At 63.8% G+C, this 227,203-nt stretch carries 197 protein-coding genes, 1 other RNA gene, 2 pseudogenes and 1 riboswitch (2 of these 201 cut by a window edge); of the genes and pseudogenes, 111 read left to right on the forward strand and 89 right to left on the reverse strand.

The genetic code is table 11. The features are described from left to right. The 4 genes from AC3A4H_RS09470 to AC3A4H_RS09485 form a co-directional block, all read right to left on the reverse strand. On the reverse strand, positions 1–310 hold the 5' portion of the coding sequence (locus tag AC3A4H_RS09470; protein ID WP_487766471.1) for a DUF1788 domain-containing protein. It extends 299 nt beyond the left edge of the window; only the first 310 of its 609 coding nucleotides appear in the window; its start codon is at positions 308–310; the stop codon falls past the left edge of the window. Then, entirely contained in the window at positions 310–888 is a 579-nt protein-coding gene (locus AC3A4H_RS09475) for a DUF1819 family protein (RefSeq protein WP_487766472.1), read from the reverse strand. The genes AC3A4H_RS09470 and AC3A4H_RS09475 overlap by 1 nt, the downstream gene beginning before the upstream one ends. A gap of 307 nt (positions 889–1,195) precedes the next feature. Then, positions 1,196–1,417 (reverse strand): hypothetical protein, encoded by a 222-nt coding sequence (locus AC3A4H_RS09480; protein WP_487766473.1) that lies wholly within the window; start codon positions 1,415–1,417, stop codon positions 1,196–1,198. 307 nt (positions 1,418–1,724) lie between these two features. After that, positions 1,725–2,162 (reverse strand): hypothetical protein, encoded by a 438-nt coding sequence (locus AC3A4H_RS09485; RefSeq protein WP_487766474.1) that lies wholly within the window; start codon positions 2,160–2,162, stop codon positions 1,725–1,727. A gap of 1,987 nt (positions 2,163–4,149) precedes the next feature. Between AC3A4H_RS09485 and AC3A4H_RS09490 the strand changes: the two genes are divergently transcribed. The 3 genes from AC3A4H_RS09490 to AC3A4H_RS09500 are packed head-to-tail and all read left to right on the forward strand — an operon-like array spanning position 4,150 to position 8,144. Then, complete coding sequence (locus AC3A4H_RS09490; protein WP_487766475.1) at positions 4,150–4,911, forward strand: hypothetical protein; 762 nt, start codon at positions 4,150–4,152, stop codon at positions 4,909–4,911. Continuing rightward, positions 4,911–7,184 carry a hypothetical protein gene (locus tag AC3A4H_RS09495; protein WP_487766476.1) on the forward strand — a complete coding sequence of 758 codons (2,274 nt, stop codon included), beginning with the start codon at positions 4,911–4,913 and terminating at the stop codon, positions 7,182–7,184. Before AC3A4H_RS09490 ends, AC3A4H_RS09495 begins: the two co-directional genes overlap by 1 nt. Before the next feature lie 6 nt (positions 7,185–7,190). Next, a complete protein-coding gene (locus tag AC3A4H_RS09500; protein WP_487766477.1) occupies positions 7,191–8,144 on the forward strand; it encodes a TniB family NTP-binding protein in 954 nt (317 codons plus the stop codon). 3,874 nt (positions 8,145–12,018) lie between these two features. On the opposite strand, the pseudogene AC3A4H_RS09505 reads toward AC3A4H_RS09500, so the two are convergent. From AC3A4H_RS09505 to AC3A4H_RS09535, 7 genes and pseudogenes are all read right to left on the reverse strand, one after another. Further along, a pseudogene (locus AC3A4H_RS09505) lies at positions 12,019–12,630 on the reverse strand (class I SAM-dependent methyltransferase); the annotation flags it as partial. Between the two features lie 8 nt (positions 12,631–12,638). Further along, on the reverse strand, positions 12,639–13,316 hold the full coding sequence (locus AC3A4H_RS09510) for a pseudouridine synthase (RefSeq protein WP_487766478.1): 678 nt from the start codon (positions 13,314–13,316) through the stop codon (positions 12,639–12,641). 159 nt (positions 13,317–13,475) lie between these two features. Then, positions 13,476–14,369: a polysaccharide deacetylase family protein gene (locus AC3A4H_RS09515; protein ID WP_487766479.1), complete on the reverse strand. Its 894-nt coding sequence runs from the start codon at positions 14,367–14,369 to the stop codon at positions 13,476–13,478. A 20-nt stretch (positions 14,370–14,389) separates the two neighbouring features. Further along, positions 14,390–16,126 carry a dipeptide ABC transporter ATP-binding protein gene (locus tag AC3A4H_RS09520; protein ID WP_487766480.1) on the reverse strand — a complete coding sequence of 579 codons (1,737 nt, stop codon included), beginning with the start codon at positions 16,124–16,126 and terminating at the stop codon, positions 14,390–14,392. Beyond that, positions 16,123–17,004 carry an ABC transporter permease gene (locus AC3A4H_RS09525; RefSeq protein WP_487766481.1) on the reverse strand — a complete coding sequence of 294 codons (882 nt, stop codon included), beginning with the start codon at positions 17,002–17,004 and terminating at the stop codon, positions 16,123–16,125. Before AC3A4H_RS09525 ends, AC3A4H_RS09520 begins: the two co-directional genes overlap by 4 nt. Then, positions 17,001–17,972: an ABC transporter permease gene (locus tag AC3A4H_RS09530; RefSeq protein WP_348777525.1), complete on the reverse strand. Its 972-nt coding sequence runs from the start codon at positions 17,970–17,972 to the stop codon at positions 17,001–17,003. The genes AC3A4H_RS09525 and AC3A4H_RS09530 overlap by 4 nt, the downstream gene beginning before the upstream one ends. A gap of 52 nt (positions 17,973–18,024) precedes the next feature. Further along, positions 18,025–18,726, reverse strand: a complete 702-nt coding sequence (locus AC3A4H_RS09535) for a creatininase family protein (protein ID WP_487766482.1) — start codon at positions 18,724–18,726, stop codon at positions 18,025–18,027. A gap of 188 nt (positions 18,727–18,914) precedes the next feature. Here AC3A4H_RS09535 and AC3A4H_RS09540 point away from each other — a divergent pair, with 188 nt between their 5' ends. The 5 genes from AC3A4H_RS09540 to AC3A4H_RS09560 all read left to right on the forward strand — a co-directional run bounded on the left by AC3A4H_RS09540 (position 18,915) and on the right by AC3A4H_RS09560 (position 23,944). Beyond that, complete coding sequence (locus AC3A4H_RS09540) at positions 18,915–19,523, forward strand: MarR family winged helix-turn-helix transcriptional regulator (RefSeq protein WP_348777523.1); 609 nt, start codon at positions 18,915–18,917, stop codon at positions 19,521–19,523. After that, entirely contained in the window at positions 19,520–21,112 is a 1,593-nt protein-coding gene (locus AC3A4H_RS09545) for an ABC transporter substrate-binding protein (RefSeq protein ID WP_487766483.1), read from the forward strand. Before AC3A4H_RS09540 ends, AC3A4H_RS09545 begins: the two co-directional genes overlap by 4 nt. 61 nt (positions 21,113–21,173) lie before the next feature. After that, positions 21,174–22,118 carry an isoaspartyl peptidase/L-asparaginase family protein gene (locus tag AC3A4H_RS09550; RefSeq protein WP_487766484.1) on the forward strand — a complete coding sequence of 315 codons (945 nt, stop codon included), beginning with the start codon at positions 21,174–21,176 and terminating at the stop codon, positions 22,116–22,118. A 561-nt stretch (positions 22,119–22,679) separates the two neighbouring features. Further along, positions 22,680–23,021, forward strand: a complete 342-nt coding sequence (locus AC3A4H_RS09555; protein ID WP_487766485.1) for an ArsR/SmtB family transcription factor — start codon at positions 22,680–22,682, stop codon at positions 23,019–23,021. Beyond that, positions 23,018–23,944 carry an SRPBCC family protein gene (locus AC3A4H_RS09560; RefSeq protein WP_487766486.1) on the forward strand — a complete coding sequence of 309 codons (927 nt, stop codon included), beginning with the start codon at positions 23,018–23,020 and terminating at the stop codon, positions 23,942–23,944. Before AC3A4H_RS09555 ends, AC3A4H_RS09560 begins: the two co-directional genes overlap by 4 nt. Before the next feature lie 194 nt (positions 23,945–24,138). Here AC3A4H_RS09560 and AC3A4H_RS09565 read toward each other — a convergent pair whose 3' ends face one another. After that, positions 24,139–24,591, reverse strand: coding sequence for a cupin domain-containing protein (locus tag AC3A4H_RS09565; RefSeq protein WP_487766487.1), 453 nt, complete (start codon positions 24,589–24,591; stop codon positions 24,139–24,141). Between the two features lie 24 nt (positions 24,592–24,615). Continuing rightward, a complete protein-coding gene (locus AC3A4H_RS09570; RefSeq protein WP_487766488.1) occupies positions 24,616–25,221 on the reverse strand; it encodes a TetR/AcrR family transcriptional regulator in 606 nt (201 codons plus the stop codon). A gap of 256 nt (positions 25,222–25,477) precedes the next feature. Between AC3A4H_RS09570 and AC3A4H_RS09575 the strand changes: the two genes are divergently transcribed. From AC3A4H_RS09575 to cyoD, 9 genes are all read left to right on the forward strand, one after another. Then, complete coding sequence (locus AC3A4H_RS09575; RefSeq protein ID WP_487766489.1) at positions 25,478–25,843, forward strand: twin-arginine translocation signal domain-containing protein; 366 nt, start codon at positions 25,478–25,480, stop codon at positions 25,841–25,843. 17 nt (positions 25,844–25,860) lie between these two features. Continuing rightward, entirely contained in the window at positions 25,861–26,211 is a 351-nt protein-coding gene (locus AC3A4H_RS09580) for a c-type cytochrome (RefSeq protein ID WP_487766490.1), read from the forward strand. Further along, positions 26,208–27,773 (forward strand): FAD-binding oxidoreductase, encoded by a 1,566-nt coding sequence (locus AC3A4H_RS09585; RefSeq protein WP_487766491.1) that lies wholly within the window; start codon positions 26,208–26,210, stop codon positions 27,771–27,773. Before AC3A4H_RS09580 ends, AC3A4H_RS09585 begins: the two co-directional genes overlap by 4 nt. Before the next feature lie 218 nt (positions 27,774–27,991). After that, complete coding sequence (locus tag AC3A4H_RS09590; protein ID WP_487766492.1) at positions 27,992–29,440, forward strand: aldehyde dehydrogenase; 1,449 nt, start codon at positions 27,992–27,994, stop codon at positions 29,438–29,440. A gap of 66 nt (positions 29,441–29,506) precedes the next feature. Next, complete coding sequence (locus AC3A4H_RS09595) at positions 29,507–29,632, forward strand: hypothetical protein (protein ID WP_487766493.1); 126 nt, start codon at positions 29,507–29,509, stop codon at positions 29,630–29,632. Between the two features lie 202 nt (positions 29,633–29,834). After that, a complete protein-coding gene (gene cyoA, locus AC3A4H_RS09600) occupies positions 29,835–30,764 on the forward strand; it encodes a ubiquinol oxidase subunit II (protein ID WP_487766494.1) in 930 nt (309 codons plus the stop codon). A gap of 2 nt (positions 30,765–30,766) precedes the next feature. Next, the gene (locus AC3A4H_RS09605; protein ID WP_487766495.1) at positions 30,767–32,779 is read left to right on the forward strand and encodes a cbb3-type cytochrome c oxidase subunit I; all 2,013 of its coding nucleotides are present in this window, start codon (positions 30,767–30,769) and stop codon (positions 32,777–32,779) included. Between the two features lie 83 nt (positions 32,780–32,862). Further along, positions 32,863–33,471, forward strand: a complete 609-nt coding sequence (locus tag AC3A4H_RS09610; protein WP_348777510.1) for a cytochrome c oxidase subunit 3 — start codon at positions 32,863–32,865, stop codon at positions 33,469–33,471. After that, on the forward strand, positions 33,468–33,881 hold the full coding sequence (gene cyoD, locus AC3A4H_RS09615) for a cytochrome o ubiquinol oxidase subunit IV (protein ID WP_487766496.1): 414 nt from the start codon (positions 33,468–33,470) through the stop codon (positions 33,879–33,881). Before AC3A4H_RS09610 ends, cyoD begins: the two co-directional genes overlap by 4 nt. Positions 33,882–34,033: 152 nt before the next feature. Here the strand turns inward: cyoD and AC3A4H_RS09620 are convergent, their stop codons facing one another. The 8 genes from AC3A4H_RS09620 to AC3A4H_RS09655 form a co-directional block, all read right to left on the reverse strand. Continuing rightward, positions 34,034–34,795: an energy transducer TonB family protein gene (locus AC3A4H_RS09620; RefSeq protein WP_487766497.1), complete on the reverse strand. Its 762-nt coding sequence runs from the start codon at positions 34,793–34,795 to the stop codon at positions 34,034–34,036. Positions 34,796–34,956: 161 nt separating this feature from the next. Beyond that, positions 34,957–35,406: a biopolymer transporter ExbD gene (locus tag AC3A4H_RS09625; protein ID WP_487766498.1), complete on the reverse strand. Its 450-nt coding sequence runs from the start codon at positions 35,404–35,406 to the stop codon at positions 34,957–34,959. Beyond that, the gene (locus tag AC3A4H_RS09630; RefSeq protein ID WP_487766499.1) at positions 35,406–36,068 is read right to left on the reverse strand and encodes a MotA/TolQ/ExbB proton channel family protein; all 663 of its coding nucleotides are present in this window, start codon (positions 36,066–36,068) and stop codon (positions 35,406–35,408) included. The genes AC3A4H_RS09625 and AC3A4H_RS09630 overlap by 1 nt, the downstream gene beginning before the upstream one ends. A 59-nt stretch (positions 36,069–36,127) precedes the next feature. Next, positions 36,128–36,571 carry a hypothetical protein gene (locus AC3A4H_RS09635; RefSeq protein WP_487766500.1) on the reverse strand — a complete coding sequence of 148 codons (444 nt, stop codon included), beginning with the start codon at positions 36,569–36,571 and terminating at the stop codon, positions 36,128–36,130. Between the two features lie 104 nt (positions 36,572–36,675). Further along, entirely contained in the window at positions 36,676–38,892 is a 2,217-nt protein-coding gene (locus tag AC3A4H_RS09640; protein ID WP_487766501.1) for a TonB-dependent receptor, read from the reverse strand. Between the two features lie 376 nt (positions 38,893–39,268). Further along, positions 39,269–39,628, reverse strand: coding sequence for a VOC family protein (locus tag AC3A4H_RS09645; protein ID WP_487766502.1), 360 nt, complete (start codon positions 39,626–39,628; stop codon positions 39,269–39,271). Between the two features lie 211 nt (positions 39,629–39,839). Then, positions 39,840–40,202: a hypothetical protein gene (locus tag AC3A4H_RS09650; RefSeq protein WP_348777502.1), complete on the reverse strand. Its 363-nt coding sequence runs from the start codon at positions 40,200–40,202 to the stop codon at positions 39,840–39,842. Positions 40,203–40,671: 469 nt separating this feature from the next. Beyond that, positions 40,672–40,908 carry a hypothetical protein gene (locus AC3A4H_RS09655; RefSeq protein WP_348777739.1) on the reverse strand — a complete coding sequence of 79 codons (237 nt, stop codon included), beginning with the start codon at positions 40,906–40,908 and terminating at the stop codon, positions 40,672–40,674. 400 nt (positions 40,909–41,308) lie between these two features. Here AC3A4H_RS09655 and AC3A4H_RS09660 point away from each other — a divergent pair, with 400 nt between their 5' ends. The 4 genes from AC3A4H_RS09660 (at position 41,309) to AC3A4H_RS09675 (ending at position 47,925) form a co-directional block, all read left to right on the forward strand. After that, on the forward strand, positions 41,309–43,003 hold the full coding sequence (locus AC3A4H_RS09660; protein ID WP_487766503.1) for an arylsulfatase: 1,695 nt from the start codon (positions 41,309–41,311) through the stop codon (positions 43,001–43,003). A gap of 87 nt (positions 43,004–43,090) precedes the next feature. Then, positions 43,091–44,068 carry a formylglycine-generating enzyme family protein gene (locus tag AC3A4H_RS09665; protein WP_487766504.1) on the forward strand — a complete coding sequence of 326 codons (978 nt, stop codon included), beginning with the start codon at positions 43,091–43,093 and terminating at the stop codon, positions 44,066–44,068. A gap of 222 nt (positions 44,069–44,290) precedes the next feature. Then, entirely contained in the window at positions 44,291–46,831 is a 2,541-nt protein-coding gene (locus tag AC3A4H_RS09670; protein ID WP_487766505.1) for an arylsulfatase, read from the forward strand. Positions 46,832–47,151: 320 nt separating this feature from the next. Next, positions 47,152–47,925, forward strand: a complete 774-nt coding sequence (locus AC3A4H_RS09675; RefSeq protein WP_487766506.1) for a hypothetical protein — start codon at positions 47,152–47,154, stop codon at positions 47,923–47,925. 18 nt (positions 47,926–47,943) lie between these two features. Here AC3A4H_RS09675 and AC3A4H_RS09680 read toward each other — a convergent pair whose 3' ends face one another. The 4 genes from AC3A4H_RS09680 to AC3A4H_RS09695 form a co-directional block, all read right to left on the reverse strand. Then, positions 47,944–48,774, reverse strand: coding sequence for a glycosyltransferase family 32 protein (locus tag AC3A4H_RS09680; protein ID WP_487766507.1), 831 nt, complete (start codon positions 48,772–48,774; stop codon positions 47,944–47,946). A 580-nt stretch (positions 48,775–49,354) separates the two neighbouring features. Beyond that, positions 49,355–50,077, reverse strand: a complete 723-nt coding sequence (locus AC3A4H_RS09685; RefSeq protein WP_487766508.1) for a hypothetical protein — start codon at positions 50,075–50,077, stop codon at positions 49,355–49,357. A gap of 227 nt (positions 50,078–50,304) precedes the next feature. Then, positions 50,305–51,717, reverse strand: coding sequence for a carbohydrate porin (locus tag AC3A4H_RS09690; RefSeq protein WP_487766509.1), 1,413 nt, complete (start codon positions 51,715–51,717; stop codon positions 50,305–50,307). A 113-nt stretch (positions 51,718–51,830) separates the two neighbouring features. After that, a complete protein-coding gene (locus AC3A4H_RS09695) occupies positions 51,831–52,421 on the reverse strand; it encodes a hypothetical protein (RefSeq protein ID WP_487766510.1) in 591 nt (196 codons plus the stop codon). A gap of 192 nt (positions 52,422–52,613) precedes the next feature. Between AC3A4H_RS09695 and AC3A4H_RS09700 the strand changes: the two genes are divergently transcribed. Continuing rightward, the gene (locus AC3A4H_RS09700; protein ID WP_487766511.1) at positions 52,614–53,456 is read left to right on the forward strand and encodes an N-acetylmuramoyl-L-alanine amidase; all 843 of its coding nucleotides are present in this window, start codon (positions 52,614–52,616) and stop codon (positions 53,454–53,456) included. 60 nt (positions 53,457–53,516) lie between these two features. Here the strand turns inward: AC3A4H_RS09700 and AC3A4H_RS09705 are convergent, their stop codons facing one another. After that, positions 53,517–53,942 (reverse strand): cupin domain-containing protein, encoded by a 426-nt coding sequence (locus AC3A4H_RS09705; RefSeq protein WP_487766512.1) that lies wholly within the window; start codon positions 53,940–53,942, stop codon positions 53,517–53,519. Here AC3A4H_RS09705 and AC3A4H_RS09710 point away from each other — a divergent pair. Further along, a complete protein-coding gene (locus AC3A4H_RS09710; RefSeq protein ID WP_487766513.1) occupies positions 53,941–54,189 on the forward strand; it encodes a hypothetical protein in 249 nt (82 codons plus the stop codon). The genes AC3A4H_RS09705 and AC3A4H_RS09710 overlap by 2 nt on opposite strands. Positions 54,190–54,198: 9 nt before the next feature. Beyond that, on the forward strand, positions 54,199–55,086 hold the full coding sequence (locus AC3A4H_RS09715; protein WP_487766514.1) for a hypothetical protein: 888 nt from the start codon (positions 54,199–54,201) through the stop codon (positions 55,084–55,086). A 79-nt stretch (positions 55,087–55,165) separates the two neighbouring features. Here AC3A4H_RS09715 and AC3A4H_RS09720 read toward each other — a convergent pair whose 3' ends face one another. Together AC3A4H_RS09720 and AC3A4H_RS09725 are read right to left on the reverse strand one after the other, a co-directional pair. Further along, the gene (locus AC3A4H_RS09720) at positions 55,166–55,426 is read right to left on the reverse strand and encodes a hypothetical protein (protein ID WP_348777491.1); all 261 of its coding nucleotides are present in this window, start codon (positions 55,424–55,426) and stop codon (positions 55,166–55,168) included. Between the two features lie 64 nt (positions 55,427–55,490). Further along, a complete protein-coding gene (locus tag AC3A4H_RS09725; RefSeq protein WP_487766515.1) occupies positions 55,491–55,910 on the reverse strand; it encodes an HD domain-containing protein in 420 nt (139 codons plus the stop codon). A 218-nt stretch (positions 55,911–56,128) separates the two neighbouring features. Here AC3A4H_RS09725 and AC3A4H_RS09730 point away from each other — a divergent pair, with 218 nt between their 5' ends. Continuing rightward, the gene (locus tag AC3A4H_RS09730) at positions 56,129–56,359 is read left to right on the forward strand and encodes a hypothetical protein (RefSeq protein ID WP_487766516.1); all 231 of its coding nucleotides are present in this window, start codon (positions 56,129–56,131) and stop codon (positions 56,357–56,359) included. A 135-nt stretch (positions 56,360–56,494) separates the two neighbouring features. Here the strand turns inward: AC3A4H_RS09730 and AC3A4H_RS09735 are convergent, their stop codons facing one another. The 5 genes from AC3A4H_RS09735 to AC3A4H_RS09755 form a co-directional block, all read right to left on the reverse strand. Then, positions 56,495–56,992, reverse strand: coding sequence for a YciE/YciF ferroxidase family protein (locus tag AC3A4H_RS09735; protein ID WP_348777488.1), 498 nt, complete (start codon positions 56,990–56,992; stop codon positions 56,495–56,497). A 201-nt stretch (positions 56,993–57,193) separates the two neighbouring features. Next, entirely contained in the window at positions 57,194–57,757 is a 564-nt protein-coding gene (locus AC3A4H_RS09740; protein WP_487766517.1) for a hypothetical protein, read from the reverse strand. A 95-nt stretch (positions 57,758–57,852) separates the two neighbouring features. After that, the gene (locus tag AC3A4H_RS09745) at positions 57,853–59,679 is read right to left on the reverse strand and encodes an alpha,alpha-trehalose-phosphate synthase (UDP-forming) (protein WP_487766518.1); all 1,827 of its coding nucleotides are present in this window, start codon (positions 59,677–59,679) and stop codon (positions 57,853–57,855) included. Between the two features lie 97 nt (positions 59,680–59,776). Next, the gene (locus tag AC3A4H_RS09750) at positions 59,777–61,945 is read right to left on the reverse strand and encodes an amylo-alpha-1,6-glucosidase (RefSeq protein WP_348777485.1); all 2,169 of its coding nucleotides are present in this window, start codon (positions 61,943–61,945) and stop codon (positions 59,777–59,779) included. A 53-nt stretch (positions 61,946–61,998) separates the two neighbouring features. Then, a complete protein-coding gene (locus AC3A4H_RS09755; RefSeq protein WP_487766519.1) occupies positions 61,999–63,030 on the reverse strand; it encodes a glycosyltransferase family 4 protein in 1,032 nt (343 codons plus the stop codon). A gap of 33 nt (positions 63,031–63,063) precedes the next feature. Between AC3A4H_RS09755 and AC3A4H_RS09760 the strand changes: the two genes are divergently transcribed. The 24 genes and pseudogenes from AC3A4H_RS09760 to AC3A4H_RS09875 all read left to right on the forward strand — a co-directional run bounded on the left by AC3A4H_RS09760 (position 63,064) and on the right by AC3A4H_RS09875 (position 89,245). Then, positions 63,064–63,882, forward strand: a complete 819-nt coding sequence (locus AC3A4H_RS09760) for an HAD family hydrolase (RefSeq protein ID WP_487766520.1) — start codon at positions 63,064–63,066, stop codon at positions 63,880–63,882. Between the two features lie 91 nt (positions 63,883–63,973). After that, complete coding sequence (locus AC3A4H_RS09765; protein ID WP_348777483.1) at positions 63,974–64,369, forward strand: PRC-barrel domain-containing protein; 396 nt, start codon at positions 63,974–63,976, stop codon at positions 64,367–64,369. Positions 64,370–64,508: 139 nt separating this feature from the next. After that, a complete protein-coding gene (locus tag AC3A4H_RS09770; protein ID WP_487766521.1) occupies positions 64,509–66,839 on the forward strand; it encodes a cation:proton antiporter domain-containing protein in 2,331 nt (776 codons plus the stop codon). Continuing rightward, positions 66,823–67,578, forward strand: coding sequence for a hypothetical protein (locus tag AC3A4H_RS09775; RefSeq protein WP_487766522.1), 756 nt, complete (start codon positions 66,823–66,825; stop codon positions 67,576–67,578). The genes AC3A4H_RS09770 and AC3A4H_RS09775 overlap by 17 nt, the downstream gene beginning before the upstream one ends. 205 nt (positions 67,579–67,783) lie before the next feature. Then, complete coding sequence (locus tag AC3A4H_RS09780) at positions 67,784–68,515, forward strand: gluconate 2-dehydrogenase subunit 3 family protein (protein ID WP_487766523.1); 732 nt, start codon at positions 67,784–67,786, stop codon at positions 68,513–68,515. Between the two features lie 4 nt (positions 68,516–68,519). Further along, positions 68,520–70,286 (forward strand): GMC family oxidoreductase, encoded by a 1,767-nt coding sequence (locus AC3A4H_RS09785; RefSeq protein ID WP_487766524.1) that lies wholly within the window; start codon positions 68,520–68,522, stop codon positions 70,284–70,286. Then, a complete protein-coding gene (locus AC3A4H_RS09790) occupies positions 70,283–71,527 on the forward strand; it encodes a cytochrome c (RefSeq protein ID WP_487766525.1) in 1,245 nt (414 codons plus the stop codon). Before AC3A4H_RS09785 ends, AC3A4H_RS09790 begins: the two co-directional genes overlap by 4 nt. Before the next feature lie 178 nt (positions 71,528–71,705). After that, the gene (locus tag AC3A4H_RS09795; protein WP_487766526.1) at positions 71,706–72,602 is read left to right on the forward strand and encodes a DUF6328 family protein; all 897 of its coding nucleotides are present in this window, start codon (positions 71,706–71,708) and stop codon (positions 72,600–72,602) included. A gap of 162 nt (positions 72,603–72,764) precedes the next feature. Next, positions 72,765–73,736 (forward strand): annotated as a pseudogene (locus AC3A4H_RS09800) (SDR family oxidoreductase). A 159-nt stretch (positions 73,737–73,895) separates the two neighbouring features. Further along, on the forward strand, positions 73,896–74,564 hold the full coding sequence (locus tag AC3A4H_RS09805) for a cytochrome c3 family protein (RefSeq protein ID WP_487766527.1): 669 nt from the start codon (positions 73,896–73,898) through the stop codon (positions 74,562–74,564). Positions 74,565–74,706: 142 nt separating this feature from the next. Continuing rightward, positions 74,707–77,472 (forward strand): 4Fe-4S dicluster domain-containing protein, encoded by a 2,766-nt coding sequence (locus AC3A4H_RS09810; protein WP_487766528.1) that lies wholly within the window; start codon positions 74,707–74,709, stop codon positions 77,470–77,472. After that, positions 77,469–78,806 carry an NrfD/PsrC family molybdoenzyme membrane anchor subunit gene (gene nrfD / locus AC3A4H_RS09815; RefSeq protein ID WP_487766529.1) on the forward strand — a complete coding sequence of 446 codons (1,338 nt, stop codon included), beginning with the start codon at positions 77,469–77,471 and terminating at the stop codon, positions 78,804–78,806. Before AC3A4H_RS09810 ends, nrfD begins: the two co-directional genes overlap by 4 nt. Further along, on the forward strand, positions 78,799–79,359 hold the full coding sequence (locus tag AC3A4H_RS09820; RefSeq protein WP_487766530.1) for a DUF3341 domain-containing protein: 561 nt from the start codon (positions 78,799–78,801) through the stop codon (positions 79,357–79,359). The genes nrfD and AC3A4H_RS09820 overlap by 8 nt, the downstream gene beginning before the upstream one ends. Next, on the forward strand, positions 79,356–79,880 hold the full coding sequence (locus tag AC3A4H_RS09825) for a c-type cytochrome (RefSeq protein WP_487766531.1): 525 nt from the start codon (positions 79,356–79,358) through the stop codon (positions 79,878–79,880). Before AC3A4H_RS09820 ends, AC3A4H_RS09825 begins: the two co-directional genes overlap by 4 nt. Further along, entirely contained in the window at positions 79,877–80,932 is a 1,056-nt protein-coding gene (locus AC3A4H_RS09830; protein ID WP_487766532.1) for a hypothetical protein, read from the forward strand. The genes AC3A4H_RS09825 and AC3A4H_RS09830 overlap by 4 nt, the downstream gene beginning before the upstream one ends. Then, positions 80,929–81,315, forward strand: a complete 387-nt coding sequence (locus tag AC3A4H_RS09835; RefSeq protein ID WP_487766533.1) for a hypothetical protein — start codon at positions 80,929–80,931, stop codon at positions 81,313–81,315. Before AC3A4H_RS09830 ends, AC3A4H_RS09835 begins: the two co-directional genes overlap by 4 nt. Then, positions 81,312–82,100, forward strand: a complete 789-nt coding sequence (locus tag AC3A4H_RS09840; protein ID WP_487766534.1) for an SCO family protein — start codon at positions 81,312–81,314, stop codon at positions 82,098–82,100. The genes AC3A4H_RS09835 and AC3A4H_RS09840 overlap by 4 nt, the downstream gene beginning before the upstream one ends. Continuing rightward, positions 82,097–83,041 (forward strand): cytochrome c oxidase subunit II, encoded by a 945-nt coding sequence (gene coxB / locus AC3A4H_RS09845; protein WP_487766535.1) that lies wholly within the window; start codon positions 82,097–82,099, stop codon positions 83,039–83,041. The genes AC3A4H_RS09840 and coxB overlap by 4 nt, the downstream gene beginning before the upstream one ends. Beyond that, positions 83,038–84,726 carry a cytochrome c oxidase subunit I gene (locus AC3A4H_RS09850; protein ID WP_487766536.1) on the forward strand — a complete coding sequence of 563 codons (1,689 nt, stop codon included), beginning with the start codon at positions 83,038–83,040 and terminating at the stop codon, positions 84,724–84,726. The genes coxB and AC3A4H_RS09850 overlap by 4 nt, the downstream gene beginning before the upstream one ends. After that, entirely contained in the window at positions 84,707–85,345 is a 639-nt protein-coding gene (locus tag AC3A4H_RS09855; RefSeq protein ID WP_487766537.1) for a cytochrome c oxidase subunit 3, read from the forward strand. Before AC3A4H_RS09850 ends, AC3A4H_RS09855 begins: the two co-directional genes overlap by 20 nt. Positions 85,346–85,350: 5 nt before the next feature. Further along, positions 85,351–85,617 carry a cytochrome C oxidase subunit IV family protein gene (locus AC3A4H_RS09860; protein ID WP_348777464.1) on the forward strand — a complete coding sequence of 89 codons (267 nt, stop codon included), beginning with the start codon at positions 85,351–85,353 and terminating at the stop codon, positions 85,615–85,617. Between the two features lie 88 nt (positions 85,618–85,705). Further along, positions 85,706–86,101: a (R)-mandelonitrile lyase gene (locus AC3A4H_RS09865; RefSeq protein WP_487766538.1), complete on the forward strand. Its 396-nt coding sequence runs from the start codon at positions 85,706–85,708 to the stop codon at positions 86,099–86,101. A gap of 218 nt (positions 86,102–86,319) precedes the next feature. Beyond that, positions 86,320–87,930, forward strand: a complete 1,611-nt coding sequence (locus tag AC3A4H_RS09870; protein ID WP_487766686.1) for an ABC transporter permease — start codon at positions 86,320–86,322, stop codon at positions 87,928–87,930. Between the two features lie 58 nt (positions 87,931–87,988). Continuing rightward, the gene (locus AC3A4H_RS09875; protein ID WP_487766687.1) at positions 87,989–89,245 is read left to right on the forward strand and encodes an ABC transporter ATP-binding protein; all 1,257 of its coding nucleotides are present in this window, start codon (positions 87,989–87,991) and stop codon (positions 89,243–89,245) included. A gap of 53 nt (positions 89,246–89,298) precedes the next feature. Here AC3A4H_RS09875 and AC3A4H_RS09880 read toward each other — a convergent pair whose 3' ends face one another. The 6 genes from AC3A4H_RS09880 to AC3A4H_RS09905 form a co-directional block, all read right to left on the reverse strand. Then, positions 89,299–90,705, reverse strand: coding sequence for an ArnT family glycosyltransferase (locus tag AC3A4H_RS09880; RefSeq protein WP_487766539.1), 1,407 nt, complete (start codon positions 90,703–90,705; stop codon positions 89,299–89,301). 1 nt (position 90,706) lies between these two features. Beyond that, positions 90,707–91,453 (reverse strand): ChbG/HpnK family deacetylase, encoded by a 747-nt coding sequence (locus AC3A4H_RS09885; protein WP_487766688.1) that lies wholly within the window; start codon positions 91,451–91,453, stop codon positions 90,707–90,709. After that, the gene (locus tag AC3A4H_RS09890; RefSeq protein ID WP_487766540.1) at positions 91,434–92,414 is read right to left on the reverse strand and encodes a glycosyltransferase family 2 protein; all 981 of its coding nucleotides are present in this window, start codon (positions 92,412–92,414) and stop codon (positions 91,434–91,436) included. Before AC3A4H_RS09890 ends, AC3A4H_RS09885 begins: the two co-directional genes overlap by 20 nt. Continuing rightward, positions 92,411–92,791, reverse strand: a complete 381-nt coding sequence (locus AC3A4H_RS09895) for a GtrA family protein (protein ID WP_487766689.1) — start codon at positions 92,789–92,791, stop codon at positions 92,411–92,413. The genes AC3A4H_RS09890 and AC3A4H_RS09895 overlap by 4 nt, the downstream gene beginning before the upstream one ends. Before the next feature lie 290 nt (positions 92,792–93,081). Beyond that, a complete protein-coding gene (locus tag AC3A4H_RS09900) occupies positions 93,082–93,498 on the reverse strand; it encodes a CBS domain-containing protein (protein WP_487766541.1) in 417 nt (138 codons plus the stop codon). A gap of 70 nt (positions 93,499–93,568) precedes the next feature. Next, the gene (locus AC3A4H_RS09905; RefSeq protein WP_348777457.1) at positions 93,569–94,099 is read right to left on the reverse strand and encodes an Hsp20/alpha crystallin family protein; all 531 of its coding nucleotides are present in this window, start codon (positions 94,097–94,099) and stop codon (positions 93,569–93,571) included. Between the two features lie 384 nt (positions 94,100–94,483). Between AC3A4H_RS09905 and AC3A4H_RS09910 the strand changes: the two genes are divergently transcribed. Next, positions 94,484–94,921: a YqaA family protein gene (locus AC3A4H_RS09910; RefSeq protein WP_487766542.1), complete on the forward strand. Its 438-nt coding sequence runs from the start codon at positions 94,484–94,486 to the stop codon at positions 94,919–94,921. Between the two features lie 22 nt (positions 94,922–94,943). Here AC3A4H_RS09910 and AC3A4H_RS09915 read toward each other — a convergent pair whose 3' ends face one another. Both AC3A4H_RS09915 and AC3A4H_RS09920 read right to left on the reverse strand, forming a co-directional pair. Beyond that, positions 94,944–95,264 (reverse strand): DUF982 domain-containing protein, encoded by a 321-nt coding sequence (locus tag AC3A4H_RS09915; protein ID WP_348777455.1) that lies wholly within the window; start codon positions 95,262–95,264, stop codon positions 94,944–94,946. Between the two features lie 12 nt (positions 95,265–95,276). Then, positions 95,277–95,567 carry a DUF982 domain-containing protein gene (locus AC3A4H_RS09920; RefSeq protein WP_487766543.1) on the reverse strand — a complete coding sequence of 97 codons (291 nt, stop codon included), beginning with the start codon at positions 95,565–95,567 and terminating at the stop codon, positions 95,277–95,279. Positions 95,568–96,097: 530 nt separating this feature from the next. Here AC3A4H_RS09920 and AC3A4H_RS09925 point away from each other — a divergent pair. Continuing rightward, a complete protein-coding gene (locus AC3A4H_RS09925) occupies positions 96,098–97,327 on the forward strand; it encodes an aromatic ring-hydroxylating oxygenase subunit alpha (protein ID WP_487766544.1) in 1,230 nt (409 codons plus the stop codon). Positions 97,328–97,454: 127 nt separating this feature from the next. Here the strand turns inward: AC3A4H_RS09925 and AC3A4H_RS09930 are convergent, their stop codons facing one another. From AC3A4H_RS09930 to AC3A4H_RS09970, 9 genes are all read right to left on the reverse strand, one after another. Then, the gene (locus tag AC3A4H_RS09930; RefSeq protein WP_348777452.1) at positions 97,455–97,772 is read right to left on the reverse strand and encodes a hypothetical protein; all 318 of its coding nucleotides are present in this window, start codon (positions 97,770–97,772) and stop codon (positions 97,455–97,457) included. Positions 97,773–97,923: 151 nt separating this feature from the next. After that, positions 97,924–98,280, reverse strand: a complete 357-nt coding sequence (locus AC3A4H_RS09935; RefSeq protein WP_487766545.1) for a cupin domain-containing protein — start codon at positions 98,278–98,280, stop codon at positions 97,924–97,926. 71 nt (positions 98,281–98,351) lie between these two features. After that, the gene (locus tag AC3A4H_RS09940; protein WP_487766546.1) at positions 98,352–99,737 is read right to left on the reverse strand and encodes an NAD(P)/FAD-dependent oxidoreductase; all 1,386 of its coding nucleotides are present in this window, start codon (positions 99,735–99,737) and stop codon (positions 98,352–98,354) included. A gap of 26 nt (positions 99,738–99,763) precedes the next feature. Next, positions 99,764–100,882 carry an ABC transporter ATP-binding protein gene (locus tag AC3A4H_RS09945; RefSeq protein ID WP_487766690.1) on the reverse strand — a complete coding sequence of 373 codons (1,119 nt, stop codon included), beginning with the start codon at positions 100,880–100,882 and terminating at the stop codon, positions 99,764–99,766. 16 nt (positions 100,883–100,898) lie between these two features. Next, the gene (locus AC3A4H_RS09950) at positions 100,899–101,690 is read right to left on the reverse strand and encodes an ABC transporter permease (protein ID WP_487766547.1); all 792 of its coding nucleotides are present in this window, start codon (positions 101,688–101,690) and stop codon (positions 100,899–100,901) included. After that, entirely contained in the window at positions 101,687–102,571 is an 885-nt protein-coding gene (locus tag AC3A4H_RS09955) for an ABC transporter permease (RefSeq protein ID WP_348777736.1), read from the reverse strand. The genes AC3A4H_RS09950 and AC3A4H_RS09955 overlap by 4 nt, the downstream gene beginning before the upstream one ends. Before the next feature lie 47 nt (positions 102,572–102,618). After that, positions 102,619–103,695: an extracellular solute-binding protein gene (locus tag AC3A4H_RS09960; protein WP_487766548.1), complete on the reverse strand. Its 1,077-nt coding sequence runs from the start codon at positions 103,693–103,695 to the stop codon at positions 102,619–102,621. Beyond that, positions 103,696–104,337, reverse strand: coding sequence for a helix-turn-helix domain-containing protein (locus AC3A4H_RS09965; protein WP_487766549.1), 642 nt, complete (start codon positions 104,335–104,337; stop codon positions 103,696–103,698). 291 nt (positions 104,338–104,628) lie between these two features. Then, positions 104,629–105,102 carry a 6,7-dimethyl-8-ribityllumazine synthase gene (locus AC3A4H_RS09970; RefSeq protein WP_487766550.1) on the reverse strand — a complete coding sequence of 158 codons (474 nt, stop codon included), beginning with the start codon at positions 105,100–105,102 and terminating at the stop codon, positions 104,629–104,631. Positions 105,103–105,182: 80 nt separating this feature from the next. After that, a riboswitch (FMN riboswitch) is annotated at positions 105,183–105,329 on the reverse strand. Positions 105,330–105,624: 295 nt separating this feature from the next. Here AC3A4H_RS09970 and glpD point away from each other — a divergent pair. The 3 genes from glpD (at position 105,625) to AC3A4H_RS09985 (ending at position 110,626) form a co-directional block, all read left to right on the forward strand. Beyond that, positions 105,625–107,151 (forward strand): glycerol-3-phosphate dehydrogenase, encoded by a 1,527-nt coding sequence (glpD, locus tag AC3A4H_RS09975; protein WP_487766551.1) that lies wholly within the window; start codon positions 105,625–105,627, stop codon positions 107,149–107,151. A 272-nt stretch (positions 107,152–107,423) separates the two neighbouring features. After that, positions 107,424–109,262, forward strand: coding sequence for a dihydroxy-acid dehydratase (ilvD, locus tag AC3A4H_RS09980; RefSeq protein WP_487766552.1), 1,839 nt, complete (start codon positions 107,424–107,426; stop codon positions 109,260–109,262). Between the two features lie 149 nt (positions 109,263–109,411). Next, on the forward strand, positions 109,412–110,626 hold the full coding sequence (locus AC3A4H_RS09985; protein ID WP_487766553.1) for an MFS transporter: 1,215 nt from the start codon (positions 109,412–109,414) through the stop codon (positions 110,624–110,626). A gap of 488 nt (positions 110,627–111,114) precedes the next feature. On the opposite strand, the gene secD is transcribed toward AC3A4H_RS09985, so the two are convergent. From secD to AC3A4H_RS10020, 7 genes are all read right to left on the reverse strand, one after another. Beyond that, positions 111,115–113,637 carry a protein translocase subunit SecD gene (gene secD, locus AC3A4H_RS09990; RefSeq protein ID WP_487766554.1) on the reverse strand — a complete coding sequence of 841 codons (2,523 nt, stop codon included), beginning with the start codon at positions 113,635–113,637 and terminating at the stop codon, positions 111,115–111,117. 96 nt (positions 113,638–113,733) lie between these two features. After that, the gene (locus AC3A4H_RS09995; RefSeq protein WP_348777440.1) at positions 113,734–114,135 is read right to left on the reverse strand and encodes a hypothetical protein; all 402 of its coding nucleotides are present in this window, start codon (positions 114,133–114,135) and stop codon (positions 113,734–113,736) included. 133 nt (positions 114,136–114,268) lie between these two features. Then, positions 114,269–115,456 (reverse strand): serine hydrolase domain-containing protein, encoded by a 1,188-nt coding sequence (locus AC3A4H_RS10000; RefSeq protein ID WP_487766555.1) that lies wholly within the window; start codon positions 115,454–115,456, stop codon positions 114,269–114,271. Positions 115,457–115,550: 94 nt separating this feature from the next. Continuing rightward, a complete protein-coding gene (locus AC3A4H_RS10005) occupies positions 115,551–116,585 on the reverse strand; it encodes an ABC transporter substrate-binding protein (RefSeq protein ID WP_487766556.1) in 1,035 nt (344 codons plus the stop codon). A gap of 34 nt (positions 116,586–116,619) precedes the next feature. Next, positions 116,620–117,423, reverse strand: a complete 804-nt coding sequence (locus AC3A4H_RS10010; RefSeq protein WP_487766557.1) for an ABC transporter permease — start codon at positions 117,421–117,423, stop codon at positions 116,620–116,622. After that, entirely contained in the window at positions 117,416–118,342 is a 927-nt protein-coding gene (locus AC3A4H_RS10015; protein ID WP_487766558.1) for an ABC transporter permease, read from the reverse strand. The genes AC3A4H_RS10010 and AC3A4H_RS10015 overlap by 8 nt, the downstream gene beginning before the upstream one ends. A 4-nt stretch (positions 118,343–118,346) precedes the next feature. Continuing rightward, positions 118,347–119,456, reverse strand: coding sequence for an ABC transporter ATP-binding protein (locus AC3A4H_RS10020; RefSeq protein ID WP_487766559.1), 1,110 nt, complete (start codon positions 119,454–119,456; stop codon positions 118,347–118,349). A gap of 410 nt (positions 119,457–119,866) precedes the next feature. On the opposite strand from AC3A4H_RS10020, the gene AC3A4H_RS10025 reads away from it, so the two are divergent. Next, the gene (locus AC3A4H_RS10025) at positions 119,867–120,898 is read left to right on the forward strand and encodes a histone deacetylase family protein (RefSeq protein WP_487766560.1); all 1,032 of its coding nucleotides are present in this window, start codon (positions 119,867–119,869) and stop codon (positions 120,896–120,898) included. A gap of 66 nt (positions 120,899–120,964) precedes the next feature. Beyond that, the gene (locus AC3A4H_RS10030; RefSeq protein ID WP_487766561.1) at positions 120,965–122,392 is read left to right on the forward strand and encodes an aldehyde dehydrogenase family protein; all 1,428 of its coding nucleotides are present in this window, start codon (positions 120,965–120,967) and stop codon (positions 122,390–122,392) included. A 708-nt stretch (positions 122,393–123,100) separates the two neighbouring features. Here AC3A4H_RS10030 and lpdA read toward each other — a convergent pair. From lpdA to AC3A4H_RS10050, 4 genes are all read right to left on the reverse strand, one after another. After that, entirely contained in the window at positions 123,101–124,504 is a 1,404-nt protein-coding gene (gene lpdA / locus AC3A4H_RS10035; RefSeq protein WP_487766562.1) for a dihydrolipoyl dehydrogenase, read from the reverse strand. Between the two features lie 256 nt (positions 124,505–124,760). Then, complete coding sequence (locus AC3A4H_RS10040) at positions 124,761–126,095, reverse strand: dihydrolipoamide acetyltransferase family protein (RefSeq protein WP_487766563.1); 1,335 nt, start codon at positions 126,093–126,095, stop codon at positions 124,761–124,763. Between the two features lie 2 nt (positions 126,096–126,097). Further along, positions 126,098–127,111, reverse strand: coding sequence for an alpha-ketoacid dehydrogenase subunit beta (locus tag AC3A4H_RS10045; RefSeq protein ID WP_487766564.1), 1,014 nt, complete (start codon positions 127,109–127,111; stop codon positions 126,098–126,100). Positions 127,112–127,114: 3 nt separating this feature from the next. Beyond that, on the reverse strand, positions 127,115–128,347 hold the full coding sequence (locus AC3A4H_RS10050; RefSeq protein WP_487766565.1) for a thiamine pyrophosphate-dependent enzyme: 1,233 nt from the start codon (positions 128,345–128,347) through the stop codon (positions 127,115–127,117). Between the two features lie 333 nt (positions 128,348–128,680). On the opposite strand from AC3A4H_RS10050, the gene AC3A4H_RS10055 reads away from it, so the two are divergent. After that, positions 128,681–129,001 carry a BRA0787 family protein gene (locus AC3A4H_RS10055; RefSeq protein ID WP_348777428.1) on the forward strand — a complete coding sequence of 107 codons (321 nt, stop codon included), beginning with the start codon at positions 128,681–128,683 and terminating at the stop codon, positions 128,999–129,001. Between the two features lie 153 nt (positions 129,002–129,154). After that, entirely contained in the window at positions 129,155–129,307 is a 153-nt protein-coding gene (locus tag AC3A4H_RS10060) for a hypothetical protein (protein ID WP_348777427.1), read from the forward strand. A 38-nt stretch (positions 129,308–129,345) separates the two neighbouring features. On the opposite strand, the gene AC3A4H_RS10065 is transcribed toward AC3A4H_RS10060, so the two are convergent. The 11 genes from AC3A4H_RS10065 to AC3A4H_RS10115 form a co-directional block, all read right to left on the reverse strand. Beyond that, the gene (locus AC3A4H_RS10065; protein ID WP_348777426.1) at positions 129,346–129,795 is read right to left on the reverse strand and encodes an RrF2 family transcriptional regulator; all 450 of its coding nucleotides are present in this window, start codon (positions 129,793–129,795) and stop codon (positions 129,346–129,348) included. A 185-nt stretch (positions 129,796–129,980) separates the two neighbouring features. Then, complete coding sequence (locus AC3A4H_RS10070; protein WP_487766566.1) at positions 129,981–131,000, reverse strand: sulfate/molybdate ABC transporter ATP-binding protein; 1,020 nt, start codon at positions 130,998–131,000, stop codon at positions 129,981–129,983. Then, the gene (gene cysW / locus AC3A4H_RS10075) at positions 130,997–131,908 is read right to left on the reverse strand and encodes a sulfate ABC transporter permease subunit CysW (protein ID WP_487766567.1); all 912 of its coding nucleotides are present in this window, start codon (positions 131,906–131,908) and stop codon (positions 130,997–130,999) included. Before cysW (AC3A4H_RS10075) ends, AC3A4H_RS10070 begins: the two co-directional genes overlap by 4 nt. 3 nt (positions 131,909–131,911) lie before the next feature. After that, on the reverse strand, positions 131,912–132,733 hold the full coding sequence (cysT, locus tag AC3A4H_RS10080) for a sulfate ABC transporter permease subunit CysT (protein WP_487766568.1): 822 nt from the start codon (positions 132,731–132,733) through the stop codon (positions 131,912–131,914). Between the two features lie 297 nt (positions 132,734–133,030). Further along, entirely contained in the window at positions 133,031–134,017 is a 987-nt protein-coding gene (cysP, locus tag AC3A4H_RS10085) for a thiosulfate ABC transporter substrate-binding protein CysP (RefSeq protein ID WP_487766569.1), read from the reverse strand. A 394-nt stretch (positions 134,018–134,411) separates the two neighbouring features. Further along, a complete protein-coding gene (locus AC3A4H_RS10090; RefSeq protein WP_487766570.1) occupies positions 134,412–135,452 on the reverse strand; it encodes a sulfate/molybdate ABC transporter ATP-binding protein in 1,041 nt (346 codons plus the stop codon). A 29-nt stretch (positions 135,453–135,481) separates the two neighbouring features. Beyond that, complete coding sequence (gene cysW / locus AC3A4H_RS10095) at positions 135,482–136,366, reverse strand: sulfate ABC transporter permease subunit CysW (RefSeq protein ID WP_487766571.1); 885 nt, start codon at positions 136,364–136,366, stop codon at positions 135,482–135,484. After that, positions 136,359–137,210, reverse strand: a complete 852-nt coding sequence (cysT, locus tag AC3A4H_RS10100; protein WP_487766572.1) for a sulfate ABC transporter permease subunit CysT — start codon at positions 137,208–137,210, stop codon at positions 136,359–136,361. Before cysT (AC3A4H_RS10100) ends, cysW (AC3A4H_RS10095) begins: the two co-directional genes overlap by 8 nt. A gap of 129 nt (positions 137,211–137,339) precedes the next feature. Then, on the reverse strand, positions 137,340–138,368 hold the full coding sequence (locus AC3A4H_RS10105; RefSeq protein WP_487766573.1) for a sulfate ABC transporter substrate-binding protein: 1,029 nt from the start codon (positions 138,366–138,368) through the stop codon (positions 137,340–137,342). 228 nt (positions 138,369–138,596) lie between these two features. Then, a complete protein-coding gene (pbpC, locus tag AC3A4H_RS10110; RefSeq protein WP_487766574.1) occupies positions 138,597–140,678 on the reverse strand; it encodes a penicillin-binding protein 1C in 2,082 nt (693 codons plus the stop codon). A gap of 220 nt (positions 140,679–140,898) precedes the next feature. Then, on the reverse strand, positions 140,899–146,373 hold the full coding sequence (locus AC3A4H_RS10115) for an alpha-2-macroglobulin family protein (protein ID WP_487766575.1): 5,475 nt from the start codon (positions 146,371–146,373) through the stop codon (positions 140,899–140,901). 486 nt (positions 146,374–146,859) lie between these two features. Between AC3A4H_RS10115 and AC3A4H_RS10120 the strand changes: the two genes are divergently transcribed. The 10 genes from AC3A4H_RS10120 to AC3A4H_RS10165 all read left to right on the forward strand — a co-directional run bounded on the left by AC3A4H_RS10120 (position 146,860) and on the right by AC3A4H_RS10165 (position 158,045). Further along, a complete protein-coding gene (locus tag AC3A4H_RS10120) occupies positions 146,860–148,512 on the forward strand; it encodes an ABC transporter substrate-binding protein (RefSeq protein ID WP_348777416.1) in 1,653 nt (550 codons plus the stop codon). A gap of 217 nt (positions 148,513–148,729) precedes the next feature. Next, positions 148,730–149,767: an ABC transporter permease gene (locus AC3A4H_RS10125; RefSeq protein ID WP_487766576.1), complete on the forward strand. Its 1,038-nt coding sequence runs from the start codon at positions 148,730–148,732 to the stop codon at positions 149,765–149,767. Position 149,768: 1 nt separating this feature from the next. Next, a complete protein-coding gene (locus AC3A4H_RS10130; RefSeq protein WP_487766577.1) occupies positions 149,769–150,929 on the forward strand; it encodes an ABC transporter permease in 1,161 nt (386 codons plus the stop codon). An 11-nt stretch (positions 150,930–150,940) separates the two neighbouring features. Next, positions 150,941–153,082 (forward strand): dipeptide ABC transporter ATP-binding protein, encoded by a 2,142-nt coding sequence (locus AC3A4H_RS10135; RefSeq protein WP_487766578.1) that lies wholly within the window; start codon positions 150,941–150,943, stop codon positions 153,080–153,082. A gap of 88 nt (positions 153,083–153,170) precedes the next feature. After that, entirely contained in the window at positions 153,171–153,452 is a 282-nt protein-coding gene (locus tag AC3A4H_RS10140) for a hypothetical protein (RefSeq protein WP_487766579.1), read from the forward strand. 227 nt (positions 153,453–153,679) lie between these two features. Then, a complete protein-coding gene (locus AC3A4H_RS10145; protein WP_487766580.1) occupies positions 153,680–155,044 on the forward strand; it encodes an NAD(P)-dependent oxidoreductase in 1,365 nt (454 codons plus the stop codon). Between the two features lie 2 nt (positions 155,045–155,046). Then, a complete protein-coding gene (preA, locus tag AC3A4H_RS10150; RefSeq protein WP_487766581.1) occupies positions 155,047–156,360 on the forward strand; it encodes an NAD-dependent dihydropyrimidine dehydrogenase subunit PreA in 1,314 nt (437 codons plus the stop codon). 160 nt (positions 156,361–156,520) lie between these two features. Beyond that, on the forward strand, positions 156,521–157,036 hold the full coding sequence (locus AC3A4H_RS10155) for an RrF2 family transcriptional regulator (protein WP_487766582.1): 516 nt from the start codon (positions 156,521–156,523) through the stop codon (positions 157,034–157,036). A gap of 14 nt (positions 157,037–157,050) precedes the next feature. Further along, positions 157,051–157,509: a carboxymuconolactone decarboxylase family protein gene (locus tag AC3A4H_RS10160; protein ID WP_487766583.1), complete on the forward strand. Its 459-nt coding sequence runs from the start codon at positions 157,051–157,053 to the stop codon at positions 157,507–157,509. A gap of 113 nt (positions 157,510–157,622) precedes the next feature. Further along, complete coding sequence (locus AC3A4H_RS10165) at positions 157,623–158,045, forward strand: AprI/Inh family metalloprotease inhibitor (RefSeq protein ID WP_487766584.1); 423 nt, start codon at positions 157,623–157,625, stop codon at positions 158,043–158,045. Positions 158,046–158,088: 43 nt separating this feature from the next. On the opposite strand, the gene AC3A4H_RS10170 is transcribed toward AC3A4H_RS10165, so the two are convergent. Continuing rightward, positions 158,089–158,397: an EthD family reductase gene (locus tag AC3A4H_RS10170; RefSeq protein ID WP_487766585.1), complete on the reverse strand. Its 309-nt coding sequence runs from the start codon at positions 158,395–158,397 to the stop codon at positions 158,089–158,091. Positions 158,398–158,528: 131 nt separating this feature from the next. Continuing rightward, complete coding sequence (locus AC3A4H_RS10175) at positions 158,529–159,164, reverse strand: TetR family transcriptional regulator C-terminal domain-containing protein (protein ID WP_487766691.1); 636 nt, start codon at positions 159,162–159,164, stop codon at positions 158,529–158,531. A gap of 241 nt (positions 159,165–159,405) precedes the next feature. On the opposite strand from AC3A4H_RS10175, the gene aptA reads away from it, so the two are divergent. The 8 genes from aptA to AC3A4H_RS10215 all read left to right on the forward strand — a co-directional run bounded on the left by aptA (position 159,406) and on the right by AC3A4H_RS10215 (position 167,431). Continuing rightward, positions 159,406–160,734 carry an omega-aminotransferase AptA gene (aptA, locus tag AC3A4H_RS10180; protein WP_487766586.1) on the forward strand — a complete coding sequence of 443 codons (1,329 nt, stop codon included), beginning with the start codon at positions 159,406–159,408 and terminating at the stop codon, positions 160,732–160,734. 65 nt (positions 160,735–160,799) lie between these two features. After that, a complete protein-coding gene (locus AC3A4H_RS10185) occupies positions 160,800–162,050 on the forward strand; it encodes a Zn-dependent hydrolase (protein WP_487766692.1) in 1,251 nt (416 codons plus the stop codon). Positions 162,051–162,354: 304 nt separating this feature from the next. Then, positions 162,355–163,146 carry an ABC transporter ATP-binding protein gene (locus tag AC3A4H_RS10190; RefSeq protein ID WP_348777405.1) on the forward strand — a complete coding sequence of 264 codons (792 nt, stop codon included), beginning with the start codon at positions 162,355–162,357 and terminating at the stop codon, positions 163,144–163,146. A 61-nt stretch (positions 163,147–163,207) separates the two neighbouring features. Next, positions 163,208–163,732, forward strand: coding sequence for an endonuclease domain-containing protein (locus tag AC3A4H_RS10195; protein WP_487766587.1), 525 nt, complete (start codon positions 163,208–163,210; stop codon positions 163,730–163,732). Then, positions 163,729–164,664 carry an ABC transporter permease gene (locus AC3A4H_RS10200; protein WP_487766588.1) on the forward strand — a complete coding sequence of 312 codons (936 nt, stop codon included), beginning with the start codon at positions 163,729–163,731 and terminating at the stop codon, positions 164,662–164,664. The genes AC3A4H_RS10195 and AC3A4H_RS10200 overlap by 4 nt, the downstream gene beginning before the upstream one ends. Further along, positions 164,661–165,788, forward strand: coding sequence for an ABC transporter permease (locus tag AC3A4H_RS10205; protein WP_487766589.1), 1,128 nt, complete (start codon positions 164,661–164,663; stop codon positions 165,786–165,788). The genes AC3A4H_RS10200 and AC3A4H_RS10205 overlap by 4 nt, the downstream gene beginning before the upstream one ends. 22 nt (positions 165,789–165,810) lie before the next feature. Continuing rightward, positions 165,811–166,773, forward strand: coding sequence for an ABC transporter substrate-binding protein (locus tag AC3A4H_RS10210; RefSeq protein WP_348777401.1), 963 nt, complete (start codon positions 165,811–165,813; stop codon positions 166,771–166,773). 220 nt (positions 166,774–166,993) lie between these two features. Continuing rightward, complete coding sequence (locus tag AC3A4H_RS10215; protein ID WP_487766590.1) at positions 166,994–167,431, forward strand: CHRD domain-containing protein; 438 nt, start codon at positions 166,994–166,996, stop codon at positions 167,429–167,431. 94 nt (positions 167,432–167,525) lie between these two features. Here the strand turns inward: AC3A4H_RS10215 and AC3A4H_RS10220 are convergent, their stop codons facing one another. The 3 genes from AC3A4H_RS10220 to AC3A4H_RS10230 form a co-directional block, all read right to left on the reverse strand. Then, entirely contained in the window at positions 167,526–169,175 is a 1,650-nt protein-coding gene (locus AC3A4H_RS10220; RefSeq protein WP_487766591.1) for a thiamine pyrophosphate-binding protein, read from the reverse strand. Continuing rightward, the gene (locus AC3A4H_RS10225) at positions 169,172–170,347 is read right to left on the reverse strand and encodes a CaiB/BaiF CoA transferase family protein (protein ID WP_487766592.1); all 1,176 of its coding nucleotides are present in this window, start codon (positions 170,345–170,347) and stop codon (positions 169,172–169,174) included. The genes AC3A4H_RS10220 and AC3A4H_RS10225 overlap by 4 nt, the downstream gene beginning before the upstream one ends. Positions 170,348–170,442: 95 nt before the next feature. After that, positions 170,443–171,375: an alpha/beta fold hydrolase gene (locus AC3A4H_RS10230; protein WP_487766593.1), complete on the reverse strand. Its 933-nt coding sequence runs from the start codon at positions 171,373–171,375 to the stop codon at positions 170,443–170,445. A 198-nt stretch (positions 171,376–171,573) separates the two neighbouring features. On the opposite strand from AC3A4H_RS10230, the gene AC3A4H_RS10235 reads away from it, so the two are divergent. The 6 genes from AC3A4H_RS10235 (at position 171,574) to AC3A4H_RS10260 (ending at position 177,872) form a co-directional block, all read left to right on the forward strand. After that, the gene (locus AC3A4H_RS10235; RefSeq protein WP_487766594.1) at positions 171,574–172,500 is read left to right on the forward strand and encodes an ABC transporter ATP-binding protein; all 927 of its coding nucleotides are present in this window, start codon (positions 171,574–171,576) and stop codon (positions 172,498–172,500) included. After that, positions 172,497–173,258: an ABC transporter permease gene (locus tag AC3A4H_RS10240; RefSeq protein ID WP_487766595.1), complete on the forward strand. Its 762-nt coding sequence runs from the start codon at positions 172,497–172,499 to the stop codon at positions 173,256–173,258. Before AC3A4H_RS10235 ends, AC3A4H_RS10240 begins: the two co-directional genes overlap by 4 nt. Before the next feature lie 157 nt (positions 173,259–173,415). After that, complete coding sequence (ettA, locus tag AC3A4H_RS10245) at positions 173,416–175,065, forward strand: energy-dependent translational throttle protein EttA (RefSeq protein ID WP_487766596.1); 1,650 nt, start codon at positions 173,416–173,418, stop codon at positions 175,063–175,065. Positions 175,066–175,124: 59 nt separating this feature from the next. Further along, the gene (gene tam / locus AC3A4H_RS10250; protein ID WP_487766597.1) at positions 175,125–175,892 is read left to right on the forward strand and encodes a trans-aconitate 2-methyltransferase; all 768 of its coding nucleotides are present in this window, start codon (positions 175,125–175,127) and stop codon (positions 175,890–175,892) included. A gap of 127 nt (positions 175,893–176,019) precedes the next feature. Further along, on the forward strand, positions 176,020–177,141 hold the full coding sequence (locus AC3A4H_RS10255) for a beta-ketoacyl-ACP synthase III (RefSeq protein ID WP_487766598.1): 1,122 nt from the start codon (positions 176,020–176,022) through the stop codon (positions 177,139–177,141). Between the two features lie 116 nt (positions 177,142–177,257). Further along, positions 177,258–177,872, forward strand: coding sequence for an MOSC domain-containing protein (locus tag AC3A4H_RS10260; protein WP_487766599.1), 615 nt, complete (start codon positions 177,258–177,260; stop codon positions 177,870–177,872). Positions 177,873–177,900: 28 nt separating this feature from the next. Here the strand turns inward: AC3A4H_RS10260 and AC3A4H_RS10265 are convergent, their stop codons facing one another. From AC3A4H_RS10265 to tsaA, 3 genes are all read right to left on the reverse strand, one after another. Then, a complete protein-coding gene (locus AC3A4H_RS10265) occupies positions 177,901–178,848 on the reverse strand; it encodes an aminotransferase class IV (protein WP_487766600.1) in 948 nt (315 codons plus the stop codon). 100 nt (positions 178,849–178,948) lie between these two features. Further along, positions 178,949–179,263 carry a DUF2293 domain-containing protein gene (locus AC3A4H_RS10270; RefSeq protein ID WP_487766601.1) on the reverse strand — a complete coding sequence of 105 codons (315 nt, stop codon included), beginning with the start codon at positions 179,261–179,263 and terminating at the stop codon, positions 178,949–178,951. Next, entirely contained in the window at positions 179,260–179,763 is a 504-nt protein-coding gene (tsaA, locus tag AC3A4H_RS10275; RefSeq protein ID WP_487766602.1) for a tRNA (N6-threonylcarbamoyladenosine(37)-N6)-methyltransferase TrmO, read from the reverse strand. The genes AC3A4H_RS10270 and tsaA overlap by 4 nt, the downstream gene beginning before the upstream one ends. 101 nt (positions 179,764–179,864) lie before the next feature. On the opposite strand from tsaA, the gene AC3A4H_RS10280 reads away from it, so the two are divergent. Further along, complete coding sequence (locus AC3A4H_RS10280; protein WP_487766603.1) at positions 179,865–180,866, forward strand: ArsR/SmtB family transcription factor; 1,002 nt, start codon at positions 179,865–179,867, stop codon at positions 180,864–180,866. Next, the gene (gene metF / locus AC3A4H_RS10285; RefSeq protein ID WP_487766604.1) at positions 180,866–181,786 is read left to right on the forward strand and encodes a methylenetetrahydrofolate reductase [NAD(P)H]; all 921 of its coding nucleotides are present in this window, start codon (positions 180,866–180,868) and stop codon (positions 181,784–181,786) included. The genes AC3A4H_RS10280 and metF overlap by 1 nt, the downstream gene beginning before the upstream one ends. Before the next feature lie 332 nt (positions 181,787–182,118). Here the strand turns inward: metF and AC3A4H_RS10290 are convergent, their stop codons facing one another. The 3 genes from AC3A4H_RS10290 to AC3A4H_RS10300 all read right to left on the reverse strand — a co-directional run bounded on the left by AC3A4H_RS10290 (position 182,119) and on the right by AC3A4H_RS10300 (position 185,182). Beyond that, positions 182,119–183,084: a DMT family transporter gene (locus AC3A4H_RS10290; protein ID WP_487766605.1), complete on the reverse strand. Its 966-nt coding sequence runs from the start codon at positions 183,082–183,084 to the stop codon at positions 182,119–182,121. A 129-nt stretch (positions 183,085–183,213) separates the two neighbouring features. Continuing rightward, positions 183,214–184,140 (reverse strand): LysR family transcriptional regulator, encoded by a 927-nt coding sequence (locus tag AC3A4H_RS10295; RefSeq protein ID WP_487766606.1) that lies wholly within the window; start codon positions 184,138–184,140, stop codon positions 183,214–183,216. A 19-nt stretch (positions 184,141–184,159) separates the two neighbouring features. Then, a complete protein-coding gene (locus AC3A4H_RS10300; RefSeq protein WP_487766693.1) occupies positions 184,160–185,182 on the reverse strand; it encodes a YeiH family protein in 1,023 nt (340 codons plus the stop codon). 223 nt (positions 185,183–185,405) lie between these two features. On the opposite strand from AC3A4H_RS10300, the gene AC3A4H_RS10305 reads away from it, so the two are divergent. Continuing rightward, positions 185,406–186,626: a type III PLP-dependent enzyme domain-containing protein gene (locus AC3A4H_RS10305; protein WP_487766607.1), complete on the forward strand. Its 1,221-nt coding sequence runs from the start codon at positions 185,406–185,408 to the stop codon at positions 186,624–186,626. A gap of 24 nt (positions 186,627–186,650) precedes the next feature. On the opposite strand, the gene AC3A4H_RS10310 is transcribed toward AC3A4H_RS10305, so the two are convergent. From AC3A4H_RS10310 to AC3A4H_RS10320, 3 genes are all read right to left on the reverse strand, one after another. Further along, positions 186,651–189,545 (reverse strand): DNA translocase FtsK, encoded by a 2,895-nt coding sequence (locus AC3A4H_RS10310; RefSeq protein WP_487766608.1) that lies wholly within the window; start codon positions 189,543–189,545, stop codon positions 186,651–186,653. Positions 189,546–189,777: 232 nt separating this feature from the next. Next, entirely contained in the window at positions 189,778–190,956 is a 1,179-nt protein-coding gene (locus tag AC3A4H_RS10315; RefSeq protein WP_487766694.1) for a lytic murein transglycosylase, read from the reverse strand. A 149-nt stretch (positions 190,957–191,105) separates the two neighbouring features. Then, positions 191,106–191,921 carry a glycoside hydrolase family 25 protein gene (locus tag AC3A4H_RS10320; protein WP_487766609.1) on the reverse strand — a complete coding sequence of 272 codons (816 nt, stop codon included), beginning with the start codon at positions 191,919–191,921 and terminating at the stop codon, positions 191,106–191,108. Between the two features lie 210 nt (positions 191,922–192,131). Between AC3A4H_RS10320 and AC3A4H_RS10325 the strand changes: the two genes are divergently transcribed. Further along, complete coding sequence (locus AC3A4H_RS10325) at positions 192,132–193,520, forward strand: serine hydrolase domain-containing protein (RefSeq protein ID WP_487766610.1); 1,389 nt, start codon at positions 192,132–192,134, stop codon at positions 193,518–193,520. Positions 193,521–193,528: 8 nt separating this feature from the next. Here the strand turns inward: AC3A4H_RS10325 and AC3A4H_RS10330 are convergent, their stop codons facing one another. From AC3A4H_RS10330 to AC3A4H_RS10340, 3 genes are all read right to left on the reverse strand, one after another. Then, positions 193,529–194,176 carry a class I SAM-dependent methyltransferase gene (locus tag AC3A4H_RS10330; protein WP_487766611.1) on the reverse strand — a complete coding sequence of 216 codons (648 nt, stop codon included), beginning with the start codon at positions 194,174–194,176 and terminating at the stop codon, positions 193,529–193,531. Positions 194,177–194,188: 12 nt separating this feature from the next. Next, a complete protein-coding gene (locus AC3A4H_RS10335) occupies positions 194,189–195,481 on the reverse strand; it encodes a BtaA family protein (protein WP_487766612.1) in 1,293 nt (430 codons plus the stop codon). Positions 195,482–196,055: 574 nt separating this feature from the next. Beyond that, a complete protein-coding gene (locus tag AC3A4H_RS10340) occupies positions 196,056–199,772 on the reverse strand; it encodes a hydantoinase B/oxoprolinase family protein (RefSeq protein ID WP_487766613.1) in 3,717 nt (1,238 codons plus the stop codon). A 225-nt stretch (positions 199,773–199,997) separates the two neighbouring features. Between AC3A4H_RS10340 and AC3A4H_RS10345 the strand changes: the two genes are divergently transcribed. The 25 genes from AC3A4H_RS10345 to ligA form a co-directional block, all read left to right on the forward strand. After that, positions 199,998–200,201 carry a hypothetical protein gene (locus AC3A4H_RS10345; RefSeq protein WP_348777376.1) on the forward strand — a complete coding sequence of 68 codons (204 nt, stop codon included), beginning with the start codon at positions 199,998–200,000 and terminating at the stop codon, positions 200,199–200,201. 148 nt (positions 200,202–200,349) lie between these two features. Beyond that, positions 200,350–201,069: a TerB family tellurite resistance protein gene (locus tag AC3A4H_RS10350; protein WP_487766614.1), complete on the forward strand. Its 720-nt coding sequence runs from the start codon at positions 200,350–200,352 to the stop codon at positions 201,067–201,069. Further along, the gene (locus tag AC3A4H_RS10355; RefSeq protein WP_487766615.1) at positions 201,066–201,830 is read left to right on the forward strand and encodes an N-acetylmuramoyl-L-alanine amidase; all 765 of its coding nucleotides are present in this window, start codon (positions 201,066–201,068) and stop codon (positions 201,828–201,830) included. Before AC3A4H_RS10350 ends, AC3A4H_RS10355 begins: the two co-directional genes overlap by 4 nt. Positions 201,831–202,016: 186 nt before the next feature. Beyond that, positions 202,017–202,748: a lytic transglycosylase domain-containing protein gene (locus AC3A4H_RS10360; RefSeq protein WP_487766616.1), complete on the forward strand. Its 732-nt coding sequence runs from the start codon at positions 202,017–202,019 to the stop codon at positions 202,746–202,748. Positions 202,749–202,836: 88 nt separating this feature from the next. Further along, positions 202,837–203,236: RNase P RNA component class A (rnpB, locus tag AC3A4H_RS10365), an RNA gene on the forward strand. 445 nt (positions 203,237–203,681) lie between these two features. Continuing rightward, positions 203,682–204,146 (forward strand): division/cell wall cluster transcriptional repressor MraZ, encoded by a 465-nt coding sequence (gene mraZ / locus AC3A4H_RS10370; RefSeq protein WP_348777730.1) that lies wholly within the window; start codon positions 203,682–203,684, stop codon positions 204,144–204,146. Beyond that, the gene (gene rsmH, locus AC3A4H_RS10375; RefSeq protein WP_487766617.1) at positions 204,146–205,162 is read left to right on the forward strand and encodes a 16S rRNA (cytosine(1402)-N(4))-methyltransferase RsmH; all 1,017 of its coding nucleotides are present in this window, start codon (positions 204,146–204,148) and stop codon (positions 205,160–205,162) included. The genes mraZ and rsmH overlap by 1 nt, the downstream gene beginning before the upstream one ends. A 4-nt stretch (positions 205,163–205,166) precedes the next feature. Next, positions 205,167–205,532 carry a cell division protein FtsL gene (gene ftsL / locus AC3A4H_RS10380; RefSeq protein WP_348777371.1) on the forward strand — a complete coding sequence of 122 codons (366 nt, stop codon included), beginning with the start codon at positions 205,167–205,169 and terminating at the stop codon, positions 205,530–205,532. Then, positions 205,529–207,241, forward strand: a complete 1,713-nt coding sequence (locus tag AC3A4H_RS10385) for a peptidoglycan D,D-transpeptidase FtsI family protein (protein WP_487766618.1) — start codon at positions 205,529–205,531, stop codon at positions 207,239–207,241. The genes ftsL and AC3A4H_RS10385 overlap by 4 nt, the downstream gene beginning before the upstream one ends. 48 nt (positions 207,242–207,289) lie before the next feature. Next, positions 207,290–208,741 carry a UDP-N-acetylmuramoyl-L-alanyl-D-glutamate--2,6-diaminopimelate ligase gene (locus tag AC3A4H_RS10390; RefSeq protein WP_487766619.1) on the forward strand — a complete coding sequence of 484 codons (1,452 nt, stop codon included), beginning with the start codon at positions 207,290–207,292 and terminating at the stop codon, positions 208,739–208,741. After that, complete coding sequence (locus tag AC3A4H_RS10395; RefSeq protein WP_487766620.1) at positions 208,738–210,171, forward strand: UDP-N-acetylmuramoylalanyl-D-glutamyl-2,6-diaminopimelate--D-alanyl-D-alanine ligase; 1,434 nt, start codon at positions 208,738–208,740, stop codon at positions 210,169–210,171. Before AC3A4H_RS10390 ends, AC3A4H_RS10395 begins: the two co-directional genes overlap by 4 nt. 23 nt (positions 210,172–210,194) lie before the next feature. Beyond that, on the forward strand, positions 210,195–211,277 hold the full coding sequence (gene mraY / locus AC3A4H_RS10400; RefSeq protein WP_348777367.1) for a phospho-N-acetylmuramoyl-pentapeptide-transferase: 1,083 nt from the start codon (positions 210,195–210,197) through the stop codon (positions 211,275–211,277). Between the two features lie 2 nt (positions 211,278–211,279). Beyond that, complete coding sequence (gene murD / locus AC3A4H_RS10405; protein ID WP_487766621.1) at positions 211,280–212,680, forward strand: UDP-N-acetylmuramoyl-L-alanine--D-glutamate ligase; 1,401 nt, start codon at positions 211,280–211,282, stop codon at positions 212,678–212,680. After that, positions 212,680–213,834: a putative lipid II flippase FtsW gene (gene ftsW / locus AC3A4H_RS10410; RefSeq protein ID WP_487766622.1), complete on the forward strand. Its 1,155-nt coding sequence runs from the start codon at positions 212,680–212,682 to the stop codon at positions 213,832–213,834. Before murD ends, ftsW begins: the two co-directional genes overlap by 1 nt. Before the next feature lies 1 nt (position 213,835). Next, the gene (murG, locus tag AC3A4H_RS10415; protein ID WP_487766623.1) at positions 213,836–214,963 is read left to right on the forward strand and encodes an undecaprenyldiphospho-muramoylpentapeptide beta-N-acetylglucosaminyltransferase; all 1,128 of its coding nucleotides are present in this window, start codon (positions 213,836–213,838) and stop codon (positions 214,961–214,963) included. Further along, positions 214,960–216,366, forward strand: a complete 1,407-nt coding sequence (murC, locus tag AC3A4H_RS10420) for a UDP-N-acetylmuramate--L-alanine ligase (protein WP_487766624.1) — start codon at positions 214,960–214,962, stop codon at positions 216,364–216,366. The genes murG and murC overlap by 4 nt, the downstream gene beginning before the upstream one ends. Next, positions 216,363–217,328, forward strand: a complete 966-nt coding sequence (murB, locus tag AC3A4H_RS10425) for a UDP-N-acetylmuramate dehydrogenase (protein ID WP_487766625.1) — start codon at positions 216,363–216,365, stop codon at positions 217,326–217,328. The genes murC and murB overlap by 4 nt, the downstream gene beginning before the upstream one ends. A gap of 268 nt (positions 217,329–217,596) precedes the next feature. Beyond that, on the forward strand, positions 217,597–218,523 hold the full coding sequence (locus AC3A4H_RS10430; RefSeq protein WP_487766626.1) for a D-alanine--D-alanine ligase: 927 nt from the start codon (positions 217,597–217,599) through the stop codon (positions 218,521–218,523). An 11-nt stretch (positions 218,524–218,534) separates the two neighbouring features. Continuing rightward, positions 218,535–219,443, forward strand: a complete 909-nt coding sequence (locus AC3A4H_RS10435; protein WP_487766627.1) for a cell division protein FtsQ/DivIB — start codon at positions 218,535–218,537, stop codon at positions 219,441–219,443. Then, positions 219,440–220,750, forward strand: coding sequence for a cell division protein FtsA (gene ftsA / locus AC3A4H_RS10440; protein WP_487766628.1), 1,311 nt, complete (start codon positions 219,440–219,442; stop codon positions 220,748–220,750). The genes AC3A4H_RS10435 and ftsA overlap by 4 nt, the downstream gene beginning before the upstream one ends. A 70-nt stretch (positions 220,751–220,820) precedes the next feature. Next, positions 220,821–222,515 (forward strand): cell division protein FtsZ, encoded by a 1,695-nt coding sequence (ftsZ, locus tag AC3A4H_RS10445; RefSeq protein ID WP_348777358.1) that lies wholly within the window; start codon positions 220,821–220,823, stop codon positions 222,513–222,515. A 293-nt stretch (positions 222,516–222,808) separates the two neighbouring features. Continuing rightward, positions 222,809–223,741 carry a UDP-3-O-acyl-N-acetylglucosamine deacetylase gene (gene lpxC / locus AC3A4H_RS10450; protein WP_487766629.1) on the forward strand — a complete coding sequence of 311 codons (933 nt, stop codon included), beginning with the start codon at positions 222,809–222,811 and terminating at the stop codon, positions 223,739–223,741. 172 nt (positions 223,742–223,913) lie between these two features. After that, complete coding sequence (locus AC3A4H_RS10455) at positions 223,914–224,780, forward strand: outer membrane protein assembly factor BamD (protein ID WP_348777356.1); 867 nt, start codon at positions 223,914–223,916, stop codon at positions 224,778–224,780. Positions 224,781–224,795: 15 nt separating this feature from the next. Continuing rightward, positions 224,796–226,478, forward strand: a complete 1,683-nt coding sequence (gene recN, locus AC3A4H_RS10460) for a DNA repair protein RecN (protein WP_487766630.1) — start codon at positions 224,796–224,798, stop codon at positions 226,476–226,478. Positions 226,479–226,617: 139 nt separating this feature from the next. Beyond that, a protein-coding gene (gene ligA, locus AC3A4H_RS10465) for an NAD-dependent DNA ligase LigA (protein WP_487766631.1) crosses the window boundary here: on the forward strand, positions 226,618–227,203 show its beginning. It continues 1,556 nt past the right edge of the window; only the first 586 of its 2,142 coding nucleotides appear in the window; the start codon lies at positions 226,618–226,620; its stop codon lies off the right edge, out of view.

Consider the following 227,203-nt stretch of genomic DNA (forward strand, 5'->3'; position numbering starts at 1 on the left):
CCTTAAGTTCAGCCTTCGATACAGAGGATTCAGCCTCCAGGATCTCGGCCCAGATTCCGCGATCCTGAAGCAGATGGACAGAAAGGTCATAGAGATCGATCTCAAGGACCGTCAGGCCACGGTTAGAGAGCTGGTTGGTCAGATGCCCGCGCTGGCGCTCCATCGCAACCGCATCTTCAGGGTCATACGGGCAAATGAAGAACGGGACTTCGTTCCCCAGTCCTTGCTTCTTGAGGAACCGATCGCTCGAGATAACCGTGACGAGATGGTCGAAGCGCTCTTTGGCTGTCTTTTTCCCACGACGCACCATTACGCGGCCCCAGCACGTTCGTCGGTGCCCGGCATCCATCGCAGCTCGGCCGGGGCGATCAAGGATTGGAGTCGGGGAGTGAGCAGCGTGCGTCTAATTTCGTCAGAAGGGGAGATGATGTCCGCTTCCCGCATCATCCGAAAAAGTACCTGCCGGAGCTTCGCCCGGGTCGAGGGGCGGATCGCTGCCAGGGCGGGATTCCACTCCGCCTTGGCCTCGAAGAAAGCATCAAAGGCGTCGTAGGAGAGATCCACACGAAAGGAAAGGAATCGCTCTCGGAGTACCTCGGTCGCGAATTCCGCGACGAATCGATAGGTTCTGCAGACGGCGAGCCACAGCAGCATTGCCTGTTCCTGCGGGGTTCCTTCGATGAGAAGATCGACTTCCTCATCAGACAACGACCGCAGCCGATCGACCATTTCGCGCACCGTGCGTTTGGCCGAACTTCCCGTCCGAAAAGCCAGAGTGCCTGAATTCACGATTTCGTCCCGTACGGCATCCCAATCCTTCAGTCGCTGAAAAAGCCTTCCGGCTTCAATGGAGTCGTTGCGGAAGAGTCCTCCGGTTACAAAGGACATGCGGTATCTGGACGTGGTTCTCGAGGGCATCAGGTTTCATCTGTTTTCGCGCAGGAGGGTCGACGTCCCAGCCCAAGGCCTGACGGTCGTGACATAGACGGTCACTGCTCCAACTGCGACTGCCCCCCAAGGTCATGCCCGGACATCGAATCCCATCCGCCATACTAGCTATTTGGGCACGTATGCCAAGCTTACAGAACTCAATGTCGCCATGGCCGCCCGAGCAGGACTTCGCGGCCGCCCCCTGCCGCAGCCATGTCCGTCACGCCGCCCGCGATCCCGATCTTCACCCCAGCCCGGAACGCGATCATAACGCATCCAGAATTGGCAGAAGACGGGTGAGAATATGGCGATCGAGCGTCGACAGGATCGTCAGGCGGCGATTGTTCACCAGCTGGATCATGGTCTGGCCATCGTCGCTAGCCACGGGCCGTAAGGCGAGGCTTCCGTCGAGATCGCCACAGGAAAAAAGCGTCTTGCTGCAAGGGGCCGCCCCGAAGCCCTCTGCCGGCGCCAGCGAGTCAACCATGATCACTGGTTCCTGGCGCCTGCAGACGCGGCCGAAAAGATCGAGGATTGGCAATGAGGGGCGTCTGCATGGGGCGATCGGGCATAAGCCAATCTCGCTGCTCAATCTCGATGGCGCTGCCAGCCCGCCATCGTTACAGGGCCGGGAAACGCCATCTTCCGGTGGTCCAAGCAAGGAGAGATCAGACCATAACCCCGCAAAATTCCACCTCTCGCTGGTCAAAATACGAGGGGACTTCAGGTTAAAGATAGGTTCCCGTCAAAGCTAGCTTGGCGTGTTGCCAAGCCAGCACCTGAAGCAAGTAGGCCTATGCGGACGCCGCAGCTAGATCGAGGCCAACATAGACGACCGAAGTCAGCGGTCCGCCGCCGCAGCCCATTCCGTGCTCCACGATTTCGAACACAAGCGGGACTTTCCCGATCTCCTGGACGTGCTCCTGAAGGATGCTGAAATCGTCCAGCTCGTCCTCATCTTCACCTGCTGCAAGAAGCTCTTGGCGCTGTTGGTCGATCTTCGCCTGTAGCTCGGGCCGGATGAAATCGAACTCCCCGACCTCGGGAATGTAGTGGAAAAGGACGGTGGGAATCTCAGCCCACTTTGGCTCTTCCACGATCGCAGGCTCGCCGGTGGCGGGATCATATCCGGATGCGACGATCGCGCCCGTGACGGGACACCGGATTGCGCACGGGTCGGCATCATCCCAGTTGATGGTGAAGAGGGCGTTCTCGAATGCGGATTCGCTCATGGTGAGTTTCTTCTTATTTGATTCGGGTTTCGAATTGCTATCGCGGCGATGCTCAGCGAGCAACGGGTCCCATGCTCTCCATGGCGTGACGCTGCGTTACGACACGAATGGAGCAGGACGGATATGATTGTGCTCTTGGTTTGCTCCTAAGGTCGTTGCGCCACGTTGTCATGGACGAAGAGGGCGACACCTGGTTCAAACTGAAATGGCGGCAAAGCGGACCTACGGGCGGGCGCTAATTTTGGGCGCTGCACGCTCATGGCCCTGGGGCATAGCCAGCGCAGCATCTCATTGCTCCGTGCGGAGCCAATATATCGGGCGTCGGCGTGCTGCTGAGCGCGCGCATGCGGGCTCCATGGCATGCCAGATAGGGTGGCCTGAAAAGGAGCCGTTCCCGGATGGGCCGCAGGGTTACGGCGCAGGTCATCGAGCCCATCATGCACCGCCTGCCTGACTGCCGAACGTGTTTTTGCAGTGGCCATATTGCTGTCCGCTAATCTTTTTGATCGCGCGTCACCGCTCAACTGTAACGCGCAATGATAACCCGAGCTCGGCGATGGCCAGAAGGGAGCCGTTTCAAGGAGGCCGCTCGTTTCACAAGGGAACCTGGCCTCCTTTTACTGCCCGTCCAGTGGCGCCCTGGGTTCTGCAAGACTGGGAGGAGATGCCGTTCTAAACGGCGTCCGCTTTCTCGCCTGCGAACTGATTGGATCTACATTTTGACGTGTGCTGACCGCGAGAGGCCGATCCTCGGTCGGCGGCCTGACTACCGCTGGGCTGCCCCCCCAGAAAGACACAAGAATAGCCCGCATCCGCGAGGGCGATTAGGTGGCGGATCAGCTTCCCGGGACGGGTATATCAGAAAACCAGTATCCGTCGTCCACGTGGCGAAACTCTTCAGCTTGCCACATCACCTTGCCTATCCGCCTAAGAGGATTCTTGCTCTTTAGAGATACCCCGTTGCGCGTCAGTTCATCCTGAATCCGCGCTCGGCTTAATGGCCGACCTGCACGCTGGAGGGCATCGTTCGCCGCTTCCCTGATCAAAGTGGCATCGCTGTGTGCTCGGCTCCGCCGTTGGCGACCCGCGACGGTCGCGTGCCGGGTTCGACGCTTTTCGGAAGGCGCCTCGTCGAAAGGAGCTTCCGAGTTCTGTTCGGGAAACATCCGACTTAGTCGCTCTCGAGTAGCTTTGATCTCCTCGCAAATCCTGCGGGCCTCGTGCAACTCGCTCTCCCGAGCTATGATGTCTGCCTCAAGCTCGGCAATTTCTACATTGAGCCGAGCCAGGGTTCTTTCACGGAGGTCGTTGCGGGGGCGATGGGTGCCTTTTTGAAGACGCGCTTGAGGAGCCATACCGAAATTGCTTGCAAATGGAACCCATGCAGGCTAAAATTCTTGCCCTTCAGTGAAGGTCGCCCCGCGGCTACGGGACGACCTCCGGACCTTACCCTAGTCTTCACAACGGAGGGCAGGCCACAATGATCCTCGTACTCTAGCACAACCCCTGACTCGGCGCCAGTCGCTCCACTCGTTGCGGAATCCTGATGGCGACACAAGGAATCCTTTGGCTTGGGGGGCGGAAGTCTTAATCCTTCCGGCCCTTTGAACGTTTAACAGGTTCTCAGGCGCGGGAATCCTTCGGTCCGTCACGGAGGCTAGGAAACCCTATGGCCGATTTGACATCCCTGTTACGCGAGGGAGTGGTCGCCCGGATCGTGGGATCGATGGATGGCGGATCCCTTGGGCAAATAATCAAGGGGAGAGCTCACAAGCCCACGAGTGCACTCGTTTACATCGAGGGTGATCGCAGAGCCGTGCCCCCTCCCGTCGAAGCCGCCCATGTCTCGGAAGCCACCGCCGCCAAAATTCTGCAAGGGGTCGCACGCTCGAGGTTGCGCCAGCAGGTGGCCCCTTTGCACCTTGCCCTCGTCGCTGTGCTCTATCGCGGAGTGTAACCCATGACCCAAATAGGACGCACGCACCGGTTGGAACGTAGGCTCTTGGGGGCAGCCGCCATCCTGTGGCAGACCCGGAGCGAGGGGTCGATTCGAACGATAATAACGGGACGCAGCTTCCACCCGACTGGCAGATATATCAGCTACAAAAACGCGCGCGCCTATCCATGGGAATCCCCCTACGAGGAACTTCTCCTCATGTGCTGCGAGGCCCATCCCGATGTCTCCGGCTACGTCGCCCAGCCGCACATGCTTGAGGTCTTCCGGATGAAAGACGAGAGCTACGAATATTACCCCGATCTGCGGGTGGATTTCGCAGATGGAAGCGTGACAATCGTGGAAGTGAGCTCTGTGAACGACACGCGCAAGCAGGAGCCCGAATATTCCGCGAAGTTGGCGAGGTGCCGCCAAGTTTATGAGGACCTGCTCGGTTGGAGCTTCGAGGAAATTCCCGGCAAATCCATCAAGCGCGATCCCGCCTTCCCCAACCTGATCAGAATCGAGAGCGACAAGAGGACGGCGACCTGTATCGCGGACGAGTTACGGATTTTTGATCTAGCGATGGTTCGGGATCCGTTCACGTACGCAGAGGCCTGCGAGGCCTTGGGTGGATTTCCCAGGGGCGCGCAGGTGCTCCATTCGCTTATGGTACGGGGCTTAGTAGAGATTGAGGTTTTTAAGGGTACCATCAATGTCGACACTCCGGTGACATGGTTTGGCGCGAAGCGTCGACCGGGATTGCGGACGCGGGGGAGCCCCCGTCGTCTACCGGGCATGCAGGTTGCGGGCTGATGAGTCTCGAGTTTCGGTTCGTCACCCAGACGCAATACGACATAAATGGCGTAAGATACGAATACGTCGAGGCATACGACGCGGAGCGGAACAACCCCGGATCAGGTGAGGAGAATCTTTACTTCTTCCGCCATGCGAAGACGCGCTGCCAGGAACGCTTCACCGAGTCTGAGATCCGGCGCATCAAAGACAAAATCTGTGAGCGAGGTGCTAGCCTCCGCGATCCGTCGGTCGTCAGGCCGACTCCCTTAAAGCCGTCGGAGCGCAGGATCCAGGCGTTTCTACAAGCCTACGACGCTCGTCCATTCGCCCTGAAGAAGGACCGCATAGAGCCTTTCCTTCAGGATCTCGGGGAGATCCACCCCGATTTCAAGCCGCCCACGATACGGACATTCAAGGTGTGGGTCCGGGAACGGGGGGAGACGGGGCGTCGGTATCCCTCGGACTACAGGGATCTCCGCGGCCGTCATCGCAAGCGGTTCCACCCCAAGCTGGTCGAGTGGGCCCTTAGATACGTAGTTCTCCAGTATTACGCCGCCCGGTATCGGCAGAAGTGCGACGCTCACGCTCGGCTCGGAAAGTTTGTCGTGACGCTTAGGGGAAGGACGCTCAGGTTCGAGGGTGACGAAGCGGCAAAAAGGATAAAGGTGCCGGGACGCTCTACAGTCTACGCCGCTATTGCGCGAGCGAGGACAGCCGATCTCGTCGAGATGAAGACCACGAACCGCGAGGCAGTCCCGGAGCGCGGGGTCCGGGAGAGCCTTCCCGAGATTGTGGCCCACCTCGACGTGGTCGCGATCGATTCGACCGTTTGCGATACCTGGATAGTTTTCATCCCCGAGCTGATGTTGTTTCTTAGGCGCCCGGTGATCGTACTCGCCATAGACGCATGGTCGGAATGCGTGCTTGCCGTTCTGGTAACCTGGTACGATGACATTGAGGCCGTATTCCTTGCAATCAAGATGTCTATCGAGTGCAAGGAAGGCCTGATCGCTGGCCGCTCTCACCTTGAGGGGCTCGACGTGTTTGGTGCGTCGAAGTGCTATCTCGTGGACAACGCGCTCTGCCAGACCGGGAAGAGTTTCCAGGACGCCCTCGCGGACGTGGGTTCCTCGGTTCATTGGGCACCCAAGGAGAATCCGCAATACAAGCAAATCGTGGAGCGGACCATTGGTTCGCTGAAGTCCCAGTGCCTTAAGAAGCTCCCGTGCGGAATTCCCTATTCGGCGGCTGTCCTGCGCCGGCTGGGATACGATCCAAAAACTGACGGAAAGCCCATCCTCTTAGACGTATTGCAGGAACGCGTCTCGGACTGGGCTTCAACCCACAATCTCTCGATCAGCCCGGGACATCACCTTTCCCGGAAATTGGTGTGGGACGACTCGGTGGCCCTCCATGGTTACGAATACTTCTGCGATCTCGACTTGCTGGATGATACCTTCGGGATCGCTCTGCCGGTGACTGTTCGCCGGACGGGGGTCAAGCTAGAGGGTTTGACCTTCCACGATCCTGACGTGATCACGAAGCTTCTAGACTCAATGGGAGGTGTGGACGCTCCCGACGACTTCCAGGTCACTCGGCGAGGGAGGCGTGGCGCAGGCAAGCCGCCGACCGCCAACACCAAGGCGAAGGTGACTTGGTCGGATCTACGCTACATCAGGGTCTATGATTACGTCCGCCAAAAGTATGAGCGCTTGCCGTGCACACTTCGCCTGCCGAACAACGTCGCCCTGAACCGGGCGTTTGTCGAGGAATGGCGGAGGTTCGCAAAGGAGCATCAAATGGGGTTCCGAACTGACGAGGAGATACTGGTGGTGCGCGATGCATACAATCGTCGCACCGAAAACAGCGACATGACGCGGAGGATCGAAGCCTCCCGCAAGACTATGCAGCTTGCCGCTGAACAAGGGTTGATATCGGGCCGCACGGCGGTCTGGAAGGGGATTGCGGAACCCGGCCCCATGGCCATGCGGCCGGTGGGGTCCGTCGACCTGGAACCGCTTGCGCCGCATCGAGAAAGTGACTTCCGGCCGGTGGTCGGTCCGCGTCGGGGCGGGCGGACAAAGAAGTCTGGTGCGAGTGCACGCAGCTCGAAATCGTCCAGCGCAAACGAGTCCCCCACGGGAAAGGACCCTGGAAGTGCAGCAAGGCGCGCACGTTCCGAAATGAATGTCGATGCTGCAAAGGAATCTGCGCTCCAACCAGAGCGCGAAGACGAGTCCACAGAGTTGGACCCGCATACCAAGCTCCTTCTGAGGATGCTTTATCGGTGATGATCGATGAAGAATATGCTGTCCCATGAGGAGATCGGCAGGCGCATCGCGGCGCTCGAATTGGCATATGTGCCCAACCCGATCAGCACGGCGGTAATCGAAAGCCTGAAAGGCTACCGAGAATACGTACGTGCGCGGTCGAAAATAATTGCGCAGATGCCGGCGGCGCGGCGGCGCGCGTTGAAGGCCCACATTAAGATCCTTCCGATCCTCGGATCGTCCGGCACCGGGAAGTCCACTGCGTTCCGAGAGTTCATCCAGTCCACGACAACGGATGACGATGAGGAGCAAGGCCTGAGGCCGGTCCTCGAAATCCAGCTTAAAGAAGCCGCGACTCCACGAACGATGTTCAGCGACGTCCTAGATTCCTACGGGGACGAGATGCACGATCGCGGAACAAAGCAGACTCTGATGCGCCGCGCCCACCTCTATAGGGTTGCTGCCCGTACCGACACGTGGATCTTCGACGAAGTGAACCACATGATCGACAAGGACACCGCCAAGACTCGTTGGGCGGTGGCAGAAAGCTTTAAGTCTCTCGCGGAGAGTGGCGTGATAGGTATCGTGCTTGTCGGGCAAGAAAACGTCAAAAACGTCATTCAGAACAACAAGCAGCTCGGCAATCGCTGCAAGAAGCTCGTTTGGTTCGGCCCGATCAACCTGAGGGATGCGGAGATGATTCGGATCGCGAAGGTCTTTTTCGGAGCGTACTCCCGGAAGATGGTGGAACTGGGCGTCATCGACGACAGGCCGGATCTAGAAGGAGAGTTCTTCGGAGACATCGCGGATGTATCGCGTGGACGACTTGGGACAGGCTGCATCTACGTCCAGGAGACGACGGAAATTGCCTTGAGGGCCGGGGCGACGAAACTGACGCGCACCCACTTCGAAGCCGCGAGAAAAACCTGGGCCGACGCCCATGACATCATGTCGCGACAGGACCTAAAGAACAGCCGATGACATTCCTGAGCCCCATCGACGCAACCTGCGAATGGCGATGGAACCGATCGCGCCAGGGACTCCGGCTTATATCTGATCCCATTGCGGGTGAAAGTCTACCGGGATGGATAGCGCGCTCCTGCGCCCTCAACGCCGTCCCCGACGTGGCATCAGCACTCGCCAGCCACGGCATCCACTGTCCCCGGATCACCCGTCTGGTGGTGCCACGTCCTTGCGAGGCAGAGCTTCTTGACCTGGCGCTCGGCGCCGCTTCGGGCAGAACCGTTCTGCTCGCCGGAAAGGTGACTGAGCCGATCCACTCTGACACGTTCTGTGTCAATGGCATCACCGTCCCCGCCGGACATTGCGAGAGAAAGCTGCGACGCTACTCTCCGGCCTCGCTTCGGAGTTCAGCGCACCATCGGGCAACTTGGCTGCTCCGCACGATACCGATGTGCCCCGAGACGTGGCAGCTACTCCAGTCACGATGCCCTGCATGCGGGCGCAAACTTGGGTGGACCCGAACTGAGGGCATCCCCAATTGCGAGTGGTGCCGTGAGAATGGCCGTTCCGTGGTCGATCTACGCGATTCACAAGGCGAGGCGGCACCGGTAACCGACGGCGAGGCGATGAGTTGGGTTTGCGGACTGCTGGCGTTTGATCACGAAAAGAGGGAGGCGGCATGCGCCGTCCCATGCGACGAACTGCGCCGCCTCGGCGCCAGCGGCCTCTACCGATTGCTGGTGGCCATGCATCGTCTGGCGGCAATGATCTATGATGGAGCTAACCCACCCAGACCAATTCGGATGCAAGCGCCGTGGACATGCGACGATCTCGAGCGGGCAGCCCGTCTCCTGCTTGGCTGGCCAACCTCTATCACTCGGCTCGCAGACGCTGCCCGCTGTCGGGCCGAGTCGCGTCCAGGCGCCGTCGGAATCGTCAAGGAACTAGGCCCCGTCCTCGATGCGTCGCGATATGCCTTCCTTCCGTCCGCCGCCAAAGCCCTATTTAGGCAAGCCGTTGCTCGCGAACTCGAGAGATCAGCGGATGAGCTACCCGGAATCCAGCGGTTCGGCCGCGTGCCCCAGCACCCGGAATACGTCACCTTGGACAGAGCCGCCGCCGAGATGAGGGTTTCGCTCCGCACGGCCGGTCGCCTCTCGCGTGCGGCTGGTGCGGATGCGATCGTTTTTCACGGCAGAAGCCGTGCAAGATATAAACTGGCCGTTCGTAGCATGCGACGGATATGCGATCGACTAGCAGACGTGGAACCTGGTCCGGAATTGGCACGCAAAATTGGGATTCCCGTGGAAAGCACGAGCGCCGTGGCCGCGATCGTCGGCATCGAGCCTGCGTCCTGGGAAGTCTGCTCCGTTAGCGGGAACCGCCGCCTCTTTAGCAAACACTCTGTCGAGGCATTCGTTTCAAACTTGGTCCGTGGCGCAACACAGCAGGATATCGAGGAATGGCCGAGTGTCCGCTCAATCTCGACGATGTTCCCTTACCTCCCAGGGGGAGCCGGTTTCGCTCTCCGCGCCGCGGCCCATGGGACTGTGCCATGCGGCCGGACTGGCGAGACGGACTCGCTCATTGATGTCCTGCGCGTAAGTCCCTCCGATGCGTTCTCGGCCGTTCGAGGCGAGTGGATCCGTCACCTAGAAGAGCAAAATCTTCCATCTCAGGTCGACTCTGCTGCAGCTTGCATCATACTCTGCTGCTCGCTCTCGACCCTCTATCGGGTCATTGCAGCCGGGCTACTGGCTCGGCTGTCGCAGCATTGTCCGCGCTACGATGTGAAGGAATTGCGTGCCTTTAGAGCGCGCTACTGCACTGTGGGGGAGGCGGCGATGCTGATGGGAGTCGCCCCAGTTACCGCGTGGCGCCTTTTCGATGCGCTTGAGGGCGTGGAGGCTTATCGACTGCCGGGCCGGGGAACGCTACTTGGCCGATCGATCGTGACAACCTTGACGCGCGGCGGGGACCGCTGCGTGCCGGAGGAAGCAGGCACAGTCGTGCTTGCGCATTGAGGTTCCGGTGCCCACCGACGACGAGACTCGAAACTTCTTGGCCGAGATCTCATGCGCACAGCTTGTGCGGAGATTCAGCGGCGACGCATTTGCGTTGTCGACCGTTCCGCAGCCGGGCGAAAGCCTGCAAGGATTCGTGGGACGTTGCCTCGCACTCAATGGATATCAAGCCCTCGAGGCGGTCGCCCCAATGCTCGGGCACCGGCGAGGGCGAAGATTGGGCTGCAGGAGATGGAGTGATCGGGAAATCTCGGAGCTAGAGCGTGCAACAGGCGTGCACGCAGGCGTCTTGTTGGCGGCGTATAGGATGTTTTCAGATCAGGGCACGTTTTGGGTGGAATCGTATGGTGCCGTCGTCCCGCTTGCTCACGCATCGTTGCACACGCGTCACGTCTCTTCGGCGTCATTGCGCCGATCCCCTCACCATAGGGCGGCCTGGGCGTTTCGAGCTCTCCCGCTTTGCCCCGAAAGCAGGGAACTGCTCATAGAGAACTGCCCCGGATGCGGGTCTCCGCTTCGCTGGGCAGAATTCATCGGCATATGCCGTTGCCCCACTTGCGCAAAAAACGGCGAAGACATCGACCTACGCGATCTACCTCTCAGACCTGCCGAGATTACAGACGAAAAAGCGATAGACTTCTTGACCGGCTTTCTAGGACACGATCTGGATAAGCGCCAGAAGGCTATGTCTATGCTCCCCATGGAACTTTATTGCTTAACCAGCCGGGCGATATACATCGTCGGATACCACATGGCTCAATTGCTCATGTCACCCGAGCATCCTGAATTGAGTACCAGAAATGGACTAAGAAGGATCCCGAACAGTTGGGGGGTGCGCGAGGCGGAGATAATGGCACGACAGATACTGGACTGGCCAAGAAGTTTATTCCGTTTGTGCGATAGTTTTCATATGGCGCCAAAAAACAAGAGTGGTAATCGTAAGAAATTTGGCAATTTATATAAAATTGAGTACTATAATACTCTTGAAGTGCAACAAGTATTCCTCGACGGATTTTTACAATATCCTGCAGCGGCTCGGGCGCGGCGATCTGCTCCAAGCGGCAAAGATCGGTGCGTCGACTAACGCTTTGGACTTGTTCGTCAGCCGCAAGTGCAAGGCCGCGAAGCAGGTCGTTGAGCAGCGTGGCTTACGCTGTTCGACAGTCGAGAAGCGATCGAATTTTTCGCTACCACGATTTTCAACGGGGGATCAGGTCGGCATAAGGCCGCGAGCCGAGATCAGGAAAACGTTTGGTCCTGTAACCGTCGGACAGGCGTGAAACTCTCGGGTATAACTCGGGAGTCGAAGGAAAAAACGTTTGCTCACCCGCAAGAGCCATGATGGAGCGCGGCCCGCGACACGTTCAGTCCTTTATAGCAAACGCACGAGTGACGACGTCCCGCAAAAACCGTATCTCGCAGCATGGATGCCCCGGTACCCTCAGTCGAAGCAATCAGACATGTGGCCTCTGATTGAGTGCTGCCAGCAGGTTAGTGGATGCATGCGGAGCTAAGCGGGAAATTGAGCCAGGATTTGCATTTCTAAGTCGGACAGCGGCGCGAACCCCTAAAGATTTCAATGGGGATCGAGCAACTCTAAGCCGGAATTTATATGTTGGCACTGCCGTCGCCACGTTGCGTCTTCCAGCTAGTTTGCGCCCCAAGATCCTGGCGAGCGCGAGACGGCTCGAGGTTTAGCATTTTGCGGCCCGTTTCCGTGACGAAGTTGATCCGATCGGAGATCGGTCGCGCCGGCGGGACGGTTTTTGAGGCCGCCTCATGCTCTTTCAGGGACGAGCGGGGTGAGCTGGTTGAGGCTCTTGCGCACCGCAGTGCTCGGCTTCCTGAACCGATGGGGTCGTTTTCATGATCCTGGCTTTCACGAAGACGTCGTAACGAGTGCTCTTTCCCAAGATCTGATGGGACGGTTTCGGCAGCACCGGCATCGGTTCCGCACGCAGGGGCCACTTGAGCACCACTCGGTTGCGCGCGGTCTCCAGGGCGACCTGCATCAGTTGCGCGGCGTCTGGATCGGTGCCGACGATTTCGCGGATCAGCCGCATCTCCTTCTTCACCAGGGCCGTATTGTTGCGTGGCGGGTGCATCGGGTCGACCAAGACCACCTGCGGGTTCAGTTGAGGCAGCAGGGCGCATGAGTCGCCATGGATCAGCGTCATGCGCGCAACCGTTTCGGCATACCGCCCCCCTTGCGCTCGGGCGCGATCGAGCCCCTCGGCAAGGAGGTCATGCATCGTCAGTGAGCGCTCGATGAGGGTGACGCGCGCACCAAGCGACGCCAGGAAAAACGCGTCACGGCCGAGGCCGGCGGTAGCGTCCACAATTTCCGGAACGACGCCGCGCGAAAACCCGGCGGCTTTCGCCAGAGCCTGCCCACGCCCCTCGCCAGAGCGAAAACGGTGACCGGTCGCGCCGCCGACGAAGTCGACGATCAGGGATGTTGTGTCGAGGTTTTGCGCCATCGTCGCTCTCAGAACGGCACGGGGGCGGTGAAGGTGACGTCCGAGCCACGGGGATGACGAAAGCTCAGTTCTTCGGCGTGGAGCAGCAGCCGGTCTGCGGCCGCCAGAGCCGCGCCGTTGGCATAGAACTCGTCGCCCAGGATCACGTGACCCAACGCCTTCATGTGCACGCGCAACTGGTGTGTGCGTCCGGTCAACGGGAAAAGGCGCAGGCGCGTGGTGTTCTCGCCGTATCCGAGAACGCGCCAGCGCGTTTGCGCGGGCTTGCCGTGCTCATGGTCGACGCGATGCCGGGGTTTGTTGTCGGGGTCGATGGCCAAGGGCAGGTCGACCAATCCTTCCTCATCCTGGACCCGCCCCCAGACCTCGGCCACATAGGATTTCTCGGTGGTGCGCGCCTCGAACTGCGCCGCAACCGCGGCATGGGCCTTGCGGTTGAGCGACATCAGCACCAAGCCGGACGTGTCCTTGTCCAGTCGATGAATGATTAGGGCTTTCGGAAATTGTTCCTGAACGCGCGTCGCCAGGCTGTCTGCGAGCGCAGGGTGGCGTCCGGGCACGGAAAGAAGACCGCTCGGCTTATCGAGCACCAGAAGGTCTGCGTCGCGATGGAGGATCGAGACGTAGGGTTCCCGCGGCGGATTATAGACGGGAAAGGCATCTGATAACGAATTCATGGCGGCCATATATCATGGAATTGAGCCATGCGGAAAACGGCGTGGCCGCCGACTGCCGGTATTTGCACGTGGTTAGAGAAGCCACGGGGGTGTCATCGGGCGCGCCCCGGACCAAGGGTTTTTCAGGTGACGCGCCGGCCAGCGGGAAGCCCGCCGGCGCGTCGATGGTCACTTGCCTTCGCGCAGGCCTTCGGCGGCATAGGCCGCGATGTCGGCATGGGTGGCGAACCAGACGTCGTCATGGCCGCGGATGTGCCGGATCAGCTCCTCCAGGATGGAGATGCGCGAGCGGTAGCCGATGACATGCGGGTGCATGGTCAAAAGGAACAGGCCGCCTTCCTCATAGGCGCGGTCGAACTCGCGGCGGAAGATGTCCAGCACGCCGGAGGGCGCCATATAGGGGCGCAGCGCAGTGAAGCGGTTCATGTTGAAATAGACCGCGTCGTCGCGAATCCACTCCACCGGGAGCTCGACGATGCCGGTCGGCTCGCCGTTCTCGACGATCTCGTAAGGATCGTCGTCGGCCATCAGCGACGAGTCGTAGAGCAGGCCCAGCTCGCGCTGGATCTTGAGCGTGACGCTCGAAAAATCCCAGGACGGCGTGCGCATGCCGACGGGGCGAACGCCGGTGATCTTCTCCAGCGTGTCGGCGGCGCGGAAGTGCAGGTCGCGCTCGTTTTCCGGCGGCACCTTGGTGTTGAGCTCGTGGATCCAGCCGTGCAGGCCGATCTCGTGCCCCTCGGCGATCACCCGCCGCTGCTCATCGGGATAGAGCAGGCCGACCACGGCCGGCACGAAGAAGGTCGCCTTGATGTCGTTGTCGGCGAGCGTCTTGAGGATGCGCGGGATGCCGACGCGGTTGCCATACTGGCCCTGCGACATGCGGCCGATGGATTCGCCGCCGTCGCGCAGCTCGTTGCTCTCATGGTCGCTGTCGAAGGACAGCGCCACGGCGCAGCGTGCGCCGTTCTTCCAGGCCTTCGGCTTCAGCGAGCGGCCGGCCCGGATCTTCTCCACCTTGCCGCGCCAAACCGACTCGTCCCACTGCCAGGGTTCCATCATTCACCTCGTATTTTGATGGTTCAAACTGCTGCCGCGGTCGCCTGCGCCGCTTGCGGCAGCACCGGCACCGCCGCGAGCAGCCGCCGCGTATAGTCGTCCTGCGGGTTCTCGTAGATCTCGGCGGTCTGGCCGGCCTCCACGATGCGGCCGCGATACATGATCGCCACGCGGTCGCACAGGTGCCGGACGACCGAGAGATCGTGCGAGATGAAGATGAGCGTCAGCTCCAGTTCCTTGCGCAGGCGGATGAGCAGATTGATGATCTGCGCCTGGATGGACACGTCGAGCGAGGCCACCGGCTCGTCGCAGACCACCACGTCCGGCTGCATGGCGAGCGCACGCGCGATCGCCACACGCTGGCGCTGGCCGCCGGAGAACTGGTGCGGATAGCGGCCGGCAAAAGCTGGGTCGAGGCCGACTGCGGCGAGCCACTGGCGGACATATTCGCCGGCCTGCGCCCGCGTGATAAGCCCATGCGCCAGCGGCCCCTCGGAGATGCTGTCGCCGACGCGCATGCGCGGGTCGAGCGAGGCGAACGGGTCCTGGAAGATGGTCTGGACGCGCGTGGTCACTTTCGTCGGGTTGCGGCCACTGGAGATGACCGGTTCGCCTTCGAGCCTGACCTTGCCGGTGGTGGGCGCGTAGATGCCCGCGGCGATGCGGCCGAGCGTCGACTTGCCGCTGCCGGATTCGCCGACGAGGCCCAGCGCATCGCCGCGCGCCAGCGTCAGGCTGATATCGTCCACCGCCTGCACGAAGGGAACGGGCGAGGCGAGGCCCGCCTTCTCGGCAAGGGCATGCAGCAGGCCGGTGTCCCTGCGGAACTTCTTGCTGACGCCCTCGATGACGAAATACGGCACGCCGTCCTTCGGCATCCGTTTCTGGCCGGAGGCCTCGCGGCGCGGCGGCGGTGCCGGATCGGCCTCGCCGTCGCCGCTGTTGCGGGCCAGCATGGCGCCGGGTTCGGCGCGCGAGGGCAGGGCGTCGAGCAGTCCGCGCGTATAGGGATGCTGCGGGTTGAGCAGCACGTCATTGGTGGCGCCTGCCTCGACGATGCGTCCGGTCTTCATCACGGCGACCTGGTCGGCGATGGAGGCGACGGTGGCCAGGTCGTGGCTGATCCAGATAAGCGCGGTCCCGGTTTCCTTAACCAGCTCCTTCATCTCGGCCAGGATCTCGGCTTGGATCGAGACGTCGAGCGCCGTTGTCGGCTCGTCGGCGATGATCAGCTTGGGCTTGTGCAGAAGCGCAATGGCGATCGCCACGCGCTGGCGCATGCCGCCGGAAAACTGGTGCGGGTAGAAGTCGACCTTGAGCTCGGGGTCGGGGATGCGCACCTGCTTCAGCGCCGCGATCGCGCGCTTGCGCGCCTCGGCGGTGGAGATCTTGCCGTGCGCCTCCAGGGCGAGCCGAATTTGCGTGAAAATGCTGAGCACCGGGTTCAGCGTCATCATCGGATCCTGGAAGACCATGGAAATGGCCTTGCCACGGATAGCGCGCAATTCGTTGGTCGGAAGGCCTACGAGCTCGCGCCCCTCGAGCTTGATCGACGAGCCGCTCTCGATGCGGCCCGGCTGATCGATCAGGCCGATGATGGAGAAGCCGGTGATGCTCTTGCCCGAGCCGGATTCACCCACCAGGCCGAGGACTTCACCGGCGGCCAGCGAGAACGACACGCCGTCCACCGCCTTCATCACGCCCCTGGCGGTGTGGAAATGGGTCTTGAGGTCGGTGACCTGCAGGAGCGGCGCCGTCATTTCTGCAGCCTCGGGTTGAGCTGGTCGCGGATCTGGTCGCCGACGAGGTTCAGCGACACGATGAACAGGATGAGCGCGATGCCGGGGTAGATCGAGATCCAGTAGCGGCCAGACAGCAGATACTGGAAGCCGTTGGCGATCAGCATGCCGAGCGACGGCTCCGTCGGCGGCAGGCCGACGCCGAGGAAGGAGAGGGTGGCTTCGAGCGAGATGGCGCTGGCCACCTGCACCGTGGCCACCACGATCAGCGGCGGCAGGGCGTTGGGCAGGATGTGGCGAAGCACAACCCGACGTGCCTTGAGCGGCACCGACAGCGCTGCCTCGACATAGTCCTTCTGCCGTTCGGCCGACGCCGCGCCATGCGCGGTGCGCGCGAAATAGGCGTACTGGGCGAAGATCAGCGCCAGGATGAGCTGGTACTGGCCCTGGCCGAGAATGGCAGCAATCACGAAGGCCAGCAGGATCGCGGGGAAGGAAAGCTGCAGGTCGACGATGCGCATCAGCAGGCTTTCGGTGCGACCGCCGATATAGGCGGCGCTGGTGCCGACCAGAGCGCCGACCGTGAAGGCGATTGCGCCCGAGATCACGCCGACCTTGAGCGAGATGCGCAGGCCGTAGAGGATCGCCGAGAGCAGATCGCGGCCTTGCGCATCCGTGCCGAGCAGGTGGACGTAGCCGCCGGTGCCGACATAGCCCGGTGCCCGGCGCGCATCGCGTAACACCAGATGGGCCAGGTCATACGGGTCCTGCGGTGCGACAAGCGGAGCCGCCAGCGCCAGTACGGCGATCAGCAGGGTCACGATGCCGGCGGCGAGCGCGGCGCGATTGCGGGAAAATTCCGTGAGGAAATTGCGCAGCGGGGTAGAGGCGTTCGTCATGCCCGTCCCTTTCTCAGACGCGGATCGAGCAGCACGTAGACAAGGTCCACGGACAGGTTGATGACAATGAACAGCAGCGCGACCAGCATCAGGTAGGCCACCATGACGGGGCGGTCGAGCGAGGTGATGCTGTCGATGATCAGCTTGCCGAGGCCGGGCCATGAGAAGATCGTCTCCGTCACCACGGCGAAGGCCAGCGTGGAGCCGAATTCCAGGCCGAAGACCGTGACCAGCGGGATGGAGATCAGCTTCATCACATGGCGCAGCAGGATGGTGCGCTCGCTGATGCCGGCGGCCCGGGCAAACTTCACCGTGTCGCTCAGCATGACCTCGCGCGTGCCGGCGCGGGCCAGGCGGATCATCATCGAAAGCTTGAACAGCGCCAGGTTGATGCCGGGCAGAAGCATGTGCTTGAAGCCGTCGGCGGTGAGGAAGCTCCATTCGACGCCGAAGAGCGAGACGGTCGCGCCGCGCCCGCCGGCCGGCATGCAGCCGCACTGCACGGCAAAGACCATGATGAGCATCAGGCCGAACCAGAAGGTCGGCACCGAGAAGCCGAGGATCGAGGCGCCCATGATGATGCGCGAGGCGAGGCTCTGCGGCCGGTAGCCGGCATAGACGCCGAGCGGGATGCCGACGGCCGAGGCGAGGATGACCGCAAACACCGTCAGTTCGAGCGTGGCAGGCAGGCGCGACAGGATCAGCGAGCCGACCGGCATGCCGTAGACGAAGGAGGTGCCGAAGTCACCATGGATGAGCCGGTTGGCGAACTCGAAATATTGCTGCCAGAGCGGCAGGTCGAGGCCGTAGCGGGCGATCACCTGTGCACGGATTTCCTGCGTGGCGTCTGGCGAGATCAGGACGTCGATCGGGTTACCGACGGCGTAGACCCCGCAGAACACCAGAATGGACATCGCGACGACCACGAGTCCTGCCTGGAAGATGCGTTGAAAGACGAAAGAAAACATCGCTCCCCTGTCGCGTCCGTTGCGGACGTCATCTTGCCCTAATCGGTTCGGCTCAATTCCAGTCGGCTTCGAGGAGTGCGCGGGTCTCTGCCACCGCAACGTCCCAGATGGCCAGCATGTCGGCGTCGGGGCGCTCGAACAGGCCGTGATAGTTGCCTTCGCCCAGCATCTCGCGCTTGGTCGCGGCATCGACGCGCGCAAGCCGGGCGAAGTCGATGCGGGGCTTGGGCTCGGTCGGCTGCACGACCTCGGCCAGCCGCGTCCACGGGAAGTTTTCCATCCACGAGGCGTGCGAGGCCGCCGGGTCGGTGTCCATCACCTTTTTCCAGGTCAGGGGTGCGCGCCACCAGTCATGCATCTTGACGCGGGCGTCGGGATGATCGTTCAGCCATTCGGAGATCACTGCGCCTGCGGGCGTGTTGCCGCCGTGGCCGTTGACCACGAGAATGCGGCGAAAGCCCGACCGGTACATGCTGTTCAGCAGGTCCTCGATCACGCTGACATATGTCGAAAGCTTCAGCGTCATGGTGCCAGGATAGGCGGAGAAGGACGCGGCAAGCCCGTAGGGCAGGACCGGGAAGACGGGAACGCCGAGCGGCTCGGCCGCATCGATTGCGACCTTCTGCGCCAGGATCATGTCGGTGCAGAGGCTTAAGTAGGCATGCTGCTCGACGCTGCCGATCGGCAGGATGCAGCGGTCGTCGCTGGCGACGCGTTCTTCCACCTGCATCCAGTTCATCCCGGCTATGTCCATCGTGCTCTCACTTTCAGGCTATGAGAAATCAGCTCGACACGAGCGTTGACGCAGAGGCGAAAGCGCCGTCAGCGCCGCGTCGCATTAGTTCAAGATTGTTCTAGTAGGAACTAAAAAAAGAAATTGACAGCGGATTTTCGCTAAGTCAAGTTCCATCCGGAACAAATGGCGAGTGGGGAGAAGAGGCCATGGCGTCGCGCGACTCCGGGTTGACGACGACCCTTGATGATCTACTCATGGAGGCGGGAAGGCGGGATGCGCCCGACGGTGCCGTCGACGAGCTCATCGCCGTCAAGCTGTGGCAGAATCCCTGCTGGTTCTCGTTCCGGATCAATTTCCTGGCGCTGCAGTTCAACGTGCCGATCTACCGCTGGATCGAGGTGGAATTCGGTCTGCAGCGGGTTGAATTCGTGGTGCTTTACTCGCTCAGCCTCAAGAACGGCGTGACGGCGAGCGCAATCTGCAACTCTTCAGGCTTTCCAAGGAATACGATCAGCCGGGCGATCCAAAAGCTGATCGACAAGAAGATCGTCCGCCGCGAGGTGGATCCAAACGATCTCCGAAGCTTCGTCCTGCATCTGACGGATGAAGGAAGACGTATCGTCGACGAGGCCATGCAGCCCATGCGGGAACGCGAGCAGCTGATGCTGAAGGGGCTCAGCCCCGCCGAGCAGCTGATGCTTTCGGAACTGCTGGCCAAGGTCGTCGCCGATTCGAGGAAGTGGCCAGAGACCTGGCCGTCCAACAAGAAATCCAGCCAAGAAACCGACACTCCAGAGGAGATGGAAGAAGTATGAACATCTTGCGCGCAACCACCGGGCTCGCACTCGCCCTGGGCCTCTATGCCAGCGTTTCGTCGGCCGCGCTTGCCGCCGACCTGACGATCGGCGTGCGCTCGGGTCCGTCCTCGATCGATCCGGACTTCACCGCCACCGGCACGCAGGCCGAGGCGATGAAGCACATCTATGACACGCTGATCAGATCCGGCGACAACCTGCAGCTCGAGCCGGGCCTGGCCGAGAGCTGGCAGGCGCTGGACGACACCACGTGGGAATTCAAGCTGCGCCAGGGCGTGAAGTTCCACGACGGGTCGGACTTCACCGCCGAAGACGTCAAGTTCTCCATCGAGCGCATCCCGCATGTCACCGGCCCGAACCCGACGACGGTCTATGTGCGCCGCGTGCAGGGCATCGAGATCGTCGATCCCTACACCATCCGCATCAAGACCGACGGCCCGGCGCCGACGCTGCCGAACGACTTCATCCGCCTGTTCGTCGTCTCGCATATCGCGGCCAAGGACTATTCCGACACGCCGGAAAACGCCACCGAGGGTTTCAACTCCGGCAAGGCGGCAATCGGCACCGGCCCCTACAAGTTCGTTTCCTGGACGCCGAAGGAAGAGCTGGTTCTCGAGCGCTTCGACGACTACTGGGGCGGCAAGGAGCCGTGGGAGAGGGTGATCCGCAAGGAGATCCCGAACGACGCCGCGCGCGTTGCCCAGCTCAAGGCCGGCCAGGTTGACGTCGCCGCCCGCATCCCGGCTTCGGACATTCCGACGCTGGAGCAGGATTCCTCGATCAGCATCACCAAGATCGACAGCGTCTACTCCTTCCTTCTCTATTTCGACTTCCGCGAGCAGACGCCGCAGGTGACGGCCAAGGACGGTTCGGCGCTGCCGAAGAACCCGTTCCTTGACCCGCGCGTGCGTGAAGCCTTCGATCTGGCAATCGACCGTGACACAATCACCGAGATTGCGATGGAAGGCATGGGCAAAGCCCAGTCGCAGATCGTGACGCCGAATATCTTCGGCTACAATCCGGACATCCAGGTCACGCAGCCCGACATCGAGAAGGCCAAGCAGCTGATGGCCGACGCCGGCTATCCGGACGGCTTCAAGGTGGTGTTCAACTTCACCAACGACCGCCTGCCGAGCGACAAGGAAGTGGGCACCACCATCGCCCAGATGCTGGCGTCGATCGGCGTGACGGTCGAGGCCAATGCGCAGCCCGGCGCGGTCTACTTCCCGGCCAACACCCGCGGCGACTACAGCTTCGGCATGTCCGGCTGGGGCACGCTGACGGGCGAGGCCAACTACACGCTCGGCGCGCTTGCGCACACCAACGATCCGGCGACCAAGCTCGGCGCCTTCAACGTCCACTTCTATTCCAACCCGGAAATGGACAAGCTGATCGAAGCCGCGGCTGCGGAGATGGACACCGCCAAGCGCGAGAAGCTGCTGCAGGATGCCAACGCCCTTGTCGCCAAGGAGCGGCCGCTGCTGCCGGTCGCCTCGACGGTTTCGGCCTGGGGCCTGAAGAAGGGCCTGACGATCATCCCGCGTTCCGACGAGGACACGCTGGCGATGAACATCCGTCCGGCGAACTGATATAAGGCAAACGAAGAAAGCGGCCGCCCCCAGGGCGGCCGCAGCATTTGAGGAATTGAAAATGGGACCTGTTGCACTGGCGATCCACGGCGGCTGCGGCGTCATGGCCAAGCTCGATCTTAGCGAAGAGGAATGGGCGGCCGCACGCGTCGACCTCCGCCGCTCGCTTGAGGCGGGATGGGCTATCCTCTCCGCCGGTGGGCGCGCGCTTGACGCGGTCGAGGCCGCAGTCGTGGTGATGGAGGATTCGCCGCATTTCAACGCCGGCCACGGCGCAGCGCTCAACGCGGCCGGCTATCATGAACTCGACGCCTCGATCATGGACGGCGAGACGCAGACCGGCGGCGCCGTGGCAGGCTCCCGCCATATCCGCAACCCGGTAAAGGCTGCGCGACTGGTGATGGAACGCGGCGAGGCGGTGCTTATGGCCGGCCATGCTGCCGACGACTATGCCAAGGCAGGCGGCCTGGAAGTGGTGCCGAACAGCCACTTCACAACCGAGCGCCGGGTCAAGGCGCTTGCCGCCATGAAGGAACATGAAAGGCAGGGCACCGCGGCCAAGGCGAGCGAGTCCGAAAAGCACGGCACGGTGGGCGCGGTTGCGCTCGACGCGGCCGGGCATCTTGCGGCGGCCACCTCCACCGGCGGCTACAACAACAAGCCCGAAGGCCGCGTCGGCGATTCCCCGATCATCGGTGCCGGCACCTATGCCCGCGACGGCGTCTGCGCTGTGTCGGGCACCGGCAAGGGCGAGTTCTTCATCCTGCATTCGGTGGGTCATGAGGTGGCTTCACGCGTGGCCTATCTCGGCGAGAGCCTGGAGCAGGCGGCCTCGAAGATTATCATCGACGAGTTCCAGCCGCGCAGCATCGGCGCCGGGCTGGTGGCCGTGGACGCCAAGGGCAATGTCGCCGCTCCCTACAACACCGACGGCATGTTCCGGGGCTGGGTCACGCCCGAAGGCAAGTTCTTCGTGGGCACCCACGATCAGGTCTTCGCCCTTTAAGCAGTTCGCCGGCCGGCCTCGGGCTTCTCTGCCTGCTGGCCGGCTAGGCGACGCCAACGTCTGTCCCGCTCTGGACAGACTTCCAGCGCGTTGTTGTGCGGCCCGCACCATTAGGCGCTGGAAAATGGGGCAGGGCAGTCGCAACCCATTGCCTCAGAACCTCGTCCACCAGGCGGTCAATTCTTTTACGCCGATTCAGCACGCATCTGCGCCCGTCCCTGACGGGGCGCATCCATGGCCCATGCGACGTTCAACTGAGTGCTGCATTCCGCTCGCGCGAGGCGCGAAGCGCGCCCAGCATCTCTAGCGTCACGGCCGGAAAAGGGTGGCCACTTCAGCTCCTGAGATCTGATCGCGCTGGCCTCTTGGACATGCCGAGGGCCCCCCGGCAGCTGCAGCATTTGGTGCCTTCGATCGGGCCTGGGAGCATCGTCGCGAATTACCTTCCCAGCGGGCCCGGCAACAGACTCGCAAAGGCCCGGGGAGCTCAGGTGGAGAAAACTTAGCAACTTGGCGAAGTTTTCTCTTGCGCCGCCGGCAAATCGGACGATAGTTAGCATCATGGCTAAGCATGATCCCGATCTCTCGCTGCTCTTCCACGCTCTCGCCGACCCGACCCGTCGGTCGATCCTGACCCGACTCGCTGAAGGGCCCGCGCGGGTGACAGATTTGGCTGGTCCCACGGGTCTGCGTCTGCCCACGGTGATGCGGCACCTTTCCGTGCTGGGGGAGGCAGGATTGATCGCCACGTCCAAGGACGGGCGGATACGCACCTGCGCTATCGTTCCCGAGGCGCTGGATCCGGTGCGGACATGGCTCGATGAACAACGCGCCATCTGGGAGGCTCGGCTCGACCGGTTGGACGCATTTGTGATGAACGTGATGGAGGAACGCGCGAAATGACATCGAACCCGAATACAAGCAGCATGACCCGTGCGGCGCCTGATGACAGGAAGGGCAGCTTCGCGACGCTGACCTTCGAGAGGGACGTGGCCGCGCCGTCGTCGGTGCTGTGGCAGGCCTGGACGGCGCCGGCCGCGCGGGCGGTCTGGGCGGCGCCCACGCCCTCGGTCACCGTGGAGTTTTTGGAAGCCGACACCAGGGTGGGTGGACGCGAAGTCTCGCTCTGCAAGGTCAAAGGCCAGCCGGACATCCGCTGTGAATGTGGCTGGCTTGAATTGCTGCCGGCGGTGCGCAGCGTGAACTACGAGGTGGTCTCCTCCGGTGGTATTACGCAATCGGCGGCGCTGGTGACGGCTGATTTCTCAGGCACGGACGAGCGCAGCCGGCTGGTCGTAACGGTACAGCTTTCCTCATTGGCCGAGGATATGGAGGCGGGCTACCGACAGGGCTTCGACGCGGGACTGGACAATCTGGCCGGAGTTGCAGAGCGGACCATGGTGCTGCAGCGGGTGATTCAGGCGCCGCGTTCCATCGTGTGGGGCGCGTGGATGAACCCCGAGACGCTGCCGCGATGGTGGGGGCCGGACGGGTTTTCCTGCCGCACGAAGAGGATCGACCTGCGCAGGGGAGGCGAATGGGTATTCGACATGATCGCACCTGACGGCACGGTCTTCCCGAACCACCACCTCTATGTCGAGGTCCGGCCCGAGGAGAGGCTCGGCTATACGCTGCTATGGGGCGAGAACGGCCCGAAACATGCCGACGCCTGGGCCTCGTTCGAGGATCAGGACGGGGCGACGAAGGTTACGCTGGGCATGGTACTCAGCACGGCTGCCGAGTTTCAGGAGGCGAAGGGCTTCGGTGCCGTGGAACTGGGTCTGCAAACCCTGGGCAAACTGGAACGCTTCATCACATCCCGCTGAATGCCGCGACTTCCCGTCGGCTCAAATTAGGGCTCGTGGACCGACCTTAGCCGCACGCGAGCCGTGGCCTGTAAAAGACGTCCCGCCGGTCAGCGGGACGTCTTTCGATCAGTCGAGGGCAGGTGCTCGACGATCTCCGGACTGCCAACACCTTGCTCCGATTACAGCTGAAGGCAGCAAGGGCGCGTAGTGTGTCAGGAAGCCATCTGCAGGGCTTCGATGCCATGGCGCTGCATGGCCGCGCCGATGCGGGCGAAATCCGGCGCGGTCTGGGGCTCGGCCGTTCCGATTTCCCGAAAAAAGGCGGTCATCGATGGTTCGATAAGCACCAGCATGCGCGCGGGCTTGCCACTCTCGTTCATGTAGTTGTGCGGCGCGTGGCTGTCGATGCGCACCGAGGTGCCGGCTCCAGCCGAGACCGTCGTCGGCGGCTTGCCGGCAGCGAAGTGCCGGATGGTGACCTCGCCATCGATCACATAGAAAAGTTCGGGCGAGGCGTGGCTGTGCGGCGGTGTGCCGGAACCTGGTGGAACCTCCACCTCGAGAAGTTCAAGGTTCGAACCCGCTAGACCGCCCAGAAAGCGGATGCGGTCGGCAACGACCCAGCGGGTCTCGCCTTGCTGCATGGTGGTGACGCTAATGCTCATCGCCATTCTCCTTGGCTGTCGATGTTACGTCCGCGTCAATGAGCCCGAGCCGACCGCGGACAGGATCGTATCGAGCGCCCAAGAGGCTGCCTCTCCGGCTTGGGCGCCGGTGAGACCGCCATAATCCTTCAGGACCTCCCAGGCGGAGGCCGAATAGAGCAGGTGCGCCAGCGCCTCGACCCTCCGGGCCTCAGCGGGCGATAGTTCGGAAAGAACGGGAGCGAGCGCCCCAGCAAAGCGTAGGCGGCGGCTGGCGACCATGCCGGCGCGCATGTCGCGCCCTGTGCGCGAATGCAATGAGGCGCGGATGGCCGGCTCATGCGCATCGAAACGCGGAAAGGCTTCCTGGGGTCCCTTGACGATGTCCCGGACATCTTCCGGCGCGATGGAGGCGCCCATCAGTTCGTTCAGCCAAGGCCAGAAGGCGGTCAGGAGGTCATCCTTGGTGGGGAAGTGACGGAACACCGTGCGCCGCTGCACGCCGGCTTCGGTTGCGATAGCCTCCATGCTGATCTCGTCCGGCATGCACGAAGCGCTCATCAGCCGGTAGAGGGCGTTCAGGATCGCTTCTCGCGTCTCTCTGGCTTTCCCTTCCCGGAGCGGGCTGTTGTAGCTGCGTGTGTCCGACATCCATGACCCTTCCACTAATCATGGCACTGTATGTGTCATGAAATTCAAGCCGTGTCAATTCATGTCACCGATGGTGTCTCAAAATGGCGGCCGGTTCGTGGCAGCGTCCTCAAGGCGGATAACGCCACGGGCGACTTCCCAAGGTGGTTCAACGTGTGCTGGGCGCAACCAGAGCCGTTCCAAATGGCGCATCGATGGAGACTTCGAATTTCAATTTCGCGGATTCTCCTGTAAACTGCAGGCAAGAGGACGAGCCATGGTTTCAAGGCGCATCTTTCTCCAAGGCCTGACAGGTGTCGCTGCCGCACTTGCGACGGGCGTTTTCTCCAAGAGTCCTGTGGCCGCGCAACCGGCTAGTCCCGTCGTTACGATCGACAGTGTCGAGACGCCGATCGCGCCCGCTGAACAGGCGCTTCGGCATATTCGTCTCTCGGGTCCTCAACTCGAACGTTACAAGACGATGAGAAGCTTGTTCGGCTCCCCGTCCGGGTTGCGCATAGTGGCGAACATCGATCATGCCACGCAAGTTCTGCTTGAGGCGGCGCTGAACGAGGCAGGCAGGGCGGTAGTGGATCCTGTCCGCCATGGGTCGTCCTACAGCGTCGTTGTGAAGGCCGCATAGCCGCACAGGAGTGCGAAATGACACCTGGCAAGCAACTCGGGGTTTCGATCGCCGCTCTGGTCATGCTCAATCTGTCCGGTCTTGCTGCCATCGCCCAGGATGGGAACGCTGAACGACTGGACGATCGGCGTATGTTCAAGTCCGGCCAGGAAGCCTTCGAAAAAGTATGCGCGCGCTGCCATACCGGTCGACCGGACGCTGTGGGCCCCGAATTCTTCAGCAAGGGGTATGACGCCGACACCATAAAATACTTCGTTCGCAACGGTTTCGCGGGGATGCCCGCCTTCACTGAATCCATGATCGACAATGCCACGCTCGACGAGCTGGCAGCCTATGTCGCCGCCCAGGCAAAAGGAACGCCCCAATGAGCACCGAGCGTGAAGTGCCGGTCGTGCCGGAAGGCGTGAGCAAGGATGACTTCCTGGCGGCGATCACGAAATTCGAGCAGATCGTCGGGCAGGACAACGTGCTCACGGAGGAAGATCGCCTCACCCCTTACTACAAGACCATGATGCCCGTGGAAGACGCTGAATATGCGGCGTCTGCGGTTCTTCAGCCCACCACCACCGAGCAAGTCCAGGCCATCGTCAAGGTCTGCAACGAACATGGCATTCCGGTCTGGCCGACTTCGACGGGGCGCAATTTCGGCTACGGCACCTACGGCACGGGCAACGCAAAAGGCCACCGTCACCAGGTTGTGATCGACTTCCGCCACATGAACAAGATCCTTGAGGTCGATGCCGAGCTCGGCACCGCACTCCTCGAACCGGGGGTGACGTATCAGCAGCTGGTCGACTATCTCGAGGAGAAGAACATACCTCTGTGGGTCTCTTGCCCGGCACCGTCGGCAATCGCCTCGCCCGTCGGCAACACCCTGGAGCGCGGGGTAGGCTACACCCCCTACGGCGAACATTTCATGATGCAATGCGGGATGGAAGTCGTTCTCGCCAACGGGGAGGTCCTGCGCACCGCGATGGGCGGCGTCGAGGGCACGCATGCCTGGCAGGTGTTCAAATGGGGCTTCGGACCTTATCTCGACGGCATCTTCACCCAGTCCAATTTCGGCATAGTTACCAAGCTCGGCCTCTGGCTCATGCCGAAGCCGCCGGTCTACAAGCCGTTCTGCATCCAGTTTCCCGACGATGACGACATCGCCACGATCGTGGACATGATGCGTCCGCTACGCATTTCCGGAACGATCCCGAATGCGGTGGTGTTCGCATACGTCCTCTACGAGGCTTCTGCTGTCTTTCCGCGGTCCAAATATTACGAGGGCACAGGCGCCATGCCGAAGGACGCCATCGAAAAGATGAAAAAGGAAGAAGGCTTCGGCGCCTGGAACATCTATGCGGCGCTTTACGGCACCAAGGAACAGGTCGACGTGAACTGGCAGATCGTGCTCGATGCCGTGAACGCGCACGGCAAAGGCAAGATCATCACCGAGGCAGAGGCGGCAGGCACCGAACCCTTCGACTACCGTGCGGCCCTGATGCGCGGTGGCATGAACCTGCAAGAGTTCGGTCTCTATCGCTGGCGTGGCGGCGGCGGCTCGATGTGGTTCGCTCCCGTGACCGTCGCCAAAGGCTCCGAAACCTTGGCCCAGACCAAGCTGGCCACGGAAATCCTGAACAAATGGGGCTTCGATTATTGCGGCGAATACATCGTCGGCATGCGCGACATGCACCACATCATCGACCTGCTTTTCGACAAGACTGACGAGGAAGACACCAAGAACGCACATGCCTGCATGGCTGAACTCATCGAAGAGTTCCGCAAGCGCGGCTACGCCGTGTACCGGACCAACAACGAGTTCATGGATCAGGTTGCAGATTGTTACGGTCCGGTTCAACGCCAGGTCAACCAGACACTCAAACGCGCCCTCGATCCGAAAGGCATCATCGCGCCCGGCAAATCGGGCATCGTCGCCTGAAGCCCTTTGGGGTGGCGTTGGTCATGTTCCGGCGCGACATGCCGCCAGCTTGTCACCGCGTGTGACACGGCGGGATGCGCCGGAGGTACGATCGTGTCTGTTCCTCGCCCGCGCGATCCGTTGAAACAGATCAATGGGGCAAACATTTCGAAATGGTGGTGGCCTCGAAGCCTCCATCAATGCCGAAGGTTTCGGCTACAACGCAAAGGGAACGATAAATGTTGGATCTTCAACAGATTATTGGTGGCGAGTTCGTGCCGGCCAGGTCCGGCAGGACCTATGAGCGCCTCGATCCATATACGGGCAAGGTCGCGAGCCGTGCGCCTGCGTCCGGGCTGGACGATGTGAAGGCCGCCGTGGCTGCGGCGGCGGAAGCTTTTCCGGAGTGGTCCAGGACAGGCCCTGGAGAACGCCGCAGGTTGCTGATGACAGCCGCCGACGTCCTTTCGTCAAAAGCCGATGAGGCTGCCCGTATCATGGTTGAAGAGACGGGGGGCACTGCCACCTGGGCTGGCTTCAACACAATGCTTGCGGCGGACATCCTGCGCGAAGCTGCCAGCATGACGACCCAGGTCCAGGGTGAAATCATTCCGTCGGACAAGCCCGGCATCTTGTCGATGGCGGTGCGGCAGGCGGCGGGGGTCTGCCTTGGCATTGCTCCGTGGAACGCCCCCATTATCCTGGGCACTCGCGCCATCGCGATGGCGCTTGCTTGCGGCAACACCGTAATCCTGAAAGCGTCGGAAGCCTGCCCTGGGCTGCACCTTCTCATCGGTCGGTCGCTGGTTGAAGCCGGTCTTCCGGACGGGGTGGTGAACGTCATCACCAACGCACCGGAGGACGCCGCCGAGGTCGTGGAAGCCTTGATAGCAGCGCCCGAGGTGCGACGGGTGAATTTCACGGGCTCGACCAAGATCGGCCGCATCATCGGCGAGCTATGCGGCCGACACCTCAAGCCGGCCCTGCTCGAGCTCGGTGGCAAGGCGCCGATGATCGTGCTCGACGATGCCGACATCGATGCCGCCGTCAACGGAGCGATCTTTGGAGCGTTTGCGAATGCGGGCCAGATCTGCATGTCGACCGAACGGATCATCGTGGACGAGAAGATCGCCGACGAGTTCGTGAAAAAGCTGGCAGCGAGGGCCAGCGAACTACCGGCCGGAGATCCGCGGGGTCATGTGGTTCTCGGATCGCTCATCACGCCCCAGGCAGCTGCGAAAATGGAAGAGCTGATCGCCGATGGGGTAGGGAAGGGTGCCACGCTGGTGGCTGGCGGAACGCGCACCGGGTCGGTTGTCGAGGCGACGCTGCTCGACTACGTGAAGCCGGGAATGCGCAGCTTCGAAGAAGAATCCTTCGGGCCGGTGAAGCCGATCATTCGTGTGAAGGACGAGGCCGAGGCCATACGGATCGCCAATGAAACGGAATACGGGCTGTCGTCATCCGTCTACAGCCGTGATGTCCGGCGAGCCATGGCAGTTGCCGCGCAGATCCAGTCAGGGATTTGCCACATCAACGGCCCCACGGTGCATGACGAGGCGCAGATGCCGTTCGGCGGGGTCAAGAACTCGGGATACGGTCGTTTCGGCGGCAAAGCCGCGATTGACGAGTTCACCGATCTTCGATGGATCACGGTGGAAGACCCGCATCAGCCTTACCCGTTCTGAGAGAGCTCGGGAAATTTGCACAGCGGGGACAAGTGGAATCTGCTTGTGCCGGAAACAGGAGAGACGATGACGAGACGGCCGCGCTGGAACCGCAGCGCGGCGCTCGAAGCCAAGACGCTCGCCCCCATCAGGGGCGAGCAGACGCTGGTGGAGCGCCAGCAGTTTGACGTGCACGCCTGCTTGGCTCCATGAAGCGGCTGGTTTGATTGGCGCCAATTATGGTAAAGTACCGATCTGCTGCCGCTGCTCGCGCTGTCGAAAATCGTGGCCGCCCGCGGCCATGTGGCCCTTTCGGGTCTGGTAGCGATCTGGCCATCGACCGGGGGTGAATGGGCCGGCAAGTCAGGCGGCGAATTTTTGGAGTGTTGGTCCGCAGTAGGAAGGGCGCTCCCGAATGGGTTGGTTGCAGCCCCCCAAAAATGCTCTGCGCCGTGCCTGCCGCGGTGGGCTGCCGTGTCTGCTCAGCACCGGGCTTGCCTCTTGTTCCGGAGGCGTCTTGGACCCGCTCGGCCCCGTCGGCGCGGATAACGCCACGATCCTCATCAATGCCACGGTCGTCATGCTGGCCATCGTCGTTCCGACGATATTTTTGGCCTTCTGGACAGCCTGGCAGTACCGGGCGTCGAAACCGCGCGGGGAATACCTCCCATACTGGTCCTATTCGGGGCGGATCGAAGCAGTCGTCTGGTCGATCCCGACCCTGACCATCATGTTTCTCGGCGGCCTTATCTGGATCGGCACCTACAAGGTCGACCCGTTCCGGCCATTGCCCTCCAAAGTCTCGCCGCTGGAGGTGCAGGTCATATCGCTCGACTGGAAATGGCTATTCATCTACCCCCAGCAGGGGATCGCATCCGTCAACCAGCTGGTGATTCCGGCGGCAACTCCAGTCCATTTCTCGATCACCTCCGCGAGCGTCTTCAACGCCTTCTTCGTGCCCCAGCTGGGCTCGATGATCTACGCCATGCCAGGCATGGTCTCGCAGTTGCACTTGCAGGCCGACGACCCCGGGCAGCTCTGGGGCATCTCCGCTCAGTTTTCCGGCGACGGCTTCACCGACATGCAGTTCGAGGTGAAGAGCGTGCCTGCCACGGACTTCGGGGCTTGGGTGGGCAGCGTCCGGGGCGCCGGTCCGGTCCTCGACCGCGCGGCCTATGCCGAACTCATGCAGCAGACCCAACGCGTGCCCCCTTCGACCTACGGCGGGATCGATCCCCAGCTATTCCATGCCGTGGCCACCCAGGAAATAGCGCCAGGCCCGGGACCGCAGCCCGAAGCCCCGACGCACGCCGGGCGTGAAATATCGACCGGCGGAAAGGACTGACGATGTTCGGCAAGCTCGACATTTCGGCGATTCCGTTTTCCGAACCGATCCCGCTGATTACCTCCGTGGTCGTCATTCTCATCGCGGTCGGCGTTCTGGTCCTGATCACCGTGAAGGGTTGGTGGCCCTATCTCTGGCACGAGTGGATCACCAGTGTCGACCATAAGCGCATCGGCGTCATGTACTGCCTGCTCGGCGTCGTGATGCTGATCCGCGGTTTCGCCGACGCCATCATGATGCGCACTCAACAGGCAGTGGCCATCAATGCGCCCGGCTATCTGCCGCCGGAGCACTACGACCAGATCTTCACGGCCCACGGCACGATCATGATCCTGTTCGGGGCGATGCCGCTGGTGCTGGGCTTCATGAACTTCCTGGTCCCGCTGCAACTCGGCGTGCGCGACGTGGCGTTCCCGACCTTCAATTCGGTCGGCTTCTGGCTGACCGCAAGCGGCGCCCTGCTCGTCAATGTGTCCTTGTTCATCGGCGAGTTCGCGCGCACCGGCTGGTTGCCTTACCCGCCGCTCAGCGAGACGACTTACACACCGGGCGTCGGCGTCGACTATTACCTGTGGGCCGTGCAGATTTCCGGGGTCGGCACCCTCATCACGGGGATCAACATCGTCACCACGGTGCTGAAGATGCGCTGTCCCGGCATGAGCTATCTGCGCATGCCGGTGTTCTGCTGGACCGCGCTGGCGTCATGCCTGCTGATCGTCGCCACTTTCCCGATCCTGACCGCCACCCTCGCGATGCTGACGCTGGATCGCTATCTCGGCTGGCACTACTTCACGAACACCGCCGGCGGAAACCCGATGATGTTCGTCAATCTGGTGTGGGCCTGGGGGCATCCGGAGGTCTACATCCTGGTCCTTCCGGCCTTCGGCATCTTCTCCGAGGTCTTCTCCACCTTCTCAGGCAAGCCGCTGTTCGGCTACCGGTCCATGGTCGCCGCCACCCTGTTCATCTGCATCGTTTCCATGATGGTGTGGCTGCACCACTTCTTCACCATGGGCGCGGGGCCGGCGGTCAACACGTTCTTCGGCATCTCTTCGAGCATCATCGCGGTGGGAACCGGGGTGAAGATCTACAACTGGATCTTCACCATGTATGGCGGCCGGGTGCGCTTCGAGGTTCCCATGCTGTGGTCCATGGGCTTCATCTTCACCTTCATCATCGGCGGCCTGACCGGGGTGCTGCTCGCCATACCGCCAGCAGACTTCGTGACCCACAACTCGATGTTCCTGGTGGCGCATTTCCATAATGTCATCATCGGCGGGGTGGTGTTCGGAATCTTTGCGGGCCTCGAGTTCTGGTTTCCCAAGGCTTTCGGATTCCGGCTGCATGAAGGCTGGGGCAAGGCCGCCTTCTGGTTCGCCTTTATCGGCTTCTGGGTGACGTTCACGCCGCTCTATGTTCTAGGCCTGCTCGGCATGACACGGCGCCTGCAGCACATCAACATCGAGGCGTGGCGGCCCTGGTTGTACGTGTCGGTGATCGGCGTCGGAATACTCGTTCTGGGGGTGATCGCGCAGGCCATGCAACTGGTGGTCAGCATCCGCAACCGCGAGAAGCTCCGCGACGTGACCGGCGACCCCTGGGACGGCCGCTCCCTCGAATGGGCCACGCCCTCGCCCCCGCCCTTCTTCAACTTCGCCGTCATGCCGGACGTCGAAGGAGAAGAGGCCTATTGGGGCATCAAGCTGCGCGCGGTGGAGTCCCAGCAGCTGTCCCCCGAGCCGAAGTACGAGCCTATCCACATGCCTGTGAACAGCCCGGTTGGCTTCTACACGGCCTTTTTCACCTCGGTCTTCGGCTTTGCGATGGTCTGGTACATCTGGTGGCTCGCAATCGTCGCGCTGGTGGCTGCATTCGCGGGCTTCGTCATCTTTGCCTGGCGCGACGTCCAGGAATTCGAGGTGCCGGCCGAGCAGGTGGCCAGCGTGGACCGGAACCGCCGTGCAGCCCGCGCAGCCTTGCTCGACAGACTCGGCAGGCATGAGGTCCTGACATGACGTATACCGGGCTGCCCGCCAGCATAGAGACTATCCGACGCGTCCGTGAAGACCCTCACCGGCTGGGGCACCGCGCCCACGGAATGGCGGAACCAATCGTGGGCGCCGGCCATGGCGAAACGGGCCCCGCCCGCAAACGCATCATCGTGGGCTATGGATTCTGGATCTACCTGCTCAGCGACGTCGTCTTGTTCTCCTGCTTCTTTGCGGCCTTCGCCGTGCAGCGCGGAGCGACGGCCGGCGGCCCGACGATTTCCGAAATCGTCGACCTCAACCGAGTGGCGCTGGAGACGGCGGCACTGCTCCTGTCCAGCTACACCTGCATGCTTTCCTACGCGGCAATGAACGCGCGGAGCCGCACGTGGACGCAGATTTTCCTTCTCATCACCGGTCTCCTTGGGCTGGCGTTCGTCCTGCTCGAGCTGCAGGAGTTCATTGAACTGGACATGCAAGGGATAACGCCCCAGCGCAGCGGAATGCTCACGTCCTTCTTTGGGCTGGTGGGTCTGCACGGCTTGCATGTCACCGCCGGCGGGCTGTGGCTCGCCACCATGCTGGCACAGGTGCAAGTCAAGGGCTTTCGGCCAGAGATCGTACACCGGCTGATCTGCTTCAACCTGTTCTGGCATGCCCTCGACATCGTCTGGATCGGCATCTTCACCGTCGTCTATCTGATCGGGAGCATCGCATGAGCCATTTTGAATCCGATCCTCATCTCTACACGGGTGTGTTGGACGACCGGGAAGATCACGCCCCTGGCGATGCACCGGAGGAGAGCGCCGGTCACTGGGTGCGAAACGCAAACATAGGCCTCGGGTTCTCCATCGTGCTCACGGTCGCGTCTTTCCTTCTGGTGGATTCAAGCATCATCTATGCGCCGGCCATTCCGGTCGCGCTGGTCGTGCTCGCTATCGCCCAGATGGGCGTGCACCTTGTGTTCTTCCTTCACGTCACGACAGGCCCGGACAACACGAACAACGTAATGGCCCTCGCTTTCGGCACCCTGGTTGTCTTCCTGATCGTCATCGGATCGGTCTGGATCATGGGTCACCTCAGCTACAATATGATGCCAATGGAGCAACTGATGGAGATGCAGAGATAGGGGGCTTCAGATGCAATCCGGCCGAAGGAGCGCCTGGCAACGGAAGCCGGGCAGATTTTTTCTTTCTTCTGTGGCGTTATCCATGGGGGCGCCGCGGAGGGCGTTCGACGGTCAGCGGACACCGAGCGCGATCCTGGGGCGGACCGACGCCATCATTTCCGGTTGAAGTTCATCGGCACGCTGAAGCTGAGGCGCGGTGCGGTGACGCCCTTGGGAAAGGGCGGGAACGGGGCTGCTCTTTCCACGATCTGCAAGGCCGCCTTGTCCAGGATCGACGATCCGGAGCTGCGTGCAATTTTGCGGCTCGTCAGCTTTCCGGACGGGGCAACGCTGAAATTGACCACCACCGATCCGGAGGGCGCACCGGTGGGAAAGTACCTTCGCGCAAGAAGGCGGGATGCAACGCCCGCCATGTAGCTGGCCTGGGCGTGTGCATCGGCCTTGCCGCCAGCGGGGAGGGCAGGTCGGCTGTTCCGGCGTTGCGCGGTGGTCGCCTTCTCCCTTTCGTTGGCGCGGCCGCGGGTCTTCTCTTCAGGCGAAGGCGTGGTTTTCTTGCGCGGCGTCTCGGGCCGTGCGGCTTCAGACTTCGTTGTAACCTCGGGAGGAGCAGGGGAACGGGGTGCCTCCAGGGGCGTGGCGCTTTCCGACACCAATGGCGGCTCGGGCGTGGCCGCGGGGGCCTCCGAAAGGTTGCGGCTGGCCGACAATTGCTCCGACGGAGGGATGGAGTGAACCGTCTCCGTTGGTCCGCTGTCGGATGTGGCCGGCGGGGCCTTGCTCTCGACCACCTGGTCCTGAGAACCGGGCGCCGCTTGCGGAACTGTTTCGGAACTCGCGGCCGGAACCTCACTTTGCTCTCGGCTGGGCGGGATCTCTGGGGGCGCTGCCTGCTGGCTTTCGATGGGCTCGTCCACGAGCGGGACCGTCGTCACCTCGATCTGAAAGTCGGATCGGGATTCGGCGGGCGGACCCGAAGCGCTGAAGATCCATGCCGCAACCGCGCCATGCGCCAAAAGGGAGAGGGAGATGGCAACCAGGCGTGCCGCTTGCCAGGGCCCGGAGCCAGGACGCCGTGTCACGGCGAGGCCGCAGCCTTTGCCGGTGCCTGCGCAAGCAGGGAAAAGCGCCTGTAGCCGGCTGCGTTCACGCGGCCCAGCATCTCCATCACCGTGCCGTAGTCCGTGCCCTTGTCGGCGCGGATGTACACCACGGCATCGCCTTCCGCAGCGCGCAACGCGTCAAGTCGGGCAGCGAGATCGTCCGGCGCGATCTTTTCATTGCGGAGATAGACGCTGCCATCCGGCGCAACGGTGACGATGACCGGCTTCTTCACCTGTCCGATCTTCTCGGCGCTGGTGCGCGGAAGATCGACGCGCACGCCCGTCATCATCAGCGGTGCGGCAACCATGAAGATGATGAGCAGAACCAGCGTCACGTCGACCAGCGGTGTGACGTTGATCTCGGCCGAGGGGCGATAGACGAGACCGTCGCGGCCACCGAACGCTTGCCGAGGCGACATGGCCATCAGTCGATCTCCGCAAAGCTCTTTGCGCCCTCGCGCGCAAGGGCCCTGGCGATGGGAGGAATTGCGGCACCGCCACTCTGGGCGGCGCGGCCCAGCACCGCCGATATCTGATTGAAAGCGATAACGGCGGGTATCGCCACAGCCAGCCCGGCGGCGGTTGCAAACAGCGCTTCCGCAATGCCGGGCGCGACGACTTCGAGGCTGGTGTCCTGCGATTGCGCGATCGACGCAAAGCTGGTCATGATGCCCCAGACGGTACCGAAGAGGCCGATGAAGGGCGCTGCGGAGCTGATTGTCGCCAGGAACGGAAGTCCGCCTTCAAGGCGCCGCAACTCGATGAGCATTGCTGCGCGCATGGTTTCCTCGATCCGCGAACGCGCCTCGTAGGGCGGTGCGGGCCCCGCGGCCAGATCGGCCTGTTCGCTCCGGGCGGCGGACATCACCGCCCCCGCGACGCCCGGAAGCTGCCCGGCGCCACGCCCGCCATGCGCGGCAAGCTGCTCCAATGCGCTGATCTGGCGCCTGAGGCTGGTGAGCCGGATGAGCTTTTCGATGATGATCGCCCAGCAGGCGACGGAACAGAGAGCCAGGCCGAGGACGATGGCTTGAACCACCGGGTCTGCGTGGCGGACGAGGTCGATGACCGAAAGGCCGGATTCCATGCCAATCAACTCCGCAATCTCGGGAAAGTTTCCGACCCCCGGGTCGCCGCTGGCCGTTGCTATTTGGACAGTGTGGCCGGCCCGCGCGACGAAACCGCGATCCTGTCTAGGCAGTCGGAAACATCCTGTTCGCCGGACCTGCACTCCAGCACGTCGTTGACGAACATGCTTCCGATCTGGCTGCACGGCGTAGCCTCCAGGTCGAAGGTCTTGACGTCCTTCTTGGTCGCTGGAAGTGGCCCAAGGTCGATGGCAATGCGCCGGTCGATCACACCGTCGGGACGAAACAGGACGAGGTCGATCTTCAGCACCGTGTAGGCGGAATCGGTGGCATTATCGACCACGACATAGGCGCGGCAGCCTCTCCCGACAGGTTCGAGCTTGTTCAGTTCGACCGAAATCTTCTTGGGTGCGGAAGGCGCGGCAGCCTTGGATATTGCGGGTCCGAGCACAGCCGCGAGCGCCACGGCAAAGATACCGAACAGGCAATGACTTCCAACCATTGCGTTCCCCTTGCCTGAAATGATCTCAAGAAAAGCAGACCTCTCAAAAGGGCGCACTTATCGTGCTTGAGTTAATCTGTTCAAGAAACCCGTTTCGGCAAGGGTCAGAAGGTGACCTTCAATCCTGCATAGACGGCAAATGGCTTGCCCGGCGTCACCGTGTCGGTGTTGCTGCCCCCGATGAGGCTGCCGACGGAAGTCGTGTTGTCGAAATAGGTGCCGTTCAAATAATACCGGGTGTTGAGGAGGTTCTCGATCTGCGCATGGAACTGCATGTTCTTGGTGATCTGGTAGGTGGTGTTCAGGTTGACGGTCGCATAGCCGGGCAGCCTGGGGTTCGCGTTTGACTCGTCGCCGCCAAAGAACTGGCTGCCGACGGCGATCACATTGCCGCCGACCGTCCATTTGTCGTTGACCTTGTAGTCGAGCCCGAGCTTGAAGTGGTGGGCAGGGATGCGGGAGATATGGTCGCCCGGCACCACATGGATCGGCTCGTCGCCAGCCGGATCTCCGGAAGGCGCGTTGAGCGTCACGTAAGATTGGTAGGTTGCATCGACAAAGGCGTAGCTCGCATAGACCGACCAATCGCCATTCTTGTAGTCGGCCGCCGCCTCCAAACCCTGTCGGCGTGTCTTCCCGACATTTGCGAAATAGCCGAAGGTGAGGCCGATGGGAGCCACGACGTGCAGGATGTCGTTCGAGTTCTCGGTGCGGTAGAGCCCCAGGCGCCAGCCAAGGGTGTCCTTGCCGGAGAGCGTCGTCCTGCCGCGCAGCCCCATCTCGACCGTGCGGGACACGACCTGATCGAGATCCGGGTCCGACACAAGGAAGGTGTCGACGACGCAGGGCAGGTTGGGGTCGGAACATCCCAGTTCGAGCGGTGTCGGCGCACGGTTCGATTCCGAATAGCTGGCATAGGCCAGCATCTGGGGTGTGATCTTGTAGGTCCCACCGATCACCGGATTGAAACGGGCATATTGGTGATCGCCGCTGAGCGAACTGGGGCCGCCTTCGAGCAGGTCCTTCAGGTCGATATTGGCGAAATTGAAACGGCCGCCAAGCGTCAGAGAGAGCTTTGTCGTCACGTCGAGGGTGTCGAGCGCGTAGATGCCGAGATAGGTGTTGGTGGTGTGCAGTTCGACTGGCCCGATCGACCCTTCCGGGCTGCTCGTAAAGCCGAGAAACTGACCGTTTCCGGTGACAACGAACGTGTCGGGATCGACCGTGCCGAGTTCTGCGCTGGCGTCAAAGTTTGTCCCGGCCATGTCGAGCGAAGCGCCGATCACGAAGGTATTGTTCATTCCGTTGAGCCTGGCGGTATCGGCCAACTGGACTGTGCCGCCCCAGCCATTGGTCCGCGTGTTGTTGCGATCGATCTCGCCAATGACATCCGTCGGCAGAAAAAGGTTCGGCAACTGTTCGCCGTTCAGTCCGTTTGCGGGCGTCTCGCCGTCGCCGAAGCAGAGCAGGTCTTCGTTAGGGGGATCGCAGAACTGTACTTCCGTGTCGTTCCCGTCCACATGGCGGTCTGTCAGGTGCCGGTAGTAGAGCGTGCCGGAGAGCGTCCGCGTGTCGGTCAGCCTGGTGTTTCCCTGCAGGCTGATCATCCCCATCAGCAGGTCGTCGGTCTGGGGATTGGTGTAGACGGCGCTGTAGTCCTGGTCGAGCAGCACAACCGGCGTCGTGGCCGGCGCATTGAAGAAGTTGTGCGCCGCCGTGACGTTGAGATGGATTTCGCTTTTGTCGTCCTTGTAGCCGACGTCGCCGTAGAGGCGACGGATGGTTGACGACGAGCGCTCGCGAAAGCCTCTTTCGTAGGCGCCGTCGAGGGCGAGATAGGTGGCGAAATTGCCGTCCTGCTTGCCCCATTGGAAGGAATCCTGAACCCGCCCAAACGACCCGACCACGAAGTCGTTTTCGACGCCTTGGAAGTTGAAGCCGTTCTTCATCTGCACGGTGACGGCGCCGCCGAGCGCATTCAGGCCGAAGATCGGGTTGGCGGTGACGATATCCATCGTATGGACGGCGTCGGGCGGAATGAAGTCCCAATGGACATTGTCGCCGAACGCCTCGTTGATGCGCACGCCGTTCTGGTAGACGGCAAGGCCGACGGGAGTTCCCGTCAGCGGCGTTGCGATGAAGCCGCGGAATTGCAGGTCCGGTTCGAATGAGTTGCCGCTTTCGCTGGTGCTCGAAACGCTCGGCACGTTAACCAGCATGGTGCTGACCACGCTGGGCGAGCTTTGCTTTTCGAACTCCTTGGCGTCGATCTTGTTGACCGCTGCCGGGACGTCGGCGGACAGAACCTCCGTACCCGTCATCGGCGTCGTCGGCACCGTCTCGGCCGCCACGGGCGGCGGCGGAGGGGCCGGCGCTGGGGGTGGCGCTGGCGGACGGGCCTGGGGAACCGGCTTCTTCGCCGTGGAAACCGCGGGCTTCTCAGGACTGATCTCGATCGGTGGCAGTTTGAGCGTCTGCCCGGCCTGCTGGGCAAGTGAGGGTGAGCTGACGATGACACATTGTGCGCCAACGATGAAGAATAGTCGCCGCAGTGAAGTTCCCATGCCCCCTCACGCACCCGCAACAACTGAGCTTCGACGCTCAATGATCAACGCTACTTCTTCGAACTACGGGCCTCAAGCCTGAATCCGCAGGCGATGGGAGGAGCTATACTAGAACGCAATCCGCGCTTGCCGGCTATGTCTGGCCAACATGCGATAGCACGTTGAGTATTTTTCCCGTCGGGTCGTAGATGAAAAAGCGCCTTACGCCCCACGGCTCGTCGGTCAAATCGTGGACGAACTCGCATCCCATTTCTCTGGCTCGACGATGCACCTCGTCCACATCGTCGACCTCAATCGACAGGTCGGGAACAGGAGCGCCGGAGCCGCCTTCGCTGAGGATGCTGATCTGGGTGAGGGCATTCTCGCGGGAGGTCAGCGTGACGATCCATCCCAGATCCATTATCGTCTCGAGCCCGAAGAGATCGGAGTAGAATTTCCGAACCTCCGGGACTGCGTCTGCGGCAATGTTCGCGACGATGCGGTGTACTGCCATTTTGTCCCCCTGAAAGGCTGACAGTTTCGGACAACCCGTGTGAGTTCCGCTGGCTAGTTAGCAGCAAACTCCTGTGTCTTCATAGGATCTGCTCGCTGCCCCCGGCAGGTAGCCGAGGGCTCGCCCCCTCCTGCCGCGCCGGTCGAACGCCGAGGAGGGGCACTGCTTGAACTTCAGGAGGGCGTGAGGGACGAGGCCGAACGAACTGGCTTCAGCGTTCAAGGGCTTGGCGATCCTGGCGAGCGGGTGCTGCGCCGGCCGATTTGTCTTCTTCCGTCAGGCGACGGCGCTGCCGCTCGGTCCTGATCCGCTTGGGGGGCGGGCTATCCGAGCGCCGACCGCCGGGGGCGAAGCCTTCCCGGTGCAGGCGGATCGTCAGCTCGAGGATGTCTTCCTCGCTTCTGCCGCCGAGGGTGTAGAGCGACAAAACCCTCGCCGCCACTTCGTTGCGATCGGCGGGATCATCTATGTGCAGCGCCTCGGCTGCTCGCCGGATCAGCTTGTCGAGCAAGTCTAATTCTTCGGGGGCAAGATTTCCGCGTTGATGGGGATTGGTCGAGAGATAGGTACGCATACCATCTCCTTTCTAGGCTTCAGCCTGGGGGGCTCTCTGATAGGCGCGGCTTTCCTGATGTGGCCCGTCTTCAGAGGATTGCGTGCCTTATTGCCAAGGCGTTGCACTTCCGCCCCGCGACGGGGCAGACGCCACAACGGACGCGTTCAAACGCGGGCTGCACGATGGTTCGGATATTGCGGGGGAGGAGGATCTATGTTGGGCGGCCCATACGCTTTCTCCAATTGGGGCGAAAGCGCGATGATCTCTTCCAATCGCCGGCGCCCTAGAAATTGGCCGGAGACCCGATTATAGTACGCTCATTCCGCCGCTTGGCAAGACAAGCGCTGTTCGGTTGCCAATACGCAAGATAGTTGCGCGCAAAAGAGCCCGCCGCCTCGGGTGAGACGACGGATGAGTGACGAGTTCATTCAGAAGAAGAACGTTTTTTTATACGACGAAGATTTGCCGAAATTGACAGTGGACCAGTTCATACTGGTCGCATTGTCTGGGTCGGCCTTGCCTCGGCGTGCAGAAATTCAGGCGAGAAGTGGCCGCACCAGTCATCGGCGGCGACCACTGGCCAGAGTCCATGACCTAGCGGATCAGGCTGGGACACGGGTGGGTTGAAGCGGCAAAGACCGCGATCGTTATTGGCCACTGCCTCGTTCAATTTGTGATCGTCATAGAAGCGGCAGCTTGCACAGCAGGTTGAGTCGTTGGGCATCTTTGCCTCCATCTAAGGGATTCCGCTCGCGGCATCAGTCCTTGCAATTCGGCAAGGCTGTTCGGGTTCCATTCCCTGAAACGAGCCGTGGGCAATTTCGATCCAATCTGCATGGAGCAAAAGTGTTCGTCACGTCGGGGCGGCAGCGGTTATCGCAGCGGCGAACGCCCGGCGACGTCTATTTCCCTTTGCAGGGAACGCACTAACTAGCTGCCATTGCCGGAACAACCGGCCATCCGGCTCGAACAAGCGGCGCCCCCCGATCAGTGCGGGTGCATGAAGCAGTGAGCGGCCGAAGGGAGCTCGAACAAGCAAAGCAATCGCGCATTTCGATGGAATGCCCAGGAGAGGGAGCATGCCTGCCAACTCAAATTGGTGATCTCAATCGAAGGAGCGTGCGATGTCCAGCAAGCAGGAAGAAGGCCGTCGAAGCGAGGCAACCGACGCTGTCGTCAACAGGCGCAGCGTCTTGCTCGGCGGCACGGCGCTTGCAGCCGCGTCAGCAATCGCAACCGGCAGTTCAGTCCGGATTGCCCAGGCGCAGGAAGAAGCCCCGGACACTCCGGCCAACAGGCCGCCCAACATCATCTGCATCATGGGAGATGATATCGGCTGGTTCAATGTGGGCGCCTATCACCGCGGCATCATGGCCGGAAGGACGCCGAACCTCGACAGGCTGGCCAGCGAAGGCATGCTGTTCACCGACTACTATGCCGAAGCAAGCTGCACCGCCGGTCGCGCCAATTTCATAACGGGGGAATTGCCGATCCGCACCGGTCTCACCACAGTCGGCCAGGCAGGCTCAAAGCTCGGCATACCGGCGCAGGCTCCGACCATCGCCACTGCGCTCAAGTCGATGGGCTACAACACCGGCCAGTTCGGCAAGAACCATCTGGGCGATCTCAACGAATTCCTGCCGACCGTCCACGGCTTCGACGAGTTCTTCGGCTATCTCTATCACCTCGACGCCATGGAAGACCCTGCGCACCCGAACTACCCGCCGGAACTCCGCGACACTGTGGGCCCGCGCAACATGGTCCACTCCTGGGCGACCGCCACCGACGACACGACGGTGCAGCCGCGCTGGGGAAAGATCGGCAAGCAACGCATCGAGGACGCCGGGCCGCTCTATCCAAAACGGATGGAAACGGTGGACGACGAGATCCTGAAGTTCACTCTCGCCTTCATCGATCAGGCGAAGCAGCAGAACAGGCCGTTCTTCGTCTGGCTGAACCCGACGCGCATGCACGTGGTGACCCACCTTTCCGAAAAATACGAGAAGATGCGCACGCCCGAAAACGGCTGGAGCGAGGAGGAGGCGGGCATGGCACAGCTCGACGACGACGTCGGCGCGGTCATGCAGAAGCTGAAGGACGACGGCCTGGACGACAACACGATCGTCGTGTTCACGACCGACAATGGGGCCGAGAATTTCACCTGGCCGGATGGCGGACAGACGCCGTTTGCCGGCGGCAAGGGAACGGGACTGGAAGGCGGCTTCCGGGTGCCCTGCATCATCCGCTGGCCCGGTCATGTGCCGGCAGGCAAGATCGAGAACGGCATCATCTCGGGCCTCGACTGGTTCCCGACCTTTGTCGCGGCCGCGGGCAATCCGAACATCGCCGAAGAGCTGAAGGCCGGCAAGCAGCTGGGCGAGACCAATTACAAGGTTCATCTCGACGGCTACAACCAGATGGACCTGATAACCGGGAAAGGCCCGTCGGCTCGCCACGAGATATTCTACTTCACCGAGAGCACGCTGGCCGCGGTCCGGATCGACGATTTCAAATACCGTTTCACCGACCAGCCAACCGGGTGGCTGGGCGGTACCGTCAAGCTTGACTGGCCAATGTTGACCAATCTCCGTCTCGACCCCTTCGAGCGCACCGGCATGCCGAGCGGCGATAGGGGCTCGTTGGCCTTTTACAACTACTTCGTCTACCAGTTCTGGCGCTTCCAGTTCGCCCAGCAGCAGGTCGCGAGGCTTGCGCAGACGGCACTCGAATTTCCTCCCATGCAGAGGGGGGCGAGCTTCAATCTGGAGAGCGTCAAGGCGCAGATTGAGAAGGCTATGAAGTCGCAAGCGGGCAACTGACGCCCGGCTAAAGGCCGGCGGGCTCCCGTCAGCCGCCGGCCCGAAGCGCCCCCGCGTATTGAAAATTGGGTCCATGGTGAGGTGGCGATGGACAAAAGCACAAAGCTGATCGACCCCGGTGCCGCTGCCGGCCAGGCACCTTTTTCCGACATGGTCTGGGTGCCCGGCGGCGAGTTCCTGATGGGCTCGGATCGATACTATCCAGAGGAGGCTCCGGCCCATCGGGTCAGTGTGGACGGTTTCTGGATGGACATGTTCACCGTCACCAATCGCCAGTTCTCGCGCTTCGTGGAGGAGACCGGCTATGTCACGCTGGCCGAAAGGCCGGCCAGTCCGGACGACTATCCCGGTGCGCTGCCGGGAATGCTCGCGCCGTCGTCGACCATATTCGTAAAACCGTTGGCCCCTGTCGACATGCACAACCACTACAACTGGTGGGTCTATGTGAAGGGAGCGAACTGGCGCCACCCGCGAGGCCCCGCCAGCTCGATCAGGAAGCTGATGGAACATCCCGTCGTGCATGTCGCCTGGGAAGACGTCGAGGCCTACGCGAAGTGGATCGGCAAGGAGCTGCCCACCGAGGCCGAGTGGGAGTTTGCGGCCCGAGGCGGCCTGGAGGGCGCCGAATTCGTCTGGGGCGACGAGCTTGCGCCTGGCGGCAAGCATATGGCCAATACCTGGCAGGGCGAGTTTCCCTACCGCAATACGCTGGAAGACGGCTTCGAATACACGGCCCCGGTCGGCTCGTTTCCGCCCAACGGCTATGGCCTCTACGATATGGCCGGAAATGTCTGGCAGTGGACGGCCGATTGGTATCAGGAGCACGGCGGGGCGGACAGCCCCTGCTGCACGGCTGTGAACCCGCGCGGCGCCAGCAGGGAGGCGAGTGTCGACCCGCGACAGCCCGGCACGCGGATACCGCGGAAGGTGACCAAGGGAGGCTCTCATCTCTGCGCGCCGAACTATTGCCGTCGCTATCGGCCGGCGGCCCGCATGGCTCAGCCGATCGATACATCCATTTCGCATCTGGGCTTCAGATGCATCGCAAGAGGAGCGCAGGGGTAAGCGATGGTGTCGATGCTCCGATGGGAACTGTCTGACCGCCGGTCGATGGAACCATCGGGAGAGTTTCTGATTTGATTGGCCATTCCGGCTGCATGACTGGACTGTAGACCACAGGCTGCCTCGAGAGCCCACACAACGGATCGAACTTGAAGGGCAGGGGGGGCGATATATTAACGGGACGCGGAATTCCGTGGCGGCGGATTTGCGCTCATGGAGGAATCTATGGGTACCATTGGCCGTCTTTTGCACAACGTAAGCCAGAAGGCTGCGTCTGTTTCCATACTGGTCTGGGGCCTGGCTTGCGCGGCATCGACCCCGGCGATTGCGCAGGAAGCGCCCAATGTTCCAGGCGCCCCCAATGCAACGTCGACGATCGACGGCCGCTACCTGCCGCCGCCGCCGCAGCCGTTCCAGGGCGAGATAAACCTCAACGCGGCCCAGTCGAAGCCGGCCTGGCCGCCGCGCGTGGTGCCGCCGAAGGGTGCTCCCAACGTCCTGCTCATCATGACCGATGACGTCGGTTTCGGCGCGCCGTCCACCTTCGGCGGAGTGATCCCGACGCCCACCCTGGACCGCATCGCCGCCAATGGCCTGCGCTACACCAACTTCCATTCGACGGCGTTGTGCTCGCCGACCCGGGCGGCGCTGATCACCGGCCGCAACCACCATTCTGCCGGGTTTGGAGTGGTCTCCGAGCAATCGACCGGCTTTCCCGGCTATAACAGCATCATCCCGAAGGACAGCGCCACCATAGGGCGTATCCTGCTCGAAAATGGCTATCGGACCTCCTGGTTCGGCAAGAACCACAATACGCCGACCTACCAGGCAAGCCAGGCGGGCCCCTTCGACCAGTGGCCGACCGGAATGGGGTTCGAGTATTTCTACGGTTTCGTCGGCGGCGACACCAGCCAGTGGCAGCCGAACCTCTTCCGCAACACTACGGCCATATACCCCTATGTCGGCAACCCAAGCTGGAACCTGGAGACAGCGATGGCGGATGACGCCATTCATTGGCTCAATCAGTTGAACAGCATCGATCCATCGATGCCGTTCTTCCTCTATTACGTGCCGGGCGCCACCCACGCCCCGCATCATGCGACGCCGGAATGGATCAAGAAGATCAGCGACATGCACCTGTTCGATAAGGGCTGGAACGCCCTGCGCGAGCAGATATTCGAGAACCAGAAGAGGCTCGGCGTCATCCCTGCCGATGCGCAGCTGACACCCTGGCCCGACAAGCTGCTGAGGCAATGGGATACGCTCAATCCGGACGAGAAGAAGCTGTTCATCCGGCAGGCGGACGTCTATGGCGCCTATCTTGCCTATGCCGATCATGAGATCGGCCGTGTGGTCCAGGCGGTAGAGGATCTCGGCAAGCTCGACAACACGCTGATCATCTACATCAGCGGCGACAATGGCGCTTCCGCCGAAGGCTCGCCCAACGGCACCCCAAGCGAGATCATGCAGTTCAATGGCGTGGAACTGCCTGTCGCCGAACAGATGAAATGGTATGACGCCTGGGGAAGCGACAAGACCTACAACCACATGGCAGTGGGCTGGGCCTGGGCCTTCGGTACGCCGTACAAATGGACGAAGCAGATTCCGTCCTTCTTCGGCGGCACGCGCCAGGGCATGGCTATATCCTGGCCCGGACACATCACCGACAAGGGCGGCGTCCGCAATCAGTTCCACCATGTCATCGATATCGTGCCGACGCTGCTCGAAGCCACCGGCATTCCTGCGCCCTCCATGGTCGACGGCATCGCCCAGAAGCCCATCGAAGGGGGCAGCATGATGTACACCTTCGACAAGGCCAACGCGAACGCACCCACCAAACACAAGACGCAGTATTTCGAGATGTTCGGCGTGCAGGGGCTATACAATGACGGCTGGATGCTGAGCGCCGTTCCCATTCGTCCGCCCTGGGATCTTCTGGGCAAGGCCATCCTCGACCCGGCAAGCGCCTTCAAGTTCGAGCTTTACGACACAAGCAAGGACTGGACGCAGAACAACGACGTTGCGGCGGACCATCCAGACAAGATGCGCGAGATGACCGACCTGATGTTCGGCCAGTTCGCCAAGTACCAGGTGCTGCCGCTCGACGCGTCCGTGGCAACACGCGTCGTCTCCCCGCGGCCAAATCTCGCGGCAGGGCGAAAGGTCTTCACCTATTCGGGCGAGGGCGTGACCGGTATTCCGGACAACGCCGCCCCAGGCCTGCTCAACACCTCCTATACGATCAAGGCCGAAATCGACGTGCCGCAATCGGGCGCCGAAGGTGTGATCGTCACCGAAGGCGGGCGGTTCGGTGGCTACGGGCTATACCTGCTCAAGGGCAAGCCGATGTTCACCTGGAATCTTCTCGACCTCAAGCGCATGCACTGGGAGGGCCCCGAAGCGCTGGCGCCCGGCAAGCACACCATCGAGTTCGATTTCAAATATGACGGGCTCGGCTTTGCCACCCTGGCCTTCAACAATCTGAGCGGCATCGGGCGCGGCGGCACCGGCGTGCTGAAGATCGACGGCCGCGAGGTTTCATCGCAGATGATGGAACGCACCATCCCGCTGATACTGCCGATCGATGAGACGTTCGATATCGGTTCCGATACCGGCACCCCGGTGGACGACCAGAACTATCAGGTCCCATTCCCGTTCACCGGCAAGATCGACAAGCTGACGATCACCCTCGAGCCTCCGCATCTTACGCCGGAGGACGAAAAGCGGCTGTCGGATGCATACCGCGCCGGACAGGACGCGAAGTGACGGTTCCGGATTCGGGACGCAAGGGCCGCGACCGGGTTCGAGCCGGCTAGCGGTTGGTCGTCCGACGCGGTTGTGCTGTCCGGCGGAGCAAGAAGCTGCCCCGCCGGAACTCACATGAGCCGTTCCCGCCTCGCCGTCGCGGTGACCCGAAATTCGGTGATGCTTTCTGTCGGATAATCAATGCCGTTATTTGTGCATGCCAAATAACATGATAGAAGAAGCACTCTGCCGGAGCCGATGAATTTGAATTGTCTCATTTGATCGCACGGTAGACACGAACGTCTATTGTGCCGAACTCCTGGCCCCGAACGAGGACCGACATGAAAGCGATTGGCCGTGCATGCCTGACTTCGCTGACGATCTTCACCTCTCCTGTCGTGGCGGCCGATCTCGAAACGGCGCCGCCGCCCCCGGTCCCTTCGGAATGGCGCTACCAGCTGACGCTTTATGGCTGGGCAGCCGGCGTCGCCGGCGATGTCGGGGTTCTGGGCCTGCCGCCAACCCACATCAACGTGACGCCCCTGGACGCCCTCAGGCATCTCGACGGAGCCCTCATGGGCTCGTTTGGCGCAAGGAAGGATGATTGGCTGCTGCTTGCCGATCTGATGTGGGTGAAGCTTTCGGAGGACAAGTCGACCCCCGACGGCGGCTCGATCGATCTGGATCTAAGACAGCTGACGGCTTCGGCCCTGCTTGGCTACCAGCTGCCTGTCGGCGTGCCCAAAATGGATCTCAGCGCAACTGTCGGCGCGCGCTACCAGCGTCTGACGATGAACATTGATCTCCAGCGCCCCGGCGGCCTGCCACAGCTCAGCGGCGAGGACGTGAAGCAGTGGATCGATCCGACCGTAGGCCTGGCCATGCATTACGACATCAATGATCGCTGGTTCATCAACGCGCTCGGCGATGTCGGCGGCTTCGGTGCCGGTTCGAAGATAACGGCGCAGGGCTTCGCGACCGTGGGCTATAACTGGTCTGAGACGATATCGACCGCCCTGGGCTACCGGGCCATCTACACCGACTACAGAAAAGGCGGCTTTGTCTTCGACGTGACCCAGCACGGTCTCTTCGCAAGCCTTGGCATCCACTTTTGAAGGAGTGCGTATCTCGCTCTAGCCTCTGCCGCGCTGGGGGTTCGCCGCTGCGGTGAGGACGAGGCTGGGACGGATGGTGTGTCCACTTGGCTGCGAGCTCACCAGTTGGTCCAAAGGGCTACCCTTCGGTATAGCTTCGCGATCCAGTCGCGAGTGGCACAGATGCAACGCAAAGGAGCGCGGCGTCACCAGGTCGGCTAATTTCAAAGAAGGATCTCTCAGCAGCGGCGTATGAGAGAAGTGAAGCGGGTAGAAGGCGTCGATAGGCTGGACCACGTCGTGCAATCCGAGCGATTCGACGCAGTAGGTAAGGAGTTTGGGGCCAAGCGTACCCCAAGGCATCTGCTCTGGCGTTTCAGGTATGCCAATAGCCTTGCGAAATCTCATGATGCGCTGGCGACGTTTTGAACGCCAGGGTGGGATAAAGGCCCTGTCGCCGGCGGCAGCATTGAGTTGGCGGACCAGCTCGCTGTCCGACGGGGCAGCCATGACTGCGTTGCAGATGGTGTGATCCGACTCCCAACCCAGCAAGTAGTCATGATCCGGGAAACGGCGAAGGCAGTAAACATCGCAATCGACATAGATACCAAGACCTTCTCGAAGAATCCGATACCTGTAGATGTTGGCGGTGAGGGCCAGGCTTCCTGATGCTCGATATGCGACGATTTCATCGCGTCTCATGAGTTTCGAGGCGTCGAAAATACTGACGCCCTCGGGCGTGTCGGCTGGCGGATCGAACGTATGCAAGACCACGTTGTAGCCGTGCCGCTGAAACGAGCGTAGGCAAGCGGCGTGCACTTGACCCAAGGTCGACCCGACCCAGATAAAATTCACATCATTTCCCGACATTCCGGCCTTCTCATGCATGCGGCCGATATGGCCAAATGGGTTGGCAAGCGCGTTCTATCAGTCTGCGCTTCGGAGTATCTGTCGGCCGGCTGGGAACCAATCGCGCAGTTTAGGAGAGAGCAGTTGTACTGCCATGGCACCTGCCACGCAGATCAATACTACCAGACAAAATATTAGCGTATCTCGATGACCGTTATTATCATGGCCCAACGACCGTCCCCCACAATAAAAATTCCCCGGCAATTGGCTCTAAATCATCAACTTACACTGTCAAGGTGAAACATCGCAGGCGCCCGCTAACACGAGACAGAAACACTTGGGTTTTAGTCCTCTGTCAGAATATTGCGGCTGGCAAGACGCTGCATATGCGAGATGTGGATTGTAGAGGTCGGGGACGCTTTGCTGCAACGAGCTGCAAAATTTCACTAGTTGCTTCGGCTGACGGAGCCGCCCTTCAACTCTCTCTGAACCGGCCGAAGCGCCTCGTTCCGGCCAGCCGCAAACGCCCGCCGTTCTCCGCAAGGGATGACGGGCGTTTCCGTGCGCCGCTTTGATCGATGCGAGCTCGGCTTGAGCTTGCCTATTCGGCCGCGCCTGGCCGTGCGGGGAACTCGCCTCTGGCCTTTGCGCTCGGCTCCATGAAGCCCATGACAGTGCCACTGAGCGTGCTGCCGGTCATGAGCACCGTGGCCCCGAGAACGAGGAGGCCCGTGAGGGTGAGCACGTAGGGGGTTGTTCCGGTCACCGCAAGAATGCCGAGGACGATCGCGGCAAGACCTGAAAGGCACTGCAGAACCCCAGAACCCGCCGCCATTTCACCGGCCACGAACTCGGCCGCCGAGATTTCCCGGGCAGCCCCGCTTCGATACCGGGCCTGCTTTGCTCGATAAAGATGCCAGACCGAATTGCTGCTCAACAGCAGCGCACCTCCGAACGCGATGACCGCCGCAGCCGTGAGAGTGGCCGAAGAGATGCCGATAAGCGCAAGCACACCAAGCACGATGCCAGCTGCTCCCACCAGGAACAGCGCCGAAATGCCGCCGCCTCCCGTCAGTTCCTCGGTCGCGCCGCCGGCGCCAGCCGGTCCAAGCAGCTTGGTGTATTCCGTCAGCATGGTACCGCCCTGTATCAACAGGGCCACGCCGAAGACGATCGTGGCAACGGCGGCCAGCATGGGCTGGCCCAAGCCGGACAAGGCGACTATCGCCAGAACGATGGTCGCTACGCCGCCGATGGCATCGACTAGTCCGCCATATGTTGCAGCTTCCTGGAAGGTGCTTTCAGAACCTGTGACAATTGACATGGGAACCTCCATTCTTCGAGGTGCGCCCGATGTCGTTCGGTCGGGGAATCTTTGCTACCCTCGACGTTCCCCTCCGGGTAGCCGAGTTCTCGCGGCCGCATCTTGCCTTGTCGTGCGCGCCTTGGTCCTTCCAGTGTAACGCGCTGCCCACCCACCGGTTGCAAGCAAAACGTCTTCTCTCCGAGGTAGCGGGCTCTTTTTGCGTCTCATCTGCCCCTTGCGCGGCCTCAGAACTTGATCGTGGTCCGCAGGCCGATCACGGTTGCATTGGGTATGCGAGAGGAAGGATTCGCAGGATCGGGAGCTCCACCGCCGGGCCGGACGATGTACTGGAAGTCCGGCTGGAGCGACCACCAGGGGCTGATCTGCGCTATGTAGCTGACCTCCACCGCCAGTTCGCCGGAGCGGATCGGGCCCGCCCCGAGCTCTGCGACCTTCTCCCGGTCGAGCGCAATCGCGTCGTTGCTGATCCTGGAATAGGCGAGGCCGACCGTCAAACTGTCCTTGGGGCGCGCCTCGAACGGTCCCTTGATCCCGATGCCGCCATCGACATACCAGGAAACCAGGTTGCGGTCGGCAGGGACGACCTCGCCTCGCAGGAAGGCGCTGATGTCGCGCGAGCCGGCGCTCCACAGCGGCTGGTCAGCAACCGCATAGATCCCCCAGTTGCCGCGATGCATGAGCGGAGAGACGCCCGGCAAGGCAAGCGAAATCTCATCGCCGGCGCGATCGGTTCCAAACCGTTGGTCGGCGAAATCTCCAGTATGGTACCAACCGCCCAGCTTGTAGATCGCGGCTTGGCCTGCATCGTGATCCGTTTTTTCGGCAGTGTAGCGCGCCTCCGCAAAGATCAAGGCCCCGCCGCTGAAGCTGAAAGTCAGGCCATAGCGATCGCAGGCCTGCGGATTGGTCGTGCAATGCGAGCCGGCCGGATTGCCGCTAAAGATGGCGGTGAGGAGCGACCAGGGCTTGTCCTGCCCCAGCAGCAGCCGTGCGCCGGGCGTGGCAAGGGGATAGGCGGGCCCTCCGCTCGGCAGATCCGCCATGTTGAGAGCCGGCCAGCCGAAGGTGCTGTTGATCAATCCTGCGGCAGTCGGAGCTATGATGAATTCGCTGTCGGCCGCCAGCTGGCCAATGCGGAAGGAAGCCGATTTTTCGAAATCCCGCTCGATCCATGCGGTAAAGAGACGAGTGGTCGGCAGCGCATCGATGCTGCTGGGGTCGGCCAGGCTCTCGACATTGCTCTCAACATTGCGGTTATCCACATCGTGTATCTGGAAGATTGTGGCCTGGGCCTTCATCCCCTTCCAGCCGAGAAGCCGCTCGAGGTCGAGATCCGTAGTGACGTTCAGTTGCCCCTCGTAGGTGGAGCCGCGCCTCACTCCTCCCGACACGACGTTCATGATCTCGCCGATATAGTTGATCGTGAACTCGATGCCCTTGTCCTTCAGGGCCTTCCGGTGTCCGCCCCAATCGCCGGTCAACGTGCCCCATTCCCAGATGCTCTGAGGTGAGCTGCTGTCGGCGGCATCGGCATGTGCCGGCAGGGGCTGGAACGCCACGAGCGCCAAGCTGCTTACGAGCAGCGCCCCGCCAAGCAGGCGCTTCAGTAGGGGGAGTAATGCAGGCTTCAATCGCATCAGCGTCCGCTCCACTCAGTACCTCAGCTTTCGCGCCAGAGGCAGGTTACGTTTCGGAAGATGCACCGCCGCAGGCCCGGATTTGCAGGCGATGAGATGCCCGGCGGTGCCTCCTATTCTGAAACGGAGCCTGAAAGGACCCCGGCAGGCGTCGGCACTTCGCATGGGGCGCCGATGGGATTTTCGGGGCCGGGGCCGAAGCGGCCGATGGGTGTGGTGCAATAGACGCCAAGGCCGCTCTGCAATTCCGTGGGCGGGTAGACGGAGATCGGATCACCCTCGGGCGACAGCGTGTCTGCCTTCGTCCCTTGGAGCCGCCGCTCCGCATCGAGCACATCCAGACGGATGGAAAAGCCGGCCGCAATGTCGCTCATGAACCCGCCAGCGAACTGGACGGGCGCGTCTGCCTGTGCGTCATTCGCTCTGGCCTGCGTGACGATGCTGTTGCCAAGAAGCGCGGATATATTGTTCTGGTTTGCGCCGCCGTTGATGTATGAGGTGATCAGGGCCGGGGCGGCTATGCCAAGTTGCACGAGTGCAATCGGGCTTCTAACTTCATTGTTCAGTGAAGCTATTATTCCGCCAAGCAATATCAGAATGGATACTCTTACGCCATATCCAATGTAGTTTCCCGGCGTAAGGGGGCTGGTGCCATCAAGCAGTGGTGCGAAATCAACGGTCAGCAGGCTTACAAGGATCGGCAATATTCCGCCAAGTGCACCGAGTCCGAATACAGATGTCCTGGACATGCATTTGCCCCCACTTCTGTTTTATTGCTGGAAAATATCTCTTCCAACTTGTTAAAATGCAAGGGCCGTGACATCTGGCTGCTCGCAATCTGCGACCTAGGCCAGTGTTGGGGAGCCAGAGTTTCCTGAAGGCAAAGGGAGGGTGGAATGCGCGTCAATGAAAATCATCGTCTGGTGGCAGACAATGGGCGACTGGTGCCGTTCGAACTCACGAACAACAAGGGGGCTCAGTTCGGGTCCGGCCGGCCGTCATATCTGATCATGCACTACACCGCCGGCGGGACGGCCGACGGTGCGATCTCATGGTTCAGGAACAGGGAGTCCGACGCGTCGGCGCATCTGGTCATCGATCACAACGGAGCCATTACGCAAATGGTGCCGTTCAATACGGTTGCCTGGCACGCCGGCCGCTCAAGCTGGCGAAACCTTGTCGGTATGAACCAGTATGCAATCGGCATAGAAATCGTGAACTGGGGGCTGCTGAGCGGCGAGCCGGGCAACTGGCGAAACCGGGTCGGCGGCCGGGTGCCCGACGAACGCGTGATACGGGCGCGCCACAAGAACTTTGACCCCAGCACGATGCATGGCTGGGAAATCTTTGAACAGGCCCAGATGGAGGCGGCGCTGCTGGCGGCGTCGGCGATCGTCAAGCATTACGGCATTCCCGAGCAGAACCTGCTCGGCCACGACGATGTCTCGCCCGGTCGCAAGCAGGACCCGGGCCCAGCCTTCAACCTGGAGCGGTTCCGGGCGCAGCTATACGGGCGATCCTCGGATTCGGATAACCTGTTCAAGGTGGTGTCCGGGACCGGGCTAACACTCCGCGCCGGGCCGGGGGTCTCGTTCAACGCGATCGAGATGCTGAAGGACGGATCACTAGTCCGGCAGATCGGGGCTGACGGCGTCTGGTTCGAGGTGAACCCGCTCAGCACCGGCGCTCCCCAGGACAAGATCGGCTGGGTGCATTCGCGCTGGCTGGAAGCAGCCTGAACCGGCTGATGGGGGAGGGGCCGGGCGCCTTTGGGCTGGCGCCCGGCGGAAAGCTGGAAACTACTGCTGTAATATCGTGTTCTGCGTACCTTCCTCGACCTGATCAATAACCAGCAGCTTGACCTCGTCGGTGCCGACATTGGCGCCCCGATGCCACTGTCCGATCATTTCCACGACAAAGTCGCCGGGCCCATAGGTGGTGCTCTTGCCGGTCTCCACATTGGTCACTTCCAGCGTGCCGGCCTGGACATAGGCGTAGCGCGGGAATGGGTGCTTGTGCACCGGCAGTTTCGCGCCAGGCGCGATTTCATAGGTCGAGACCAGAACCTGCACGTTCTTCTGCGGCAATGTGATCGGCTGGCCGGACGCGGTTTGCGTGGCTGACGCGACCGGAGATACCACCACCGCCGCGCCGTGACTGTCGAGCGCCTGAGCGGCGCTTGTGGCGCATGCCAGCAGCAGCACTGATGCCAGTGTGGTTCGCATGAAAGCCTCCCATTTGCCAGGCAGCAGGGTGCGAAAAACGGCGCAGGGCGTCAATCCGCGTCTGCTCGTTCATTGCCGCTTATTTACAGCGGTACAGACGTGGGCGGAACTTTCACCACCGCTCCAAGTTATTGGTGTTATTGAGCATCTGCACAGAGGAGAGATTATTATGGGTCGTGGCATTCTTCTTTGGCTTCTTGGCGTACCTATCCCGATCATCATCCTTATCATGCTGTTCATGAGATAGGAGATCGTGATGGAAACGGTGCAGACCGGGCATCCGGTGGTGGAATCGTCATCATCGGCCGTATCGTGGGGCCCGATTATCGTCGGTGCCATAGCTGCTGTTGCGGCAACCCTGATCCTGATGCTGTTGGGAGCTGGCCTCGGACTGAGCGTGATTTCGCCGTGGTCGATGCGCGGAGTGTCGGCCACCACCTTCGCGGTTTCGGCGGCGGTGTGGCTGATCATCGTCCAGTGGCTTTCTTCCGCGCTGGGCGGCTATCTGACCGGCCGGCTGCGCACCAGATGGGTGGGCGTGCATGACGACGAAGTGTTCTTTCGCGATACCGCGCACGGCTTTCTCGCATGGGCCCTGGCAACCGTGGTCATCACTTTCATCGTCGGCTCGGGTCTGACCTCGGCGGTGAGCAGTGGCGTACAGGCCGCTTCCACCGTCGCTTCCGGCGCGGCCCTCGGGGCAGGCAGCCAGGCTGCCGGCAGTGGCGGTGGCACGGCGGAGAATGCGACGGGCTATTTTGTTGACTCACTCTTCCGGCCAGCAAACCCGTCGCCGACCGCCCCGGAAGATCGAGCGGCGGCGACTGCCGAGGCGACGAGGATCCTGTTGATGGGAGCGACGAGCGGCGAGATTCCGGCCGAGGACCGCGCCTATCTGGTTACGCTCGTGGGGTCCCGGACGGGCCTCTCGCAGGCGGACGCAGGGGGCCGGGTCAATGCCGTTCTGCAACGCATCGCCGATACAAAAGCCAAGGCGAAAGAGGCCGCTGATACCGCACGCAAGGCCGGGCTGACACTGTCGCTCGTTGCTTCCATGTCCCTCCTGATCGGGGCCTTCATTGCGGCCGTTGCCGCGTGCGTGGGGGGAAATGAGCGCGACAGGCGAGAGACCCTGATAGGCTAGGCGGGTTGCCAGAAAGCAGGAGCCGTTTCGCGGCTCCTGCTTTGGTCTGTGACGCTGCCTCGGGTCTCATTCATCGGCCTCAATACGGCCGGTGGCACACAGTGACTTTCTTCGTGACCATATGGTTGTGCCGCCATTCACGGGTCACTTCCGTGTGGCAGCCGTGGCGATGATGACGGCGATATCCTTCGTCGTACTCCCGCTCGCGATATTCGGGACGGCCGTGGCGCTCCTGTATTCCGCCTTGGTATTCCTGGTGTTCATATTGCGCAACGGCAGTCAGCGGGAGGGTCAGCAGGGCGCCTGCCGCCAAAACGCATACTTTGAGCAAGTCTTGCATGGGGATCTCCTGATCGAATGTCCGGTATCCAACCTCACGCAACTGCTAGAGTTCCCATGCGGCCTCATTTTTGAGGCGCAGCGGCAGCGCCCAGCATTTCCAGCGCGGCCTGGTATTTTTCGCCGCCATCGGCGGAATGCTCGCAAGCCCTCAGATTGTCCCGCAGATCGGCAATCTTGACCGGCAGCGCCAATGGGTTCGATGCCGCACGTCGCACGAAATCGAGATAGGCTTCGTCTTCCCGGCGCGTAAGCGCATCCACCGCGTCGACTATGCGGGCCGAAAAACCTTTCTGGCGCAGCTGGTGCAGGGTGATTTCCGACTTTTCCACCACATCGTGGAGCAAGGCGACAATCTTTTGATCGTCCTCGCTCACGGAAGCCGCCACGCGCAGAACATGGCGTATGTATTCCTCACCGTTCTTGCCGGTCTTGCCTATGTGGGCCGAGAGGGCTGTCGATAACGCGTTCTCAAAAGGGCTCATGGCGCTTCAGATGCCTCCAATCAGGCAGAGAACAGACGCGATTGTCCAAGGTTCCAATCTGGGGCGAGAGGCCGCCCGGGGGAAACTCCGGCCGAGGAGGGGGAGGGGCACTCGACGCTTGTTCTCGAATTGGCGGTAGACGGGCCGCGGAGTTGCAGCCATTCTAGGATTGTCAGCTTCCTTGGGGGACGAGAAGTGCACGCCCGAGGAAAACCGCAATGCCTAAAAGCAACCCGTATTTGACCGGCGCCGATCTGGAGAAGATCAAACGCGTTCTCGCAAAGAGCGGAGAACAATTGCCGCAGAGCGGCTCGCCGCTGGATTCCGAAGCGGCGAAGTATCTGATGCGGGTGTTTCAGGAAGGTGTGACCGACGAACACGCCCTGGCCGAGGCGCTGGACCAGTATATCGCCAGGCGGCGCGGCTGGCGGCACGGCCAGTCCGGCTGAGGCGCCGCCATCGCGGTGGCGCCGGCTCCAGATCAAGCGCTCCAAACAGGAACTCGGCCGTGCGATTGGCACGGCCGAGTCATCTGTCTTCCGATCGTGCCGAATGCCTCGGCAGAACGCTTGCTCCGGCCCGTTTTAAGCGGCTGCGCGGGCTCGTTCGTTGGCCCCGGCTTCGGCCAGCTTGGTCAATGCCGCGTCGGTCTTGGCCTCCTCGGCGAGCGTCTGGTCAAGCAGCCGCTCGGCATCCTTCATTCCGAGTTCGGCAGCCCAGCGCTTGAGCGTTCCGTATCGGGTGATCTCGTAGTGCTCCACCGCCTGGGCCGAAGAGATGAGCCCGGCATCGAGGGCCGGCGTATTCTTGAATTCGTCCGCGATCTCCTCGCCCTCCGAGATGATGCCTTCGATCGCCTCGCAGGTCTTGCCCTGAGCGCGCTTGCCCAGGATTTCGAATACCTGCTGAAGCCGCTCGACCTGGCCCTCGGTCTCCTCCAGATGCTTCTGGAATGCCTGCTTCAGCTCGGCAGACTTGGCGGCCTTGGCCATCTTCGGCAGCGCCCGCAGGATCTTGCGTTCTGCGTAGTAGATGTCCTTCAGCGTGTCGTAGAAAAGATCTTCAAGCTTTTTCTCAGCCATCGCCTATTCTCCTTCTATCGTTGGCCGCCGAACGGCGCCTTTCTGCTTCGGCCCGCATGCGCGCGCCGACATTGTTGCCCGGTTGGCTAATGCCAGCGGCTTGTTGAGGTTCCCGATTTCGTGAAACAAATTCCGCAAGATGCCCCGTAACAGGCCGGCCGAAGGAAAGGCGGACCGTGCACGGGGGAGGAGCTCCGGCTGCTATTTTTTGGGCTCCGCCCCCCGGCCCCAGTTGCCTTCGTCGGTCAGGCTCCAGCCCTCGCCTTCGTAAAGCGTTCGCTGGTTCTGCAGGTCGACCGCGCCGTTCGATACCAGTATCAACCTGACCGCCTCGGCATGCTTTTCCTGGACCCCGGTAACGCTCACGATCGCTCCGCCGCGGCGAATTCCTTCGGCATAGACGCCGGCGTCATCCTTATCGATGCCTCCATCCACGAGAGCTGCGACCAGACGGCCGGCTACGCCGCCGACCACCGCACCTGCGGCAGCGCCCGCGAGCGTCGCGGCAAGCCAGCCTGCCGCGACAACAGGGCCAACGCCGGGTATGGCCACTATTCCCAGACCGGCCAGCAGGCCGCCTGCACCGCCGGCGACAGCGCCGGCGCCGGCACCCGCGCCCGTGGCCACGTCGCTGTGCGCGTCGGCCTCAGGTTCCTCGCGCCCGACATATGCAATATCGGAACTCGCGATCCCTTCTTCTTCGAGACTATTTACAGCCGAGCGAGCCGCGCGGTTGGTAATGAAAAGTCCCGTCACCGTCTGCATCGCCATCTCCCTCATTGCCCGCTTTGTACTTTACGGCTCCGGCACATCGAAGGGCAGTTGCCGCTCTACCCGCACCCGCGAAGTCCCGGGCCTGCTCAGAGCCATGATCGATGGTTTGAGCCGGTGCGGCGAGCGGCTTCCCGGCCCTTTGGGCGCCGATTTCCCGACAGCAGGCGTTTTAGAAGTGGCGGCGGCGCGAAGGGTTTCAACTCGGGCGCGACGTTTTCGGCCTCGGGCGCACGGCGCTTGCGCAGGCGCGCCGCGTCCTGCAGCATGGTGCCAGCCCAGCGATAGACGTTGTTGGTGCGGACGACGTCGCGCAACCGCGTCATGCGTTCGCGCTGTTCGTCCTGCGGCATGGTTATCGCACGCAGCATTGTTTCGCCCATTGCGGTGGGATCGAAGGGGTTGACTATCAGCGCGTCGAGAAGTTCCTGCGAGGCGCCTGCGAAGGTGCTGAGGATCAGCACGCCCTGTTCGTCGTCGCGGGAAGCGACGAACTCCTTCGCCACCAGATTCATGCCGTCATGCAGGCTGCTCACTACGCAGGCGTCGGCTGCACGATAGGCGGTGTAGACATCGGACTGGTTGTTGTGCTCGTCCAGGAAGAGGATCGGGCGGTAGGTTTCATTGCCGAAGCGCTCGTTGAACGCTTCCACGAAGGCGAGGCACTCTTCGTGGAGGTGCTTGTAGGCCGTCAAAACACCGCGGCTTGGCGCCGCGATCTGAAGAAACGCGACCCGGCCGATCCATTCCGGATGGCGCAGGAACAATTGTTCGAGGGCGTGGAAGCGGTCGATGATGCCCTTCGTGTAGTCCATGCGCTCGACCCCCACGAGCAGCTTCGTTTCCGGAGAGAGGCCGAACCGGCTGATCAGCTTTTCCCTGCACTCCTCCACGGAAGGCAGGTCTTCCAGCGTCGTCGGCGGCCATTCTATGGAGATGGGGTAGGGGTGCACCAGCGTGCTCTGGCCCCCGTAGCAGATTGCCGAATGCTCGCGATCGATCCTGCTTTCCAGAAAGCGGTCGACGCTGTCGGTGAAATTGTTGCAGTGGAACTGGATGTGGAAACCCACGATGGAACTGCCGAGCAGCCCGTCAAGGATCTGCTCGCGCCAGGGGCAGATGCCGAAGACCTCGGAATTCGGCCAGGGGATATGCCAGAAGGTGATGATGGTCGCATCCGGCAGCGCATTCCGGATCATGCGCGGCAGAAGGGCAAAGTGATAGTCCTGAACCAGCACCACTGGAGCCGAACTGGTTGCCTCCTTCACGATCCGGTCGGCGAATTTCTGGTTGACCGCCTTGTATGCCTCCCAGTCGGATTCGCGGAAGATGGGCCTGGTAAAGGCGATGTGGCAGAGTGGCCAGAGCCCCTCGTTGGCAAAGCCGAAATAGTAGCCCTCCTGTTCCTCCTCGCTCAGCCAGATGCGGCTGAGCGTGTAGGCCGGCCGGCCGGGAGGGACCTGAACCCGGTCATGCTCATCGACCACGAGGTGGTCAGCGGAGCCACCTCCATGTGCAATCCAGGTTCCCGAACAGGCGCGCATGACAGGCTCCAACGCCGACACGAGCCCGCTTGCCGGAATGCAGAGCTCAACCTTCCCGTCGTTCAGATTGTGGATGTAGGGTTCCCGGTTGGAAACGAGAATGATCTCCGCGCCGGGCAGTTCGCGGTCTATCACCTGCCGCATCATTTCCGGCGACCAGGTCACGAGAGGAGCGTCTGCCCCTCGATTGTTCTGTTCGAATTCGGGCAGCAACTGATGCGGAGCCTCGTCGAGCGGCCTATTTGGCGGCCCGGCCCGCAGCGCGGGGAGATTGCGCATGGCGGCGAAGGACGTCCAGATCGCTGCAACCGAAATGCAAAGAGCCGCGGCTGCCAGCCCCATGACGGCTAGAAATGCTGTTTCAATAGTCATACCGCTCGTGGCGTTTGCAAATGTCTCGAACGGTCTCAGCCCGCTCTGGTAGCGAACTCTCCGCGGCCCCAGGGGTTCCAGCCAGCCTCCGAATTTTTCAGCTGCGCACCACCAGGGTCGCCAGTCCTTCGTCGCGGGAGTCGAGGAAGGCCGCGACGCGATCGCCGACCCGCTGGAAGTGAAGGTCGACCCGAACGTCTCCTACGCTCAGGCGCCTGACCGACAGCCGGTCGATGCCGATGGGCAATCTCGGGCGGTTTACGTGGATCTCGCCCTCGAACCCGTCGATTTCCAGCCCAAGGCAGGCCTGCATGAGCATGAATGCAGAACCGGAAGACCAGGCCTGCGGCAGGCAGGCAACGGGATAGGCCACCGGGGCTTCGCCGGGGGCTCGCGTGAAGCCGCAAAACAGCTCGGGCAGGCGCATGTTGAAATGCACGGCGGCTTCGAACGTGCCGCTCATCAGCCTGACCACGCCGTCGCGCATTCCATAGCGAGCCATTCCGGCCCCGCATATGGCGGTGTCATGCGGCCATATTGAGCCATTGTGATACGACATCGGATTGAACGGCACTTCGTCGTCGGCAAGGGTTCGGATCCCCCATCCGGTGTGGAATTGTGCCGTGAGCAACTGGTCGACCAGTATGCGGGCACGTTCCGGAGCCGGAAGCTCCACATAGAGCAGGTGGCCGGCATTCGAGGCACGCACCTGACACTGCCTGCCATCGCCGTCCAGCGCTATGGCGTAGAAGCCATCCTCGGCCATCCAGAAATAGCGTTCCACGGACTCGCGCATGCGTTCGGCACGTTCCGTCCAGTGGTCCGCAAGCGCAAGCTCGCCGCGGCGAGTCGCAAGTTCCGCCAGCCCGCGATAGGCCGCAAAGACGTAGCCCTGGACCTCGATCAGCGCTATGGGCCCCTTCGGCATCGAGCCGTCCGCATGAAAAACCGCATCGAAGCTGTCCTTCCAACCCTGGTTGAAAAGGCCGGATTCGGCGGCGCGCTGATAGGCGATGAAGCCGTGCTCGTGGAGGGCGCCGACGGAGTCGATCCAGCCGGCTGCCGCGCGCAGGGATGGCCAGATGCTGTCGATGAACTCCATGTCGCCGGTCCGTCGGGCGTAGGCGCTGGCCAGGTAGATGTAGAGCGGCGTGGTGTCGACGCCGCCGTAATACCGGCCGAAGGGAAGCTCGCGCAGCGCCGCCATCTCGCCCTTGCGGGTTTCGTGCAGGATCTTGCCGGGCTGGGAGTCGCTGAACGGCAGCGTCTCCGTCGCCTGGTGCTGCGCCAGAAAGGCGAGCACGCCTTTCGCGAGCCCGGGATTCAGCCACAGCATCTGCAGTGAGGAAATGACGCCGTCCCGCCCGAAGGCGGTGGAGAACCAGGGAATGCCCGCATATGGGTATGGGCCCGTGGGCAATTCGGTGGTGAGCAAGGCGATGTCGGCGCGCGCCCGCGACATCCAGTCGTTGAAAACCCGGCCCGAACTGTAAAGGGTTGCGCCGTGCCGGCGCTTGGAGCGCATTTGCCAGCGCGCTCGCGCCGCCGCTGACCGATAACGTTCGCGGCTGGGAAGCTCGATCTGCTCGGCACCGACTTCCAAGAACAGCGTGTGTGCACCGTGCCGCGGCACAGACAGGCGGAATTCCGCGCGCGAGGTGCTCAGCTCGCGCGGGCGCTCGGAGAACGAGATGACCGATTGCCGAACCAGGCCGTCCAGCCCTTCGTAGCAGAGGGCAACAGTTTCTCTCGATGTCTTGCTGGCGCTGATTTTCCCGCGCTTCAGGCGCCTGCTTCCGCGGACTTCGAACATGTCGCGGAAGTCTGCGTCGAACTCCAGTTCCATGGGAACCTGCACGGTGCGGTCGCCGTAATTCGCCAGCCGGATCCGTTCGAACAGCCGATCCTGCCAGATCAATCGCGAGCGCTCGATATGGATCACGCCCTGCGGCATGCTGGAATCCGGCTCGACCTCCAGCGGCATGTTGGTCAAGTTGGCGTTGAAGATAATGTTGTCCTGGCTGAGCGACGCCCCAAGCAGGGTCGGCTCCTTGTCGCCGATGGTAAGGCAGAGCAGCGAAAGGACGCGCGTGTCGTCGCGGAACAGGCCATCGCCCCGCCCACGGATGTCGCCCCGGTCATTGGTGACAATGAAACAATCGCCGTGTTTCAAGGCAAACTGCTTGAGTGGGTTTCGCGGCGGCATCTTGTCAATTGCAGCAAGTGCGACTGCCGGATCGAGCTGGCGTTCGTCGAGTTCTGCCATGATGACTTTCCCATAGCTCGGATCATCCTGCCTTCGGACCGGGGGAAGGGACCCTAAAAGTCCAGCAGACGAGTGTAGGCGTCGACATATTGCCTGACCATTCGGTCGGCGCCAAAGCGTTGTTCGAACGCCGCGCGAACTTGCGAGCGGTCAAGCTTTGCGACACGATGGACAGCTTCCACCGCGGCTTCCGTGCTGTCAACGACAGCCCCGGTCACACCCTCGTCGATGATCTCCTCCATTGCACCCTGGTTCCAGGCCACCACCGGCGTTCCCACCGCCATGGCTTCGATGACCACGAGCCCGAAAGGTTCCGGCCAGTCGATGGGAAAGAGCAAAGCCGCGGCGTTGCCGAGGAATTCCACCTTTTCGGCCTCGCCGATCTCGCCCACGAATTCGACATTCTCGCCATCGATCAGTGGTTCGATCGTCTCGTGGAAATACGCCCTGTCATCCCTGCCGATTTTCGCGGCGATCTTGAGGCGATAGCCAGTCCTGCGCGCGATCTCGATTGCCCTGTCCGGCCGCTTGTCGCGGGCAATGCGCCCGAGAAACGCCAAGTATCCCCCGGAGCCGTTCCAGACCGGCTGGCCGCTGTAGGGCAGGCCGTGGTGGATGGTGGCAAGCCATCTGGCTTCGGCAAGGGGCTTTCTCTGACTGTCCGAGATCGAAATCATCGGGAATTCGTTCCACCGCCTGTAGGCGTCGGGAAGGTCGCGGTAGTCGAGGCGGCCATGAGGGGTCGTCACCGTCTTGTGCGCCATCTTTTCGAAAAACGGGAAGTGCAGGAAATGGCTCAGATGAAAGTGTATGATGTCGAATTCCGACGCCCGCTTCCGCACCTCGTCGAGCATCGTGAAATGAGCCGCGATCGACGATGTGTGGGGATGCGGATCAAGCCGCAGGGCGCAGTCGCGGGTGGCGACCAAGCTGGCGCGGGTGACGGAATCTCCGCTTGCAAACAGCGTAACCTCATGGCCGAGGTCGACCAGGCCGTCCGCGAGATACGAAACTATCCGCTCGGTTCCGCCATAAAGCCGGGGCGGAACGCTCTCCGCAAGTGGCGCGACCTGCGCAATCCTCATCACTCGTCTCTCGTCGCCCACATGCTCCATGTCATGGTGCTGAAATCGATTACTGCCTCGAATGGTTCCAAGTTCGTGGCTCGGCGCGAGTGTCTCGTCGATCGGGGAACGAAAGCCGAGCTTCGCCGGTTAGACGAAACACCAGCAACGGAACGACGCACAATGAAAGCCTTAGCTCTTGCCACGGACTACGACGAAACCCTTGCCGATGAAGGCTCAGTATCGGCAGAGGCGTTCGAGGCGCTGACGAGGTTCAAGAATTCCGGGCGGAAGCTGATCCTGGTGACCGGGCGTGAACTGCCGGACCTGAAGCTAACCTTTCCAGCGCATGCGATTTTCGACAGGATCGTCGCGGAAAACGGCGCGCTGCTTTATGCGCCCGACACCGAAAACGCACGCCTGCTATCCCCGCCGCCACCGCCGATCTTTGTCGAACGCCTGCGCCAGAGAGGCGTGGCGCCGCTGTATGTCGGGCGAACAATAGTGGCCACGTTGGTTCCCAATGAAACGATAGTCCTGGAAGAGATCAAACAACTGGGACTGGAACTCGAGATCATATTCAACAAGGGCGCCGTCATGGTGCTGCCCACCGGCATCAACAAGGCGACCGGGCTGGCCGCGGCGCTCGAGGAGCTCGAGCTTTTGCCGCAGGACGTTGTGGGCATCGGCGACGCGGAAAACGACCACATGTTCCTTCGCTCGGTCGGCTACAGTGTGGCGGTTGCCAACGCGCTTCCGGCAGTCATCGAAACGGCCAGCCACACGACAACGGCCGCCCGGGGTGCCGGCGTGGCCGAGATGATCGGCAAGATCCTTTGCTCGGACACTGAATTCACCGGTACCGCTCTATAGCGGGGCTCATCGAGCGCCGGCTCTGAGGCCCCAAGGAACAAAGCGGCGGCTGGAGTGTTTTTGGGCGATATGATCGAGCGAGGACAGGACCATGCGTAGAGCAATCATTGCAATCGCTGCCACTGCTGCGCTGATGGGTATCGGGCAGGCGCAGACCCCCGAAGCCAATGTTGCGGGGGATTTCGTCACCGTCCAGCCGACGGATATTCTTAGCTACAACCTGATTGGCCTGAACGTCACCAATAACCAGAACGAGACGGTCGGCGAAATCAAGGATCTGGTTTTGTCGAACAACACCCTTGCCGCATACATCATGTCGGTGGGCGGCTTTCTGGGCATGGGGGAACATTATGTGGCGGTCAGCCCGAGCGCGGTGAAAATCGACTATCAGGAAAACAACAAGAAATGGGTGGCGACAATGAACGCCACGAAAGACCAGCTCAAGGCGGCGCCGCAATTCAAATATGAGGGCCGGTGGAAACGCTAGGCCGCACGCATTTGTTCAGACGAGCAGCAACGGGAGCGCAAGCCGCGTTTCCCGTTTTGCTCGACCCGACTGGCAGAGCCGGCTTTTCGACGGCGTGATCGAAAGACGACCGCGACCGGGTGCCTGAGTAGTGCCGCGCATGCCAATCGAAGACAAACAACTTCGTCAGCAACGCCGCAACGCGGTCTGCGCGGTATCTCTGCTTCTTACGGTCGTGCCTGCGGGAGCGGCCGCAGCGGCCGAAGCGCCCGTGGGCTTCGCGGGTTCCAGCGAGGGAACCTTCGTTCTTGCAATCGTCCTCCTGCTGCTGGTGGGCCGGGGGCTGGGCGAGATTTTCCAGCGCTTCGACCAGCCGGCGATCGTTGGCCAGTTGATCGGCGGCATCCTGCTCGGGCCGTCGCTGTTCGGCTGGCTGTTCCCTTCTGTTCAGCACTTCATATTCCCGCTCGATGCGCATCAGAAGACCATGATCGAGGCGGTGGCCCAGCTCGGGATCCTGCTGCTGCTGATGCTGACCGGCATGGAAACCGACCTGAAGCTGGTGCGCAAGGTCGGGGCCTCGTGCCTGTCGATCTCCGCCGCGGGCATCGTGATCCCCTTTGTTCTCGGCGTGGCGTTTGCGTCGTTCTTGCCCCCCTCGCTCCTGCCGAACCCGGACCAGCGCCTGGTTGCCGGACTGTTCCTTGGCACGGCACTTTCGATCTCATCGGTGAAAGTAGTGGCGATGGTGGTGCGCGAGATGAACTTCATGCGGCGGAACCTGGGGCAGATAATCGTTTCCTCGGCGGTTCTCGAGGACACCATCGGCTGGCTCACCATAGCGGTAACCTTTGCCATTGCGACCCATGGCACGGTCCAGCCCCTGAGCTTGCTGGCCACGATAGCGGCGGTGGCCGCGTTCATGGTCCTCAGCTTCACGGTTGGGCGACGCCTGGTGTTTTCGATGATCCGCTGGAGCAACGACACGTTCCAGAGCGAATTCGCCGTGATAACCGTGATCCTCGTCATCACCGGCATCATGGCCTGGACCACCAACCTGATCGGCGTGCACACGGTGCTTGGCGCATTCGTGGCGGGCGTCCTGATCGGTGAATCGCCGATCCTTTCGGGCCACATCGAAGCGGAATTGCGCGGCGTGATCACCGCATTGTTCATGCCGGTGTTTTTCGGAGTGGCCGGGCTGTCGGCAGACCTTACCGTGCTTGCGGACCCCACACTCGCAATGCTTACCGTAGTTCTGATCGCGATCGCCAGCATCGGCAAGTTCAGCGGTGCTTTCCTGGGTGGAAAGCTCGTCGGCATGTCGGGAAAGGAAGCGATGGCCGTGGGCTGCGCCATGAACGCACGCGGCTCGACCGAGGTCATCGTGGCGAGCATCGGCCTGTCGATGAACATCCTGTCGCACACCCTTTTCACCATGATCGTCACCATGGCGATCTGCACGACGCTGGCGATGCCGCCAATGCTGCGCTGGGCGCTGCGGCGGCTGCCGATGACGCAGGAGGAGAAGGAGCGCATCGACCGCGAAGCCTTGGACGAGCGCGGCCTCGTTGCCAGGCTGGAGCGCTTGCTGGTCATCGTTGACGACAGCGCCGTGGGAAAGTTCACCGCACGCCTGGCAGGGATACTTGGAGGCAGCAGCGGCATGCCGATCACGCTCCTGCGACAGGGCAAGCGCCCCACGGCGGCGGCGTCCGAACGAATACGGCCGGAAGAGCACGTGAGACAGCTGAAGCGGGCAGCCAAGACAAGCGCCGACGCCGTGCAGAAGGGCGAGGGCACCGCCATTGAAGAGGTGCATCTGACAGCTCGCGACGAGAGCCCGGTTACTCCCGAGACCGTCGCGGACGAGGCCCGCAAAGGCTATGACATGCTTTTCGTGGGGCTGGCTGGCGCACGGGACGAAGAGGCGGCATTCGCCCCAGGTCTGGGCGACATCGTCGCCGGGTTCGAAGGCGGGTTATGCCTCGTGCTGCAAGGCACCGGCACCGGAATGCCGCGCCTCAGCAGCACGTCGACCATTCTGGTCCCGGTCAATGGGACCGAGGTGGCGCGCCGAGCGGCGGACCTGGCTTTGGCGCTGGCCCGGCCTTGCAAGGCAAAGGTGAGGGCGCTCCATGTCGCCCGACAGGGAAGGGAAAGTGCTCGGCGGCCATGGATGTCGCGATGGCGGGAAGAAGCGGTGCTGAAGGAAATCGTGGAACTCGCAAACCGCTACGACGTGCCTGTCCAGACCGCGATCCGAATGCACGCCAACGCCGACAAGGTTATCTGCCGGGAGGCGAAGCAGGCTTCTCTGGTGGTCATGGGGGCTGCGCAGCGGCCCGGCCCGGAACTTTCCTTCGGCCATACAGCAACCTCCGTCGTGGCTGGGTGCCCGCAGCCGATCGTTCTGGTCGTGACCGAACGCGTGCCTTCCGACAAGGCGGTCGACGGAAAGAAGCCGGAAGGGCGTGCCACCCGAAAATAGAGCTGATTGGTGCGCGCTGCTCGGCATGCGCACCGGTGGCACTGCGGTGCCGCCGCTCGTGGGTGAGTGGTCCGACACAGCGGTGGGGGTTTGCCCTCGCGAGCCTCAAATATTGCCGGACGGACGCGGTTTTGCCCACGCCTCGATGGGTAATATCCCCGAATTGCTCATGGTTAACCAATCGTTAACACTAAAATACTGTGAGAGTACTCACCCGATGGGCGGGACGGCCGTAGAACCATCCACATCGATTGATGTTCACAGTCAACGAAAGGAATTTGCCATGAAGAAGCTCCTCCTTGCCTCGATTGCGGTGATCGCCATGACGGCTTTCGCGGCCGAAGGCTATGCCACCGGTGGCGGTGGTGGCGGCGGCGGCACCAGCCAGGGCGGTTCCAACAACGGGAACGGCAATGGCAATGGCAACACCGGCAACAACAACGGCAACAATAACGGCAATAACAACACGGGGTCGAACAACGGAAATAACAACGGCAACAACAATGCCGGTAACGGCAATGGCGTTGGCAACGGCAACCACAATTCTGGGAACAACAACGGAAACGGAAACGGCAACAACAATACCGGTAATAACAACGGCGGAAATAACGGAAACAACAACGCCGGATCCGGAAACGGCAACAACAACGGAAACGGAAACAAGGTCGTCGTCAAAAATCCCGGCGGCGGACACAACCATCATCATCACAAGAAGAACAAGTCGAGCACCAACGATTGAGCGATAAGGTAGAGCTTAGAGCGTAAGCAAGAAGCGAGGGCGGCTGGCTGTCTGGCAAGGCGGCCAGCCGTGTCTTCTTCGTCTTCGCAGTCCACGTCGCGGAGCAGTTCCCCGAACGGGAAGGCACCTCGACGTGACGGAACCTTGTTCGCAGGGGATCGTTAGATGCCGACCCTTCCAGGCTCTGGCTCCAAGTGAGGTGGCCATGAAAAGTAGCTTCAACCGTCGCACTTTTCTGGCCGGCGCCTCCAGCGTCGTCGTCTGGGGCGGGCCCACCCAGGCCCGCGAGATCAAGGGTGAGAGGCCGTGGGTTCCGCAGCAGGCGGATTTGCCGAACCCAAACCCTTCTTCGGACTATCTCTATTTCACGCCGGAAGAGGTCGCCTTCGTCGATGCGGCGACGGAACGGCTAATTCCGGAGGACGAACTGGGGGCTGGCGCCCGCGCCTGCGGCGTGACGCTGTTCATCGACCACCAGCTGGCCGGCGCGTTCGGGCGCGCCGAGGGTTGGTACATGTCTGGTCCGTGGGAAAAGGGGCAGGACACGCAAGGTTTTCAGTCGCGCTTCACCCCGGCCGCCCTCTATCGCGCCGCCGTCAAGGCGATCGATGAGCATGTCGGTAGCTCATCAGGCAAGCGCTTCGCCGATCTTACCGCCGAACAACAGGACGCGCTGCTCAAGGATATTGAAGGCGGCAAGCTTGAGCTTGCCAATGTCGACGCCAAGACCTTCTTCAAGATGCTGCTGATGAACACCAAGGAAGGCATGTTTTCCGATCCGATCTACAGCGGAAACCGGGACATGGCCGGCTGGAAGATGCTGGGCTTTCCCGGCGCTCGGTACAACTACCGCGACTGGGTTGGCCGACACGGCCAGCGCTATGATCAGCCCCCGGTAGGCATCAGGGGCCGGCCCGCCTGGAACGGGAAGGGGTGAGGCGATGGCGCGCAAGCTTCCATCCGTCGACGCGGTTCTGATCGGGTTCGGCTGGACCGGCGCGCTGATGGCGCATCAGCTGACCGACAGCGGGCTGGACGTGCTGGCCCTCGAACGCGGCAGTTGGCGCGACACCGCCACCGATTTCGCACCAACCTTCATTCAGGACGAACTGCGCTATCGCTACCGCGAGCATCTGTTCGAACAGCCCGCTCGCGAAACGATCACTTTCCGCAACTCGCCGGACCAGACCGCCCTTCCGATGCGGCGGCTCGGGTCGTTCCTGCCGGGAACGGGCGTTGGCGGCTCGATCCTGCACTGGAACGGCCAGGCGTTCCGATTCTTGCCCTACGACTTCCAGATAAGGTCGCAGACGATCGCCCGGTACGGGGCCCAGATGGTCCCGGACGAGATGACGATCCAAGACTGGGGCGTCACCTATGAAGAACTCGAGCCCTATTACACGCAATTCGACGAGCTTTGCGGCATATCGGGACAGGCGGGCAACGTTCGAGGACAAAAACAGGCCGGCGGCAATCCGTTCGAGGGCAGTCGCTCGCAGCCTTATCCGACGCCGCCGATGGAGCAGACCTACGGGCCGACGCTGTTTGGCGAGGCGGCCTCTTCCCTGGGGCTGCACCCCTTTCCATGCCCCTCCGGCAACCTTTCTGTCGCCTACACCAATCCGCTCGGCGTCCGCCTTGCCCCCTGCACCTATTGCGGCTTCTGCGAGAAGTTCGGCTGCGGCAACTACTCCAAGGCAAGCGCGCAGACGACCATCCTGCCGGTGCTGATGCACAAGCATAATTTCACGCTTCGGACCGAAAGCGAGGTGCTCAGGATCAATCTCGATCGAAGCGGAAAGCACGCCACCGGCGTGACGTATGTCGACGCCAGCGGGCAGGAATTCGAACAGCCGGCAGACCTGGTGATCCTGTGTGCCTACATCACCCACAACGTCCGGATGCTGATGGTTTCGGGCATTGGCGAGATCTACGATCCTGCCACAGGCAAGGGCGCTCTGGGCAAGAACTACTGCTACCAGATGAACCCCTCGGTCGACATCTTCTTCGACGACAAGCTGCTCAATCCCTTCATCGGCGCCGGCGCGCTGGGCGTGATCGTCGACGACTGGAACGGCGACAACTTCGACCATACGGGCCTGGGCTTCATCCATGGCGGGTATATTGCAGGCTATGTCACGACCGGCCGGCCGATCGAAACGGAGTTGCTGCCCGAGGGCACCCCGAAATGGGGCGCCAAGTGGAAGCAGGCGTTCGTCAAGAACTACCTGACCTCCATGTCGATTTCCCTCATGGGGGCCGTGATGCCGCACAAGGCAAACCGGCTCGACCTCGACCCGACCTATCGCGACGTCCACGGCCGGCCGCTGATGCGCATGACCTTCGATTTTCAGGACAACGAGCGGACGCTGCAGGATTTCGAAGTCGGCAAGATGGTGGACATCGCCAAGGCGATGAAGCCGCGCGAGTTCAAGAAGTCGCCGCGGGGTCCGCATTACGACATCACGGAATACCAGACCACGCACAATACCGGCGGCGCCATCATGGGTGCCACGCCGCAGGAAAGCGTGGTGAACCGCTATCTGCAACACTGGGACGTGCCCAATCTGTTCGTCGTGGGCGCGAGCGCGTTTCCGCACAACAGCGGCTACAATCCCACCGGCACCGTCACGGCCCTGACCCTTTGGGCCGCCAATGCCATCCGCTCCCAGTACCTCAAGCAACCCGGCCAGCTGGTGCAAACATGAGGATCTTCGCGCTTGTCGGCCTTTGCGCCGGAGGCGGTGCCCTGGCCCTCGCCTCACTGACCGCCGGGCTTGCGCATGTTGGCGAATATGCTCAACAGCAACGTGGCCGCTACCTGACGGACCTTGGCGACTGCGCTGCATGTCACACGGCCGAAGGCGGGCAGCCATTCGCGGGGGGCCGCCCGATAGAAACTCCATTCGGAACCATCTATTCGCCCAATATCACTCCCGACCCCGACACGGGGATAGGGGCATGGACCGACGATCAGTTCTATCGCGCGATGCATGAGGGCATAGCCGAGGACGGCACGCGACTTTATCCGGCGTTTCCCTACCCGTGGTTCACCAAGGTGACGCGGGAGGATGTCGACGCCATCCGCGCCTATCTGCTGACGCTTCCGGCGGTAAGGTCGAAACGGCCCGAGAACACTTTGGTGTGGCCGCTGAACCATTCCCTGGCGATGGTCGGGTGGAACACCTTGTTCTTCCGGCCCGGGACCTTCCAACCGGACCCGGCAAAATCGGCGGAATGGAACCGCGGCGCCTATCTGGTCGAGGGGCTCGGTCATTGCGGCGCCTGCCACAGCCCGAAGAACGTCTTCGGCGCAGTGAAGGAATCGGAGCGCTATCAGGGGTCTCAAATCCAGAACTGGTTCGCGCCCAACCTGACGGGGGACATGGGGAGCGGCCTTGGCGGATGGAGCGTGGACGACATCGTCCGTTTTCTCAAGACCGGCCACACCGAGCGCACGCTTGCCTACGGGCCCATGTCGGAAGTGGTTTCGGTCTCGACCTCGAAAATGGAGGAGTCCGATCTGCGGGCGATGGCCGAATATCTGAAATCGCTTCCGAGCCAGGCCGGCACGCCCGAGAAGGCGACCGCGGATCACGGGATCTCAAGCCAGGGCGAGGCCATCTACTACGACCAGTGTTCCGCGTGCCATCAGATCCGGGGCGAGGGTGTGCCCGGCTTGTTCCCTGCCTTGAAGGGAGGCACGATGGTGCATGCGCAGGACCCGAGCAGCATGATACGGCTGGTTCTCGAAGGCGGTCGTGGTGCGTGGACATCGCAGGACCCAAACGCGATGTCGATGCCATCCTTCAACTGGAAACTGTCGGACGAGCAGGTGGCTGCGGTGGTGAGCTATGTCCGCGCCGCCTGGGGCAATGCGGCGCCGCCGGTGTCTGCTGACGCCGTCAAGACCATGCGCAAAGCGCTGGAGCCCAAGAGCGAACAGTAGAGCACCCCGCTCGGCGACATGCGCCGCAAGCGCCGGCAACCAGGCGCCACCCGCGGTCTTGGCTGGAAGTCCGGCTTTATCTTCCCGTTGGATGTCCCCTAAACTCCTGCATTTGATTTGAACGCTGGAGGACCGCGCCGCTCGTGCCACCACGCGGCAACGGCGCTGAGGACTGGGAATGACCGAGTTCAAAGCGAAAATCCAGAATGCACTGGACGAATGCCGCATCCTGGTCCTGGGCACCCAGGTCTTGATCGGTTTTGGATTTCGCTCCTTCCTTGAGCCTGGTTACGAACATTTGCCGTTCGAAGCGCAGGACCTGAAGATACTGTCGCTGGCGCTGCTCATCATTGCCTTCGCAGTGCTCTTGATGCCCTGCAGCGAGCACCAGATAGTCTATCAAGGCAGCGACGCTCCCGGCCTGCACCGGATGGTGACCAGGGCTGTCGCCGTTGCGCTCGTCCCGTTCTGTCTTGCGCTGTCCGCAGACGTGGGGGTGGCGCTGACTCCAGTCCTCGGGCCGCGCCCCGCCGTCGCCACAGGCCTTGTCGTGCTGGTGGCAGCGGCGGCGGCGTGGATGGGGCCGCGGGCTCTCTCGCATCGAAAGGAACGTCCCATGGCCAGCCAGCCGACGTCAGTTTCCACGAAAGTGCATCATGTCTTGACCGAAGCCAGGGTCATTCTGCCCGGAGCCCAGACACTGCTTGGCTTTGCGCTGGTCGCCACACTGATGGATGGCTTCGCCAGGCTGCCGCCGCTATCGCAGAAGGTCCACGTCGTCGGCCTCGTTTCGGTGGCGGTGTCGGTAATCATTCTGATGATGCCTGCCACGTATCACAGGCTCGTGGAAGCGGGGCAAGACAGCGAGGAGTTCCACAAGAAGGCCAGCGTGATGGTTCTGGCCGCGCTGGTTCCGCTGGGCGTCGGCATAGGAAGCGGCTTCTATGTCGCGCTGGAGCGGGCAACCGGGCACGTCCAGACCGCTGCCGTCGGGGCTTTGGCGCTGTGTGCGCTGCTCTATTCCTTGTGGTTTGCGGTTCCGTTGGCGAAGCGAGCCAGCCGGCGAAGTAACTGAGATCCGGTCCGGTACGTCGGCGTTTCGCTCGGCCCTTTCCCCTTCGCTGCCCGCCCGCGAAAGACGGAACGTTCTTTCGTGGGCGCGGTTAGTAAAGGTCCGCCTTGGGGAAGTTTCGGAGACGGCTTCCCGCCAGAGGCTCGGTCGGCGAAGAGGTGCAACATGGCCAGCAAACACGGAACGAAAGCCGCGGTCGAGCGGCAGCAAGCCATACAAGGCCAGGTGGCCGCGGCGGACAGGCAAGGCAAGGACAAGGCCCAGGAAGGCGCCATGCAGGCCGGCGCGAGGCGATACCCGGAGCCGCCCTTTCCCAGGCAGCACCAGCAAAAGCCGGGAGAGGAGGCAAAGCTCGAACCGGCGCCGATGTACAACGCGCCATACTATCTTGGGTCCAGGAAGCTCGAAGGAAAGGCGGCTTTGATAACCGGAGGCGACTCGGGGATAGGACGGGCGGTCGCGGTGCTGTTCGCGCGGGAAGGGGCCGACATAGCGATTTCCTATCTCGACGAACACCAGGACGCGGCAGAGACGAAAAAGGCTGTCGAAGCGGAAGGCCGCCGCTGCATACTGATACCCGGCGATGTCTCGGACATCGACTATTGCCAGCGGGCGGTGACCCAGACAGTCTAGGAGTTCGGCCGCCTCGACGTGCTCGTCAATAACGCGGCCTTCCAAGTGCACGCCGCAGAGTTCGAGGACCTCACGCCGGAGCATTTCGACCAGACGGTGAAAACCAACCTCTACGGCTATTTCTACATGGCACGCGCCGCGGTCGAGCACATGACGCCGGGGTCGGCGATCGTCAATACGGGGTCGGTCACCGGGATCGAGGGTTCCAAGGAACTGATCGACTATTCGATGACCAAGGGCGGAATTCACGCATTCACGCGCGCGCTTGCGGCAAATCTCATCGAGCAAGGCATCCGGGTGAACGCGGTAGCTCCCGGCCCGGTGTGGACGCCGCTCAATCCATCCGACAAGCAGCGCGAGGATGTTTCCAAGTTCGGGGCCAAGGTGCCGATGAAGCGCCCGGCGCAGCCCGAAGAGATTGCGCCGGCCTACGTCTTTCTCGCTTCCTCTCACTGCTCCAGCTACATAACCGGCGAAATTCTGCCGGTGATAGGCGGACACTGAAGAGCGCGGCTCGCCAAGAACGTGGATTGAAGTTCGCGTACGTACTGCAGGTTGAAAAACGACATCGACGTCATGTCTGCGACTATGGCGCCTGAAATGTCGTGGAACCAATCGGCTGCATAGAAATTTATTCGAAATCCGACGAGGGCGGATTTCGCCATGCCGCAAATATTTACGGCGTCAGCCGACACTCGATTGCGGGCGTTTGCTTTGGCGATGCTTCTGCTTCTTGTGACGTTGACGTTCTTCACTGCGGGATATGCCAGCTCCAGCTATGAGACGCTCGTCGGCTGGGTGCGTGATCAACCCGTTCCCTTCAGTCACGAGCACCATGTCGGCGGCCTGGGCATAGACTGCCGCTACTGCCACACCTCCGTGGAATCGAGCGCGGAGGCAGGACTTCCGGCGACGCACATCTGCATGACCTGCCACTCGCAGATCTGGACGAACGCGGCGATGCTGGCGCCCGTGCGCGACAGCCTCGCTAACAATAGGCCGCTGGAGTGGCGCCGGGTCGCGCGGGTTCCGGACTATGTCTATTTCAATCATTCGATCCATCTGGCCCGCGGCGTGCCATGCGTCACTTGCCACGGACGCGTGGACCAGATGCCCTTGATGGCGCGTGCCCAGCCCTTCCAGATGAAATGGTGCCTCGAGTGCCACAGGAATCCCGCGCCGCATCTGCGCCCGCCTTCCGACATCACGCGCATGGACTGGTCCGAGTGGGACAGCCAGCCCGAAGAACACCGGCTCTACGGCGCGCTGATGGTGAAAGCTTACGGGCTGCAGCCGTCCAAGCTCGACAACTGCAACATCTGTCACCGGTGACCCAATGGAACGGCGAGAGGGACGTCAAGGCAAGCCGACCGACCTCCACCGGACCAGGGGCATTGAGGAGCCGTCGGGGCTCGTTTTCAGGGCTGTCGAAGCTTCGTTTGCGGCGCCTGGGCCGCTCATCGACCGAAGGGCGATGATGAAGGCGATGATCGCGTCGCTCGCCCTGGCCAGCGGATGCACCGGTGAGCCGGACGAGATGGCCTTGCCCTATGTCAATGCGCCGGAAGCCGTCACGCCCGGCAAGCCGAAATGGTATGCGACGGCCTTGACTTTCGCGGGTTATGGGCAGCCGGTCCTGGGCAAGACCTATGTTGGCCGCCCGGTGAAGCTGGAAGGGAATCCCGATCACCCCCTTACCGGCGGCGCCACCGACATCTTCATGCAGGCGGCGTTGCTCGGACTCTACGATCCCGCGCGGTCGCAAGGGCCGGCCCATCTTGGGCAGCCGACCAGCTGGCAGGCGTTCGACACCGCCATCGCGGAGCGCGCCGAAGAACTGAACCGGCGCCAGGGCACAGGGTTTCGCCTGCTGACCGGCCCGGTGTCCTCGCCCACGCTAGCAAGGCAGATTGGCGCGTTGCTGGCACGTTGGCCGCAGGCGCGCTGGCACGTGTTCGACGCGGTCGGCGAAGACAACCGGGCTGCCGCAACGAAGATGCTGTTCGGCCGCGAGCTGGCGCTTCACGCGAGGCTCGACCAAACCGACGTGGTCGTCAGCCTCGACGACGATCTGCTAGGCCCCGGGCCACGGCAGGCGAGCAATAGTCATCTCTGGTCGAACCGTCGTCTCGCTTTCCAGGCGGGCTCCGGCGTGTCCCGGTTGTTCGTGGCTGAACCGACCCCGACGCTGACGGGGGCGAAGGCCGACGACCGGCTGATCGTGCGGCATGCTCGCATCGGGGAAATCGCGAGCGCAATTGGCGGGGAACTCGGTCTTGAGGGTCCCGTCGCACAACTCTCCGAACGCGAGAAGGAGTGGGTCGCTTCGGCCGTTCGCGCGCTGCGCGGCAGCCAGGGCCGAGCCCTGCTTTCCGTCGGAGCGCAGCATAGTGCCGAACTGCAGGCTTACGGGCTGCTGATCAACGAGAAGCTTGGCGCGTTCGGCACGACGCTCGGCTTCACCGAGCCGATCCTCCAGCCGCCGTCGAACCCGGAACAATCCCTCGAAGCGCTTGTGCAAGACATGGATGCGGGCCGGGTGGACACGCTGGCCGTGCTCGGGGCGAACCCGGTCTACGCGGCCCCGGCGGACCAGGCCCTTCGCGAAGCGATGGAGAAGGTAGCGTTCCGGCTGCATGCCGGCCTTTATTTCGACGAAACGGCGGAGCAATGCCAATGGCATGCGCCGCTCCAGCACAACCTGGAAAGCTGGAGCGACGCGCGTTCGGCCGACGGCACCGCAAGCATCGTGCAGCCCCTGGTGCGACCCTTCTATGCCGTTCGCTCGGCGCATGTGCTGCTGGACAAGCTGCTGGGCGGCTCGGGCACGGACAGGGACCTCGTGCAGGCAACGTGGCGCGCCAATTGGGGCAGCGATTTCGACGCCCGCTGGCGCGACGCGCTCTTTCGCGGCTTCATGGAAAACAGCGCATTTGCGCCAGTTTCTGCCGCGCCGGTCGACCGCTCCGTCCGCCCTCAAATCGAGCAGGACCGGCCGGAAGAACTCGCTGTTGTGCTGCGACCGGACCCGACGGTGTGGGACGGCTGCTTTGCAGACAATTCCTGGCTGCAGGAAACGCCCAAGCCGCTGAGCACGATCACCTGGGGCAATGTCGTGGCAATCAGCCCGCAACTGGCTTCGACGCGCAAAATCGCGAATGGCGACGAAGTGCGCTTGTCAGTGCAGGGCAGGGAGATTGTCGGGCCGGCCTGGGTGCAGCCGGGGCAGGAACCGGGGACGATAACTTTGACCCTGGGCTATGGCCGCTCTCGAAGCGCGATTGCCGGCGGTCTTGGCTACAACGCCTTCACGCTCCGCACCGCGCGGGAACCGTGGCATCTCACGGGCGCCTCGCTCGATGTGACGGGCGCACACGCGACCGTCGCTTGCACCCAGCCTCACCAGGCCATGGACGGCTACGACTTCGTGCGCACCGTCGATAGCGCCCGCGCGCATGAGCAGGTCGAAAGGGCCGGCCACGGCGCAAGCCTCTATCCCGAGCGCGCTTGGGAAAGCCCGTCATGGGGGATGTCGATAGATCTCGATCTGTGCACCGGCTGCAGCGCCTGCGTGGTTGCCTGCGTGGCCGAGAACAACGTTCCCATGGTCGGCAAGGAACTGGTGGCCGAGGGGCGCCACATGCACTGGCTGCGGGTGGACCATTATCATGAGGGCGATATCGCCGCGCCCCGGTCCTACTTCCAGCCCGTTCCCTGCATGCATTGCGAGCAGGCCCCGTGTGAAATGGGATGCCCGGTCAACGCGGCCGTGCACAGCTTCGACGGGCTGAACCTGCAGGTCTACAATCGCTGCATCGGCACCCGCACATGCTCGTCCTACTGTCCCTACAAGGTCCGCCGCTTCAACTGGTTCGACTATACCGGCGACGATCCCGCATCCGTGAAGGCCATGCGCAATCCTGACGTGACGGTGCGCAGCCGCGGCGTCATGGAAAAATGCACCTACTGCGTCCAGCGCATCGCCGAGGCACGGATCTCCGCCCAGATCGCCGGCCGGCCGATACAGGACGGCGAGGTCGTGACCGCCTGCCAGCAGGCCTGCCCGACCAGGGCGATCGTGTTCGGCAATATTCTGGATGCCAAAAGCGAAGTCAGCCGGCGCAAGGCGACCACACGCAATTACAGCCTGCTCGAGGAGGCCAACACCAGGCCACGAACCACCTATCTGGCCCGGATCGAAACCAAGGAAGATCCGGACGGCAGGGAGGGGCAAAAATGACCAGCGGCGAAGGCGAGCTCTCTGCGGTCACCGAAGAGGTCACGCGAATTCCCCTCGCTTATCCGGAGCCGCGAGCGTGGTGGATCTGTTTCGGATTTTCGCTTCTGCTGCTGCTGACGTTCCTGGTTTCGGCGGCTATGGTTTTCGGGCGAGGCGTCGGAGTCTGGGGCAACAACATCCCGGTCAACTGGGGCATCGCCATCTCCAACTACATCTGGTTCCTGGGCATCGGCCATGCCGGAACGCTGATCTCGGCGATGCTCCTGCTGTTGGAGGCGCATTGGCGCAATTCGCTCAATCGCTTCGCCGAGGCGATGACGCTTTTCGCCGTCATCTGCGCGGGCCTTTACCCGATCCTGCACCTGGGGCGTCCGTGGTTCTTCTACTGGATGGCGCCTTATCCGAACACCATGACGATATGGCCCCAGTTCAAGAGCCCGCTGAGCTGGGACTTCTTTGCGGTGCTGACCTACCTGACCGTCTCGGCGCTGTTCTGGTACATCGGGATCGTGCCGGACCTGGCCGCCACGCGAGACCGCGCAAGGAAGCGGCGGTATCAGGTGTTCTACGGGCTCGCCGCGCTCGGCTGGCGGGGCTCGGCGCGGCATTGGGTGCGCTGGCGCCAATCCTACAGGCTGACCGCGGCGATTGCCGTGCCGCTCGTCGTGTCGGTGCACTCGGAAGTCTCGCTGCTGTTTGCGGCCGGGCCGCTGCCCGGCTGGAACTCGACAGTCTTTCCACCCTATTTCGTGCTGGGGGCGGCGTTTTCCGGCTTTGCGGTGGTTTCAATGATCGCGGTGGTGCTGCGACACGCGCTCGGCCTCGGCAACCTGGTCACCGCACGTCATCTCGACCTGCTTGGAAAGCTGCTGCTCGCGACCGGGCTCATGACCGCCTACGGCTATGTCATAGAGGTGTTTGACACGCTCTATGGCGGCGATCGCCAGGAGATGGACACGCTGATGAGCCGGGTGGCGGGCACCTATGCCTGGAGCTACTGGGGCGCGGTGGTGGCCAACTTCGTGCCGCTGCAGCTTCTGTGGTGGCGCGGTGTGAGGACCAACCCGATACTGCTGTTCCTGATCGGCCTGTCGGTGGCGGTCGGAATGTGGCTGGAGCGCTACATGCTGCTGGTGACCGGGCTTTACCGCAATTACCTCGTCTCTTCCTGGGGGGACTATCATCCGAGCTTCTGGGAATGGAGCCTTTTCGCGGGCATGCTGGGCGTGTTCCTGGCTCCGTTCCTGCTTTTCGTGCGGTTCCTGCCGGTAATTTCCGCTTTCGAGATCAAGGAGACGCTTTTCGAGGAACGGGAGGGCGCGCAGCATGCGTGAGCCTTCGCCCCAGACGGATTGTTTTGGGCTGCTGGCCGAGTTCAGCCGCCCGGAACAGCTTCTGGACGCGGTGCGGCGAACGCGAAAGACGGGCTATCGGCGGATCGAAGCCTACACCCCATTTCCGGTGGAGGGCCTCGGCGAAGCGCTCGGCTTTGATGATCAGCGGGTGCCCTGGGCGACTTTCGCCGGCGCCGTTATAGGCGCGGCGGCTGGTTACGGCATGCAGGTCTACACCAATCTCGACTTTCCCATCGACATCGGGGGGCGCCCGCTGCTGGCAACGCCTGCCTTCATGCTCATCACCTTCGAACTGTCCGTCCTTTTCGCCGTCACCTTCGCGATCGGGGCGATGCTCGTGCTGAACCGGCTGCCACGCCTGCACCATCCCCTTTTCGATCTGGACCGCTTCCATCTGGCGAGTTCCGACAGGTTCTTCCTTGTCGTCTTCAGCGACGACGACAAGTTCGACCGCAACCGCACCCGGCGCTTCCTGGACGGACTTGGCCCGGTGCGGGTGGATGTCGTCGCCCACACGGAGCAACCGGAATGAGGCGCGCGCTGCTGACCCTTTGCCTTGTGTCGGCCGGCTGCGACCAGATGAGCCATCAGCCCCGTTCCGATTCCTACGAACGCAGCACCTTGTTTGCGGACGGGACGTCGATGCAGGCGCCGCCCGGCGGGACGATCGGCCGCGACGATCCCGCCCTTGCCGCGGAGCTTGCACAGCGGCCCGACATCACTCCGCAGCTTCTCGAACGAGGCCAGCAACGCTTCGGCATCTATTGCTCGCCGTGCCACGACTACTCCGGCAGCGGACATGGCACCGTGCCCGCGCGCGGCTTTCCACAACCGCCGAGCTTCCATATCGATCGGTTGCGCCAGGCGCCCTCGCGCTATTTCGTCGAGGTCATCACCACCGGCCATGGCGTGATGTACTCCTATGCCGACCGCGTTGCCCCGCGCGATCGCTGGGCGATCGCAGCCTATATCCGCGCCCTGCAACTGAGCCAGGACGCACCGGCGGCACTGCTCACGCCTGATGAGCGCGCCAGGCTGGAGGCGCAGCCATGAACGGCTACCGGCAGCTCACCAGGACGACGCTGTTGGGAGCTGCCATCGGTTTCGGTGCCTGTGCGGCGTGCCTCTTGCTGGCCGCGGTCGACGCGCACGCTGCACTTGCGGGCTGGCTGGTCGGCTTCGCGTTCTGGAGCGCCTTGCCGCTGGGCTGTCTGGTCCTGCTGATGATGATGCGCCTTATTCCCGGGCGGTGGACCGAAGAACTGGCCGGGCCGGCAGAGGCCGCCCTGTTTTTGCTTCCCGCAACCCTGGTTGCGGTGCTGCCCGTTCTTGGCGGCCTCGATCGGCTCTATCCCTGGGTGGGACGCGAGCAGCACACGCCATTCCGGCAGGTTTATCTCAGTCCCTGGTTCTTCTCGTTGCGCACCTTGGCGCTTCTTGCCGGGTCGATGCTGCTGGCCTTTCTGTTGATCATGCGCCCGCGCTGGTCGGTGCCGGTCGCTTCGGCGGGATTGATTGCCTTCGTCCTGCTCAACAGCGCGGTTTCGGTCGACTGGCTGATGTCGCTCGATCCCGGATTCCACTCCTCCGGATTCGGGCTTTACGTGCTGTCGGTGCAGTGCGCGATCGCGCTTTCGCTGTTGGTGTTGATGCGGGCTGCAGCGCCGGGCGACCTCCGCGATGGGACGGTCGGCGCCTTGCTGCTCACTGCGCTGTTGCTTTGGGCGTATTTCGCCTTCATGCAGTATGTGATCATCTGGTCCGGAAACCTCCCGCAAGGGGCGGCGTGGTACATCTTGCGCGGCTCGGGAGGCTGGGCAGCGGTGGAATACGCCCTGGCCGGGCTGCAGCTTGCCCCGGCGTTCCTGCTCGGCTTTCCCCCCGTGAGGCGCAGCCGGGCGTGGCTGGTCGCATGTGCGTCCGCGGTGCTCGCTGGCAAGGCACTTGAAGTCTCCTGGCTGGTGCTTCCGGCGACCGGAAGCGGGGCTGTCGCGGTCGTCGCGGCGCTTCTTGCGCTGTGCGGTCTGGGCGTGCTTGCAGTTGGCGGGCTGGTGCTCGTCCAACGCAGCCGCATGAAACCGGCAAACATGGGGGCAGTCCCATGAAGGCGGCCCGGAGCGTCGGCGGCGAATTGGCGTATGAGCCCAGCGACGCGTCTCCGCGTCTGGTCGCCTACTCGGTTCTCGCGCTTCTTGCGGGCATCGTCATATCCGGCGTCATCGTCGCGGGCGTGCTATGGCTCGTGACGCCGAGCCCGCCCGCCATTGTGCCCCTGTCGCCGCCAGCAGCGCAGTTGCCGCCGCCGCCCCGGCTGGAAACCACGCCCGAAGCCGACAGGTTGCAGATCGGGGCCAAGGCGCAGGCCATGCTTGGTGGCTACGCATGGGTCGACAAGGCCAAGGGCCGCGTGCGGGTGCCGATCGAAAGGGCCATGAAACTGCTGGAGGAGCAGGGATGGCCGGATGCGCAAGGCGGAGGGGCGCAATGAGGGCCGTGGCTGTGCTTCTGTTCTGGCTGGCGGCAACGTCCGTTGCTTCAGCCTTCGACCCGTTCTCCGAAGCTCGCATTGAGCAGCGGCCGGGGGCCCAGCTTCCGCTGGAAACGACATTTCGGGACGAGAGCGGTCGGTCGGTGGCTCTCGGCAGCCTCGCGGCAGGCAAGCCGATGCTGCTCGCGCCCGTGGTGCACAACTGTCCCAATATTTGCGGGGTCACGCTGTCGGGCCTCGCCGAAGCGGTGCTTGCGCAGCCGCTGAAGGCCGGAGCGGACTTTGCCATCGTCGCGTTCAGCATCGATCCCCGTGAAGGGCCGGCCGAGGCAGTAAAGTCGCTGGCTGAATTGCGCGAACGATTTCCGGCGCTGGCGGCCGGAACTGTCCACGCGCTCACCGGTGCGCCGGATCAGATTGCGGCGCTGACGAATGCCATGGGATATCGCTACGGCTGGGACGAGCAGCTCGGCCAATACGCGCATGTGGCAGCGGTTGCCGTGCTCACCCCCGATGGTCGGCTTTCGCGCTGGCTCTATGGGCTGGCGCCGGACGCAGGCGACCTGCGGCTGGCTCTCGCCGAAGCGGGAGGGGGCAGGCTCGGCTCCTGGCGCGAACAGTTCCTGCTGTTGTGCTATCGCTACGACCCGCAAACCGGGCGCTACGAGCCCCTGGTCTGGCTCCTTTTGCGGATCGGAGCCGGGGCCACCGCGGGCATCGGCGCCTTGCTGATCGCATCGGCGGTCATGCGCGAGCGCCGGGCTGCGAAACGGGTTGGCCCATGAGCGGCCTGTTGGAATTCTGGCCGCCCGAAGCGTCCAGCTATGGCCGGCATGTCGACCTTGTGCTTGCCAGCATGTCGGTGCTGACGCTTGCCCTGTCGGCCCCGGTCTTCGTGTTCATCGTGGCGTTTGCGGTGAAGTACCACCGCGGCAAGGCAGCCGACCGCAAGCACCCGCAAAACCGCAATATCTGGCTGGAAGTTTCCTGGGCGGTCGTGCCCTTCGTGCTGACATTTCTGCTGTACATATGGGCCACGCAGCTTTTCACCGGCCTGTATCGTCCGCCTGCCGACACGCTGGACATCGCCGTGGTCGGGAAGCAGTGGATGTGGAAGTTCCAGCATCCGACGGGCCAGCGCGAGATCGACGAACTGCATGTTCCGATTGGCCGGCCGGTCCGGCTGACCATGACCTCCGAGGACGTGATCCACAGTCTGTTCATCCCCGCGCTGCGGATGAAGCGGGACGTTCTGCCGGGCCGTTATGTCACCATGTGGTTCGAAGCGGATACGCCCGGCACCTACCGCCTGGCCTGTGCCGAGTTCTGCGGCACCGACCACTCACGGATGACGGGGAGGTTCATCGCGCAAAGCCCGACCGATTATGCGCAATGGCTCGAGCAGGCGGGCTCGAACCAGACGCTGGCTGCCGAGGGCGAGAAGCTGTTCCGCCAATTTGGGTGCAGCGGCTGCCACGGGCCTGCCGCGACGGTCCACGCCCCCTCGCTGGCCGGGCTCTATGGCCGGCGCGTGCCGCTCGAAACCGGGGAGGTGGTGCTGGCTGACGACCAGTACATTCGCGACAGCATTCTCCTGCCGCAATCCCAGATCGCGGCAGGCTATCCGCACATCATGCCGACGTTCCAGAACGTGTTGAGCGAGGACCAGGTTCTCAAGCTGGTGGCGTACATCAAGTCGCTGGCGACCGAGGAGGGGAGGAGATGAGCAAGGCAGGGTCGCCCGGCGCGCGTCCGGATCCGGCAAATCTCGACGACCGCGGGCTTTCGGAAACGGAACTCCAGCGGCAAAGCTACCTGCGTGCCGGTAGCACGTTGAGGTCCTGGCTGCTTACCCACGACCACAAGCGCATTGCGATGCTCTACCTTATCTCCGTCACGCTCTTCTTCTTCATCGGCGGTGCGGCCGCGGCGCTGGTGCGGCTCGAATTGCTGGCGCCGGGTGGACGCTTCCTGTCCAACGAAGGATACAACCGCACCTTCACGCTGCACGGCGTGGTGATGGTCTGGTTCTTCCTGATCCCCTCGATCCCCAACACATTCGGCAATTTCCTGGTTCCGCTGATGATCGGGGCGCGCGACCTTGCCTTTCCCAGGCTGAACCTGCTGAGCTGGTACATCTATATGCTGGGCGGCCTCTTCACCCTGTTCGTGCTGATCGCGGGGGGCGTCGATACGGGCTGGACCTTCTACACCCCGCTGTCGTCGATGTTCGCCAACGGCTGGGTGGTGCTGGCGGCCACGGCCGTCATCATCGTGGGCTTCTCGTCGATCTTGACGGGGCTCAACTTCATCGTCACCATCCACAAGCTGCGCTGCCCCGGCATGACCTGGGGCCGCCTTCCGCTGTTCGTCTGGTCGATCTACGCCACCTCCTTGGTCCTGGTTCTGGCAACCCCGGTCCTGACGCTCACGCTCGCGCTCATCATCGCCGAGCGTGCGTTCGGCCTCGGGGTCTTCGATCCCAAGCTGGGCGGCGACCCTCTGCTCTACCAGCACCTGTTCTGGTTCTACAGCCACCCGGCCGTGTACATCATGGTTCTGCCCGCGCTGGGCGTGGTCAGCGAGCTGGTGGCGGCGGCGGCGCGAAAGCCCGTCTTCGGCTACGCCTTCGTAGCTGCGTCTTCGATCGCCATCGCCGTCATCGGCTTCCTCGTCTGGGGCCATCACATGTTCGTTGCCGGCCAGTCCATGTATGCCAGCGCGATCTTCTCGTTCCTGAGCCTCGCCGTGGCCGTGCCCTCCGGCATCAAGGTCTATAACTGGACGGCGACGCTGTATAAGGGGCACATCTCGCTCGACCCGCCGTTCCTGTTTGCCATGGCCTTCATCGGGCTGTTCGTGGTGGGCGGCATGACCGGCCTTGTCCTGGCCATGCTGGCGGTCGACGTACATGTCCACGACACCTACTTCGTGCTGGCCCACTTCCACTACATCATGGTGGGCGGCACGGTGTCGGCCTTCTTCGGGGCACTGCACTTCTGGTGGCCCAAGATGATCGGGAGGACCTACTCGCTGGTCTGGGGGCGGCTGTCGGCGGCGTTCATCTTCATCGGGTTCAACCTGACCTTTTTCCCGCAGTTCCTGCTCGGCTACCTTGGCATGCCACGGCGCTATCATCTCTATCCGCCGGAATTCCAGACCTTGCACGTCCTGTCGTCCGCCGGGGCGAGCCTGCTCGCGGTCGCCTACCTTCTGCCTTTCACCTACCTGCTCTATTCGATGCGCTACGGGAACCCGGCGGAAGCCAACCCCTGGGACGTCACGGGTCTGGAATGGACGGTTCCCTCGCCGCCGCCGAAGCACAATTTCGACAGGCAGCCGGAAGTTTCGCGCCCGCCCTATGATTATGAGATCGAGATGGAGGGCGAAGATGCCGCAGCAAGGCGTTGAACTGCAGGAGCCGTTTGCAAAACCCGCCCAACAGCGCCTGGCCGATCTTTTGGGCACCTATGTGTTCCTGACCACCGAAATCATGCTGTTCGGGGGGGTCTTCGTGCTGGCGATGTTCCTGCGCATCGCCTATCCCGAAGAATATGTCAGGTCATCCAAGGCGCTCCACTTGTTCATCGGCGGCGCCAACACGGCCGTGCTGCTCACGTCCAGCCTGCTGGTTGCGCTTGCAGTGCAGGCCGCGCGATCCGGCGCGAGACGGTGGGCCGCGTGGTGTCTGGCGGGCGCCAGCCTTCTTGGCATTGCCTTCCTGTGCCTGAAGGCGTTCGAGTACAGCCTCGAATATTCGGAAGGAATGCTGCCGGTGCCCGCCTTAGAGGCGCAATTCAGCTCGCCGGTGCAGCACCTGTTCATGAACCTGTATCTCCTTGCGACCGGGCTGCACGCCCTGCATGTGACTGCGGGTGTCGTTCTGCTGGCCGGCATGGGCTACGGGATTGCAAGAGGAGCGTTGCGCGTGCCCACCCGCTCGGTGGTGGTCGAAGCAGGCGGCCTCTACTGGCACGTCGTCGACGTGATCTGGGTGTTCCTGTATCCCGTTCTGTACCTGGCGAGGTGAAGGCGATGAAGGCTTTGCTTTGGCCCGTCTTTGCCTGGATCGCCTCGATCTGCCTGCTCACGGCCACCGTGGCGGCGAGCTTCGCAGTGACCGGTCCCACCTCCATCACGGTAAGCCTCGGGATTGCGCTGGCCAAGGCGGCGCTGATCTGCTGGTTCTTCATGAACTTGAGAGCCGAAAGCGGATTGCTGCGGCTCGCGGCGGGCGCGGCCGCCATCTGGCTGTTGATATTCCTGGCACTGGTGGCAGCCGACTATGCGACGCGATCGTAAGCAGCCAAGGAATTCGACGGGCTGAACGGAGCGAGGCGCGCACTAGATCCGAGAGATCCGATCCCTTTTTGACGAAGCGAGGCATGCCATGGAGATCAAGAGAAGCGGTTCACAGCCGTCAGGCAAAGGGCCGGCAGACTGGTTCTCGGGCTCGGTCCGCATCGATCCGTTGTTTTCTCCGCCCGATCCGGCGCGGGTCATGGGAGCGCTCGTCACCTTCGAGCCGGGTGCACGCACCGCATGGCACACCCACCCGCTCGGCCAGACCCTGGTTGTCACGTCCGGCCTGGGCTGGGCTCAGCGGGAGGGCGGGCCGGTCGAGGAGATCCGGCCGGGCGACGTGGTCTGGTTCGAGCCCGGCGAAAGGCATTGGCACGGCGCCACGCCCAGCACCGCCATGAGTCACATCGCCATCCATGAAAAGCTCGACGGCTCCGCGGTCGACTGGATGGAAAAGGTCAGCGACGAGCAGTACCGGCGATAGCGCTGGTGTACTGAAGACGGTTGATCCGGGTCAATGACCGGGGTGCCGGGCGCTACGAGGATGGCGCTCCGATTGCGCAGCGGAGGCGAGCGGTGGAACACCACGCCGAGGTGTTGAGCGGAGGCGTATGGCAACAGAGAATCCCGAGCTGGAGGGATCTTGTTGCAACGCTGCTGCTGCTGAGCATCATTATTCTGCTCGGCATCGGTGCGCATCAAATGGTGGCGCCCGCCGCCCCCACCGAGGTCGCCGAGATTTCACTGTCGCCGACTGCCTTGCCGCTCTACACGCTTCGAACGATTACGCGGATGCTGATGGCGTTGCTCGCCTCGCTGGTCTTCACCTTCGTCTACGCGACCGTGGCGGCCAAGAGCCGGCGAGCCGAGATGGTCATGATCCCGATCCTGGATGTGCTCCAGTCGGTTCCGATCCTCGGCTATCTCTCCTTCACCGTCGTGTTCTTCGTTTCGCTGTTCCCTGGCAATGTGCTCGGGCCGGAACTGGCGGCCATCTTCGCCATCTTCACCAGCCAGGCCTGGAACATGACCTTCAGCTTCTACCAGGCGCTGAGGACCGTCCCGACCGATCTGGACGAAGTCAGCCGCAGCTTCCGGGACACTGGCTGGCAGCGCTTCTGGCGACTTGAAGTGCCGTTTGCGATGCCCGGGCTCATCTGGAACATGATGATGTCCATGTCGGGGGGCTGGTTCTTCGTCGTGGCTTCGGAAGCCATTTCTGTCGGCGATATTCATATTGCGCTGCCCGGCGTCGGGTCCTATGTGGCGCGCGCGATCCAGGAAAGTGATCTGCAGGCCATTGGCTGGGCAATTGCCGCAATGACGGTGGCCATCGTTCTTTACGATCAGCTGTTGTTCCGGCCGATGGTTGTGTGGGCAGAGAAATTCCGGTTCGAACAGACCGCGGCCCAGGTGGCGCCAAGAAGCTGGGTCCTTACCCTTTTTCGCCGCTCGCCTATGCTTAGCAGCCTTGCGGCCCCGGCATGGGTGGCATTGCGCAAGACTGCGCGAGCGCGAATGGCCCTCCCGCCGGCCATCACACGACTTGCCCTCTGGTCGCCACCGCGACTGCTTGTCGACGTCATCTGGTATTCCGCCCTGATCTTTGTGATCGGCTATGTCGTCATTTCGCTGCTGCGTTTTCTGGGTTCGGCCCTTTCCTGGGAGGATGCGAGGATCGCCATCAGCAATGGCTTGCTCACGCTTCTGCGCGTGGTCATTCTCGTCGCGCTTGCAACGCTTGTGTGGGTGCCGGTGGGCGTTGCCGTGGGGCTGCGGCCGAAGCTTGCGGGCCGCATTCAGCCCATTGCCCAGTTTCTCGCCGCCTTTCCGGCCAACCTGCTGTTCCCAGTCGCTGTGTACCTGATCGTAAGGTACAATCTGTCGCCGGTGATCTGGCTCAGCCCGCTGATGATCCTCGGGGCGCAGTGGTACATATTGTTCAACGTGATTGCGGGAGCCAGCGCATTTCCCTCCGATCTGCGGGAAGCAGCAGAGAGCCTTCGGGTCCGTCCCCGGCGCTGGTGGCGAGAGGTGATGCTGCCAGGCATCCTTCCCTATTACGTCACCGGCGCCATTACCGCCGCCGGCGGCGCCTGGAATGCCAGCATCGTCGCCGAATGGGCGAGCTGGGGGAACGTCAGGCTCAGCGCCTCCGGCCTTGGAGCCTACATTGCGGAAATGACCGCGGCAGGCGACTATCCTCGGATTGCGCTCGGTGTCGTTGTCATGTCCATACTTGTCATTGCCATGAACCGCCTGCTGTGGCGCCCGCTCTATGCCTATGCGGAGCGGCGCTCGCGGCTGGATTGAGAGGGCGCCCGTGGGTGATGCTTCCTCACCGCCGATCATAGAGCTCGACAATATCTTCATGGCTTTTGCAAAACCATCCGGCGAGCCGTTGCCGGTGCTTGCGGGCGTCAACCTCGTCTTGCGGGAGGGAGAGATCCTGGGCCTGCTCGGCCGTTCGGGGTCGGGCAAGTCGACATTGCTGCGCATCGTGGGCGGTTTGATCCGGCCTACGTCGGGACAAGTGCTGTATCGCGGCGCGCCGCTGTCCGGCCCTTCCGCCGGCATCGCAGTCGTGTTCCAGACCTTTGCGCTCTACCCGTGGCTGACCGTGCTGGAAAATGTCGAGCTTGGCCTCGACGCACTGGCTTTGTCCGACGAGGAGGAGCATCGCCGCGCTCTCTCCGCTATCGATCTCATAGGGCTGGAAGGCTTCCAGTCCGCCTATCCCCGCGAGCTTTCTGGCGGGATGAGGCAGCGTGTGGGCTTTGCCCGGGCGCTCGTCAGCGATCCGGTCCTGCTGCTCATGGACGAGCCATTCTCGGCCCTGGACGTTCTCACGGCCGAGACGCTGAGGACGGACTTCCTGGACCTGTGGACCGAACACAAGCTGCCCATCAAGGCCGTGATGATGGTGACGCACAACATCGAGGAAGCGGTGTTGATGTGCGATCGCATTCTGGTGCTCGGCACCAATCCCGGCCACATCGCGGCCGAGATCGCGGTGCCGCTGCCGCAGCCGCGCAACCGGCTGGACGCAGCGTTCCACGCCATCGTTGACGAACTCTATTCCATCCTGACGGCCAGGATGACGCAGACGATCGACGCGCAAAGCCAGCTGCATGGCGGTCTGGTCCAGCCGTTGCCCGACGTCGCGATCAGTCGCCTCACCGGGTTCATCGAGAGGCTGAACGCGGTTCACCAGGGCTATGTAGAACTGGCGCATGTCAGCACGCCGCTTGCGTTCGAGACGAAAGACCTGTTCTCGCTGGCGGGGGCCTTGCACATTCTCGAGTTCGCCGAGCTGAAGGACGGGGCGATCAAGCTCACGGCGGCGGGACGGGTTTTTGCCGAGAGCGACGCCAGGGAGCGCAAGCGCCTGTTCAGGGAACATCTGCTGCGCTTCGTGCCGCTTGCCGCCCATATCCGCCAGGTGCTGGAAGAGCGCGCGGGGCACCAGGCGCCGCGGGAACGCTTCGAGTTGGAACTCCAGGATCACCTGAACAAGGGCGACACCGACAAGACCCTCCGTGCGGCTATCGGCTGGGGAAGATATGCCGAGCTCTTTCAATACGACGACCGTTCGCGAAGCTTCGGCCTGGGGCAGCCCGGAGAATGACGGTCGCGAGTGGCTACAGGCCAGGCAGCGCGACCGTCGGGCACGAGCGCGCCCTACTTGCCGGGAACGATCGATGGGATGGGGATGAACAGCAGGTATTTGCGATCCTCGGCCACGGGCCTGAGCGCCTCGCCAAAGCGGGCAACGAACCCGTCGATCTCGCGTTTGGGCACCAGCACGCCGTCGCCGGGGGCGAGCCAGTCGGCCAGCGCCGCTGGCGTTTTCAGACGCGTGATCTTGCCTTCGCTGTAGAATTCGGCCGAGTAGCTGCGCCCGCCCACGATGGCCAGACGGCCGGTATCGGGGAAGGCGTCGACGAGGCGGCCTTCGGAGGGCAGGGCCGAGCGGTCCAGGCCGAGCATCGACACAACGACAATGCCCATGGAAGCCACCAGGACCTCCGCCACGCCGAGCTTCAGCCAGCCCGCCCCCGTGGGACCGGTCCGGACCCACAATATTACGCCCAGAAGGGCTGCCGCCGGCAAGCCAGGTAGCACATAGGCCAACAGAATGTTGGCGGCCGGGGTGAACAACGCCAGCGGCGCCAGCGCGAACAGAAGCAGGTACAGATGAAGGCCGTCGCCGTTTGGCATGCCCTGCTTTCGCAGCCGCCAGATCAGGAGAGGCAGCAGCGGGCTCCAGGGCAGGGTGGCGGCAATCCAGTATAGCCAGATCGTGCCCTTCGGGTGCGCGCGCCCTGCGCCGTAGAGATCGCCCGTCCAGCCGGGCTGCAGGAAGCGCTGGATATGCTCGCCGATCAGGAAATAGTGAAGGAAACCGGGCGTTGCGATTTCGGCGGCCACATACCAGGGGACGACCAGCACCGCCACCATCGCCACACCGCCGACCCAGGGCAGGCGGGCGAGGTCTTTCCAGCCGCCGCGCCATAGCATCCAGATAGTGATCGGCATGAGCGACAGAACCGTGGCCACCGGCCCCTTGGCCAGGAGCCCGATGGCCAGGCCCAGAAAGAACAGCCAGCCCCAGCGGCGTTCTCCCTGCAGGCCACCGTAAAAGCCGGCCATGCAGGCCGTGACTCCAAGCGTCATCGCCATGTCGGTCTGGACGAAGGCCGCGGCGACGAAAAAGAGACCGGAGCTTGCGGCCACCAATACCGCGGCCGCCGCCGTCTGGCGGTCCGTCAGAGTGCAGGCCCAGCGCCACAGGATCAAAAGCGTCGCGATTGCCGAGAGCAGAATTCCCAACCGCGCGGCAAAGGCGGTTGCCCCGAAAAGAGCCAGTCCCGCCGCCGAAAGCCAGGTGTGCAGCGGCGGTTTCGCCCAGAACGGCACGCCGTAGTCGAACTGCGGCGTGATCCAGTTGCCGGTTTCGACCATCTTGCGTGCGATTTCGGCATAGCGGGCTTCGGTCGGGTCCGTCAGCGGCACCCAGATCATCGCCAGCAGTCGAACGGCAAGAAGCAGGAGCAAGCCCCAAAGAATGGCACGGCTTTTAGTCATGTCAGTTCAATGCACTTTCAAGCAGGATTTCGGCCTCGGCAGCACGGCTTTCAGGGGCGTGGCCAAGGCATTGAATCGGATCTGTGGCGTCGCCCGGATGCAGCATCATCAGGCATTGCGGCCCGGCCGCCGACAGCAGGCGCGGAAGCCAGCGCCGGACAGCGGCCGGGTCCTCGAGGCGGAGAAAACCGGAAAAGTCGCTGTTCACGCGCAGGCCCGCGCGGGCGAATACCGTCCGAGCCCGGGCCGCGAAGGCCATGATGGCCAATACCTTGGCGCCGCCGGCGCGCAGGTTGAGCCAGCGCCCCGCCCATGTGGCGGGCAGCGGCACGCGCACCCATGTGTTTGGCCCGCATGGCAATCTTGGGATCAGCGGCGCAATTGCCGGGAAACAATGGCAATGCTGATGGCCATCGTAATAGTCGGGCAGGCTGCCGAAGAGGGCCACGAACTCTTCCACCTGACGGTGGAGCGAAGCGGCGATGCCGTCGGGCAGGCGGCCGCCCGGCCGCATCAGCTTGCCCAGTGGCCAGACCGGCCCGCTTTCCGGGAAGGGCTGCGTCAGGTTCAGATGAAGGCCGACCTGCGAACCATTGTCCCGCAACGCCCGAAGCCGGGCTATTGCACCAGGCTCGATCCCCCCATGGACCATGACCGATGTGCCGTCGAGCTTTCCTGCCGCCAGCAGCGCCAGGATCACCTCGTCGTGCCTGCGGCCCAGCCCGCAATCATCCGCGATCCGCAACAGCGTGCCCCTTGCGGCTGATGTCTTCGGCCAGGATGTAGGGGGGGCGTTTCTTGGCCTCCAGGACGGATTTGCCGACATATTCGCCCAGAAGGCCCAGGAATATCATCTGGACACCCCCGAAGAAGGCAATCAGCGCAAGGACCGAAGCGATGCCGGACGGCACTGCGGGGAAGAAGAAATGCTGGATGACGATGTAGATGCCATAGGCCGCGCTGAGCAGGGCGATGGCGATCCCCGCCAGCGCCATCAACCGCAGCGGCGTGGTGGTGAAGCTGGTGAAGGCATCGAGCGTGGTCAACAGCAGGCGAAGCGGGTTGTAGCTGCTCGTGCCCCGGGTGCGCGGGGGCGGCTCGAGGGGCAGGCCGGTCTGGCGAAAACCGACCCAGCCATAGAGCCCCTTCATGAAGCGGTCACTCTCCGGCAGTCGGCGCAGCGCGTTCATGAAGCGATGGTTGATCAGGCGGAAATCGCCGGCATCGGGCGGGATCTCGTAGCGGACATCCCGATTGATCACCCAGAAGAACAATTTTGAAAAGATCGACTTCGCCAGCCCTTCGGACGCGCGGCGGCTGGCCTTGTAGGCATAGACACTGTCGGCGCCTTCGTTCAGCCAGATGCGCACGAAATCGGAAATCATTTCGGGCGGATGCTGAAGGTCGGCGTCCATGAGGACGGCTGCATCGGCATATTCGGCGGCGTCTATCCCCGCTGACAGCGCCGCCTCCTTGCCGAAATTGCGCGAGAACTGGAGCAGACGGACGGACCGCGCGCCGAAATCATGCGCCTTGAGCAGGCCAAAGCTGTCGTCGCTGCTGCCGTCGTCGATGAAGATGTAATCGACGGTGAGTGCAAACTCGGCGGAAACAGTGTCTGCAATCGCGCCGAGCCGGCCAAGAAGATCAGGCAGGCCCTCGGCTTCGTTGTAGACTGGAACGATGATGCAGAGCGTCTTTGCGGTCATGACGGGCTTTTAGCGAAAATCACCGCCGAGGAAATGGCGAAGTTTATGATCGATGCCAGCCCGATCGCGAGTAGCAGCGCCGCAGCCAGTGGCAGGCCTGTATACAGCATCGCCTTCAGTAGAAAAGCCCGCAGCATGAAGATCAGACCGCTCCAGCCCATGAAGAGCACATATCGGCGGACGATGTTGCTCGTCGCGTCCTCGAAAGTAATCCGGACGTGGAACAGGAACACGACAGACGCACTGACGATCATGGCCAGCCCCAGCGCCAAGGCCGGGTCCAGACCGAGCCAGCCCGTTGCCGCGAGCGTCACGACATAGTCGATCGCCGCGCCGATGGTGGAACCGCCAGCAAAGAGGGAAAATCGTTTCAGCATCATCCAAATGGTCTAGTCGAAACAGGTTCACGAATTCTCACGTGGACCTGCGCTCCTGTAGCCCATTTTCAGCAATCGCGGCAGATAAATCGAACCAGGCAGCCTGGCCAACGCAAGAAAATCGGCTCTCAGCGAGGCGGGCGGTCAATGGCGGCACAATGTAGGGGGTGACGGAGTGGCAAAAAGCAGCCGATGGCTTCGCCAGCCGGAGCAGTCTCGACGGGCCTGGCTGCAGGCGCGTTAACCGGCAGCCTTCACTTCATGCCCGTCGAGACCGTCCTTCGCGAAAGTCAGTGCGGGGCAGCCACCGCATGGATGAGTTCGCCGCACAGCTCGCGGCTGACATGATGCGAGATGTCGCCGAGCGCGAGCATGCCCACCATGCGCTTGTTCTCGTCGATTACCGGCAAGCGCCTGACCTGCTTTTCTTCCATGAGGTGGATGGCGTCCTCCAGGGGCTGGTCGGTGCGGCAATAGATTATGCCCTTGGTCATCACGTCCCGCGCTGTGAGGCGGGTTGGGTCCTTGCCACTGCCAAGCGCGCGGAGCGCCAGGTCGCGGTCGGTCACCATTCCTATCAGCCGGTCGTTTTCACCCACGGGCAGGGCGCCGATGTCCTGTTCCTTCATGAGGGCGGCGATCTGGGCGACCGACATTTCCGGGTCGATCCATTTGGTTCCCTTGTGCATCACAGTGGTGATCTTCATCGTCTTCTCCTTGGTTATGCTGCCTTTCAGGAGCTGGCCGCCATCGAGAAAGCTTCTCGGATGCCGTGTCCTAGGCGCCCTTGACCTCGATCTTCTTTTCAGCCTGCTTGGCTTCCATCGACTTGGGCAGCTTCAGCTTCAGCACGCCCTTGGTGAAGTTCGCCTCGATCTTGTCGGCATCCACGTCTTCGGGGAGATGGAAGGAACGCTGGAAGGATCCGAACCGGCGCTCGGACATGTGGAAGTCTTTGCGCTTTTCTTCCTTTTCCTCCTGCTTTTCGCCCCGGATCGTCAGCATGTCGTTGGCCAGCTTGACCTCCACATCCTTTTCGTCGAGCCCGGGCAGTTCGGCGGTGATCTCGTACTCGTCTTCCTTCTCGGTCAGGTCGATCGCGGGCATGACCCGCCATTCGGACGGGCCGATGTGACGAGGCATTTCAAGCCCCAGCATCGACCGCCACGACGGGCGCGACAAAGGGCGGAAATCTTCGAACAGCCGGTCGATCTCCCGTTGCAGGCTTTCGAATGGAGACCACTCAGTGGTCATTGCCCGCGTGGTCTTTTCATTCTTTACAGGCACCTTGCTTGCAGGTTCAGCCATGGTCTTGCTCCTCTTCGGCAGTTTGGGCTCATCTCGATATGCCTGCTCGGCACGTTCCAGAGACCGAGGACGAGTGCGGTTGCGCTGTCGGTAGGCTTCGTTCGCGGGCAGGCATTCGCCTCTGGAAAAATTCCAATAAAATCCCTTTCCGGCGGGCCTTTCATTGATGGGAGTCAAAGCGTATCGAAGGTTGGACCCCATGGCTGCCGCGAAGTCCGCTACGGCATTGCGCGCGCCCGCAGCATGGCCTAGGGCTGCCCTGAGCGGCATGGAGAATTCCTTCGGCATGTTTCCTTTTCTCCTCCGGCCTGTCCGGCAAAACGGGTTCGCCTGCCGGTGCCTGTCGCGAAGCGGCGAAGCCGGCGCGGGGCGAGGGAGGCCGTGATGGAGGAGCTTGCTGTCTTCGGCGGCCTGTTTGCCGTCGGCTTCCTGGCCGCGACGCTACTGCCGATGCAGTCGGAAGCGGCGCTGGCAGGAGCCTTGGCCGTGGGATCGTTTTCGCCGGCGGGACTGGTTCTGGCCGCAAGTGCCGGCAATATCCTCGGCTCCGTGGTCAACTGGCTGATCGGCCGCCGCATCGAGGCTTTTGCCGGCCGCCGCTGGTTTCCGGCGAGCCCGCGGATGCTCGACCGCGCCACCGCGTGGTATCGGCGCTACGGCCGGTGGTCGCTGCTGCTGAGCTGGGCGCCCGTGGTGGGCGACCCGCTGACGCTGGTGGCGGGGGTGCTGCGCGAGCCGCTGTGGAGCTTCGTTGCGCTGGTGGCGGTGGCCAAGACAGCGCGCTACCTGACAGTGGCGGCGGCCGTTTCAAGCCTTTGGTGAGTGTGCGCGGAGCCTCGAGGCTTCAGAGCCGTGGCCGGGCGACGCGGTAGGCGGCGATGCGCCGGCGGCGGCTGCTGTTCGATGCCGAGATCAGGGCATCCTTGGCCAAAAGGCCTCCCACCTTGGCGAAATTGAAGAACGCCTTGCGCGCATCCTCTGCGGATGCCTGGTCCAAGCTGGCGGAAAAGCAGGCGTTCAGCGCGCGCTGGTATACCGGCCCCTGGCGGCCGATGGGCCACGCAAGCAGAAAGTCGAGCGCTTCGTCGACGCCGTAGATTTCGATGACCGGCTGTCCGGCCTCGGTCACCAGTCGCACCGGCATCAGGAATTGCAGGCTGTCCATCATTTCCTCCAGCTACCCCAATTCGAACAGAATGCCCGCACCGCGTGCGGCTTCTGCAAAGGCCTTTCGCGCATCCTCGGGTCTTCTTTCGCCGCGCAACACCTCCAGGCAGGCCTGCCGCGCGTCCCGATGCTGCTGGGTGCCGGCGCTTGGCCAGTGGTTCATGAGTATATCCAACGCCTGCCGGGCGTTGGATATGTTGCGAACATCATGCGTCAAGCCGACGGAAACTGGAACCGGCTTGTCGAACCATCCGAAAATCTGATCTGTGTCCATGGCGACACCCCCCGATTTGTTGCGCATATCTCAACGCATGACGGCGCGGGAGGTTGCATGCGCAAGCAGGCATTCGCGTCGATCCGAAGGGCTCGCTTGCAGTGCAGTTCTGTGGGTGCGGACGGGCCCGGCCGGCAGTGTCCAGGGAACGGATTTCGAGCGGCGAGACGGCCGGCGGGCCGTGTCGTGGTCCGCGCAGGCGGTGTCGTTTTCGCGCCCGCCGGCCACCGGCGTCGGTGATTTGATGGCGGTGTTCGAGGTGCCGGTTTCCGGAGCGCTCTGGCCCGTTTTAAGGCCTTCGGGCCAAGCTCCAATTCCTTCAAACCAAGCATCGTGCCCGCGGCGGACCGGGCCCCGATTTCGGGGCCGGTTACCGATGAGCGCGTGCGAGGCAAAGACGGGAAGGGACCGCCCGCGAATGTCGTCAACCTGGCCTGCCAGGCGGGCGCCGAGGGGTAGGTGGTTGCGCATGGCAGACCCTGGCGGACCTGCGCGACCATCCGATTTTGAGGTCTCCGCAGGGCCGGTCCCATGCAACAGATGATCAGGAGCGGCGCATGACCGTGGTTCCTTTCCCGCAGGCCTCCAGTGAGATCGACCCCATCGACGGCCTGGTGGCTTCCCATCGTCCCGGCTACGGCCTGGCTCGCGCGTTCTACAAGGACCCGGCCATCTACGACCGCGACATGGAGCGCGTGTTCCGCCGCCATTGGCACTGCCTGGGGCATGCCAGCATCATTCCCAACCCTGGCGACTTCGAACTGTTCAAGATCGACAGCGAGGCCGTGATCCTTTCGCGCGCAGAGGACGGCACGATCCACGCGATGCTCAATGTATGCCGCCATCGCGGTGCCGAGGTCTGCACCAAGCCCAAGGGCAACGCCAGGTTCTTCGTGTGCCCCTATCACGCCTGGACCTATTCCAACGACGGCAGCCTGCGCGCCGCGCGGCTGATGCCGAAGGATTTCGACCGTTCCGCCCATGGGCTGAAGAAGCTACATGTGCGCGTGGCGGAGGGACTGGTGTTCATCTGCCTTGCCGAGAAGCCGCTGGACTTCGAGCCCATCGCCGAGCAGCTGCGCACGAGCTGCGGCCAGTATGGCTGGGCGGACGCCAAGGTTGCCTACCGCCAGACCTATCCCGTCGCCGCGAACTGGAAGCTCGCGGTGGAGAACTATGTCGAGTGCTACCACTGCGGACCGGCGCATCCCGAATACTCGAAGACGCATGCGCTGGAGCAGCCGCTGCACATGATCGAGAAGCTGAACGCCGCGATGGAGGAGCGCACCTGCGCGCTGGGCATCGAGATCGTCAGCGCCGACAACTGGCAAACTTCCGCCAAGGGCCAGGAGGCAATCCACAGCTTCCGCTATGCGCTTTACGACGGCGTTTCGAGCGGCAGCGAGGACGGCTCGCCGGTGGCGCCGCTGATGGGCCGCTTTACCGACTACGACGGCGGGGTGACCTCGATCCATCTTGGCGGCACTACCTTCCTGGTCTGCTATCCCGACCATGGCATGATCTACCGCTTCATTCCCAAGACGGTGGACACCTGCGAGATGGAGCTGATCTGGCTGGTGCGCGGCGATGCCGAGGAGGGCAGGGACTACGACCTCGAAAAGCTGACCTGGCTGTGGAAGGTCACCACCGAGGAAGACAAGAAGATCATCGAGCACACCGCGCGCGGCGTGGCTTCGCGCTACTTCGAACCCGGGCCGATCGCGCCGATGGAGCACAACGAGCTGCGCTACATCGGCTGGTATCTGGACGAGATCAGCCGGCCCTGACGGGCCTTTGCCGCCAGCCTCGGCGGTTGGGCTTCACAGGCTGTGCAGGGTGGTTGCGCCGTGCGCAGCCGCAGGCACCGAATGGATATTCTTGGGGCGATTGCTGCGGCCTCGCAGGATCAAAGGCTCAATCGTCGTTCGAGGCGTTCAGCTCGTCCGGGCGGAGCCCGTCCTCTGCATCGCGGTCATAGAGCACTGCGCGCACGAAGATGGTGTTGGCCGCACCGGGTTCGATGGAGAAGACCCCGAACTGCGGGGCTTCCGGTTCCTGATGGGGAATGTGCAGCGCCACGCCGTCGCCGGGTGTATCCACTGCGGAAAGCGTGAACGTCACGCCGTTGCCCAGCGTGACCTCGATTTCGTCGGCGTCGATTTTGGTCGTCTTGCCGCCGCGAACGGCGCGGAAACGGACCGCGCCGTGGCTACCTTTGTGTTGCTGGTCCATGCCGCTTTCCGGAGCCCGGCTGCCCCGAACTGGCGGGAAGCCGCGGCCCTAACCCCTTGGTTTGGCGCGTGATCCTTGCACAGCGAGTGTGCTACTTTTCAGCTCGTTGCGCCAGCGGAGATTTCGGAAATGCGGAATGTCCGTGGAGCTATCAGACGTCCTTGTAGATGACGTAGAGCTTGCGCACCTTTTCGTGGACCGTCCACTCGCCGCGCCAGCCCTTGGGCAGCACCAGCACCTCGCCGGGGCGAACTTCCTGCGTGCGGCCGTCGGGGCCGTGCAGCGAGACGCGGCCAGACACGATGTGGCAGGTCTCGGAATTGTCCTCGCGCACGGCGGTGAAGCGGCCCGGGGTGCACTCCCAGACGCCGATCTCCAGCTTGCCGTCCGGCGAGGTCCACAGCGTCTTCGCGGCCTCTTCCTGGTTGCCCTCGATCGAAGTGGGCTTGGGCTCCGGGGCGCCAAGATCGATGTTGGCGAGGTGGGCGAAGGTCTGGAATTCGATCATGGCAATCTCCGGATGGTCGTTAAAGTACTAGGTTCTTGAAGTTGTTCTGATTTCTCAGAAGACCACCGGGCTCAGTGCCCGGTGATGCTGTCGGCGAGGGCTGCCAGCTTCGAAGTTTGCTGGAGGCCGGCTTCCTCGCGCTCGTCGGCGACGCGGTAGAGCTGATACATGGAATGTACGCCCAGCCAGCGCATCGGCTCGGGCTCCCACTTGCGCACCCGGCGGTTGACCCACGGCAGGCGGGTAAGCTCGGTGTCGCGGCGCAGGATGAGATCGCGCAGCGTGCGGCCCGAAAGGTTCGAACTGGAGACGCCGAGGCCCACATAGCCGCCGGCCCAGGCGATGCCGGTTTCCTCGTCGAGACCGGCGGTGGTGCACCAGTCGCGCGGCACGCCCAGCACGCCGCACCAGGCATGGTCGATCTTGAGATCGCGGGTCTGCGGCAAGAGCCGCATCAGGATCTTGTAGAGCGCGTCGATGGTTTCCTGCTGGGTCTGGCCGCGCACGTCGGTCTTGGAGCCATAGCGATAGGGCACGCCGCGCCCGCCCATGGTGATGCGGCCCTCGCGGGTGCGCTGGGCGTAGCAATAAGCGTGTGCGGCATCGCCGAGCAGTTCGTGGCCGTTCCAGCCGATCTCGTCCCACAGCGACTGCGGCAGCGGCTCGGTGATGATCTGGGCGCTGTTGAGCGGCAGCCACAGACGCTCGTTGCCCGGAATGCCGGCGGTAAAACCTTCCGTGGCCCGCACGATGATAGGCGCGCGCACCGTGCCGCGGTTGGTCGTGACCTTGCCTTTCTCGAGGCCGAGCACCGTGGTCTGCTCGTAGATCGGCACGCCGAGACGCTCGACCGTTTCCGCCAGGCCGCGCACCAGCTTGGCCGGCTGTACCCGCGCCATGCCGCGCAGCACATAGGCGCCTTGTACGTTGTGAATGTTGATGCGTTTGCGTGCTTCCTGCGCGCTCAGGAACGCAATGCGGTCGGCCGGCATGTCCCAGGCCTTGGCCTCTTCGTATTCCGCCTTTGCGCGCTCAAGCTGGGGCTTGTTGGTGGCGACCGTGATGTTGTCGACGCGCATGATATCGGCGTCGATGCCCTCGGCCTCGGTCACGGCAATCACTTCGTTGACCGTGCCGTACATGGCAAGCTGCATGTCCACGACGGCGCCGCGGGTCGAGGTTTTCAGGTATTTTTCCCGCGACCAGCCGAAGCCGCCCGACAGCCAGCCGCCATTGCGGCCGGAAGCACCGAAGCCGGCGAACTCCTTTTCCACGATGGCGATGCGGATCGAGGGATCGGCTTTCTTGAGGTAGTAGGCCGTCCACAGGCCGGTGAAGCCGGCGCCCACGATGCAGACATCGGCTTCGAGATCGCCGGGCAGGGGGGCTCGATAGGAAGGTACGCCGCCTATGTCGGCGTACCAGAAGGAGATGTTGCCGTTTGTCTTGGCTTGCATGTGGGGAGGTCCGGCTTGGGTGAAAATCAGGTCAGCGTGAGGTCGGCGCGCTCGTCGTCGGCGAGCAGCTTGGAATCGGCAATCGACCAGCGCACATCGACTTCGTCTCCGATCGAGAAGGAGGCGGCTTCCAGCGGCGAGCGCACGATGGCGACCGAGCCGTCCTTGAGCGTGACCTGGTATTTGGAGCCGGAGCCGAGATAGATCGCCTCGCTCACCCGGCCGGCCAGGCTGTTCTGACCATCGGCCAGCGGTGCGCCGGCAGCGGCCAGCGCCAGCTTTTCCGGCCGCAGCAGGATGACCGGCTTGCGCCCGTCGGAAAGATGTCCCTTGGCCACCGCCTTCTGGCCGGCGATGGTCAGGCCGGTTTCGCCGCCAGCGGCTTCGGCGGTGCCGCGCAGGGTGGTGGATTCGCCGATGAACTTGCCCACGAACAGCGTGGCAGGTTCGTCGTAGAGTTCGCGGCCGGTGCCAATCTGCTCGATGCGGCCCTGGTTGAAGACCGCGATGCGGTCGGACAGCACCAGCGCTTCCTCCTGGTCGTGGGTGACATAGACGAAGGTGGTGCCGAGTTCGCGGTGGATGCGCTTGATTTCAAGCTGCAGCCATTCGCGCAGCTTCTTGTCCAATGCGCCCAGCGGCTCGTCCATGAGCAGCAGCGGCGGGTCGAACACGATGGCGCGTGCCAGCGCCACGCGCTGCTGCTGGCCGCCCGACAGTTCGCTTGGATAGCGATGCGCGAAATCGGCCATCTTGACCATGTCGAGGGCCAGCGCCACGCGGCGGTCGCGCTCGGCCTTGTCCACGCCCCGGAGGGTGAGCGGATAGGCCACGTTCTTGCCCACGGTCATGTGCGGGAACAGCGCGTAGTGCTGGAACACGACGCCGATGTTGCGCTTGTGGGCCGGCACGCCGACGATGCTCTGGCCGCCGACGGAGAGCTGGCCGGCGGTGAGGTCGGTGAAGCCCGCGACGACATTGAGCGTCGTGGTCTTGCCTGAGCCGCTGGGGCCCAGCAGGGTCATGAACTCGCCCGGCTCGATGTGCAGGCTGACATCGTTGAGGGCGACGAAATTGCCGTAGCGCTTGGTGGCGTTGCGGATGTCGATGGCCGCGCCGCGTTCCCTGGTCTTCGAGGGGGACATGTTGGTTGTGTGCATGTCAGCTTCTTTTCGATTTCGAGCCGATGAGCAGCCCTGCAGTGATGATCAGCGACGTGGCCAGGAAGATGATGGTTCCGACGGCCGCGACCGTCGGGTCGGCGTCACGGGTGATGCTGGTGAAGATCTGCACGGGCAGGGTCTTCAGGTAGGGGCTGGTGATGAACAGCGCCACGATGATCTCGTCGAACGAGGTGACGAAGGCAAACAGCAGCCCCGAGAGGATGCCGGGCGCGATCAGCGGCAGCGTGATGGTGCGGAAGGTGGTGAAGCGGTTCGCGCCGAGGCTGGCGGCGGCCGTTTCAAGCCGCACGTCGAAGACCTCAAGGCTGGCCGACACGGCGATGATGACGAAGGGGATCGCCAGCATGGTGTGTGCGATGACGAAGCCGAGCGTGGTGCCGACGAGCTGGTAGTTGAGGTAGACCGCATAGACGCCGATGGCCAGCACCACGCCGGGCACGATCATGGGCGTGATCAGCAGGGCGCGCAGCATGCCGGCGGCGCCCGCATGCTTCATGCGGCTGAGCCCCAGAGATGCAAGCGTGCCGATGACGGTGGCTGCGACAGCCACGATGCCTGCGACCCGGAGCGAGTTGGCAAAGCTCGTGAGCCACTCCGGATTGGTGAAGAAATTGACGTACCACTGCCAGGAGAAGCCAGCCGGCGGGAAGGCCAGAGACTTCTTCTCGTTGAACGACATGGGGATGACGACCAGCGTCGGCATCACCAGCCAGATGGCCACGAGCAGGCAGAAGAGGCCGAGAATGATGCGGAAGGGCTTCATTTTCACGACCTCGCAGACTTCTTGTGGCGCTGGCGCATGAAGGGCGCGGCCACCGCCAGCAGCACGAAGGTCGACATCAGCAGCACCACGCCCATGGCACCGCCACGGCCCCAGTTGAGCAGGCTGAGCACCTGGTTCTGAACCAGCGTGGACAGCATGGTGCTGCGCGGGCCGCCGAGCAGGGCCGGCGTGATGTAGAAGCCGAGCGCGAGGATGAAGACGATGATGGCACCGGCGAAGACGCCGGGCAGCGACAGCGGCAGATAGACCTGCAGGAAGGCGAGCGAGGGCCGCGCGCCGAGGCTGCGTGCGGCCTGGACCAGCCTGAGGTCGATGCCGCGCATGACGGAATAGAGCGGCAGGATCATGAAAGGCAGGAGCACCTGCGCCATGCCGATGACGACGCCGGTGGGGGTGCGGATGAGCTTCACCGCGCCGAAGCCGAGCGACTTGATGATGGTATTGATGACGCCGGAATCCTGCAGCAGGATCACCCAGGCCAACGTGCGCACCACGCCGCTGACCCAGAACGGCACCAGCACGCACAGGATGAGCAGCAGCCGCATGCGCGGCCCCACCACCGTCATAAGATAGGCGTAGGGGTAGGCCGCGACGACGCAGACGATGGCGACCCAGGCCGAGATGGAGAAGGTGCGGGCCAGGACCGTGAGGTTGACCGGGGTGGAAAAGAACCAGACGTAGTTCTGCAGCCCCCATTCCGGTTCGGAGAAGCTGCGCAACACGATGGTGAGCAGCGGATAGCCCATTGCCGCGATGAGAAGCAGGACCGCCGGTGCCGTCAGCAGTGACGGATAGGCGGCCAGCCGCCAGCGCCGCGGCGCTGCGCTGCCTGCGGACCGGGGGCTAGGCCCCCCGGTCATGGTCATGTCGATTGTCTGGTTCACGCTTTACAGCCCCGGTCTGACGATGCGGCTTAGTTGCCGGACATCAACGCCGTCCACTTTTCAGAGGCGGCATCGAAGTTCTCGACCCAGAACTTAATGTTCTGCTGGTAGCCCTGCTTCACTCGCTCGGGCGTGTTGGTCAGGAAGGCGGCGACCGACGGATCGACCTTCGGCCGGGCCTCGTCATGGATCGGCGAGTAGGAGGTCTGCTCGGTCAGCACCTCCTGCGCCTGCTTGCCCAGATAGGCGTTGATGAGAGCGTAAGAAGCTTCCGTATCCTTGACGCCGACCGGGATGGTCATCTGGTCCATCACGACCATCCAGTCCTGCCAGACCGGCGTGTATTCCGCGCCGTTCTTAACCGCGGTCATGGCGCGGCCGGTCCACATCATGATCATGTCGGCTTCGCCGGACTCGGCGAGCTGCTGCGATTCCGCGCCAGTCTTCCAGAAGATGGTGTCCGGGCCGAGCGCCTTGATCTTGGCGATGCCGCGGTCGATGTCGGCAGCGGTCATGTTCTCGACCGAGCCGCCGTCGGCCAGAACGCCCTGCTCGATGAGGCCGCCCAGGGGGTCGCCGCTGCCGTCGATGGCGCGGATGCCGGGGAACTTCTCGGTGTCGAAGAAGTCCTTCCAATCCTTGGGCGGATTGTCCTTGTAGGTGTCGTTCTTGTACATCAGGACGATGCCGTAGTTCATCGCCGGCACGCTGCACTCGCCGACCTGGCCGGGCGGAATGTGCGAGATGTCGAGCTTGGAGAAGTCGAGCTTCTGGAACAGCGTGCCGCAGTGCACGTAGGGCGGGAAGTCGGCGGTGTCGACGACGTCCCAGGTGACATTGCCGGATTCGACCTGCGCCTGCAGCTTGGCGATCTCGGTCGGGCCGTCATTGAGCAGCGTAACGCCGGTCCTGTCGACGAATTCCTTCATCGCCGCGACCTGGCCGTCCTGGTAGATGCCGCCATAGGAGACGAAGGTCAGCGTCTTGCCCTTGAGCGAACCGTCCACGATGGTGCCGGCGGGCGGCGCATCCTGCGCCACGGCGGCAGTGGCGAGCATGGCAAGCGCCGAGGCGCTGGCAATGCCCATAATCGACTTATGGATCATTTATTCCTCCGATAACCCGCTGTCTGTTTTTGAATGCCCGGATGCGAGCGATTTCCGGGCCACATATTGATCGAGTTCGACGGCTTCGCTGGTGGGGGGCGCAATCACCCACAGCACCTCGGCCGGCTTGTCGCCAACATTCCTCGCCTTGTGCGGCGTTGCGGTTGAGTATTCGATGCTGTCGCCTTCATCGAGGATGAAGCGCTCGTCGCCGAGGGTCAGCTCCAGCCGGCCTCGCAGCACTATGAACATCTCATGCGCGTTGCCATGCGTGTAGAGCAGGTCGCCTGTCGAGCCGCCAACGGCGAACTCACCCGAATAGACTTCCATTTCGTGGATCGGACGACGCGATAGCATCGTCTTGCGATAGCCTTCGCTGAGGGCCAGGGCAGGGCGTTCGGCACGCTTCAAGACCCTGTGCGGCGACACTTCCCCTTCATCGAAAAGGTTGGAGACGCTTATGCCGAGCGCATTGGCGATGTGCATCAGCGTGCTGGTGTTGGCACCGGAGCGGCCCCGCTCGAGCTGGCTCAGGAAGCTGGCCGTGGTGCCGACCATCTCGCCCAGCTGCCGCAAGGTCAGGCGCCTGGCGGTGCGAAACGCCTTCACGCGCTCGCCCAACAGCGGCGGGCGCGGCTGCATTCCGGCTTCCCCGGCCGTGGCAGATTGCTCCTCCGAAAGCTTCAATCTATCCTCTATTCCTACCCACTTTACAGCTTATGAAGTGGTGTCCGGCGCGGTCAAGTATGAATCTGCAGCGGCATCATTTGCCTGTGAATAGGGCTTGGTCCCGACGGTCCGTCCGCCCGATTGCGACCGGCCCCTGGCGGAAAAAGGCATTTGGACCCAAGCGCTTGCTGCTTCCCTCATGGGCCCGATGGCAGGCGCATCCGGATGGTCGCGCCTGCTGCCGCGGTTCGTCAAATGCGGCCTTTATGCGGCGACCGCGGCACGCGCGTCGAGTATCTGGTGGCAGGCGTTGGCTGCCTCCTGGCCCTTCACCTTGAAGTGCTCGAAGAAGAATCGCCGGTGCTCCTCGCTCTCGTGGAAATTGTGCGGCGTGAGCACTGCCGACAGCACCGGGACATTGGTGGCGAGTTGAACGGTCATCATGCCGTCGAGCACGGTGCCGGCCACGAAGTCGTGCCGGTAGATGCCGCCATTCACCACGAAGGCCACGCCCAGGATGGCGTCGTAGCGGCCGGTCTCGGCCACCAGCTTGGCGTGCAGCGGGATTTCCAGCGCACCGGGCACGTCGAAGACGTCCACGGCCGTCTTGCCGTTCGACAGCGAGTGCGTGAGTTCGGTGAACGAGTTCACGCACTGGTCGACGATGTCGGCATGCCAGCGTGCGCGGATCACGGCGACGCGGCGGCTTTCGAATTCGCGAGGGGTAATCTGATTCATGGGTCCTTCCTTCCGTTCAATGCCCAGAATCAGGACGCACGAGACGAGACACACTAAGCCCATGGGGCAGCCGCGGTCGCGTTCGTTCTCTTTCATCCGGACTATGACCGTCGGCTCCGGAATTCAACCGGATCTGCTGACCCTTCCGAAGGTTCGAAAGGCGCTCGCGGGCTCAAGCTTTCGCTCTTACCGCCGGTGGGGAATTTCGCCCCGCCCTGAGAACTTGACGCCCGTGTTTATGGAGTATGACCTGGCATCGCGTCAATCCACGTCGTGCTTATGTGGAAGCAGCCTTCGTTTTCGAAGCTGCGGCTAGGATATTCCTTTCGTTTCCGGGGGAAGAGTCGCAACTCGAAAGCATGCCTCAAAGAACTTGCCGGCGGCGTTTTGCGAGCTTTAAGGTGATTCACAGCCGTGCCCGCGGTGATTTCGTTTGACATTCGTTATAGGTTCGAAATATTTCCATATTGGCTGAGGCAGTGGCCGGAAAGTCGGGCCCGTCAGCGGCATCAGAGTGCACAGATGAGCGAGCTTCCCATCCACGACGTCTTCATCATCGGCGGCGGCATCAATGGCTGCGGCATTGCGCGCGATGCGGCCGGGCGGGGCTATTCTGTGTGCCTGGCCGAGATGGACGATCTGGCCAGCGGCACCTCCTCGGGGTCGACCAAGCTGATCCATGGCGGCCTACGCTATCTCGAGCATTACGAGTTCCGCCTGGTGCGCGAGGCGCTGATGGAGCGCGAGGTGCTGTGGCGGATGGCGCCGCACATCATCCGGCCGATGCGCTTCGTGCTGCCCCACGCCGCGGGCCTGCGCCCGGCCTGGCTGATCCGGCTCGGCCTGTTCCTCTACGACCACATCGGCGGCCGCAAGCTCTTGCCGGCCACCAGGACGCTGGACATGCGCCGCGACCCGGCCGGCAAGCCCTTGAAGCCGCTGTTTGCCAAGGCGTTCGAATATTCGGACGGCTGGGTCGACGACGCCCGGCTGGTGGTGCTCAACGCCCGCGACGCCGCCGACCGCGGCGCCGACATCCGCACCCGCACGCGGGTGATCGGCTTGCGTCGCGAGGGCGACCACTGGGTGGTGCGGCTCGAAGACACCCGCAGCGGTGCGGTCGAGGAGGTGCGGGCTCGCCTCATCGTCAACGCCGCCGGCCCCTGGGTGGACACTGTTTTGACCGATGCGGTCGGCGATGCGAAGGCCCACCATGTGCGCCTGGTGCAGGGCAGCCACATCGTGGTGTGCAGGAAGTTCGACGACCCGCGCGCCTATTTCTTCCAGAACAAGGACGGGCGCATCATCTTCGCCATTCCCTATGAGGAGGATTTTACGCTGATCGGCACCACCGACCGCGATTTTTCTGGCGATCCGCACGGGGTAAAAATCACCGACGCCGAGGTCGACTATCTGTGCGCGGCGGCCAGCGAATATTTCGCCGACCCCGTGAAGCGCGAGGACATCGTCTGGACCTATGCGGCGGTGCGCCCCCTCTACGACGACGGCGCCTCGAAGGCGCAGGAGGCGACCCGCGACTATGTGCTGAAGGCGGAGCCGGGCGAAGGCGCGCCGCTGATCAACGTCTTCGGCGGCAAGATCACCACCTACCGGCGCCTGGCCGAGGCCATGCTGGACAAGATCGAGGCGCATCTGGGCAAGCGCGGCAAGCCCTGGACCGCCGGCGCGCCGCTGCCGGGCGGCGACTTCTTCGCCATCGGCTTCGAGGCGCAGGTGGCGGCTTTGAGCCGGGCCTATCCGTTCCTCGCGCCCGCCCATGCCCGGCGGCTGACCCGGGCCTACGGCACGCGCGCGGCCGAGCTGCTCGGCGACGCGCGCTCGGCCGCCGATCTCGGCCGCCATTTCGGCGCCGACCTCTACGAGGCCGAACTGCGCTACCTGATGCAGCACGAATGGGCCGAGACCGCCGAGGACGTGCTGTGGCGGCGGACCAAATGCGGGTTGCACATCGATGCCGCACAGCGCCACGCGCTCGGCGACTTCATGCGCGGCGCCGCTGACGGCACCGACAGGTTGGCAGCCCAATAGTCGGCGCGCAATTGGCCGCCGACGCAAATGCGGCAAAATTTCGTGCTAGGTGGTGACGCGACGGCGTCTTTTGGCTATGAGGGAGTACCCGCGGGTACGGTTCGGGCGCAAGGGACGGGATTCTCCCATGCCGTTGCGCCGGGCCAAGCCTGTGAAAAGGGCGGCCACTGCTCGTGAAATGAGGCGGAAGGGCCCTGAAAGCCGCTGATTTTTCGCGCTAATCCCGTGGAAAGCCTATATCAGGGGTCAACGACCAGCTTAGGAAGAATCCGATGCCTGCTTATCGCTCCCGCACCACCACCCACGGCCGCAATATGGCCGGCGCGCGCGGCCTCTGGCGCGCCACCGGCATGAAGGACTCCGATTTCGGCAAGCCGATCATCGCGGTCGTAAACTCCTTCACCCAGTTCGTGCCGGGCCACGTGCACCTGAAGGATCTCGGCCAGCTCGTGGCGCGAGAGATCGAGAAGGCTGGCGGCGTCGCCAAGGAGTTCAACACCATCGCCGTCGACGATGGCATCGCCATGGGCCATGACGGCATGCTCTACTCGCTGCCGTCGCGCGAGCTGATCGCGGATTCGGTGGAATACATGGTCAATGCGCACTGCGCCGACGCCATGGTCTGCATTTCCAACTGCGACAAGATAACCCCCGGCATGCTGATGGCCTCGCTGCGCCTCAACATCCCCACCGTCTTCGTTTCCGGCGGGCCGATGGAGGCCGGCAAGGTGGTGCTGGCCGGCAAGACGCAGGCTCTCGACCTGGTCGACGCCATGGTTGCGGCCGCCGACGATCGCGTCAGCGACGAGGACGTGAAGGCCATCGAGCGCTCGGCCTGTCCGACCTGCGGCTCCTGCTCGGGCATGTTCACGGCCAACTCCATGAATTGCCTGACCGAGGCGCTGGGCCTTTCGCTGCCCGGCAACGGCTCGACGCTGGCCACCCATGCCGACCGCAAGCGCCTGTTCGTGGAAGCGGGCCACCTCATCGTCGACCTGGCGCAGCGCTACTACGAGCGGGACGATGAGAACGTGCTGCCGCGTAACATCGCTTCCAAGGCCGCCTTCGAGAACGCCATGACGCTGGACATCGCCATGGGCGGCTCCACCAACACGGTGCTGCACATCCTGGCCGCCGCGCATGAGGGCGAGATCGACTTCACCATGGACGACATCGACACCCTGTCGCGCCGGGTTCCGGTGCTGTGCAAGGTGGCGCCGGCGAAGGCCGACGTGCATATGGAAGACGTGCACCGCGCCGGCGGCATCATGGCCATCCTCGGCCAGCTCGACAAGGCTGGCCTGCTCAACCGGGATTCGCCGACCGTCCACGCCGCCACCCTCGGCGAGGCGCTGGATCATTGGGACATTTCTCGCTCCAACAGCCAGGCCGTGCGCGACTTCTTCCTGGCCGCACCCGGCGGCGTGCCGACGCAGACCGCCTTCAGTCAGGATCGCCGCTGGGACGACCTCGACCTCGACCGCGAGAATGGCGTGATCCGCTCGGCCGAGCATCCGTTCTCGAAGGACGGCGGCCTTGCCGTGCTCAAGGGCAACATCGCGCTCGACGGCTGCGTGGTGAAGACCGCCGGCGTCGACGAGTCGATCCTGAAATTTACCGGCCCGGCCAAGGTGTTCGAAAGCCAGGATGCTGCGGTCAAGGGCATCCTCGGCAACGAGGTGAAGGCCGGCGATGTCGTGGTGATCCGCTATGAAGGCCCGCGCGGCGGACCCGGCATGCAGGAAATGCTCTACCCGACCAGCTACCTGAAGTCGAAGGGCCTCGGAAAGGCCTGCGCGCTGCTCACCGACGGACGTTTCTCGGGCGGCACGTCGGGCCTGTCGATCGGCCACGTTTCGCCGGAAGCGGCGGAAGGCGGCACGATCGGACTGGTGCGCGACGGCGACATCATCGAGATCGACATTCCGGGCCGCACCATCCGCCTCGCGGTGGACGAGGCGACGCTGGCCGCGCGCCGTGCCGAGCAGGATGCCGCTGGCTGGAAGCCTGCCGAACAGCGCAAGCGCAAGGTCACGACGGCTTTGAAGGCGTACGCTGCCTTCGCCACCAGCGCCGCCCGTGGCGCCGTGCGCGACCTGGGCGAAGATTGACACTTCCAGAACACGCCGGCGGCCTGCCCTATAGGCAGGCCGCCGGCTGACATAAGACGCGCCTGGCATGCGGGGAGTATGAGAGTGGCAGGCCAAGTGTCCACCCGAGCGCTGGTCGTTACCGGGGGGCCAACAGCAGGAAGACTATCGTGACCGATGCTTCGGCGACAGCCGGCCGTATCCAGGCGGACAACACAGTCTACGCCATCCTCCTGGCGGTGAGCTTCTGCCATCTCATCAACGATGTGATGCAGTCGCTTCTGGCGGCGATCTACCCGATGCTGAAGACCGGATACGGGCTCGACTTCTGGCAGATCGGCCTGCTGACGATGACCTTCCAGCTCACGGCTTCGCTGCTTCAGCCGCTTATCGGCATGTTCACCGACAAGCGGCCAATGCCCTATTCGCTGCCGGCGGGCATGACGTCGACGATGATCGGCCTCTTCGTGCTCGCCTATGCCGGAAACTACGCGATGCTGCTGCTTGGCGCCTCGCTCATCGGCATCGGCTCGGCCGTGTTCCATCCCGAATCCTCGCGCGTGGCGCGTATGGCCTCGGGCGGTCGCTATGGGCTTGCCCAGTCGGTGTTCCAGGTCGGCGGCAATTTCGGATCGTCGCTCGGGCCCCTGCTGGCCGCCTTCATAGTGGTGCCGAAGGGGCAGACCAGCGTTGCCTGGTTCTCGGCGGCGGCTCTCGTCGGCATTTTCGTGCTCTGGCAGGTCAGCGGCTGGTATAGCCGTTACCGCGCGGCCTCGGCCAAGCGGCCCGCCAGGAGCCATGCCATTTCGCTGCCACGCCGCAAGGTGGTGATCGCGTTGGTGGTGCTGGCCACGCTGGTGTTCACCAAGAACATCTACATGGCCAGCCTCTCGAGCTACTACACCTTCTACGTCATCCACAAGTTCGGCGTGTCGGTGCAGGAAGCGCAGATCATGCTGTTCATCTTCCTGGGTTCCGCCGCAGTCGGCACCGTGGCGGGCGGGCCGATCGGCGACCGCTTCGGCCCGAAATTCGTCATCTGGTTCTCGATCCTGGGTGTGCTGCCGTTCACGCTGGCGCTGCCCTACGCGGACCTGTTCTGGACGCGCATCCTGACCGTGCTGATCGGCCTTATCCTGGCTTCGGCCTTCTCGGCCATCGTGGTGTTCGCGCAGGAGCTGGTGCCGGGCCGCGTCGGTATGATCGCGGGCATCTTCTTCGGCTTCGCCTTCGGCATGGGCGGCATAGCGGCCGCGGTGCTCGGCATCATCGCCGACATCAAGGGCATCGACTTCGTCTACATGATCTGCTCGTTCCTGCCGCTGCTGGGGCTGCTGACGATCTTCTTGCCTTCGATGAAGGCCGTGCGCACGGCTGCGGCCTGAGCGCCGATGGCGGGGCGGCGGCTTCCGTCCCGTGAATACGACCCCATGTCCGGCATCTCTTCGACGCAATGACGGGCCGGCCGCTTGAGCGGCCGCACTTCTTCGAGCCGGCTTCCCATCCCAACGCATGCCGCTCCTGCGACAGGAGGGGAATTGTCGTGGATGCATCGCGCCGGGCTTGGCGGGGTGAGGCAAAGGCCATGCCTGCGCTACGCCCAAGGCGTACGCCGCCGGATTTAAGAACTGACCCGGCCAGAGGGTTTCCCGCTGGCGATGCCCTTCTTGTTAAGCTGGCACTTGCCTGAGACAGCGGCATCGGCCGCCGCCTTCCTGGCGGAGCTATCGGCGAAACAGAACCGGTTCCATCTGCCCTGAGCCGCGCCGCTCCTTTCTCGACCCATCAGACGGCCGAACAAAAAAACGGCGCCCCGAGAGGCGCCGTTCTTGTGTCGGTAAGTCGCTCCGACGAACCGGAGCGGAACGCCGGCCTAGCTTTTGGCCGGAGCGCCTTCCACGCGCTGCGGGTGGTTCTTGGCCCACCAGTCGCCGAGCAGCAGCAGGATCGGTGCCGCGATGAAGATCGACGAGGAGGTGGCGATGAAGACGCCGAACACCATCGGGATCGCGAAGTTCTCGACCGCGCTGCCGCCCCAGATCGCCATCGGCAGGATCGAGAGCAGGATCGCGACCGAGGTGTAGATGCATCGCGCGAACACCTGGTTGATGCTCATGTCGATGATCTGGCGCAGCGGCATCTTCTTGAAGAGGCGCAGGTTCTCGCGCATCCGGTCATAGACCACGACCTTGTCGTTCACCGAATAGCCGATGATCGTCAGCAGCGCGGCGATGGCCGTCAGGTTGAAGTCCAGCCCCATCAGCGCGAAGAAGCCGACCGCCTTGGTGGTGTCCAGTATCAGCGTGGCTATGGCTCCGAGTGCGAAGTTCCACTCGAACCGCCACCAGATATAGACCAGCATGGCCAGCGCCGAGAGCACCACGGCCAGCACGCCCGATTGCGCGAGCTCCCCGCTGACCTTCGGCCCGACGACGTCGACGCGGTCGAACTTGACGCCCGGATCGAGCTTCGAGACCGCTTCCTTGACCTTGGTCACGGCAGCCGTCTGCGCGGCCTCGCCGCCGTCCTGGCGCTGCACGCGGATCAGCACGTCGTTGTCGCCGCCGATCCTCTGCAGGGCCACTTCGCCCAGTTCGAGGCCGCTCAGCGTGCTGCGCAGCGAGGCCAGGTCGGCCGGCTGCGAAGTGGTGATCTCGACCTGGATGCCGCCCTTGAAGTCGATGCCGTAGTTCAGGCCCGGCTTGATGAACAGGCCGATCGACGCCAGCGACAGCAGGATCGACATGCCGATGCCGAGGAAGCGGGCGTTCATGAACGAGATCGACGTGTGGTCGGGGAAGAAGCGGACCAGCGGCTCGATGTGGATGGTCTTCATCTTCTGGCGGCGCACCACCGCAGTCATCAGCACCCTGACGACGGCCACGGCCGTGAACAGCGACAGGCATGTGCCGAGGATCATGGTGACGGCGAAACCGCGCACCGGGCCGGAGCCGAACATGAACAGCAGCGCGGTCACGATCAGCGAGGTGACGTTGGCGTCGACGATGGTGGAGAAGGCTCGCTTGAAGCCATGGTCCAGCGCGGCGAAGGCGCTGATGCCCTTCTTCGATTCCTCTCTTATTCGTTCGTTGATGAGAATGTTGGCGTCCACCCCGAAGCCGATGCCCAGGATGATACCGGCGATGCCGGGCAGGGTCAGCGTCGCACCGATGATGGCGAGGCCGCCAATGGTCATGATGAGGTGCAGCAGCAGACCGAAATTGGCGATCATGCCCCAGCTGCCGTAGAGCAGCACCATGAACACCACGACGGCCAGGAAGCCGGCGACGCCGGTGTAGAGGCCCATGCGGATGACGTCGCCGCCGAGATCGGGACCGACGGTGCGTTCCTCGATGACGGTCAGCGGCGCGGGCAGGGCGCCGGCGCGCAGCAGGGCCGACAGCACCGTCGTGTCTTCCACGGTAAAGCTGCCGCTGATCTGGCCCGAGCCGCCGGTGATCGGCTCGCGGATGACCGGCGCGCTAAGCACCTTGCCGTCAAGCACGATGGCGAAGGGCCGTCCGACATTGGCCTGGGTGATCTCGGCGAACTGGCGGGCGCCGACGCTGTCGAAGCGGAAGGAGACGATCGGCTCCTGGGTGGTCTGGTTGAAGCCCGCGCGGGCATCGGTCAGACGCTCGCCGCTGATCGCAACGCGGTCCTCAATTGGGTATTGCTGGTTGGTCTTGGCGTCCGGCAGCATGGACACGCCCGGAGGCAGCGGCTGGCCGGGCTCCACATTGGTGGCGACCATGTGGAATTCCATCTTGGCCGTGCTACCCAGCAGCTCGCGCAAGCGTGTCGGATCCTGCAGGCCTGGCAGCTGAACCAGGATGCGGTCGGAACCGACGCGCTGGATCGTCGGTTCGGCGACGCCGACCTGGTCGACGCGCTGGCGCACGATCTCCAGGCTCTGCTGGATCGCCGCGTCGATGCGGTCGCGGATGCCGGCTTCCGTCAGCACCAGCCTGATCTGCTTCTGCTGGGTGGTGACGTCGATGTCGGCCGTGCCCGCGCCGAAGCCGATGCCGCTGACGGGAGCGGCGAGCTTCTTCAGCACGTCGAGCGCCTGGGCGCGCTGGTTGTCGTCGTCGATGCTGATGACAACGGCATCGCCAGCCACGCGGGCCGACTGCACGGGGATGCGCTCCTTGCGCAGGGCACCGCGTGCATCGTCCAGCAGCGAGCGCAGCCGGTCGGTCTTCAGCGCATTGGCGTCGACTTCGAGCACGAGGTGGGAGCCGCCCTGAAGGTCGAGGCCGAGGGTGACCTGGTGCCTGAACCAGCTCGGCATCTTCTCGAGCATGGAGGGCGGCATGGCGCTTGGAAGGGCGGCGAAGATGCCGATAAGGATGATGACGACGTAAGACGCCACCACCCATTTGGAAGTTCGCATTGGTTCTGGTCCTGTCTATGCGCGATGCCGGTCGATCAGCCGGTCAATCCGCAGTCAATTTCAAAGCAGGTGGATCCTGTCGAGCGCGCGGCTCGCTCAAGCCGCAGCCGGCGGCGCGCGCGCGCGATGAGCTGCCGCCCAGACCTCGCGCAGACCCTGCGGAGCCTTGTCGCTCAGGCAAGGGCGGAATGTGGAAGCGACGCACCCTTGCGCCACGGGCAGGATGGCCGGGCCGGTGTCGCCGCCTGGAAGCTGCGATTTCAGCGCAAGGCCGCGCCATTCGGCAATCGCCACCAGCCGCTGGTGGCTGACAATGCTGGTGCGCTCGCCGCCCTGCTGGCCGGCGGCGCCGACGCTGTCGGCCTGCAGTCTCAGCCCGCGGGCAGGAGAAATCGCGCCTACCAGGCCATGAGCCGCGGCCGCCGCAACGACAAGCCACAGCAGGACGGCGGAAGCATATCCGCGTCCTGCAGGCGTGTGGGCGTTGCTGAACTTCATCGTGCCAGGTCGTTTCCTGCGGCTTCACCTTGCGCCCAAGTTTAGCATGGGGCAGCGGATGCTCCTACACCATTGCGGCGGAACTACCAACCCCATGCGCATCCTGAGGCGGGCTGATTGCCCGCCGCAAGGCCTACAGCAGGCGCGAAACAGCCTGGAAGAAGGCCAGGTTCTGCTTGTCCATTTCGTCGTCCACCGGCAGCGGCTGCGACGACATCTTGACCAGCACGACCTCGTTCGCCGGGTCGACATAGAGCCACTGGCCGTGGATACCGATGCCGCAATAGGGCTCGCCCTCGAAGCCGGTCTGGTACCATTTGTTGCGATAGCTGCCATTGGGCAGCAGGAAGGCGAAATCGCCCTTCTGCCATGCCTGGCGGTCGCCGCCCGTGGCAGTGTCCTTGACCCAGCTCTCGGGCAGGATGCGGCGGCCTTCGTAGACGCCGCCGCAGCGCATCATCTCGCCGACGCGGGCGAGGTCGCGCGCCGTGACCGAGACGCCGCCGGCCGCACGCGCGGTGCCTTCGCCGTCGACGGTCACGCGGCCGCCGCGCTTCGCACCCAGCGGTGCCCAAAGGCGCTCGACCATGAGGTCGGCATAACGGCTGCCGGAAGCGCGCTCGGCGATGACGCCGAGCAGGTCGGAGTTCGGCGAGCGATAGCGGAAGACCTCGCCGTGCTCGCCGGCGCCCTTGGAGATGGACATGATGAAAGGCAGCAGCTTCTCGCTGTCCGGGCCGTTGGTGTTGGGGTTCCAAAGCGTCGCGCGGCGATAGCGGGCAAAGGCGCTTTCGGGGTCGAGATAAAGCTCCTCGAAGTCGATTGTGCTGGTCATGTCCAGCACATGCTGCACCGTGGCGTCTGCAAAGGCCGTTCCTGCGGCCTCGGGGATGTAGCGCGTGACCGAGGCGGCGGGGTCGAGCAGACCATCGGCCTGGAGCGAGCCGGCGAGGATGGCCGTCAGCGACTTCGAGATGGAAAAGATAATGTGGCGTCCGCCCGGCTTCATGTGGGGCGCGTTGTAGTCGCCCAGGAAGCGGCCACGCTTCATGGCCACGAAAGCGTCGGTGTGGGTGCGCGCGAGGAAGGCGGAGACGGTTTCGGAGCCGGCGGGAGTGACCACGGTTTCGGCAAGCAGTTCCTTCAGGTCGCCGGCGGATGCTTCGGGCGCGTCGCCCGGGGCTGCGATCTCGGCGCTCGGCACCAGCTCGCCGACATTCTGGAAGGCCCAGCGGTTGTAGGGGTGGGTGCGCCAGTTCTCCAGCGTGACGTCGGAGCGGGCAAAGCCGAATTGGCGCGCGAAATCGGTCTGGGCGGTCATGTGTGCTGTCCGGGATGGGAAGGGGAGAGGAGCCGGCGCTCGCCGCGCGGCGAGGGGGAGCGGCCCGGCTGTGTGCCGGGCCGCGTTCATGCTGTTACTTCTGAAGCTCGGTCCAGATCTTGGTGTAGAGGTCGTGCACCTCGGGCGAGCAGGTCTCCAGGAATTCGCCGGCCGCCTGGTACTCTTCCGGCACGTTCAGCTCCGGAGCGCCCCTCATGTCCTCGGGCATGAACTCCTCGGAGCCCTTGATGCCGTTGGCGTATTTCGCGAAGGCGGAAATGAGCGCGGCGTTTTCGGGCGCCATGATGAAGTTCATGAACAGCTTGGCGTTCTCCGGGTTCTTGGCGTCCTTCAGCATGGCAATGCTGTCCATGAAGTAGGGGAAGCCTTCCTTCGGATAGCCGAAGCGAACGTCGGGGTTCTTTTCACGCGAGCGCATCGCCGCGCCGTTCCAGTAATAGGCTGCGCCGTAGTCGCGGCTGGCAAACTTTTCGATGGTGCCGTAGTCCATGGCGATCCATTTCGGCTTCGCCTCGGCCACCTTGTCGCGAACCTTCTTCAGCAACTCGCGATCATCGGTACACCACTTGCCGCCGAGATACCGGATGGTGGCGTAAAGGACGTCGTTCATCTCCGGCGCGACGTTGATCTTGCCTTCCAGCTCGGCCGGAGGATCGAGGAAGATGGCGGAGGTGTTGATGTCGCCCTTGTAGAGCGACGTGTCGACGATGATGCCGGTCAGGCCCCACTGCCAAGGCACGGTGTAGTGCCGGCCCGGATCCCACGGCACGTCCACCCAGCGCTCGTCCACGTTCTTGAAGTTCTCCATCTGGTCGGGGCGAGCCTCGGCGAGCAGGCCTTCCTTGACCCAGATCTGAACATAGTTCGCGGACGGCACGACGAGGTCGTAGCCGTGGCCGCCGGCGCGCACCTTGGCCAGCGCGGTGTCGTTGGAATCGTAGTCGGTTACGGTCACCTTGACCTTGTAGGTGTCCTCGAACTTCTTGATCAGTTCCGGGCTGGTGTAGTTGCCCCAGTTGTAGATGTTGAGTTCGCCTTCGGCCCAAGCCGCCCCGGCGGAAGCCGCGACGGTCATGGCCGTCGCCAGCGCTGTCAGTGTCCGTTTCATAGTTCCTCTCCCAATGTTTGGCGTCGAATTGTACTCACTGCGCCTTTTTCCGGTTCAGGAAGAAAAAGGCCGTCACGATTGCCACCGAGAGCGCCAGGAACACGGTGGCGATGGCGTTGATCTCGGGCGTGACGATGCGGCGAAGCTGGCCCAGCATGTAGGTGGGCAGCGTTTCCTGGCCGCCCGATTTGACGAATTCGGTAATGACCACGTCGTCGAGCGAGATAACGAAGGCAAGCATGAAGCCCGCTATGATGCCAGGCCGAAGCAGAGGCAGCGTGATGCGCCGGAATGTCATCCAGGGTGTGGCGTAAAGATCGGCAGCCGCCCGCTCGAGCATGAGGTCCATGCCTTCCAGCCGCGCCCGGATGGGCAGATAGGCGAAGGGAATGCAGAAGGCCGTATGCGCGGCGAGCAGGTAGCCGAGCCCCGAATAGCCCGTCCACACCTTGATGCGCGAGAAGACAATGAGCAGCGCCACCGCCGTGACGATCTCGGGCACCATGAGCGGCTGGTTGATGAAGGCGTATTTGAAGGTAAGGCCCCGGTAGGACCGCGTGCGGGTTGTCGCCAGCGCAGCCATGGTGGCCGCAATCGTCGAGATGGTTGCCGCCACGGTGGCGATGATGAGCGAGCGTTTCGCCGCGTCCTGCACGATGTCGTTGTTTGCAGCCGAGATGAACCAGCGCAGCGACACGCCTTCCCACACCGCGATCGAATTGCCGGCGTTGAACGCATAGGCGACCAGCGTCGCAATCGGCAGATAGAGCAGGAAGAAGGTGAACAGCGCGATCACCGCGAAGCCGGGTTGTGCGCGGATGTCGAAGCGCCTAGCCATTCCGTTCGGCTCCCGATCTGGTCGTGCTGCGGACGTAGAAGAGCAACGCGGTCATGACGAGCGCCATGAGCGTGATGGAGATGGCCGCGCCCAGCGGCCAGTTTCTGCCCTGGCCGAACTGGAGTTCGATCAGGTTGCCGAGCATCATGTTCTTGCCGCCTCCGAGCACGCGCGGCGTCACATAGGCGCCAAGCGAGGGAATGAAGACGAGGATGGAGCCGGCCACTATGCCGGGCATGACCAGCGGAATGATGATGCGCCGCAAGACCTTGAAGCGGCTGGCATAAAGGTCGTAGCCGGCCTCCACCAGCCGGAAATCCAGCTTGTCCATGGAGGCGTACAGCGGCAGGACCATCAGCGGCAGGTAGACATAGACCATGCCAAACAGGATCGCCGTGTCGGTGAACATGATCTGGATGGGCCGTTCGATGAGACCGAGCCAGACAAGCGTCGAGTTGATGATGCCTTCGTTGCGGATCACTTCCTGCATCGCGAAGGTGCGGATGAGCAGGTTGGTCCAGAACGGGATCGTTACCAGGAACAGCCACACCTCGCGCTTCTCTGCCGGTCGCGTGGCGATGAAATAGGCCGTGGGGAACCCGAACAGGAACGTCACCGCGGTGGTCACCAGCGAGAGGCGGACGGAGCGCCAGAAAATGGCGAGGTTGGCGTCGGCGAACGAAACCGTATCGTCGAAAATGTCGCGTTGAAGGAAGACCGAGAACCAGCCGTCGAGCGAGAACTCGCCGAACTTCACGTCCCCGTAATCGCCCTTCGCCATGAAGGAATAGGCCAGCATGATAAACAGCGGGCCGACAGCGGCGAAGAAGATGATCAGCAATGCCGGCGTCGAAAGCAGCCAGCGATTGCGCACGTCCTGCCTTTCGGCAGCCCTGACGATTTCCTGTGCGCTCGTCATCTGGTCAGTCCTTCAGGATCTGCGCGACGTCTTGGCCGAATTCGATGCCGACGCGATCCGCCTTGGCGAAGCCGTTATGGCCGTTGTGACCGTTGCGGCTGTTCTGCTGGCGCACGATGAAGGGCGTGCCGTCGTCGAGGCGCACGTGGAAATGCGTGTCGGTGCCGAGATAGACCACGTTCTCCACATGACCGAGATGGGCGGCAGCGCCGTTCGGCGCCGCCACGCGCGCATGCTCCGGCCTGACCACGATGGTGACCTTGCCTTGCGGGCTCAAGCCGGCAGGGCAGGTAGCCGGAATTTCCGCACCTGAGGAAAGCCGCACGGTGGCGCGGCCGTCGGCGGCCGACAGCACTTGCGCCTCGAGGAAATTGGTCTCGCCGATGAAGTCGGCGACAAAGCGCACCGCCGGGCGGTCGTAGATGTCCCAGGGCGAGCCGACCTGCAGGATCTTGCCCGCCGACATCACCGCGATGCGGTCCGACATCGTCAGCGCCTCTTCCTGGTCGTGGGTGACGAAGATGAAGGTGATTCCGGTCTCGTGCTGCAGGCGCTTCAGCTCGATCTGCATTTCCTTGCGCAGCTTGTAGTCCAGCGCTGAGAGCGGCTCGTCGAGCAGCAGGACCTTGGGGCTCGGCGCCAATGCGCGGGCCAACGCTACGCGCTGCTGCTGTCCGCCGGAAATCTGGCTGGTCTTGCGGTCCTTCAGCGCCTCCATGCGCACAAGCCGGAGCATCTCGGCGACGCGCGCCTGGATCTCCGCCTTGGGCTTGCCCAGCATCTCCAGGCCAAATGCGATGTTCTGGCCGACCGTCATGTGCGGGAACAGCGCGTAGCTCTGGAACACGGTGTTGACCGGCCGCTTGAAGGGCGGCAGCGGGGCGATGTCCTGGCCGTAGAGCATGATCTGGCCGTCGGTCGGGAAATCGAAGCCGGCGATCAGCCTGAGCAGGGTGGTCTTGCCGCAGCCGGACGGCCCCAGAAGGGTGAAGAACTCGTTTTCGCGGATTGATACGGAAACGTCGTCGAGCGCCGCGACCTGGCCCTCTCCCGTACCGAACAGTTTGCTGACGCCGCGGACTTCAATCGCATTCTTATCCGGCATTTCCGGCACGCGTTCCCCTTTTTTCGCTCGCTCTTTCGGCGACGCATTTCTGGCCAATTGTCATCACATGCCGTTGGCATTGGCAACTGGCCGACTGAACAAAGATTCAAGTGGATGCGTAGTTCAGGCCGCTTGTTTCTGAGCTTGGATTGTGATGCGGCCGCCGCAGATCTTAGTGACCGGGCGATGATCGGGCATGTGCTCGACCCATGTTTCGCCAGTCATTGAAGCCCGCATGGCCGCGGTCGGATCAGATCGGCACAGGATGTCATGTCGTTCTCCGTGATCCGAGCAGGCTAGCAATCCCCGGAAAGTTGAGATGATGCCAGAAGCGGCGCTGCGCTTGGCACAGGCCTGCCCTTGTGGAAAGGCGGGGCATCCGGCTAGGGTCACGCCCCGAACCACCATGGGGATACTGAATGAAGACGATCTTTTCTCCGCTGCACGCGGGTCATGCCGGACAGATGGAACTGGTTGCCGGCGAGATCGTGCCGGGCTTCGAAAAGCCCTCGCGCGCCGAATACATCAAGGCACGGGTCGAGAGCGAGAAGCTGGGCCCGATCCTGGCGCCGAAGGAGCATACGCTGGATGCCGCCAAGCGCGTGCATGCCGCCGACTATATCGATTTCCTGCCGACGGTCTGGCCTCTGTGGCAGGAGGCGGGCTATCCGGGCTCGGCCATGGCGTTCACCTGGCCCACGCGCGGCCTGCGCGGCGACGTGCGCCCGACGCGGATCGACGCGGCTCTGGGCTATTATTCCTTCGATGCGGGCGCGACCTTCACCAAAGGCACGTGGGATGCCATCAAGTCTTCCTATGATGTGGGGCTGACCGCGGCCGAGGTGGTGAAGGCCGGCGAGCGGGCGGCCTTTGCGCTCTGCCGTCCGCCCGGGCATCATGCCGGCGCTGCCTTCATGGGCGGCTACTGCTTCATCAACAATGCGGCCGTGGTGGCGCAGTGGTATCGCGACCAGGGTGCGGCCCGCGTGGCGATCCTCGACGTCGACTACCACCACGGCAACGGTACCCAGGAAATCTTCTACGAGCGCGACGACGTGCTGGTGGTGAACCTGCACGGCGACCCCAACACCGAATATCCGTTCTTCCTCGGCCATGCCGACGAGCGCGGCGCCGGCAAGGGCGAGGGCTTCAACGTGAACTATCCGATGGCGCCCGGAACGCCGTGGGACAAGTGGAACGAGGCCTTGGAAGACGCCTGCAAGAAGGTCGCTGCCTATGCGCCCGACGTGGTGGTCGTGTCGCTCGGCGTCGACACCTTCGAGAAGGACCCGATCAGCCAGTTCAAGCTGAAGAGCGAGGATTATCCCAAGATCGGGCAGCGCATCGCCAGGCTCGGCCTGCCGACGCTTTTCGTCATGGAAGGCGGCTATGCGGTCGAGGAAATTGGCATTAATGCCGTCGGCGTGCTGACGGGCTTCGAGGACGCCTAACATAAACGGGGGCGCTGCGGCGCCCCAATCCTGCGGAAGATCTTTGACCAGATCGGAACGGAAACCATGAGCAATCATCTGAAATTCTACATCGACGGCGAATGGGTTGCGCCGGTGAAGCCGGCCACGCTGGACGTCATCGACCCGTCGACCGAAGAAGCCTACACCACGATCTCGCTCGGCTCGAAGGCCGATGTCGACAAGGCGGTGGCTGCTGCTCGCGCCGCCTTCGCCAGCTTCTCGCAGACCACGCGGGAAGAGCGCCTGGCGCTGCTGAAGAAGGTGCTGGAAATCTACAACCGGCGCTATGAGGACGTGGCGCAGGCGATCTCGCAGGAAATGGGCGCGCCGATCACCTGGGCGCGCGAGGCGCAGGCCGCTGCCGGCCAGGTGCATATGGAATCCACCATCAAGGCGCTGGAAGACTACGAGTTCAGCCATCTGCGCGGCACCACCATGGTGGTGAAGGAGCCGATCGGCGTCTGCGCGCTGATCACGCCGTGGAACTGGCCGCTCAACCAGATCGTCTGCAAGGTGGCCCCGGCCATCGCGGCGGGGTGCACCGTGGTGCTGAAGCCGTCCGAGATCGCGCCGATCAGCGGCATCGTCTTCGCCGAAATCATGCATGAGGCCGGCGTGCCGAAGGGCGTATTCAACCTCGTCAACGGCAACGGCCCGGATGTCGGCCAGGTTATGGCCGAGCACCCGGATGTCGACATGGTGTCCTTCACCGGCTCGACGCGCGCCGGCGTGCTGGTCGCCAAGGCGGCGGCCGACACGGTCAAGCGCGTGGCGCAGGAACTGGGCGGCAAGAGCGCCAACATCATCCTGCCCGATGCCGACTTCGAGCATGCCGTGCGTGAGGGCGTGAACGCCTGCTTCGGCAACACCGGCCAGTCTTGCGATGCGCCCACGCGCATGCTGGTTCCCGCCTCCCGTCACGACGAGGCGCTGGAAGTGGCGAAGGCCGCAGCCGAAGCCCACAAGACCGGCGATCCGCGCTCGACCGAGACGCAGCTCGGCCCGGTCGTCAGCCAACTCCAGTACGACAAGATCCAGGGGCTGATCGAAACCGGCATCGCTGAAGGCGCCAAGCTGGTGGCCGGCGGCCTCGGCCGCCCCGAGGGCCTGAACCGCGGCTATTACATCCGCCCCACCGTGTTCGGCCATGTCACGCCCGACATGACGATTGCGCGCGAGGAAATCTTCGGGCCGGTTCTCTCCGTCATCTCCTATCAGGACGAAGACGACGCGGTGCGGATCGCCAACGACACGGTCTACGGCCTTGCCGCCTACATCCAGTCGCAGAACATCGAGAACGCGCGCCGCGTGGCCTCGAAGATGCGCGCTGGCTCGGTCTATCTGAACTATCCCGACTGGGACACGCACGCGCCCTTCGGCGGCTACAAGCAGTCGGGCAACGGTCGCGAATATGCCGACTGGGGCATCCACGACTTCCTCGAGATCAAGGGCATCGTCGGCTACGCCGGCTAATTGCCATTGGGCGCGGCGGTGGAAACGCCGCCGCGCCTGAACTACTGCTCCCCGTGAGCGGAGAAGGCGGGCGAACCCGCCCCTCTGGGCGCATCCGCAGCGTTCGTCCACGGATCGTTGTCGTACTGCCTGTTGAGAGGCCGAGGCATGGGTCCCCGGAACCTCCGCACTTCGCTCCGCTCGTGCTTCGGCCCGAGGACGACGGGGAGGTGGGGGCTTCGGCGTGGAAAATTTGCGCAAGCGGTTTTTCCCGCCGTCGTCCTCGGGCCCCGAGCGAAGCGATGGGGTTCCGGGGACCCATGCCTCAACAGCAGTGCACCCAGAGGCCATTACGAATGTGCGGTGTGAAGTAACTTGGCGATGGCTCGCTGGAGCCTGCTTTGCCGTGTACGAAGCCCAAAAAGAAAACACCCGCCAGGGGAGGAGGTCCGGCGGGTGTCTCTAAAGGTGGTCGACAATCGGGAGGAGGTGAAAGTCGACCGTATCCGGATTGGCCTGGGAGGAGGAAAGGCCGCTCCGAAATCGCGTCCCGTAAATGCGCCCTTTCGGCCGCGAAGACAATCGTCAATGGTGCATGGCAGCCTTGCAAAATTGTGCGATGCAACATTCTGCCGCACTGATGTTGCGATGCGAGATGGGCGAGGCGAGGCGGAGTGGGGGTAGATCGCGGCATATGCGGTTGTCCTGCCCTCAAGGGGAAGGCCGCACTCAAATATGAACCGCGTGCCCAAGCGCCTTCAGCGCCGCTTCCTGGAAGGCTTCGCCTTGGGTCGGATGAGCATGGATCGTGCCCGCGATGTCTTCCAGCCGCGCGCCCATCTCGATCGCCAGGCCGAAGGCGGCGGAGAGTTCCGAGACGTGCTGGCCGACCGCCTGGATGCCGAGCACCAGATGGTTGTCGGCCCGCGCCACCACGCGCACGAAGCCGGCTTCGCCCTGCATGGTCAGGGCTCGGGCGTTGGCGGTGTAGGGGAACTGGCCAACCTTGATCTCGTGGCCCTGCGCGCGCGCTTCTTCGGGGGATAGCCCGGCAGTCACCACCTCCGGGTCGGTGAAGCAGATGGCCGGAATGCAGCGCTTGTCCCACGAGCGCCGGTTGCCGGCGACGATCTCGGCCACCATCTCGCCCTGCGCCATGGCGCGGTGTGCCAGCGTCGGCTCGCCGGTGACGTCGCCGATGGCATAGACGCCGCGCATGGAGGTGCGGCACTGGCTGTCGACGCGCAGGAATTTTCCCGCGCGGTCGAGGTCGAGCTCTTCCAAACCCCAGCCTTCCATCACCGGCTTGCGGCCGACCGTGACGAGAATCTTGTCCGCGGGAAGCTCCTGTTCCTGGCCGTCGGCCGTTTCCACGATGAGGGCGTCGCCCTTGGCCGAAAGGCCCTTTGCCTTCGCCTCGGTCAGCACGGTCACGCCAAGCTCGCCGAGCCGCTTTGCCACCGGCCGGGTCAGCTCGGCGTCATATTGCGGCAGGATGCGCGGCAGGGCTTCTACCACCGTCACCTTGGAGCCGAATTTCGCGAAGGCGGTGCCGAGTTCCAGCCCGATATAGCCGCCCCCCACGACCACCAGCCTTTCGGGTACCTTCATCAGGGAGAGTGCTTCAGTCGAGGAAATCACCGGCCCGCCGAAGGGCAGGGCCGGCAGTTCCATCGGCGTGGAGCCGGTGGCGATGACCACCGTCTCGGCGCGGATCACCTGCGTGCCGGTCTCGGTCTCGACCTCCACCGTCTTGCCGTCGCGGAATTTTCCGCGGCCATGCACGATCTTCACGCCGGCCTTCTTCAACAGGCCGACCACGCCGTTGTTGAGGCGACCGACCACGCCGTTCTTCCAGGTCATGGTCTTGGCGAGGTCGAGCTTGGGTGCTTCGACGGTAATGCCGAGCGTGCCCTTGCCGTTGCCGTTGGCCATGCGCACGGTCTTTTCGAATTCGTCGGCGGCGTGGATCAGCGCCTTGGACGGGATGCAGCCGATGTTGAGGCAGGTGCCGCCGGCTTTCTCCATCTCCACGATCACCGTGTCGATGCCGAGTTGGCCCGCGCGGATGGCGCAGACATAGCCGCCCGGGCCTGCTCCGATCACCAGAAGCTTGCAGGAGATGTCTTTCATGAGTGTGTTGCCTCCCGATCAAGGAGGCATACGCGCTCTACGTTGCCCCCCTCTGTCCTGCCGGACATCTCCCCCACGAGGGGGGAGATTGGATGTCGCATCGGATTTCGCCAATCTCCAACGTTGCCAAAGAAGCGGTAAGGCTGCGGCCGGCTGATCTCCCCCCTTGTGGGGGAGATGCCCGGCAGGGCAGAGGGGGGCGCGAAGGAACTAGGCGTCTCAGGTTTCAACGCATCGGTATATTCGCGAGCCATCCTCACCCCTCGACGAAAATCAGGGCCGGCGTCTCCAGCAGCGTTTTTATGCGCTGGATGAAGACGGCGGCATCCCAGCCGTCGACCACGCGGTGGTCGAAGCTCGACGAGAGATTCATCATCTTGCGCGGGATAAACTGGCTGCCGTCCCACACCGGCCGCACCATGATCTTGTTGACGCCGACGATCGCCACTTCCGGGTGGTTGATGACTGGCGTGGTGACGACGCCGCCCATCGCGCCGAGCGAGGTGATGGTGATGGTCGAGCCCGAAAGCTCCTCGCGTGTGGCCGTGCCTGCCTTGGCGGCGTCGGCCAGGCGACTCAGCTCGGCCGCGCAATCCCAGATGTCGCGCGCCTCGGCATGGTGCACCACGGGCACCATCAGGCCGCCCGGGGTCTGGGTGGCGATGCCGACATGCACGCCGCCATATTGATGCACCACGCCCGCCTCGTCGTCGAAGATGGCGTTGACATTGGGCTGGTCGGCAATGGCTTTCACCATGGCCCGCATCAGGAAGGGCAACAGCGTCAGCTTCGGCTGGTCGGCCCGCTTTTGATTGTTGAGCGCCGCCCGCAGATCTTCCAGCGCGGTGACGTCGATCTCCTCGACATAGGTGATGTGCGGGATGCGCGACTTCGCCACCGCCATCTTCTCGGCGATGCGGCGGCGCAGGCCCACCACCTTGATGTCTTCCACCGTCGTGTTCCGGATGAGGCCGGGCGCCGGGGTGGGGGCGATCTGTGGGCCACGCGCGAGGAATGCGTCGATGTCCTCATGGGTGATGCGCCCGGCCGGGCCTGTGCCCGGCACCTGGCGCAGGTCGATGCCGGCTTCCTGCGCGCGCAGGCGAACGGCGGGCGCGGCGATCGGCTTTTCGCCCTCGGCACGGGGCGCGCCGGCCGGCTTAGCCCTACCCCTAACCCCTCCCCACAAGGGGGAGGGGGATGGCATCGCGCCTGTCACCTGGGGGGGCTCTTTAACTTGAGTGGTTTTAACCGGGGCAATTTCAACCGGGGCTGCAATCGGTTCCCCTCCCCCTTGTGGGGAGGGGCCAGGGGTGGGGGTGCGTCCCGCCGGTTGTGCTTCGGCTTCGCCCTCCACCTTCAACCGGATCAGCGGCGAGCCCACCGCGATCACGTCGCCGATCTCGCCGCCCAGCCAGGTGATCTCCCCATGCACGGGTGAAGGTATCTCCACGGTCGCCTTGTCGGTCATCACGGCGGCCAGCATCGTGTCCTCGCGCACCAGGTCGCCCACCTTGACGTGCCATTCCACCAACTCGGCCTCGGCCACGCCTTCGCCGACGTCCGGAAGCTTTATGACGTGCTCGGCCATGCTCACGCCTCCATGGTTTCGCGCATCGCCTGCCCGAGGCGGGCGGGGCCGGGAAAATAGTCCCACTCCTGTGCGTGCGGGTAGGGTGTGTCCCAGCCGGTCACGCGGGCGATGGGCGCTTCGAGATGGTAGAAGCAGTGCTGCTGCACCAGTGCGGCCAGTTCCGCGCCGAAGCCGGAAGTCAGCGTCGCCTCGTGCACGATCACGCAGCGCCCGGTCTTGTTCACAGAGGCGACGATGGTTTCGAGGTCGAGTGGCAGCAGCGTGCGCAGGTCGATAATCTCTGCGTCGACGCCGGTTTCCTCGGCCGCGGCTTCGGCCACATAGACCATGGTGCCATACGCCAGGATGGTCAGTTCCGAGCCTTCGCGGCGCACCGAAGCCTTGCCGAGCGGCACGACGAAATGGCCGTCCGGCACTTCGCCCAGCGGGTGCTTCGACCACGGCGTTACCGGCCGTTCGTGGTGGCCGTCGAAGGGGCCGTTGTAGAGCCGCTTGGGCTCCAGGAAGATCACCGGGTCGGGGTCTTCGATCGCGGCGATCAACAGCCCCTTGGCGTCATAAGGGTTTGACGGCACCACCACCTTCAGGCCGGAAACGTGGGTGAACAGCGCTTCCGGGCTCTGGCTGTGTGTCTGGCCACCGAAAATTCCGCCTCCGGTGGGCATGCGCACCACGATGGGGCAGGTGAATTCGCCATTGGAGCGATAGCGCAGACGCGCAGCTTCCGAGACGATCTGGTCGTAGGCGGGGTAGACATAGTCGGCGAACTGCACCTCCACGCAGGGGCGAAGACCGTAGGCCGCCATGCCGATCGCAGCGCCCACGATGCCCGATTCGCTGATCGGCGCATCGAAGCAGCGGGTCTTGCCGTATTTCTGCTGCAACCCTTGCGTGCAGCGAAACACGCCGCCGAAATAGCCGACATCCTCGCCGAACACGACGACGGTGTCGTCGCGCGCCATCGACACGTCCATGGCGCTGCGGATCGCCTCGATCATGGTCATCCTGGCCATGGTCTACACCCCCGCTTCCTGCCGCTGGCGCCGCAGATGCGGCGGCATCTCGGCATAGACGCCTTCGAACATGTCGCGCGTGGAGGGCTTGCCGCCCGCATGCAGCGTGCCGTGGCTCTCGGCTTCCTTCTGCGCGGCGATGACGGCGTCGAGGATTTCGGCCTCCGCCTGCTTGTGGCGCTCTTCCGACCAGACGCCCTTGAGGATCAGGTGGTTCTTCAGGCGCAGCACCGGATCGCCTAGCGGCCAGGCCGATGACTCCTCCTTTGGCCGATAGGCGGAGGGATCATCAGAGGTCGAATGCGCGCCGACGCGATAGGTGACATATTCCACCAGCGTCGGCCCGAGATTGCTGCGCGCCCGCTCGGCTGCCCATTTGGCCACCGCGTGCACGGCCAGATAGTCGTTGCCGTCGACGCGCAGTGCCGGAATGCCGAAGCCCAGCCCGCGCGCCGCAAAAGTGCCGGAGCCGCCCCGGGCGATGCCCTGGAAGGTGGATATCGCCCACTGGTTGTTGACGATGTTGAGGATGACCGGCGCCTTGTAGGTGGAGGCGAACACAAGTGCTGCGTGGAAGTCGCTCTCGGCGGTCGCGCCATCGCCCACCCAGCCGACGGCGATCTTCGTGTCGTTTTTGATGGCCGAGGCCATCGCCCAGCCCACCGCCTGGATATATTGCGTGGTCAGGTTGCCGGAGATCGAGAAGAAGCCGTGCTCCTTCGACGAATACATGACCGGCAGCTGGCGGCCCTTCAGCGGGTCGCGCTCGTTGGAAAAAATCTGGTTCATCATGTCGACCATCGGATAGCCGCCCGCGATCAGCAGGCCGGCTTGCCGATAGGTCGGAAAGTTCATGTCGCCGGGGGCAAGCGCCTTTCGGAAGGCGCAGCTCACCGCTTCCTCGCCCATGTGCTGCATGTAGAACGAGGTCTTGCCCTGCCGCTGCGCCATCAGCATGCGCGCGTCGAAGGTTCGGAGGGTCATCATGTCGCGAAGCCCCTGCAAGAGCTCCTCGTCGGTCAGCGTGCCGGCCCAGGAGCCGACGGCCTCGCCCTCGCGGTTCAGCACGCGGATGATGGAGTAGGCAAGGTCGCGGATTTCCCTTGGATCGACGTCGATCGCGGGGCGCGGCACGGAGCCGGCCTTGGGGATGGGGACGTTGGAGAAGTCCGGCGTGCCGCCGGGGCGAACCTCAGGCTCTGGAACGTGAAGGCTGAGCGGTCCATGTTCGGTCATGCGGCCAATTCCTCCCGGTTCCGGTTGGCCAAGACACTCGACACCGCCATTCTTTCCACCGCACCGGGTGGCAATCAACCCCTGCGGCCAGCCGCAGGGCGCTCTGGACCAATGCGCCGGGGTGCTGTTTCACCCAAGCCGAAACTTTATGAGTCGCTCTAGGCGCGTCTGCTTCTTTCGTGTCGGTGCGAGAATTTCGAACAGCGTTTCATGTCTTGCTGGCCCATTGCATTTTTTACTCACATGAGAAACTTTTTCCTATCCGTTACTGCCAGTGGCTCATCTGAACAAATGCATCTAAGCTATGAGCCGGAGAGGGGAGAGGAGTCCGACATGCCTGCCTTGCTGCCGCCGCTTTACCAGGGCCATGCACCGATCATGCTTCACCAGGCGTTTCACGATGCGCTGGAAGCCTATGAGGAGTGGCGGCTCGATGCGCCGGAGCCTTGCGTCGAAGTAGAAGGCAGGAGCGTGGCCATAAGCGCCGTCTTCGGCCGGATGCGTTCCTGCACCGACCTCATCCCCGTCCGCACACTGGATGCGCTGCATGATATTGTCGGCAAGGCGGCGCGGGAACTGGGCGAAGAGCAGGTCACCTATGCACATGCCGCGTTGCTGTTGCGGGCCTTGTGCGTGGAGCGACTCAAGGGCTGAGCTGATTTTTCCGAGTTTTCAGATTTGCGGAATTTTTGAAACCAGGTTTCTAGCAGAAAGAATTCTTGGAAAAAAAATCTCGATTCGCCACGGAAAATCGCAATCGACAAAATCTACAAAACTCATAGACTATTCGGGATCATGGAGGTCTCGATGGCTCGCAGCTTGCAGTCCACGGCAAAATGGCACCGCGCCCGCACGTCGCTGGCCATTCGCCGCCGCGGTTTCCGCTTCGGGCTGGAGATCCTGATTTTCGCGCTTGCCGTCGGTTTTGCAGCGGCGCTGGTGTTCGGCCTCATCGGCTGACCGATACAAGGGAGGCGCCCGTCAGGCGCCGCTGGCTTTCAGACCCTGTACTTTATGGTGCGCAGCACGTCGTCATTGTCGGCGTCGCGCATGGCCGCGAGGCTGCGATTGTCCAGAACCTCGGCAATGGCCTGGCGCACCTCAAGCATCATGTGGCGAACCTGGCAGGTGGCCTCGTCGCAATCCTCGCAGCGCTGGTACTGCGTGCGGCTGGCACAGGAAATGGGCGCCAGCGGACCATCGAGCACGCGCACCACATGGCCGATCCTGATCTCGGAGGCTGGGCGCGCGAGGCGGTAGCCGCCATCCTTGCCCTTGCGGCTCTGCACGAAGCCCGCATTGCGCAACTCGCCCAGAATGGCGTCGAGGAATTTCTTCGGGATGTTGTTGGAGACGGCGATATCGTTGACGAAGGCGAATTGACCGACCGGCAGCCCCGAGAGATGCACCAGGGCCTTGAGGCCGTATTTGCCTTTTTTAGTCAGCATATCCGCGAGAACTCACAGAAAATACGCCAATGCCTGTGGCGAGCGTTTGTGTGCAAATAATGACAGCACGCCCCTGGATGGCACGCATGCCTGCCATAAGAGCGCCTGTCGGCATAGACAAGCGCAAACTCGTTGACGTTCGGTGTCTTTTCGGCGGTTTTCTACGCACGGTGGGCAAATGCGCGTCAGGCGGCGAAAACGCGCCCGCGCCGCACCGCCACGAAGCCCTCATCACCGGCGCGCGCCCGCGTTTCCGGCGCAACGTCGAGCTCCAACACCCCGCCGTGATCGGGCGCCACCAGCAGCCGCCGGCCGCCGGGGTGGTCGATGACGCGCAGGATCTTCGCCGCCACGCCGCGGTTATCTGCAGTCCAGTCGAGATCGCCGGGGCGCAGGAACACTTCCGCCCGGCCGTCGGCCACGCCGGGGGCGGGCAGGGTGGCCGCGCCGATCCTCGCCTCGCCGTTCACCACGCTGGCCGGCAGGCGGTTGGTGTCTCCGAGGAAGCTCATGACGAAGGGCGAGTTCGGCTCGCGGCACACTTCTTCCGGCGTGCCCTGCTGTACGATGTTGCCGTCCTTGAGGATCACGACGCGGTCGGCGAGGTCGAGCGCCTCTTCCTGGTCGTGGGTAACGAACAGCGTGGTGATGCCAAGCTCGTCATGGATCTCGCGCAGCCAGCGGCGCAGGTCGCGGCGCACATTGGCATCTAGAGCGCCGAAGGGTTCATCGAGCAGCAGCACTTTCGGGTCCACGGCAAGCGCGCGGGCAAGCGCCACGCGCTGCCGCTGGCCGCCGGAGATCTGCGAGGGGAAACGTTCGCCCAACCCGTCGAGCTTTACCAGCCGCAGCAGTTCGGCCACGCGCACGGCAATCTCCTGCTTGCTGCGCTTGACCTTCGACACCTTCATGCCGAAGGCGACGTTTTCGGCGACCGTCATGTGCGGGAACAGCGCATAGTGCTGGAAGACGAAGCCGACGCCGCGGTCGCGCACGGGAATGTCGGTTGCGTCGATGTCACCGAAATGGATCTTGCCGCTGTCGGCATATTCCAGCCCCGCGACCATGCGCAGTATGGTCGTCTTGCCCGAGCCCGAGGGGCCCAGCAGCGCCACCAGCTCTCCGCTTTCGATCTCCAGCGACACGCCATGCACGGCGCGGAACGTGTCGAAGCTCTTCACGACATTGTCGAGGCGGATTTTCACGTCGTTTTCTCCGAGGCGAGTTGGGGGATGACCGCAGCGGCTTTCGGCGCGGCAAGCGCGGGGCGGCCGCGGCGGCCGGCACCTCGGCGCTCCAGCAGTACCTTCGCGATCAGCGTCACCACCGCCAGTACGGCGAGGATGGAGGCGACGGCAAAGGCGCCGGCGGTCTGGTAGTCGTGGTAGAGCAGCTCGATGTGTAGCGGCATGGTGTTGGTCTGGCCGCGAATGTTGCCCGAAACCACCGAGACGGCGCCGAACTCGCCCATCACGCGGGCATTGCACAGCACCACGCCGTAAAGCAGGGCCCAGCGGATGTTGGGCAGCGTGACCGAGGAGAAGGTACGCCAACCGGAAGCGCCGAGCGAGGTGGCGGCTTCCTCCAAGTCGCGGCCCTGAGCCTGCATCAGCGGGATCAGTTCGCGCGCCACGAAGGGCGCGGTCACGAACATCGAGGCCAGCACGATGCCGGGCAGCGCAAACAGGATCTTTATGTCGGCCGCCTGCAGCGCGGGGCCGAACAGGCCTTGCAGGCCGTAGACGAAGAGGTAGGCCACGCCCGCGACTATGGGAGAGATCGAGAAGGGGATCTCGATGACGATCAGCAGGAAGCGGCGGCCCCGGAAATCGAACTTGGTGATTGCCCAGGCGGCGGCGACGCCGAAGACGGTGTTGACCGGCACCGCGATCAGCGCCGTCACCACCGTCAGATAGATGGCGTGGCGGGTGTCAGCATCGGTGATGGCGGCGGCATAGACCGCCCAACCCTTGGAGAAAGCCTCAACGCCAATGACGACCAGCGGTGCGACGACGAAGAACGCGGTCACCACCAGCACGGTCGCGATCAGGGCGCGGCGGAAGACGCGATTGTCGCCGACGCGCGGCGGTTTCTTTGCTGTGCTTGCGCTCATGTCTCAGGCCCTTTGCGTGTAGCGCAGCGCGCGCGCCTGCAAGAGGTTGGTCACTGCCAGCATCGCGAAGGCGGTAATCAAGAGCACCGAGGCGATCGCGGCTGCGGCCTGGTAGTCGTATTCCTCGAGCCGGATGAAGGTCAGCAGCGCCGTGATCTCGGTCTGGAACGGCTGATTGCCGGCGATGAAGATGATGGCGCCGAATTCGCCCAGGCTGCGGGCGAAGGCGAGCGAGATGCCGGCCAGCAGCGCGGGCGTCAGCAGCGGCAGGATCACCTTGCGGAAGATCGCGCTGTCCGAGCCGCCGAGCGACTGTGCGGCTTCCTCCAGCGCCGGGTCGAGGTCTTCAAGCACCGGCTGCACCGTGCGCACGATGAAGGGCAGGCTGGTGAACGCCATGGCGATCATGATGCCGAGCGGCGTGTAGGCCACCTGAATGCCGAGCTTGCCGAGATAGGCGCCAAACCAGCCACTGGGCGCAAACAGCGCCGTCAGCGCAATGCCGGCCACGGCCGTGGGCAGAGCGAAGGGCAAGTCCACCAGCGCATCGATGAAGCGGCGCCCCGGAAAGCGATAGCGCACCAGAACCCAGGCAAGCGCGAAACCGAACACCACGTTGAAGGCCGTCGCGGCGAGCGCACACAGCACCGTCACCCGATAGCTCGCCACCGCGCGGCCGGACGAAACGATGCGCCAGTAATCGGTGAAGCCGAGGCTTGCCGCCTTGTAGACCAGCGCGCCGAGCGGCAGCACGACGATGATCGAGACATAGAGCAGCGTGAGCCCGAGCGTCAGATGCAGGCCCGGCAGGACACGTCGTTTCACGCTGCCGCCCCTCGGGAAAGGAAGGAAGCGTCGGGCACTCCATGACACCCCCCTCTGTCCTGCCGGACATCTCCCCCACAAGGGGGGAGATTGGCTGTCATCGCTGCTTTCGCCAATCTCCTACGTTGCAGAGAAAGCGGCGCGGTTGCGGCCGGCTGATCTCCCCCCTTGTGGGGGAGATGTCCGGCAGGACAGAGGGGGGCAACGTAGAACGCCAAGATCGCTATCCGTATGCTTTTCACAAAAAATGAGCCCGGCGGAGAGACGCCGGGCATCGGTGCCAAGATTGTGCCGGCGTCAACGTTCGCCGTAGATCTGGTCCAGCAGCGCGCCGGAGGCGAAGTGCTCGGCCTGCACCTTGTCCCAGCCGCCGAACACGTCCTCGACCGTCACGAGGCGAACCTCGGGGAACTTGTCCTTGAACTCGGCCACGACGTTTTCGTCGCGCACGCGGTTGCCGTGCTCGGCCAGGATCTTCTGGCCTTCCGGCGTGTAGAGGAAATCCAGGTAGGACTTGGCGAGGTCGCGCGAGCCCTGCTTGTCCGCCACCTTGTCGACAATGGCGACCGGGAACTCGGCCAGCAGGCTGACGGAGGGGGCGACCTGCTCGAACTTGTCCTCGCCGAATTCCTTGCGGATGCCGGTGGTCTCGGACTCGAAGGTGATCAGCACGTCGCCGATGTTGCGTTCCACGAAGGTGGTGGTGGCGGCGCGGCCGCCGGTGTCGAACACCGGCACGTTGTTGAACAGCTTGGAGATGAATTCCTTCACCTTCTCCTCGTCGCCGTTGAAGGCCTCGCGGGCATAGGCCGTGGCGGCCAGATAGGTGTAGCGGGCGTTGCCCGAGGTTTTAGGGTTCGGGAAGACGACCTTCACATCGTCGCGGACGAGATCGCCCCAGTCCTTGATGTTCTTCGGGTTGCCGGCGCGTACCAGGAAGGAGGGCAGTGAATAGAAGGGCGATGCCTGGTTGGCGAAGTCGCTCTTCCAGTCTTCCGAGACAAAGCCGTTCTTGACCAGGAAGTCGATGTCGGTGACCTGGTTGAAGGTCACCACGTCGGCCTCAAGCCCTTCCACGATGGCGCGGGCCTGCTTGGAGGTGCCGGCATGCGATTGGTCGATGGTGACGCCCGGATGCTGGGCGATAAAGGCCTTGTTGACGTCCACGAACAGTTCGCGCGCCACGTCGTAGGAGGCGTTGAGCAGCTTGTCGGCGGCGAGCGCCGAGGCGGGGGCGGCGAGCAGGCCGGCAATGGCCGCGCCGACGAGCAGGAAACGTCTCATTCAATCAACTCCAGAATCAATGGACGGCTTGGTGTCCGGTATCGAAGGCCAAACTAGCCAGAGGTGGCGCAGCGCGCGAGGAATGGCCGCCCCCGTTGCGTGCGCAAATGGGAAAGGCTGGGTCCCGTGATCTGTCGCGATTGGAAAATTATTTCCAGGAGATGGAAGTGATGGTGCGGAAGGCAGTGTTTTTGCGGCTCACCCAAAAATCTTTTCCGAAGAACCGGTTTCCGTCCCATTCCCGGCGCTGGCCGGAATCGCGTTCCTGGCAGGCGCACCCGTTCCGTCGTCCTCGGGCCGGAGCACGAGCGTAGCGAAGTGCGAAGGTTCCGGGGATCCATGCCTCGCCCTTGACGAGGCCAAAGCCGGCCCAGAGCTCAAAAGCCCGAAACCCTCACGCCGCCGGAAACACCTTCCACCGGCGCGGGCGGAAGGCGACGCGGGTCTTCTGCGCCGCCGGGTGCTCGATGGGCAGCTCGATCTCCACCAGCTGTCGCGCGCCGCCAATCTCCAGCTCCACACGCCGTGTGCCGGCCACGCGACGACTGGCCGCCACCGTGCCGGCGATGCAGCCGCTGCAGCCGTCGAGCAGCTCGACGTCGTGCGGACGGAAATAGAGCGTGGCCTTGCCATCGGGCGCGTCCGGCGCGGAAAGGCCGATGGGCCGGTCGGCGACCCAGAGCTGCCCGTCCTCGATCTTGACCGGCAGCGAGCTGGAATCGCCAACGAAACCGTAGACGAAAGGCGAGTTGGGCGTGTCGTAGACCTCGTCGGCGGTGCCCACCTGCTCGATGCGTCCCTGGCTCATCACCACCACGCGGTCGGCCAGCTCCAGCGCTTCTTCCTGGTCGTGGGTCACGAAGACGGTTGTGTGGCCGGTGGCATCGTGGATCTCGCGCAACCAGCGGCGCAACTCGCGCCGCACCTGCGCGTCGAGCGCGCCGAAGGGTTCGTCCAGCAGCAAAACCTTGGGCTCGATTGCCATGGCGCGCGCCAGCGCCACCCGCTGGCGCTGGCCGCCGGAGAGCTGGGCCGGATAGCGCTTCTCCAATCCTGAAAGCTGCACAAGGTCGAGCAGTTCGGAGGCGCGGCGGCTGATCTCGGCCTTGGGTGGCCGCGTGGCGCCGGGACGCACCTTCAGGCCGAAGCCGATATTGTCGGCCACCGTCATGTGCCGGAACAGCGCGTAGTGCTGGAAGACGAAGCCGACATTGCGCTCCTGGATGGTGCGCTGCGAGGCATCCTCGTCGCCGAAGTAGATCTTTCCGCGCGTCGGCTTTTCCAGCCCGGCGATGAGGCGCAAGAGCGTCGTCTTGCCCGAGCCGGACGGCCCCAGAAGCGCGATCAGCTCGCCCGATTTGATGTCCAGCGAAACGTCGTGGAGTGCCGGGAAGCGGTCGAACTCCTTGCGTACATTGGCAACGCGAACTTCCATGAAATTACCCTTGTCCCCAAATGCGTTCGTCAATGCCCGCGGCTGGCGGCGATGGCGTGGCCGTAGCGGATTTCCAGAATGGTCTTCAGCACCAGCGTCACCAGTGCCAGCCCCGCCAGCAGCGAGGCCACCGCGAAGGCGCCGACGGCGTTGTATTCGTTGTAAAGAATTTCGACATGCAGCGGCATGGTGTTGGTCAGCCCGCGAATGTGGCCAGACACCACCGAAACCGCGCCGAACTCGCCCATGGCGCGGGCGTTGCAAAGAAGCACGCCATAGAGCAGGCCCCATTTGATGTTGGGCAGGGTGACGTACCAGAAGGCCTGCCAGCCGTTGGCGCCGAGCGACAGCGCTGCCTCCTCGTCGCCGCTGCCCTGTTCCTGCATCAGCGGGATCAACTCGCGCGCCACGAAGGGGAAGGTCACGAACATGGTTGCCAGCACGATGCCGGGCACCGCGAATAGGACCTCGATGCCGTGGCTCTTCAGCCAAGGGCCGAGCAGGCTGCTTGCGCCGAAAAGCAGCACATAGACCAGGCCGGAAATCACCGGCGAGACCGAGAAGGGCAGGTCGATCAGAGTGATCAGGAAAGCCTTGCCCTTGAACTCGAACTTGGCGATCGCCCAGGCTGCCGCCACGCCGAAGACGAGGTTGAGCGGCACCGCAATCGCCGCGACCAGAAGCGTCAGGCGAATGGCGGAGATCGTATCGGGATCGACAAGCGTTTCGAAGTAGGGGCCCCAGCCGCGCTTGAACGCCTCGGCGAAGACCAGGACCAGCGGGAGCAGCAGGAAGACGGCGACGAAGGCGAGGGCCAGCGCCATCAGCACCCAGCGCGTGGCGCGGCTTTCGCTAATGGCCGAGGCGCGCGTATCACGGGTGTCGGCCGCGGCGGTGAAGGAGAGATCAACCATAGCGCTTGCGGCTCCAGGACTGGATCAGGTTGATGACCAGCAGCATCAGGAAGGAGATCGCCAGCATGATCGTGGCGATCGCGGTCGCGGCGGCGTAGTGGTATTCCTCCAGCCGGATGACGATCAGAAGCGGTGCGATTTCCGATACATAGGGCAAGTTGCCGGCAATGAAGATCACCGAGCCGTATTCGCCAACGCCGCGTGCGAAGGCGAGCGCGAAGCCGGTGACGATGGCCGGCGCCAGGCCGGGCAGCAGAACCCGCGTGATGGTCTGGAAACGGTTGGCGCCCAGCGTTGCGGCGGCTTCCTCGACCTCCCGGTCGATCTCCTCGATGATCGGCTGTACCGTGCGCACCACGAAGGGCAGGCCGATGAAGATCAGCGCGATCACGATGCCCAGCGGCGTATAGGCCACCTTGATGCCGAGCGGGGCGAGCAGGCTGCCGACCCAGCCCTTGGGCGCATAAAGCGAGGTCAGCGCGATGCCGGCTACCGCCGTCGGCAGGGCGAAGGGCAGGTCGACCATTGCGTCGATGACGCTCCGGCCGGGAAAGCGGTAGCGCACCAGCACCCAGGCCACCAGCGTGCCGAAGACCACATTGACGGCGGCCGCGATCAGCGCCGTGCCGAAGCTGACCCGTAGCGCGCTGACAGTGCGCCGGTCGGTGGCGATGGCCCAGAAATCGGCCCAGCCCAGCGAAGCCGAGCGCCAGACCAGCCCCGAAAGCGGAATGAGGATGATGAGGGTCAGGTAGGCAAGCGAGAAGCCGAGCGTCAGTCCGAAACCCGGGATCACGCTCGGCAGTTTAAATCGCCACCCTGCCTGGGCGGTTGCTGTGTTCATGTGTTCCCCGTTTTTTGTCGTCGCCGGTCGCCATCGGCGCCATCATAGCATGCCCTGCAGGGCTGGATGACGCGGCTCTGTCCAAGGTCGCGTCAGGCTTTTCCCGGCGGGGTGGATCGATAAGGGCTGCTATTGGCCCGGCTTGTAGAGCTGGTCGAAGATGCCGCCATCCCCGAAGTGCTCGGGCTGCACCTTCTTCCAGCCGCCGAAGATCGGATCGTCGATGCTGACGAGCTTGAGCTCTGGCAGCTTCTGCAGGTCCTCGGCCGGGACCAGTTCCGGCTTGGACGGCCGGTAGTGGTGCCTGGCGGCGATACGCTGGCCTTCTTCCGAGTAGAGATAGCCGAGATAGGCTTCGGCCACCTTGCGGGTGCCCTTGGCGTCGACATTGCCGTCGACCACCGCCACCGGCGGTTCGGCAAGAATGGAAGAGGGCGGGATGACGATGTCGAACTGGTCGGCGCCGAACTCGCCGAGCGCCAGATAGGCCTCGTTTTCCCAGGCCAGCAGCACGTCGCCCAGGCCGCGCTCGGCGAATGTGACGGTCGAGCCGCGCGCGCCTGTGTCGAGCACCGGCACATGCTTGTAGAGGCTGGCGATGTAGTCCTTGATTCTGGCCTCGTCGCCGCCGAACTGGTTGTGCGCCCAGGCCCAGGCGGCCAGATAGTTCCAGCGCGCACCGCCGGAGGTCTTGGGGTTGGGCGTGATGACCTGAAGATCGTCCTTGACCAGGTCGCCCCAATCCTTGATGTCCTTGGGATTGCCCTTGCGCACCAGGAAGATGATGGTCGAGGTGTAGGGCGAGGAATTGTTGGGCAGCTTGCCGCGCCAGTCGGGCGCGATCTTGCCCGTCTTCTCGGCGATGGCATCGATGTCGCCTTCCAGCGCCAGCGTCACCACATCGGCGTCGAGCCCGTCGATCACTGCGCGAGCCTGCTTGCCGGAGCCGCCATGCGAGGTGCGGATCGTCACCGTCTCGTCGGTTTCGGCCTTCCAGTGCCTGGCGAAGGCGTCGTTGTATTCCTTGTAGAGTTCGCGGGTCGGGTCGTAGGACACGTTCAGGATCGTCGTGTCGGCGAATGCGAAGCCGAAAACCCCGAACTGCACCGCGCCGGCGAGGAGGCCGGCAAGAAGGAAACGCGGTCGAAATTGGGTCATGTCTGCCTCCGTTTGAATGACCATACTCTATCGATTTGGTGGAGTTTGCATGCGCCGCTTCGTGCCAAATTTCGCGCGCCGGGGCAATTTTCCTCGCTTCTGCCCTTGGCCGGGGCGGAATTATTTTCCCGGCGAGGAGGAGCGGCATCAACGGGGCAGGGGTGCTTTGGTTCCTCTGCGGGGGGCATTGCTCGGGGGAGCCGAGCCGAAGATCGCCGTGGCGGCTTGTTACTCCACGAATACCTTCACGCTGGCCGCGCGGCCGGCGGCGTCGATGACCGTCAGCGTCGAATAGCCGGTGCCATCGGGCTGCCAGGTGGCGGTACGGCGACGGGAAGGCTCTTCCAGCGGCTTGCCGTTGGCCAGCCAGCGGAAGGGTGCGCGGCCGCCCTGCAGCTTCAGCACCAGCGGGGTGGCGGCGTTCGAGGCGGCGGCAAGGTCGACATGAGCGCCGTCGGGCGGGAATACGATCTGCGGCGCCGGCTCGGTCGCGGTGATCGCCACGAGGCCGTCGGGCGCGGGCGCAAAGCGCTGCTGTGTGACCGGCAGGTCGGCGCGGCTGGTGCGGAAGGCGCCTGCCGGCGCGCGGCCGAGCGGCACGGCGGCGAGGCCGGACTTGGCAAAGCCTTCGAACAGGATGGGCGCGGCAGAAGCGTAGCCCGACAAGCCGGGCACCGAGCCGGCATCCGCGCGGCCCACCCACACGCCCAGCACGTGGCGCCCGTCGAAGCCCACCGACCAGGCGTCGCGATAGCCGTAGGAGGTGCCGGTCTTGTAGGCGATGCCGCGCGGGGAGGCGCCTTCCGGCGGCCGCACGCCCGACAATATGTCGGCGATCTGCCATGTCGCCTGTTCGTCGAGGATGGTGCCACCGCTGTGCTCGATCGGCCCGGCTTCGGTGCCGTCGCGCAGCGTGCGCGCCTTTCCGCCATTGGCGAGGCCTGTGTAGAGCTGCACCAGGTCGCGCAGCGACACGCCGACGCCGCCGAGCCCGATGGCCAGCCCCGGCGCCTCGCCCTTAGGCAGCACAGGAGTGACGCCTGCCTGCCGGAAGCGCGCCGTCAGCCGCGCCGGGCCGACCGCGTCGAGCAGGCGCACGGCCGGCACGTTGAGCGAAAGCTGCAGCGCCTGGCGCACGCTGACGTCGCCCTGATAGCTCATGTCGAAATTGCGCGGGCGATAGCCGGAGAAATCGGCAGGGCGGTCCTCGATCATCGTTTCCTGCGCGACCAGGCCCTGTTCCATCGCCAGCCCGTAGATGAACGGTTTCAGGGTCGAACCCGGCGAGCGCACGGCGCGTGTCATGTCGATCCAGCCGGAGCGGCCGCCGTCGAAATAGTCGGCCGAGCCGACCTCGCCGAGAATCTCGCCATTGCTGGCATCGGCCAGCACCATGGCGACGGAGATGCGCGGGCCCAGTCTCTCGGCTGCATTCCTGGCGACCGCTTCCAGCCCTTCCTGCACGCGCTTGCTCAAGGTCAGCTTGTGCCGGATTTCGGACGGCGCCTTGCGCAAGGCGGCGTCGGCGACATGGGCGGCGAGCGCCGGCAGGGCCAGCCGGGTGCGGGCCACGGGCTCCCCGGAGGCGCGGGCGGACTCCGGCTCGTTGAGCACGCCAGCCGTCACCATGCGCGCCAGCACGCGGTCCCGTGCGGCTTCCGCTACGTCGCGGTTGCGGTCGGGGCGTCGGCGCTCGGGCAATTGGGGCAATGCAACCAAAAGGGCCGCTTCCGAAACGGTGAGGCGCCGAGGCTCCTTGCCGAAATAGGCAAGGCTGGCCGCGCGCACGCCCTCGAGATTGCCGCCATAGGGCGCGAGCGTGAGGTAGCGTTCGAGGATCTCGGTCTTGGACAGCCGCCGCTCGATCTGGAAGGCGCGCAGCACCTGCCGCAGCTTGGAGCCGAAGCTGCGGCTTTCGCGCGGCTCGATCAGGCGCGCAAGCTGCATGGAAAGCGTGGAGCCGCCCGAAACGATGCGGCCATTGCCCGCGAATTGTTTCGCCGCGCGCATGAGCGCCAGCGGGTCGACGCCGCCATGCTCGAAGAAGCGCTTGTCCTCATAGGAAATCAGCATTTCCACGAATTGCGGATCGACCTGGTCGAGACGGGTGTCCAGCCGCCAGAAACCGTCCGGCGTCGCATAGGCGCGCAGCAGCGCGCCGTCGCGGTCTACCACCTCGGTGGAGACGGCAAGTCGCGCGGGCAGCGGCGGCGGGTAGGCGCGGTCGAGCGCATAGAGAGCGCCCAGTGCCAGCGCGGCGAGGCCGATGGTGGCCGCGGCGGAAAGTGCAAGTGTGCGCAGCCGGGTCATGGCGTGGCTCCGCAACGCTGGTAACGTATCCGGCTACCACCCCCCTCTGGCCTGCCGGCCATCTCCCCCACAAGGGGGGAGATCAGATGTCGCGACGGCTTTCGCCAATCCTCAACGTTGCAGGAAGGGCGGCAGCGCCGCAACTGCCAATCTCCCCCCTTGTGGGGGAGATGGCCGGCAGGCCTGAGGGGGGTATTTCCAGCCATCGGTTTCGCTCGCCTTACGGCGCCGCCACCTCCATCATGCCGGTCGAGGTGCGGGCCGAATATTGCGGCCTGTACATGTCCTCCACACTTGCGGCCGGATGGGCATAGAGGCCTGGCGTCACCGCGCGCACCACATAGGCCAGGGTCATTGCGCTGGCATCGCCGGCCTGCCGGTCGAAGGCGGCAACAAAACGGTCGTTGCGGAATTCGAGATGCGCGGGCTCCGTGCGCTCCAGCCACGGGAAGTTGGAAAGGTCGGCGCTGGACACCAGACCCGGATTGTCGATCTCGAAGCCGGCCGGCAGCAGGTCGGTCACCAGCACGCGCGATGGCCAGTTATTGAGCGCGTCGATCTTCAGAACCACGACGAAGCGGTGGTTCTGCTGAACGCTGGTGACGTTCGCCTCCGAGCCGTCGAGCGCGTAATATGTGCGCTGTATGTTGAAGCCATTGCCGCCGGCGGGCAGCGGCTGCGAAGGCGCTGCCACGGCGGTCACCACCGCCTGTACGGGCTCGCCGCCGGTGTTGGCGATCACAACCGGGTTGTCGGCCAGCACGCTCCCGTCGATGCGCTCGGAATAGACACCGCCATGCGGGGTGCCGTTGACGGTGAGCTGGATGGCCTCGTTGTCGGCCCGTAGCGCACGGGCGGCCAAGAGCATCCACGCCTGGTCCTGCGTGCTGAGATTCGCCGTGGCCCTGCGCTCGGCGGTCACGAGGCCGATCAGCTCCGGCACCACCCTCGGCGTCGGCCGGCTTTCGGCCGCCAGTGCCAGCATCCCGGCGCCGTCGCGCAGGCGCGAGCCATAGTCGGAGCGGGCGAGGTCGTGCGGCGTGGCCTTGGCCAGCGCCAGCGCGGCGCCGAAGGTCGCCTCCGAGCGCTGCTGGTCGCCATAGAGCGCAAGGCTCGCGGCCAGCTGCGCCACCGCCATCGGGCTCGAGAACGCTTCAAGCTGCGTGTCGGAATAATAACGCAGGTCGCCGATCGAGGCCTTCTTGTTGCGGGCCAGTACATAGAGCGCATATGCGATGTCGCTGCCGCGGCTCTGCAGGTCGGTGGTATAGGTCAGCGCGTTCTGCAAATTGTTCAGCGCCGACATCATGGCCTCGCGCGGCACGTCATAGTTCTTCTCTCGCGCGCGGGTCAGGAAGTCGGTGACATAGGCGTCTAGCCACAGGTCGCCCGAGCCCGGGGTCCAGAGGCCGAAGCCGCCCGCAGACGACTGGTTGTTGAGCACGCGGTAGATCGCATCCTGGATGCGCTGGCGCAGCTCCGGATCGTCGGCCATGCCGGCGCTCTGCGCCATCTCGCTGAGATAGAGCAGGGGAAGCGCCCGGCTGGTGGTTTGCTCGGCGCAGCCATATGGGTAGCGGTCGAGCGTCATCAGCAGCGATGGCACGTCGAAGGCCGCCGCGCGCGAAACGCCAATGCTGACATGGGCACCGTCGAGCAGGCTTGCGGCCAGAAGCTCGCGGTCGACGCGCAGGCTGCCGCCATTGGCCGGCAGGTCCACCACGGTGCGGGTGGTAACCGGCAGCTCGGCCGGACGCACCGGCAGCGACAGGGTCTGCTCGACGCTGACGCCGCTGTCATTGGCGAGGCGGATGGTGAGGCCCGCTTCGCCGGTCTCATGCGCGGTAAGCGGCAGGGTCAGCGACTGGCGCTTGCCGGACGTCAGCGTCACCTTGCCGGGAGCTGCGCCGCCGTCGACTGCGAGATTGCCGCTCGGCTCGATCGACAGGTTGTAGTCGCCCTCCGGCGCGTCGGTGTTGGCGATGTCGAGGCGCATCGTCGCCTGGTCGCCGGGCGTCAGGAAGCGCGGCAGGCTGGCGGTGATCACCACCGGGTCGCGCACGATCACGTCGGCCACGGCGTGGCCCACGGCCTCCCTGGTCCAGGCCACGGCCATAACGCGCACCGTGCCGTTGAACTGCGGCAGGTCGAATTCGACCGTCGCCCGGCCTTCGCCGTCCAGTTGCACCGGACCGGAGAAGAAGGCGACCAGCTTTTCGGTCGGCGGGCTACCCTCGACGGCCATGTTGCCGCCGTCGCCGCCGGTGCGCAGCCTGCCGGTGGTGCCGAGCGAGCCGTCGATCAGCCGGCCGTAGAGGTCGCGCAGCTCAAGCCCGAGCTGGCGCTGGCCGAAGAACCAGCTTTCCGGGTCAGGCGCCTGGTAGCGGGTGAGGTTGAGAATGCCGACATCCACCGCCGCGACCATCACATAGGCCTCACTGGCGGCGGACGTGCCGCTGACGGCAACGGGAATGGAAAGCCGGCGGCGCGGCTCGGTCTTTTCCGGCGGCGAAAGCGTGACGCCCAGCTGCTTCTCGCCCGGTTCGACCGCAAGCCATTTCACGCCGATGGCGCGGGCCGGCATGCGCGATTCCTGCGCATTGCCCGGCCGGTAGAGCGTGGCAGTCACATAGGCGCCGGCGCCCCAGTCGTCGCCGACCGGAATGTCCACCGTCGCGCCGCCTTCCGGCACAGTCGCGGTGAAGGTTCTGAGCAGCCGGTCGGCACCCACCGTCACCAGCAGCTCGCCGGCAAAGCGCGGCGAAACCTGCAGCTTGGCCGTCTCGCCGGCGGCATAGGCGTTCCTGTCCAGCGCGATCTCCAGCCCGTCCGGCGTCTCGGTCGAGGTGGCCTCGACGAACCAGCCGGCATCGAATTCATAGCTGGTCATAGGGCCGGCCGGATCTGCGGTCTCAACCTCCAGCCGGTAGCGGCCCCATTCGACCGGCAACGTAATGTAAGCTTCGCTGTCGGCGGCAAGGTCGATCTGGCCGTTGGCGATGGCGCGGGTGAAGGTCACCGGCTCATAGTTCCAGTAGTTGTTGGCGCGGTACCATTGGTAATTGCGCTCGATCTTGATGAGCGACCAGCGCGCGCCCTTCATCTCCTTGCGCTCGCCATATGCGCTCGTCGCAATGATGCTGAACCTGGCGGTCGACCCCTGCGGCACCTCGTTGCCGGAGAATTCGGGGCGGATGCCCAGCATGTCGCCTTGCGGGCGAACGGCGATGTCGAGCGCGCGCTCCACCGCGCGGCCGCCGCTTTCGCGCATGCGCACGGTGACGGCTGCGTTGAGAAGGCGTGTGGTCGAGGGCACCTGGTCGACCGCCACCGGGAACGTGGTCTTGCCGTCCTCGCCCGTCGGCGGCAGGTCCAGCGGAGTCCGCGTCGCCTCGCCCTCCTGCTCGTCGGCGAGCCCGAAGGAGAAGCCGGGGAAACGCTCCCAATCCCGCTTCGTGGAGACGGTGACCTCGCCTTCGAGCGCCAGGCCGGCGGCGGGCGCGCCATAGAGGAAGCGTCCGTCGACGGTCACGTTGGCCGCTTCGCCGGGCGCGATCTCGCTGCGGTCGCTGGTGAGGTCGAACTCGATGCGGTCGGGCACGAAATCCTCGACCAGGAACACCTGCCTGGCCACCGCGGGCTGCTTGGGGTCGGTGTGGATCGCCACGTTCCAGGTACCGCGCATGGCGTTGACCGGCAGGGTCAAGTCCACGGCATGGCCGCCGGCCTTGCCGCCGTCGGAGATGATCCGGCGGTCTTCCACGCCATCAGGTCGCGTGAAGATGAAGGTGAGCGGCAGGTTCTCCACCGCCCTGGCCGCCTCGTCACGGGCAAGGGCGGCCACATGCACCTCTTCGCCGACGCGGTAGATGCCGCGTTCGGTCCAGGCATAGACGTCGAGTGCGGCGGGCGCGGCGCGGCCGGCGACGCCGCGGTCGGAAAGGTCGAAGCCGGCGCGCGTCATGTCGAGGAAGACGAAGTCGCTGTCGCCCTGGCTGGCCATCAGCACCGCCGGCACCATGCCGCCGGTGCCGCGCGTCAGGCCAGGCGTGAAGGTGGCGCGGCCTGCCGCATCGGTCGTGGCCTTGCCCAGCACCTCGTTGTTGCGGGCAAGCAGCGTCAGCTCCACGCCCGGAAGCGGCTGCGCAGTGCCGAGCGAGCGGGCAAAGACGTTCAGCCCGTCCTGGCCGGTATAGGTCGACAGGCCGATGTCTGAGACGACGAACCATTGCGTGGCGCGGGCTTCATAGCTCTCGCTGCGGTCGTTCTGCGGCTGCGCGGTGAGCACGTAGACGCCGGGCCTGCGGTTGGGCAGCGCCTCGTCGATCGGGAAGCTGGTGGTGACTTCCTTGTTGAGCTCGTTGCCGGCAGTCTCGATCTGGCCTTCCCAGATCGGCTCGCCCATCTGGTCGGAAACACTGGAAATGTCGTAGCCGTCGAGCTGGCGCAGGAATTGGTAGCCGGACAGAAGCTGGGCCAGCGACCGGTCGCCAATGCGGAAGAGCTTCACATCGGCAACGGCGGTGTTGACGCTGACCAGCGGAATGCCGCGCCGCGCCGTGGCGGGCAGGACAAAGCTGTCGCCGGTGAAGCGCACGGAAGGCGAGCGGTCCTTCACATAGATCGACAGCGTCACCGGCGCGGCCAGCGCCTCGCCGACCGCCGCCGGCAGGCCAGCACGGAAGGTCACGCGGTAATGGCGGCCGTGTTCCAGACCCTCGACGCAGATCTGCTTGTCCTTGGCCTCGATCGCCTTGGGGGTGGCGTCGTCCAGCTTCACAAAAGAGGTGTAGTCAACGCCTGTTCTTACCAGATCCTCGGAGAACTGGGCGCAGATGCGCGGCGCGGCGGCATCGCTGTCAACCGAATGGTCAACGATGCGAAAGCCCTTGCGTGCCTTCAGGTCCTCGTATTCCGCGCGCACGGAAGCGGAGTTTTCAAGCGCCAGGCTTGCTTCAAAGGCCTGCAGGGCAGGGCGGTAGAGTTCGCGCTTGTCTAGCCCCGCGGCCATTACGGCAAGAGCCTCGGCGCGCGCTGCTGCGCTACGCGAAAGCTGGTAGCCGTTCCATGCGGCCGAGGTGCCGTCTCGCTGAAGCCTGACGGCCTCTTCCTCGTTTGCCGGCGCCGTACCTAGGATGGCGCGGGCAAGCTCGATCCACAGCGCGCCGTCGTCGGGTGCGGTGGCGACTGCCGAGGTAAACTTCTGCATGGCGGTGCGCGGGTCACCGTTGCGCATCGCCTCGCGTCCGGCGTCCGTCAGGGCGGCAAGGCCTTCCTCGCCCACCGGCACCGAACCGTTGGTCAGGCTGGCGTGAAAGCGGCGGGCCTCATCCACCATGTTTGCGGCGAAGAAGGACAGCGCGGGCGGCGCGCCGATGTCGGGTGCGCTGTCGCGCAGCACCACCTTGCCGGCAACCGCGCCGGGGAAGGGGTTGAGGTGGCTGAAGTCGGACTTCAGGAAGCACCACTTCGCCTTGGGGTTGTAGGTGAAGGCGCGGCAGGCGCTGTCGCCCAGGCAGGTGCTCTGGCACTGGTCGAGCGTGACATTCTGCACGGAGCGAAGGTCGAAGCCGAAATAGTCGCTGTCGGGCGTCGTGGCGATTGCGCGGGCTTCGACCGCCAGCGCCGGCGACCATGAGAGAAGCATGGCAAGGAGTGCGAAAGCCGACCAGATACGAGCAGCGCGAATTGCCATGAGCTTCCTCCGGACTCTGGTGCCTTCCCGCGTCCATGATCAAGAGCACTGGCTTTGCTTGTCAACACGGACGCGGCCGCAGGCTAGCCCACGCACATGTGATTTGTACGTCAGCCTGCTGCAGCGCGGGTTTCTTGCGAGTGTTGCGTGCCCGCGGATAGTAGCTTCCGCCACTTTCCACAGGTTTTGGCCCCGAGGGCGAAATAAGCCGGTAGGCAAGGCAGCGTGAAGCCTTGGCTGGCCCCACGTTGAGCCCGATCTGGTGCTGTTCGCTTTTCGGATTTGGCCGTAGTTTCTATGGCTCGCGAAAAAAATGCTCGAATCTGCCGCTGACTACCAATTTTGCGGCATTCTTGTCGTATTCGCGCCACCCGCTCCCCATCCAAAGTTGCACTCTTGCCTGCAAGTTTCGAGCTCTCGCTTTTTGACATTGGCGAGGGGATACGAAATGCTAATCGGCGGAAAGCCAACAATGGGAGAACAATAATGTCTTTCTACAAGAGCAACGCGGATGTAGTGCCTGATCACATTCGCGAAATGGCCAAAGACGTGAAGGCGGGAAAAGTCGACCGCCGTGAGTTTCTTGCTTTGGCGAGCGTGTTCGGCGCTTCCACGGCCATGGCCTATGGCATGATAGGCCTTGCCGCACCCACCCCGGCTCGTGCCGAGGAGCCCAAGAAGGGCGGCGTGCTCAAGATTGCCATGTTCATCAAGGCGCCCAAGGACCCGCGCATGGCCGACTGGTCCGAAATCTCCAATTCGCAGCGCCAGTCGCTGGAGCCGCTGGTCAAGTATACGCGCGACTATACTTTCGAGCCCTATTTGCTCGAAGGCTGGGAAGTGAACGACGACGCCACCGAATATGTACTGAAGGCGCGCAAGAACGCGACCTGGACGAATGGCGATGCCTTCAACGCCGACGACGTGATCTACAACCTCAACCGCTGGTGCGACAAGAAGGCCGAAGGCAACTCGATGGCCGCGCGCATGGGCACGCTGATCGACGAGGCCACCGGCAAGGCCCGCGAAGGCGCCATCACCCGGGTCGACGACCACACAGTCAAGATCAAGCTGGCCGCCTCCGACATCTCCTTCATTCCCAACCTGACCGATTATCCCGGTCTTGTCGTGCACCGCACCTTCGACGAGACGGGCGCCGACTTCACCAAGCACCCGATCGGCACCGGCCCGTTCGAACTTGTCTCCTTCGATGTCGGCCAGCGCGTGGTCTACAAGCGCCGCACGGACAACAAGTGGTGGAACGGCGACGTCTATCTCGACGGCGTCGAGTTCATCGATTACGGCACCGACCCCGCCGCGACCGTGAGCGCCTTCGAGTCCGGCGAAATCCACGCCAACTACGAGACGACCGCCGACTATGTGAACATCCTCGACGGGCTCGGCCTGGTGAAGTCCGAAGTGGTCACGTCGACCACGCTGGTGGCGCGCACCAACGTCAACAACAAGCCCTATGACGACCAGAAGGTGCGCAACGCCCTGCAGCTTGCCGTCGATAACGAGACGATCCTGCAACTCGGCTATGGCGGTGCCGGCTCGGTGGCGGAAAACCACCATGTCTGCCAGATCCATCCAGAATATTTCGCCCTGCCGCCGATCAAGCGCGACATCGAGAAGTCCAAGGCCCTGATGGCGGAAGCCGGCCAGGCCGACTTCGAGCATGAGCTGATCACGGCCGACGAGGACTGGCACAAGAACACCGGCGACGCCATCGCGGCCCAGCTTCGCGAGGCCGGCATCAAGGTCAAGCGCACGGTTCTGCCGGGCTCGACCTTCTGGAACGACTGGACGAAGTATCCCTATTCCATGACCAACTGGAACATGCGGCCGCTCGGCGTGCAGGTGCTGGCGCTGGGCTATCGCAGCGGCGAGGCGTGGAACGAGACCGGCTGGTCCAACAAGGAGTTCGACGAGAAGCTCAACAAGGCCCTGGCCGTCGCCGATGCCGAAAAACGCAAGGCGATGATGGAGGACATCGAAAAGATCCTCCAGGATTCCGGCATCATCATCCAGCCATACTGGCGCAAGCTCTACAACCACTCGGTGGCCGCGGTGAAGAACCACGGCATGCATCCGACCTTCGAGATTGACGTCGGCAAGGTCTGGCTCGACGAAGCCTGAGCGCATTGATGGCGGGGGAGGCGCTCGCGCGTCTTTCCCGCCTTTCCAACTGGGTTGATCCGCGTCGCTGAATTCATGAAACTGGCCGCAGGTCGTGAGGCGGTCCGCCTCCGCCGGTACGTCCAGCCCGGACGGCTTGTGAGCGCATCCGCCGGGCGGGCCCTTCGGCCGGCTCATGAATCGCGGCCCGCCCGAAACCCGACAGGCAGGGGCACGCATGCTTGCATTCATTCTCCGCCGGCTCGGCACCATGGCATTGACCATGGTCTGCCTGACGCTGGTCGTTTTCTTCCTCGTCAATCTCGAACCCAACCTGAAGAAGCTGGCGATCAGCCAGACCGAGCAGCGGGCCACCGCCGAGCAGCTCGAGAGCTGGCTGGTGAAGAACGGCTACCGGCAGAATTTCTTCGTCCGCTACGGCCAGTGGCTCGGCGTGCTGCCCAAGCAGCCCAACATCGACCCCGCCACCGGCAAGGCCGTGCCGCGCTTCCGCTTCTGCAACGAGCCGGACGTGCCGACCTTCTCCGGCGTTTTCCAGGGTGATTTCGGCTGTTCGACCAAATTCCGCGCCCCGGTGGCCGAAAAGCTATTCCCGGCGCTGGGCGCCACCGGCATCCTGATGTTCTGGGTGATGGCGACGATGGTGCCGATCTCGCTCCTCATCGGCATACTCGCCGGCATGCGCGAGGGAAGCCGCACGGACCGCGCGCTGTCCGTGGCTTCCATCACCACCACCGCGACGCCCGAATATGTCTCGGGCATCATCTTCACCGTCATCTTCGCCTCCTGGCTCGGCTGGCTGAACGGCTCGGCTGCGACGGCAACTGCGCAGGGCGTCACCTTCTACAATTTCACCCTCCCGGTGATGACCATGGCGATCTACGGCATCGGCTACATCGCCCGCATGACGCGTGCCTCGATGGTGGAGGTGATGACGCAGCAATATATCCGCACCGCCCGGCTGAAGGGCCTGAGCTTTTCCGGCGTCGTCGTCAAGCATGCGCTGCGCAACGCGCTGATTGCGCCTTTCACGGTCATCATGCTGCAGTTCCCGTGGCTGCTCACCGGCGTCGTCATCGTGGAGGTGATGTTCCGCTACCAGGGGTTTGGCTACACGCTGGTCGAGGCGGCGAGCAACAACGACATCGACCTTCTGCTCGGCTGCTCGCTGGTTTCCGTCTTCGTCGTGCTGTTCACGCAGCTTATCTCCGACCTGGGCTACGCCTATCTCAATCCACGCATCAGGGTGCAGTAAGATGAGCGGATTGGAATATCTCTCGACCACGCAGATCGTGCTCGGCGCCCTGGCGCGGTTCTGGCCCGTCTGGGTGGCGCTTGCCCTGGTGCTGGCGGCCAGCTTCCGCTTCCGGAAACGCCTCGGCCTCTATGGCCAGATCTTCGAAAGCGGCGTCGGCGTTGCCGGGGTCACCATCTGCCTGTTCTGGCTGTTCACGGCCATGTTCGCCGGCCACGTCGCCACCTTTGATCCGCTGGCGCAGGTGCCCGTCATGAAGGATGCGCTGCCGGGTGCCATCGATCCGGCCTCGGGCATGCCCTATCTCTTCGGCGGCGACAAGCTCGCCCGCGACGTCTTCAGCCGCATGGTCTATGGCAGCCAGATCGTTCTCGCCATCGCGCCGGCGGCCACGGCGTTTGCGCTGATGGTGGGCATCACGCTCGGCCTGCCGGCCGGATACTATGGCGGCAGGATCGACACGGTGCTGTCCTTCCTCGCCAATCTGGTGCTGGCCTTCCCGGTGATCCTGCTGTTCTACCTGCTGGTCACGCCGGGCATCATGGACACGCCCATTCCCTATGCGATGGCCGGGCTGTTCTTCGTCTTTCCGATCGTGTTCTTCTGCGTGCTGTTCTACACGCGCTTCAAGAGCCGGCCGGAGCGCCTCTACATCCTGCTTGCCCTGACGCTGCTCGTCGGCGGCTGGGTCTATGCCGGCCTGGTGTTCAACGCCGATCCGCTCGGGCTGATCAGCATGGCGCCCAACGAGCTGAACATCTTCGTGGCCGTGGTGTTCGCCTCCAGCCCCGGCGTGTTCCGCATCGTGCGCGGGCTCACCATGGACATCAAGACGCGCGACTATGTGGCGGCGGCGCAGACGCGCGGCGAGGGGCCGTGGTACATCATGCTGTGGGAGATCCTGCCCAATGCGCGCGGGCCGCTCATCGTCGATGCCTGCCTGCGCATCGGCTACACCACCATCCTGCTCGGCACGCTTGGCTATTTCGGCCTCGGCCTTGCGCCTGAAAGCCCCGACTGGGGCACGGCCATCAAGGACGCCAGCCGCCTGCTGCGCTCGGCCGTGCACCCGGCGCTGCCGCCCACCATCGCGCTGATGTCCTTCGTGCTCGGACTGAACTTCCTGGCCGACGCGCTGCGCGAGCAATCGCTGAAAGACTGATGGAGGCAACCATGAACGAAGCCGCCAGGACCACGGACACCGTTCAGGGCGTCGAACCGATCCTCGAGATCGAGAACCTCTCCATCTCCTTCTTCACGCGCGCCGGGGAAATTCCGGCGGTGATGGATTTCTCCTGCACCGTCATGCCGGGCGAGGCCATGGGCATTGTCGGCGAAAGCGGCTGCGGCAAGTCCACCGTGGCGCTCGGCGTCATGCGCGACCTTTCCAATATAGGCAAGATCGTCGGTGGCCGGATCAAGTTCCAGGGCCGCGACATGGCCGAGATGTCGGAGAAGGAACTGCGCGCCATCCGCGGCAACAAGATCGCCATGATCTACCAGGAGCCGATGGCGAGCCTCAACCCGGCGATGAAGGTGGGCAAGCAGCTCATGGAAGTGCCGGTCATCCATGAGAAGGTCTCCAGGGACGAGGCCTACAAGCGCTCGGTGGAGATGCTGAAGGCCGTGCGCCTGCCCGACCCAGAACGGCTGATGAAGTCCTATCCGCACCAGCTTTCCGGCGGCCAGCAGCAGCGCATCGTGATTGCCATGGCACTGCTTTCCAAGCCGGCGCTGCTGCTGCTGGACGAACCGACCACCGCGCTCGACGTCACCGTGGAGGCCGGCATCGTCGATCTGGTCAAGGCGCTGGGCAAGGAGTTCGGCACGGCGATGATCTTCGTGTCGCATAATCTCGGCCTGATCCTGGAAACCTGCGACCGCATCACGGTCATGTATTCGGGCGAGGCGGTGGAGACCGGCAAGGTCAAGGACGTTTTCGACCGCATGCGCCACCCCTATACGCAAGGGCTGTTTCGCTCGATTCCGCTGCCGGGCGCCGACAAGAATTCGCGGCCCCTGATCGCCATTCCCGGCCAGCTGCCGCTGCCGCATGAGCGGCCCAAAGGTTGCAATTTCGGCCCGCGCTGCCATCACTTCGTGGAAGGCGTCTGCAACGCAGCCGAAATCCCGATGTTGCCAGTGGAAGGGCACGACAATCATTTCAGCCGCTGCGTGCGCTTCGACGAGATCGACTGGTCGGCGGTGCCGGAAGGGGCGAAGACTGGCAAGGAACCGGTGCGGCCCGGGCAGCCGGTACTCGAAATCGACGAGCTGAAGAAATACTACAAGGTCTCGGCCAACGAGGTGTTCGCCAGCAGCGAGGGCCGCGTCGTCAAGGCCAATGAGGAGATCAGCTTCGAGGCGCGCGAGGCCGAAACGGTCGCGATTGTGGGCGAAAGCGGCTGCGGCAAGTCCACATTGGCCAAGGTGCTGCTGGGGCTGGAGACGGCGAGTTCGGGCAAGGTCACCCTCGCGGGCCGCGAGATCCAGTCCACCCCGGTCGAGGAACGCGACGTCGACACCGTATCGTCCATCCAGATGGTGTTCCAGAACCCGTTCGACACGCTGAACCCCAGCCATTCGGTCGGCTCGCAGATCATCCGCACGCTGGAAAAATTCAAGGTCGGCAAGAGTGCTGCCGAGCGCCGGCAGAAGATGTTCGAGCTTCTGGACCTGGTGAAGCTGCCACGCGCCTTTGCCGAGCGCATGCCGCGTCAGCTTTCCGGTGGGCAGAAGCAGCGCATCGGCGTGGCGCGCGCCTTTGCCGGGCATGCCCGCGTAGTGGTGGCCGACGAGCCGGTTTCGGCGCTGGACGTGTCCGTGCAGGCTGCGGTGACCGAACTTCTGATGGATATCCAGCGCGAGCAGAAGACGACGATGCTGTTCATCAGCCACGATCTTTCGGTGGTGCGCTACATCGCCGACCGCGTGGTGGTGATGTATCTCGGCCATATCGTGGAGCAGGGCACCACCGAGCAGATATTCTCGCCGCCCTATCACCCCTACACCGAGGCACTGCTTTCGGCGATCCCGATTGCCGACACGAGTGTGGTCAAGAAGCGCATCGTGCTGGAGGGCGAAATCCCCTCGGCCATGAACCCGCCCACAGGCTGCCCGTTCCAGACCCGCTGCCGCTACAAGCACCTGGTGCCGGACAATCTGTGCGAGACCAAGGTGCCGCCGCTCAAGGAGCTCGGCGGCGGCCACAAGAGCCTGTGCTGGCTGTCGGACGAGGTGCTGGCCAAGATGGAGCCGGTGATCAGCTTCGAGCGGGACGATAACATGCAGGATCCGGCCGCATCTGCCCGCTGAATATGGTCTGAAACCGGGAGAACCCTATATAAGTCGGTGCAAGTGCATGACCGCACCGGAGTTGGTGCGGCGCAGTGGAGTGCGTGCGATGCCGGCTTTGCGGAATGTGTCGGGGTTGATGGTGGCAGTCCTGGGGGCGACGGTGCTTGGGGGCATGACCCAGGTTTTCGCGGCCGAACGGGGAGGGGGGGCAGGGCGCAGTTCCGCGCCGCCGCCGCAGATCCTGGTACCTGACGATTCCCAGTCGCTGCGCGACGAGCAGATGCGTGAGAATTACCAGCTGCAGCAGCAGATCTACCGCGATCAGGACCGTCCGCGCATCAGCCCGCAGCCGATGGATGTGCCGATCATGCGACCGCGCGGGCAATAGGGCAGCCGAAGATCTGGGCTGTTGACTAGGCTACGCGGCAAATCCCGGAATTTTCGAGAATGCCCGCCGGCGGTGATGCGCGCAGCAGATGCAGTTCCCACGAAAATATGAGCATAAAATTCATGTTTTCATATAGTCATTTCAGGTAGTTACTTCGAAAATTGACCAATTGATAAAAAAATAAACTGTGCTAGCCTTTCCCAAAACCACAATAATGGGGAACTGAAATGGCCGAAGGTCAGTTCAAGGAAGGCATAGCCGCCGGAAGGCTTGCCGCCGCACAGTATGCGGAGAATTTTTCCGATCTTCATCCTCCGTTGGATCATCACGAAGCCCTGGTAGAAGCGGACCGCTGCTACTTCTGCTACGATGCGCCCTGCATGCAGGCCTGCCCGACCTCCATCGACATTCCGATGTTCATCAGGCAGATCGCCACGGGCAATCCGCTGGGCTCGGCCAAGACCATCTTCGACCAGAATATTTTGGGCGGCATGTGCGCTCGCGTCTGCCCCACCGAGACGCTGTGCGAAGAGGTCTGCGTTCGCGAAGTCGCCGAAGGCAAGCCGGTGCAGATCGGCCGCCTGCAGCGCTACTCCACCGACATCGCGATGGAGCAAGGCAAGCAGTTTTATCAGCGCGCGGAACCGACCGGTCGCAAGATCGCCGTGGTCGGCGCCGGACCGGCCGGCCTCGCCGCCGCGCATCGCCTGGCGCGTTACGGCCACGAGGTGACGGTTCTCGAGGCCAGGCCGAAGTCCGGCGGTCTCAATGAATACGGCATTGCCGCCTACAAGAGCACCGACGATTTCGCCCAGGCCGAGGTCGACTATGTCACGGCAATCGGCGGCATCACCATCGAGAACGGCAAGGCGATGGGCCGCGATTTCCATCTCGCCGACCTCACCGCGAACTATGACGCCGTGTTCCTCGGTCTCGGCCTTGGCGGCATCAATGCGCTGCGGGCCGAAGGCGAGGATGCGGCAGGCGTTGAGAACGCCGTCGAATATATCGCTACGCTGCGCCAGGCCAGCGATCTCGGTTCGTTGCCCGTCGGCCGCCGCATCGTCGTCATCGGCGGCGGCATGACCGCCATCGACGTGGCCGTGCAATCCAAGCTGCTCGGTGCCGAAGAGGTGACCATCTGCTACCGCCGCGGGCAGGAGCACATGAACGCCTCCGTGTTCGAGCAGGATCTGGCGACCGCCAACGGCGTCGTCATCCGCCACTGGATGCAGCCCAGGCGGGTCGTCTCGGAAGGCGGCAAGGTGGTGGGCATCGAGCTCGAATACACCACCATGAAGGGCGACAAGCTCGCCGGCACCGGCGAGATCGTGCGGTTGGCTGCCGACCAGGTGTTCAAGGCGATCGGCCAGGCCTTCGAGCCCGCGTCGGTGAACGGCTCCGGCGCAAGCCTTGCCATGGAAGGCGGACGCATCGTCGTGGACGATCAGGGCCGCACCTCGCTGGCCAAGGTCTGGGCCGGCGGCGACTGCATCCTCGGCGGCGAGGACCTCACCGTTTCGGCAGTCGCGCAGGGCCGCGACGCTGCCGAAAGCATTCACCGGGCACTCACCGCGAACGGGAGGGCGTGAGCATGGCTGACATTCGCAACAACTTCATCGGCATCAAGTCGCCCAATCCGTTCTGGCTGGCTTCCGCGCCGCCCACCGACAAGGCCTACAATGTCGAGCGCGCCTTCAAGGCGGGTTGGGGCGGCGTGGTGTGGAAGACGCTGGGCGAGGACGGTCCGCCGGTCGTCAACGTCAACGGCCCGCGCTATGGCGCGATCTGGGGCGCCGACCGTCGCCTGCTCGGCCTCAACAATATCGAGCTGATCACCGACCGCGACCTGCAGACCAACCTGCGTGAGATGAAGCAGGTGAAGATGAACTGGCCAGATCGGGCGCTGATCGCCTCGATCATGGTGCCCTGCGTGGAGGAAAGCTGGAAGGCGATCCTGCCGCTGGTGGAGGAGACCGGCGCCGACGGCATCGAGCTGAACTTCGGCTGCCCGCACGGCATGTCCGAGCGCGGCATGGGCTCGGCGGTCGGCCAGGTGCCTGAGTACATCGAGATGGTGGTGCGCTGGTGCAAGCAGTACACGCGCATGCCGGTCATCACCAAGCTGACGCCCAACATCACCGACATCCGCAAGCCGGCGCGGGCGGCACATGCCGGCGGCACCGACGCGGTGTCGCTGATCAACACCATCAACTCGATCACCGCGGTCGATCTCGACAGCTTCTCGCCCGAACCCTCGATCGACGGCAAGGGCAGCCATGGCGGCTATTGCGGCCCGGCGGTAAAGCCGATCGCGCTCAACATGGTGGCCGAGATCGCCCGCGATCCGGAAACCCGCGGCCTGCCCATCTCGGGCATCGGCGGCGTCACCACCTGGCGCGATGCGGCCGAGTTCCTGGCGCTGGGTGCCGGCAATGTACAGGTCTGCACCGCGGCCATGACCTACGGCTTCAAGATCGTGCAGGAGATGATCGCCGGCCTTGAGAACTGGATGGACGAGAAGGGCCACAAGACGCTGGACGACGTGATCGGCCGCGCCACGCCCAATGTCACCGACTGGCAGTATCTCAACCTCAACTACATCGCCAAGGCGCATATCGACCAGGACGCCTGCATCAAGTGCGGCCGCTGCCACATCGCCTGCGAGGACACCTCGCACCAGGCGATCACCAGCATGGTCGACGGCGTGCGCCACTTCGAGGTGATCGAGGAGGAGTGCGTGGGCTGCAATCTGTGCGTCAATGTCTGCCCGGTCGAAGGCTGCATCACCATGGAGCCGCTGGCGGTGGGCGCGCTGGACAAGCGCACGGGCAAGACGGTTTCGCCCGACTACGCCAACTGGACCACGCATCCCAACAACCCGATGGCGCGCCAGGCGGCGGAATAAGGTTCCTCCCGGCCAGGCGGAATCCCGAAGGGGGAAGGGAGGCCGCCTGGCCACAGATTTGCAGAACTGGTGGGCCTTTGGTCCGCCAGTTTTCTATTTGCATAATTGACGATAAAAAACATCCAGGATATAAAATATCCATGAATAGGATTTGCAAGCCATGAAGCTGAGTGAAGGCGTTGAAGCGGCGATCCATTGTGCGGCTGCTCTGACCGGCATGGAAGAGGGTGCAACCATGCCGGGCGCCGCACTGGCCGAGCAGTTCGGCCTCTCATCCAGCTATCTCTTGAAGCATCTCAATGCGCTGGTCGCTGCGGGCATTTTCGAATCCGTGCCGGGGCCCACCGGCGGGTACAGGCTGGCTCGTGCGGCCGAGGAAATTTCGCTGTTCGACATCGTGCTGGCTATCGAAGGGCCGCAACCGGCCTTCCGCTGCGGGGAGATACGCCAGCGCGGCCCGGCAAGGCTGCCGGCTTCGGCCTATGTGAAGCCGTGCGGCATCAACGCCGCGATGCTGCGGGCGGAGAAGGCCTATCGGGCAGCGTTGGCGGCCGAGCGCCTGTCCGACATCGTGGCCGAGTATCTGGCGGAAGCCGACCCCCGTTCCGTGGCAGCCAACTGCGCCTTCGTCGCGCGCCATCAGCGTGTGCAGAAATCGTCGTCAACCAAGCGATAGAGAGAGGAAATGTCGTGAAGCCAAGACTGAATTTTTACAAAGCTGCTCCCGAGCTGATCAGGGAGGTGCGCGCCCTCAACAAGGCCGTGGACGAATGTGGGCTGGAAAAGAGTCTCCTGCACCTGATCAAGCTGCGCGCCTCGCAGATCAATGGCTGCTCCTATTGCGTCGACATGCACAGCCGCGAGGCGCGCCACGACGGCGAGACCGAACAGCGGCTCTATCTCGTCGCGGCCTGGAAGGAGTCGCCATTGTTTTCCGAGCGCGAGCGCGCCGCCTTCGCATGGGTCGAGGCGGCAACGCTGATTTCTAAAGGTGGCGTTTCCGACGAGCTTTACGAGAACACGCTCAAGCACTTTTCCGAGCAGGAACTGGTCAAGCTCACGGTGGCGGTGGGTATGATCAACATGTGGAACAGGCTGTGCGTGTCGTTCCACTCCATCCATCCTGTTGCGAAGGCCAAGGCCGCGTAACGCTTCGATCAACTCGACATCAAAAGCGCAGTGCGGCCCCGCGGCCGCCTGTTGAGGCGTCTTGCCCCGCGTCCCATGCGGTGCTTTGCTGTGCGCAGACAGGGAGGAAGGGGATGCGATCCATTTTTCTTGGGCTTGCCGTCGCAGCGTGCCTGCGGTGCGGCGGCGCCTTCGCTGAGGAAGCGACGTTCGATCAGTTGCAGGCGATCGACATCGACAATGCCAATCCCGAGTTCGTTTCCGACATGTTCGGCCCGTGGACGATCAGCAACGCTGCGGGCGACAAGCATTGCATGGTCGTCCTGAAGCGCGAGCTGACCATCGGCGGCATGGAACTGGAACTCGCGCCCGACTGCGCCGCGAGCTTCCCGGTTCTGGACGACATCACCGCATGGCGGCTGCTGGAAGGCTGGGCGATCGATCTGGTCGATGCCGAGCGCAGGACGCGCATCCGCTTCGAGACGCCGGACGACATCTATGTCGCGTTCCCCGATACGGATGGCGTCTTCACGATCCAGCCCGCGCCCAAGGGCTGAGCGGAGGCAAGAAGGCGGGCCGCCGTCCGAAGAAGGCAAGCCGTCAGACCTCCTTGGTGTCGAAGAGGAAGAGCTCGGCGCCGCCATCCGCAAAGTTGGGAATGTCCCCGGCAGCCGCCTGGCCTTCGGGAGAGGTCAGCGCCGTTTCGATCTCCGCCATGGAGCGGAACTCCAGCACTGCGACCAGGTGATAGGGCGCCGAACCGGCAGGGGTGGCAACTGCTCCGTCACTCACCTCATATTTGATGACACCGGGTATTTTCCTGGCCAGCGGGACATGCGTGGAAAAATAGTAGCGGTCGAAGGCCGCCGGGTCCTTCGGCGTCCTGTACATCACGATCAGCTTCGCCATCGCCGTCTCCTCCATCGCTCCCGTCGAGCGTGGCCGGACCCGCCGGCTGCCGCTGCGGGGAGGTCTGGTCACCATGGTCGAAGCCTGGCCCGGTGGATAGCCGGACGATAGTCCTGCGCGGCCGTCATTGCTCAAGCCTTGTGCGGCGCCAGCCCGTGGATGAACAGGTTTTCCAGGAAGCGGGCCGCGTCTTCGAAGCGGCCTTCGCCGCTCCGGTCAGGCCCCAGCACGGCGCGCACCTGCACGTCGAAGTCGGCATAGTGCTGGGTCGTGGCCCAGATGGCGAAGATCAGGTGCCACGGGTCGGTCTTGACGATCTTGCCGGCGCGCATCCAGCTCTTGATGATCTCGGCCTTCTCGTCCACCAGGGTTTTCAATTCGCCCTCCAGCATCGGCATGATGCGCGGCGCGCCCTGCAGGATCTCGTTGGCGAACAGCCGGCTTTCGCGCGGGTAGTCGCGCGCCATCTCCAGCTTGCGGCGGATGTAGCCGCGAATCTCGGCGATCGGGTCGCCGCTGTCGTCCAGCTCGCGCAACGGCGCCAGCCAGGTGTCCAGCAGCCGCTCCATCAGCGTCTCGTAGATGTCTTCCTTGCGTCGGAAATAATAGAGCAGGTTGGGCTTCGACATGCCGGCGGCTTCGGCGATCTGGTCGATGGTCGAGCCGCGGAAACCATGCGTAGAAAACACCTCCAGCGCGGCTTCCAGGATGAGTTCACGCTTTTCCTGCTGGATGCGTGTGCGGCGCGGCGGCGCGGCGCTTTCCATCGTCATGGAAGCCTCCTGGCGAGGGCGCGGGCCACTCGGCTGTGGACTAATTCGCTGGACCAGTTCCTCTTGGTCCGTGGAACGCGATTTGGCGCGCGCATATGGGCTAGTATTCCCTTGACCGCCTGTCTGGCGGTGCTAACGTTTGTCCAACCGGTCAAAAATTGCGTAACACAGAAGTGTTGCAAAGACCAAGCGTTGGCCGCATCGAAACAGGGGACCGCAGAAGGAAAGCTTGGTTATGTCTAACAGAAAGAACGTCGCTCCGAACGACCTCAGCGCATTCTGGATGCCGTTTACGGCAAACCGTCAATTCAAGCAGGCGCCGCGCATGCTCGTCGGCGCCAAGGACATGCACTACACGGCAAGCGACGGTCGCAAGATCCTCGACGGCACTGCCGGCCTGTGGTGCGTCAACGCCGGCCACTGCCGTCCCAAGATCACCGAGGCGATCCAGCATCAGGCCGCCGAGCTCGACTATGCGCCCGCCTTCCAGATGGGCCACCCGATCGTGTTCGAGCTGGCAAACCGCCTGGTCGACATCGCGCCGGCCGGCATGGACCATGTGTTCTTCACCAATTCCGGCTCGGAATCGGTCGACACCGCGCTGAAGATGGCGCTGGCCTACCAGCGCGTGAAGGGCGAGGGCTCCCGCACCCGCCTCATCGGCCGCGAGCGCGGCTATCACGGCGTCAATTTCGGCGGCATCTCGGTCGGCGGCATCGTCACCAACCGCAAGATGTTCGGCACGCTGCTCGCCGGCGTCGACCATCTGCCGCACACCCATCTGCCGGCCAAGAACGCCTTCACCAAGGGCGAGCCGGAGCATGGCGCGGAGCTCGCCGACGAGTTGGAGCGCATCGTCGCGCTGCATGACGCCTCGACGATCGCGGCCGTCATCGTCGAGCCGGTGGCCGGTTCCACAGGCGTTCTCATTCCGCCGAAGGGTTATCTGCAGCGCCTGCGCCAGATCTGCGACAAGCACGGCATCCTGCTGATCTTCGACGAGGTCATCACCGGCTTCGGTCGTCTTGGCACACCGTTCGCGGCCGACTATTTCGGCGTCATCCCCGACATCATGACCACCGCCAAGGGCGTCTCCAACGGCGTGATCCCGATGGGCGCGGTGTTCGTGAAGAAGGAAATCCACGACGCCTTCATGAATGGCCCCGAGCACCTGATCGAGTTCTTCCACGGCTATACCTATTCGGGCAACCCGATTGCCTCGGCCGCCGCTCTCGGCACGCTCGACACCTACAAGGAAGAGGGCCTGCTGACGCGCGGCGCCGAACTGGCGCCCTACTGGGAAGAGGCGCTGCACTCGCTCAAGGGCGAGCCGCATGTCATCGACATCCGCAACATCGGCCTCGTTGGCGCGATCGAGCTGGAATCGATTCCCGGCCAGCCCAGCAAGCGCGCCTTCTCGGCCTTCGTGAAGGCCTTCGAGCGCGGCGCGCTGATCCGCACCACCGGCGACATCATCGCGCTGTCGCCGCCGCTGATCATCACCAAGGGCCAGATCGATGAACTCATCGATCATGTCCGCGAAGTGCTGAACATGATCGACTAAAACAATGATGCCGGGAGGCGAGGGTCTCCCGGCATTTTTCTGTTCGAACAGGGGGAATGAAAAGAATGGCCGCGCCGGGCGAGAATCTGCGAATCAATTCAGAACGCTTGTGGGATTCGCTGATGGAAATGGCGAAGATCGGCCCCGGCATTGCCGGCGGCAACAACCGCCAGACTCTGACTGACGCCGACGGCGAAGGCCGGCACCTCTTCAAGAGGTGGTGCGAGGAAGCGGGCCTCGAAATGGGCGTCGACGAGATGGGCACCATGTTCGCCCGCCGCGAGGGCACCGACCCTGACGCGCTTCCGGTCTATGTCGGCAGCCACCTCGACACCCAGCCTACCGGTGGCAAGTTCGATGGCGTGCTTGGCGTTCTGGGCGGCCTGGAAGTCATCCGTACCCTGAACGATCTCGGCATCAAGACAAAGCATCCCATCGTCGTCACCAACTGGACGAACGAGGAAGGCACCCGCTTTGCCCCGGCCATGCTGGCTTCCGGCGTGTTCGCCGGCGTGCACGAGCAGGACTGGGCCTATGACCGCAAGGATGCCGAAGGCAAGCGCTTCGGCGACGAACTCGCCCGCATCGGCTGGAAGGGCGACGAAAAGGTCGGTGCGCGCAAGATGCGCGCCTTTTTCGAATTGCATATCGAGCAGGGGCCGATCCTCGAGGACGAGGAAGTCGAGATTGGCGTCGTTACCCACGGGCAAGGGTTGAAGTGGCTGCAGGTGACGCTGACTGGCATGGAGGCGCATACCGGCTCGACGCCGATGTACAAGCGCCGCAATGCCGGCCTCGGCATGGCGCGCGTGACCGAGCTGGTGCACGAAGTCGCGATGGACTACCAGCCCGACGCCGTCGGCGCGATCGGCCACATGGAGGTCTATCCGAACTCGCGCAACATCATCGCCGGCCGCACGGTCTTCACCATCGACATCCGCTCGCCCGACAAGGAAGTGCTGGACGAGATGGACATGCGCATCCGTGACGGCATCTCGACGATCTGCGAAGCGCTCGACATTTCTTTCGAGATCGAACAGGTCGGCCATTTCGACCCGGTCACCTTCGACGAGGGCTGCGTGAAGGCGGTCCGCGACGCGGCCGAGCGGCTGGGCTATACCCACCGCGACATCGTCTCTGGCGCCGGCCACGACGCCTGCTGGATCAACCGGGTGGCGCCGACGGCGATGGTTTTCTGCCCATGCGTCGACGGGCTCAGCCACAATGAGGCCGAGGAAATCTACCCGGAATGGGCAGCCGCCGGCTGCGACGTGCTTTTCCACGCGGTGGTGGAGACTGCTCAGATCGTGGAGTAAGATCACGCAGGAGAATACCGGGCCGACGCGCCACAAAGAAGCGCGCGGCCCGCAAGAAGGGGAACACGGGAGAATGAGGAGCACCTTCACCTACGGCACATAGCGACCGGTCGCCATGCGGCGGCCGCAAGGTCGCGCGCTCAACGATCCGGTCCTTCAGCAGGGCGGGAAACGCTTTCTTGCGACCTGCGAATTCGAGTCGGGAAACGGCTTCAAGCCTTTGTTTTCCCAGGGCTCGGTCGGCGCGTGCCTCATGCCCCTTCGAATACGCTTTGTCGATCAACGGAAATTGGAAAGAGCCAGCTTGCAGCCAGCACACAACAATACCGTCATCGAAGCCAGTAAGCTTGGGCTTACCTTCCAGACCAATGACGGGCCCGTCAGGGCGCTTTCGGATGTCGACCTCTCCATCGGCAAGGGGGAGTTCGTTTCCTTCATCGGCCCGTCGGGATGCGGCAAGACCACCTTCCTGCGCGTGATCGCCGACCTCGAAAGGCCGACCTCGGGCACGATCTCCATCAACGGCATGACGCCGCAGCAGGCGCGCGAGGCGCGCGCCTATGGCTACGTGTTCCAGGCCGCAGCGCTGTTCCCATGGCGCAGCATCGAGAACAATGTCGCGCTGCCGCTGGAGATCATGGGCATATCCAGCAGCGAGCGGAAGGCGCGCATCAGGCGCACGCTCGACCTCGTCAACCTGTCCGGCTTCGAGAAGAAATATCCGTGGCAGCTCTCCGGCGGCATGCAGCAGCGCGCCTCGATCGCGCGTGCTCTGGCATTCGATGCCGACTTGCTTCTGATGGACGAGCCCTTCGGCGCGCTCGACGAGATCGTGCGCGACCACCTCAACGAGCAGCTTCTAAAACTGTGGGACCAGACCAACAAGACGATCTGCTTCGTCACCCATTCCATCCCGGAGGCGGTCTATCTCTCCACGCGCATCGTGGTGATGTCGCCGCGCCCGGGCCGCGTCACCGACGTGATCGAGTCGACCCTTCCGCGGGAGCGGCCGCTCGACATCCGCGAAACGCCCGAGTTCCTGGCCATCGCCGCGCGCGTGCGCGACGGCCTGCGCGCGGGGCACAGCTATGACTGACGCGGCTATGCTAAATTCCCCTCCCCCTTGTGGGGAGGGGTTAGGGGTGGGGGTGCTTCTCATGCCAACGGCCATTCGATCTGCCGCTATTCGCCGCGCCAGGCTGCTGCGGCGCAACATGACCGAAGGTGAACGTAAGCTCTGGTCGGAACTGAGGGAATTTCGTCGACTTTACGGCATTCACGTTCGTCAGCAGGCTCCCATTGGTCCGTATGTTGTTGATTTCGTGATCCACGAACGACACCTCGTCATCGAGGTCGACGGCGAACATCACTTCACGACCACTGGCCTCGTTCGCGATCGCATACGTGATGAATGGTTCGCAGCCCAAGGCTACAATACATTGAGGTTCAACACCGGCGAACTGTCTGACTCTTTTGAAGGGTGCGTCGTAGAGATCCTGCACGAGCTTGGCCTCTTTCCAAAGTCGGAAAATACCCCCACCCCTAGCCCCTCCCCACAAGGGGGAGGGGAACGAATTAACTGCCTTCGTGACAATAATTTCTCTGTCAACACGATCGGGGAGAGGGTGGCCGCGCAGCAGCCGGGTGAGGGGAACTTCTCAAGCAAGGGGGCCAAGGAATGACCATGGCCTCGAATGTCCTCGCGCAGTCCCCGGCAAAACAGGTCGGTATCTTCTCGCGCATCGTCGCTGGCAGCGTCTTTCCGGTGCTGTCGATCCTGGCGGCGCTGGTCGTGCTTTGGTACGTCTTCGCCGTTGTCATGAATGCACCGTTCCAGCGCGATCTCGACCGGCGCGCGGGCGAAGCGCCCGGCTTCGTTGAATTCGTCGGCAAGACGCTGTCGCAGCCCAAGCCGACGCTGCCGGCGCCGCACCAGGTGGCTTCGAACTTTTTCGAAAACACTTTTATGCGGAAGATCACCAGCAACCGCAGCCTGGTCTATCACGCCTGGGTGACGCTCTCCTCCACCATGCTCGGCTTTGCCTTCGGCACCGTGCTCGGCATCCTGATCGCGGTCGGCATCGTGCATTTCGTGGCGCTCGACCGCAGCCTGATGCCCTGGATCATCGCGTCCCAGACCATTCCCATCCTGGCGATCGCGCCGATGGTGGTGGTGGTGTTCGCGGCCATCGGCATCACCGGCCTTGTGCCCAAGGCGCTGATCTCGACTTATCTGTCGTTCTTCCCCGTGGCCGTGGGCATGGTGAAGGGCCTGCGCTCGCCCGAGATCATGCACCTCGACCTCATGCACACCTATAACGCCAGCGCCTCGCAAACCTTCTGGAAGCTGCGCGTGCCGGCATCGATGCCGTATCTGTTCGCCTCTATGAAGGTCGCCGTGGCGGCAAGCCTTGTCGGCGCCATCGTCGCCGAACTGCCCACAGGGGCGGTCGCCGGCATCGGCGCCAAGCTGCTCGCCGGCTCCTATTACAGCCAGACCATCGAGATCTGGTCGGCGCTCGTGGCCGGTTCGATCGTTGCGGTGCTGCTGGTCACGCTGGTGGGCGTTGCCGGGCGCATTGTCGAGCGTTCTATGGGCGGGAGGCCGGCATGAGCGGGTTCAGGATTTCCTGGCAGGCGGCGCTGGTGCTCGTACTGTGCGCGATAGCCGCCGCCAAACTGCCCATTGCCGGCGTGGTCGGGGCCGAGCCCTTCGGCTCGGGCACGACGGCCGCGATATTCGCCCTGATCGGGGCGGCGGCTCTGCTGTCCATGTTGCCGCTGTCGGCCGGGCTCGCGGCGGCGATCCTGTTCGTCGGCGCGCATGGAGCGGCGTGGCTGCTCATATCCGGCATCGCCGGCAGCGAAGGCGCGGCACATGCCTCGTTCTTCCTGCTGGTGGGGGCCGCGTGGCTTCTCGCCTGGCGCTGCGTGACCGTGCTTTCGGCGATGCGGCCGCAAAACCGCACCGCAAGCACGCTCCTGCGGCTGCTGATCCCGACCATCTTCGGCGCGTGGATCCTGATCATCTGGGAGACGGTGACGCGCGGGGCGGGCATTCCCTTCGTGCTGCTGCCGCCGCCCAGCGCGGTCGCTGCCCGCTTTGCCAACTCGCTGCCTGTGCTGTGGGCGGACGTCAACCAGACCATCTTCCACGCGGTGATCTTCGGCTACGTCATGGGCTGCGGCGCGGGTTTCGTCGTCGCCATCCTCGCCGACCGCGTGGACTTCCTGCGGCGCGGGCTCTTGCCCATCGGCAACATGGTCTCGGCGCTGCCGATCATCGGTGTGGCGCCCATCATGGTCATGTGGTTCGGATTCGACTGGCATTCCAAGGCGGCGGTGGTGGTCATCATGACCTTCTTCCCGATGCTGGTGAACACGGTAGCCGGGCTTGCCGCCTCCGGCCACATGGAGCGCGACCTGATGCGCACCTATGCGTCCGGCTACTGGCAGACGCTGTGGAAGCTGCGCCTGCCGGCCGCAGCGCCGTTCATCTTCAACGCATTGAAGATCAACTCCACGCTCGCGCTCATCGGCGCCATCGTTGCCGAGTTCTTCGGCACCCCGGTGGTGGGCATGGGCTTCCGCATCTCCACCGAGGTCGGGCGCATGAACGTCGACATGGTCTGGGCCGAGATCGCGGTTGCGGCCCTTGCGGGTTCGATATTCTATGGCGTGGTTGCCCTTGCGGAAAGGGTAGTCACGTTTTGGCATCCGTCTGTCCGTGGTGGGTAGGCGAACTTCAGAGGGTGTAAAAATGAAGAAACTGATAGTTTCAATGCTTGCCGGCGCCATGTCGCTGGCGGCTGCCCAGGCCTGGGCGGCCGACAAGGTGACCCTGCAGTTGAAGTGGGTGGCGCAAGGGCAGTTCGGCGGCTATTTCGTCGCCAAGGACAAGGGTTTTTATGAAGAGGAAGGCCTCGACGTCGACATCAAGCCGGGCGGGCCGGACATCGCGCCCGAGCAGGTGATCGCCGGCGGCGGCGCCGACGTCATCGTGACCTGGATGGCGGCTGGCCTGTCGGCGCGCGACAAGGGCGTGCCGCTGGTGAACATCGCCCAGCCCTATGCGAAGTCCGGCCTTGAACTGATCTGCCCGAAGGATGGCCCGGTCAAGTCCGAGGCAGACTTCAAGGGCCACACGCTCGGCGTCTGGTTCTTCGGCAACGAGTACCCGTTCTATGCCTGGATGCACAAGCTCGGCTATTCCACCGAAGGTGGCCCGGACGGCGTGACGGTTCTGAAGCAGAGCTTCGACGTGCAGCCGCTGGTGCAGAAGCAGGCCGACTGCATCTCGGTCATGACCTACAACGAATACTGGCAGGCCATCGACGCCGGCTTCAAGCCGGAAGACCTCATCGTCTTCAATTACTCGGAACTGGGCAACGACCTGCTCGAAGACGGCCTCTACGTCATGCAGGACAAGCTCCAGGACCCGGCCTTCCAGGACAAGATGGTGCGCTTCGTGCGCGCTTCGATGAAGGGCTGGAAGTATGCGGTGGAGCATCCGGATGAGGCCGCCGAGGCCGTGATGGACGCCGGCGGCCAGGACGAGAACCACCAGAAGCGCATGATGGGCGAGGTGGCCAAGCTGATCGGCGACGGCAAGCTCGACAAGGCTCTCTACGAGCGCACGGTGAAGGCGTTGCTCGACCAGAAGATCATCACCAAGGAGCCGGAAGGCGCCTACACCACCGAGATCACCGACAAGGCGCTCTGAGGACGCTCAGTGCCGCCGCAACCTGGCTGGCGGCGGGTTGATGACAGGGCCGGCAAACGGCCAGCCGACCTCGCGGGGGACGGCAAAAAGGGGCGGGCAACCGCCCCTTTTTCTTGGCAGTGCGGCAACCTTCCGGCACCCCTGCCGTTAGAGCAGCCATACCGGAAGCGCTGGTTCGCCCTCTATTGGGGCGGTTTCGGAAACCACGGGAGGAAGTGAAATGAAGCACTTCAACTACACGCCCCTGCTTGCGGGCCTTGCCATCGCCATTCTGGCGGCATCGCCCGTCTTGGCAAAGGAGATGAAGTTCTCAGCCAAGATGGACGGCTCGCATGAAGTTCCGCCCACCGACACCAAAGGCTCGGGCATCGTGCATGCGACCTACGATCCCAGCACGAAGACGCTTAGCTGGACGCTGGAATATAAGGGCCTGACCGGCGAGGCCACTGCAGCGCATTTCCATGGCCCGGCGGCACCTGGTGAAAATGCCGATGTGGCGGTGCCATTGCCCGACGCGGCCAGCGGTTCCAAGGGTTCTGCAACGCTCACGGACGAGCAGGCAGCCGATCTTGAATCTGGCAAATACTACGTCAACGTCCACACTGAAAAATACCCCGACGGCGAAATCCGCGGCCAGGTGGAGAAGGCCGGCAAATAGCCGGCTGCTTCAAGCCGGGCAGGGCCCGGACTGACACTTCGGCTCATCGGGCTTCAAATGAAGAGGGCGCCAGCGGCGCCCTCTTGTGGTTTTCTCAGCGCTTTTCGCGGATGTCGGTCAGGGTGCGCGCTGGCGTGATCGCCTCCGGATCGAGCTTGATCTCGATGATCGCCGGCTTGCCGCTTGCCTTGGCGCGCTCGAAGGCGGGCGCGAAGGCATCCGTCGTCTCCACCGTCTCGCCATGGCCGCCATAGGCGCGGGCAAGGGCGGCGAAGTCAGGATTGCGCAGGTCGGTTCCCTCCACGCGGCCCGGATATTCGCGCTCCTGGTGCATGCGGATTGTGCCGTAGATGCCGTTGTTCACGACCACGACGATGATCGGCAGGTCGTACTGCACGGCGGTGGCGAATTCCTGGCCGTTCATCAGGAAGCAGCCGTCGCCGGCGAAGGCGACCACGGTGCGCTCGGGGAAGGTCGCCTTGGCGGCGACTGCCGCCGGCGTGCCATAGCCCATCGAGCCCGAGGTCGGTGCGCCTTGTGTGGCAAAGCGGCGGAAGCGGTGGAAGCGGTGCACCCAGGTGGCGTAGTTGCCGGCGCCATTGGTGAGGATCGCGTCCTCAGGCAGCACACTTTCCAGATATTCCATGATCGGGCCCATTTGCACTGCGCCGGGGCCGGTTTTGGGCGGGGTTGACCAGGCAACGTAATTTTCGTGCAGCGCGGCCGTGTCGTCGGCCCATACAGGCGTATTGCCCGGCTTGCGCGCGGCAAAGGCTTCCGCAAACGCGGCCGGCGAGGCGTTGATGGCGACCGTGGGACGGTAGACGCGGCCGAGTTCGCTGGAATCCGGATGCACATGCACCAGCGTCTGGTCCGGATAGGGGCTCTTCATCAGCGTGTAGTCGGACGAGGGCATTTCGCCGAAGCGGCCACCGACCAGCAGGATGAGATCCGCCTCCTTTATGCAGGTGGCGAGCTTGGGATTGATGCCGATGCCCACGTCGCCCGCATAATTCGGATGCAGGTGATCGAACAGCATCTGGCGGCGGAACGAACAGCCGACCGGCAGAGACCAGGCTTCGGCAATGGCGCGGAAATCGGCCACCGCTTTCTCGTCCCAGCGCGAGCCGCCAAGAATGGCGAAGGGCCGCTTGGCGCCGGCAAGCAGCCTTTCCAGCTCGGCCAGCTCCGCTTCGCCCGGACGTGCTTCTACCGGCGTGAAGGGCAGGGCTTGCGGTGCCTCGACCAGCGAGGTCAGCATGTCTTCCGGCAGCGAGATCACCACCGGGCCGGGGCGGCCGGAAGTGGCCACCGAGAAGGCGCGGGTGAGAATTTCGGGAATGCGCGCCGCGTCGTCGATCTCGGTCGCCCATTTGGCGATGGGGCCGAAGAAGGCGCGGTAGTCGACCTCCTGAAACGCCTCGCGTTCCTTGGCATGGCTGGCGACCTGGCCGATGAACATGATGAGCGGGATGGAATCCTGCTTGGCGATGTGGATGCCGGCGGACGCATTGGTGGCGCCGGGCCCGCGCGTGACGAAGCAGATGCCGGGCTTGCCGGTCAGCCGGCCGGCGCAGTCGGCCATCATCGCAGCGCCGCCTTCCTGGCGGCAGACGATGGTCTGGATGGGGGAGTCGTACAGCGCGTCCAGCACGGCGAGGTAGGACTCGCCCGGCACGCAGTAGACCCGCTCGACGCCATTGGCCTCGAGTGCTTCGACGATCAGCTTGCCGCCGGTTTTCATGATCCCGTTTTCTCCAGTTCCCTGAGTATCTCTTCTGTGTGCTCGCCAAGGCGCGGCGAGGGCCGTTCGTAGGTCAGCGGCGTTTCGGACAGCACCATCGGCGCGCGCACCGAAGGCAGCATGTTGCCGTGGCCGTCGTCGAGGTCGAGACGCATGCCGCGCGCAATCACCTGCGGGTCGGCGAAGGCCTGGCCGATATTGTTGATCGGGCTTGCCGGCACGTGCGACTTTTCCAGCGCGTCCAGAAGCGGCGCGCGCTCGAAGGCGGCGAGGGCGGCCACGATCTTCTCGCGCAGCGTTACGCGGTTGGCCACGCGCGCTGAATTGGTGGCGTAGAGCGGATCGTCGGCCAGCTGCTCAAGGCCGATCACCGCGCAGAACTTCCGGAACTGCCCGTCATTGCCGACAGCGAGGATGAAGTGGCCATCCTTCACCGGCAGCACCTCGTAGGGTGCGATGTTGGGGTGGGCGTTGCCCATCTGCACCGGCGGCACGCCGGAGACCAGATAATTCAGGTTCTGGTTGGCAAGCACGGAAACCTGCGCGTCGAACAGCGCCATGTCGATGTGCTGGCCCTGGCCGGTGGCTTCGGCGTGGCGAAGTGCTGCCTGGATCGCGATCACCGAATAGAGGCCGGTGAAAATGTCGGTGACGGCGACCCCCACCTTCTGCGGCTCGCCGCCGGCCGGCCCGGTGATCGACATCAGGCCCGACATGCCCTGCACGATGAAGTCGTAGCCCGCGCGCGGCGCGTAGGGGCCGGACTGGCCGAAGCCGGTGATCGAGCAATAGACCAGCTTCGGGTTGATTTCGCGCAGGCTTTCATAGTCGAGGCCATACTTCTTCAGGCCGCCAAGCTTGAAGTTCTCGATCAGCACGTCGGCGGTGGCGACGAGCTTGCGGATCGTCTCGGCGCCCTCGGGCGTGGAAAAATCGATGGCGATGGAGCGCTTGCCGCGGTTGCAGGAATGGTAATAGGCGGCCGAAAGGTTTTCGCCGTCATGGCCTTCCACGAAGGGCGGCCCCCACTTGCGGGTGTCGTCGCCGCCGTTCGGGCTCTCGACCTTGATGACGTCGGCGCCCAGATCGGCCAGCAACTGCCCGGCCCAGGGCCCGGCGAGAATGCGGGCAAGCTCGATGACCCGGATGCCGTGAAGTGGAGGATTAGCCATGAAACGCCCTGGAGAGAATTGAGGGGATGCAGATGCTCTAGCAACATTCGGCCCGGCGTGTCACGGGCGATGCGCTGTGCCAGGCTCGGTTGCGCTCAATTTGCCACCGTCCGTTCGGCCCAGTCGGCGAATTGCGCCATGATGATGTGGCGATTCACCTCGTTCAAGCTTTCGTGGCGGGTATCGGCGTAAACCTTTGCAAACAGATTCGAAAACCCTTGCCGGTCGAGTCGGATCGCGAGATCGGTGATCGCCTTGCAGCCGTTGGTTGCCGGGTCCTTCTGGCCGCCCACTAGGTGGAAGGGAAGGTCGCGGCGAAGCCCGGCGAAGTTGCGGTCATCGGCACCGTAGAAGATCATCTCGAAAACGTCCTGCCACATCGACACCGAGGCATCCCAGCCGCAGAGCGGGTCGGCGACATATTTGTCGACCTCGGCCTCGTCGCGGGACAGCCAGTCGAAATCGGTGCGGTGGTTCGGCACCTTCTTCGCCCAGTCCTGGAAGGTCAGTTTTGGCAGGATGCGCGACGGCACGTCAGAGCCCATGCGGAAGCGCTCATAGGCCAGCAGCGCCTGCGCCAGCCGGCCGAGCATCCCGGCGGAGAAATTGGCGTTCCAGATCGCGGCGGCGCGCACGCCTTCGGGGTGGCGCAGCAGATAATTCAGCGCAACGACGCCGCCCATCGAGTGGCCGAACACGATGACGGGCAGGTCGGCGTTTTCCTCCGCGATCAGCCGATGGATGGCGGCGACATCTGCGATCACGCTTGCCACGCCGTCCGTTGCTCCGAACACGCCGCGCGGCGCATCCGGCGCGGAGGAAAAGCCATGGCCGCGATGGTCGTGGGCGTAAACGTGGAAGCCGCGAGCGGCCATGAAGTCGGCGAAGCGGGCATAGCGCGCCGCGTGCTCGGCCAGACCGTGATTGATCTGCACGACGCCGAGCGGCCGCCCCTCGGCGCGGCGCGTATAGAGCTTGATCTTCGCGCCGGTCGGCGACTGGAAAAGCAATTGTCTGTCGAACGGCATGGCCTTCTTCCCCCAGCCGACTGTGGCGATGGCCGGGGAGGGCGTCAAGGGAGTTACGGGCAGGCTGTCAGGAGCCGGCCGGGCCGCTCTTGTGTGTCACGAGGCTGCCCATATACTGCGCTGACTTCCGTCTCGGCTCGGAGACTTTCGCCGCGTTTTTACGAAAGCGCCACCGCAACCGCACCGCAAGTCGTCGCCATGCAGCCGATCATTTCCGTCTCGAACCTGTCCAAGACCTATGCGTCCGGCTTCCAGGCGCTGAAGAACATCAATCTCGATATCCGCCGGGGCGAAATCTTCGCGCTGCTCGGGCCCAACGGCGCCGGCAAGACCACGCTGATCAGCATCATCTGCGGCATCGTCAATCCGTCCGAAGGCACGGTGCTGGCCGACGGCCACGACATCGTCAGGGACTTCCGCGCGGCCCGCTCGCGCATCGGCCTGGTGCCGCAGGAGCTGGCGACCGACGCGTTCGAGACCGTCTGGAACACCGTCAGCTTCAGCCGCGGCCTGTTCGGCAAGCGGCGCAATGCTGCCCACATCGAGAAGGTGCTGAAGGAGCTCTCGCTCTGGGACAAGAGAAATAGCCAGATCATCACGCTTTCCGGCGGCATGAAGCGCCGCGTCATGATCGCCAAGGCGCTGTCGCATGAGCCGCAGATACTGTTCCTCGACGAGCCCACGGCCGGCGTCGATGTCGAGCTTCGGCGCGACATGTGGGACGTGGTGCGCGCGCTGCGCGACACCGGCGTCACCATCATCCTCACCACGCATTACATCGAGGAGGCCGAGCAGATGGCCGACCGGGTGGGCGTCATCAGCCATGGCGAGATCATACTGGTCGAGGAAAAGGCCGAACTGATGCGCAAGCTCGGCCGCAAGCAGCTCACGCTGCAGCTCCAGGGCCAGCTCGAGCGGGTGCCGCCAGCGCTGGCCAACCACGGGCTGGAGCTGGCCGACGGCGGGCACGAGCTCGTCTACACCTATGACACGCAGGGCGAGCGAACCGGCATCACCTCGCTGCTCAAGGACCTCAACGATGCCGGCATCCGCTTCAAGGACCTGCAGACCAGGCAGAGTTCGCTGGAAGACATCTTCGTCAATCTGGTGAGGGAACGGCGATGAATTTTTACGCGATCCGCGCGATCTACCTGTTCGAGATGTCGCGGACCTGGCGCACGCTTTTGCAAAGCATCGTCTCGCCGGTCATCTCCACCTCGCTCTATTTCGTGGTCTTTGGCGCGGCCATCGGCTCGCGCATCAGCGAGATCAACGGGATCAGCTACGGCGCCTTCATCGTGCCGGGCCTCATCATGCTCTCGCTGCTTACGCAAAGTATCTCCAATGCCTCCTTCGGCATCTATTTCCCGAAATTCGTCGGCACGATCTACGAGATACTCTCGGCGCCGGTTTCCTATCTGGAGATCGTCATCGCCTATGTCGGCGCGGCGGCGTCGAAATCCACCATCCTCGGCCTGATCATCCTGGCAACCGCCTCGCTGTTCGTGCCGCTACACATCGAGCACCCGTTCTGGATGGCTCTGTTCCTGGTGCTGACGGCAGTGACCTTCAGCCTGTTCGGCTTCATCATCGGCATCTGGGCCGACAATTTCGAGAAGCTGCAGCTGGTGCCGCTGCTCATCGTCACCCCGCTGACCTTTCTCGGCGGCAGCTTCTATTCCATCGAGATGCTGCCGCCGTTCTGGCAGAAGGTCACGCTGTTCAACCCGGTGGTCTATCTGGTCAGCGGCTTCCGCTGGAGCTTCTTCGGCATCGCCGACGTGAATGTCGGCATCAGCCTAGGCATGACGCTGGTGTTTCTTGCCATCTGCCTGACAACGGTGTGGTGGATTTTCAGGACAGGCTGGCGGATCAAGGCGTAGGTTTGCTCGCCACCCTTGGGGCCGCGAGATCGGGGGCGTCCCATTGCCTCAGCAGGTCAGAAAAGCCGAAAGCATTTGCCGTTTGGGCCCGTATCGCCTACATAGCGCTCAACCTGAAGAACCCAATCCTCACAATCGATTCATGGGATAAGCGCGCGTGGCACGCCAGTTCATCTATCACATGGCCGGGCTGAACAAGGCCTATGGCACCAAGAAAGTCCTCGAAAACATCCACCTGTCCTTCTACCCCGACGCCAAGATCGGCATCCTGGGCCCCAACGGCGCCGGTAAGTCGACGATCCTCAAGATCATGGCCGGGCTGGACAAGGAATACACCGGCGAAGCCTGGCTCGCCGAGGGCGCGACCGTCGGCTACCTCGCGCAGGAGCCGCATCTCGACCCGGCCAAGACCGTGTTCGAAAACGTCATGGACGGCGTGAAGAAGAAGACGGCCATCATCGAGCGCTACAATGAGCTGATGATGAACTACTCCGACGAGACTGCCGATGAATCGGCGCATCTCCAGGACGAGATGGACCGCCTGAACCTGTGGGATCTCGAACAGCAGGTCGAGATGGCGATGGAGGCGCTGGCCTGCCCGCCCAAGGACGCAGAGGTGACCAACCTTTCGGGTGGTGAGCGCCGCCGCGTGGCGCTGTGCCGTCTGCTACTGGAAGAGCCCGACCTGCTGCTGCTCGACGAACCGACCAACCACCTCGACGCCGAGACCACGGCCTGGCTTGAAAAGCACCTGCGCGCCTACAAGGGCTCGGTGCTGCTCATCACCCACGACCGCTACTTCCTCGACAACGTCACCGGCTGGATCCTCGAGCTCGACCGTGGCCGCGGCATCCCCTACGAGGGCAACTACACCGCCTATCTGGAAGCCAAGGCCAAGCGTCTCAAGCAGGAAGGCCGCGAGGACGATGCCCGCCAGCGCGCCATCAGCCGCGAGCGCGAATGGATCGCGTCCAGCCCCAAGGCGCGCCAGACCAAGTCCAAAGCCCGTATCAAGGCCTTCGAGGATCTGCTGGAGGCCGCCGACAGCCGCCGCCCGAGCGACACGCAGATCGTCATCCCGCATAGCGAGCGCCTCGGCAATGTGGTCATCGAGGTCGATGGCATCAGCAAGGGCTTCGGCGACGAGCTGCTGATCGAGGACCTGTCGTTCAAGCTGCCGCCCGGCGGCATCGTCGGCGTCATCGGCCCGAACGGCGCCGGCAAGACCACGCTGTTCAAGATGATCACCGGACAGGAAAAGCCCGATTCCGGTTCCATCCGCGTCGGCGAGACCGTCAAGCTCGGCTATGTCGACCAGAGCCGCGACGCGCTCGACCCGAACAAGACCGTCTGGGAAGAGATTTCCGGCGGCGCTGAGGTGGTCAAGCTCGGCAAGTTCGAGGCCAACACCCGCGCCTATTGCTCGTCGTTCAACTTCCGCGGCGGCGACCAGCAGCAGAAGGTGGGCAACCTCTCCGGCGGTCAGCGCAACCGCGTGCACCTTGCCAAGATGCTGAAGACCGGCGGCAACGTGCTGCTGCTCGACGAACCGACCAACGACCTCGACACCGAGACGCTGGCGGCCCTTGAGGACGCGCTGGAAAACTACGCCGGCTGCGCCGTCATCATCTCCCACGATCGTATGTTCCTCGATCGTCTGGCCACACACATCCTGGCCTTCGAGGGCGACAGCCATGTCGAGTGGTTCGAGGGCAACTTCGAAGACTACGAGAAGGACAAGGTCCGTCGTCTCGGCCCCGATGCGCTGACCCCGCACCGGATGACCTACAAGCGCCTCACCCGCTAAGGCGGTTTCATCAGCGCCCCGCCCACAAAGGCGGGGCGTTTCGTTTGGAGGTTTGCGCGATGAAAGACTGGTCCGCCTCGCAATATCTGAAGTTCGAGGACGAGCGCACGCGCCCGGCGCGGGACCTGCTGGCGCAGATTCCGCTCGAGGCGCCGCGCCATGTCGTCGACATCGGCTGCGGGCCGGGCAATTCCACCGAGCTTCTTGCCGCACGCTGGCCCGGTGCCAGGGTTTCGGGCTTCGACAGCTCGCCGGCTATGATCGAGGAGGCGAAGAAGCGGCTGCCCTCGGTGGATTTCCGGATCGCGGATGCCGAAAGCTGGACGCCGGATGAGCCGGTCGACGTCATCTTCGCCAATGCCGTGTTCCAGTGGCTGCCGGACCATCAGGCGGTTATGGCGCGCCTTTTCGGGCTGCTCGCGCCCGGCGGCTTCCTTGCCGTGCAGATGCCGGACAATATCGGCGAGCCCTCCCATGTGGCCATGCGCGAGACAGCTGCCGCCATGCCGTTTGCCGAAAGGATCGCCGGCGCGGCGCGGGCGCCGCTGCCGCCGGTCTCCTCCTATTACGACCTCTTGGCGCCGCTTTCGGCGCGGCTCGACATCTGGCACACGATCTACAATCACCCGCTGGCCAATGCTGCCGCGATCGTGGAGTGGGTGAAGGGGACCGGGCTGAAGCCTTTTGTCGATCCGCTCGAGGAGAACGAGAGGCAGGTGTTTCTGGAAGCCTACACTGCACGCATCGCCGTGGCCTATCCGCCGGCGGCGAATGGCAAGGTGCTGCTGCGCTTCCCGCGCCTGTTCATCGTGGCCCAGCGAAAGTAGGCATCAACCTGCTTGGCGCGGCAAGTTAATCTGGCGTAAACTGCCGCACTGCAACAATATTGGCTGACGATCTTGAAGACGTGCGCACAAAGATCGTTGAGGGAATGCGCACGGGACAATCAAAAGCATGCATCGCGTAATCATCAGCGGCATCGGCGTCGAAATCCCCGAGGCTTCCATTACCAATGAAGAGCTGGTCGCAAGCTTCAACAGCTGGGTCGATGTCGAAAATTCTGACCGGGCCGCGCGGGGACTGGAGCTGCTTTCGAAATCGGATGCCGATTTCATCGTCCAGGCTTCGGGCGTGAAGAAGCGGCATGTGATCGAACGCGAGGGCATTCTGGACCCGGCCCGCATGGCGCCGCGCATTCCCGCCCGTGCCGACGAGGAGCTTTCGCTCGAAGCCGAGTTCGGCATCGCCTCGGCGCGCAAGGCACTGGCCCATGCCGGCGTCGAGCCCGGCGAGGTCGATCTTGTCATCTGCTCGGCCTCGCACCACCAGCGGCCATACCCGGCGATCGCCATCGAGATGCAGCAGGCCATGGGCACGCAAGGCGCGGGCTTCGACATGGGGCTGGGCTGCTCATCCGCCGCCGCAGGGCTGCACGTGGCCGCCGGCCTGGTGCGCTCCGGCGTGCAGAAGCGGGTGCTGGTCTCAACGCCGGAGATCATCACCGGGCATCTCAACTTCCGGGACCGCCAGACGCATTTCATCTTCGGCGACGCCTCAGCCTCCATGGTGGTGGAAGCGATCGGCGAGGACGAGGTGCGCCCCGGCTGCTTCGAGGTGCTGGACACGCGGCTCTGGACCCATCTTTCCAGCAATATCCGCACCAATCTCGGCTATCTCACCCGCACGGCCCAGGACGATCCCTACATGATCGAGCTGGAAGGCAACATGATCAAGCAGGTGGGCAACCGGGTGTTCAAGGATGTCACCGTCGCCGGCCACCGCTTCATCGTCGACTTCCTGGCCGAGCACGGCCAGACGCCCGACGACATCCGCCGCTTCTGGCTGCATCAGGCCAATGCGCGCATGAACGCCATGATCCTCAAGCTCTCCTTCGGCCACGAGGTCGGCCACGATCGCGCGCCGATGGTGCTGGAGCGGCTGGGCAACACGGCCGGTGCCGGCGCGGTGATCGCGCTTGAGGAAAACCATGCCGACATGAAGCCCGGCGACTACGGCCTGCTCTGCGCCTTCGGCGCAGGCTATTCCATCGGCGGCGCGCTGCTCAGGATGATGTAGGGGCGGGCGGCCTCAGCTTCTGCACCAATCATCTTCCGTCATCCACCGATCAGGCTTTCTGGCTGGACGCGGGGCGGGTGCGGCGGCATGTTCGTGCCGAATCCCGAGGACATCCCATGCTCGACCTGCTGACACCTGCCCAAGACATCGAAATCCTGCCCGCCCGCAAGCTCGCCGCCAGGGTGGCCGGCGTCTACATCGCCGAGAACGATGACTTCGAAACGCGCGCGACCGAGGCGCTGGAGCTGGATTTCCGGGGCATCCTCAATGACTATCATGCCGGACACACGCGCCGCTCTGGCGGGCGCGAGCCTTGGTATCCGCGCGGCACCGAGATGCGCAACGAGCGCCAGCTCTCCATCCTCGCGCCGGACGAACTGGCCCTGGCGGCGCACGGGATGGGCCTTGCCGAGATCAAGCCGGAATGGATCGGCGCCAACCTCGTCCTCGACGGCCTGCCCCACCTTTCCATGCTGCCGTCCGGGACGCTGCTGTTCTTCAAGGGCGGCGTGACGCTCAAGGTAGACTCGCAGAACGGCCCATGCCGCATCGCCGGCCGCCGCATCGCCGAGCGCGCCGGCATGCCCGACCTCGATGTCGGGGCGCTGCTGTTCCCCAAGGTGGCCAAGCGCCTGCGCGGCCTCGTCGCCTGGGTGGAAAAGCCGGGCCGCATCGAAGCCGGCGAGGAGGTCTCGGTGCGCGTGCCCGAACAGTGGCTCTACCGGGCCTGAGCCTGTCGCCGGACAGCGCGCCCTCGCCTTAAGGATAGCGCACGGGGCTCGACCACGCTGGGCCTTCGTGTTTTTGCCAGTAAAGATCCTTCAGGCGTGTGGTCATCGAGCCGACCTTGCCATCGGCTACCGGCACACCATCGATCCTCGTCACCGGCATGATGCCGCCGGCGGTTGACGTGATGAACACCTCCTCGGCTCCGCGCAGGGCCTCGACGCTGACGGCTGTGGCGGCCGCCTCGACGCCCAGTTCCGCGCACAGGTCGAACACGGTGCGCCTCGTGATGCCCGGTAGCACGCCAGTTGCGGGCGTCGCCAGACGGCCGTCCTTCACGGTGAACACGTTGAAGCCGGGGCCCTCGGCGACATTGCCATCGAAGTCGAGCAACAGCGCCGTCTCGGCATTGTTGTCATAGGCGTCGTAAAGGCCGCGCACGAGGTCGAGCCAGTGATAGTTCTTGATCGCCGGGTCGACCGACGCCGGCGGTATGCGCACTCGGTGGCTGATGGCCACATGCAAGCCGCGCTCCATCTGCTCGGCATTGGCGACCGAGCCGAGGGGAATGGCAAACGCCATGAAGCGGTTCACCGCATCGCGCGGATCGCGGCTGAAGGTGGGCGAGGCGCCGCGCGTGCACAGCATCTCGACATAGGCCGAGCGGTGGCCGGAAAGCGCGACGCAGTTGTGCAGGATCTCCGCCACGGCGTCCCGGTCGTAGGGGATGCTCATGCGCAGCCGCTCCAGCCCGCCGAAGAAGCGCTCGATATGCAGGCCGAGGCGGAAGAAGCGGCCGTTCCACACATGCACCGTGTCGTAGGTGGCATCGGAGTGCAGGAAGCCGTAATCCAGCACCGAGACCTTGGCCTCCGACATCGGCACATATTGGCCGTCGAGATAGGCGACGCCGCTTGGATAGCTGTGCGGGTCCACATGGCGGCTGCCAACTTCCGGCAGCGCAGAAACCTGTCGGTCCATTTCCTCCTCCTCTGTTTCGGCCCGATGCTGTCGGGCGAGGAAGGATCAGGCCATATTCCATGGGGCCCGGACCATGAGGCCAGCCGAAGCCCGAAAAAACCTATTCTTCCTCCTCGTCCGGGTCGAGCAGGCGCGTCGCGCGCCAGCCGGTCAGCACGCCATTGACCTGGTCGATGACGAAGAAGCGCGCAGAGTCGCGGTCATAGCCTTCCTCCAGCAGCCTCTCATAGTCAGTGTGCTGGTGGCGCACATGCGCCACCGTCGCCAGCCATACGGCGATTGACGGCGGTAGCGTCTTCAGATGCGGCGCGCTTGCGTCGGCGCGGATGCGCTCGGTGTCGGCATAGGGCGCCATCGGCAGCAGCGCCGTCAGCGCCTTGGCGATGGCGCGTTGGCGGCCGGTCGAGGGTTTCATTGGCCGGACCGCTCGAATACCGCATCGGCACAGGCATCGACGCTCGGGATATATGGCTTCAGGTCGATGACCGGGGTTCCGTCGAGCACATCGATCGCCTCCAGCGTCAGCACCCCGGCCTCGATGTCCAGCCCGACCATGCGCACGACATGCAGGCCCACCGGGTTCGGACGGGCCGGCGAGCGCAACGCGAAAACGCCCTTGGCCTCGGCCGCATGGCGCGGCTTCTGGATGATCAGGTTGCGCGGCGCGTGCTGCAGCCAGGTCAGCACCACAACATGGCTGGCGCGGCCGAGCCCTTCCAGCCCCGGCCGGTAGGGCGCGTCGATCTCGATGGTCGCGCCGCCGCCCTTTTCGCGCGCCGCGCCCATGTTCTTCGGGCAATCCTCGCGCCTGGTCCAGGGCGAGCGGATGCGGCCGATGAACACGATGTGGTCGTCTCCGGGCATCCCGGCGGGGTCCTCGGGCAGCGCCTGCTCGCCCTCGCGTGTTTCGAACATGCCCATTTCTCCGACCATCCTGCTGTTGAGCCGCCTTTGCCGTTGCAAAACGTACCGACATCACATAAAGATATGTTTATGTCTTTCTGCAAGAGGCCGGCATGCGCGTAACCCTCGACATTCTCGTTGATACATTGAAGGCGGCGGCCGAATCCAGCCGCCTGCGCATTCTGGCGCTGTTGTCGCACGGCGATCTCACCGTGTCCGACCTTACCGAAATCCTCAACCAGTCGCAGCCGCGCGTTTCGCGCCACCTGAAGCTGCTGCTGGAGGCGGGGCTGATCGAGCGCTACCAGGAGGGCTCCTGGGCGTTCTTCCGGGTCACGGATTCCGATGGCGGCCGCGAATTCGTGCAAGGGCTGGTCTCGCGCGTGCATGACGGCGACCCGCAGATCGAGCGCGACCTGGAGCGGCTGGCCGCCGTGAAGCGGCGGCGGCAGGAGAGGGCGCGCGAATATTTCAACGAGAACGCCGCGAGCTGGGACGAGATCCGCTCGCTGCACGTGCCCGACAAGGCGGTGGAGACCGCGCTGCTGAAGCTGGTCGGCAAGCGTCCGTTCCAGACCATGCTCGACCTCGGCACCGGCACCGGGCGCCTGCTGGAGATTTTTGCGCCGCTTTACCGGCGCGGCATCGGCATCGACATGTCGCGCGAGATGCTGACGGTGGCGCGCGCCAATCTCGACAAGGCCGGCATTTCCAACGCGCAGGTGCGGCTGGGCGATATCTATGCGCCGCCGGTCGAGCGCGATTCCTTCGACCTCATTACCATTCACCAGGTGCTGCACTATCTAGATGATCCGGCACTGGCGATCCGCGAGGCCGCGCGGCTGCTGAGGCCCGCCGGCCGGCTGGTGATCGTCGATTTCGCTGCGCACGCGCTGGAATTCCTGCGCGAGGAGCATGCGCATATGCGGCTCGGCTTCTCCGACCGCCAGATCGCCGAGTGGTTCACCGAAGCCGGGCTCGACCTGGAGGAGACCCAGGATTTCGAACCGCGCGGCGGCGCGGAAGCCAAGCTCACCGTCAAACTCTGGCTCGGCCGAGACCGCCGCCTGCTGATTGCCGATCCTACCCCAAGTACCGCAAGGGAAACTGCCTGATGAACAATTTCGGATTTTCGCGTCGACCGGGTATAGGGGGCAAGATCAGCGTTTCCTTCGAATTCTTCCCCCCGAAGACCGAGGAGATGGAGGCGCGGCTGTGGGATACGGTGACGCGGCTTGAGCCGCTGCAGCCGGAATTCGTCTCGGTGACCTATGGCGCCGGCGGCTCGACGCGCGAGCGCACGGCGCGCACCGTCAGGCGCATCCTGACCGAGACGACGCTGACGCCCGCCGCGCACCTGACCTGCGTCGATGCCGTGCGCGGCGAGATCGACAAGGTCATCGGCGAATTCGTCGAGATGGGCGTGACCCGCTTCGTGGCATTGCGCGGCGACCCGGTGGAAGGCGTGGGGGCGTGCTACCGGCCGCATCCGGGCGGCTATGCCAATGGTGCCGAACTGGTGGGCGCGCTGAAGAGCGTCGGCGATTTCGACATCTCGGTCTCGGCCTATCCCGAAAAGCACCCCGAGAGCCCCGATTTTGCCACCGACATCGACATGCTGAAGCGCAAGGTCGACAATGGCGCCACGCGCGCCATCACCCAGTTCTTCTTCGACAACGATCTCTATGAACGCTACGTCGAGCGTGTGCGCCGGGCCGGCATCTACATCCCCATCGTGCCGGGCGTGCTGCCGGTGCACAACTTCGCGCAGGTGGCCAATTTCTCGGCGCGCGCCGGCGCGCATGTGCCGGCGTGGCTGGTCGAACGCTTCGACGGGCTGCAGAGCGACCCGCAGACCCATGCGCTGGTGGCCGCGGCGGTTGCCGCCGAGCAGGTGCTGGACCTTGTGGAACGCGGCGTGGACGACTTCCACTTCTACACCATGAACCGTGCAGAACTATCACTGGCCATATGCCATATGATCGGCATTCGCCCCCAGGCGCCGGCGGCTGTTCCAAGTTCGGCCGCGGCCTGAAGGGCTGTCGTCGCGAGGCCTCAAAAGGAAAGGCCGGGCGCTTGGCCCGGCCTTTCGAATGTTGCCGGCGGTGCCGGCCCCCAACAGCTCTGGGCCTAGGGAAGAACTCCCATGATCAGGGCGCCTATAACAGCGAATGCAGCGCAAATCATCAATGCGTTGATCGGCCGTGCAAGTCCCATAACTAGCCTCCTGTTTGAGCTAATGGGGCCGGAGTCTAGGGGACTTTGAGCCACAGGCAAGCACAAATCATGCTGCAATGCGACACATATGGCCCGAATGCGACCCCACCTGTCGGCCTTAGCCTTTGAAAAAATTGATCAAAAGCCGGCTTAGGACTTGTGAATAAATTGTGGCGGAGTGTCGTCTTTTTTGCGTCGAATCCGCTCCAGAATCCTGCCGTCGATGGTCACCAGGCCGATGCCGATCAGCGCCATGCCTGCCAGTTCGACCGCTTCCAGCCTCTCTCCGAGGAACATCATGCCGAGCAGGGCCGCACTTACCGGCACGATCAGCGTCACCAGCGACGCATTGGTAGCGCCGGCCGAGGCGACCAGGTTGAAGAACAGGATGTAGGCAAAGGCGGTGGACAACAACGCCAGCGCCAGCACCGCCGCCCACACCGGTAGGCTGGCCGAAAACAGGCCCGAGGTGCCGTGTACCAGCGCCACCACCGGGACCATGATGACGGCCGAGGCGGCAAGCTGGCCGGTCGCCACCACCGGCGGCGGCAGGGCGCGGAAGCGCCGCGCCACGATCAGCGCCACGGCATAGGAAAGGGCTGCGCCGATCAGCGCGAATTTCGCCCACACCGGGCCGCCCAGCCCAGCCAGCAGGCCGGGGCCGATCATCACCGCTGTGCCGGCAATGCCAAGCAGAATGCCGGCCAGCTTGTTGCGCGTCAGCTTCTCGTCGTCGGTGAACAGGTTGGCGACGATCAGCGTCCAGAACGGCGTAGTGGCGTTGAGAACCGCAGCGAGCCCGGCGCCGAGCTCTGTCTGGCCAAGGAAGATCAGCGAGAAGGGGATGATGTTGTTGAGCAGCGCCAGCGCGAAGAACGGGGCGATGTAGGGCAGCGCGAGCCGGATCGAAGGCCCGCGCAGGCCCAGATAGACGAGCAGCGCAACAGCGGCGATCGTCACGCGGAACAGCACAAGCACCAGCGGCTGGATTTCGGCGACCGCGATGCGGGCGAAGAAGAACGAGCCGCCCCAGATCGCGCCGAGCAGCAGAAGCTGGCCCCAGTCCCTCGCGTTCATCGTCGTCCGCGCCCTGCCGGCGATGGAACCTGTGCCCATAAAAATCCCCTCGGAGCTGCGCCGGTGGAATGAAACTCGCCCATCCCGATGCAATTGGGATGGAGCAGGCGCCACTTTCTGCCGGACCAGAATCCCGGTCTCGCTTCAGCGCGCCGGGCTGGGCGAGGTCTAGGTGGCTGGGGTCTTGCCCGCCACCCGTTTCTTGCCCGCCGCCGCCTCCGTCCCGATCAGGTCCAGAAACTCGGCCTGGGCGCGGGTCAGATGCCGCTCCTTGTGGCGTATGGCCAAAAAGCGCCGCTTCGGGAAGGGAAGCGGCATCTGCACCAGCCGCCCTGCGGCCACCGCCGCCTCGGTGACGAAGCGCGACATGGCCGTCGCGCCCGCGCCAGCGATGACGGCGGTGCGCACCGCCTCGTTGGAGGAAAGCTCCAGCGCCACATCGAGTTCGGCGGGCGCGATGCCCAGACCCTCAAGCGCCTCCTCGAAGACGGCGCGCGTGCCCGAGCCTGGCTCGCGCAGCACCCAGCGCGTACCGGTGAGGTCGGCGGGGGCGATTTCCGTGCGGTTTGCCCAGGTGTGACCGGCCCCTACCACCAGCACCAGCTCGTCCTCGGCGGCGGGCATGACCATGAGGGCAGGGTCGTCGATCTCGCCCTCGATGAAGCCGAGGTCTGAAAAACCATCGCGCACGCTTGCCGCCACCTGCTCGGTGTTGCCGATGGTTAGTTTCAGGGAGATGCCGGGATACAGCGTCTGGAAGCGGTGCATGAAGGGCGGCAGCCAGTAGTTTGCCACCGTCTGGCTGGCGGCCAGTAGCAGAGAGCCGCGCTTCAGCCCGGCGAGATCGGCCAGCACGGCTTCGGCTGAGGCAGCGCGTGCCAGCACTGCGCGGGCCTCGACCAGAAACAGCCGCCCTGCCTCGGTGAGCTCGATGCGGCGGCCGACCCGGTCGAACAATCTTGTCGCGTGCCGCGCCTCGAGTGCCGCGATGGCCGCGCTGGTGGCCGACTGGGTGAGGTTCAGGTCGCGTGCGGCACGGGTCACATGCTCGCGCTCGGCCACGGCGACGAAGATGCGGAGCTGCTCCAGCGTCATGGGCGCAGCTCCGGGTGGATCACCCCACCAGCTTGATCAGCGTCAGGCTGAAGCCAGCGATGAAGATAGAGGCAGCCAGCCCAAGCAACAGGGGGCGCAGGCCTTTTGCCCGTAGCTTGCGGATGTCGGTCTCCAGCCCCATGGCGGCGAGCGCCACGCTGAGCATGAAGGTCGTGGCCATCACGATGACGCTCCTGGCCTCGGCCGGGATGGATACGACGCTGTTGACCGCCACCAGCGCGATGAAGCCCAGCACGAACCACGGCACCGGCGCCTTGGCGGCCGCCTGGTCCTGGCCAAGCTTGGCCGCGCGGCGCGTGGCCAGGAAGCCGAGCGACAGCACGACGGGCGCAAGCAGCATCACGCGGCTGAGCTTTGCTACGGTGCCGAACTCGCCGGCAGACTGGCCGCCCTGGAAACTTGCCGCCACCACCTGCGCGATCTCGTGGATCGAGGCGCCGGCCCACAGGCCATATGCGTGGGCGTCCAGCCCCAACAGCGCCGGCAGCAGCGGATAGGCGAACATGGCGATCGAGCCGAACACCGTCACGCAGGCCACCGCATAGGCCACGTCCTCGTCGGGCGCGCGCGTCACCGTGTTGGTGGCGATCACGGCCGAGGCGCCGCAGATCGACGTGCCGGCCGCGATGAGTTCGGCAAGCTTCGGCTCCACGCCCATCGCCCGGCCCAGCCGAACGGTAAAGATGAAGGTCGCAACCAGCGTCGCCACGATGATGGCGATGCCGGCAGCGCCCACTTCCGCGACCTGCGCCGCCGTCAATTGCAGGCCGAGCAGGATGATGGCCAGCCGTAGCACCCGCCGCAGCGAGAACACCACGCCCGCCTTGGCGCGTGCCGGCGTGCCGACGAGATTGTGAAACGCGATGCCGATGAGAATGGCGAGGATCATGGGGCTGAATAGGGCCACGCCCGGCACCTGCCGCAGTCCGAAGGCGGCCGCTGCGATTGCCACCGTCAGTGCCAGCCCCGGCACTACGCCCAACGCTCGCTGCCCCATGCCTGGTGCAGCTTGGGTCGGCATCAAGGCGGCGGGCGCGGCAATGGGCGTGTCGTGGGTGGAAAGCGCGGTCATGGCTGAAAATCCGGTTTGTTCTGGCCATGGTCTCGCTCAATCCAATCAATCGATCCAACGCATTGTATCGTAGAAACCGTTCGTTAAAAACGAATGATGGTGGCAAGGAAGTGGTTTCCCTTCACTGGACGCATGCTCTAAGTTTTCACCCGGGGGCGATCCGGGAGGACGCATGCAGCAATTCGAGAATGCGAAGGCCGCCGCTCTGGCCCTTCGTCCCGACGATCCGGTCTATTGCTTCCGGCCGGAGGTTCTGAAGGCCGACGCGCGCGGCTTCATGGGCATGTTTCCCGGCAAGACCGCCTATGCGGTCAAGACAAATGGCGAGCAGTTGGTGCTGAAGACGCTTGTGGAGGCGGGCGTCACCGCCTTCGACGTCGCATCGCCCGGCGAGTTCGCTGCCGTGCGCGCGGTCTCAGCCGACGCCGAGATGTTCTACATGCATCCGGTCAAGGCGCAGTCCGACATCAGGCTGGCGCTGGAAAAGTACGGCATCCGCTCAATCGCTGTCGATCATGAGGACGAGGTCACCAAGCTTGGCCGCATCGTGCAGGCGCTCGACATCGACCCGGGCACGCTCACCGTCTTCGTGCGCATCCAGACCAAGGGCCAGGCGGCCTATGAGCTGTCGAAGAAATTCGGCGCCGGTCCGGCCTATGCGGTCGAGCTCGGCCACCGCCTGCACCGCCACGGCTACAAGGTTGGGCTGTGCTTCCACGTAGGCAGCCAGATCGAGGACCCGGACGTCTACGAGCGCGCGCTGGCCTCGGCCAACTGGGTGCGCAACCGGCTGGGCTTCGAGATCGCGGGGCTCGATGTCGGCGGCGGCTTCCCGGCCGAATATGGTGAAGACCCTCGCCGCAAGAAGCGCGAAATGCCCTCGCTCGGGCAGATCATGTCACGCCTGCGGGGCGATCTGCGCGAATATGGTTTTGACGAGGTGCCGCTGGTGGCCGAGCCGGGCCGGGTGATCGTGGCGCGCGCCTTCTCGCTCATCGTGCGGGTGCTGTTGCGCAAGGGCCGTCGGCTCTACATCAACGACGGCATCTGGGCCTCGCTGTCCGATAGCTGGACCGGCAAGATCACGCTCCCGGCGCGTTTCATACCAGATCCGGCCATCCGCTCGCGCAACGGGCTGGAGCAGAACATCGTGCCATTCAAGGTCTGCGGCGCGACCTGCGATTCCGTCGACATACTGTCGCGGCCGTTCTGGCTGCCGGAAACCATCGACACCGGAGACTGGATCGAGATTGGCCATATCGGCGCCTATTCGCTGTCGCTCAGGACGCGCTTCAACGGCTTTTATCCCGACACCTTCGTGGAAGTGACCACGCCCTTCGAAGAGGGCGAGGCGCCGCAGGGCCTCGCCAGCCTCGAAACCATGGCGGATTAGCGCACCGCGCCTCCGCCGTTGGGATCAGTCCATGTCGTCCTTGTCGGGTGTGGGGGCGTGGTCGCGCCGGCCCAGAAGGATCTCGCGCTTGCCGACATGGTTGGGGGCGCCGACGATGCCTTCCTTCTCCATGCGCTCGACCAGCGAGGCGGCGCGGTTGTAGCCGATGCCGAGACGCCGCTGGATGTAGGAAGTGGAGCACTTCTTGTCGCGCAGCACCACCTTCACCGCTTCGTCATAGGTGGAATCGCCGTCCTCGGCCGCCACCGATCCCTTGTCGAAGACGGCCTGGTCGGCCTCGGCCTCTTCCTCTTCCTCGTCCGCCGTCACGGTCTCGAGATATTCGGGGCGGCCCTGCGTCTTCAGATGCGCCACCACCTGCTCGACCTCGTCGTCGGAAACGAAGGGGCCGTGCACACGGGCGATGCGGCCGCCGCCGGCCATGTGGAGCATATCGCCCTGGCCGAGAAGCTGTTCGGCGCCCTGTTCGCCCAGGATGGTGCGGCTGTCGATCTTCGATGTCACCTGGAAGGAGATGCGGGTGGGGAAGTTGGCCTTGATCGTGCCGGTGATGACGTCGACCGACGGGCGCTGCGTGGCCATGATCAGGTGGATGCCGGCCGCGCGCGCCATCTGCGCCAGGCGCTGGATGGCGCCTTCGATCTCCTTGCCGGCGACCATCATCAGGTCGGCCATCTCATCGACGATGACGACGATGTAGGGCATCGGCGCCAGGTCGATTTCCTGCTCCTCGAACAGCGGCGCGCCGGTGCCCTTTTCGAAGCCGGTTTGCACCTGCATCACCACCGTCTCGCCCTTGTCGCGGGCCACGGCTGCGCGCTGGTTGTAGCCGTCGATGTTGCGCACGCCCAGCCGCGCCATCTTGCGATAGCGGTCTTCCATCTCGCGCACGGCCCATTTCAGCGCCGTCACCGCCTTCTTGGGGTCGGTCACGACGGGCGTCAGCAGGTGCGGGATGCCGTCATAGACCGACAGTTCCAGCATCTTGGGGTCGACCATGATCAGCCGGCATTCCTGCGGCGTCATGCGGTAGAGCAGGGACAGGATCATGGTGTTGATCGCCACCGACTTGCCCGAGCCGGTGGTGCCGGCCACCAGCAGGTGGGGCATCTTCGCCAGCTCGGCGATCACCGGCTCGCCGCCGATGGTCTTGCCCAGGCACAGCGCCAGCTTGCAGCCGGTCTCGCGAAAATCGTGGGATTCGATCAGCTCGCGGAAATAGACCGTCTCGCGCGTCTCGTTCGGCAGTTCGATGCCGATGACGTTGCGGCCCGGCACTACCGCCACGCGGGCGGAGATGGCCGACATGGAGCGGGCGATGTCGTCGGCCAGGCCGATAACGCGGGAAGACTTTACGCCCGGCGCCGGCTCGAATTCATAGAGCGTGACGACGGGACCGGGGCGGACATGGATGATCTCGCCCTTGACGCCGAAATCTTCCAGCACGCTTTCCAGAAGGTCGGCATTCTGCTCCAGCCGCTCCTGCGACATGTAGAAGCCCTGGCCAACAGGCGGCTCCTGAAGCAGCTCCTCGGAAGGGAATTCGTAGCCGTCTTCCGTGCCGGACTGCTCCGCGCCCACGGTGATGGTCCGGGGCGAAGTCGCGCGGGCGACTGGAACCGGCATGGTCACGCTCGCCTTTTTGGCGGGCTCGAAGGCGACGACATTCGCGTTCGCCGCCACCGGCGCCACGGCGTTTTTCGGGGCGAGGGCTGCACCAGCAGTCACGGGTGGCGTTGCAACTTCCGCGACCGGAGCGGCAACGACAGCCTCGGCCACCGGAGCAGCAGCATCCGCGGCGGGGGCAGCCGCGGCATCCGCTGGCGAGGCGGCAACGGCGATTGCTTCAGCGGGCGTGCTGGCAGTTTCAGCTACTGGAGCGGTGGCGACCGACTCCACAACGGGTGCGGCTGCAACGATTTCTTGTACCGCAATCGCGGCGGCGGCCTGCGTCTCCTGTACCGTTGCGCTCGCGGAAATCTCGACGTTCTTCTCGCCCTCGGCCGGAACGGCGACCGCCGCCTCCGGCAGGGCAGGGGAGGACGGCGCGGCGGGGGTGCATTCGATGATGCGGAACAGCGAGGTGATTTCCGCCACCTGAGCCGGGCGCGTTTGCTGCGGCAGTGGAGTCGCTGGAGCCGCGGCGACGGCAAAACGGCCCAGATCGATGGTCGGCAAGGGCGCAAGTTCCACCATGCCTTCCGGCGGCAGGAACTCGAAGAAGGCGTGGTCCGACAAGCAGGACCAGAACGCGCCGCTGCTGTCCGTTTGGATTTCCACCTCGACAGGCTGCGAGACGGGCGCTTCCTCGGCCACCTGCGGCGCAACAGGCACTGCTACATTGGCTGTGGAAGACAGCACCTGCGCCTTTTCCACGACGCGCTCGAGAGAAGGGGTTTTGATGGCTGGCATTGCCGGGGCTTGGCGCCTCACCGCCGCGTCGGCAGCCGCGGGCTGAACGGTCGCCGCGCGGGAAGCCAGTCCATTCGTCGGTGTCGCTGTCCGGGCGACGCTCGGTGCAGGCGAGGCGGCCTGTGCCGTCGGCTGCTGGGCTGCTGCCCTGTTCGCCGTCGAATCGCCCTGTCCGGAATTCTCCTCGCCTCCCTGCTGCTCTGCGCGGCGCTTCGGCATTTCGCGCTCGGGCGTGCGGGTGAAGCGCACATTGGGCGCCAGGAAGAAATGGTCCTGCAGCGGCGAGCGGGTGAAGAATTCGTCGGTTCCGGGTTTTGAATGGGCCTGCGTGGTCTGCCGCGCCGCGCCCCACGAATCCCGGCCGGGTGCCGCAGCCGGGTGTGGCTGCCTGGCAGTGGCCGTGTTGTTGCGCGCGCTTTCGAAGCGATCTGCCTCGCCTTGTTCGTGCGAATTCAGGTTCGAAAAGTTTGTGCGGGGAAAGCTCATGGATCCTGTACTCAAGACTCGGGCGGGGAGACGTCTGAAGAGCAATAGGAACCGAGTGGTTAACAGTTTCTTCCAGTCGGATGCCTGGTCGAGCGAAGGCGGTCATGCACTTCGCTTAGGCCCTCCGGTGTGCGGAAAATGGCACGGTCTTTGACGGGAGCAGCCGGAAACGAAAGAGGCCACGCGTTGCACAACGCGTGGCCTCTGGGAAAAGCGATTTCTGCCTTCTGGCCTAGAGATTTGCCAGCAGCTCTTGCGTCGGCCAGCCGTCAACGGGCAGGCCCAGCCGAATCTGTTCCTGGCGGATCGCTTCGCGGGTGTTGGTGCCCAGAATGCCGTCGATGCCGCCGACGTCGTAGCCCTTGTCGTGCAGCTTCTGCTGCAGCGCCTTCATCGCCTCGCCCGTTAGGCCTTCCTGCGGGGTACGCTTGTCGAAGGGAGGCTCCCCGGCCAGCCGTGCAGCCAGGTGCGCGGCCGTCAGCGTGTAGGTGATCGACTGGTTCCACTCGATGTAGATGTCGAAATTGTCGTAGCCGATGAAGGCGGGGCCCTTGTGGCCCATGGGCAGAATCACGCCGGCCTTCAGGCCATTGTCCTCGAGCGGGTTGCCGTCGCGGTCTGTCACGCCCCAGGCAGTCAGCTGCGAGATCGGCAGCTTGTTGGTGCGGCCGGTTTCTTCCCAGGGCATGTTGTCGGGCACGCGCACTTCCTGCAGCCAGGGCTCGCCGCGCTTCCAGCCCCGCGCCTGGATTTTCTTGGCTGTGGTCATGATCACATCGGGCGCGCTGTTGCGCAGGTCGACGATGCCGTCGCCATCGCCGTCGACGCCGTTCTCCAGATAGTCGATGGGCAGGCTTTGGGTCTGGCCGATCTCGCCTGCCCATGCGCCCTTGACGTCGGCCGGCACCACGCCGCGCTCGATCAGCGTCAGCAGCGGCACGATCTGCTTGCGGAAGAGTTCCGGGCGGCGGCAGTCATGCGCCAGCGTCACCAGCGCGCCCAGCGTCGGGAAATCCCCCTGCACCGCGCCGAAGTCGGTCTCCAGCGCCCAGAAGGCGGCAATCACCGGGCCAGGAACGCCAAATTCCTGCTCCGCGCGGGCGAAGACATCGGCATATTTCTGCAGGTTGGCCGCGCCGTGCTTGAGCCGGTAGTCCGAGATCATGCGGGCGGAAAATTCCAGGAAGGTCTGGGTGAAGACGCCCTGGGCGCGGTCGCGCTGCAGCACCTTCGGGTTGAGTTCGGCCTGTTCGAGCGCTGCCAGCCCCTTGCCGCCGATGCCGGCCGCAGCCGCTTCGGCGCGCATGGCGCTTTTCCAGGCATTGAAGTCGCCGCCGCATTCCTGCGCCATGGCTGGCCCGGCCGCAAATGCGACCAGCGCCGCGGCCAGCGCCTTCATTCGCACCACCATCATGACCACTCCATTCATGCCCATGATTTCGCGTCATTGTGTGCCCGATGGACATGGCAAAATGCGGGCAGCCGGGCCATACCTCCGGTTGCGCGCGGAGGGAAGCGGGATTTCGCGGATTCGTAGGCTCAAGGCCGCTATTTCGCAGCCTAGCGGGTGTTTTCCCTCAGCCATTTCTTCCAGGCGGCCTCGGAGCCGTTGAAGACGTTGACGTCGGCCTTGCCGCGAATGCCCGGAACCACCCCTGTGCCGGTATACTGCCAGAAGGTGAACGGGTGGCTGCCATAGCGCTCGCTGGGGTGCCCGGCCACCGAACGCAGCCAGTAGGGATAGCCGCGGAAGCCGGCCAGCTGGTTGTCGTCGAAGAAGTCGATCGAGGTATAGATGATCGGCTTCTTGCCGTAGTGCTTCTCCACGATCTCGAGGAAGGTCCTCATCTCGCTGCGCACCGTGGCCGGGTCGGGCCTCAGCTTGCAGGTGGGCGATTGCGGGTTCCATTCCATGTCCAGAACCGGCGGCAGGGAAGAGCGCTCGCGCGGGACGTTGCGGATGAACCAGGCCGCCTGCTCGGCGGCGGGGCGGCAGAAATAATAGAAATGATAGGCCGCGCGCGGCACTCCGGCCGCCTTGGTGGCGTTCCAGTGCTCCTCGAAATAGTCGTCCACGCGGTCGCCGCCCTCCGTCGCCTTGATGAAGGCGAAGGAGATTCCGCTGGCCTTGGCCTGCCGCCAGTCGACCGATGTCTGGTATTTAGACACGTCGGTGCCGTGCACCGGGTGCTCCCACGGCGTGCGCCCGGTCCAGTCATGCGGCTTGATGTCGTCGAAGCGCGGATAGCGCACCATCACTTCGCCCTGCGTGATGGTCTGCGAGGTGAGGCGCTGGTTGCCGACTGGCGCAAGATCGTCGACCGAGGTGCATGCGCCGAGCGCGCCAAGCAGGATGAGGGCCGCAAGACGGCGCATCGCTTCTCCTTCGGGCCCGTCGGGCAAATGTGCCCGCGGCCTGGCAATTGATGATTTGGCTTGCCGGGTGCGCGCGCATGCGCGTGGCCGGCCTTGTGCCGTTTTCGCGCAACATGGTTGATTATTGGTTGATGGCGCTCGACAGGCTGGGCGATTTGCGTGACGAATGGCGGCCGGCTAGGGTCGGCAACTGCGTGGGAGGGCAGGAGAATGCGTGGGGTCGCAAGATTTCTGAAATGGCTGCTCGGACTTGTCGTTTTGGCGGTGGTGGCGCTTGCCGTCTGGCTTGCCGTGGCCCCGCCGGCGCTGATCCGCGTGGCCGCGGGCTACACAGCCAAGATCGTCTGTTCGAACGTCTTCGTCGCCGGGCGCGACCCTGAAGAGGTGCTGCGGGTCGACGTGCAGGCGCCCGGCCACCCGATCCTCAGGTTGATTTCGGTGGACGTCGACAACGAGAGCGGCACCGTCTCGGCCGCCTTGTTCGGCTGGTTCGGCGAGGGGCGCGCTGTCGCGCGCGACAATGGCGGCTGCGCCACCGTGCCCGATGGCAATGTGCAGACGGCCAAGGCGTTTTCGCTCGTGCCGCCCTCGCAAGGCACCAAGCCGGACGAATTGTGGCCGGTGGGCGAGCGTGTGGAACCGTCGCAGAACCCGATCGTCGCCACCATACTGGACGACGAGGGCGCGACCGGTCCCGGTATGCGCGCCGTGGTGGTGGTCAAGAACGGCCGCATCGTCGGCGAGCGCTATGGCACCGGCTTTTCGCAAAACACGCCGCTGCTCGGCTGGTCGATGACCAAGACAGTCAACGCCGCGCTCATCGGCACGCTGGTGCAGGCCGGCAGGATGTCCATGGATGCAACCGGCCTGTTCGAGGGGTGGAAGGGCGACGCGCGCGACAAGATCAGCCTGGCCGACCTGATGGCGATGTCCTCGGGGCTCGAGTTCAATGAGGATTACGGCGATGTCACCGACGTGACGCGCATGCTCTATCTGGAGCCCGACATGGCCGGCTTTGCCGAGGCCAAGCCGCTGGCCGGGGAGGTGGGCAAGGTCTGGAGCTATTCCAGCGGCACTTCCGTGGTGCTGTCGCGCCTTTGGCAGCAGGCCGTGGGCGACAAGGCGCAGGCGCTGGCATGGCCGCGCAAGACGCTGTTCGATCCGCTGGGCATGCCCAGCGCCATCCTTGAAACCGATGCGCGCGGCACCTTCGTCGGCTCATCCTATCTCTACGCCACCGCGCATGATTGGGCGCGCTTCGGCCAGTTCCTGGTCGACGATGGCGTCTGGAATGGCGTGCCGCTGTTGCCCGCAGGCTTCGTGTCGTGGATGCGCGAGCCTGCTCCCGCCTCCGGCGGAAGATACGGCCGCGGCCAGGTCTGGCTGCAGGGCCCAGATGGCGGGGACGACGCCGGTGACGAGCCCGAAGCGGGCATCGACCTCCCGGCCGACACCTTCTGGCTGCTTGGACATGACGGCCAGTCCATGGCCATCATTCCTTCGCAGAAGCTGGTGGTGTTGCGCCTCGGCCTGACCCCGTCCAGGCTCGGCTACCGGCCGCAGGCCATGGTGGCGGCGCTGTCCAAGGCGCTGGAGTAGGGGGCGGCCTACGCCCCCACCACCGCCTTCACCGCATAGCCGCGATAGAGCGTCTCAAAGAACACGCTCGAGGCGCGTTTTCCCGCCTCCGCTTCCAGTTCCTTGCGCAGGGTCGCCCGTGGCTCGACATGGAATTTTGCCAGCCACGCCCGCAGCATCGCCCGAAACCAGCGCGGCAGCCGTTCCTGCTGGCCGAAATCGACCACATGCAGCGAGCCCTCGGGCTTCAGCACGGCCAGCGCCGCGCTAACGGTCTTTTCCCAGCCGGGGATCATCGACAGCGAGTAGGAAACAAAGACCCGGTCGAATTTTTCGATGCCGAACAGCGTTTCGGCATCGAAATCCGTGGCGTCGCCACGCGCCAGCGTCACGCGCCCGGAAATGCCCTCGCGATCGATCGCGGCCTTCGCCGTTTCAAGCATCTCGGCGGAAATATCCAGGCCATAGAAGCGCGCATCCGGATAGCGCCGGGCCGCCAGCACGATGTTGCGCCCCGTTCCGCAGCCCAGCTCCAGCACAGTGCCGCCGGCCGGCACGTCGAGCCCGTCGATCATGCGGTCGCGGCCGAGCAGGTAATATTTGCGCGTCAGGTCGTAGATGTGGCGCTGGTGCCGGTAGATGCGGTCCATCAGGCCGGAGTGGTCCGTCGCGCTCATCGCCAAAACCTCTCAGTTCTTCACATAGAGGTGGAAGCCGCCATAGATTGCCGAGCGATCGCGGGTCGCGAACTCGCGCGACTGCTCCGCCTCGTAGCGCCACTGGTCGAGCAAGGCCTGCGAGAGGCGGCCGGGCAGCAGGCTCGGCTCGGCGGCAGTGCGGAAGATCACGCGCGCGCCGGTCGCGGCGGTGCGGCTGATCTCGGTCCACAGCGCGTTCAGTTGCTCGTCACTCATCCAGTCCTGCGCGTCGAGCAGCACGAAGCGATCGACCGAGCCGGCAGCCTTGCTCGCCAGAAGCTCGGTGAAATTGGCGTGGTGCACGCTCACGCGGTCGAGATTTTGGCGGATCGTGGCGTAGTTCTCCGCTTCCAGATAGGCGGGGAGCGCCGCCTCGCCGGGCGCTGGATAGCGGCGCGCCAGCGCCTGCCAGGCGAAGTAGTTGTCCTTGAGTGCAAAATGGCAGGTCAGCTTTTCCAGCCGCGCCGAAAGCACGCTCGCCATGGTGCCGTCGCCGGAGGTGATCAGCTTGTCATATTGCGCCGGCGGGATGCCGAGGCCGAACAGGGACGACTTGCGCGAGGTCGCCCAGCGCACCAGCCGGCGGCGGAAGATCGGCTTCAGCCGTTCCTCGAAGAAGCGGCGCTGCTCGGCGACAGTCTTGGCCGACATCATCTCGGATACGTCCACGCCATAGAGGCGCGCGGTGCGGTGGCCGGCAGCAATGAACAGGCCGAGCAGACCCTTGCGATAGAAATTGTCATCGAAGGCGGCGATGCGGCGCTTTCCGCGCCAGTTGCGCTTTTCCCAATAGGCGCGGCTGGTCCTGTCGAGATGTGGCGCCACGAACTGATCGTAGGCGGCGGAATTGTGCCGGTTGCCGGGGCTGCCGAAGAAGCGGAACAGGTCGGCCTGCGAGGGCAGGTGCGCCACCGCCGCCAGCTTCATGCGGTTCAGCGCGATGTGGGCGGTGTTGAGGTCGACGGCATCGATATGCGCCGGTGAGCGGGTGAGATAGGCCAGCACGTTGCAGCCGCCCGAGGCGATGGTGACGACGCGATGGCCTTCGCCCAGCGCCATGGCCTCCATGTCGACGTCCGGGTCTTCCCAGATCTGCGGATAGACGAGCCCGGAAAACAGCAGGGTGAACAGGCGCTCCGAAATCCCTTCCTTCGACAGCGGGCGGTTGCGATGCACCGCCTTACCAAGGCGCTTGTTGCGGGCGAAACCGATTTCCGAGGACAGGTCGGTCATGGCAAGGCGATTCCCCGTTTGCTTTGCTGCAAGCGGGTAACGCAGGGGCATGACATGCCGGTGACAGTTGGGTGGCGGAGCGCTTGGAGCAGGCCCGGCGTTGCCGATTGGATGCCGGCGCGGCCGCCCCACCTCGTCATCCTCGGGCCGGAGCACGAGCGACAGCGAAGTGCGGAGGTTCCGGGGACCCATGCCGGTCGGCCGAAGCTGCCGCAGCGGTGGAGATCGCTGCACTCCCTCCGCCGGGCTGACACTTGAAAAAGTGCGGATCAAAGCCGGGCTGACTTCTCGGGACAGTTTGCTGACACGAAACCTGCCTCGGACTGCCGATTGCGAGTCCGAGGCCTGGGTCCCCGGAACCTCCGCACTTCGCTGCGCTCGTGCTCCGGCCCGAGGACGACGGGGTTGAAAGGCTCCGGCAAACCCTCAACGCCTTCTCCAGCAACCTTGAACGAGTCGGGACCAAGGTACCCGGCAAACCCTCAATGCGGCGCGTTCGCGCCGGCCGCCCCACCTCGTCATCCTCGGGCCGAAGCACGAGCGAAGCGACGTGCGGAGGTTCCGGGGACCCATGCTGGTCGGCCAAGACTGCCGCAGCGGTGCAGAAAGGGGGAGGGAAAGGCCCTCAGGCCCCTCCAAACCCTCCCGCGGTCGGCGTGGTCACGATCACCGCCTCGCCGGGCTCCAATACGGTCTGGTCGCAGGCTTTCAGCGTTTCGATGGTGCCGTCGTTGCGGCGCACCTTGGTCGAGCCGACCTCGCCGTCGCCGCCGCCGTTCACGCCGCGCGGCGGATGCGAACGATGCGACGACAGGATCGCGCATTCCATCTTCTCCAAGAAGCGGATGGTGCGGCGCGTGCCGTCGCCTGCATGCCATTTTCCCCCGCCGCCCGAGCCTTCGCGGATATGAAAATCCTCCAGCAGGACCGGGAAGCGCAGTTCGAGGATTTCCGGGTCGGTCAGACGCGAGTTGGTCATATGCGTGTGCACGCCCGACGTGCCGTTGAAGCCGCGGCCGCTGTTCATCTGGCCGGCCGGCGAACCGGAGCAGATCGTCTCGTAATATTGGTACTGCTTGTTGCCGAAGGTCAGGTTGTTCATCGTGCCTTGCGCGTTGGCCAGCGCGCCCATGGCGCCGAACAGGGCGTTGGTGACATGCTGCGAGGTTTCGACATTGCCGGCCACCACGGCGGCCGGATAGCTCGGCCGCAGCATGCAGCCCTCCGGAATGATGATGTTGATCGGCCGCAGGCAGCCGGCATTCATCGGGATCTGGTCCTCGACCATGACGCGGAAGGCATAGAGCACGGCCGCGCGCGCCACGGGTTCGGGCGCGTTGAAATTGTTCTTCATCACCGGCGAGGTGCCGGTGAAGTCCACCGTCGCCTCGCGCTTGTCGCGGTCGACGGTGATCTTCACCTTGATGACCTGGCCGGTGTCGGTCGGGTATTCGTACTCGGCGGTGTCGGGCAGGCGCTCCAGCACGCGGCGCACGCTTTCGGCGGCGTTGTCCTGCACATGGCCCATATAGGCGTCGACCACGTCGAGCCCGAAATGCGCCACCATCTTGCGCAGCTCGGCCACACCCTTCTCGTTGGCGGCGATCTGCGCCTTCAGGTCGGCGATGTTCTGGTGCGGGTTGCGGGCCGGGTAGGGGTGGTCGGTCAGGAGTTGCAGCAGCTCCGCCTCGCTGAAATGGCCGCGTTCGACGATGCGGAAGTTGTCGAACAGCACGCCTTCCTCATCGACCGTCGTGGCCAGCGGCGTCATCGAGCCGGGGGCTGTGCCGCCGACATCGGCGTGGTGGCCGCGCGAGGCGACCCAGAAGAGGATTTGTCTTGCCTGCCCTCCGCTATGGCTCCGGGCGTTCGTCGCTTCAATCGACAAATCGTTGTCGATTGATCGGCCTTCGGCCGATCGCTCCTCACCGTCGAACACCGGCGTCACCACGGTGATGTCGGGCAGGTGCGTGCCGCCATTATAAGGAGCGTTCAGCGCAAAGACGTCGCCCGGATGGATGTCGCCTTCGTTGAGGCGGATGATCGTCTCCACCGAGCGGTCCATGGAGCCCAGGTGCACCGGCATGTGCGGAGCGTTGGCGACGAGCGCGCCGGTGCGGTCGAAGACGGCGCAGGAGAAGTCCAGCCGCTCCTTGATGTTGACCGAGTAGGCGGTGTTCTGCAGCGTCACGCCCATCTGCTCGGCGATCGACATGAACAGGTTGTTGAAGACCTCGAGCATGACCGGGTCGGCCTCGGTGCCAAGCGCTGCCTTGCGGCGCTTCTTCTCAGTGCGGCGCATCAGCACGTGGTCCTTGGCCGTGATCTCGGCCCGCCAGCCCGGCTCCACGACAATGGTCTGGTGGCTCTCGATGATCAGCGCCGGCCCGTCGACGTGATCGCCGGGGGCCATGGCCTCGCGGCGGAACACGCCGGCGTCGTGCCAGGTACCCTCTCCATAGAGCCTGCGCGTTTCGCCCGGCTTGGGCGCGCAGTCGGCGAGCGGCTGGTCGCGCTCGTCGCGGCCGCGCCCGCTGGTGTCGGTGCCCTCGACGCCCACGGCTTCGACGATCATCGGCTTGTTGTCGTAGATGAAGCCGAACTGGGCCTTGTGCGCGGCCTCGAAGTCGGCGATCGCCTGCGAAACCGAGCCCGCTTCGAAGTTGACCGGGAGCGCGGTGTCGGTGCCGTCATAGCGCACCTGCAGCACCGGGCGGCAAGCGACATCGGCTTCGGCGATTCCCTGGCTGGCCAGCTCGGCCAAAACATCCTTACGCAGTGTTGCGATCAGTTCGTTGACCGCGTCGAGCGAGGCATCCGCCAATGGCTTCAGAAGCGCCTGCTGGCGCGAGGCGAAGACTGACGAGAGCCCGATGCCATAGGCCGAGAGCAGGCCGGAGAAGGGGTGGATCAGCACCGCCTCCATGCCGAGCGCGTCGGCCACCAGGCAGGCGTGCTGCCCACCCGCGCCGCCGAAGCAGTTGAGCAGATATTCGGTGACGTCATAGCCACGCTGGACGGAGATTTTCTTGATGGCGTTGGCCATGTTCTCCACGGCGATGGTGACAAAACCTTCTGCCACCGCTTCCGGGCTGCGGCCATCGCCGATCTCGGCAGCCAGCGCCTCGAATTTTTTGCGCACAATCTCAGTGTCGAGCGGCTGGTCCTGGTTGGGGCCGAAGATCGCCGGGAAGAAGTCGGGCTGCAGCTTGCCGAGCATGACATTGGCGTCGGTGACGGCCAGCGGCCCGCCGCGGCGATAGCAGGCGGGGCCGGGATTGGCGCCGGCCGAATCCGGCCCGGCGCGGAAGCGGCCGGCCTCGAAGTGCAGGATGGAGCCGCCGCCGGCGGCGACCGTGTGGATGCGCATCATGGGTGCGCGCACGCGCACGCCCGCCACTTCGGTATCGAAGGCGCGCTCATATTCGCCGTCATAGTGGGCGACGTCGGTGGAGGTGCCGCCCATGTCGAAGCCGATGACCTTGTCGAAGCCGGCGAGCTTCGCCGTCTCGACCATGCCGACCACGCCGCCTGCCGGGCCGGACAAAAGCGCGTCCTTGCCCTGGAACATATCGGCGGCGGTAAGACCGCCCGATGACATCATGAACATCAGGCGGGGGGAATTGGCCTCTGCCGACTTGTCCATGCCCAGTTCGCCAGCCACCTGGTTCACATAACGCGACAGGATAGGCGACAGATAGGCGTCGACCACCGTGGTGTCGCCGCGTCCGACCAACTTGACCAGCGGCGAGACCTCATGGCTGACCGAGACCTGGCCAAAGCCGAGGTCGCGGCAGAGCCTGGCTACGGCCTGTTCGTGCGCGGGGAACTTCCAGGCATGCATGAAGACGATTGCGACGGCATCGATGCCATCCCGCTTCGCCTGTTCGATTTCGGATTGCACGGAGGCAAGGTCGAGCAGCTTTTCCACGCAGCCGTCGGCGCGCACGCGTTCATCGACCTCGACGACGCGCTCGTAGAGTTGTTCGGGGAGAATAATCTCCTTGGCGAAGATGTCCGGCCGCGCCTGGTAGGCGATGCGCAGGGCATCGCGAAAACCCTTTGTGATGAGCAGCAGCACCCGGTCGCCCTTGCGCTCCAGAAGCGCGTTGGTTGCAACCGTCGTGCCCATCTTGATGTCGCCGATGCGCTCTGAGGGGATCGGCTGGCCGGCCTTGACTCCGAGCAGGTCGCGGATGCCCTGGATCGCGGCATCGCGATAGGCCTCGGGGTTTTCGGAGAGAAGCTTGCGCGGATGCAGCCCGCCCTCGGGATCGCGGCCGATGATGTCGGTGAAGGTGCCGCCGCGATCGATCCAGAAATCCCACTTGGCCGCGTTCATGATCTTCCTCGACAGACGGTTGCTCACGAGCAGCTTATTGCAGCGATGTCACGGCAACTTCAATGCCGCTGCACGGAACGCGGCCCTCCTGAGCCCGCAGCGCAAGCGGGTTCTGACAAAATGTTTCCTTGCGTCAGCGTAAGTGACGCAACCCGCATGGGAGCTTTCTCATTCTAGCCAGGACAGCCCGGCAGACCGGGCTTTGCCCGCGAAGGAGATTTGTAAATGAAGAAACTCATCCTTGCATCCGTAGGAGCGGTTGCATTGTTCGGTATTGCCGCCTGCAGCGAGAGTTCGGACAAGACCACGACCCAGAGCACCAAGCCGCCGGCAACCCAGCAGACCACCCCTCCCGCAGCGGCGCCGACGACGCCTGCACCACCGCCCGGCGGTACAACGGAGCAGAAGCCGGCCGCTCCTGCCCAGTAAGCTTTGCCGTGTAGAGTACGCGTAGCCACGAGTAGGCGGCTTCGGGCCCAAGAGGCCGGGTTTTGCCCGGCCTCTTGCCCGGCCTTTGCCCCACGGCTTCTTTAGATTGTCCCTCGCGTCGCGACAGGTTTCGTCCTATGAAGCGCCCATGTCGATTTGGGACCGCATAGGCGACTTCGTCATCCGTATTTCCAGTTCCGCCAGGGCCGGCGTTGCCGACCTGGTGGAAGGCCTGCGCACGGTCTTCGAAGGAGACGCGGAGCTCCGGCGTCGCGTAGCCTTTTCTGTCGCTATGATTGCGCTTTCGGCCAAGATGGCCAAGGCCGACGGCGTGGTGACGCAGGACGAGATAAGGGCGTTTCGGGAAATATTCTCGGTCCCGCCGGAAGAAGCCCGCAACGTGGCGCGGCTCTACGACATCGCCAAGCAGGACGTTGCAGGTTTCGAGATATACGCGGAACGCATGGCCAAGCTGTGCGGCAGCGGGCACAAGAACTGTGCGATGCTGGAAGACATCCTCGACGGCCTGTTCCACATCGCCAAGGCAGACGGCCTGTTGCATGAGCGGGAGGGCGAGTTCCTCAAGCGCGTTTCCGAGATATTCAGGATCGAAGAGGATCACTATCAGACGATCCTGGCGCGGCATCTGGATCTCGGCGACGCCGATCCCTACCGGGTGCTCGGCATAGCGCGCGACCGCCCCTTCGCGGAAGTGCGCGCCCACTATCGGCGGCTGGTGGCCAATAGCCATCCCGACCGGATGATCGCCCGCGGGCTGCCGGAGGAATTCATCCGCATCGCGACCACCCGTCTGGCAGCGATCAACGCCGCCTATGCGTCGATCGAGAAGGCAGCGCGGGTGGCATGAGCGGATTTCCGCCAGATTATGCCGGCGCAAAAGTTCGCGTTTCGCCGAACTTCAAGGCGCGTCGTGGCACCGATCGGCCGGACATGATCATCCTGCACTACACCGGCATGGCGACCGGCGAGGAGGCCGAAGCCTGGCTGTGCAACCCTGCCAGCGAGGTGTCGTCTCATTATATTGTGCACGAGGACGGCCGTATCGTGCAGATGGTGCGCGAAAGCGACCGCGCCTGGCACGCCGGCAAGAGCTTCTGGCATGGAATTGTCGATGTGAATTCGTGGTCCGTCGGCATCGAAATCGTCAATCCGGGGCACGATCTTGGCTATCGGCCCTTCCCAAATTGCCAAATTCAGGCCGTAATTGCGCTCTGCCGGGACATAATCGACCGCTACGGCATCCTGCCGGAACGAATTTTAGCACATTCTGATGTGTCACCCGGTCGCAAGGTTGATCCCGGCGAAAAGTTTCCCTGGCGGCAACTGGCGCGCGCCGGAATTGGCCGCTTCGTGGAGCCTGCCCGCAGGCGAAAAGGGCAGGCTCTGCAACCTGGCGATGCAGGCGCCGAGGTCGAAGAAATTCAGTCGATGCTTTCCCTTTACGGCTACGGCATTGAAAAATCGGGAATTTTCGACAGGCCGACGGAAATCGTTGTTGCCGCCTTCCAGCGCCACTTCCGCCCCCGCAGGGTAGACGGCATCGCCGACCCCTCGACTGTGGAGACGTTGAGGCGGCTGCTCGCCTCGTCGCCGTTCGATTCGCGTTAGCCGCGCCTTCCCGGCCCGTCAAGTTACACTCTGTTAACTTTTGTGATTTCGGCGGCCTTCATTGCCGCCCATTCGCTTGGCAAATCCTTCGCCGTGTCACGGGCAATCTCTCTAGAAGATGGCCCCTGTTGAGTAAGGGTTGCTGCGCGAGCACTGTTCGTGCGGCCAAGAATAGACAAGGTACACATGAAAAAAATGACCGCGATGGCGGCGGCGCTTGCTGCCGCGTTCACCAGCTTTGCCGCAAACGCCCAGCCTCTGGCTCCCAAGAGCCCGAAATCGACGGAGAAGCTCTCCGTTGCTTCTGTCGCCGTTAACGACACTGATGACGCGATCGGCCTTCCGGGCGTGCGGGGCTTCAGCAGCACGCTCGACCTGCAGGCATCCCACGCGGTGAAGGCGCCGCGCAAGGCAACCAAGCGCTCCAAGAAAGCCGCCCGTAACGCGAAAAGGACCAAGGTGGTTCTGAACAAGCGCGGTGGCAAGAAGGTTCAGACCATGTCGGTGGCCGCCAACGCCGCCGCCAAGACGCCGCAGGCTGCCAAGGCGCAGTACAGCAGCATCGTCAACCGCTATGCTGCGGAATATGGCGTTCCGACTGCGCTCGCGCATGCCGTTATCAAGGTGGAAAGCAACTACCGCGCCAACGCACGCGGCGGCGCTGGCGAGATCGGTCTCATGCAGATCAAGCCCGCCACTGCCCGCATGATGGGCTACAGCGGTGGTGCCCAGGGGCTGTTCAACCCCGAGACCAACATCAAGTACGGCATGAAGTATCTGGCCAAGGCGCATTCGCTCGGTGGCGGCAGCACCTGCGGCACGATCCTGAAGTACAATGCGGGCCACGGCGCCAAGCGCATGAACCCGGTCTCGGCCGCCTACTGCAGCAAGGTCAAGCAGCATCTTGCGATGAACTGATGCAGCGCGGGGGACAAATGCGCCTAACCCGGCCGCTGGCAGGCTTTTTCGTTTGCGTTTTGCCGAGCGAATGCCTTTATACGCACTGCCAGCTGGCCGGGCGGCCGCACCTTCGAGAGCCGAAAGGCTGAAGGTGAGGAAAGTCCGGGCTCCATGGAAACACGGTGCCGGATAACGACCGGCGGGGGCGACCCCAGGGATAGTGCCACAGAAAGCAAACCGCCGCGGACCCGTCTGCGGTAAGGGTGAAAGGGTGGGGTAAGAGCCCACCGCGCGACTGGCAACAGGAGCGGCACGGTAAACCCCACCGGGAGCAAGACCGAATAGGGATGACAGAGGGGCGACCCTCAGGGCTGTTTCCGGCCTGGTCATCCGGGTAGGTTGCGTGAGGCGTATGGCGACATGCGCCCAAGACGAATGGTCGCCACGCTTCCGTGCCGCAAGGCGCGGGGGCCATACAGAACCCGGCTTATAGGCCGGCTGGCATTTCTTCCACTTCCATATTGAGAGCATCCATTGCCCGTATGCTTGCGGCAGTGGAGGACGGTTCGGGTTCAAGTCCCGGGCCCGTGGCTGCGTTGGCTCGTGGCAGCGGGTATCCGCCAGCAAGGCCGGCAGCCGCTTCTAAACGGTTCGTTAGTCTTAATGGAGGATAAAGACGGCGATGCCGCCAGTTCCGGCCGAACAACGGGCGAGGCTGGCGTCGTGTAGCCCGTTCCCGTTGACGCCCATATTGGCCCATGTTATCCCACTCGGACAATCAAGATCTTGTTTCGGTCCCGGATAAAGCGTTCCGCAAGCGGGCGGTCTGTTTGGCTGCGCGAGGCGCCTTCGTTGCAGTCACGGGCGAGGGTTTCGGGGCAGGCGACCGGCTTTGCGTCGACGCGGCAGGCCTGGCAAGAGACAACGCGACGGAGGCGGCTGACGCGAACGATGGACCGGTTTCTGTCCAATGCAGTGAACAGGATCGACGCCAAGGGGCGCGTCTCCGTTCCCGCACATTTTCGTTCCGTGGTCCAGAAGCGAGGCTACAGCGAGCTCTATGCGCTGCGGGCGCTGGAGACGCCCGCGCTGGACGTGGGCGGGCTCGACCTGCTCGATCGCTACGAGCAGCGGATCGCGCAGGAGGATCCTTTCCATCGCACGGCAGACGACATGTCATTTTTCTGCCATGGCGACGGGATGTTCCTGAAGCTGGATCAGGATGGTCGCATCACAGTTACGGATTTCATGCGCGAGCACACCGGCATCTCCTTGGAGGTGGCGTTTGTCGGGCGTGGCAGCTTCTTCCAGATGTGGGAGCCGGAACGGCTCCGGGCTCATGGTTCGGAGGTGCGCGCGCGGCTTTTGAAGCTTCGGCAGGGGACAGTTACCAAAGCAGCAGGAGAAACGGAGTGATGGCGGGCAGCGGCGAAGACGATCATGCCGTTGGCGGACCGGCCCGCCACATTCCGGTTCTTCTGAACGAAGTACTGGCGGCACTGGCGCCGGAGCCGGGCGAGACCATCGTCGACGGCACCTTCGGCGCCGGCGGCTACACCCGCGCCATACTGGCAGCGGGCGCGAACGTGATCGCCATCGACCGGGATCCCGACGCGATTGCGGCCGGCCGCGAGCTGGAGGAGAAATCCGCCGGCCGCTTGCGGCTCGTGCAGGCGCCGTTTTCCAGCCTGGATCAGCATGCGACGCAGGTCGACGGCGTGGTGCTCGACATCGGCGTGTCTTCCATGCAGCTTGACCAGGCCGAGCGCGGCTTCTCCTTTCGCGCCGACGGGCCGCTGGACATGCGCATGGCGCAAGCGGGATTGAGTGCGGCCGATGTCGTCAATCGCTTCAAGTCGGGCGATCTCGCCCGCATCTTCGGCTTTTTGGGCGAGGAGCGCCATGCCGGCCGTATCGCCCGCATGATCGAGAAGCGCCGCGCGGAGCGCCCGTTTGAGCGCACGCGTGACCTGGCCGAGTCGATAGCCGATCTCGTTGGCCGCAATCCGAAGGACAAGATCCACCCCGCGACCCGCGTGTTCCAGGCGCTACGCATCTTCGTCAATGACGAACTCGGCGAACTGGCGCGTGCGCTGTTCGCGGCCGAGCGGGCGCTCAAGCCCGGGGGCCGGCTGGTGGTGGTCACCTTCCATTCGCTCGAAGATCGCATCGTCAAACGTTTCATCGCCGACAGGTCCGGCACGGTGGCGGGTTCACGCTATCTGCCTGAAACGCACACGAAATCGGCGACGTTCGCGAAGGCGGGCGGCGCAGTGGGGCCGACCGAGGACGAGATCGCGGGCAATCCACGCGCGCGCTCGGCCAAGCTTCGGGCTGCGGTTCGAACCGAGGCGCCGGCGCGCACGGCGGATTTTTCGATCTTCGGCCTGCCGAAGCTGCCTGAAGTCCGCTCGGCCGGGGAAGAAAGGTAGGGGCATGTTTCGTACAACCGACATCCTTCTCATCGCCGCAATGGTTTCGGCGGCCGCCTTTACCTACAAGGTCAAGCACGAGGCCGAGGAACAACTCGCCGCTGTGCGCAAGATCGAGCAGCAGATCAGGTTCGAGGAAGACTCCATCGACCTGTTGAAGGCCGACTGGAGCCTCCTGACCCAGCCATCGCGGCTGCAGAAACTGGCCGAAACCTACCAGTCCGAGCTTCAGCTCGAACCCGTCGAGGCGCGGCAGGTCGTCGAGCTGAACGAGATTCCGATGCGCCCCGTGGAGGATTTCTCCACCGATCCAGTCGGCGCCATGGCCCAAAGCGGCACCGACAAGGTGGTGACGGGGGCAGTGCGATGATGAGGCTCTGGCGCAAGCGTCTTTCGAAGGGCCAGGGTTCCACCGCATCCATCGTCGTCGACGGCGCCCGCAAGGCGACGGGCGGCCGGACCAAGAACCGTGTCGTCATGACCATGGCCGTGTTCTTCGGCATCTATGCCACGATCGCCGGCCGACTGGTTTATCTGGGCATGCTGGAGCCGGACGAGGGCGGCGGCCCGGCATCTCGCGTTACGGCCTCGCGCCCCGACATCGTCGACCGCAACGGCGAAGTCCTGGCCACCGACATCAAGACTGCTTCCCTGTTTGCCGAGCCGCGCCGCGTCGTCGATGCGGACGAGGTGATCGAAAAGCTGTCCACCGTCTTGCCGGACATCGATGTCGAACAGACCTACAAGAAGCTCAAGAGCGGCACGGGCTTCGTCTGGCTCAAGCGTCAGCTCACGCCCAAGCAGCAGCACGACATCATGCAACTCGGGCTGCCGGGCATCGGGTTCCGCACCGAAAAGCGTCGTTTCTATCCCGGCGGACCGACCGCCTCGCACATCCTCGGCCTGACCAATATCGATAACCAGGGCATCGCGGGGATGGAGAAGTACATCGACGATCAGGGTCTTGCCGATCTCCAGGCTTCCGGACTGGCGGTGGCCAAGGACCTGAAGCCGGTGCGCCTGTCGATCGACCTCCGCGTGCAGCACATCGTGCGTGACGAAATCGCCCGGGCGATGGAGAAGTATAACGCAATCGCCGCCGGCGCCGTCGTGCTCAACGTCAAGACGGGCGAAGTTCTGGCGATGGCATCGGTGCCGGATTTCGACCCCAACAATCCGCACAATGCGCTCGACAAGGACAGGCTGAACCGCATGTCGGCGGGCGTCTACGAGATGGGGTCGACCATCAAGACCTTCACCACGGCGATGGCGCTCGATTCCGGCAAGGTCAACCTCAACAGCACCTTTGACGCGACGAAACCAATCACCATCGGGCGCCAGACCATCCGCGATTTCCACGGAAAGGGCCGCGTGCTGACTGTGCCGGAAGTGTTCATCTACTCCTCGAACATCGGCTCCGCGCGCGAGGCCGACGTGGTCGGCATCGAAGGGCATCGCGAGTTCCTCAAGCGCATCGGCCTGCTTGACCGGCTGCAGACCGAGTTGCCGGAAGTGGCGCGGCCGACCGAGCCGAAGGTGTGGAAGAAGGTCCACTCCATCACGATTTCTTTCGGCCACGGCATGTCGACGACGCCGCTGCAGACAGCAGTCGGTACCGCGGCCCTGATGAATGGCGGCCGCCTGATGAATCCGACCTTCCTGCCGCGCACGGAAGAAGAGGCGATGGCCGCGTCACGGCAGGTCGTCAACGCAAGGACCAGCGAGGATATGCGTTACCTCTATCGCCTCAACGCCGAAAAGGGCTCCGGCAGGAGGGCGGAGGTGCCCGGATACCGCGTCGGCGGCAAGACGGGCACGGCTGAAAAGGTGGTCAATGGCCGCTATGCGCCGAATGTCCGTTTCAACGCTTTCCTCGCGGCTTTCCCGATGGATGATCCGCAATATGTAGTGCTGAGCATTGTCGACGAACCGAAGCCGGAGAAGCCGGGAATGTCTGCGACAGCAGGCCTCAACGCGGCCCCCGTTGTTGCCAACATCATACGGCGGTCTGCATCCTTTCTTGGCGTGAAGCCAGATTTCAGCCATGAAACTCAGGCAACGCTGGTCTCGTACGATTGATTCTAGGGGCGCGCCGGCTGGCGCGCCATTTGTTTGTGACGGAAGTCGATGAAACTGAAACATCTCGCCGCGTTCCTGCCCGTCAATGCCCTTTCCGACGATCTGGAGATCGGCGGGATCTCTTCTGATTCGCGACGGATCAAGCCGGGCGATCTGTTCGTGGCTGTTCCAGGCACGAAGGCCGATGGCGCTGCCTACGCCGCCGATGCTGCAGCGCGTGGCGCGGTGGGGATCGTGGCCGGGAAGGAGGCGTCTATTGGGGCGCTCTCCATTCCCGTCATCACGGTTGAAGATCCCCGGCACGCGCTGGCCATGATTGCAGCGGAGCTTGCCGGCCGCCAGCCCGAGACCATGGTGGCGGTGACCGGCACCAGCGGCAAGACCTCGGTGGCCGCCTTCACCCGGCAGGTCTGGGAGCAGGTCGGTTTCGCGTCCGCGAGCATCGGCACCACCGGCGTGATTGCGCCCGGCCGCAATGAATATGGCTCGCTGACGACGCCGGACCCGGTCGAATTGCATCGCCTGCTGGCTGAACTGGCCGAAGCCGGCATTACGCACGCGGCAATGGAGGCTTCCAGCCACGGCCTGGACCAGCGGCGGCTCGACGGCGTGCGGCTTGCTGCCGGCGCATTCACCAATCTCGGCCGCGACCATATGGACTATCATCCGACGGTCGAGGAGTATCACCGCGCCAAGCTGCGCCTGTTCAACGAACTGTTGCCCAAGGGCGCGCCGGCAGTGATCTTCGCCGATGATCCATGGTCTGCACCCACCATCGAGGCCGCCCGCGCCGCGGGGCTCAAGGTGCTGACCGTCGGCCGCCATGGCGATTTCCTGCAGTTGAAGCGCGTCGAGCATGAGCGTTTCCGCCAGCGTGCGGAGATCGAGGTGGACGGCGTCATCTACGAGATCGACCTGCCGCTGGCCGGCGATTTCCAGATTTTCAACGCCTTGGTTGCCGCCGGCCTGGCGATCTCGACGGGCACGCCGGCCGCGAAGGCGCTGGCCGCGCTCGAGAAGCTGAAGGGTGCGCCCGGGCGGTTGGAACTGGTAGGCACCACGGCGGAGGGCGCGCCGGTCTATGTCGACTACGCCCACAAGCCCGATGCGCTGGAGAACGTCCTGGCCTCGGTGCGGCCGTTCACCACCGGCCGCGTCGTGGTGGTGTTCGGTTGCGGCGGTGATCGCGACCGCGGCAAGCGTCCGATCATGGGCGAGATTGCCACCAGGCTTGCCGATGTGGCCATCGTCACCGACGACAATCCGCGTTCGGAAGTGCCTGCCGAGATCCGCGCCGCCGTCATGGCTGCCGCCCCCGGCGCCATCGAGATCGGCGACCGGCGGCAGGCGATACGCGAGGCCATTTCCATGCTGCATGCGGGCGACACGCTGATCGTGGCCGGCAAGGGTCACGAAGAGGGGCAGACGGTGGGCAGCGAGACGCTTCCGTTTTCTGACCATGAGGAGGTGCGGCGCACCATCGAGGAGCGCTCGGCATGAACCTTCTATGGACATCCCAGGCGCTTGTCACCGCCATGGAAGGCCGGCCCTTAGGCCAGTTGCCCGATGGCGTGAGCGGGATTTCAATCGACACCCGCACGTTGCAACCCGGCGATGCCTTCTTCGCCATCAAGGGCGAGGCGATGGACGGCCACGACTTCGCGACTGCTGCCATGAAGGCCGGCGCGGGATTGCTGGTGGTGGCTGAAGCCAAGCTTCCGGCGCTCGGCCGGCTGACCTCGCCGATGATCGTGGTGCCCGATGTTCTGGAGGCGCTGGAAAAGCTGGGCATGGCCGCCCGCGCCCGCAGCGATGCCCGCATCGTTGCCGTCACGGGCTCGGTAGGCAAGACCAGCACCAAGGAGGCGCTGCGCTGCGGCCTTTCAGCGGTCGGCAAGGTGCACGCCTCGCCCATGTCCTTCAACAATCACTGGGGCGTGCCGCTGACGCTCGCCCGCATGCCGGCCGATTGCGACTATGCCGTGTTCGAGATCGGCATGAACCATGAGAACGAGATCCGCCCGCTGGTTAGGATGGTGCGCCCGCATGTGGCCATCGTCACGTCGATTGCTCCGGCGCATCTCGGCCATTTCAGCAGCCTCGACGACATTGCCAGAGCCAAGGCCGAGATTTTCGAGGGCGTCGAGCCAGGTGGCGCCGCACTCGTCAATCGCGACGATCCGCGCTTCAAGCTTCTCGAACAGTTGGCCCGCGAGGCAGGCGTGGAAAACGTGTGGGGCTACGGCGAGAACGCCAATGCGAAGGTCCGGCTCACCAATTTCGTGCTGCATGCCAGCCACTCGATCCTGACGGCGAATGTGGGTGGACAGGATGTGGCGGCCAAGATCGGGGCCCCCGGCCGGCACATCGTGCAGAACGCGCTTGCGGTGCTCGGAGCCGCGCAGCTGGTCGGTGCCGACGTGACCCGCGCGGCGCTCGCGCTGGCCGATCTGGTTCCGGAACGCGGCCGCGGGCGGCGCCATACGCTGCGTCATCCGGAGGGAACCTTCATCCTGATCGACGAAAGCTACAACGCCAATCCCGCTTCCATGCAGGCTGCCATGGCTTTGCTGGAGGCGACGCCGGTGGCGCCCGGATCGCGGCGCATCGCCGTGCTGGGCGACATGCTGGAGCTTGGCGAGCATTCTGCCAGGCTGCACACCGCGCTGGCGGAATTGATAACCGAGACGAGTACCGACCTGGTCTTCCTAGCCGGGCCGGAAATGAAGGCGCTAGCCGAAATCCTGCCGAGCGACTTCCATGCCGAACACCGCGCAACCGGCGACGAGCTCAAGCCCGTGCTGATGCAGGCGATCCGACCGGGCGACGTCGTCATGGTCAAGTCGTCGAAGAGCATCGGCTTTTCGAAGCTGGTCGATGCGCTCTTGGAACGCTTTCCGGATGCAGCCGGAAACACGATGCAAAACTGAAGATGGTCCTGGACAACCGCTAGATGCTCACACTGCTCGTCGAATTCTCGGACCACATCTCGGTCTTCAACGTATTTCGCTACATCACCTTCCGCACCGGCGGCGCGCTGATCACGGCTGCGCTGATCGTGTTCATCTTCGGGCCAACCATCATCGACTCGCTGCGTCTGCGGCAGGGCAAGGGCCAGCCGATCCGCGCCGATGGCCCGCAGACCCATTTCAAGAAGGCCGGTACGCCGACCATGGGCGGATTGATGATCCTCTGCGGCATCGTCGGTTCGTCGTTGCTGTGGGCCAACGTGAAGAGCGTTTATGTCTGGGTGGTGCTTCTGGTCACGCTCGGCTTCGGCGCCATCGGCTTCTACGATGACTATCTGAAGGTGACGAAGCAATCGCATCTGGGCTTTTCCGGCAAGGCGCGGCTGGCCATCGAGTTCCTCATCGCCGCCATCGCGGCATGGGCGATCATGCACGCCGGGCAGGAGCCGTTTTCCTCCTCGCTCACCTTCCCCTTCATCAAGGACCTGCTGATCAATCTCGGCTGGTTCTTCATTCCCTTCGCCTGCTTCGTCATCGTGGGCGCGGGCAACGCGGTCAACCTGACCGACGGTCTGGACGGGCTTGCCATAGTGCCGATCATGATCGCCGCGGCGTCCTTCGGCGTCATTGCCTATCTCTCGGGTAACGCTGTGTTCGCCGAATATCTGCAGATCCACTTCGTGCCGGGCACCGGCGAACTGGCCGTCATCCTCGGCGCGGTCATCGGCGCCGGCCTCGGCTTTCTCTGGTTCAACGCTCCGCCCGCCGCCATCTTCATGGGCGACACCGGGTCGCTCGCGCTCGGCGGCCTGATCGGCGCGATCGCCGTCGCCACCAAGCACGAGATCGTGCTGGCGATCATCGGCGGCCTGTTCGTCATGGAGGCGTTGTCGGTCATCATCCAGGTCGGCTTTTTCAAGCTCACCGGCCGGCGCGTGTTCCTGATGGCACCGATCCATCATCACTTCGAAAAACTCGGCTGGACCGAGAGCCAGGTGGTGATCCGCTTCTGGATCATCGCCGTCATCCTGGCGCTGGTCGGCCTGTCGACCCTCAAGCTGAGGTGAGCATGATCCCGGCGAGTTCCTTCCACGGCAGGCGCGTCGCGCTTTTCGGGCTTGGCGGCTCCGGCATCGCGACTGCGCGCGCCCTGATCGAGGGCGGGGCCGAGGTGCTGGCCTGGGACGACAATCCGGAAAGCGTGTCGAAAGCCCAGGCCGATGGCATCGGCACTGGCGACCTGCGCCATGCCGACTGGAGCGGCTTTTCCTCCTTTGTCCTTTCGCCCGGCGTGCCGCTGACGCACCCCAAGCCGCACTGGACGGTAGAACTGGCGCGAGCCGCAGGTGTGGAGGTGATCGGCGACGTCGAACTGTTCGCGCGCGAGCGCACCGCGCGCGCGCCGTATGCGCCCTTCATCGCCATCACCGGCACCAACGGCAAGTCGACCACCACGGCCCTGACGGCGCACATCATCAGTTCTTCCGGCCGCGATGCCCAGATGGGCGGAAATATCGGGCGCGCCGTCATGACGCTCGATCCGCCGCAGCCCGGCCGGCACTATGTCGTGGAATGCTCTTCCTACCAGATCGATCTGGCGCCCTCGATCAACCCTACGGCCGGGGTGCTGCTCAACCTTACGCCCGACCACCTCGACCGCCATGGCACCATGCAGCACTATGCGTCGATCAAGGAGCGGCTCGTCGCAGGCAGCGAAACCGCCATTGTGGGCGTTGACGACGTCTACTGCGCCCAGATCGCAGACCGGCTCGAAAAGGCCGGCAAGGATGTTATCCGCATTTCGAAACGGCTGCCGCTGACCGACGGTTATTTCGCCGACGGCACCGACCTGATGGAAGCAGTGCACGGACGCTACAGCCGCATCGGCTTTCTGGAAGGCATCGGCTCGCTGCGCGGCCAGCACAATGCGCAGAACGCGCTTGCCGCTGTCGCCGCATGCCTCAAGGTCGGGCTCGACCTGGGCGAGATCCAGGCCGGCCTCGAGAGTTTCCCCGGCCTCGCGCACCGCATGGAGCAGGTGGGCCGCAAGGACCATGTGCTGTTCGTCAACGACTCCAAGGCCACCAATGCCGACGCTTCTGCGCCGGCGCTGTCGAGCTTCCCGCGCATCTACTGGATCGCGGGAGGACTGCCGAAGGAGGGTGGCATCGAGCCGTTGCGCGGCTTCTTCCCGCGAATTGCCAAGGCCTATCTGATCGGCGAGGCCGCGCCTGCGTTTTCCGCGACGCTGGGCGAGGCTGTGCCCTACGAGATTTCCGGCACGCTGGCGGCCGCCGTGGAACATGCGGCGCATGATGCTGAGCGAGACGATTCCGGCGAAGTGGTCGTGCTGCTTTCGCCGGCTTGTGCAAGTTTCGACCAGTTCAAGAATTTCGAAGTGCGTGGCGACGCCTTCAAGGAGGCGGTGGCCGCGATCGACCGGATCACGCTGATCGGAGGGACGAGATAATGTCTAGCCGCCTCGACAGAAGCCCCGTCGCCGTCTGGTGGCGAACGGTGGACCGCTGGTTCCTCGCCGCCTTCCTGTCGCTGATGGGGCTGGGCATTGTGCTCTCCTTCGCCGCCAGCCCGGCGGTGGCCGAGCGCATCGGGCTCGACAGCTTCCACTTCGCGACCCGCCAGATCTTTTTCACCATTCCGGCTTTGGCCGTGATGATAGCCGTCTCCTTCCTGCAGGCCCGCGAGGTGCGGCGCATGGCGCTGATCATGCTTTGCATCTCGCTGGTTCTCATGGTGGCGGTTCTCTATGTCGGCGTTGAGGTCAAGGGCGCGCGGCGCTGGGTGTCGTTTGCGGGCGTCTCCGTGCAGCCATCGGAATTCCTCAAGCCGGCTTTCGTCATCGTCTGCGCCTGGCTGTTTGCCGAGCATGCCCGCCAGCCCGACATTCCGGGCAACCTGTTTGCCATGATCCTGCTTGTGCTTGTCGTGGCGCTTCTGGTCGCCCAGCCCGACCTCGGCCAGACCATGCTGGCAGCGGGCACATGGGGCGTCATGTTCTTCATGGCCGGAATGCCATGGCTGTGGATCATCGTGCTGGGGGTTCTCGGCGCGGGCGGTCTCGCGGCGGCCTACACCATATTCCCCCACGTCGCCGGCCGTATCGATCGCTTCCTGACCGGCGAGGGCGATACATTCCAGGTCGACATGGGGCGCGACGCGGTCATCAATGGCGGCTGGTTCGGCGTCGGGCCGGGCGAGGGCACGGTCAAGCGCGTCATCCCCGACAGCCATGCCGACTTCGTCTTCGCGGTGGCAGGCGAAGAGTTCGGCATCGTGCTGTGCATCGTCATCATGTCGCTGTTTGCCTTCATCGTGCTGCGCGGACTGTCCATTGCGCTGAAGGAACACGACGATTTCACCCGCTACGCCGTTGCGGGTCTGGTGGTCGTGTTCGGCCTGCAGTCGGTGATCAACATGGGCGTCAATCTGCAGCTCATGCCGGCCAAGGGCATGACGCTGCCGTTCATCTCCTATGGCGGCTCCTCGCAGATCGCCATTGCGATTTCGATGGGCATGGTGCTGGCCCTGTCGCGCAAGAAGCCGGAAAGGCGCAAGCAGCTCGGCCTCCCCGGCGTGTCCGGGCATGCCCTGGCGGCGGAATGACATGGCTGAGAAAACGATCCTGCTCGCTGCCGGAGGCACCGGCGGCCATCTCTTTCCGGCCGAGGCGCTGGCACATGAGCTGATCTCGCGCGGCTGGGAGGTGCATCTTGCCACCGACGAGCGCGCCGGGCGCTATGCCGGCGAATTTCCGGCCAAGCAAATCCACTCCATCGCGTCAGCCATGATCGGCTCCCGCAATCCGGTGAAGATGCTGGGTGCGTTCTTGTCGATCTGGCGTGGTTTTCGCCAGTCGAACGATGTCATTCGCCGGATCAAGCCTGCCGCGGTGGTTGGTTTCGGCGGCTATCCCACCTTGCCGCCGGTCTTTGCTGCCACGCGCCGGCGGGTGCCTGCGCTGATCCACGAACAGAACGCCGTCATGGGCCGCGCCAACAAGGCGCTGGCCGCGCGCGTGACGGCAATCGCCGGCGGATTCCTCGACGAGCGGTCGGGCGCGTTCGCCGGCAAGACCATCGCGACCGGAAATCCGGTGCGGCCGGCCGTTCTGAAGGCGGCGGGCGCTCCCTACGGGCCGTCCGGTCCGGGCGAACCGTTCCGCCTGCTCGTTTTCGGCGGCAGCCAGGGCGCGCAGTTCTTCTCCGACGCGGTGCCGCCGGCGGTCGCTGCGCTGCCAGAGGCGCTGCGCAGGCGGCTCAGCGTCGTGCAGCAGGCGCGAGGTCCGGATGTGGATCGGGTGACCGCCGCCTATGCCGAACTGGGGATAACGGCCGAGGTGTCGCCCTTCTTCTCCGACATGGCAGCACGCATCGCGACCGCGCATCTGGTCATTGCCCGTTCCGGTGCATCGACCGTTTCGGAAATTGCGGTGATCGGTCGGCCAGCGCTTCTGGTGCCTTATCCATATGCGCTCGACCACGACCAGGCAGCCAATGCCGCGACCCTCGCAGCCAAGGGCGGCGCCGAGGTGCACCAGCAGTCGACGCTGTCCGTGGAAACGCTGTCGCGGCTGCTGGCGGATCTCATTGCCGATCCGAACAGGCTGAATGGGATGGCGCTGGCCGCCAGGGAGGCGGGCAAGCCGGATGCTGTGCGGTTGCTTGCCGACCTCACAGAGGCTATTGCGGCCCGTAAACCTATCGAACGGATCAAGGAAGGGGTGCGCCCATGAAGATGCGGCAGACGATCGGCCTCGTGCATTTCATCGGCATCGGCGGCATCGGCATGAGCGGCATTGCCGAGGTGCTGCATAACCTCGGCTACAAGGTACAGGGCTCGGATCAGGCCGACAGCGCCAATGTGCAGCGCCTGCGCGAAAAGGGCATCGAGTGCTTCGTGGGCCACCGCGCCGAGAACCTCGGCGATGCGGAAGTGGTGGTCGTGTCGACCGCGATCAAGAATACCAACCCGGAGCTGGTTGCGGCGCGCGAAAAGCCGCTGCCGATCGTGCGGCGCGCCGAGATGCTGGCAGAGGTGATGCGCTTCAGCCAGGCAATCGCCATCGGCGGCACGCACGGCAAGACAACGACCACCTCGATGGTTGCCGCGCTGCTGGAGGCCGGCGACCTCGACCCGACCGTGATCAATGGCGGCATCATCAACGCCTACGGCACCAATGCACGCATAGGCAAGGGCGACTGGATGGTGGTTGAGGCCGATGAGAGCGACGGCACCTTCCTGAAGCTGCCGGCCGATATCGCGGTCGTCACCAATATCGACCCGGAACACCTCGACCACTACGGCTCTTTCGACAAGGTGCGCGCGGCCTTCCGCCAGTTCGTCGAGAACGTGCCGTTCTATGGCTTCGGCGTGATGTGCACGGACCACCCGGAGGTGCAGGCCCTGGTGTCGCGCATCGAGGACCGTCGCGTCATCACCTATGGCGAGAACGCGCAGGCAGACTTCCGCTTCACCCGGCATCGCATGGACGGAGCCGCCTCGCTTTTCGATGTGGTTATTCGCAACCGCAAGACCGGCGAGCATACCGTCATCGCCGATTTGCGCCTGCCGATGCCCGGCCGTCACAATGTCTCGAACGCCACCGCGGCAGTTGCGATCGCGCACGAGCTCGGCCTGTCGGCCGACGACATCCGGAAGGGGCTTTCCTCCTTCGGCGGCGTCAAGCGGCGCTTTACGCCGACAGGAAGCTGGAACGGCGTGCAGGTGTTCGACGACTACGGCCACCATCCGGTGGAAATCAAGGCGGTGCTCAAGGCCGCGCGCGATGCCTGCCAGGGGCGTGTCATCGCAATTGCCCAACCGCACCGCTTCACCCGGCTGAACGATCTGTTCGACGACTTCTCGGCCTGCTTCAACGATGCCGACACCGTCATGGTCGCGCCGGTCTATGCCGCAGGCGAAGAGCCGATCGATGGCGTCAACTCCCAGGCGCTTGCTTCCCGCATCCGCGCTGGCGGCCATCGCGACGCGCGCTACATCGATGGACCGGAGGCAATTGCGCCCGTGGTGCGTGAACTGGCCAAGCCGGGCGACTTCGTTGTATTCTTGGGAGCGGGCAACATCACGCAATGGGCTTATGCATTGCCCAGGGAGTTGGGTGGGGAAGGGGCATGACGCGGGGCGAAAAGCTGCTTGCCGAACTCGGAGACCGTCTGTCGGGACTTCGCGGCCGGATCACTTCAGACGCAGAGATGGAAAAGATCACCTGGTTCCGTGCCGGCGGCACGGCCGACGCGCTTTTCCAGCCGGCCGACGAAGAGGATCTCGCGGCCTTCCTGAAGGCCGTGCCTGAGGATATCCCGCTCACGATTGTCGGCATCGGCTCCAACCTGTTGGTGAGGGAAGGCGGCATCCGCGGCTTTGTGGTGCGTCTATCGGCCAAGGGCTTCGGCGAGGTCGAGGTCATTTCGCCCACGCGCCTGAAGGCGGGCGCCGCCGCACCAGACAAGCGCGTCGCGGCCGTGGCCCTCGAGGCAGGCATTGGCGGCTTCCATTTCTATCACGGCATTCCGGGCAGCATCGGCGGGGCGCTGCGCATGAATGCGGGCGCCAATGGTGCCGAGACGCGGGAACGCGTGGTGGAGGTGCGCGCGCTGGACCGGCAGGGCAACCTGCACGTGCTTTCGAACGCCGACATGGGCTACTCGTATCGCCATTCTTCGGTGCCGGCAGACTTCATCTTCACCTCGGCCACGTTCGAGGGCTATCCGGAAGGGCAGGACGAGATCCGCGCTGCGATGGATGCCGTTCAGCATCACCGGGAAACCGTTCAGCCCATCCGCGAGAAGACCGGCGGCTCGACCTTCAAGAACCCGGAGGGCAGTTCTGCCTGGAAGGAGATCGACAGGGCCGGCTGCCGCGGACTGATGATCGGTGGCGCGCAGATGTCGCCGATGCACTGCAATTTCATGATCAACACCGGCAGCGCCTCGGGCTATGACCTCGAGCACCTGGGCGAAACCGTGCGCGCGCGCGTGCTGGAGAATTCCGGCATAAGGCTGCACTGGGAAATAAAGCGCATCGGCGATTTTCGCCAGGGTCGCGAGGTGCAGGAGTTCCTCGGCCGGCTGCTCTAAGCAGCGCCCGTTTCGGTAGCCGTGCGCAGGCCGCCGATGGCCTGCTCGAAGCGCTATTTGATCAATTTGTGAAAAATTTGATTCATCTTGAATCCTAAGGGCTTGCCACGGAATCAACTCTCTGATTCTTTGGGGAAAAGCGTTTCCTGATTTGAGTCGTTTGGGCGCGTGCGTCGCGTTTTCCGTCTGGAGGGGTGCCTGCCGGAAGACTCGGACTCTTTTCAGTGATGCGTAGTTGGGAAACCCGGTCGGAGAGGGCTGCGGGACTATGACTTCGAAGCATGTGGCCGTCTTGATGGGTGGTTTTTCGTCCGAGCGGCCGGTGTCTCTTTCCTCTGGTAATGCCTGTGCCGATGCGCTCGAGGGCGTGGGCTATCGCGTCACGCGCGTCGATGTCGGGCGCGACGTTTCCTCGGTTCTTTCGGCGCTGAAGCCCGACGTTGTCTTCAATGCTCTGCACGGCCCTTTCGGTGAGGATGGCACCATCCAGGGTATCCTCGAATATCTGGCCATTCCCTATACGCATTCCGGCGTTCTTGCCTCCGCGCTGGCGATGAACAAGGACAAGGCCAAGCAGGTGGTCAAGTCGGTCGGTGTGCCGGTGGCTGAGTCGAAGGTGATGGATCGCTTTGCGATCGGCAATGCACACCCCATGAAGCCCCCCTATGTCGTGAAGCCGGTCAATGAAGGTTCGAGCTTCGGCGTGGTGATCGTGAAGGAGGATCAGTCGCATCCGCCCCAGGTCGTCGGTTCGCCTGAGTGGCGCTATGGCGATAGGGTTCTAGTCGAGCGCTACATTTATGGGCGCGAATTGACCTGCGCCGTCATGGGCGATGTCGCCCTCGGCGTCTGCGAGATCATCCCGACGGGGCATTCATTCTACGACTACGATTCAAAATATGTGCCGGGCGGATCACGTCACGAATGCCCGGCGAAAGTTTCACCGAATATTTACCAAAAAATACAGACACTGGCGCTCAAGGCTCATCAGGCAATTGGGTGTCGGGGTGTCTCCCGGTCGGACTTCCGTTTCGATGACCGCCATTCGGAAGATGGCGAGCTCATCTGGCTCGAAGTGAATACCCAGCCGGGCATGACGCCGACGTCTTTGGTGCCGGAAATTGCCGCTCACGCGGGACATTCCTTTGGTGAGCTTTTGAGCTGGATGGTGGAGGACGCTTCGTGTTCGCGTTGAGGTCAGGGCAGATGAAGAGGGTGCGGAGGGCCGGAGGCGGCCTGTTCGGCATGTTCTTTTCGGCCGACGGCTTCGTGCTGCCGCGCTGGCTGCGCAAGCCGGTGCGCGTCCTGGCGCGCCTGTTCAAGGGCGACTTCACCGCGCCGCGCTTCGCTGCGTCCGTCTCGTCCGCTGTCCTGCTGGCTTCCACTGGCCTTTATGGTGCTTACGAGGGTGGGCATATGCCGGCCCTCGTGCAGGCCGTCACGGCGCGCAGCGGGTTTGCTGTCGATGAGGTGCGCGTGGTTGGCCACCACGAGACGTCCGAGATCGACGTTCTGGAAAAGCTGGGGCTCGATGGCTGGACGGCGCTGATCGGCTTCGACGCCGACAAGGCGCGCGAGCGCGTAGGCGAATTGCCCTGGGTCGAGCTTGCCTCGGTTCGAAAGGTCTATCCCGATACGCTGGAAGTGAAGATCGAGGAGCGCAAGCCCTTCGCCGTCTGGCAGCATGAGAACGAGCTTTCGGTGGTGGAGCAGGACGGCAAGGTGATTGCGCCTTTCGCTGGTGGCCGTCACGTCTCTTTGCCGCTTGTCGTGGGTGTCGGTGCTGCTGAAAGGGCCTCCGGGTTCCTGGCCAAGGTGAACCGCTTTCCCGAGCTTGCTTCGCGCGTGAAGGGCTATATCCGCGTCGCCGAGCGGCGTTGGGACCTGTGGCTGGAGAACGGCGTCACCGTCAAGCTGCCGGAAAATGGCGAGGATTCTGCGCTCGCGGATCTCGCCAGGATGGATCGCGAGATGGGGTTGCTTTCGCGCGATATCGCTGCCGTCGACATGCGGCTGGGCGACCGCCTGGTCGTTCAGCTCACTCCGGAGGCGGCGGACCGCAGGGATGCAGCGCTTAAGCAGCGCAAGGGCAGCAAGCCGGAGAAGAGAATATGAGCCTGCTGGGCGGTCGAAAGGATAGTCAGTCGCGCCGTTCCGGTGTCGTCACTGTTCTCGACGTCGGGTCGAGCAAGGTCTGCTGCATTGTCGCCAGCCTCAAGCCGGCGGCCGAGAGCCAGATCCTGCGCGGGCGCACGCACCAGGCGCGAGTGATCGGCATCGGTCATCAGAAATCCCAGGGCGTGAAGTCCGGCGTGGTCGTGGATCTCGACCGTGCCGAGCATGCGGTGCGGCTTGCCGTCGATGCGGCCGAGCGCATGGCGGGGTTGACGGTGGATTCGCTGATCGTCAACCTGACCGCAGGTCGGCTGAAGAGCCAAACCTTTTCGGCCACCGTCAATCTGGGCGGCCATGAGGCGTCGGCGGGCGACATCAAGCGTGTTCTGGCCGCCGGAGCAAAGCAGGCGCTGCGGGCCGAGCGCGAGGTGGTGCATGCGCTGCCAGTCGCCTTTTCGCTGGATGCCGAGCGTGGCGTGCGTGATCCGAGCGGCATGGTTGGCGAGACGCTCGGCGTCGATATGCATGTGCTGACCGGCGATGCCGCGCCGCTGCGCAATCTCGAGCTGTGCATCAACCGTTCGCACCTGTCGGTCGAGCGCATGGTGGCAACGCCCTACGCCAGCGGCTTGGCCGCGCTGGTGGACGACGAACTGGAGATGGGCGCCGCCTGCATCGACATGGGTGGCGGCACCACGACGATTTCCGTTTTTGCCGATGGCAAGTTCGTCCACGCGGACGCCATACCGATCGGCGGAAATCACGTCACGCTGGATATGGCCAAGGGCCTTTCGACCCGGCTGGAAGATGCCGAGCGGCTGAAGGTCATGCACGGCTCGGCGCTGCCTGGCAGCGCGGACGACCGCGATCTGGTGACCATCCAGCCGATCGGCGCCGACGAAGGCGACGTTCCTCTGCAGATCCCGCGCTCGGTGATGACGCGCATCATCCGCGCGCGGATCGAAGAAACGCTGGAGATCCTGCGCGATCGCCTCAACAAGTCCGGATATGGCAACGCGGTGGGCAAGCGCGTGGTGCTGACTGGCGGCGCCAGCCAGCTCGCAGGTCTGCCCGAGGCCGCGCGCCGCATTCTCGGCCGCAATGTGCGGATCGGGCGCCCGCTTGGCGTTGCCGGCCTGCCCGAGGCGGCCAAGGGCCCGGCATTTGCGGCGGCGGTAGGTCTGCTGATCTATCCGCAGGTGGCAAGCTTCGAGATCAATCAGTTCAACAGTATCTCCCGGTTCCGCATGACCGGAACAGGCGGGAAACTGCATCGCGTAAGTCAGTGGTTCCGAGACAGTTTCTAGAATTTGACGTGAACACCCCAATAGGCGGCCGCAGCGGCGCAGCGGCGGGATAGGCAAAAGGACGAGGACAATGACGATCAATCTGAAAAAGCCGGACATTACCGAGCTCAAGCCACGCATCACCGTGTTCGGCGTGGGTGGCGGCGGTGGCAACGCCGTGAACAACATGATCACGGCGGGTCTTCGCGGCGTGGAATTCGTGGTGGCGAACACCGACGCACAGGCCCTGGCCACGTCCAAGGCTGAGCAACTGATCCAGCTCGGCGCGAACATCACAGAGGGCCTGGGTGCCGGCTCGCAGCCTGAGGTCGGTCGCGCCGCCGCCGAGGAATGCATCGACGAGATCGTCGACTACCTGTCCAACACGCACATGTGCTTCGTCACCGCCGGTATGGGCGGCGGCACCGGCACGGGTGCAGCCCCCGTCGTTGCCCGCGCCGCCCGTGAAAAGGGCATCCTCACCGTTGGCGTCGTCACCAAGCCTTTCCACTTCGAAGGCCAGCGCCGCATGAAGACGGCCGACCTGGGCATCGAGGAACTGCAGAAGTGCGTCGATACCCTGATCGTCATTCCGAACCAGAACCTGTTCCGCCTCGCCAACGACAAGACCACCTTCGCCGACGCCTTCGCGATGGCCGACCAAGTGCTCTACTCCGGCGTTGCCTGCATCACCGACCTGATGGTCAAGGAAGGCCTGATCAACCTCGACTTCGCTGACGTTCGTTCGGTGATGCGCGAGATGGGCAAGGCCATGATGGGCACCGGCGAGGCTTCGGGCGAGGGCCGTGCCATGGCTGCCGCCGAGGCTGCTATCGCCAACCCGCTGCTTGACGAAACCTCGATGAAGGGCGCGCGGGGCCTGCTGATCTCGATCACTGGCGGCCGCGACCTGACCCTGTTCGAGGTCGACGAGGCGGCTACCCGTATTCGCGAGGAAGTGGATCCGGACGCCAACATCATCCTGGGCGCCACCTTCGACGAGGAACTCGAAGGCGTCATCCGCGTCTCCGTGGTTGCGACCGGCATCGACAAGTCGGCCGCCGACATGGCGACTGCGCCCATCGCTATCCGCGCTCCCGTGAAGCCGGCCGCACGCCCCGCCGGCATGCCTGAAGCACGCCCGGTTGCCATGGCGCCGGTGCAGGAGGCGCCGCGCCTTGAGCCTCGCGCAGCCGATCCGGTGGCCGACGCTATCCGCTTGGCCGAGGCGAACGCTGCCGCAGCCGCCATGGCGGCGCCGCGTCAGGTCCCGGTCGCTGGTGGCGAGGAATTCCGCCCGCAGAGCAAGCTGTTCCAGGCTCCTCCGCAGGCCATGCAGCCGCAGCCGGTCATGCAGCAGCCGCAGCCGATGATGGCTCCGCAGCCTGCGCCGGCTCCGTTGCAGCCGCGCGAAATGCCTCAGCCGGTTGCCGCCCAGCCGCGGATGCCGCGCGTCGAGGACTTCCCGCCGATGGTGCAGGCCGAAGTGCAGGCCAAGGCTCGCCCTGCCGAGCAGCACGAGGACCGTGGGCCTATGGGCCTGCTGAAGCGCCTGACCAATGGCCTGACCCGCCGTGAGGAAGAGCCGGCACGCCTTCAGCCGGCCCAGCCGCGCGAGCCGAAGCTTCGCCAGCCCGCGCCTGAGGCGCGCCGCCAGGACGCGCAGCTCTACGCTCCGCGCCGCGGCCAGCTGGACGACCAGGGCCGCCTGGCTCCCCAGGCTCGGACTCACCATGAAGAGGATCAGCTGGAAATCCCGGCGTTCCTGCGCCGCCAGGCAAACTGATCCGGTACCGCCATGTAACGGCTTTGAGCGGGCGGGCACATGAGTGCCTGCCCGTTTGTCTTGAAAGCAGTGTTAAAACAGATAGTTGTGCGTGTGCTGATGCGGCTCGACTGCCGTTACACGGAGTTAAAAACCGTGATTTGGCGTCTCACACCGGGGCCACTATCTTCGCCCCGATGATGGAGTCGGCACACTGGCTGTGGTGAAGTTTCCTGCCAGCCGACCGAAGCGAGAGCCGTGCTCCCTAGGGCTGGTGTGGGGCCTTAGGCCAAACGGGCGCAAGGGGATATTACTTGTACGACTATCAAACGACGCTGAAGTCGCGCGCCATGCTTTCGGGCGTTGGCGTTCATAGCGGCAAGCCGGTTTCCCTGCACTTCCTGCCCGCCGACGCGGACACCGGAATCGTCTTCCATGTGGTTGGCGAGAACGGGCGCGAACTGCGCGCTCTATCCTCTGAGGTTGGCTCCACTGATCTGTGCACGCTGCTGGGCGATCCCGCAGGCGTGCATGTCGGCACTGTCGAGCACATCATGGGTGCGCTGTCGGGACTCGGTATCGACAATCTGGTCATCGAGATCGACGGCCGCGAGGTGCCGATCCTCGACGGCAGCGCCATCCGATTCGTCGAGGCGATCGAGCAGGCGGGCGTCGAGACGCTTTCGGCCAAGCGTCGCTATATCCGCATTCTCAAGCCCGTGCGCATCGAATCGGGTGCCTCATGGGCGGAATTCCGTCCCCATTCGGGAACACGCTTCGAGGTCGAGATCGACTTCGAGAGCGCGGCCATCGGCCGTCAGTCCTTTGCAGCCGATATGAGCGCCGAGGTGTTCCGCAACGAAATCGCCCGCGCGCGCACCTTTGGCTTCATGAAGGACGTCGAGCGCCTGTGGGCCGCCGGCTATGCGCTTGGCTCATCGCTGGAGAATTCTGTGGTGATCGGCGACGACGGCCGGGTCATCAACATGGAAGGCCTGCGTTATCCCGACGAGTTCGTGCGCCACAAGACGCTCGATGCCATGGGTGACCTGGCGCTCGCCGGTGCCCGTTTCATCGGCTGTTTCCGTTCCTATCGTGGTGGCCACCGCCTGAACGCCGCCGCGCTGCGGCACCTGCTGTCGGATCACTCGGCTTTTGAAATTGTCGAGGCGAGCCGGCGCGAGCGCGGCCGGTCGGCAGAAATGATCGCGATCAACGCTCCTGTTTACGCGCCCTGGGTGGTTTGAGGGCCCTGTGTGGCTGGTGGCGACCTGACCCGGCATCTCGATGCGCGCTGGCTTGCAAGCTGCCACAAAAATGCACGATTGGCCGGCGATAGCGTTGCCGTTCAGGGGCAGTTGTGATCTATGACTGCGGGGCTATTGAGTATAGTTACGCCGAGAGGGGCAGAATCAGACCATGGTTTTTGAGCGAGCTGCACAGTCGAAGCCGACGCGCGCTGCCCTTCTGGCGCTTTCGCTGATTTCGGCGCCGCTTCTTCTTTCTGCCTGCATGTCGTCGGAGAAGGACATCGACCTGTCGACCTATGTCGACCAGACCGAGCCGGCCGATGTGCTCTACAATCAGGGCCTTGCCAATTTGAACGCCGGCCGGCTGAAGGAGGCCAGCCGCAAGTTCGACGCAGTCGACCGCCAGCATCCCTATTCGGAGTATGCCCGCAAATCGATGGTCATGGGTGCCTTCGCGAACTATCGCCAGGGCAACTATGACGACGCCGTCAACGCGGCAAAGCGCTATCTTGCGCTCTACCCGTCGAGCCCCGACGCGGCCTACGCCCAGTACATTATCGGCCTCAGCTATTTCCGCCAGATCCGCGACGTGACGCAGGACCAGAAAGAGTCGCGCCGCGCCATCGAGGCGATGCAGGAAGTGGTTACCCGCTGGCCTGATTCCGAATATGTCGATGACGCGAAGGAAAAGATCCGCGTCGCGCGCGATCAGCTCGCCGGCAAGGAGATGCAGGTCGGCCGCTACTATCTTGAACGGCGCGAGTACATCGCCGCCATCAAGCGCTTCCGCTTCGTGGTCGAGAACTATTCCAACACGCGGCAGATCGAGGAGGCCCTCGCGCGCTTGACCGAGAGCTACTACGCGATGGGCCTGACTTCCGAGGCGCAGACCGCGGCTGCCGTGCTCGGGCAGAACTACCCGCAAAGCCAGTGGTACAAGGACTCCTACAAGCTTCTGCAGTCCGGCGGGCTGGAGCCGCGTGAGAATGCCGGCTCTTGGCTTTCCAAGGCCGGAAAGTTCATCACCGGCGCCTGACCGCAGCGGGGCGAGATGCTCTCAAGGCTTTCGATCCGCGATATTGTCCTGATCCAGAAGCTGGACATTGATTTTGCGTCCGGCCTGTCAGTGCTGACAGGCGAGACCGGCGCGGGCAAGTCCATCCTTCTTGACGCACTGTCGCTCGCGCTTGGTGCGCGAGGCGACGCTTCGCTCGTGCGCCATGGCGCGACGCAGGGGCAGGTTTCCGCGGTTTTCGATGTGCCGCGCAATCATCCCGCCAGGCAGATCCTCATCGACAACGCGCTCGACGACGACGGCGACATCATTCTGCGCCGTGTGCAGACGGCAGACGGGCGCACACGCGTGTTCGTCAACGACCAGCCTTCCAGCGTGACGCTGATGCGCGACATCGGCCGCGCGCTTGTGGAAATCCACGGCCAGCACGACGACCGGGCGCTGGTGGATGCCGGGGCGCACCGCGATGTGCTCGATTCCTTCGGTGGACATCTCGGCGAGGTGCGCGCCTGTGCAGAAGCCTGGCGGCGCTGGCGCGATTGCGAGCAGGAACTTTCCCGTCACCGTGCCCGTGTCGAGGCCGCCGCGCGCGAGGCCGACTATCTGCGTGCGGCTGTTGCCGAGCTGTCGCAGCTCGACCCGCAGGTGGGCGAGGAGGCCGAGCTTGCGGAAGTACGCACGGCCATGATGCGGGCAGAGAAGATCGCCAGCGATATCCAGGATGCGCAGGACGTGCTGTCCGGCTCCAATTCGCCATTGCCGCAGCTTGCCAGCCTGCTTCGTCGCCTTCAGCGCAAGGCTGCCGAGGTGCCCGGCCTTCTCGATGACGTTGTCACGTCACTGGATGAGGCCATGCTGTCGCTGGACGCCGCGCAATCGGGCGTGGACGCGGCGCTGCGCGCCACTGAATTCGACCCCCAGCGGCTGGAGAAGGCCGAGGAGCGGCTGTTCGCGCTACGCGCGGCCTCCCGCAAGCACAATGTGCAGGTCGATGACCTCGCCAGGCTGCGCGACACGATGACAGCCGACCTTGCCGACCTCGACGCAGGCGAAGATCGCCTGCAGGCGCTGGAGAAGCAGGCCGTGGCCGCCCGCGAGGCCTATGACCGCGTGGCCGCTCATCTCTCGGAACTGCGCAAGACGGCCGCGCTCGGCTTGCGCGATGCGGTGATGGCCGAGTTGCCGGCGCTGAAGCTGGAGCGGGCCGAGTTCATCGTCGAGATGAGCGCGGAGCCCGACAATCGGCAGCAAGAGGGCATCGACCAGATCGAGTTCTGGGTTCGCACCAATCCGGGCACCAAGCCCGGTCCGATGATGAAGATTGCGTCCGGCGGCGAGCTGTCCCGCTTCCTGCTGGCGTTGAAAGTTGCACTGGCCGATCGTGGCTCCGCGCCGACGCTGGTTTTCGACGAGATCGACACTGGCGTCGGTGGTGCCGTCGCCGACGCCATCGGCCAGCGCCTCGCGCGGCTGGCAAGCCGTGTGCAGGTGCTTTCGGTCACGCATGCGCCGCAGGTGGCCGCGCGGGCGCATACTCATTTCCTGATCGCGAAATCCGGCAGCACCGAGCAGGTTTCCACCAGCATTGCGGCGATGAACCGCGATGCGCGCCAGGAAGAAATCGCCCGCATGCTGGCGGGCGCAACAATCACCGACGAGGCGCGTGCCGCGGCCGAAAGGCTGCTGCGCGAAAACGCCGAGGCCGCCGCAGTTTCCTGAAGCTGCCCGCGCGCTTGCAGTTTGTCAGCATGGTCGGCGCCACTGTGCCGGGCCGTGAAAAGCGGCTGCCACGCTCATGCTTCATAGGTTAGGGTAGCGGCCGTCCTGAAAGCCGGATTCGCACATCATGTCGGAGACCATGAAACCCGTCGAACAACTGACCGAGGCGGAAGCCGCGGCCGAACTCGCGCGCCTTGCTGCAGAGATCGCCGAGCACGACCGGAGCTACTACGCCGAGGATAAGCCGACGATCTCGGACGCTGCCTATGATGCGTTGCGTCTGCGCAACGCGGCGATCGAGTCGCATTTCCCGGAACTGGTGCGGGCGGATTCGCCTTCGATGAGAATCGGCGCCGAGCCGACGGGGGCCTTTGCGCCCGTGGTTCATCTGCGGCCGATGCTTTCGCTGGACAACCTCTTCACCGACGAGGATGTCGTCGACTTCATTGCCAGCGTCCGCCGCTTTCTGGCCTATCCGGCCGACCGGGAGCTGGTCTTCACGGCCGAGCCCAAGATCGACGGCCTTTCAATGTCGCTGCGTTATGAGAACCGCCGGCTGGTGACGGCGGCGACGCGCGGCGATGGCACCACCGGCGAAAACGTCACCGCCAACATCCGCACCATCGGTCAGATTCCGCAGCATCTGCCGGCGGACGCGCCCGACCTGATCGAGGTGCGCGGCGAAGTGTATATGCGCCGCGACGATTTCTTTGCGCTCAACCAGC

It is taken from the genome of Pseudaminobacter sp. Soil_N_29 (assembly GCF_057656055.1).

What these genes read in the sequence shown, in the direction of transcription:
- AC3A4H_RS09475 (WP_487766472.1), bottom strand. Translation starts at nt 888, where the DNA reads ATGTCCTTTGTAACCGGAGGACTCTTCCGCAACGACTCCATTGAAGCC.
- AC3A4H_RS09480 (WP_487766473.1), bottom strand. Translation starts at nt 1,417, where the DNA reads ATGGTTGACTCGCTGGCGCCGGCAGAGGGCTTCGGGGCGGCCCCTTGC.
- AC3A4H_RS09485 (WP_487766474.1), bottom strand. Translation starts at nt 2,162, where the DNA reads ATGAGCGAATCCGCATTCGAGAACGCCCTCTTCACCATCAACTGGGAT.
- AC3A4H_RS09495 (WP_487766476.1), top strand. Translation starts at nt 4,911, where the DNA reads ATGAGTCTCGAGTTTCGGTTCGTCACCCAGACGCAATACGACATAAAT.
- AC3A4H_RS09500 (WP_487766477.1), top strand. Translation starts at nt 7,191, where the DNA reads ATGAAGAATATGCTGTCCCATGAGGAGATCGGCAGGCGCATCGCGGCG.
- AC3A4H_RS09510 (WP_487766478.1), bottom strand. Translation starts at nt 13,316, where the DNA reads ATGGCCGCCATGAATTCGTTATCAGATGCCTTTCCCGTCTATAATCCG.
- AC3A4H_RS09515 (WP_487766479.1), bottom strand. Translation starts at nt 14,369, where the DNA reads ATGATGGAACCCTGGCAGTGGGACGAGTCGGTTTGGCGCGGCAAGGTG.
- AC3A4H_RS09520 (WP_487766480.1), bottom strand. Translation starts at nt 16,126, where the DNA reads ATGACGGCGCCGCTCCTGCAGGTCACCGACCTCAAGACCCATTTCCAC.
- AC3A4H_RS09525 (WP_487766481.1), bottom strand. Translation starts at nt 17,004, where the DNA reads ATGACGAACGCCTCTACCCCGCTGCGCAATTTCCTCACGGAATTTTCC.
- AC3A4H_RS09530 (WP_348777525.1), bottom strand. Translation starts at nt 17,972, where the DNA reads ATGTTTTCTTTCGTCTTTCAACGCATCTTCCAGGCAGGACTCGTGGTC.
- AC3A4H_RS09535 (WP_487766482.1), bottom strand. Translation starts at nt 18,726, where the DNA reads ATGGACATAGCCGGGATGAACTGGATGCAGGTGGAAGAACGCGTCGCC.
- AC3A4H_RS09540 (WP_348777523.1), top strand. Translation starts at nt 18,915, where the DNA reads ATGGCGTCGCGCGACTCCGGGTTGACGACGACCCTTGATGATCTACTC.
- AC3A4H_RS09545 (WP_487766483.1), top strand. Translation starts at nt 19,520, where the DNA reads ATGAACATCTTGCGCGCAACCACCGGGCTCGCACTCGCCCTGGGCCTC.
- AC3A4H_RS09550 (WP_487766484.1), top strand. Translation starts at nt 21,174, where the DNA reads ATGGGACCTGTTGCACTGGCGATCCACGGCGGCTGCGGCGTCATGGCC.
- AC3A4H_RS09555 (WP_487766485.1), top strand. Translation starts at nt 22,680, where the DNA reads ATGGCTAAGCATGATCCCGATCTCTCGCTGCTCTTCCACGCTCTCGCC.
- AC3A4H_RS09560 (WP_487766486.1), top strand. Translation starts at nt 23,018, where the DNA reads ATGACATCGAACCCGAATACAAGCAGCATGACCCGTGCGGCGCCTGAT.
- AC3A4H_RS09565 (WP_487766487.1), bottom strand. Translation starts at nt 24,591, where the DNA reads ATGAGCATTAGCGTCACCACCATGCAGCAAGGCGAGACCCGCTGGGTC.
- AC3A4H_RS09570 (WP_487766488.1), bottom strand. Translation starts at nt 25,221, where the DNA reads ATGTCGGACACACGCAGCTACAACAGCCCGCTCCGGGAAGGGAAAGCC.
- AC3A4H_RS09575 (WP_487766489.1), top strand. Translation starts at nt 25,478, where the DNA reads ATGGTTTCAAGGCGCATCTTTCTCCAAGGCCTGACAGGTGTCGCTGCC.
- AC3A4H_RS09580 (WP_487766490.1), top strand. Translation starts at nt 25,861, where the DNA reads ATGACACCTGGCAAGCAACTCGGGGTTTCGATCGCCGCTCTGGTCATG.
- AC3A4H_RS09585 (WP_487766491.1), top strand. Translation starts at nt 26,208, where the DNA reads ATGAGCACCGAGCGTGAAGTGCCGGTCGTGCCGGAAGGCGTGAGCAAG.
- AC3A4H_RS09590 (WP_487766492.1), top strand. Translation starts at nt 27,992, where the DNA reads ATGTTGGATCTTCAACAGATTATTGGTGGCGAGTTCGTGCCGGCCAGG.
- AC3A4H_RS09595 (WP_487766493.1), top strand. Translation starts at nt 29,507, where the DNA reads ATGACGAGACGGCCGCGCTGGAACCGCAGCGCGGCGCTCGAAGCCAAG.
- cyoA (WP_487766494.1), top strand. Translation starts at nt 29,835, where the DNA reads ATGGGTTGGTTGCAGCCCCCCAAAAATGCTCTGCGCCGTGCCTGCCGC.
- AC3A4H_RS09605 (WP_487766495.1), top strand. Translation starts at nt 30,767, where the DNA reads ATGTTCGGCAAGCTCGACATTTCGGCGATTCCGTTTTCCGAACCGATC.
- AC3A4H_RS09610 (WP_348777510.1), top strand. Translation starts at nt 32,863, where the DNA reads ATGGCGGAACCAATCGTGGGCGCCGGCCATGGCGAAACGGGCCCCGCC.
- cyoD (WP_487766496.1), top strand. Translation starts at nt 33,468, where the DNA reads ATGAGCCATTTTGAATCCGATCCTCATCTCTACACGGGTGTGTTGGAC.
- AC3A4H_RS09625 (WP_487766498.1), bottom strand. Translation starts at nt 35,406, where the DNA reads ATGGCCATGTCGCCTCGGCAAGCGTTCGGTGGCCGCGACGGTCTCGTC.
- AC3A4H_RS09630 (WP_487766499.1), bottom strand. Translation starts at nt 36,068, where the DNA reads ATGGAATCCGGCCTTTCGGTCATCGACCTCGTCCGCCACGCAGACCCG.
- AC3A4H_RS09635 (WP_487766500.1), bottom strand. Translation starts at nt 36,571, where the DNA reads ATGGTTGGAAGTCATTGCCTGTTCGGTATCTTTGCCGTGGCGCTCGCG.
- AC3A4H_RS09640 (WP_487766501.1), bottom strand. Translation starts at nt 38,892, where the DNA reads ATGACGGGTACGGAGGTTCTGTCCGCCGACGTCCCGGCAGCGGTCAAC.
- AC3A4H_RS09645 (WP_487766502.1), bottom strand. Translation starts at nt 39,628, where the DNA reads ATGGCAGTACACCGCATCGTCGCGAACATTGCCGCAGACGCAGTCCCG.
- AC3A4H_RS09650 (WP_348777502.1), bottom strand. Translation starts at nt 40,202, where the DNA reads ATGCGTACCTATCTCTCGACCAATCCCCATCAACGCGGAAATCTTGCC.
- AC3A4H_RS09655 (WP_348777739.1), bottom strand. Translation starts at nt 40,908, where the DNA reads ATGCCCAACGACTCAACCTGCTGTGCAAGCTGCCGCTTCTATGACGAT.
- AC3A4H_RS09660 (WP_487766503.1), top strand. Translation starts at nt 41,309, where the DNA reads ATGTCCAGCAAGCAGGAAGAAGGCCGTCGAAGCGAGGCAACCGACGCT.
- AC3A4H_RS09665 (WP_487766504.1), top strand. Translation starts at nt 43,091, where the DNA reads ATGGACAAAAGCACAAAGCTGATCGACCCCGGTGCCGCTGCCGGCCAG.
- AC3A4H_RS09670 (WP_487766505.1), top strand. Translation starts at nt 44,291, where the DNA reads ATGGGTACCATTGGCCGTCTTTTGCACAACGTAAGCCAGAAGGCTGCG.
- AC3A4H_RS09675 (WP_487766506.1), top strand. Translation starts at nt 47,152, where the DNA reads ATGAAAGCGATTGGCCGTGCATGCCTGACTTCGCTGACGATCTTCACC.
- AC3A4H_RS09680 (WP_487766507.1), bottom strand. Translation starts at nt 48,774, where the DNA reads ATGTCGGGAAATGATGTGAATTTTATCTGGGTCGGGTCGACCTTGGGT.
- AC3A4H_RS09685 (WP_487766508.1), bottom strand. Translation starts at nt 50,077, where the DNA reads ATGTCAATTGTCACAGGTTCTGAAAGCACCTTCCAGGAAGCTGCAACA.
- AC3A4H_RS09690 (WP_487766509.1), bottom strand. Translation starts at nt 51,717, where the DNA reads ATGCGATTGAAGCCTGCATTACTCCCCCTACTGAAGCGCCTGCTTGGC.
- AC3A4H_RS09700 (WP_487766511.1), top strand. Translation starts at nt 52,614, where the DNA reads ATGCGCGTCAATGAAAATCATCGTCTGGTGGCAGACAATGGGCGACTG.
- AC3A4H_RS09710 (WP_487766513.1), top strand. Translation starts at nt 53,941, where the DNA reads ATGAAAGCCTCCCATTTGCCAGGCAGCAGGGTGCGAAAAACGGCGCAG.
- AC3A4H_RS09705 (WP_487766512.1), bottom strand. Translation starts at nt 53,942, where the DNA reads ATGCGAACCACACTGGCATCAGTGCTGCTGCTGGCATGCGCCACAAGC.
- AC3A4H_RS09715 (WP_487766514.1), top strand. Translation starts at nt 54,199, where the DNA reads ATGGAAACGGTGCAGACCGGGCATCCGGTGGTGGAATCGTCATCATCG.
- AC3A4H_RS09720 (WP_348777491.1), bottom strand. Translation starts at nt 55,426, where the DNA reads ATGCAAGACTTGCTCAAAGTATGCGTTTTGGCGGCAGGCGCCCTGCTG.
- AC3A4H_RS09725 (WP_487766515.1), bottom strand. Translation starts at nt 55,910, where the DNA reads ATGAGCCCTTTTGAGAACGCGTTATCGACAGCCCTCTCGGCCCACATA.
- AC3A4H_RS09730 (WP_487766516.1), top strand. Translation starts at nt 56,129, where the DNA reads ATGCCTAAAAGCAACCCGTATTTGACCGGCGCCGATCTGGAGAAGATC.
- AC3A4H_RS09735 (WP_348777488.1), bottom strand. Translation starts at nt 56,992, where the DNA reads ATGGCTGAGAAAAAGCTTGAAGATCTTTTCTACGACACGCTGAAGGAC.
- AC3A4H_RS09740 (WP_487766517.1), bottom strand. Translation starts at nt 57,757, where the DNA reads ATGCAGACGGTGACGGGACTTTTCATTACCAACCGCGCGGCTCGCTCG.
- AC3A4H_RS09745 (WP_487766518.1), bottom strand. Translation starts at nt 59,679, where the DNA reads ATGACTATTGAAACAGCATTTCTAGCCGTCATGGGGCTGGCAGCCGCG.
- AC3A4H_RS09750 (WP_348777485.1), bottom strand. Translation starts at nt 61,945, where the DNA reads ATGGCAGAACTCGACGAACGCCAGCTCGATCCGGCAGTCGCACTTGCT.
- AC3A4H_RS09755 (WP_487766519.1), bottom strand. Translation starts at nt 63,030, where the DNA reads ATGAGGATTGCGCAGGTCGCGCCACTTGCGGAGAGCGTTCCGCCCCGG.
- AC3A4H_RS09760 (WP_487766520.1), top strand. Translation starts at nt 63,064, where the DNA reads ATGGTGCTGAAATCGATTACTGCCTCGAATGGTTCCAAGTTCGTGGCT.
- AC3A4H_RS09765 (WP_348777483.1), top strand. Translation starts at nt 63,974, where the DNA reads ATGCGTAGAGCAATCATTGCAATCGCTGCCACTGCTGCGCTGATGGGT.
- AC3A4H_RS09770 (WP_487766521.1), top strand. Translation starts at nt 64,509, where the DNA reads ATGCCAATCGAAGACAAACAACTTCGTCAGCAACGCCGCAACGCGGTC.
- AC3A4H_RS09780 (WP_487766523.1), top strand. Translation starts at nt 67,784, where the DNA reads ATGAAAAGTAGCTTCAACCGTCGCACTTTTCTGGCCGGCGCCTCCAGC.
- AC3A4H_RS09785 (WP_487766524.1), top strand. Translation starts at nt 68,520, where the DNA reads ATGGCGCGCAAGCTTCCATCCGTCGACGCGGTTCTGATCGGGTTCGGC.
- AC3A4H_RS09790 (WP_487766525.1), top strand. Translation starts at nt 70,283, where the DNA reads ATGAGGATCTTCGCGCTTGTCGGCCTTTGCGCCGGAGGCGGTGCCCTG.
- AC3A4H_RS09795 (WP_487766526.1), top strand. Translation starts at nt 71,706, where the DNA reads ATGACCGAGTTCAAAGCGAAAATCCAGAATGCACTGGACGAATGCCGC.
- AC3A4H_RS09805 (WP_487766527.1), top strand. Translation starts at nt 73,896, where the DNA reads ATGCCGCAAATATTTACGGCGTCAGCCGACACTCGATTGCGGGCGTTT.
- AC3A4H_RS09810 (WP_487766528.1), top strand. Translation starts at nt 74,707, where the DNA reads ATGATGAAGGCGATGATCGCGTCGCTCGCCCTGGCCAGCGGATGCACC.
- nrfD (WP_487766529.1), top strand. Translation starts at nt 77,469, where the DNA reads ATGACCAGCGGCGAAGGCGAGCTCTCTGCGGTCACCGAAGAGGTCACG.
- AC3A4H_RS09820 (WP_487766530.1), top strand. Translation starts at nt 78,799, where the DNA reads ATGCGTGAGCCTTCGCCCCAGACGGATTGTTTTGGGCTGCTGGCCGAG.
- AC3A4H_RS09825 (WP_487766531.1), top strand. Translation starts at nt 79,356, where the DNA reads ATGAGGCGCGCGCTGCTGACCCTTTGCCTTGTGTCGGCCGGCTGCGAC.
- AC3A4H_RS09830 (WP_487766532.1), top strand. Translation starts at nt 79,877, where the DNA reads ATGAACGGCTACCGGCAGCTCACCAGGACGACGCTGTTGGGAGCTGCC.
- AC3A4H_RS09835 (WP_487766533.1), top strand. Translation starts at nt 80,929, where the DNA reads ATGAAGGCGGCCCGGAGCGTCGGCGGCGAATTGGCGTATGAGCCCAGC.
- AC3A4H_RS09840 (WP_487766534.1), top strand. Translation starts at nt 81,312, where the DNA reads ATGAGGGCCGTGGCTGTGCTTCTGTTCTGGCTGGCGGCAACGTCCGTT.
- coxB (WP_487766535.1), top strand. Translation starts at nt 82,097, where the DNA reads ATGAGCGGCCTGTTGGAATTCTGGCCGCCCGAAGCGTCCAGCTATGGC.
- AC3A4H_RS09850 (WP_487766536.1), top strand. Translation starts at nt 83,038, where the DNA reads ATGAGCAAGGCAGGGTCGCCCGGCGCGCGTCCGGATCCGGCAAATCTC.
- AC3A4H_RS09855 (WP_487766537.1), top strand. Translation starts at nt 84,707, where the DNA reads ATGCCGCAGCAAGGCGTTGAACTGCAGGAGCCGTTTGCAAAACCCGCC.
- AC3A4H_RS09860 (WP_348777464.1), top strand. Translation starts at nt 85,351, where the DNA reads ATGAAGGCTTTGCTTTGGCCCGTCTTTGCCTGGATCGCCTCGATCTGC.
- AC3A4H_RS09865 (WP_487766538.1), top strand. Translation starts at nt 85,706, where the DNA reads ATGGAGATCAAGAGAAGCGGTTCACAGCCGTCAGGCAAAGGGCCGGCA.
- AC3A4H_RS09870 (WP_487766686.1), top strand. Translation starts at nt 86,320, where the DNA reads ATGGTGGCGCCCGCCGCCCCCACCGAGGTCGCCGAGATTTCACTGTCG.
- AC3A4H_RS09875 (WP_487766687.1), top strand. Translation starts at nt 87,989, where the DNA reads ATGGCTTTTGCAAAACCATCCGGCGAGCCGTTGCCGGTGCTTGCGGGC.
- AC3A4H_RS09880 (WP_487766539.1), bottom strand. Translation starts at nt 90,705, where the DNA reads ATGACTAAAAGCCGTGCCATTCTTTGGGGCTTGCTCCTGCTTCTTGCC.
- AC3A4H_RS09890 (WP_487766540.1), bottom strand. Translation starts at nt 92,414, where the DNA reads ATGACCGCAAAGACGCTCTGCATCATCGTTCCAGTCTACAACGAAGCC.
- AC3A4H_RS09895 (WP_487766689.1), bottom strand. Translation starts at nt 92,791, where the DNA reads ATGCTGAAACGATTTTCCCTCTTTGCTGGCGGTTCCACCATCGGCGCG.
- AC3A4H_RS09900 (WP_487766541.1), bottom strand. Translation starts at nt 93,498, where the DNA reads ATGAAGATCACCACTGTGATGCACAAGGGAACCAAATGGATCGACCCG.
- AC3A4H_RS09905 (WP_348777457.1), bottom strand. Translation starts at nt 94,099, where the DNA reads ATGGCTGAACCTGCAAGCAAGGTGCCTGTAAAGAATGAAAAGACCACG.
- AC3A4H_RS09910 (WP_487766542.1), top strand. Translation starts at nt 94,484, where the DNA reads ATGGAGGAGCTTGCTGTCTTCGGCGGCCTGTTTGCCGTCGGCTTCCTG.
- AC3A4H_RS09915 (WP_348777455.1), bottom strand. Translation starts at nt 95,264, where the DNA reads ATGGACAGCCTGCAATTCCTGATGCCGGTGCGACTGGTGACCGAGGCC.
- AC3A4H_RS09920 (WP_487766543.1), bottom strand. Translation starts at nt 95,567, where the DNA reads ATGCGCAACAAATCGGGGGGTGTCGCCATGGACACAGATCAGATTTTC.
- AC3A4H_RS09925 (WP_487766544.1), top strand. Translation starts at nt 96,098, where the DNA reads ATGACCGTGGTTCCTTTCCCGCAGGCCTCCAGTGAGATCGACCCCATC.
- AC3A4H_RS09930 (WP_348777452.1), bottom strand. Translation starts at nt 97,772, where the DNA reads ATGGACCAGCAACACAAAGGTAGCCACGGCGCGGTCCGTTTCCGCGCC.
- AC3A4H_RS09935 (WP_487766545.1), bottom strand. Translation starts at nt 98,280, where the DNA reads ATGATCGAATTCCAGACCTTCGCCCACCTCGCCAACATCGATCTTGGC.
- AC3A4H_RS09940 (WP_487766546.1), bottom strand. Translation starts at nt 99,737, where the DNA reads ATGCAAGCCAAGACAAACGGCAACATCTCCTTCTGGTACGCCGACATA.
- AC3A4H_RS09945 (WP_487766690.1), bottom strand. Translation starts at nt 100,882, where the DNA reads ATGTCCCCCTCGAAGACCAGGGAACGCGGCGCGGCCATCGACATCCGC.
- AC3A4H_RS09955 (WP_348777736.1), bottom strand. Translation starts at nt 102,571, where the DNA reads ATGACCATGACCGGGGGGCCTAGCCCCCGGTCCGCAGGCAGCGCAGCG.
- AC3A4H_RS09960 (WP_487766548.1), bottom strand. Translation starts at nt 103,695, where the DNA reads ATGATCCATAAGTCGATTATGGGCATTGCCAGCGCCTCGGCGCTTGCC.
- AC3A4H_RS09965 (WP_487766549.1), bottom strand. Translation starts at nt 104,337, where the DNA reads ATGCAGCCGCGCCCGCCGCTGTTGGGCGAGCGCGTGAAGGCGTTTCGC.
- AC3A4H_RS09970 (WP_487766550.1), bottom strand. Translation starts at nt 105,102, where the DNA reads ATGAATCAGATTACCCCTCGCGAATTCGAAAGCCGCCGCGTCGCCGTG.
- glpD (WP_487766551.1), top strand. Translation starts at nt 105,625, where the DNA reads ATGAGCGAGCTTCCCATCCACGACGTCTTCATCATCGGCGGCGGCATC.
- ilvD (WP_487766552.1), top strand. Translation starts at nt 107,424, where the DNA reads ATGCCTGCTTATCGCTCCCGCACCACCACCCACGGCCGCAATATGGCC.
- secD (WP_487766554.1), bottom strand. Translation starts at nt 113,637, where the DNA reads ATGCGAACTTCCAAATGGGTGGTGGCGTCTTACGTCGTCATCATCCTT.
- AC3A4H_RS09995 (WP_348777440.1), bottom strand. Translation starts at nt 114,135, where the DNA reads ATGAAGTTCAGCAACGCCCACACGCCTGCAGGACGCGGATATGCTTCC.
- AC3A4H_RS10000 (WP_487766555.1), bottom strand. Translation starts at nt 115,456, where the DNA reads ATGACCGCCCAGACCGATTTCGCGCGCCAATTCGGCTTTGCCCGCTCC.
- AC3A4H_RS10005 (WP_487766556.1), bottom strand. Translation starts at nt 116,585, where the DNA reads ATGAAACGGACACTGACAGCGCTGGCGACGGCCATGACCGTCGCGGCT.
- AC3A4H_RS10010 (WP_487766557.1), bottom strand. Translation starts at nt 117,423, where the DNA reads ATGGCTAGGCGCTTCGACATCCGCGCACAACCCGGCTTCGCGGTGATC.
- AC3A4H_RS10015 (WP_487766558.1), bottom strand. Translation starts at nt 118,342, where the DNA reads ATGACGAGCGCACAGGAAATCGTCAGGGCTGCCGAAAGGCAGGACGTG.
- AC3A4H_RS10025 (WP_487766560.1), top strand. Translation starts at nt 119,867, where the DNA reads ATGAAGACGATCTTTTCTCCGCTGCACGCGGGTCATGCCGGACAGATG.
- AC3A4H_RS10030 (WP_487766561.1), top strand. Translation starts at nt 120,965, where the DNA reads ATGAGCAATCATCTGAAATTCTACATCGACGGCGAATGGGTTGCGCCG.
- lpdA (WP_487766562.1), bottom strand. Translation starts at nt 124,504, where the DNA reads ATGAAAGACATCTCCTGCAAGCTTCTGGTGATCGGAGCAGGCCCGGGC.
- AC3A4H_RS10040 (WP_487766563.1), bottom strand. Translation starts at nt 126,095, where the DNA reads ATGGCCGAGCACGTCATAAAGCTTCCGGACGTCGGCGAAGGCGTGGCC.
- AC3A4H_RS10045 (WP_487766564.1), bottom strand. Translation starts at nt 127,111, where the DNA reads ATGGCCAGGATGACCATGATCGAGGCGATCCGCAGCGCCATGGACGTG.
- AC3A4H_RS10050 (WP_487766565.1), bottom strand. Translation starts at nt 128,347, where the DNA reads ATGACCGAACATGGACCGCTCAGCCTTCACGTTCCAGAGCCTGAGGTT.
- AC3A4H_RS10055 (WP_348777428.1), top strand. Translation starts at nt 128,681, where the DNA reads ATGCCTGCCTTGCTGCCGCCGCTTTACCAGGGCCATGCACCGATCATG.
- AC3A4H_RS10060 (WP_348777427.1), top strand. Translation starts at nt 129,155, where the DNA reads ATGGCTCGCAGCTTGCAGTCCACGGCAAAATGGCACCGCGCCCGCACG.
- AC3A4H_RS10065 (WP_348777426.1), bottom strand. Translation starts at nt 129,795, where the DNA reads ATGCTGACTAAAAAAGGCAAATACGGCCTCAAGGCCCTGGTGCATCTC.
- cysW (WP_487766567.1), bottom strand. Translation starts at nt 131,908, where the DNA reads ATGAGCGCAAGCACAGCAAAGAAACCGCCGCGCGTCGGCGACAATCGC.
- cysP (WP_487766569.1), bottom strand. Translation starts at nt 134,017, where the DNA reads ATGAGACGTTTCCTGCTCGTCGGCGCGGCCATTGCCGGCCTGCTCGCC.
- AC3A4H_RS10090 (WP_487766570.1), bottom strand. Translation starts at nt 135,452, where the DNA reads ATGGAAGTTCGCGTTGCCAATGTACGCAAGGAGTTCGACCGCTTCCCG.
- cysW (WP_487766571.1), bottom strand. Translation starts at nt 136,366, where the DNA reads ATGGTTGATCTCTCCTTCACCGCCGCGGCCGACACCCGTGATACGCGC.
- cysT (WP_487766572.1), bottom strand. Translation starts at nt 137,210, where the DNA reads ATGAACACAGCAACCGCCCAGGCAGGGTGGCGATTTAAACTGCCGAGC.
- AC3A4H_RS10105 (WP_487766573.1), bottom strand. Translation starts at nt 138,368, where the DNA reads ATGACCCAATTTCGACCGCGTTTCCTTCTTGCCGGCCTCCTCGCCGGC.
- pbpC (WP_487766574.1), bottom strand. Translation starts at nt 140,678, where the DNA reads ATGACCCGGCTGCGCACACTTGCACTTTCCGCCGCGGCCACCATCGGC.
- AC3A4H_RS10115 (WP_487766575.1), bottom strand. Translation starts at nt 146,373, where the DNA reads ATGGCAATTCGCGCTGCTCGTATCTGGTCGGCTTTCGCACTCCTTGCC.
- AC3A4H_RS10120 (WP_348777416.1), top strand. Translation starts at nt 146,860, where the DNA reads ATGTCTTTCTACAAGAGCAACGCGGATGTAGTGCCTGATCACATTCGC.
- AC3A4H_RS10125 (WP_487766576.1), top strand. Translation starts at nt 148,730, where the DNA reads ATGCTTGCATTCATTCTCCGCCGGCTCGGCACCATGGCATTGACCATG.
- AC3A4H_RS10130 (WP_487766577.1), top strand. Translation starts at nt 149,769, where the DNA reads ATGAGCGGATTGGAATATCTCTCGACCACGCAGATCGTGCTCGGCGCC.
- AC3A4H_RS10135 (WP_487766578.1), top strand. Translation starts at nt 150,941, where the DNA reads ATGAACGAAGCCGCCAGGACCACGGACACCGTTCAGGGCGTCGAACCG.
- AC3A4H_RS10140 (WP_487766579.1), top strand. Translation starts at nt 153,171, where the DNA reads ATGCCGGCTTTGCGGAATGTGTCGGGGTTGATGGTGGCAGTCCTGGGG.
- AC3A4H_RS10145 (WP_487766580.1), top strand. Translation starts at nt 153,680, where the DNA reads ATGGCCGAAGGTCAGTTCAAGGAAGGCATAGCCGCCGGAAGGCTTGCC.
- preA (WP_487766581.1), top strand. Translation starts at nt 155,047, where the DNA reads ATGGCTGACATTCGCAACAACTTCATCGGCATCAAGTCGCCCAATCCG.
- AC3A4H_RS10155 (WP_487766582.1), top strand. Translation starts at nt 156,521, where the DNA reads ATGAAGCTGAGTGAAGGCGTTGAAGCGGCGATCCATTGTGCGGCTGCT.
- AC3A4H_RS10165 (WP_487766584.1), top strand. Translation starts at nt 157,623, where the DNA reads ATGCGATCCATTTTTCTTGGGCTTGCCGTCGCAGCGTGCCTGCGGTGC.
- AC3A4H_RS10170 (WP_487766585.1), bottom strand. Translation starts at nt 158,397, where the DNA reads ATGGCGAAGCTGATCGTGATGTACAGGACGCCGAAGGACCCGGCGGCC.
- AC3A4H_RS10175 (WP_487766691.1), bottom strand. Translation starts at nt 159,164, where the DNA reads ATGGAAAGCGCCGCGCCGCCGCGCCGCACACGCATCCAGCAGGAAAAG.
- aptA (WP_487766586.1), top strand. Translation starts at nt 159,406, where the DNA reads ATGTCTAACAGAAAGAACGTCGCTCCGAACGACCTCAGCGCATTCTGG.
- AC3A4H_RS10185 (WP_487766692.1), top strand. Translation starts at nt 160,800, where the DNA reads ATGGCCGCGCCGGGCGAGAATCTGCGAATCAATTCAGAACGCTTGTGG.
- AC3A4H_RS10195 (WP_487766587.1), top strand. Translation starts at nt 163,208, where the DNA reads ATGCCAACGGCCATTCGATCTGCCGCTATTCGCCGCGCCAGGCTGCTG.
- AC3A4H_RS10200 (WP_487766588.1), top strand. Translation starts at nt 163,729, where the DNA reads ATGACCATGGCCTCGAATGTCCTCGCGCAGTCCCCGGCAAAACAGGTC.
- AC3A4H_RS10205 (WP_487766589.1), top strand. Translation starts at nt 164,661, where the DNA reads ATGAGCGGGTTCAGGATTTCCTGGCAGGCGGCGCTGGTGCTCGTACTG.
- AC3A4H_RS10210 (WP_348777401.1), top strand. Translation starts at nt 165,811, where the DNA reads ATGAAGAAACTGATAGTTTCAATGCTTGCCGGCGCCATGTCGCTGGCG.
- AC3A4H_RS10215 (WP_487766590.1), top strand. Translation starts at nt 166,994, where the DNA reads ATGAAGCACTTCAACTACACGCCCCTGCTTGCGGGCCTTGCCATCGCC.
- AC3A4H_RS10220 (WP_487766591.1), bottom strand. Translation starts at nt 169,175, where the DNA reads ATGAAAACCGGCGGCAAGCTGATCGTCGAAGCACTCGAGGCCAATGGC.
- AC3A4H_RS10225 (WP_487766592.1), bottom strand. Translation starts at nt 170,347, where the DNA reads ATGGCTAATCCTCCACTTCACGGCATCCGGGTCATCGAGCTTGCCCGC.
- AC3A4H_RS10230 (WP_487766593.1), bottom strand. Translation starts at nt 171,375, where the DNA reads ATGCCGTTCGACAGACAATTGCTTTTCCAGTCGCCGACCGGCGCGAAG.
- AC3A4H_RS10235 (WP_487766594.1), top strand. Translation starts at nt 171,574, where the DNA reads ATGCAGCCGATCATTTCCGTCTCGAACCTGTCCAAGACCTATGCGTCC.
- AC3A4H_RS10240 (WP_487766595.1), top strand. Translation starts at nt 172,497, where the DNA reads ATGAATTTTTACGCGATCCGCGCGATCTACCTGTTCGAGATGTCGCGG.
- tam (WP_487766597.1), top strand. Translation starts at nt 175,125, where the DNA reads ATGAAAGACTGGTCCGCCTCGCAATATCTGAAGTTCGAGGACGAGCGC.
- AC3A4H_RS10255 (WP_487766598.1), top strand. Translation starts at nt 176,020, where the DNA reads ATGCATCGCGTAATCATCAGCGGCATCGGCGTCGAAATCCCCGAGGCT.
- AC3A4H_RS10260 (WP_487766599.1), top strand. Translation starts at nt 177,258, where the DNA reads ATGCTCGACCTGCTGACACCTGCCCAAGACATCGAAATCCTGCCCGCC.
- AC3A4H_RS10265 (WP_487766600.1), bottom strand. Translation starts at nt 178,848, where the DNA reads ATGGACCGACAGGTTTCTGCGCTGCCGGAAGTTGGCAGCCGCCATGTG.
- AC3A4H_RS10270 (WP_487766601.1), bottom strand. Translation starts at nt 179,263, where the DNA reads ATGAAACCCTCGACCGGCCGCCAACGCGCCATCGCCAAGGCGCTGACG.
- tsaA (WP_487766602.1), bottom strand. Translation starts at nt 179,763, where the DNA reads ATGTTCGAAACACGCGAGGGCGAGCAGGCGCTGCCCGAGGACCCCGCC.
- AC3A4H_RS10280 (WP_487766603.1), top strand. Translation starts at nt 179,865, where the DNA reads ATGCGCGTAACCCTCGACATTCTCGTTGATACATTGAAGGCGGCGGCC.
- metF (WP_487766604.1), top strand. Translation starts at nt 180,866, where the DNA reads ATGAACAATTTCGGATTTTCGCGTCGACCGGGTATAGGGGGCAAGATC.
- AC3A4H_RS10290 (WP_487766605.1), bottom strand. Translation starts at nt 183,084, where the DNA reads ATGGGCACAGGTTCCATCGCCGGCAGGGCGCGGACGACGATGAACGCG.
- AC3A4H_RS10295 (WP_487766606.1), bottom strand. Translation starts at nt 184,140, where the DNA reads ATGACGCTGGAGCAGCTCCGCATCTTCGTCGCCGTGGCCGAGCGCGAG.
- AC3A4H_RS10300 (WP_487766693.1), bottom strand. Translation starts at nt 185,182, where the DNA reads ATGCCGACCCAAGCTGCACCAGGCATGGGGCAGCGAGCGTTGGGCGTA.
- AC3A4H_RS10305 (WP_487766607.1), top strand. Translation starts at nt 185,406, where the DNA reads ATGCAGCAATTCGAGAATGCGAAGGCCGCCGCTCTGGCCCTTCGTCCC.
- AC3A4H_RS10310 (WP_487766608.1), bottom strand. Translation starts at nt 189,545, where the DNA reads ATGAGCTTTCCCCGCACAAACTTTTCGAACCTGAATTCGCACGAACAA.
- AC3A4H_RS10315 (WP_487766694.1), bottom strand. Translation starts at nt 190,956, where the DNA reads ATGGTGGTGCGAATGAAGGCGCTGGCCGCGGCGCTGGTCGCATTTGCG.
- AC3A4H_RS10320 (WP_487766609.1), bottom strand. Translation starts at nt 191,921, where the DNA reads ATGCGCCGTCTTGCGGCCCTCATCCTGCTTGGCGCGCTCGGCGCATGC.
- AC3A4H_RS10325 (WP_487766610.1), top strand. Translation starts at nt 192,132, where the DNA reads ATGCGTGGGGTCGCAAGATTTCTGAAATGGCTGCTCGGACTTGTCGTT.
- AC3A4H_RS10330 (WP_487766611.1), bottom strand. Translation starts at nt 194,176, where the DNA reads ATGAGCGCGACGGACCACTCCGGCCTGATGGACCGCATCTACCGGCAC.
- AC3A4H_RS10335 (WP_487766612.1), bottom strand. Translation starts at nt 195,481, where the DNA reads ATGCCCCTGCGTTACCCGCTTGCAGCAAAGCAAACGGGGAATCGCCTT.
- AC3A4H_RS10340 (WP_487766613.1), bottom strand. Translation starts at nt 199,772, where the DNA reads ATGAACGCGGCCAAGTGGGATTTCTGGATCGATCGCGGCGGCACCTTC.
- AC3A4H_RS10345 (WP_348777376.1), top strand. Translation starts at nt 199,998, where the DNA reads ATGAAGAAACTCATCCTTGCATCCGTAGGAGCGGTTGCATTGTTCGGT.
- AC3A4H_RS10350 (WP_487766614.1), top strand. Translation starts at nt 200,350, where the DNA reads ATGTCGATTTGGGACCGCATAGGCGACTTCGTCATCCGTATTTCCAGT.
- AC3A4H_RS10355 (WP_487766615.1), top strand. Translation starts at nt 201,066, where the DNA reads ATGAGCGGATTTCCGCCAGATTATGCCGGCGCAAAAGTTCGCGTTTCG.
- AC3A4H_RS10360 (WP_487766616.1), top strand. Translation starts at nt 202,017, where the DNA reads ATGAAAAAAATGACCGCGATGGCGGCGGCGCTTGCTGCCGCGTTCACC.
- mraZ (WP_348777730.1), top strand. Translation starts at nt 203,682, where the DNA reads ATGGACCGGTTTCTGTCCAATGCAGTGAACAGGATCGACGCCAAGGGG.
- rsmH (WP_487766617.1), top strand. Translation starts at nt 204,146, where the DNA reads ATGGCGGGCAGCGGCGAAGACGATCATGCCGTTGGCGGACCGGCCCGC.
- ftsL (WP_348777371.1), top strand. Translation starts at nt 205,167, where the DNA reads ATGTTTCGTACAACCGACATCCTTCTCATCGCCGCAATGGTTTCGGCG.
- AC3A4H_RS10385 (WP_487766618.1), top strand. Translation starts at nt 205,529, where the DNA reads ATGATGAGGCTCTGGCGCAAGCGTCTTTCGAAGGGCCAGGGTTCCACC.
- AC3A4H_RS10390 (WP_487766619.1), top strand. Translation starts at nt 207,290, where the DNA reads ATGAAACTGAAACATCTCGCCGCGTTCCTGCCCGTCAATGCCCTTTCC.
- AC3A4H_RS10395 (WP_487766620.1), top strand. Translation starts at nt 208,738, where the DNA reads ATGAACCTTCTATGGACATCCCAGGCGCTTGTCACCGCCATGGAAGGC.
- mraY (WP_348777367.1), top strand. Translation starts at nt 210,195, where the DNA reads ATGCTCACACTGCTCGTCGAATTCTCGGACCACATCTCGGTCTTCAAC.
- murD (WP_487766621.1), top strand. Translation starts at nt 211,280, where the DNA reads ATGATCCCGGCGAGTTCCTTCCACGGCAGGCGCGTCGCGCTTTTCGGG.
- ftsW (WP_487766622.1), top strand. Translation starts at nt 212,680, where the DNA reads ATGTCTAGCCGCCTCGACAGAAGCCCCGTCGCCGTCTGGTGGCGAACG.
- murG (WP_487766623.1), top strand. Translation starts at nt 213,836, where the DNA reads ATGGCTGAGAAAACGATCCTGCTCGCTGCCGGAGGCACCGGCGGCCAT.
- murC (WP_487766624.1), top strand. Translation starts at nt 214,960, where the DNA reads ATGAAGATGCGGCAGACGATCGGCCTCGTGCATTTCATCGGCATCGGC.
- murB (WP_487766625.1), top strand. Translation starts at nt 216,363, where the DNA reads ATGACGCGGGGCGAAAAGCTGCTTGCCGAACTCGGAGACCGTCTGTCG.
- AC3A4H_RS10430 (WP_487766626.1), top strand. Translation starts at nt 217,597, where the DNA reads ATGACTTCGAAGCATGTGGCCGTCTTGATGGGTGGTTTTTCGTCCGAG.
- AC3A4H_RS10435 (WP_487766627.1), top strand. Translation starts at nt 218,535, where the DNA reads ATGAAGAGGGTGCGGAGGGCCGGAGGCGGCCTGTTCGGCATGTTCTTT.
- ftsA (WP_487766628.1), top strand. Translation starts at nt 219,440, where the DNA reads ATGAGCCTGCTGGGCGGTCGAAAGGATAGTCAGTCGCGCCGTTCCGGT.
- ftsZ (WP_348777358.1), top strand. Translation starts at nt 220,821, where the DNA reads ATGACGATCAATCTGAAAAAGCCGGACATTACCGAGCTCAAGCCACGC.
- AC3A4H_RS10455 (WP_348777356.1), top strand. Translation starts at nt 223,914, where the DNA reads ATGGTTTTTGAGCGAGCTGCACAGTCGAAGCCGACGCGCGCTGCCCTT.
- recN (WP_487766630.1), top strand. Translation starts at nt 224,796, where the DNA reads ATGCTCTCAAGGCTTTCGATCCGCGATATTGTCCTGATCCAGAAGCTG.